This is a genomic window from Promicromonospora sukumoe 327MFSha3.1 (assembly GCF_000385135.1).
GTDB classification, from domain to species: Bacteria; Actinomycetota; Actinomycetes; order Actinomycetales; family Cellulomonadaceae; genus Promicromonospora; species Promicromonospora sukumoe_B.
On record NZ_ARQM01000011.1, the window covers coordinates 228,955 to 459,640 of the forward strand.

The 230,686-nt window shown below is 72.8% G+C and carries 190 protein-coding genes, 1 tRNA gene and 1 pseudogene (2 of these 192 running past the window's edge); 125 read left to right on the forward strand and 67 right to left on the reverse strand.

The window, feature by feature from the left end; all coding sequences use genetic code 11:
- Positions 1-966, forward strand: the 3' portion of a protein-coding gene (locus tag H291_RS0114795) for an NADH:flavin oxidoreductase/NADH oxidase (RefSeq protein ID WP_020015784.1). The gene continues 126 nt to the left of window position 1, outside the view; 966 of the gene's 1,092 nt are visible here — the last part of the coding sequence; the start codon falls outside the window, past its left edge; the stop codon is at positions 964-966.
- Between the two features lie 757 nt (positions 967-1,723).
- Here the strand turns inward: H291_RS0114795 and H291_RS0114800 are convergent.
- A complete protein-coding gene (locus H291_RS0114800) occupies positions 1,724-2,281 on the reverse strand; it encodes a GNAT family N-acetyltransferase (protein WP_020015785.1) in 558 nt (185 codons plus the stop codon).
- Between the two features lie 133 nt (positions 2,282-2,414).
- Entirely contained in the window at positions 2,415-3,251 is an 837-nt protein-coding gene (locus tag H291_RS0114805) for an HAD family hydrolase (protein ID WP_020015786.1), read from the reverse strand.
- Between the two features lie 254 nt (positions 3,252-3,505).
- On the opposite strand from H291_RS0114805, the gene H291_RS30240 reads away from it, so the two are divergent.
- The 9 genes from H291_RS30240 to H291_RS0114855 all read left to right on the forward strand — a co-directional run bounded on the left by H291_RS30240 (position 3,506) and on the right by H291_RS0114855 (position 10,009).
- Positions 3,506-4,300, forward strand: coding sequence for a hypothetical protein (locus H291_RS30240; protein ID WP_020015787.1), 795 nt, complete (start codon positions 3,506-3,508; stop codon positions 4,298-4,300).
- Positions 4,297-5,472, forward strand: coding sequence for a TadA family conjugal transfer-associated ATPase (locus tag H291_RS30245; RefSeq protein WP_157237058.1), 1,176 nt, complete (start codon positions 4,297-4,299; stop codon positions 5,470-5,472). Before H291_RS30240 ends, H291_RS30245 begins: the two co-directional genes overlap by 4 nt.
- The gene (locus tag H291_RS34595; protein WP_232216076.1) at positions 5,466-6,614 is read left to right on the forward strand and encodes a type II secretion system F family protein; all 1,149 of its coding nucleotides are present in this window, start codon (positions 5,466-5,468) and stop codon (positions 6,612-6,614) included. Before H291_RS30245 ends, H291_RS34595 begins: the two co-directional genes overlap by 7 nt.
- A gap of 145 nt (positions 6,615-6,759) precedes the next feature.
- The gene (locus H291_RS0114830) at positions 6,760-6,978 is read left to right on the forward strand and encodes a DUF4244 domain-containing protein (RefSeq protein ID WP_020015790.1); all 219 of its coding nucleotides are present in this window, start codon (positions 6,760-6,762) and stop codon (positions 6,976-6,978) included.
- Between the two features lie 2 nt (positions 6,979-6,980).
- A complete protein-coding gene (locus tag H291_RS0114835; protein ID WP_020015791.1) occupies positions 6,981-7,325 on the forward strand; it encodes a TadE family type IV pilus minor pilin in 345 nt (114 codons plus the stop codon).
- The gene (locus H291_RS0114840; RefSeq protein ID WP_232216077.1) at positions 7,322-7,783 is read left to right on the forward strand and encodes an Rv3654c family TadE-like protein; all 462 of its coding nucleotides are present in this window, start codon (positions 7,322-7,324) and stop codon (positions 7,781-7,783) included. Before H291_RS0114835 ends, H291_RS0114840 begins: the two co-directional genes overlap by 4 nt.
- 78 nt (positions 7,784-7,861) lie before the next feature.
- On the forward strand, positions 7,862-8,890 hold the full coding sequence (locus tag H291_RS30250; RefSeq protein WP_051109500.1) for an ABC transporter ATP-binding protein: 1,029 nt from the start codon (positions 7,862-7,864) through the stop codon (positions 8,888-8,890).
- Positions 8,887-9,771, forward strand: coding sequence for an ABC transporter permease (locus H291_RS0114850; RefSeq protein WP_020015794.1), 885 nt, complete (start codon positions 8,887-8,889; stop codon positions 9,769-9,771). The genes H291_RS30250 and H291_RS0114850 overlap by 4 nt, the downstream gene beginning before the upstream one ends.
- 4 nt (positions 9,772-9,775) lie before the next feature.
- Positions 9,776-10,009: a helix-turn-helix transcriptional regulator gene (locus H291_RS0114855; protein ID WP_020015795.1), complete on the forward strand. Its 234-nt coding sequence runs from the start codon at positions 9,776-9,778 to the stop codon at positions 10,007-10,009.
- A 3-nt stretch (positions 10,010-10,012) separates the two neighbouring features.
- Here the strand turns inward: H291_RS0114855 and H291_RS0114860 are convergent, their stop codons facing one another.
- Positions 10,013-12,616, reverse strand: coding sequence for a DEAD/DEAH box helicase (locus H291_RS0114860; protein ID WP_051109501.1), 2,604 nt, complete (start codon positions 12,614-12,616; stop codon positions 10,013-10,015).
- 188 nt (positions 12,617-12,804) lie between these two features.
- Here H291_RS0114860 and H291_RS0114865 point away from each other — a divergent pair, with 188 nt between their 5' ends.
- Positions 12,805-14,073 (forward strand): hypothetical protein, encoded by a 1,269-nt coding sequence (locus tag H291_RS0114865; RefSeq protein ID WP_020015797.1) that lies wholly within the window; start codon positions 12,805-12,807, stop codon positions 14,071-14,073.
- A 22-nt stretch (positions 14,074-14,095) separates the two neighbouring features.
- Here H291_RS0114865 and H291_RS0114870 read toward each other — a convergent pair whose 3' ends face one another.
- From H291_RS0114870 to H291_RS32050, 11 genes and pseudogenes are all read right to left on the reverse strand, one after another.
- Positions 14,096-14,644, reverse strand: a complete 549-nt coding sequence (locus tag H291_RS0114870; protein ID WP_020015798.1) for a methylated-DNA--[protein]-cysteine S-methyltransferase — start codon at positions 14,642-14,644, stop codon at positions 14,096-14,098.
- A 52-nt stretch (positions 14,645-14,696) separates the two neighbouring features.
- Complete coding sequence (locus tag H291_RS0114875; RefSeq protein ID WP_020015799.1) at positions 14,697-14,945, reverse strand: DUF6457 domain-containing protein; 249 nt, start codon at positions 14,943-14,945, stop codon at positions 14,697-14,699.
- Positions 14,942-15,568 (reverse strand): molybdenum cofactor guanylyltransferase, encoded by a 627-nt coding sequence (gene mobA, locus H291_RS0114880; protein ID WP_020015800.1) that lies wholly within the window; start codon positions 15,566-15,568, stop codon positions 14,942-14,944. Before mobA ends, H291_RS0114875 begins: the two co-directional genes overlap by 4 nt.
- Positions 15,565-16,893 (reverse strand): molybdopterin molybdotransferase MoeA, encoded by a 1,329-nt coding sequence (locus H291_RS0114885; RefSeq protein WP_020015801.1) that lies wholly within the window; start codon positions 16,891-16,893, stop codon positions 15,565-15,567. The genes mobA and H291_RS0114885 overlap by 4 nt, the downstream gene beginning before the upstream one ends.
- Positions 16,894-16,979: 86 nt before the next feature.
- Complete coding sequence (locus H291_RS0114890) at positions 16,980-17,579, reverse strand: Fic/DOC family protein (protein ID WP_020015802.1); 600 nt, start codon at positions 17,577-17,579, stop codon at positions 16,980-16,982.
- Positions 17,572-18,102 (reverse strand): helix-turn-helix domain-containing protein, encoded by a 531-nt coding sequence (locus H291_RS34605; RefSeq protein ID WP_020015803.1) that lies wholly within the window; start codon positions 18,100-18,102, stop codon positions 17,572-17,574. The genes H291_RS0114890 and H291_RS34605 overlap by 8 nt, the downstream gene beginning before the upstream one ends.
- Positions 18,103-18,143: 41 nt before the next feature.
- Entirely contained in the window at positions 18,144-19,364 is a 1,221-nt protein-coding gene (locus H291_RS0114900; RefSeq protein WP_020015804.1) for an MFS transporter, read from the reverse strand.
- A 1-nt stretch (position 19,365) separates the two neighbouring features.
- Positions 19,366-20,130: a respiratory nitrate reductase subunit gamma gene (gene narI / locus H291_RS0114905; RefSeq protein ID WP_020015805.1), complete on the reverse strand. Its 765-nt coding sequence runs from the start codon at positions 20,128-20,130 to the stop codon at positions 19,366-19,368.
- On the reverse strand, positions 20,121-20,861 hold the full coding sequence (narJ, locus tag H291_RS0114910; protein WP_020015806.1) for a nitrate reductase molybdenum cofactor assembly chaperone: 741 nt from the start codon (positions 20,859-20,861) through the stop codon (positions 20,121-20,123). The genes narI and narJ overlap by 10 nt, the downstream gene beginning before the upstream one ends.
- Positions 20,858-22,513: a nitrate reductase subunit beta gene (gene narH, locus H291_RS0114915; RefSeq protein ID WP_020015807.1), complete on the reverse strand. Its 1,656-nt coding sequence runs from the start codon at positions 22,511-22,513 to the stop codon at positions 20,858-20,860. The genes narJ and narH overlap by 4 nt, the downstream gene beginning before the upstream one ends.
- A 52-nt stretch (positions 22,514-22,565) precedes the next feature.
- Positions 22,566-26,428 (reverse strand): annotated as a pseudogene (locus H291_RS32050) (nitrate reductase subunit alpha).
- Between the two features lie 257 nt (positions 26,429-26,685).
- Here H291_RS32050 and H291_RS0114925 point away from each other — a divergent pair.
- The 8 genes from H291_RS0114925 (at position 26,686) to H291_RS0114960 (ending at position 38,770) form a co-directional block, all read left to right on the forward strand.
- Positions 26,686-28,014 carry an MFS transporter gene (locus tag H291_RS0114925; RefSeq protein WP_020015810.1) on the forward strand — a complete coding sequence of 443 codons (1,329 nt, stop codon included), beginning with the start codon at positions 26,686-26,688 and terminating at the stop codon, positions 28,012-28,014.
- 2 nt (positions 28,015-28,016) lie between these two features.
- Complete coding sequence (locus tag H291_RS30265; RefSeq protein WP_084468148.1) at positions 28,017-30,455, forward strand: molybdopterin oxidoreductase family protein; 2,439 nt, start codon at positions 28,017-28,019, stop codon at positions 30,453-30,455.
- A complete protein-coding gene (locus tag H291_RS0114935) occupies positions 30,452-32,185 on the forward strand; it encodes an FAD-dependent oxidoreductase (protein ID WP_033326920.1) in 1,734 nt (577 codons plus the stop codon). The genes H291_RS30265 and H291_RS0114935 overlap by 4 nt, the downstream gene beginning before the upstream one ends.
- Positions 32,186-32,402: 217 nt before the next feature.
- The gene (locus H291_RS0114940; RefSeq protein WP_020015813.1) at positions 32,403-33,608 is read left to right on the forward strand and encodes a Fic family protein; all 1,206 of its coding nucleotides are present in this window, start codon (positions 32,403-32,405) and stop codon (positions 33,606-33,608) included.
- 102 nt (positions 33,609-33,710) lie between these two features.
- Complete coding sequence (gene nirB, locus H291_RS0114945; protein ID WP_026365771.1) at positions 33,711-36,371, forward strand: nitrite reductase large subunit NirB; 2,661 nt, start codon at positions 33,711-33,713, stop codon at positions 36,369-36,371.
- Entirely contained in the window at positions 36,368-36,808 is a 441-nt protein-coding gene (gene nirD, locus H291_RS34610) for a nitrite reductase small subunit NirD (protein ID WP_020015815.1), read from the forward strand. The genes nirB and nirD overlap by 4 nt, the downstream gene beginning before the upstream one ends.
- The gene (cobA, locus tag H291_RS0114955; RefSeq protein ID WP_020015816.1) at positions 36,805-37,626 is read left to right on the forward strand and encodes a uroporphyrinogen-III C-methyltransferase; all 822 of its coding nucleotides are present in this window, start codon (positions 36,805-36,807) and stop codon (positions 37,624-37,626) included. The genes nirD and cobA overlap by 4 nt, the downstream gene beginning before the upstream one ends.
- Positions 37,595-38,770 carry a uroporphyrinogen-III synthase gene (locus tag H291_RS0114960; RefSeq protein WP_020015817.1) on the forward strand — a complete coding sequence of 392 codons (1,176 nt, stop codon included), beginning with the start codon at positions 37,595-37,597 and terminating at the stop codon, positions 38,768-38,770. The genes cobA and H291_RS0114960 overlap by 32 nt, the downstream gene beginning before the upstream one ends.
- Positions 38,771-38,907: 137 nt before the next feature.
- On the opposite strand, the gene H291_RS0114965 is transcribed toward H291_RS0114960, so the two are convergent.
- Together H291_RS0114965 and H291_RS0114970 are read right to left on the reverse strand one after the other, a co-directional pair.
- Positions 38,908-39,405 carry a GyrI-like domain-containing protein gene (locus H291_RS0114965; RefSeq protein WP_020015818.1) on the reverse strand — a complete coding sequence of 166 codons (498 nt, stop codon included), beginning with the start codon at positions 39,403-39,405 and terminating at the stop codon, positions 38,908-38,910.
- Between the two features lie 37 nt (positions 39,406-39,442).
- Entirely contained in the window at positions 39,443-40,030 is a 588-nt protein-coding gene (locus tag H291_RS0114970; RefSeq protein ID WP_020015819.1) for a TetR/AcrR family transcriptional regulator, read from the reverse strand.
- Positions 40,031-40,116: 86 nt separating this feature from the next.
- On the opposite strand from H291_RS0114970, the gene H291_RS0114975 reads away from it, so the two are divergent.
- From H291_RS0114975 to H291_RS0115000, 6 genes are all read left to right on the forward strand, one after another.
- Positions 40,117-41,037, forward strand: coding sequence for a class I SAM-dependent methyltransferase (locus tag H291_RS0114975; protein WP_020015820.1), 921 nt, complete (start codon positions 40,117-40,119; stop codon positions 41,035-41,037).
- Between the two features lie 306 nt (positions 41,038-41,343).
- Entirely contained in the window at positions 41,344-43,095 is a 1,752-nt protein-coding gene (locus H291_RS33400) for an RNA polymerase sigma factor (RefSeq protein WP_020015821.1), read from the forward strand.
- Positions 43,096-43,193: 98 nt separating this feature from the next.
- Positions 43,194-43,766, forward strand: a complete 573-nt coding sequence (locus H291_RS0114985; protein ID WP_020015822.1) for a sigma-70 family RNA polymerase sigma factor — start codon at positions 43,194-43,196, stop codon at positions 43,764-43,766.
- Entirely contained in the window at positions 43,763-45,481 is a 1,719-nt protein-coding gene (locus H291_RS0114990) for a hypothetical protein (RefSeq protein WP_020015823.1), read from the forward strand. The genes H291_RS0114985 and H291_RS0114990 overlap by 4 nt, the downstream gene beginning before the upstream one ends.
- Positions 45,482-45,659: 178 nt before the next feature.
- Complete coding sequence (locus tag H291_RS0114995) at positions 45,660-46,211, forward strand: sigma-70 family RNA polymerase sigma factor (RefSeq protein ID WP_020015824.1); 552 nt, start codon at positions 45,660-45,662, stop codon at positions 46,209-46,211.
- Positions 46,208-47,221: a hypothetical protein gene (locus H291_RS0115000; RefSeq protein ID WP_026365773.1), complete on the forward strand. Its 1,014-nt coding sequence runs from the start codon at positions 46,208-46,210 to the stop codon at positions 47,219-47,221. Before H291_RS0114995 ends, H291_RS0115000 begins: the two co-directional genes overlap by 4 nt.
- A 53-nt stretch (positions 47,222-47,274) precedes the next feature.
- Here H291_RS0115000 and H291_RS30280 read toward each other — a convergent pair whose 3' ends face one another.
- Positions 47,275-48,711, reverse strand: coding sequence for an oxygenase MpaB family protein (locus tag H291_RS30280; protein WP_051109502.1), 1,437 nt, complete (start codon positions 48,709-48,711; stop codon positions 47,275-47,277).
- Positions 48,712-48,828: 117 nt separating this feature from the next.
- Here H291_RS30280 and H291_RS0115010 point away from each other — a divergent pair, with 117 nt between their 5' ends.
- The 7 genes from H291_RS0115010 to H291_RS0115040 all read left to right on the forward strand — a co-directional run bounded on the left by H291_RS0115010 (position 48,829) and on the right by H291_RS0115040 (position 58,616).
- Positions 48,829-49,920 (forward strand): hypothetical protein, encoded by a 1,092-nt coding sequence (locus H291_RS0115010; protein WP_020015827.1) that lies wholly within the window; start codon positions 48,829-48,831, stop codon positions 49,918-49,920.
- Positions 49,921-50,112: 192 nt separating this feature from the next.
- On the forward strand, positions 50,113-50,706 hold the full coding sequence (locus tag H291_RS0115015; protein ID WP_020015828.1) for a sigma factor-like helix-turn-helix DNA-binding protein: 594 nt from the start codon (positions 50,113-50,115) through the stop codon (positions 50,704-50,706).
- Positions 50,703-51,956: a hypothetical protein gene (locus tag H291_RS0115020; RefSeq protein WP_020015829.1), complete on the forward strand. Its 1,254-nt coding sequence runs from the start codon at positions 50,703-50,705 to the stop codon at positions 51,954-51,956. Before H291_RS0115015 ends, H291_RS0115020 begins: the two co-directional genes overlap by 4 nt.
- A gap of 115 nt (positions 51,957-52,071) precedes the next feature.
- Entirely contained in the window at positions 52,072-53,454 is a 1,383-nt protein-coding gene (locus H291_RS0115025) for a M18 family aminopeptidase (protein WP_020015830.1), read from the forward strand.
- 408 nt (positions 53,455-53,862) lie between these two features.
- Positions 53,863-55,377: a helix-turn-helix domain-containing protein gene (locus H291_RS30285; RefSeq protein ID WP_198012508.1), complete on the forward strand. Its 1,515-nt coding sequence runs from the start codon at positions 53,863-53,865 to the stop codon at positions 55,375-55,377.
- A complete protein-coding gene (locus H291_RS0115035) occupies positions 55,374-56,117 on the forward strand; it encodes a haloacid dehalogenase-like hydrolase (RefSeq protein WP_020015832.1) in 744 nt (247 codons plus the stop codon). Before H291_RS30285 ends, H291_RS0115035 begins: the two co-directional genes overlap by 4 nt.
- 195 nt (positions 56,118-56,312) lie before the next feature.
- Positions 56,313-58,616: a sodium-translocating pyrophosphatase gene (locus tag H291_RS0115040; RefSeq protein ID WP_026365775.1), complete on the forward strand. Its 2,304-nt coding sequence runs from the start codon at positions 56,313-56,315 to the stop codon at positions 58,614-58,616.
- 117 nt (positions 58,617-58,733) lie between these two features.
- Here H291_RS0115040 and H291_RS0115045 read toward each other — a convergent pair whose 3' ends face one another.
- Positions 58,734-59,315 (reverse strand): DinB family protein, encoded by a 582-nt coding sequence (locus tag H291_RS0115045; RefSeq protein ID WP_020015834.1) that lies wholly within the window; start codon positions 59,313-59,315, stop codon positions 58,734-58,736.
- 170 nt (positions 59,316-59,485) lie between these two features.
- Between H291_RS0115045 and H291_RS0115050 the strand changes: the two genes are divergently transcribed.
- The 8 genes from H291_RS0115050 to H291_RS0115085 all read left to right on the forward strand — a co-directional run bounded on the left by H291_RS0115050 (position 59,486) and on the right by H291_RS0115085 (position 71,378).
- Positions 59,486-62,113 carry a M14 family zinc carboxypeptidase gene (locus H291_RS0115050; protein ID WP_232216079.1) on the forward strand — a complete coding sequence of 876 codons (2,628 nt, stop codon included), beginning with the start codon at positions 59,486-59,488 and terminating at the stop codon, positions 62,111-62,113.
- A 186-nt stretch (positions 62,114-62,299) separates the two neighbouring features.
- A complete protein-coding gene (locus H291_RS0115055) occupies positions 62,300-63,940 on the forward strand; it encodes a M20/M25/M40 family metallo-hydrolase (RefSeq protein ID WP_157237065.1) in 1,641 nt (546 codons plus the stop codon).
- A gap of 69 nt (positions 63,941-64,009) precedes the next feature.
- Complete coding sequence (locus tag H291_RS30290; protein WP_084468152.1) at positions 64,010-64,342, forward strand: CD225/dispanin family protein; 333 nt, start codon at positions 64,010-64,012, stop codon at positions 64,340-64,342.
- A 78-nt stretch (positions 64,343-64,420) separates the two neighbouring features.
- The gene (locus H291_RS0115065) at positions 64,421-65,638 is read left to right on the forward strand and encodes a hypothetical protein (RefSeq protein WP_026365777.1); all 1,218 of its coding nucleotides are present in this window, start codon (positions 64,421-64,423) and stop codon (positions 65,636-65,638) included.
- Between the two features lie 10 nt (positions 65,639-65,648).
- On the forward strand, positions 65,649-67,241 hold the full coding sequence (locus tag H291_RS0115070; RefSeq protein ID WP_026365778.1) for a DUF7059 domain-containing protein: 1,593 nt from the start codon (positions 65,649-65,651) through the stop codon (positions 67,239-67,241).
- Between the two features lie 174 nt (positions 67,242-67,415).
- Positions 67,416-68,357 carry a LysR family transcriptional regulator gene (locus tag H291_RS0115075; protein WP_232216081.1) on the forward strand — a complete coding sequence of 314 codons (942 nt, stop codon included), beginning with the start codon at positions 67,416-67,418 and terminating at the stop codon, positions 68,355-68,357.
- 225 nt (positions 68,358-68,582) lie between these two features.
- Positions 68,583-69,704 (forward strand): S1 family peptidase, encoded by a 1,122-nt coding sequence (locus tag H291_RS0115080; protein WP_026365780.1) that lies wholly within the window; start codon positions 68,583-68,585, stop codon positions 69,702-69,704.
- 219 nt (positions 69,705-69,923) lie between these two features.
- The gene (locus H291_RS0115085) at positions 69,924-71,378 is read left to right on the forward strand and encodes a S1 family peptidase (RefSeq protein ID WP_020015841.1); all 1,455 of its coding nucleotides are present in this window, start codon (positions 69,924-69,926) and stop codon (positions 71,376-71,378) included.
- A 116-nt stretch (positions 71,379-71,494) separates the two neighbouring features.
- Here H291_RS0115085 and H291_RS0115090 read toward each other — a convergent pair whose 3' ends face one another.
- Positions 71,495-72,445 carry a phosphatase PAP2 family protein gene (locus H291_RS0115090; RefSeq protein ID WP_232216082.1) on the reverse strand — a complete coding sequence of 317 codons (951 nt, stop codon included), beginning with the start codon at positions 72,443-72,445 and terminating at the stop codon, positions 71,495-71,497.
- Between the two features lie 235 nt (positions 72,446-72,680).
- Between H291_RS0115090 and topA the strand changes: the two genes are divergently transcribed.
- Positions 72,681-75,479, forward strand: a complete 2,799-nt coding sequence (topA, locus tag H291_RS0115095) for a type I DNA topoisomerase (protein WP_020015843.1) — start codon at positions 72,681-72,683, stop codon at positions 75,477-75,479.
- A gap of 9 nt (positions 75,480-75,488) precedes the next feature.
- Here topA and H291_RS0115100 read toward each other — a convergent pair whose 3' ends face one another.
- Positions 75,489-75,890: a pyridoxamine 5'-phosphate oxidase family protein gene (locus tag H291_RS0115100; protein WP_020015844.1), complete on the reverse strand. Its 402-nt coding sequence runs from the start codon at positions 75,888-75,890 to the stop codon at positions 75,489-75,491.
- An 84-nt stretch (positions 75,891-75,974) separates the two neighbouring features.
- On the opposite strand from H291_RS0115100, the gene tmk reads away from it, so the two are divergent.
- From tmk to H291_RS0115150, 10 genes are all read left to right on the forward strand, one after another.
- The gene (gene tmk, locus H291_RS0115105; RefSeq protein WP_020015845.1) at positions 75,975-76,667 is read left to right on the forward strand and encodes a dTMP kinase; all 693 of its coding nucleotides are present in this window, start codon (positions 75,975-75,977) and stop codon (positions 76,665-76,667) included.
- Positions 76,664-77,800 carry a DNA polymerase III subunit delta' gene (locus H291_RS0115110; protein ID WP_020015846.1) on the forward strand — a complete coding sequence of 379 codons (1,137 nt, stop codon included), beginning with the start codon at positions 76,664-76,666 and terminating at the stop codon, positions 77,798-77,800. Before tmk ends, H291_RS0115110 begins: the two co-directional genes overlap by 4 nt.
- Positions 77,801-77,943: 143 nt before the next feature.
- Positions 77,944-79,614: an enoyl-CoA hydratase-related protein gene (locus tag H291_RS0115115; RefSeq protein ID WP_020015847.1), complete on the forward strand. Its 1,671-nt coding sequence runs from the start codon at positions 77,944-77,946 to the stop codon at positions 79,612-79,614.
- Between the two features lie 158 nt (positions 79,615-79,772).
- The gene (locus H291_RS0115120; RefSeq protein ID WP_020015848.1) at positions 79,773-80,441 is read left to right on the forward strand and encodes a hypothetical protein; all 669 of its coding nucleotides are present in this window, start codon (positions 79,773-79,775) and stop codon (positions 80,439-80,441) included.
- A 63-nt stretch (positions 80,442-80,504) separates the two neighbouring features.
- Positions 80,505-82,046, forward strand: a complete 1,542-nt coding sequence (locus H291_RS0115125; protein WP_157237067.1) for an alpha/beta hydrolase — start codon at positions 80,505-80,507, stop codon at positions 82,044-82,046.
- 125 nt (positions 82,047-82,171) lie between these two features.
- Positions 82,172-82,244, forward strand: a tRNA-Thr gene (locus H291_RS0115130).
- Between the two features lie 155 nt (positions 82,245-82,399).
- Entirely contained in the window at positions 82,400-83,482 is a 1,083-nt protein-coding gene (locus tag H291_RS0115135) for a helix-turn-helix domain-containing protein (RefSeq protein WP_026365783.1), read from the forward strand.
- Between the two features lies 1 nt (position 83,483).
- Positions 83,484-84,293, forward strand: coding sequence for a GSU2403 family nucleotidyltransferase fold protein (locus H291_RS0115140; protein ID WP_020015851.1), 810 nt, complete (start codon positions 83,484-83,486; stop codon positions 84,291-84,293).
- 282 nt (positions 84,294-84,575) lie between these two features.
- Positions 84,576-86,111, forward strand: coding sequence for an MFS transporter (locus H291_RS30295; protein WP_020015852.1), 1,536 nt, complete (start codon positions 84,576-84,578; stop codon positions 86,109-86,111).
- Positions 86,108-87,241 carry an aminopeptidase P family protein gene (locus tag H291_RS0115150; protein WP_020015853.1) on the forward strand — a complete coding sequence of 378 codons (1,134 nt, stop codon included), beginning with the start codon at positions 86,108-86,110 and terminating at the stop codon, positions 87,239-87,241. Before H291_RS30295 ends, H291_RS0115150 begins: the two co-directional genes overlap by 4 nt.
- A gap of 55 nt (positions 87,242-87,296) precedes the next feature.
- Here H291_RS0115150 and H291_RS0115155 read toward each other — a convergent pair whose 3' ends face one another.
- A complete protein-coding gene (locus H291_RS0115155; RefSeq protein ID WP_020015854.1) occupies positions 87,297-87,686 on the reverse strand; it encodes a DoxX family protein in 390 nt (129 codons plus the stop codon).
- Between the two features lie 80 nt (positions 87,687-87,766).
- Positions 87,767-88,612, reverse strand: a complete 846-nt coding sequence (locus H291_RS0115160) for an SDR family NAD(P)-dependent oxidoreductase (protein ID WP_026365784.1) — start codon at positions 88,610-88,612, stop codon at positions 87,767-87,769.
- A 114-nt stretch (positions 88,613-88,726) separates the two neighbouring features.
- On the opposite strand from H291_RS0115160, the gene H291_RS0115165 reads away from it, so the two are divergent.
- Positions 88,727-89,347, forward strand: a complete 621-nt coding sequence (locus tag H291_RS0115165; protein ID WP_020015856.1) for a TetR/AcrR family transcriptional regulator — start codon at positions 88,727-88,729, stop codon at positions 89,345-89,347.
- Here H291_RS0115165 and H291_RS0115170 read toward each other — a convergent pair.
- Both H291_RS0115170 and zapE read right to left on the reverse strand, forming a co-directional pair.
- The gene (locus tag H291_RS0115170; protein ID WP_020015857.1) at positions 89,286-89,753 is read right to left on the reverse strand and encodes a ribosomal maturation YjgA family protein; all 468 of its coding nucleotides are present in this window, start codon (positions 89,751-89,753) and stop codon (positions 89,286-89,288) included. The genes H291_RS0115165 and H291_RS0115170 overlap by 62 nt on opposite strands.
- Positions 89,750-90,805 (reverse strand): cell division protein ZapE, encoded by a 1,056-nt coding sequence (zapE, locus tag H291_RS0115175; protein WP_020015858.1) that lies wholly within the window; start codon positions 90,803-90,805, stop codon positions 89,750-89,752. Before zapE ends, H291_RS0115170 begins: the two co-directional genes overlap by 4 nt.
- 23 nt (positions 90,806-90,828) lie before the next feature.
- On the opposite strand from zapE, the gene def reads away from it, so the two are divergent.
- A complete protein-coding gene (gene def, locus H291_RS0115180) occupies positions 90,829-91,518 on the forward strand; it encodes a peptide deformylase (protein ID WP_020015859.1) in 690 nt (229 codons plus the stop codon).
- Between the two features lie 64 nt (positions 91,519-91,582).
- On the opposite strand, the gene H291_RS0115185 is transcribed toward def, so the two are convergent.
- From H291_RS0115185 to H291_RS0115195, 3 genes are all read right to left on the reverse strand, one after another.
- Positions 91,583-92,164: an alpha/beta hydrolase family protein gene (locus H291_RS0115185; RefSeq protein ID WP_020015860.1), complete on the reverse strand. Its 582-nt coding sequence runs from the start codon at positions 92,162-92,164 to the stop codon at positions 91,583-91,585.
- A gap of 69 nt (positions 92,165-92,233) precedes the next feature.
- On the reverse strand, positions 92,234-93,088 hold the full coding sequence (locus H291_RS33815) for a hypothetical protein (RefSeq protein WP_026365785.1): 855 nt from the start codon (positions 93,086-93,088) through the stop codon (positions 92,234-92,236).
- Positions 93,089-93,122: 34 nt separating this feature from the next.
- Complete coding sequence (locus H291_RS0115195; protein WP_020015861.1) at positions 93,123-93,743, reverse strand: hypothetical protein; 621 nt, start codon at positions 93,741-93,743, stop codon at positions 93,123-93,125.
- Between the two features lie 295 nt (positions 93,744-94,038).
- Here H291_RS0115195 and H291_RS30300 point away from each other — a divergent pair, with 295 nt between their 5' ends.
- Complete coding sequence (locus tag H291_RS30300; protein ID WP_033326926.1) at positions 94,039-96,600, forward strand: ATP-dependent Clp protease ATP-binding subunit; 2,562 nt, start codon at positions 94,039-94,041, stop codon at positions 96,598-96,600.
- A 191-nt stretch (positions 96,601-96,791) separates the two neighbouring features.
- On the opposite strand, the gene H291_RS0115205 is transcribed toward H291_RS30300, so the two are convergent.
- Positions 96,792-97,538 (reverse strand): IclR family transcriptional regulator, encoded by a 747-nt coding sequence (locus H291_RS0115205; RefSeq protein WP_020015863.1) that lies wholly within the window; start codon positions 97,536-97,538, stop codon positions 96,792-96,794.
- Between the two features lie 69 nt (positions 97,539-97,607).
- On the opposite strand from H291_RS0115205, the gene eda reads away from it, so the two are divergent.
- From eda to H291_RS0115220, 3 genes are all read left to right on the forward strand, one after another.
- Complete coding sequence (eda, locus tag H291_RS0115210) at positions 97,608-98,300, forward strand: bifunctional 4-hydroxy-2-oxoglutarate aldolase/2-dehydro-3-deoxy-phosphogluconate aldolase (protein WP_020015864.1); 693 nt, start codon at positions 97,608-97,610, stop codon at positions 98,298-98,300.
- On the forward strand, positions 98,297-99,397 hold the full coding sequence (locus H291_RS0115215) for a sugar kinase (RefSeq protein WP_020015865.1): 1,101 nt from the start codon (positions 98,297-98,299) through the stop codon (positions 99,395-99,397). Before eda ends, H291_RS0115215 begins: the two co-directional genes overlap by 4 nt.
- A gap of 106 nt (positions 99,398-99,503) precedes the next feature.
- A complete protein-coding gene (locus tag H291_RS0115220) occupies positions 99,504-100,496 on the forward strand; it encodes an NAD-dependent epimerase/dehydratase family protein (protein WP_026365786.1) in 993 nt (330 codons plus the stop codon).
- Positions 100,497-100,552: 56 nt separating this feature from the next.
- Here H291_RS0115220 and H291_RS0115225 read toward each other — a convergent pair whose 3' ends face one another.
- A complete protein-coding gene (locus H291_RS0115225) occupies positions 100,553-101,569 on the reverse strand; it encodes a LacI family DNA-binding transcriptional regulator (RefSeq protein ID WP_020015867.1) in 1,017 nt (338 codons plus the stop codon).
- A 225-nt stretch (positions 101,570-101,794) separates the two neighbouring features.
- On the opposite strand from H291_RS0115225, the gene H291_RS0115230 reads away from it, so the two are divergent.
- From H291_RS0115230 to H291_RS0115265, 8 genes are all read left to right on the forward strand, one after another.
- Positions 101,795-102,736: an ABC transporter permease gene (locus H291_RS0115230; RefSeq protein ID WP_020015868.1), complete on the forward strand. Its 942-nt coding sequence runs from the start codon at positions 101,795-101,797 to the stop codon at positions 102,734-102,736.
- A complete protein-coding gene (locus H291_RS0115235) occupies positions 102,730-103,680 on the forward strand; it encodes a carbohydrate ABC transporter permease (protein ID WP_020015869.1) in 951 nt (316 codons plus the stop codon). Before H291_RS0115230 ends, H291_RS0115235 begins: the two co-directional genes overlap by 7 nt.
- Before the next feature lie 62 nt (positions 103,681-103,742).
- On the forward strand, positions 103,743-105,389 hold the full coding sequence (locus tag H291_RS0115240) for an ABC transporter substrate-binding protein (protein ID WP_026365788.1): 1,647 nt from the start codon (positions 103,743-103,745) through the stop codon (positions 105,387-105,389).
- A gap of 110 nt (positions 105,390-105,499) precedes the next feature.
- Positions 105,500-107,176, forward strand: coding sequence for a GH39 family glycosyl hydrolase (locus H291_RS30305; RefSeq protein ID WP_033326928.1), 1,677 nt, complete (start codon positions 105,500-105,502; stop codon positions 107,174-107,176).
- The gene (locus H291_RS0115250; RefSeq protein WP_020015872.1) at positions 107,173-109,227 is read left to right on the forward strand and encodes a beta-galactosidase; all 2,055 of its coding nucleotides are present in this window, start codon (positions 107,173-107,175) and stop codon (positions 109,225-109,227) included. Before H291_RS30305 ends, H291_RS0115250 begins: the two co-directional genes overlap by 4 nt.
- The gene (locus tag H291_RS0115255) at positions 109,224-109,940 is read left to right on the forward strand and encodes a DUF624 domain-containing protein (RefSeq protein WP_020015873.1); all 717 of its coding nucleotides are present in this window, start codon (positions 109,224-109,226) and stop codon (positions 109,938-109,940) included. Before H291_RS0115250 ends, H291_RS0115255 begins: the two co-directional genes overlap by 4 nt.
- Before the next feature lie 65 nt (positions 109,941-110,005).
- Positions 110,006-110,929, forward strand: a complete 924-nt coding sequence (locus H291_RS32645) for a hypothetical protein (RefSeq protein WP_157237069.1) — start codon at positions 110,006-110,008, stop codon at positions 110,927-110,929.
- 69 nt (positions 110,930-110,998) lie between these two features.
- The gene (locus H291_RS0115265) at positions 110,999-111,340 is read left to right on the forward strand and encodes a YnfA family protein (protein WP_020015875.1); all 342 of its coding nucleotides are present in this window, start codon (positions 110,999-111,001) and stop codon (positions 111,338-111,340) included.
- A 16-nt stretch (positions 111,341-111,356) separates the two neighbouring features.
- On the opposite strand, the gene H291_RS0115270 is transcribed toward H291_RS0115265, so the two are convergent.
- The 3 genes from H291_RS0115270 to H291_RS33820 are packed head-to-tail and all read right to left on the reverse strand — an operon-like array spanning position 111,357 to position 112,845.
- Positions 111,357-112,280 (reverse strand): GNAT family N-acetyltransferase, encoded by a 924-nt coding sequence (locus H291_RS0115270; protein ID WP_020015876.1) that lies wholly within the window; start codon positions 112,278-112,280, stop codon positions 111,357-111,359.
- A gap of 38 nt (positions 112,281-112,318) precedes the next feature.
- Complete coding sequence (locus H291_RS0115275; protein WP_020015877.1) at positions 112,319-112,702, reverse strand: type II toxin-antitoxin system death-on-curing family toxin; 384 nt, start codon at positions 112,700-112,702, stop codon at positions 112,319-112,321.
- Entirely contained in the window at positions 112,699-112,845 is a 147-nt protein-coding gene (locus H291_RS33820) for a hypothetical protein (protein ID WP_020015878.1), read from the reverse strand. The genes H291_RS0115275 and H291_RS33820 overlap by 4 nt, the downstream gene beginning before the upstream one ends.
- Before the next feature lie 97 nt (positions 112,846-112,942).
- Here H291_RS33820 and H291_RS0115285 point away from each other — a divergent pair, with 97 nt between their 5' ends.
- Both H291_RS0115285 and H291_RS0115290 read left to right on the forward strand, forming a co-directional pair.
- On the forward strand, positions 112,943-114,100 hold the full coding sequence (locus H291_RS0115285) for a serine hydrolase domain-containing protein (protein WP_020015879.1): 1,158 nt from the start codon (positions 112,943-112,945) through the stop codon (positions 114,098-114,100).
- Positions 114,085-114,591 carry a pyridoxamine 5'-phosphate oxidase family protein gene (locus H291_RS0115290; protein ID WP_020015880.1) on the forward strand — a complete coding sequence of 169 codons (507 nt, stop codon included), beginning with the start codon at positions 114,085-114,087 and terminating at the stop codon, positions 114,589-114,591. The genes H291_RS0115285 and H291_RS0115290 overlap by 16 nt, the downstream gene beginning before the upstream one ends.
- Here H291_RS0115290 and H291_RS0115295 read toward each other — a convergent pair.
- Both H291_RS0115295 and uxaC read right to left on the reverse strand, forming a co-directional pair.
- Positions 114,585-116,666, reverse strand: coding sequence for an alpha-glucuronidase (locus H291_RS0115295; protein ID WP_051109503.1), 2,082 nt, complete (start codon positions 116,664-116,666; stop codon positions 114,585-114,587). The genes H291_RS0115290 and H291_RS0115295 overlap by 7 nt on opposite strands.
- A gap of 217 nt (positions 116,667-116,883) precedes the next feature.
- Entirely contained in the window at positions 116,884-118,320 is a 1,437-nt protein-coding gene (gene uxaC, locus H291_RS0115300; RefSeq protein WP_020015882.1) for a glucuronate isomerase, read from the reverse strand.
- A 166-nt stretch (positions 118,321-118,486) separates the two neighbouring features.
- On the opposite strand from uxaC, the gene H291_RS0115305 reads away from it, so the two are divergent.
- The 14 genes from H291_RS0115305 (at position 118,487) to H291_RS0115365 (ending at position 135,326) form a co-directional block, all read left to right on the forward strand.
- Positions 118,487-119,524 (forward strand): LacI family DNA-binding transcriptional regulator, encoded by a 1,038-nt coding sequence (locus H291_RS0115305; RefSeq protein WP_020015883.1) that lies wholly within the window; start codon positions 118,487-118,489, stop codon positions 119,522-119,524.
- Between the two features lie 52 nt (positions 119,525-119,576).
- The gene (locus tag H291_RS0115310) at positions 119,577-120,809 is read left to right on the forward strand and encodes an extracellular solute-binding protein (protein ID WP_020015884.1); all 1,233 of its coding nucleotides are present in this window, start codon (positions 119,577-119,579) and stop codon (positions 120,807-120,809) included.
- A complete protein-coding gene (locus H291_RS0115315) occupies positions 120,806-121,939 on the forward strand; it encodes an ABC transporter ATP-binding protein (protein WP_020015885.1) in 1,134 nt (377 codons plus the stop codon). Before H291_RS0115310 ends, H291_RS0115315 begins: the two co-directional genes overlap by 4 nt.
- A gap of 30 nt (positions 121,940-121,969) precedes the next feature.
- Entirely contained in the window at positions 121,970-122,884 is a 915-nt protein-coding gene (locus H291_RS0115320) for an ABC transporter permease (protein ID WP_020015886.1), read from the forward strand.
- A complete protein-coding gene (locus H291_RS0115325; RefSeq protein ID WP_020015887.1) occupies positions 122,884-123,738 on the forward strand; it encodes an ABC transporter permease in 855 nt (284 codons plus the stop codon). The genes H291_RS0115320 and H291_RS0115325 overlap by 1 nt, the downstream gene beginning before the upstream one ends.
- Entirely contained in the window at positions 123,731-125,227 is a 1,497-nt protein-coding gene (locus H291_RS0115330; RefSeq protein WP_020015888.1) for a mannitol dehydrogenase family protein, read from the forward strand. Before H291_RS0115325 ends, H291_RS0115330 begins: the two co-directional genes overlap by 8 nt.
- A gap of 305 nt (positions 125,228-125,532) precedes the next feature.
- On the forward strand, positions 125,533-126,627 hold the full coding sequence (locus H291_RS30315) for a Gfo/Idh/MocA family protein (protein WP_020015889.1): 1,095 nt from the start codon (positions 125,533-125,535) through the stop codon (positions 126,625-126,627).
- A 133-nt stretch (positions 126,628-126,760) separates the two neighbouring features.
- Positions 126,761-126,907 carry a hypothetical protein gene (locus H291_RS34615; protein WP_157237073.1) on the forward strand — a complete coding sequence of 49 codons (147 nt, stop codon included), beginning with the start codon at positions 126,761-126,763 and terminating at the stop codon, positions 126,905-126,907.
- 366 nt (positions 126,908-127,273) lie between these two features.
- The gene (locus H291_RS0115340; RefSeq protein WP_020015890.1) at positions 127,274-128,602 is read left to right on the forward strand and encodes an ABC transporter substrate-binding protein; all 1,329 of its coding nucleotides are present in this window, start codon (positions 127,274-127,276) and stop codon (positions 128,600-128,602) included.
- A gap of 2 nt (positions 128,603-128,604) precedes the next feature.
- Complete coding sequence (locus tag H291_RS0115345; RefSeq protein ID WP_084468160.1) at positions 128,605-129,591, forward strand: carbohydrate ABC transporter permease; 987 nt, start codon at positions 128,605-128,607, stop codon at positions 129,589-129,591.
- Positions 129,588-130,490, forward strand: coding sequence for a carbohydrate ABC transporter permease (locus H291_RS0115350; protein ID WP_020015892.1), 903 nt, complete (start codon positions 129,588-129,590; stop codon positions 130,488-130,490). Before H291_RS0115345 ends, H291_RS0115350 begins: the two co-directional genes overlap by 4 nt.
- Before the next feature lie 5 nt (positions 130,491-130,495).
- Positions 130,496-131,269, forward strand: a complete 774-nt coding sequence (locus tag H291_RS30320) for a hypothetical protein (protein WP_020015893.1) — start codon at positions 130,496-130,498, stop codon at positions 131,267-131,269.
- Between the two features lie 113 nt (positions 131,270-131,382).
- On the forward strand, positions 131,383-133,821 hold the full coding sequence (locus tag H291_RS0115360; protein WP_020015894.1) for a rhamnogalacturonan lyase: 2,439 nt from the start codon (positions 131,383-131,385) through the stop codon (positions 133,819-133,821).
- A gap of 221 nt (positions 133,822-134,042) precedes the next feature.
- Positions 134,043-135,326, forward strand: a complete 1,284-nt coding sequence (locus tag H291_RS0115365; RefSeq protein WP_198012509.1) for a serine hydrolase domain-containing protein — start codon at positions 134,043-134,045, stop codon at positions 135,324-135,326.
- A gap of 90 nt (positions 135,327-135,416) precedes the next feature.
- On the opposite strand, the gene H291_RS0115370 is transcribed toward H291_RS0115365, so the two are convergent.
- Complete coding sequence (locus H291_RS0115370) at positions 135,417-136,445, reverse strand: LacI family DNA-binding transcriptional regulator (RefSeq protein ID WP_020015896.1); 1,029 nt, start codon at positions 136,443-136,445, stop codon at positions 135,417-135,419.
- An 85-nt stretch (positions 136,446-136,530) separates the two neighbouring features.
- On the opposite strand from H291_RS0115370, the gene H291_RS0115375 reads away from it, so the two are divergent.
- Positions 136,531-136,908, forward strand: coding sequence for an L-rhamnose mutarotase (locus H291_RS0115375; RefSeq protein WP_020015897.1), 378 nt, complete (start codon positions 136,531-136,533; stop codon positions 136,906-136,908).
- A 109-nt stretch (positions 136,909-137,017) separates the two neighbouring features.
- On the opposite strand, the gene H291_RS0115380 is transcribed toward H291_RS0115375, so the two are convergent.
- Positions 137,018-138,463, reverse strand: coding sequence for an APC family permease (locus H291_RS0115380; RefSeq protein WP_020015898.1), 1,446 nt, complete (start codon positions 138,461-138,463; stop codon positions 137,018-137,020).
- Positions 138,464-138,692: 229 nt separating this feature from the next.
- Between H291_RS0115380 and H291_RS0115385 the strand changes: the two genes are divergently transcribed.
- From H291_RS0115385 to H291_RS0115420, 8 genes are all read left to right on the forward strand, one after another.
- Positions 138,693-140,210, forward strand: coding sequence for a sugar ABC transporter ATP-binding protein (locus tag H291_RS0115385; RefSeq protein WP_020015899.1), 1,518 nt, complete (start codon positions 138,693-138,695; stop codon positions 140,208-140,210).
- Positions 140,207-141,232, forward strand: coding sequence for an ABC transporter permease (locus tag H291_RS30325; RefSeq protein WP_020015900.1), 1,026 nt, complete (start codon positions 140,207-140,209; stop codon positions 141,230-141,232). Before H291_RS0115385 ends, H291_RS30325 begins: the two co-directional genes overlap by 4 nt.
- On the forward strand, positions 141,229-142,224 hold the full coding sequence (locus H291_RS30330; RefSeq protein WP_020015901.1) for an ABC transporter permease: 996 nt from the start codon (positions 141,229-141,231) through the stop codon (positions 142,222-142,224). Before H291_RS30325 ends, H291_RS30330 begins: the two co-directional genes overlap by 4 nt.
- Before the next feature lie 11 nt (positions 142,225-142,235).
- A complete protein-coding gene (rhaS, locus tag H291_RS0115400; RefSeq protein WP_026365792.1) occupies positions 142,236-143,270 on the forward strand; it encodes a rhamnose ABC transporter substrate-binding protein in 1,035 nt (344 codons plus the stop codon).
- A gap of 250 nt (positions 143,271-143,520) precedes the next feature.
- Positions 143,521-145,530 (forward strand): peptidoglycan recognition protein family protein, encoded by a 2,010-nt coding sequence (locus H291_RS32650; RefSeq protein ID WP_051109504.1) that lies wholly within the window; start codon positions 143,521-143,523, stop codon positions 145,528-145,530.
- Positions 145,531-145,794: 264 nt separating this feature from the next.
- Positions 145,795-146,970 (forward strand): L-rhamnose isomerase, encoded by a 1,176-nt coding sequence (rhaI, locus tag H291_RS0115410; RefSeq protein ID WP_020015903.1) that lies wholly within the window; start codon positions 145,795-145,797, stop codon positions 146,968-146,970.
- Complete coding sequence (locus H291_RS0115415; protein ID WP_020015904.1) at positions 146,967-149,057, forward strand: bifunctional rhamnulose-1-phosphate aldolase/short-chain dehydrogenase; 2,091 nt, start codon at positions 146,967-146,969, stop codon at positions 149,055-149,057. The genes rhaI and H291_RS0115415 overlap by 4 nt, the downstream gene beginning before the upstream one ends.
- Complete coding sequence (locus H291_RS0115420; RefSeq protein WP_020015905.1) at positions 149,054-150,652, forward strand: rhamnulokinase; 1,599 nt, start codon at positions 149,054-149,056, stop codon at positions 150,650-150,652. Before H291_RS0115415 ends, H291_RS0115420 begins: the two co-directional genes overlap by 4 nt.
- A gap of 153 nt (positions 150,653-150,805) precedes the next feature.
- Here the strand turns inward: H291_RS0115420 and H291_RS0115425 are convergent, their stop codons facing one another.
- Both H291_RS0115425 and H291_RS30340 read right to left on the reverse strand, forming a co-directional pair.
- Complete coding sequence (locus tag H291_RS0115425) at positions 150,806-151,957, reverse strand: substrate-binding domain-containing protein (protein WP_020015906.1); 1,152 nt, start codon at positions 151,955-151,957, stop codon at positions 150,806-150,808.
- On the reverse strand, positions 151,954-153,882 hold the full coding sequence (locus tag H291_RS30340) for a heparinase II/III family protein (protein ID WP_020015907.1): 1,929 nt from the start codon (positions 153,880-153,882) through the stop codon (positions 151,954-151,956). The genes H291_RS0115425 and H291_RS30340 overlap by 4 nt, the downstream gene beginning before the upstream one ends.
- Positions 153,883-154,054: 172 nt before the next feature.
- Here H291_RS30340 and H291_RS0115435 point away from each other — a divergent pair, with 172 nt between their 5' ends.
- The 8 genes from H291_RS0115435 (at position 154,055) to H291_RS0115470 (ending at position 162,860) form a co-directional block, all read left to right on the forward strand.
- The gene (locus tag H291_RS0115435; protein ID WP_232216084.1) at positions 154,055-155,077 is read left to right on the forward strand and encodes a hydroxyacid dehydrogenase; all 1,023 of its coding nucleotides are present in this window, start codon (positions 154,055-154,057) and stop codon (positions 155,075-155,077) included.
- Positions 155,074-156,999: a DUF2264 domain-containing protein gene (locus tag H291_RS30345; protein WP_020015909.1), complete on the forward strand. Its 1,926-nt coding sequence runs from the start codon at positions 155,074-155,076 to the stop codon at positions 156,997-156,999. The genes H291_RS0115435 and H291_RS30345 overlap by 4 nt, the downstream gene beginning before the upstream one ends.
- Before the next feature lie 68 nt (positions 157,000-157,067).
- The gene (locus H291_RS0115445) at positions 157,068-158,363 is read left to right on the forward strand and encodes an ABC transporter substrate-binding protein (protein WP_020015910.1); all 1,296 of its coding nucleotides are present in this window, start codon (positions 157,068-157,070) and stop codon (positions 158,361-158,363) included.
- Between the two features lie 93 nt (positions 158,364-158,456).
- A complete protein-coding gene (locus H291_RS0115450) occupies positions 158,457-159,410 on the forward strand; it encodes a carbohydrate ABC transporter permease (protein ID WP_020015911.1) in 954 nt (317 codons plus the stop codon).
- Positions 159,410-160,249, forward strand: coding sequence for a carbohydrate ABC transporter permease (locus H291_RS0115455; RefSeq protein ID WP_020015912.1), 840 nt, complete (start codon positions 159,410-159,412; stop codon positions 160,247-160,249). Before H291_RS0115450 ends, H291_RS0115455 begins: the two co-directional genes overlap by 1 nt.
- Before the next feature lie 5 nt (positions 160,250-160,254).
- On the forward strand, positions 160,255-160,995 hold the full coding sequence (locus H291_RS0115460; RefSeq protein ID WP_020015913.1) for a hypothetical protein: 741 nt from the start codon (positions 160,255-160,257) through the stop codon (positions 160,993-160,995).
- A 168-nt stretch (positions 160,996-161,163) separates the two neighbouring features.
- The gene (locus tag H291_RS0115465) at positions 161,164-161,796 is read left to right on the forward strand and encodes an RNA polymerase sigma factor (protein WP_198012510.1); all 633 of its coding nucleotides are present in this window, start codon (positions 161,164-161,166) and stop codon (positions 161,794-161,796) included.
- The gene (locus H291_RS0115470) at positions 161,793-162,860 is read left to right on the forward strand and encodes a CU044_5270 family protein (RefSeq protein WP_020015915.1); all 1,068 of its coding nucleotides are present in this window, start codon (positions 161,793-161,795) and stop codon (positions 162,858-162,860) included. The genes H291_RS0115465 and H291_RS0115470 overlap by 4 nt, the downstream gene beginning before the upstream one ends.
- Positions 162,861-162,972: 112 nt before the next feature.
- On the opposite strand, the gene H291_RS0115475 is transcribed toward H291_RS0115470, so the two are convergent.
- From H291_RS0115475 to H291_RS0115505, 7 genes are all read right to left on the reverse strand, one after another.
- On the reverse strand, positions 162,973-163,833 hold the full coding sequence (locus tag H291_RS0115475) for a sugar phosphate isomerase/epimerase family protein (RefSeq protein ID WP_020015916.1): 861 nt from the start codon (positions 163,831-163,833) through the stop codon (positions 162,973-162,975).
- On the reverse strand, positions 163,830-165,059 hold the full coding sequence (locus tag H291_RS0115480) for a dihydrodipicolinate synthase family protein (RefSeq protein ID WP_020015917.1): 1,230 nt from the start codon (positions 165,057-165,059) through the stop codon (positions 163,830-163,832). The genes H291_RS0115475 and H291_RS0115480 overlap by 4 nt, the downstream gene beginning before the upstream one ends.
- Positions 165,056-166,186 (reverse strand): Gfo/Idh/MocA family protein, encoded by a 1,131-nt coding sequence (locus H291_RS0115485; protein WP_020015918.1) that lies wholly within the window; start codon positions 166,184-166,186, stop codon positions 165,056-165,058. Before H291_RS0115485 ends, H291_RS0115480 begins: the two co-directional genes overlap by 4 nt.
- A 474-nt stretch (positions 166,187-166,660) precedes the next feature.
- Positions 166,661-167,965 (reverse strand): LacI family DNA-binding transcriptional regulator, encoded by a 1,305-nt coding sequence (locus tag H291_RS0115490; RefSeq protein ID WP_020015919.1) that lies wholly within the window; start codon positions 167,963-167,965, stop codon positions 166,661-166,663.
- A gap of 162 nt (positions 167,966-168,127) precedes the next feature.
- Entirely contained in the window at positions 168,128-169,210 is a 1,083-nt protein-coding gene (locus H291_RS0115495; RefSeq protein WP_020015920.1) for a glycosyltransferase, read from the reverse strand.
- A 193-nt stretch (positions 169,211-169,403) separates the two neighbouring features.
- Positions 169,404-170,060 (reverse strand): uridine kinase family protein, encoded by a 657-nt coding sequence (locus H291_RS0115500; protein WP_020015921.1) that lies wholly within the window; start codon positions 170,058-170,060, stop codon positions 169,404-169,406.
- 158 nt (positions 170,061-170,218) lie between these two features.
- Complete coding sequence (locus H291_RS0115505) at positions 170,219-171,046, reverse strand: helix-turn-helix domain-containing protein (protein ID WP_020015922.1); 828 nt, start codon at positions 171,044-171,046, stop codon at positions 170,219-170,221.
- Between the two features lie 50 nt (positions 171,047-171,096).
- On the opposite strand from H291_RS0115505, the gene H291_RS0115510 reads away from it, so the two are divergent.
- Positions 171,097-171,510 carry a DUF2000 domain-containing protein gene (locus H291_RS0115510; protein ID WP_020015923.1) on the forward strand — a complete coding sequence of 138 codons (414 nt, stop codon included), beginning with the start codon at positions 171,097-171,099 and terminating at the stop codon, positions 171,508-171,510.
- A 44-nt stretch (positions 171,511-171,554) separates the two neighbouring features.
- On the opposite strand, the gene H291_RS0115515 is transcribed toward H291_RS0115510, so the two are convergent.
- The 3 genes from H291_RS0115515 to H291_RS0115525 are packed head-to-tail and all read right to left on the reverse strand — an operon-like array spanning position 171,555 to position 174,489.
- Entirely contained in the window at positions 171,555-172,193 is a 639-nt protein-coding gene (locus H291_RS0115515; RefSeq protein WP_020015924.1) for a LutC/YkgG family protein, read from the reverse strand.
- Positions 172,190-173,707 (reverse strand): LutB/LldF family L-lactate oxidation iron-sulfur protein, encoded by a 1,518-nt coding sequence (locus H291_RS0115520; protein WP_020015925.1) that lies wholly within the window; start codon positions 173,705-173,707, stop codon positions 172,190-172,192. Before H291_RS0115520 ends, H291_RS0115515 begins: the two co-directional genes overlap by 4 nt.
- Positions 173,704-174,489, reverse strand: a complete 786-nt coding sequence (locus H291_RS0115525; protein ID WP_020015926.1) for a (Fe-S)-binding protein — start codon at positions 174,487-174,489, stop codon at positions 173,704-173,706. Before H291_RS0115525 ends, H291_RS0115520 begins: the two co-directional genes overlap by 4 nt.
- Before the next feature lie 71 nt (positions 174,490-174,560).
- On the opposite strand from H291_RS0115525, the gene H291_RS0115530 reads away from it, so the two are divergent.
- Positions 174,561-175,259: a FadR/GntR family transcriptional regulator gene (locus tag H291_RS0115530; protein WP_020015927.1), complete on the forward strand. Its 699-nt coding sequence runs from the start codon at positions 174,561-174,563 to the stop codon at positions 175,257-175,259.
- Positions 175,260-175,263: 4 nt separating this feature from the next.
- On the opposite strand, the gene H291_RS0115535 is transcribed toward H291_RS0115530, so the two are convergent.
- Positions 175,264-175,776: a MarR family winged helix-turn-helix transcriptional regulator gene (locus H291_RS0115535; protein WP_020015928.1), complete on the reverse strand. Its 513-nt coding sequence runs from the start codon at positions 175,774-175,776 to the stop codon at positions 175,264-175,266.
- A 120-nt stretch (positions 175,777-175,896) separates the two neighbouring features.
- Between H291_RS0115535 and H291_RS0115540 the strand changes: the two genes are divergently transcribed.
- The 4 genes from H291_RS0115540 (at position 175,897) to H291_RS0115555 (ending at position 181,481) form a co-directional block, all read left to right on the forward strand.
- The gene (locus H291_RS0115540; protein WP_020015929.1) at positions 175,897-178,206 is read left to right on the forward strand and encodes an LLM class flavin-dependent oxidoreductase; all 2,310 of its coding nucleotides are present in this window, start codon (positions 175,897-175,899) and stop codon (positions 178,204-178,206) included.
- Positions 178,207-178,333: 127 nt separating this feature from the next.
- Positions 178,334-178,948, forward strand: coding sequence for a SprT-like domain-containing protein (locus tag H291_RS30350; protein WP_020015930.1), 615 nt, complete (start codon positions 178,334-178,336; stop codon positions 178,946-178,948).
- A gap of 4 nt (positions 178,949-178,952) precedes the next feature.
- Positions 178,953-179,987 carry a 3-oxoacyl-[acyl-carrier-protein] synthase III C-terminal domain-containing protein gene (locus tag H291_RS0115550; protein WP_020015931.1) on the forward strand — a complete coding sequence of 345 codons (1,035 nt, stop codon included), beginning with the start codon at positions 178,953-178,955 and terminating at the stop codon, positions 179,985-179,987.
- Between the two features lie 93 nt (positions 179,988-180,080).
- On the forward strand, positions 180,081-181,481 hold the full coding sequence (locus H291_RS0115555; protein WP_020015932.1) for a Gfo/Idh/MocA family protein: 1,401 nt from the start codon (positions 180,081-180,083) through the stop codon (positions 181,479-181,481).
- Between the two features lie 255 nt (positions 181,482-181,736).
- Here H291_RS0115555 and H291_RS30355 read toward each other — a convergent pair whose 3' ends face one another.
- Genes H291_RS30355 through H291_RS0115570 form a run of 3 tightly spaced genes read right to left on the reverse strand, consistent with a single transcriptional unit; the run spans position 181,737 to position 186,112 of the window.
- On the reverse strand, positions 181,737-182,777 hold the full coding sequence (locus H291_RS30355; protein WP_020015933.1) for an AEC family transporter: 1,041 nt from the start codon (positions 182,775-182,777) through the stop codon (positions 181,737-181,739).
- A gap of 27 nt (positions 182,778-182,804) precedes the next feature.
- Positions 182,805-184,079, reverse strand: a complete 1,275-nt coding sequence (locus tag H291_RS0115565) for a Gfo/Idh/MocA family protein (protein WP_020015934.1) — start codon at positions 184,077-184,079, stop codon at positions 182,805-182,807.
- Entirely contained in the window at positions 184,076-186,112 is a 2,037-nt protein-coding gene (locus tag H291_RS0115570) for a DUF6807 family protein (RefSeq protein ID WP_033326935.1), read from the reverse strand. Before H291_RS0115570 ends, H291_RS0115565 begins: the two co-directional genes overlap by 4 nt.
- A gap of 282 nt (positions 186,113-186,394) precedes the next feature.
- On the opposite strand from H291_RS0115570, the gene H291_RS0115580 reads away from it, so the two are divergent.
- From H291_RS0115580 to H291_RS0115595, 4 genes are all read left to right on the forward strand, one after another.
- Entirely contained in the window at positions 186,395-187,318 is a 924-nt protein-coding gene (locus tag H291_RS0115580; RefSeq protein WP_026365799.1) for a carbohydrate ABC transporter permease, read from the forward strand.
- The gene (locus H291_RS0115585; protein WP_084468164.1) at positions 187,311-188,288 is read left to right on the forward strand and encodes a carbohydrate ABC transporter permease; all 978 of its coding nucleotides are present in this window, start codon (positions 187,311-187,313) and stop codon (positions 188,286-188,288) included. The genes H291_RS0115580 and H291_RS0115585 overlap by 8 nt, the downstream gene beginning before the upstream one ends.
- Before the next feature lie 49 nt (positions 188,289-188,337).
- Positions 188,338-189,687, forward strand: coding sequence for an ABC transporter substrate-binding protein (locus tag H291_RS0115590; RefSeq protein ID WP_020015939.1), 1,350 nt, complete (start codon positions 188,338-188,340; stop codon positions 189,685-189,687).
- An 81-nt stretch (positions 189,688-189,768) separates the two neighbouring features.
- Positions 189,769-191,394, forward strand: a complete 1,626-nt coding sequence (locus H291_RS0115595) for a UxaA family hydrolase (protein ID WP_033326937.1) — start codon at positions 189,769-189,771, stop codon at positions 191,392-191,394.
- Between the two features lie 102 nt (positions 191,395-191,496).
- Here the strand turns inward: H291_RS0115595 and H291_RS0115600 are convergent, their stop codons facing one another.
- From H291_RS0115600 to H291_RS0115610, 3 genes are read right to left on the reverse strand one after another with little or no spacing between them, the layout of a single operon-like run.
- Positions 191,497-193,722: a discoidin domain-containing protein gene (locus H291_RS0115600; protein ID WP_020015941.1), complete on the reverse strand. Its 2,226-nt coding sequence runs from the start codon at positions 193,720-193,722 to the stop codon at positions 191,497-191,499.
- Positions 193,719-195,158, reverse strand: a complete 1,440-nt coding sequence (locus H291_RS0115605; RefSeq protein ID WP_084468166.1) for a DUF1996 domain-containing protein — start codon at positions 195,156-195,158, stop codon at positions 193,719-193,721. Before H291_RS0115605 ends, H291_RS0115600 begins: the two co-directional genes overlap by 4 nt.
- A 45-nt stretch (positions 195,159-195,203) precedes the next feature.
- Positions 195,204-197,507, reverse strand: a complete 2,304-nt coding sequence (locus H291_RS0115610; RefSeq protein WP_020015943.1) for a discoidin domain-containing protein — start codon at positions 197,505-197,507, stop codon at positions 195,204-195,206.
- A gap of 309 nt (positions 197,508-197,816) precedes the next feature.
- Between H291_RS0115610 and H291_RS0115615 the strand changes: the two genes are divergently transcribed.
- Both H291_RS0115615 and H291_RS0115620 read left to right on the forward strand, forming a co-directional pair.
- Positions 197,817-198,863 (forward strand): LacI family DNA-binding transcriptional regulator, encoded by a 1,047-nt coding sequence (locus tag H291_RS0115615; RefSeq protein ID WP_020015944.1) that lies wholly within the window; start codon positions 197,817-197,819, stop codon positions 198,861-198,863.
- Positions 198,864-199,140: 277 nt separating this feature from the next.
- A complete protein-coding gene (locus tag H291_RS0115620; RefSeq protein ID WP_026365800.1) occupies positions 199,141-200,079 on the forward strand; it encodes a glycoside hydrolase family 19 protein in 939 nt (312 codons plus the stop codon).
- A gap of 181 nt (positions 200,080-200,260) precedes the next feature.
- On the opposite strand, the gene H291_RS0115625 is transcribed toward H291_RS0115620, so the two are convergent.
- A complete protein-coding gene (locus H291_RS0115625; protein ID WP_020015946.1) occupies positions 200,261-202,423 on the reverse strand; it encodes a hypothetical protein in 2,163 nt (720 codons plus the stop codon).
- Between the two features lie 63 nt (positions 202,424-202,486).
- On the opposite strand from H291_RS0115625, the gene H291_RS0115630 reads away from it, so the two are divergent.
- Together H291_RS0115630 and H291_RS0115635 are read left to right on the forward strand one after the other, a co-directional pair.
- Positions 202,487-203,542: an aldo/keto reductase gene (locus tag H291_RS0115630; RefSeq protein WP_026365801.1), complete on the forward strand. Its 1,056-nt coding sequence runs from the start codon at positions 202,487-202,489 to the stop codon at positions 203,540-203,542.
- Positions 203,543-203,755: 213 nt separating this feature from the next.
- Positions 203,756-204,994 carry an NAD(P)/FAD-dependent oxidoreductase gene (locus H291_RS0115635; RefSeq protein WP_020015948.1) on the forward strand — a complete coding sequence of 413 codons (1,239 nt, stop codon included), beginning with the start codon at positions 203,756-203,758 and terminating at the stop codon, positions 204,992-204,994.
- A 53-nt stretch (positions 204,995-205,047) separates the two neighbouring features.
- Here H291_RS0115635 and H291_RS0115640 read toward each other — a convergent pair whose 3' ends face one another.
- Positions 205,048-205,815: a TetR/AcrR family transcriptional regulator gene (locus H291_RS0115640; RefSeq protein WP_051109505.1), complete on the reverse strand. Its 768-nt coding sequence runs from the start codon at positions 205,813-205,815 to the stop codon at positions 205,048-205,050.
- A gap of 104 nt (positions 205,816-205,919) precedes the next feature.
- Here H291_RS0115640 and H291_RS30360 point away from each other — a divergent pair, with 104 nt between their 5' ends.
- From H291_RS30360 to H291_RS32655, 4 genes are all read left to right on the forward strand, one after another.
- Complete coding sequence (locus H291_RS30360) at positions 205,920-206,468, forward strand: nitroreductase family deazaflavin-dependent oxidoreductase (protein ID WP_020015950.1); 549 nt, start codon at positions 205,920-205,922, stop codon at positions 206,466-206,468.
- Positions 206,465-207,436 (forward strand): NAD(P)-dependent alcohol dehydrogenase, encoded by a 972-nt coding sequence (locus H291_RS0115660; protein ID WP_020015951.1) that lies wholly within the window; start codon positions 206,465-206,467, stop codon positions 207,434-207,436. Before H291_RS30360 ends, H291_RS0115660 begins: the two co-directional genes overlap by 4 nt.
- 94 nt (positions 207,437-207,530) lie before the next feature.
- Positions 207,531-208,199, forward strand: a complete 669-nt coding sequence (locus H291_RS0115665; protein ID WP_020015952.1) for a ThuA domain-containing protein — start codon at positions 207,531-207,533, stop codon at positions 208,197-208,199.
- Between the two features lie 51 nt (positions 208,200-208,250).
- Positions 208,251-209,003 (forward strand): hypothetical protein, encoded by a 753-nt coding sequence (locus H291_RS32655; protein ID WP_020015953.1) that lies wholly within the window; start codon positions 208,251-208,253, stop codon positions 209,001-209,003.
- 15 nt (positions 209,004-209,018) lie between these two features.
- Here the strand turns inward: H291_RS32655 and H291_RS30370 are convergent, their stop codons facing one another.
- Both H291_RS30370 and H291_RS0115680 read right to left on the reverse strand, forming a co-directional pair.
- Positions 209,019-210,032: an Abi family protein gene (locus H291_RS30370; RefSeq protein ID WP_157237159.1), complete on the reverse strand. Its 1,014-nt coding sequence runs from the start codon at positions 210,030-210,032 to the stop codon at positions 209,019-209,021.
- Positions 210,033-210,177: 145 nt separating this feature from the next.
- Positions 210,178-210,657, reverse strand: coding sequence for a tRNA (cytidine(34)-2'-O)-methyltransferase (locus H291_RS0115680; protein WP_033327161.1), 480 nt, complete (start codon positions 210,655-210,657; stop codon positions 210,178-210,180).
- A gap of 250 nt (positions 210,658-210,907) precedes the next feature.
- On the opposite strand from H291_RS0115680, the gene trpS reads away from it, so the two are divergent.
- The gene (gene trpS / locus H291_RS0115685; RefSeq protein ID WP_020015956.1) at positions 210,908-212,065 is read left to right on the forward strand and encodes a tryptophan--tRNA ligase; all 1,158 of its coding nucleotides are present in this window, start codon (positions 210,908-210,910) and stop codon (positions 212,063-212,065) included.
- 140 nt (positions 212,066-212,205) lie between these two features.
- Here the strand turns inward: trpS and H291_RS0115690 are convergent, their stop codons facing one another.
- Positions 212,206-214,128, reverse strand: a complete 1,923-nt coding sequence (locus H291_RS0115690; protein WP_020665184.1) for a phosphoenolpyruvate carboxykinase (GTP) — start codon at positions 214,126-214,128, stop codon at positions 212,206-212,208.
- 188 nt (positions 214,129-214,316) lie between these two features.
- Between H291_RS0115690 and H291_RS0115695 the strand changes: the two genes are divergently transcribed.
- Both H291_RS0115695 and H291_RS0115700 read left to right on the forward strand, forming a co-directional pair.
- Positions 214,317-215,807 carry an XRE family transcriptional regulator gene (locus H291_RS0115695; protein WP_020015959.1) on the forward strand — a complete coding sequence of 497 codons (1,491 nt, stop codon included), beginning with the start codon at positions 214,317-214,319 and terminating at the stop codon, positions 215,805-215,807.
- Between the two features lie 190 nt (positions 215,808-215,997).
- Positions 215,998-216,609: a hypothetical protein gene (locus tag H291_RS0115700; RefSeq protein ID WP_020015960.1), complete on the forward strand. Its 612-nt coding sequence runs from the start codon at positions 215,998-216,000 to the stop codon at positions 216,607-216,609.
- 181 nt (positions 216,610-216,790) lie between these two features.
- Here H291_RS0115700 and H291_RS0115705 read toward each other — a convergent pair whose 3' ends face one another.
- Complete coding sequence (locus tag H291_RS0115705) at positions 216,791-218,095, reverse strand: alpha/beta fold hydrolase (protein ID WP_020015961.1); 1,305 nt, start codon at positions 218,093-218,095, stop codon at positions 216,791-216,793.
- Between the two features lie 92 nt (positions 218,096-218,187).
- Between H291_RS0115705 and H291_RS0115710 the strand changes: the two genes are divergently transcribed.
- Positions 218,188-218,895, forward strand: coding sequence for a YqeB family protein (locus H291_RS0115710; protein ID WP_020015962.1), 708 nt, complete (start codon positions 218,188-218,190; stop codon positions 218,893-218,895).
- The gene (locus H291_RS0115715) at positions 218,879-219,472 is read left to right on the forward strand and encodes a TetR/AcrR family transcriptional regulator (protein WP_026365805.1); all 594 of its coding nucleotides are present in this window, start codon (positions 218,879-218,881) and stop codon (positions 219,470-219,472) included. Before H291_RS0115710 ends, H291_RS0115715 begins: the two co-directional genes overlap by 17 nt.
- 60 nt (positions 219,473-219,532) lie before the next feature.
- Here H291_RS0115715 and glpK read toward each other — a convergent pair whose 3' ends face one another.
- The 3 genes from glpK to H291_RS0115730 all read right to left on the reverse strand — a co-directional run bounded on the left by glpK (position 219,533) and on the right by H291_RS0115730 (position 223,675).
- A complete protein-coding gene (gene glpK / locus H291_RS0115720; protein ID WP_020015964.1) occupies positions 219,533-221,047 on the reverse strand; it encodes a glycerol kinase GlpK in 1,515 nt (504 codons plus the stop codon).
- Positions 221,048-221,094: 47 nt separating this feature from the next.
- Positions 221,095-221,823: an MIP/aquaporin family protein gene (locus H291_RS0115725; protein ID WP_020015965.1), complete on the reverse strand. Its 729-nt coding sequence runs from the start codon at positions 221,821-221,823 to the stop codon at positions 221,095-221,097.
- A 106-nt stretch (positions 221,824-221,929) separates the two neighbouring features.
- Positions 221,930-223,675, reverse strand: coding sequence for a glycerol-3-phosphate dehydrogenase/oxidase (locus H291_RS0115730; protein ID WP_026365806.1), 1,746 nt, complete (start codon positions 223,673-223,675; stop codon positions 221,930-221,932).
- A 205-nt stretch (positions 223,676-223,880) separates the two neighbouring features.
- Between H291_RS0115730 and H291_RS0115735 the strand changes: the two genes are divergently transcribed.
- Complete coding sequence (locus tag H291_RS0115735) at positions 223,881-224,411, forward strand: amino-acid N-acetyltransferase (protein ID WP_026365807.1); 531 nt, start codon at positions 223,881-223,883, stop codon at positions 224,409-224,411.
- Positions 224,412-224,437: 26 nt separating this feature from the next.
- Here H291_RS0115735 and H291_RS0115740 read toward each other — a convergent pair whose 3' ends face one another.
- Positions 224,438-225,334 carry an A/G-specific adenine glycosylase gene (locus H291_RS0115740; protein ID WP_420038574.1) on the reverse strand — a complete coding sequence of 299 codons (897 nt, stop codon included), beginning with the start codon at positions 225,332-225,334 and terminating at the stop codon, positions 224,438-224,440.
- Between the two features lie 205 nt (positions 225,335-225,539).
- On the opposite strand from H291_RS0115740, the gene H291_RS32660 reads away from it, so the two are divergent.
- The gene (locus H291_RS32660; RefSeq protein WP_157237079.1) at positions 225,540-226,457 is read left to right on the forward strand and encodes a hypothetical protein; all 918 of its coding nucleotides are present in this window, start codon (positions 225,540-225,542) and stop codon (positions 226,455-226,457) included.
- Positions 226,458-226,535: 78 nt separating this feature from the next.
- Here H291_RS32660 and disA read toward each other — a convergent pair whose 3' ends face one another.
- Together disA and radA are read right to left on the reverse strand one after the other, a co-directional pair.
- Positions 226,536-227,618 (reverse strand): DNA integrity scanning diadenylate cyclase DisA, encoded by a 1,083-nt coding sequence (gene disA / locus H291_RS0115750; protein ID WP_020015970.1) that lies wholly within the window; start codon positions 227,616-227,618, stop codon positions 226,536-226,538.
- Between the two features lie 53 nt (positions 227,619-227,671).
- A complete protein-coding gene (gene radA / locus H291_RS0115755) occupies positions 227,672-229,105 on the reverse strand; it encodes a DNA repair protein RadA (RefSeq protein WP_020015971.1) in 1,434 nt (477 codons plus the stop codon).
- Positions 229,106-229,207: 102 nt separating this feature from the next.
- On the opposite strand from radA, the gene H291_RS30380 reads away from it, so the two are divergent.
- Positions 229,208-230,104, forward strand: a complete 897-nt coding sequence (locus tag H291_RS30380) for a phosphatase PAP2 family protein (RefSeq protein ID WP_020015972.1) — start codon at positions 229,208-229,210, stop codon at positions 230,102-230,104.
- Between the two features lie 116 nt (positions 230,105-230,220).
- Positions 230,221-230,686: the 5' portion of a hypothetical protein gene (locus H291_RS32665; protein ID WP_020015973.1), read on the forward strand. It continues 188 nt past the right edge of the window; 466 of the gene's 654 nt are visible here — the first part of the coding sequence; the start codon lies at positions 230,221-230,223; its stop codon lies off the right edge, out of view.

Genomic DNA, 230,686 nt, shown 5'->3' on the forward strand with positions numbered 1-230,686 from the left:
GGCGCGCGTGCCGTCGGCGGGTTCGGCCTGGTGCTGACCGAGGCGACCGCCGTCGTGCCCGAGGGGCGCATCTCGCCGCAGGACACGGGCATCTGGAACGACGAGCAGACGGCCGCCTGGAAGCGGATCGTCGACTTCGTGCACGAGCGCGGGGCGAAGATCGGCATCCAGCTCGCGCACGCGGGGCGCAAGGCGTCGACCTTCCGGCCATGGGCCGCGGAGCAGGGCACCGTCCCCGTCGCTGACGGCGGCTGGCCGACCGTCGGGCCGTCCGCGGTGCCCTACCCGGGCTTCGCGACGCCGTCCGAGATGACCGCCGCACAGGTGGCGGACGTGCCCGAGCAGTTCGCCGCGGCCGCGCGCCGGGCACGCGAGGCCGGGTTCGACACGGTCGAGGTGCACGCGGCCCACGGCTACCTGCTGCACCAGTTCCTGTCGCCGGTCGCCAACTCGCGGACCGACGAGTACGGCGGGTCGGCCGAGGCGCGCTCGCGGCTCGTCGAGGAGACGGTGGGCGCCGTGCGCGAGGCATGGCCGGAGGACCTGCCCGTGCTGGTGCGGCTGTCCGCGACCGACTGGCTCGACGAGGGCCTCGGGGTCGACGACGTCGCCGCCGTCGCCAAGCGGCTCGGCCCGCTCGGCGCCGACCTGATCGACGTGTCGACCGGCGGCGTGGCGCCCGCGTCGATCGCCGTCGGGCCGGGTTACCAGGTGCCGTACGCGCGCCGGGTGCGCGAGGTGTCCGGGCTGCCGGTCAGCGCGGTGGGCATCATCACCGACGCCGTCCAGGCCGAGCAGATCCTCGTCGAGGGCTCGGCGGACGCCGTCATGATCGGCCGGGAGGCGCTGCGCGACCCGCACTGGCCACTGCGGGCGGCGCACACGCTGCGCGGGGAGATCGGGACGGTTCCCGTGGACGCCGGCGTGGGGGTGCAGCCGCAGTATTCGCGGGCACGGTGGCGGTGATGCCGAGTTTTGCGTTGATTTTGCGGCACCGGATTTGTGGGCCGCGAGTGCGGTGCGCTCGGCTCTGCGGTGAGCGGGAATCACGGCTGACGGCGTTTCGACGCCTGGAGAATGCTGGGTGTGGTGATTCTTTTCCGGCCGGCGTGCATTCCGCGAAACGATTCGCCGTGCGGCCGGGCTCCTCGCATTTTCCGTTCGCGATCCGGAAGTGCGAGGGCCCGGCCACTGCGGTGGCGAGATCTCGGCCTACGAGCACGGAATCCGGGAGCATCCTCAAGCCGGGTTCCGCTCTCACCAGCTGGACGGGGTTGACCGTGCACATCGCTCGCTGTCGGTCGGGCTGACGCCTTCTCGACCCAGGGCACGGTCCCTGCCGCCCTGAATACTTGCTGTGAACACAATCACACTGCCTACTCGTCACAAAAGCAACCTGAGCGCGCTGATCTTCACAATTGCCAATTCCTGTCATGCGCGCAATTCCCGGGGAAAATCTTCGGCCTTACCGATCCTTGACCTGGAGCGGTCCGGGTGGGGTGGTGGGGTGCGGTTTGTTGGCTTGATGGTGCGGATGTGCGGGACGGGTTGGCCCCGTCGGTTCGGCAGATGGCGCCGGCCCGTTCGGCAGTTGGCCCGTTGGTTCGGCAGTTGGCATCGAGATCGGCTCAGGCCTGAGCCGATCTCGATGCCAACTGCCGACGTCGCCAGCGGACTGCCGTGCGCGGGCGGCGTCCACCGGGCGGACTGCCGCACTCTGGGCTCAGAGGCGGCGCAGGTACTGGCGGCAGACGTGCACGCGAGCGAACCGTGCGCGCATCTCCGCCTCGCGTGCGATGTCCGCGTGCAGGAACGCGATCACCGGCCCCGAGAGCCCGTCCGGCGTCGTGAAGCCTTCCACCGGCTCGTCGCCGTTCTTGTACACGTGCAGGTAGCGGAAGTTCTCGACGAAGCCCGATCCCAGGTACCAGGCGTTCGCTGCCTCGTCCTCGCGGGTCCAGGCGTCGAGGGTGGTCGCCCCCGCCTTTCGTGCCTGTGGGAGGGCGGCGTCGAGGAGCGCCGTCGCGATTCCCTGGCGGGAGTGGTCGGGGTGGACGGCGACGGTGTCGATCGTCGCGGCACCACCGTCGATCTCGACGTCGATCAGGCCGGCGATCGTCCCGTCGTCGGCTACCGCCACCATGCTGACGGCGGGAAGGTCGAAGGCGGTGCGGTGCGGCTTCACGTCGTCGTAGTACTGCGTGCCGAGGAAGGACAGGGTGCGGCAGCGGAGCCAGCCCGGCTCGTCCGCGGGCAGGTAGGGGCGCACTGAGAAGGCCATGGTTCACCGATCGTCGAAGGGCAGGGCGGAGCGGTGCGCTCGACGGCGCACAGCGGGTCTCGCGCTCAGTTCGACGACATGGGACAGAGGATGCCCGACGGCGCCGATGCCGGTCGACGGATTTCTTGTGGCGTCAGGCCGAGCGGCGGCGCGAGCGGCGTCGGGCCGCCCGCCAGACCAGCCACACCGTGACGCCCACCGCCACGGTGCCCACGACCGCGAGGAGCGGGAGCGGCTCGATGCGGGGGCGCAGCGCGATCGGGCGGGTGAACGCGAGCACACCCCAGCCGGACTGCACGGCCCGGCGCTTCAGGACCCGGTCCGGGTTGACCACGAAGGCGTGGCCGACCGCGGCCAGCATCGGGGCGTCCGTGATGGAGTCGGAGTAGGCGAAGCTCTGCGCCAGGTCGTAGCCCTCGCTCACGGCGAGCCGCCGGACGCCCACCGCCTTGTTGTCGCCGTAGTTGTAGAAGTCGATCTCGCCGGTGAACCGGCCGTCCTCGACCGTCATCTGCGTGGACAGCACGTGGTCCGCGCCGAGCACGGCCGCGATGGGCTCCACCAGCACCGCGGCGGACGCCGACACGACCACCACGTCCCGGCCGGCCGCGTGGTGCTCCTCGATGAGCTCGACGGCCTCCGCGTAGACGTAGGGGTCGATGAGCTCGTGCACGGTCTGGGTGACGATCTGCCGGACCTTCTCCACGTCCCAGCCGGTCACGAGCGACGACAGGTGTGCGCGCATCCGCTCGGTCTGGTCCGCGTCGGCGTTGCCGATCATGAAGACGAAGTGGGCGTAGGCGCTGCGCAGTACGTCGGCGTGCGAGAGCAGCCCGCCCGCCAGGAACGGCCTCGAGAACGCCGCCGACGAGCTCGTGGCGATGATCGTCTTGTCGAGGTCGAAGAACGCGGCGGTACGCGGAGCGCGCGACAGCGGTCGAGAAGCGGTCTGGGGCACCTGCTCGGTCACGCGACGAGCCTAGCGGGGGCAGTCCGTCGGAGCGGCCTCCTGATCGTGTGTTCTCCCAACTGGTTGGAACTCGTCCGGCCGGACGACAGACCCTCCGCACGGCGGGACCGGCCGACGAGCCCGACCACAGGCACCACTTCTCGTCGTTCGTGCACAGCCGCCTCGAAGTGGTCGGCGAGGTCCGGGCCCGACGGGCCAACCTGATTCCGGAACCCGGGTGAGCGCCCGGGCCTGGGTCGGGCGGAGGAGGCGCGATGGTCAGCACGGTGGGTGGCGTCCGGCCGGAACCGGGTCGAGTGATCGGTGTGGTCGGGGCGTGCGGCGGCGCGGGCGCGTCGGTGGTCGCCGCCTGCGTGGCGCATGGTCTGCGCCGCGGCGGGGAGCGGGCCACGCTGGTGGACCTCGACACGCACGGTCCGGGGACGGACCTGCTCCTCGGGTCCGACGGCGCCCGCGGCGCGCGCTGGCCGGACCTCGTCGAGGCGCGCGGCGAGGTCGACGGGATCGGGGTGGTCGCGGCGCTGCCCCGCTGGGGTGCGGTGCCCGTGCTGAGCGGGACGACGTCCGGCGCGCCGCCCGACGACGACGTCGTGCTGGGCGTCTGTCGCGGGCTGGTGCGGGCGGGCGAGACGCTCGTGCTCGATCTGCCGCGGCCCGGTGCCTGGGGGACCGCGACCCGGCGGGACGGCGTGTCCGTGCCGGACGGCGGTCCCGAGCCCGGTGGCGGGCTGGCGGTGCGTGCCCTGCTCGCGGCGTGCGAGACGGCGCTGCTCGTCGTACCGCTCACCCTGCTCGCGACCGTCGGTGCGCAGCGGGCTCGGGACGCGCTGCGCGGGGCCGGTGTGACCGACGTGCGGGTGGTCGCTCGCGGCCCCGCGCCCGGATCGGTCCACCATGACGACGTCGGCGCCGCGCTCGGGCTGCCGGTCGCCGGGACGGTGGGCCGCGACGCGGGGCTGGCCCGCGCGATCGACCGGGGCGAGGGTCCCGCGCTGTCGGGGCGTTCCGTGCTCGGCCGCTTCGCGCAGGACCTGGCGGCCGCGCTGTGAGCGGCGGTGTTGTGAACGGCCGCGCGTTGGAGACGGCCCTGCTGGACGACGTCCGTGCGCGGCTGGCGACCGGTCGCACCGGCGCAGGCGCCGCGGTGCGCGACGCGGTCCGGGACTCCGGGCGGGTGCTCGGGTCCGACGCGCTGCGCGACCTGGAGCGGTCGGCGCGGGCCGAGCTCACCGGTGCCGGCCCGCTGCAACCCTTGCTCGACGCTGCCGACGTGACCGACGTGCTCGTCAACGGTCCGCACGACGTGTGGGTCGAGCGGGGCGCAGGGCTGGAGCGGGTCCCGGTCGGTCTGGGCTCGACCGCCGACGTGCGGGCGCTCGCCGTCCGTCTGGCCGCGCTGGGTGGGCAGCGCCTCGACGACGCCTGCCCGACCGTGGACGCGCGGCTGCCCGACGGCACCCGGCTGCACGCCGTGCTCGAGCCCCTCGCGGAGTCCGGCGCGCTGATCTCGCTCCGCGTGCTGCGCACCCGCGCGTTCACGATCGACGAGCTCGTGGTCGGCCGCGCCCTGCCCCGGCAGTGGGCAGGACTGCTGCGGGCGCTCGTGCGGCGGCGGGCGAACGTGCTGATCAGTGGCGGCACGGGCAGCGGCAAGACGACGCTCCTCGCCGCCCTCCTCTCCCTGGTGCCCGACGACGAACGTGTGGTGACCGTCGAGGAGGCACGCGAGCTGCGCCCCGCGCACCCGCACGTGGTGCACCTGGCCGCCCGGCGCGCCAACGTCGAGGGCGCGGGTGCGGTCGACCTCGCCGACCTGGTGCGGAACGCCCTGCGCATGCGACCCGACCGGATCGTGCTCGGCGAGTGCCGCGGCGCCGAGGTCCGCGAGGTCCTGATGGCGATGAACACCGGGCACGACGGCGGCTTCGCGACCCTGCACGCCAACGCCGTCGCCGTGGTCCCCGCGCGGCTGGAGGCGCTCGCGGGCCTGGCCGGGATGACCCGGGAGGCGGTCGCGGCGCAGGCCGCGGGCGCCCTGGACGTGGTGCTGCACCTGAGGCGCAGGCAGGGGACGCGATACCTGGCGGAGGTCGGGCTGGTGGGGCGCGGCCCGGGCGGGGAGCTGGAGGTGCGCCCCGCCGCGTGGTGGGACGGCGGCGAGCGCTGCGCCGCCGACCCTGCCGCGTGGAGCGAGCTCGTGGGGAGGTACGGGCCGTGGTGAGAGTCGTGGAGTCGCTGAGCGTGGGGCTGCTCGTCGCGGTCGGCCTCTGGCTGGTGCTGGCGCGCGGCGGCCGTCGGGTGGTCGAGGTGCTGGGCCGTCCGGGCCCGGGCGCTCGTGCTGCCAGCCTGGCCCCTGGTGCCGGCGCCGCGGTCCGAGCGGCTCGGGTTGATCCCGGGGCGGGCCTCCGGCGGAGCCGCGGAGGAGCAGCCGGGCGGCCGGCAGGCGGGGACGTCCGGGTGGTCGTGCTGCAGGTGGTCGCGCTGCTCAAGGCGGGATCGCCGCCTGGCGCGGCCTGGTCGCGGGCTGCCGGTGTGGGTGCGGACCTGTCGGGCGTGCCCGACGCCGAGACGCTCGCCCGGGTGCTCGGAGCCCGGCACGCGGAGGCGGTGGTCGCGGCCACCCGGCTCGCGCTCGACGTCGGAGCCCCGCTCGGGCGGGTGCTCGAGCAGGTCGCCGGGACCCTCGTCGCGGAGGCCGAGGCGCAGGCCGAGCGGGACACGGCGCTCGCGGGACCGCGCACGACGGGCCGGCTGCTCATGTGGTTGCCGGTTGCCGGCGGTTTCCTGGGCTGGGTCCTCGGCGCCGATCCGGTCGGTACGGCGACGGACGGAGGCATCGGCACGGTCGCGGTCGGCGCGGGCCTGGTGCTGCTGGTGGTCGGCCGCCTCTGGTCGGACCGGCTGGTAGCCGCGGCCCGCGGCGCCGAACGGTCCGGCGTCGACGTCCAGGTGGTGCTGGAGCTCGTGGCAGCAGCCCTGAGATCCGGGGCAGGGGTGCCGCGTGCGCTCCAGGCGGTCGGGGCCGCCGTTCGCGGCGTGGACGGTCCGGTGCTCGACCGGGCGGCCCACGCGCTCGTGCTCGGCTCCGCCTGGGAGCGGGCCTGGGCTCAGGCGCCGGTCGCGCTGGGGCCGATGGTCCGTGCGCTGCGCGGCGCCTGGATGGACGGCGCGGCCCCGGGCGAGGCGCTGCGTGCCGCCGGGGCGGAGGTGCGGCACGAGCGGAGCGCGGCCACCCGCACGGCGGCGGCCCGGCTCGGGGTGCGGCTCGTGCTGCCCCTCGGCGTCTGCTACCTGCCGGCCTTCGTGCTGGTGGGACTGGTCCCGGTGCTGCTGGCGCTGGGCATCGACCTGCTCAGGGGGTGAGCGGGCCGGGAACGAGAACTTCGGTGCGCGCGAGCGTGCCGTCGCCGTCCGCCACGCGGTGGACGGGGCCCGCATCCGCGGGCCGTACAGGGTGCCCACGTCCGGGCCGAGAGGACCGGACGAGGGCTGAGCAGGAGGGGAAGACATGACGATCACGACAGCGGTGGCCTGTCCCGAGCCGGAGGACCGGCCGCGGACGGAGGTCGGCGAGCACGAGTCGGAGAGCGGACTGGCCACGGCCGAGTACGCGATCGCGACACTCGCCGCGGCGGCGTTCGCGGGCGCGCTGATGGCCGTCCTCAAGGGCGGTGACGTGAAGGGGATGCTCACGTCGCTCATCCAGTCGGCGCTGACGGCCGGCTGACCATGACGGAGCGTGAGCCGGAACGTGGCACCGTCACGGCCGAGCTGGCCATTGGTCTGCCGGTCGTCGTCCTCGTTCTTGTCGCCGTGCTCACCCTCGCGGCCGCGTCCACGGCGCAGATGCGCGCCATGGACGCGGCCCGCGCGGGGGCGCGGGCGGTGGCGATCGGTGAGCAGGAGTCCGCGGTGGCGGCGACCGTCGCCCGGGTGGGCGGGTCCGAGGCACGGATGTCGCTCGCCCGCGAGGGCGAGTGGGTGCGGGTGACCGTCACGCGACCGGTCTCGGGTGGTTGGGTGTCTGGGCCGCTGCGGGCCACGGGGACGGCGGCGGCATGGGTCGAGCCGTGAGGTGGCGGGAGCGTGGTCTCGGGCGGCCGACGGACGTGCCGCCCGGGTCAGGGAGAGGTGCCGACTCCGAGAGCGGCGCCGGCACCGTCCTGGTGCTGGGGATCGTCGCTGCGGTCCTGCTGCTCGCGGTCGGGATCGCGGCGCTCGGAGCGGCCCAGAACGCCCGCGGTGCCGCGCAGGCGGCGGCGGACCTCGGGGCGCTCGCAGGCGCGACCGCGCTGCGCGACGGGTTCGACCCCTGCGGTACGGCGGGCGCCGCCGTGGCCCGCAACGGTGCCGAGCTCGCGTCGTGCGAGGTGCGCGGCGGCGGCGTCGTGCGGGTCGTCACGACGCGTGCGGCGGTCGGCCCGGCGGGGTCGTTGGGGAGCGCGCGTGCCACCGCGCGGGCTGGTCCGCGGGAGTCCGGACCGAGGGGGTCCGGACCGCAGAGCGCCGGCGGGGGAGGGGCCGCGCCGTAGAACAGCACGCGTCAAATGGGATGACGTGGACCAGATACGGAATGTAGCATCACTGCTATGGCTGGTACGGAGAGTGTGATGAGTGCACGGAACGGACCTCGGCCGTCGAGCGACGTGGCGCTCGACGTGCGCGACCTACGGATGAGATACGGCACGAAGGACGTGCTCAAGGGCGTGTCCTTCGCGGCGCAGCGCGGCGAGGTCGTCGCCCTGCTCGGCCCCAACGGCGCTGGCAAGACCACCACGATCGAGATCCTCGAGGGCTTCCGCATGCGGTCGGCCGGCGACGTCCTGGTGCTCGGGCAGGACCCGGCGCACGGGGACGAGACCTGGCGCGCGCGGCTGGGCGTCGTGCTCCAGTCGTGGCGCGACCACGGCCGGTGGCGGGTGCGGGACCTGCTCGGGTACCTCGCCCGGTTCTACGTCCCGTACTCGACCCCCGAGGTGTCGCGGCCCTGGGACGTGGAGGAACTGATCAGGGTGGTCGGTCTCGCGGAACAGGCCAACGCCAAGGTCCAGACGCTCTCGGGAGGGCAGCGGCGCCGGCTGGACGTGGCGATCGGCATCGTCGGCCGTCCGGAGCTGGTCTTCCTCGACGAGCCGACGGCGGGCTTCGACCCGCACGCCCGTCGCGAGTTTCACGACCTGGTGCACCGCCTGGCCGACTTCGAGAACACGACGGTCCTGCTCACCACGCACGACCTCGACGAGGCCGAGAAGCTCGCGGACCGGATCCTCGTGCTCGACGGGGGCACGGTCGTCGCCAACGGGTCGGCGGAACAGCTGGCACGCGAGCTGACCACGCAGGCCGAGGTGCGCTGGACCTCGGGCGGGCACCGGAACATCCACGCCGTGGCCGAGGGCGACCCCACCGGGTTCGTCCGCCAGCTGCTGGCCGGCGATCCCGAGGTCACCGACCTCGAGGTCAAGCGGGCCAGCCTCGAGGACACCTACATGGCGCTCGTGCACCGCGCAGAGGCCTACCGGCCCGAGTCGGACGGCGTCGGGCCGGACCCCGCCGAGCAGGACCAGACCCAGGGCGAGCAGGTCCAGGACCAGCAGGCCGACCCGAACCGCGCCGAGCAGAGCGAAGGAGTGCAGTCATGAGCGCGACCGCGACCACGTCCAGGAGCATGCGGAACGACGCCCGCCGGGCCGCCGTCCGCGCCGGGCTGACCCGGGGCTGGCTCGAGACCAAGTACTCGATCACGAGCGCGAGCGATCTCGTCTGGATCCTGGCGTTCCCCGTCATCTACGCCGTGGTCCTGCTGTTCATGCGGGGCAGCACCGTCCCCGGCACCGACTTCGCGCTGGGTGCCATGGTGCTGCCGAGCCTCGTCGGCATGAGCATCGCGTTCGGCGGGCTCACCGGGCCCGCCAGCACGATCGCCGTGGACCGCGAGGACGGGACGCTGCTCCGGGCCAAGGCGACGCCCAACGGCATGGTGGGCTACCTGGTCGGCAAGATCCTCATGTTCGCGCTGACCACCCTCGTGGGCCTGATCGTCCTGGTCATCCCCGCCGTCACGGTCGCGAGCGAGCTACGGCTGGACGGCCGCACCGTCGTGCTGCTGGCGCTGGTGTTCCTGGTCGGGATGATCGCCACCGTGCCGATCAGCGTCGCGCTCGGGTCGCTGCTCAAGAGCGCCTCGCAGACCGGGTTGCTGTTCCTGGGCTCGATGCTCCTGATCGTGCCGTCCGGGATCTTCTACCCGATCACCGCCCTGCCGGAGTGGCTGCAGTGGGTGGGCCAGGCGTTCCCCTACTACTGGCTGGGGCTGGGTGCCCGGTCGGCGATGCTCCCGGAGAGCATGGTCACCGCCGAGATCGGCGAGTCGTGGCGCACGTTCGAGATGTTCGCGGTGCTCGGTCTCTGGGCGGTTGTGGGTATGGTGCTCGCGCCGATCGTGCTTCGCAGGATGGCCCGCAGGGAGTCGGGTTCCACAGTGGCGGCGGCGCGGGAGCGCTACATGGCCAAGGGGTACTGAGCTGGTGGGGGAGCAGTCCGACGTCGTCCACAACCGCATAGCGATGCTGCGTGCCGAACGCGGCATCTCGCGGCGGGAGCTCTCCGACGCGCTCGGAGTGCACTACCAGACCGTGGGCTACCTCGAACGTGGCGAGTACAGCCCGTCGCTGTACCTGGCGCTGCGTATCGCGGAGTACTTCGGCGTGGCGGTCGAGGTCGTCTTCTCCACCACCCCGTTCAAGCGGCTGGGCGAGTAGCCCTCACCCCCGCGGGTCGTGGGACAGTACCGCGTCCAGCAGCCGCACTGCGGCGTCCTTGTCGAGCGGTGCGTTGTAGTTGCCGCACTTCGGCGACTGCACGCACGCCGGGCAGCCGTCGGCGCAGGGGCAGGCGGCGATGGCGTCCCGCGTCGCCCGCAGCCAGGCGGCGCCCAGGTCGTAGGCCCGTTCCGCGAAGCCCGCGCCGCCCGGATAGGCGTCGTAGACGAACACCGTGGCTTCGCCGGTGTCAGGGTGCAGCTCTGTCGACACCCCGCCGAGGTCCCAGCGGTCGCACGTCGCCAGCAGCGGAAGCAGCCCGATCGACGCGTGCTCCGCGGCGTGCAGCGCGCCCGGCGTCTGCTCGGGGGAGATGTCCGCAGCGCGTAGCACGAACTCCGGGACCGACCACCAGACCGCGACCGTCCCGAGCGTGTGCTCGGGCAGCTCGAGCTGTTCCGTCCCCAGAACCTGCATGTCCGGGACGCGGCGCCGCTGGAAGCTCACCACCTGCGACGTCACCTCCACCGGGCCGAGGCCCCACGTGATCGGCCCCCACTCCCGGGTGACGAGATCGCGGCCGGGGCCGTCGTCCGGGACGCCGTCGCCCTCCTGCGCTCCGTCGGCTTCGGCGTCGTCCCAGCCCTCGATCGCCACCGACATCACCGAGCGCGACCACGTCCCGTAGTCGAGCCGCCGACGCTGCACGACGGCGGTGTGGTCGGCCAGGTCGAAGTGCGCCACCACGTAGGTGGTGCCCTGGTGGGTGTAGACGGCGCCGTCGTGCACCTGGCCGTCGGCCGAGGCGGCGTCGACCGTGCCGAGCATCCGCCCCGTGCCCTGTTCCACCACGCGCACGGGCGTGCCGCCCGCGCCGCGCAGGTCGGTCAGACCTGCGGCGGGCTGGTGGTGGGTCCAGTACCACCCGGAGGTCCGACGCCGGAGCGCGCCCCGGGCGACGAGCACGTCCAGGATGCCGCGCACGTGGGCGGGGTCGCCGAAGTCGGCGAGGTCCTCGGACCGCAGCGGCGCCTCCTGGGCCGCCGCGCACAGGTGCGGCGCCAGGACGTGCGGGTTCGACGGGTCGAACACCGTGGCCTCCAGCGGGGCGTCGAACACCGCTTCGGGGTGGGTCACGAGGTAGGTGTCGAGCGGGTCCTCGCGCGCGACGAACGCGACCAGGCCGTCCGAGCCGGCCCGGCCGGCGCGTCCCGCCTGCTGCCAGAGCGACATCCGGGTGCCGGGCCAGCCGGCGATGAGCACCGCGTCGAGGCCGGAGATGTCGACGCCGAGCTCCAGCGCGTTGGTCGTCGCCAGGCCGAGCAGGTCGCCCGTGCGCAGCGCCTGCTCCAGCTCGCGGCGTTCCTCCGGGAGGTACCCGCCGCGGTACGCCGCGATCCGGCGGCCGGCCTCGGGCGTGGAGTGGCGCAGGTGGTCGCGGGCCTGCTGCGCCACCGACTCCGCGCCGCGCCGCGACCTGGTGAACGCGAGGGTGCGGGCGCCGGCTTCGGCGAGGTCGGCCAGGAGGTCGGCGACCTCGGCCGTCGCTGACCGGCGGGGATGCTCCGGCGGAGCCGTCGTCGCGACGGGCTCGGCCTCCCCGTCCGCGCCGGGCAGGGCCCAGGGATCTGGTTCTGCGGGATCGGCACGTCGCATCGAGCTCGGCTCGTCGCCGGACCGATCTCGGTGCGGGCTGCCGATCTCGGCGCCGTCCTCGCCACCGTCGACCGGCGCCCGCCAGGAGGCGATCTCCGGCGGCTGCCACAGCAGCACCGTGCGGCGTCCGGAGGGGGAGCCGTCCTCGGTGACGGCGGCGACGTCGTCGGGTCGCACGCCGATGAGGCGGGCCGCGCTGGCGGCAGGCTCCGCCGTCGTCGCCGAGGCGACGACGAACGTGGGCGAGCCCTCGCCGTACCGCGCCGCGAGGCGCGCGAGCCGCCGGAGCACGAGCGAGACGTGCGCGCCGAAGACGCCGCGGTAGGCGTGCCCCTCGTCGACGACGACGTAGCGCAGCCCCTTCAGCAGCCGTGACCAGCGACGATGGTTCGGCAGCAGGGCGTAGTGGAGGAAGTCGGGGTTGGTGAGGACGACGTCGGCGTGGTCCTGCACCCAGGAGCGTTCCTCGCGGGACGTGTCGCCGTCGCACGTGGCGACGCGCACGTCGCGGGTTCCGGCCGCGTCGAGCACGCGTTCGAGCGCGCTGAGCTGGTCGGCGGCCAGCGCCTTCGTCGGGCTGAGGTAGATGGTCGTGGGGCGCACGTGCGCCGACGCGATGTTGCCCGGGTCGAGCGTGGCGGCGGCCGCCGCCGTCCGGACCGCCGAGAGCGCGGGCAGCCAGAACGCGAGCGACTTGCCCGAACCCGTAGACGTGGCCAGGGCGGTGTGCCGACCGCGGTGGACGAGGTCGGCGGCCTCGGCCTGGTGCGTCCACGGCCGGTCGACGCCGAGCTTCCGGTACCCCTGCACGACGGTCGCGTCGGCCCAACCCGGCCAGTCAGCGTGCTGCGCTGTGCGCTCCGGGAAGGTGCGCGACGCCGTCAGCCGTTCCGCGCGCGCGCCACCGGCGAGGAGCACGTCGAGGAGGGGGTGGGCGGGGGCATCTGACACGCAGGACAGTGTCGCACCGGGTGGTGGGGCGGTGCGTGAACGGTCGCGAACATCCGGTGCCGGGTGGAGGTCGTGCGGCCTTGGCAGCCACGGGAGTTCACCCCCTCTTTCATCCGCTGGCCTCGTGTCTTGTTCTTCGGCCACCGGTAGGTTCCAAGCGCTCCGCAATCTCGTACTGGAATGGACCTATGCCACGCTTCCTCGACGTCCGCTCGTTGTCACGAGTGGGCTCTGTGATCGTCTCAGGCGCCGTCATTGCTGCTCTGGGGCTTCTCCCGGTGGCTGCTGCGACCCCCGCGGTTGCCGAGCCGGGAGCCGCCAAGATCCGGGCGTCCTCTGACTTGAGCGGCGACATCCCGAGCGCCTCGTGGCTCGACGTCGGTAGTTCCAGCGGTCTGGTGCACGGTCAGACGGGGTCTGTTCAGGTCCGGGTCGTCAGCTATGCCCAGGTCGACGACCCCGGCGGCGAGATCGTGGCGTGGATCGATGGTGTCGAGGTGGGCCGTCGTACAGCCTCTTTTACGCGCGATCCAATCCCGGTCGACCTGAGCAGCATCGTGCCGGGAAGGCACGAGTTGGATCTCTCCTACACGGGCTCGGACTGGTTGGAACCCTCCTCGGCCATTGAGTCGATCTCGGTCATCCCAGGCCAGTTCGAGGCGTACATGCCCGTCATCACGGGCACGGCACGCGTGGGTGAGAAGCTCGTGGCCGACCCGCGTACCTGGACACCGCGACCGTCGTTGACGACGTATGCGTGGAGGGTCGACGGCGAAGTGCTCCCGGGGGAGACAGGATCGAGCTTTGTCATTCCCCCGTCTGCCTTCGGCAAGAAGATCTCCGTCGTCGTGACCGGTGCGCGGCCGAATTATGTGACCACGTCGCGCGGCAGCAACTGGACATCGAAGGTCAGTGGGATCTTCGTGGTGTCGAAGTCGCCCTCGGTCTCGGGCACCGCGCGGGTGGGTAGCACCTTGACAGCTGTGCGCGGTACCTGGACCCCTGTGCCGGAAGCCTTGAGGTACCAGTGGCGGTTGGACGGCAGGGCCTACTTGGGTGCGACATCGCGCACGTGGAAGCTACCGCCCTCCGCACGGGGCAAGAAGGTCACGGTCGCGGTGACCGCGGTGAAGACCCGGTACCTCGCGAAGACCGTGAACAGTACTGCTTCGGCGACGGTCGGCACCGGCGTCTTCTCGGCGCCCGCGCCCAGCATCACCGGCACCCCCAAGGTCGGCGCCACCCTCCGGGTGGTGCGCGGAACCTGGACGCCCCAGCCGACCACGGCGACGTACCAGTGGAAGGTCGGCAGCACGTCGATCAAGGGCGCGACGCGCTCCTTCTTCAAGGTGCCTAGCTCGGCCAGGGGCAAGCGGGTCACCGTGGTCGTGACGGGTTCGGCGTCCGGTTACACGACCAAGGTCGTGTCCAGGACGACGACCAACACGATGAAGTGACCACGCCCGGCGCGGTCCACGCTCACAGGTCGAAGAGCGTGGGCTGCTCCAGGTAGACGCCCTCCGTCTCCAGCATGCGGATCTTGGTCCGCGGGCCGCCGCGGGCCGAGAAACCGCCGACGCGGCGGCCCGCGGCCAGCACCCGGTGACACGGCACGATCGGCGGGAACGGGTTGCGGCCCATCGCCTGGCCCACTGCCTGCGCCGCCCCGGGCGAGCCCAGCTCGGTCGCTACCTCGCCGTACGTGCGGGTCTCACCCGGAGGGATGGCGCGCACGATCTCGTACACGCGGCGGTCGAAGTCGGGTACGGCACTCATGTTCAGGTGGATCTCCGCGAGGTCTCCCTCGCCGTCCTCCAGCAGGTGTTTCAGCCCCGAGACCGCGCCCTCGACGCGGTCAGCCGGGGCCTCGACGGCACCCGGGTACCAGCCCCGTACGGCGGCGCGGAGCTGGTCGGAACTGCCGTGCGGCAGCGTCGAGCCGACGATCTCCGCGTCCTCGTTCCAGACGAGCGCGCACTCGCCGATCGCGGTGGTGACCACCGCGAACTCGAGCCTGTTCCGGTCCATGCCACCAACGATAGGCGGCACCACTGACACCGCCCCAAGCCGGGCGCGGAGGTCAGTCGGTGACCCACCGGGCAGCCAGCTCGGTCGCCTTCTGCGTGGGGTCCGGCTCGGCCACGAGCGCGCCGGCCGCCGCCAGCCCGTCGGCATAGCCGACGGCGTACGTGGTCAGCGGGGCCGCCGGGCGTTCGACGGCGTGGGCGGCGTCCCGGGCGAGGTCCAGGACCTTCTTCATGTCGATGGTGCCGGTCGGGAGGCCGAGCTCCGACTCCAGGTCGGAGATCCACTGCTTGAGGTCTGTCATCTCTCGTCTTTCCGGTATCGGGCCACGTCGGCGGGGGTGTCGATGTCGTCGCTCCAGCCTGCCGGGTCCGGGACCTCGGCGCACCGGAGCGCGCCGACCAGGCGCTTCATCGGCGCCCCGTCCGTCTCGACCCCGTCCAGCCCGCCGTCCAGGGCCGCGCGCCGGTACAGCCCGACCAGCCACTGGGCCCGGCCCTCGTGCACCAGGTACGCCCCGTCCACGGGTTCACGTGAAACGGCCTCCTCCAGGTGCACGATCGCCCGGGCGGCCCCCGGCACGTCGACGGCGAGGAGCAGCACCCACGGCGCGCCCGGCTCCGGCAGCGCCCGCAGCCCGGCCGCGAGCCCCGCCACCGGTCCGCCGAACGGCGGGTCCTCCCTGGTCAGGATGGGTGCGGGCCCCGTGTAGCCCGACGCCGGATCGCGCACCGGGAGCGCGTCCGCGAGCTCCGGCGGACCCACCACGGCGACGCGGCGCGCCCGTGCGCTCGCCGCCAGTGCGCGATCGAGCAGGCGTCTGCCGCCCACGACGAGGCCCGCCTTGGACGTCCCGTCCAGCCGGGCCGCCCGGCCGCCCGCGAGCACGACCGCGTCGTACCTGATCCGGGGAACGGGCCTGGTCATCGCAGCATCAGGACCTGCACGACGTCGCCGGCGCGCACCTTCTCGACGTCGGGCGGCACCAGGGCGAGGCCGTCCGCCGCGGCGAGCGCGGACAGCGAATGGTGCGATCCGGCGGGCTCGACCACGCCGTCGACCAACCGGACGGGCAGGGCCTGGAGGCGGCCCGCCGGGCTGGACCACGCCGTGGCCGCGTGGAGGGAAAGGTATACGCGGCCGAGGAGGTAACGCTGAGGTAGCAGTGTTCGCTCAGCGTTACCTCGTTGGCTGAGCAGGCCTTCCCCCGCGCCTCGGAGGCCACGCAGGTGGTCGATCGCCGGCCGTGCGAACAGCTCGAACGACGCGTAGGCACCCACCGGGTTACCGGGCAGCCCCAGCCAGGGGATGCCGCGCCAGCGAGCCAGCGCCTGCGGCTTGCCGGGAGACATCGCGACCGTGGCGGCGTCGGCGTCGGTCACGCCGCCCGCCGCCGAACCAGCCGCCGCGAGCACCTCCCGCACCACATCCGCCGCACCTGCCGAGACGCCGCCCGCGGTCACGATCAGATCCGCGCCGGGCCGAGCCGCAGAGCCATCGACCGGTCGCACCGCCGCGTCGAGGGCCGCGCGCAGCTCCTCAGGGTCGTCGGGCACGGGCCCCAGGCGGACGACGTCGGCCCCCGCCGCCCGGACCGCTGCCGCGAGCATCGGGCCGTTGGAGTCCGTGATCTGACCCGGCCCGAGCGCCCCGCCGACCGGTACCAGCTCCGCGCCCGTCGAGATCACGGCGACCAGCGGCCGCCGTCGGACCGGAACAACCACTGTGCCGGACGCCGCCAGGGCGCCCACCGTCGCCGCCGTCACGGTGGTCCCGGCGCGCGCGAGCAGCTCGCCCCGCGTCACGTCCTCGCCCGCCGCCCGGACGTGCGCCCGCGGCCGTCTGGCCAGCGTCACCGTCGACTCGGCCCGCGGCGTACCCGCGACGAAGCGGCCGGTCGAGGTGTGCTCCACCGGGACCACGGCGTCGGCGCCGGGCGGGAGCGGGGCGCCGGTCATGATCCGCACGGCCTGTCCCGGCCCGATCTCGGTCCCGTCGGCGGCGCCGGCCGCGACGTCGCCCGTCACCCGCAACGTCACCGGCGCGCCATCGGGCGGGAGATCGGCGAGCCGGACGGCGTAACCGTCCATCGCGGCGCTCACGAACGGCGGTAGGGAGACCTGGGCGTGCTGGTCCTCGGCGAGGGTCGCGCCGTCGGCGTCCACCAGGTCCAGTCGGACCACGGGCAGCGGCGCGACCAGCGCGACGACGCGCTCGACGTGCTCCGTGACGCTCCGCACCCCGGACTCCATGGGACGACGCTATGCGAACAGGGTTCTGTCGGGGTTACCCGTGCCTCACAACCCGGCACCCTTCCCTGTGAGCGTACGGGACGGGCCTACGACTCGTGGGTGGTGATCCGGTCGAAGAGCTCGATCAGAGGATCGAGGTCCCGGCTCTCCCCGGCCGCCTGGCACGCGGCGTCGTTTGTCTTTCCCTCGACACCACGCCAATCGAGGTCGTACCCCGCGGCACGTACGACCCGGCTCCAGAAGAGGCGCTGGGTCCGCCCGTTTCCCTCGCGGAACGGGTGCAGATAGTTGAACTGGTCGTAGTGAAAGGCGAGGCGCTGGACGAGGCGTTCGCGCGGCATCCCTCGGAGAAGACCGTCCTCTTGAAGTGCCTCCGCGGCAAAACCAGCCGATCGCTCGATCATCGCGACGGGCACGAAGTATTCCGCGCCCGGCACGTTCTTGCGGATGTCGACCGTGCGGATCTTTCCCGCCCAGTCGTAGACGTCCTGGAACAGGTGGCGATGGATGGCGCAGAACTCCGCGAGATCGTTGGTGGCTCGGATCCGGCGGGTCGACAGCTGCGTCGCCCGGGCCCACGTGAGGTCGGCCTCGGCGGCGTTCAGCGCGGTCTGGGAGGTCAGGCCGAGATGGTTGCGCAGGACTCCGGTGCTCGGGTCGGTGTACGGGTCGTGGAAGTCACCCAAGGCCGTACCGCGCCCGCGTGAGCCTCACGAGCTCGTCCTCGTCGATCTTGCCGCTCACGAAAGCGACGGCGTCGGCACGCGCCGCGTCCGTGACCTGAAGGCCTTCCATCTCGTTGCTGTGCATGGCCTCCTCCACGATGCGCTGCCGCTCGGCGCGGCGCAGAGTCCGATAGGCGATCACATCCAGCATCGCGACCTTGCGGTAGCTGTTGACCTTGGTGAACGGGATCTGCCCGGACTCCAGGAGCTTGACCAGCGTCGGTCGGGAGACGCCGAGGATGTCGGCGGCCTCCTGGGTGCTGAGCATCCGTGCGCGGTCCACGATCGTCACGGAGCTGCCCGTCCGTAAGGACCTGGCCGCAGTGTCGAGCAGGCGCCGGAGCTGGTCGGGCAGGTCCACGACGAGGCCGTTGTCCGCATGGAGCGAGACGTGGCCGGATCCGGCGAGGAGCTCGCCGATCTCGTCCAGGACGTCCAGGCTCTCCAGGGTTGGCAGGATCGTGTGCTCGTCGATCGTCGACATGGCACCACGCTAGTCGAAAAAGTCGAAAGCCGCCCAGGTGCTCAACCCCGCGCCCCCCGCCGTACCGGTCCCAGTGTGAACAGGAGGGTCGCCAACCCCGTCGCCGCAAGCAGCGCGAACCCCACGCCGTAGTCCCCGTTGAGCTGGTAGACCGCTCCCATGATCAGCGGCGGTACGAACCCGCCGAGCCCGCCCGCGGCGCCGACGACGCCGGTCACCCCACCGACCTTGTCGGCGGGCGCGACCTTCGCCACCAGCGCGAACGTCGCCCCCGAGGACGCCCCGAGCGCCGCGGCCAGCCCCAGGAACGCGATGGTGCCCACCGGGACGAGCCCCGGCTTGAACGCCACGACGGCCGCCAGCAGCGTCACGGCGGCGAAGCACCAGACCGACACGTTCACCGGCCCGAGCCGGTCGGACAGCATCCCGCCCACCGGGCGCATCACCACGGCGAGCACCACGAACCCGGCGGTGCGGGTCGCGGCATCGGCTGCCTCGAGGTCGTAGGCGTTGGCGAGGAACGTCGGCAGGTAGACGCTGAACGCCACGAACCCGCCGAACCCGACGGCGTACAGCCAGGACAGCTGCAGGGTCGCGGGAATCCTGAGGATGGACCAGGTGCGCGCCAGCATGCCGCCGGCGGCGCCCGGGGTCCGGCCCGGCGCGTCGTGCAGCAGGAACCACGAGGCCACCGCGAAGACCGCCAGGATCGCCGCGACCAGCACGAACGGCGCCCAGCGCCCGATCGCGTCGGCCAGCGGCACGGTCGTGAACGACGAGATCGCCGTGCCGCCCATACCGACGCCGAAGATACCCAGCGCGGTACCCCGCCGCTCGGGCGCGAACCACGCGTTGACGAACGGCACGCCGATCGCGAAGGTCGTGCCGCCCAGCCCGAGCAGGAACCCGCCCACGAGCAGCGCCGCGTACGAGTCGGCGACCAGCCCCACGAACAGCACCGGGATGATGGTCAGCGCGCTGACCAGCGGGAACATCGTCCTCGCGCCGAACCGGTCGGTCAGCGCCCCCACGGGGATGCGCCCCACGGACCCGACCAGGACGGGCACGGCGACGAGCACCGACTGCTGCAGGTCCGACAGCGCGTACTCGACCCCGTACGCCTTGCCGAGCGGGCTGATCAGCGCCCACGCCCAGAAGTTCACCGCGAAGCCCACGGTGGCCAGCGCGAGCTGCACGCCCGCCGACGACGTCCCGCTCGCCTCGGTCCGCCGGCTCGCCCGGCTGGGTGGTGCCTGCGCCATGTCAGCTCCTCCTGGCAGGTCCGGTGGGCGGCTCCCACCCGGGACGGGGGCGGTGCGCACCGGACCCGCCGGGCGCCGCGGTCGTGCGCCCCTCGTCGCGCGACCGGTACACGACGTACGGCCGGAACAGGTACGGCACCGGGGCGGAGAACGCGTGCACGAGCCGCGTGAACGGCCACAGCGCGAACAGCAGGAACGCGGCCACGATGTGCACCTGGAAGGCGACGGGCACCCCCGCCATCAGCTCGGGCTGCGGCTGGAGGTACCAGAGCGAGCGGAACCAGGGCGAGATGGTCTCCCGGTAGTCGTACCCGTGCTCGGTCACGAGCTGCGTGGTGGCGGTAGCCCACGCCCCGGACAGCACCGACAGCGCGAGCATCGCGTACATGACCTTGTCCATCACGGTCGTCGCGAGGAACACGGCGCTCGTGGCCCGCCGGCGGTAGATCAGGATGAGCAGCCCGAGCACCAGCACGGCGGACGCCGCCGACCCCGCCAGCGCCGCGACCAGGTGGTAGACGTCCTCCGGGATGCCGACCGCCGCCGTCCACGACGCCGGGATCACCAGGCCCGCGAGGTGCCCCAGGATCACCACGAGCAGCCCGATGTGGAACAGCGGGGAACCGATGCGCAGCAGCCGCTTCTCGTACAGCTCTGACGAGCGCGTGGTCCAGCCGAACCGGTCGTAGCGGTACCGCCACACCGACCCGACGACCAGCACGGCGAAGGTCACGTACGGCAGCACCACCCAGAGCATCACGTCCACGGCGGTCCACCCCCTGCGGCGTCGGCCCCGTCCGCCCCGAAGCCCGGCAGCCCGGTCAGCCCGACCAGCTCCGCGGGCGGACCCTCCGCGACGAGCGCCGCCACGCGCTCCAGCGTCCGCGTGTCGACGGGCGGCAGCGTGAGGCAGACCGCCTCCACCGCCGCGACCCACGGCGAGCCCTCGGCGGCGAGCGCCTGCCGGAGCACCTCGATGCCGTCGCGGTGGGCGGCGAGCAGCGCGCCGACGATGCGGGCGCCGTCGCCGTCGGCCCGGGCGGAGAGCTCCAGCACGCTGCCGAGATGGTCGGGCAGCTCGCCGCGGGTGACCTCCCAGCCGACGGCGCGGTAGGCCTCGGCGAACCGGAGCAGCGCGGCGCCGCGGCGGCGCGTGTCGCCGGCCGCGTAGTACGACAGGTAGAGCGTGCAGCGGAGCTTGAGGTCGAACGTCGCGACGTAGGCGGCCTGGAGCGCCGCGATGTCGCCGTCGGTCAGGGCCGTGGCCAGGCCGGTCAGGCGTTCCGCCACGGGCGGCGGCAGGTGCCCGACGGCGGCGCGCACCTCGTGTGTGGCCCGCACCGCGTGCTCGTCGGGGTACGCCAGCAGGAGGGACGCGGCCATGTGGGCCAGCCGCCGGTCGCCGTCGGACAGGGAGACCGGGGCGAGCGGCTCGCCCGCGGCGACCGGGCGGGCGCCGCGGCGGAGCATCGGGCGGGGCAGGAACGAGAGGCTCACGACGTCTTCCCCTCGTCGTCCGGCGGGAAGAGGCCGTCCGGCCGGCCGTTGCCGTCCCAGTTCAGGAGGTTGACCCGGCCAGGGGTGGACGGCCCGTTCGGCGAGTCGGCGGTCTGCCGGGACGACAGCGCGTGGAAGTTCTCCACGGCGACCGGGACCGGCGGGCCCGACGACTCCCCCAGGGGCCCGGCGCCGCCCATGCCCGGACCGCCCTCGTAGTCCAGGGAGCACGCGATCTCCTCGAGGTCGCGGGCCTGCTCGGCGTGCGCCGTCGGGATCACGTACCGGTCGTCGTACTTGGCGATCGCCAGCAGCCGGTACATCTCCTCGACCTGCGGGCCGGTCATGCCGACGGCGCTCGCGGTCGCCTCGTCCGGGGTGTTGCCCAGGTTCACGTCGCGCATGTAGGAGCGCATGGCGGCCAGCCGGCGCAGCACGCGTTCGACGGGCCGCGTGTCCCCGGCGGTGAACAGCCCCGCGAGGTACTCCAGCGGGATGCGCAGCCTCGAGATCGCCGCGAAGAGCGTGCGCGGGTCCTCGCCGTCGTTCCCGGAGCTCGCGACGACGTCGACGACGGGGGACAGCGGCGGGATGTACCAGACCATGGGCAGCGTGCGGTACTCGGGGTGCAGCGGCAGCGCCACCTCGTAGTCGCTGATCAGCTTCCAGATCGGGGACGCCTGCGCGGCGTCGATCCAGTCCTCGGGGATGCCCTCGCGGCGGGCGGCGGCGACCACCTCGGGGTCGTGCGGGTCCAGGAACAGGGACCGCTGGGCGGCCAGGAGCTCGTGCTCGTCCTCGACCGACGCCGCCTCGGTGACCCGGTCGGCGTCGTACAGCACGAGGCCGAGGTAGCGCAGGCGGCCCACGCACGTCTCCGAGCAGACGGTGGGCAGGCCCACCTCGATGCGCGGGTAGCAGAGCGTGCACTTCTCGGCCTTGCCCGTCTTGTGGTTGAAGTAGACCTTCTTGTACGGGCAGCCGGTGACGCACTGCCGCCAGCCGCGGCAGGCCTCCTGGTCCACGAGCACGATGCCGTCCTCGGCCCGCTTGTACATCGCGCCCGACGGGCAGGACGCCACGCACGCCGGGTTGAGGCAGTGCTCGCAGATGCGCGGCAGGTAGAACATGAACGTCTGCTCGAGCTCCTCGGCGACGTGCTCGCTCATGTGCTTCAGCACGGGGTCGTCCTGCATCGTCGCGGTGGACCCGGCGAGGTCGTCGTCCCAGTTGGCCGACCACTCGATCTTCATGTCCTTGCCCGTGAGCAGGGACCTGGGCCGCGCCACCGGGGTGTGCGCGCCCTGCGGGGCGGACAGCAGCATGTCGTACTCGTAGGTCCAGGGCTCGTAGTAGTCCTGGATGGACGGCATCTTGGGGCTGGCGAAGATGGTCGCGAGCTTCTTCAGCCGGCCGCCCGCGCGGAGCTTCAGCCGACCCCGCTTGGTCCGGACCCAGCCGCCGTGCCACTCGTCCTGGTCCTGGTACGTGCGCGGGTAGCCCAACCCGGGGCGGGTCTCCACGTTGTTGAACCAGACGTACTCCGTGCCGGACCGGTTGGTCCACGCCTGCTTGCAGGTCACCGAGCACGTGTGGCACCCGATGCACTTGTCGAGGTTCATCACCATCGACATCTGGGCCATGACCTTCATGTGGTCGCGCTCCGCTCCGGACTCGTTCCTCGTCCTGCGTGTCGCCGCTCGGTCATTCGTAACGCACCTCCTGCGAACGACGCCGGACCACGGTCACCTCGTCGCGCTGGTTGCCGGTGGGCCCCAGGTAGTTGAAGGCGTAGGAGAGCTGGGCGTACCCGCCGGCCAGGTGCGACGGCTTGAGCAGGATCCGCGTCAGCGAGTTGTGGATGCCGCCGCGCAGCCCCGACGCCTCCGCGATCGGCACGTCCACCGTGCGGTCGGTGGCGTGGTGCATGTAGACGGTGCCTTCCGGCATGCGGTGGCTCACCACGGCCCGCGCCACGACGACGCCGTTGCGGTTCACGGCCTCGACCCACTCGTTGTCCGCGACGCCGATGCGGGCGGCGTCGCCCGGGGACATCCAGATGTTCGGCCCGCCGCGCGAGAGCGAGAGCATGAACAGGTTGTCCTGGTACTCGGAGTGGATGGACCACTTCGAGTGCGGGGTGAGGTAGCGGACGACGACCTCGGCACCCTCCGCGGGCCGATCGACCACCGGGCGTCCGGACTCGGCCAGCGAGGGGGAGTCCGGGAACAGCCGGTGCATGTCCAGCGGCGGCCGGAACACCGGGAGCTGCTCGCCGAGCTCCACGAGCCAGTCGTGGTCCAGGTAGAAGTGCTGCCGCCCGGTCAGGGTGTGCCATGGCTTGAGCCGCTCGACGTTCACCACGAACGCGCTGTACCGGCGTCCGCCGTGCTCGCTGCCCGACCACTCGGGCGACGTGATCACGGGGGTGGGCCGGGCCTGGACGTCGGCGAACGTGATGCGCCGGCCCTCGTCCTCGCGCGCCAGGTCGGCCAGCGGTCGCCCGGTGCGGCGCTCGACGCGCTCGAACCCCTGGACCGCGAGGCGGCCGTTGGTGGTTCCGCTGAGCGCCAGGATCGCCTCGCACGCGTGCGTGTCGCGGTCCAGCCGCGGACGTCCGGCCACCGGACCGTCCGGCACGAGCCCGTTGATCTCGCCGAGGCGCCGCACCTCGGCGTCGGGCGAGAAAGGCACGCCCTTGGTGACCATGCCGACGCCGTCGGTCAGCGGGCCGAGCGCGGCCATCCGGGCCGCGAACGCCGGGTAGTCCCGCTCGACCTCCACGATCTTGGGCATGTTCACGCCCGGCACCAGGTGCCGCCCGCGGAACGGCACGTTGCCGTCGGTCAGCGTGCCGTGGGGCACGGCCATCTCGTCGGGGGTGTCGTGCGCCAGCGGCGAGGCGACGACGTCCTGCCGCACGCCCAGGTGGTCGATCGCCATCGCGGAGATCTTCCGCGCGATGGCGTGGAACGCGGCGAAGTCGGTCTTGGTCTGCCACGGCGGGTCGATGGCCGGGCTGAACGCGTGCACGAACGGGTGCATGTCCGTCGAGGACAGGTCGTGCTTCTCGTACCAGGTCGCGGCGGGCAGCACGACGTCGGAGAACAGCGTGGTGCTCGTCATCCGGAAGTCCATCGTGACCAGCAGGTCGAGCTTGCCGCGCGGGGCCTCGTCGCGCCAGGTCATGGTGCTCGGACGACGCTCCGGTGCGGACTCCTCGGCGAACACCGCGGAGTCGGTGCCCAGCAGGTGCTTCAGGAAGTACTCGTTGCCCTTGCCGCTCGACCCGAGGATGTTGGCCCGCCACACGGTCAGCACGCGCGGGAAGTTGGCCGGGTCGTCCGGGTCCTCGACGGCGAACCGCAGCCGGCCCGCCTTCAGCTCGTCCACCACGTGCTCGGCCGGCGGCTTGCCCGCCGCCCGGGCCTCGTCGGCGAGGTCCAGCGGGTTGCGGTCGAACGTCGGGTAGCTCGGCATCCAGCCGCGCTGCGCGGAGTCCACGAGCGTGTCCGCCGTCGTCCGCCCCGCGAAGGTGCCCGGGGCCAGCGGCGAGGCCAGCGTGTCGGCGGGCAGGCCGTCGTACCGCCACTGGTCGGTCGCGAGGTACCAGAACGCCGTGCCGATCATCTGCCGCGGCGGCCGCACCCAGTCCAGCCCGCCCGCGTACTGCGCCCAGCCCGTCACGGGGCGGCACTTCTCCTGCCCCACGTAGTGCGCCCAGCCGCCGCCGTTCACGCCCTGGCAGCCGGTCATCGTGGTCAGCGCCAGGAACGCGCGGTAGATGGTGTCCGAGTGGAACCAGTGGTTCGTACCGGCGCCCATGATGATCATCGACCGGCCGTCGGAGTCGACGGCGTTCTGCGCGAACTCCCGCCCGATCCGGGTCGCGGCGGCCGCGGGAACGCCCGTGATCTCCTCCTGCCACGCCGGGGTGCCGGGCGCGGGGTCGTCGTAGCCCGTGGGCCAGTCGCCCGGCAGGCCGGGGCGGCCCACGCCGTACTGGGCGAGCATCAGGTCGAACACCGTGGTCACCAGGTGCCCGCCGACGCGCCGCACCGGCACGCCGCGCACGACGACGCCCTTGCCACCGGTGTGGGCGTCGTCGTCGGGTCCGGGGACCACGTCGAAGCGGGGGAGGGCGACGGCTGCGGTCTCGACAGGCTCGATCAGCGGTGTCGGCCCCCCGCTGGTCGAGCCTGTCGAGACCCCCGGAAGGTCGGCCCCGCTGGTCGAGCCTGTCGAGACCCCCGGGAGGTCCGCGATGCTCAGCGCCGGGTCCACGTCACCGAGGTCCAGGTTCCAACGCCCCTCGTCTGCCTCGCCGTACCGGTGGCCCAGCGTGCCGTTCGGCACCACGGGCGAACCGTCGGCGTCGAGCAGCACGGGCTTGAAGTGCGGGTTGGCCTCGGCGGTGACGCCGGGCAGGACGTCGTCGGACAGGTCGGCCGCCGTCAGGAACTTGCCCGGGACGTACGCCTCCTCGGCGTCGCCCGCCGCGTGCTGCCCCGCGCCGGACGAGGGCACGGGGTCCAGCCGCACGAGGAACGGCGAGTCGCTGTACTGCTTGAGGTAGGCCGCGAAGCGCTCCGTGCGCCGGTCCACGAGGTACTCGCGCAGGATCACGTGCCCCATGGCCAGGGCGAGCGCGCCGTCCGTGCCGGGGTGCGGTGCGAGCCACGCGTCGGCGAACTTGGTGTTGTCCGCGTAGTCGGGCGAGACCGCCACCACCTTCTGGCCGCGGTACCGGGCCTCCGTCATGAAGTGCGCGTCCGGCGTGCGCGTCACCGGGATGTTCGAGCCCCACATGATCAGGTAGGCGGCGTTCCACCAGTCCGCCGACTCCGGCACGTCCGTCTGGTCGCCGAACACCTGCGGGGAGGCCACCGGGAGGTCGGCGTACCAGTCGTAGAAGCTGAGCATGGTGCCGCCGAGCATCTGCACGAACCGCGCGCCCACCCCGTGCGAGACCATCGACATCGCGGGGATCGGCGAGAACCCGGCGATCCGGTCCGGCCCGTGCTCCTTGATCGTGTGCACGTGGGCCGCCGCGACGATCTCCGCCGCCTCCTCCCACGTGGCCCGGACCAGGCCGCCCTTGCCACGCGCCCGCTTGTAGGCGCTCGCGACGGCGGGGTCGCCGGTGACCTCGGCCCACGCGCGGACCGGGTCCTCGGTCCGGGCCCGCGCCGCCCGGTAGGCCTCCAGCAGCACGCCGCGCACGTACGGGTAGCGCACCCGCGTGGGCGAGTACGTGTACCAGCTGAACGCGGCCCCGCGCGGGCAGCCGCGCGGCTCGTACTCGGGGAGTCCGGGCCCACCGACGGGTAGTCCGTCTGCTGGGTCTCCCACGTGATGATGCCGTCCTTGACGTACACCTTCCACGAGCAGGACCCCGTGCAGTTCACACCGTGCGTGGAGCGGACCACCTTGTCGTGCGACCACCGGTCCCGGTAGAACGAGTCGCCGCCCCTGCCACCCTCCAGGTACAGCCGGCGCAGGTCCTCGGACACCTCCCCTCGGCGGAGGTGCCGTCCCAGCCTGACGAGTGCGTCCTCGGTGGCCATCTTTTTCAGTTTCACCTGGGGTCTGGGAATGCGCGACCTGGCCTGCGGCGCAGATGCCGCGGGCAACCCCTCACACCGCGGGCCGGCCCCCTGTGCGTTCTTCCTTACGGTCGATTAACTGCTCTTTGTCGGGCGATGAAACACCGCCTCCTTAGGTTCCTGGCTGTCGGTCCGACGTCGGGCCGGCCCCGGACGGGCACCTGTCGGTCCGGGCGCGCCCGGCGTCGTCGGGCATACGCCCATGCAGGGAGGACGACGTGTCCACTCCGACCACACGTGACCAGGCACCCACACCCAGCGAGCCCGCCGTCCGGCGGCGCACCGGCCGCTGGATCGAGCACTGGGACCCCGAGGACAAGACCCTCTGGGAGGACGGCGGCCGCCGGACCGCCCGGCGCAACCTCGTGCTCTCGATCTTCGCGGAGTTCCTCGGCTTCGGGGTCTGGGCCATCTGGTCGATCGTCGTGCCGCAGCTCCCCGCCGCGGGCTTCGACCTCAGCGTCGACCAGATGTTCTGGCTCATCTCCGTGCCGAGCCTCGTCGGCGCCACTCTGCGCATCCCCTACACGTTCGCCGTGCCGGTGTTCGGCGGCCGCAACTGGACCATCGTCTCCGCGCTGCTCCTGCTGCTGCCGACCGGCGCGCTCATCCTCACCGTCGGCGACCCCACCACGCCGTTCCCCGTGCTGCTCGCCGCCGCGGCGCTCGCGGGCCTGGGCGGCGGCAACTTCGCGTCGTCGATGGCGAACATCTCCTTCTTCTTCCCCGAGAAGGAGAAGGGCGCGGCCCTGGGCTGGAACGCCGCCGGCGGCAACATCGGCACGGCGGCCGTGCAGCTCGCGGTGCCGCTCGTCATCGTCACCGGGGCGGGCGTCGCGCTCGACCGGGCCGGCCTGATCTTCGTCCCGTTCATCCTGCTGGCCGCGTTCCTCGCCTGGCGCTACATGGACAACCTGTCCACGGCCAAGGCCGACCCGCGCTCGTTCGGCGTGGCGGTGCACCACAAGCACACGTGGGTCATCAGCTTCATCTACATCGGCACGTTCGGGTCGTTCATCGGCTACGCGGGCGCCTTTCCGACGCTCCTGGCGGCGCAGTTCCCCCAGGTCGCGATCCCGCTCGCCTTCGTCGGCGCGCTCGTGGGGTCCATCGCCCGCCCGCTCGGCGGCATCCTGGCCGACCGCGTGGGCGGCGCCCGCGTGACCATCGGTGCGTTCGCCGTGATGGCGCTCGGCGCCGTGGGCGCGATCACCGCCCTCGGCTCCGGGAGCTTCGCGCTGTTCTTCGGCTCGTTCCTCGGCCTGTTCGTCGCCACGGGCGTGGGCAACGGCTCCGTCTACCGGATGATCCCCGCGGTCTTCCGGGCGAGCGGCGGGACGGCGAAGGCCGCGGCCGGCTGCATCGGCATCGCCGGCGCCATCGGGGCGTTCGGCGGGTTCCTCATCCCGCGCGGGTTCGCCCTGTCCACCACGGTGGCAGGGTCGATCGTGCCCGCGCTGTGGCTGTTCATCGGCGTCTACGCGGTGATGGCGCTGGTCTGCTGGCTGGTCTACGGCCGCGGCGCCATGGCCGAGGCGCGGGTCTGACCATGCTCGCCACCCCCGGGACCCCCGTCGACTCGCACTGCCCCTACTGTGCGCTGCAGTGCGGGATGTCGCTGACACCCCGCGCGGCGTCGGGCCCGGGGGTGCCCGGGACCGGGGTGCCGGCGGCGTCCGGCGCCCCCGAGGTGCAGCCGCGCGACTTCCCGACCAACCGGGGCGGGCTGTGCCAGAAGGGGTGGACGTCGGCGGCGGTGCTCGGGGCGGCCGACCGGATCACCACGCCGCTGGTCCGCCGGTCCGTGCTGACGGGCGCGGACCAGCCGACAGACCCGGCCGACCCGATCGCTCGCGGCCGGCGGGTCGACCCCCTGGTCCCCGTCGCCTGGGAGACTGCGCTCGACCTCGTGGCGTCCCGGCTCGCCACGCTGGCCGCCGAGTCCGGGCCGGAGACGGTGGCCGTCTTCGGCGGCGGCGGCCTGACCAACGAGAAGGCCTACGCGCTCGGCAAGTTCGCGCGGACCGTGCTGCGCACGCCCAACATCGACTACAACGGCCGGTTCTGCATGGCATCGGCGGCCGCCGGGATGAACCGGTCCTTCGGCGTCGACCGCGGCCTGCCGTTCCCGCTGGCCGACCTGGGCGGCGCCCAGGCCGTGCTGCTCCTGGGCTCGAACGTGGCCGAGACCATGCCGCCCGCCGTCCAGCACCTCGCCGGGGCGCGGGCGGCAGGTGGCCTCGTCGTCGTCGACCCGCGGCGGTCCGCGACGGCTCGGCTCGCGGAGGACCCGGCGGCCGCGGGCGGGCCGGGCGCCGCCGAGGGCGTGCACCTCGCCCCCGTGCCGGGCACGGACCTCGCGGTGCTGCTCGGCCTGCTGCACGTGGTGCTCGCCGAGGGCCTCGCCGACCGGGAGTACCTGGAGGCGCGCACCACCGGGTTCGACGACGTCGCGCGCTCGGTCGCCGGCTGGTGGCCCGAGCGGGTCGAGTCGGTCTCGGGCGTGCCCGCCGCCGACCTGCGTCGCGTGGCCCGGCTGCTCGCGGCCGCCGCGCCGGTGCACGGCGGCACCGGCGCGTACGTGCTGACCGGGCGCGGCGTCGAGCAGTCCACGCAGGGGACGGCCACCGTCACGGCGGCGATCAACCTGGCGCTGGCGCTCGGGCTGCCCGGCCGGGTCGGGTCGGGATACGGCGCGATCACCGGCCAGGGCAACGGGCAGGGCGGGCGCGAGCACGGGCAGAAGGCCGACCAGCTACCGGGCTACCGCAAGATCGACGACCCGGCCGCGCGCGAGCACGTGGCCGCCGTCTGGGGCGTGGACCCCGAGACCCTGCCCGGCCCCGGCGTGCCCGCGGTGCGACTCCTCAAGTCGCTGGGCGCGATGGGCCCCGACGGCGCCCGGGTGCCCGGCCGGCCGCGCGCACTCCTGGTGCACGGCTCGAACCTCGTGGTCAGCGCCCCGAACGCGGGCGGCGTGATCGACCGGCTGCGCAGCCTCGACCTCCTGGTGGTCTGCGACTTCGTGCCGAGCGAGACGGCGCTGCTGGCCGACGTCGTGCTCCCGGTGACCCAGTGGGCCGAGGAGGAGGGCACGATGACGTCGCTCGAGGGGCGCGTGATCCGCCGTCGGGCCGCGGTGCGGGCGCCGGGCGAGGCACGCTCCGAGCTGTGGATCCTCGCGGAGCTCGCGCGCCGGCTCGGCGCGCCCGAGACGCTGGCCTTCCCGACCGACCCCGCCGTCGTGTTCGACGAGCTCGCCCGGGCCTCGGCGGGCGGCCCCGCCGACTACTCCGGGCTGTCGCACGCGCGGCTCGACGCCGACGAGGCGGCCGGCGGCCCGGGCCTGTTCTGGCCTGTCCCCGCTGGTGCCGCGGACATGTCAGACCCACAGCTCCCTGGAGGGACCTGTGGGTCTGACACGGCGCCGCATCCCGGGACGCCCCGGCTCTTCCTCGAGCGGTTCGCCACCCCCGACGGGCGGGCACGGATGGTGCCCGTCGACCACGTGGGCCCGAGCGACGACGTGCGGCCTGACGCGCCGTTCTACCTGGTCACCGGCCGGGTGCTGCAGCACTACCAGTCGGGCGCGCAGACGCACCGCGTGGCCGAGCTGGAGAAGCTGGTGGCCGAGCCGTACGTGGAGCTGCACCCGGTGCTCGGCTTCCGGATCGGCGTGCCCGACGGCGCCCGCGTGCGCCTCACCAGCGCCCGCGGCCGCGTCGAGGCGACGGCGCGCTGGACCGACGCCGTGCGCCCCGACACGGTCTTCATGCCGTTCCACTGGAGCGGCGTCGGGTCGGTCAACCAGGTGACGACGGACGCCACCGACCCGATCTCCGGGATGCCGGAGTTCAAGGTCTGCGCGGTGGACGTCTCGATCGCCCCCGCGGAGGTCGAGCCCGTCGAGACCCCGGCGACGTCTGCCGCACCGGGTCTCGACGGGCTCGACCAGCGGGGTCCCGTACAGAAGGAGCTCTCGACATGAACCTGCGTGTCCCTGTGAAGGTGGTCGTGGTGGGGTTCGGGATGGTCGGCTCGCGGCTCGTCGACGAGCTGCTGCGCCGGGAGCCCGAGGCCTTCGACATCACGGTGCTCGGCAGCGAGCCCTACGAGCCGTACAACCGGGTGCTGCTGAGCGACGTCGTGGCGGGCCGCACCGACGTCGCGGCCATCACGATGCCCCTGCCCGACGGCGCCCGGGTCACCGTTCGCCGGGGCGTCACCGCGGCGTCGATCGACCGGGCGTCGCGGGTGGTGCACGCCGACGACGGCACCCTGCACCCGTACGACCACGTGGTGCTGGCGACCGGCGCGGCCGCCCGCATCCCGCCGATCCCCGGCCTGCGCACGCCCGACGGTGGCCTGCCCGCCGGCGTGCACGCGCTGCGCACGCTCGACGACGCCCGCGAGATCGTGGCCGCCACCGTCAACTCCCCGCGCGCCGTGGTGGTGGGCGGCGGGGTGCTGGGCCTGGAGGCCGCCGTCGGGCTCGCGGGCCGCGGGCTGAACGTCACGCTCGTGCACCACGGCCAGGGCCTCATGGAGCGCCAGCTCGACGGGGAGGCCGCCGACGTCGTGCGGGCCGGGCTGGAGGGGCTGGGCGTGACCGTCCGGCAGAACAGCCTCTCCAGCGAGGTGCTCGTGGCGGGCGGTCACGCCGTGGGCATCCGCGTCCGGGAGAACGCGCAGGTCGTCTCCGCGGTGCCGGCGGGCGGCGGCCCGGCGGGCGGGCCGGGCTCGGCTGGTGCGGCCCCGCGCGACGAGGTGGTCGCCGCCCGTCTGGTCGTGTTCTCCGTCGGCACCATCCCGGAGACCGGGCTCGCCGCGGCGGCCGGGCTGACGACGGACCGCGGCGTCGTCGTCGGGCACGACCTGGCCAGCCCCGACGACCCGCGGGTGTACGCGGTCGGCGACTGCGCGCAGCCGCCGGGCGGGTCCCGGGGGCTCGTCGCCGAGGGCTGGGACCAGGCGCGGCGGCTGGCGGAGCACCTGGTGTCGCTGGTCGAGCCGGTTGTCCCGCTGGTGGCGCCTGTCCGCTCGCTGGTGGAGCCGGCCCGCTCGCTGGTCGAGCCTGTCGAGACCCGCCCGACGGCCCACCTGCGCCTGCCGGGCGGGGAGGCCGGGCCCAGCATGGCCGTGCGCCTCGGCGCGCTGCTGACCAGCGGGGCGACGACGAGCCGCGCGCAGACCGACCGCGGGATCGACACCCGCGGGACCGACGTCGTCAAGGTCAAGGCGGGCACGCTCAGCATCACCACGATGGGGGTCTGCGGCCCGGCGCGCCCGGACGAGCCGACGCAGCGGGCGGTCCGCCTGGCTGACCCGAGGGCGGGCCGGTACATCGAGGTAGTGGTGTCCGACGGCATCCTCGTGGGCGCCACCTGCGTGGGCGACCCGCGCGTGGCCGCCGACCTCACCGCCGCCTACACCCGCCGCACGCCCGCGCCGCTGGACCCCGCGTTCCTGCTGCTCACGCCGGTCATGGCCGCGGCGTCGCCGGCGTCGTCCCCGGAGCACATGCCCGAGGACGCCGTGGTCTGCCGCTGCAACGGCGTGACCAAGGGCGACATCGCGGGCGCGTGCCCGCCGGGCGCGCACTCGGTCGAGGACGTCGTGCGCGAGACCCGCGCCACGACGGGCTGCGGCTCGTGCAAGGACGCGGTGTGCGGCCTGGTGGACTGGCTCCGCACGGAGTCGGTCCCGGAGCCGGCGTAGTCGGCAGTCCGGCAGAAGTGCGCTTCTACCCAGCCATTAGGCCCGAAAACAGGCCAGTTCCGGGCCTAATGGCTGGGTAGAAGCGCACCTTCACACCCCCGAACCAGCGGTTGGGCACGGTCCGGATGTCCGTGCGACCCCACGGCAACGGTGCGAAACCTGGAGCAAGCCGGGCCGTTAATCCAAGTTTCGCCGAAACCTGGATTAGCGTTGGGGCATGCTCCAAGTTCCTGCATTCCGGCACGAGGACGAGTACTGGGTCGCCGAGCCTGACGGCCTGACCAGTCGTGCGCGGATGGCCGAGGCCTCCGGGTCGTACCGGTCGGCAGTCCCGCCCCTCATCGAAGGCTGGACGCCAGTGATCGCCGCAGACATCGCGGCTGACACGGAAGAAGCGGCTGCCGCCCTGAGCAGGTTCGACGCATACGCCCGCGCGGTGCTCGGGGAGACGAGCCCGTCGCTCGGGCCGATGAGTTCCATCCTGCTCCGGACGGAGTCCACGTCGTCGTCACAGATCGAGAACCTGACCGTGGGGGCGCGACAGCTCGCTCTGGCCGAGCTCGATCAGTCGACGTCGGACAACGCGCGGACCGTTGTCGCGAACGTCCACGCGATGGAAGCGGCGCTCGACCTTGCCGACCGCCTCGACACGGCCGCGGTCCTGGAGATGCACCGGGCACTGTTGTCGGGCCAGCGAGGTTGGGAGGAGCATGCCGGTCAGTGGCGCGATCAGCTGGTGTGGATCGGGACGAGCTCCGTGAGCCCGCGCGGTGCGTCCCATGTCGCGCCGCAGGCAGCCCTCGTGCCTGGTGCCATGGACGACCTGATGAGATTCGTGCGCCGAGACGACCTTCCCGTCGTGGTGCAGGCTGCGGTGGCGCACGCCCACTTCGAGAACATCCACCCGTTCTCCGACGGGAACGGCAGGACAGGCCGTGCGCTCGTGCACGCGATGTTCCGTGCCAAGCGACTCGTCACGAGCACGACGGCTCCTGTCTCGGCGGGATTGCTGAAGGACACCGACAGCTACTTCGCGACCCTGTCCGCCTACCGTGACGGAGACGCCCGGCCGATCGTCGAGCAGTTTGCCGGTGCTGCTCGGTTCGCGGCGGCTGCGGGCGCTCGTCTGATCGATGACCTCGCCGCACAGATCGAGTTGTCCCGGGACAAGATGTCGGGGCTTCGCCCGCAGGCATCGGCGTGGAAGGTGCTTCCGCATCTGCTCTCCCATCCAGTGCTCAACGCCAACTACCTTTCCGCTCGGCTCGGCATGGGCGCGCAGAGTGCGCAGAACGCGCTCGGCCAGCTGGTGGACAGCGGTGTCCTGGAAGAACGAACGGGGCTCCGTCGCAACCGTGTCTGGCAGCATCCGGGGATACTCGCCGTGCTGGACCACTTCGCGCAGAGCCTGATCCGCACGTAGCACCCGCGCTCACCGCGCCACCCCCGCCCCTGTGAGGAAGATGTTCGGCCCGGGTAACCACGGACGCACCGGCGCGAAAAACCCGCGACCTACGGTCAAGACATGGTCAATTCCGGCAATCCTCAGCACCTTGTGGTGATCGGCGGTGGCATGGTCGCGCAGCGGCTCGTCGAGGCGCTGCGCGCCCGGGACGACGCCGGCCGCTACCGCGTGACCGTGTTCGCGGAAGAGCCCCGCGCCCCCTACGACCGCGTGGGCCTGACCCGCTGGTTCGAGGAGGGGCCCGAGGGCATCGCCCTGGGCGACCCGTCCCTCTGGGCCGACCCGCTCGTCACCCTGCACACCGACCGCAAGATCGAGTCGATCGACCGCGCGGCGAAGACCGTCACGGACCGCCTCGGCAAGGTCCACGCGTACGACGAGCTCGTGCTCGCCACCGGCTCCAGCGCCGCGATGCCGCCCATCCCCGGGAACGACCTCCCGGGCGTCTTCGTCTACCGCACCATCGACGACGTCGCGGCCCTGCGCGGCTGGGTCGAGGAGAAGCGCCGGAGCTACCCCGAGGGCAAGCCGGTGCGCGGCGCCGTGATCGGCGGCGGCCTGCTCGGCCTGGAGGCCGCCGGCGCGCTGACCGCGCTCGACGCGCAGGCCACCGTGATCGAGTTCGGCACCCACCTGATGGGCGTGCAGGTCGACCTCGGCGGGGGCCACGCGCTGAAGCGCCTGATCAACGGCAAGGGCATCGGCGTCCGCGCCGAGACCGCGACGAGCCAGATGAAGCCGCACCGCCGCACCGGTCACGTGGGCCGGCTCGACTTCGCGGACGGCGGCCGGCTCGACGTCGACGTCGTCGTGGTCGCCACCGGCGTGCGCCCCCGCGACGAGCTCGGCCGGGCGGCCGGGCTGCCGGTGGGCGAGCGCGGCGGCGTCGTCGTCGACCTGACCTGCCGCACCGAGGACCCGCACGTCTGGGCCGTGGGCGAGGTGGCCTGCATCGAGGGCCGCTGCCTCGGCCTGGTGGCGCCCGGCAACACCATGGCCGAGGTGGTCGTGGACCGCCTGCTCGGCGGCCTCGCCGAGTTCCCCGGCGCGGACACGGCGACCAAGCTCAAGCTCTCGGGCGTCGACGTCGCGTCGTTCGGCGACGCGCACGCCCGCACCGAGGACGCCGTCGAGGTGGTCTGGGCCGACCCGGTGGCCGGCGTCTACAAGAAGCTCGTCCTGTCCGACGACGCGCGCACCCTGCTGGGCGGCGTCTTCGTGGGCGACGCCGCGCCGTACGCCAGCCTGCGCCCCATGCTCGGCGCGGAGCTGCCCGGCGACGACCCGAGCGCGTTCCTGCTGCCGGAGGGCGGCGGCGGTGCCCCGGGCCTCGAGCTGCCCGACGACGCCAACGTCTGCTCCTGCAACAACGTCTCCGCGGGCACGATCCGCGGCGCCGTCACCGAGCACCGGTGCACCGACGTCCCGGGCGTGAAGGCCTGCACGCGCGCCGGCACCACCTGCGGCGCCTGCCTGCCGCTGGTCAAGAAGCTCGTCGACACCGAGCTGGAGCGCGCGGGCATCGAGGTCAGCACGGCCCTGTGCGAGCACTTCGAGATGTCCCGCGCCCAGCTGTTCGACGCCGTCCGGGTCGCCGACCTGCACTCGTTCAGCGACATCGTGGCCCGGTTCGGGGTCTCGACCGAGGTCCCGACCGGCTCGACCACCGGGGACGCCTCGCTGGTCGAGCCTGTCGAGACCCCCGTCGGCAACCGAGGCTGCGACATCTGCAAGCCCGTCGTCGCGTCGATCCTGGCGAGCCTGGGCAACGGGCACATCCTGGCGGGCGAGCAGTCCACGCTGCAGGACACCAACGACCACATGCTCGCCAACCTGCAGAAGGACGGCACCTACTCGGTGGTGCCCCGGATGCCGGGCGGCGAGGTCACGCCGGAGGGGCTGATCGTCGTCGGCCAGGTGGCCAAGGACTTCGGGCTGTACACGAAGATCACGGGCGGCCAGCGCATCGACATGTTCGGCGCCCGGGTGGACCAGCTCCCGGACATCTGGCGCCGCCTGGTCGACGCCGGGTTCGAGTCCGGGCACGCGTACGGCAAGTCGCTGCGCACGGTGAAGTCGTGCGTCGGGTCCACCTGGTGCCGGTACGGCGTGCAGGACTCGGTGGGCATGGCCGTCGAGCTGGAGCTGCGCTACCGCGGCCTGCGCTCGCCGCACAAGCTCAAGATGGGCGTCTCGGGCTGCGCCCGCGAGTGCGCGGAGGCGCGCGGCAAGGACGTGGGCGTCATCGCCACGGACAAGGGCTGGAACGTGTACGTGGGCGGCAACGGCGGCCAGACGCCGCGGCACGCGAAGCTGCTCGCCGAGGACCTGACGTCCGAGGAGCTGTTGCGCACCATCGACCGGTTCCTCATGTACTACGTGCGCACGGCCGACCGCCTGCAGCGCACCGCGCCGTGGATCGAGGAGGTCGACGGCGGCCTGGAGGGCGTGCGCGAGGTGATCATGGAGGACTCCCTCGGCATCTGCGCCGACCTGGACGCCGCCATGGCCCGCCACGTCGAGAACTACGAGGACGAGTGGAAGGCCGTGCTGGAGGACCCGGAGAAGCTGCGCCGGTTCTCCTCCTTCGTCAACGCCCCCAAGGACGCCGATCCGTCGCTGGCCTACGTGACCGAGCGTGGCCAGCGCCGTCCGGCGACGTCGGCCGAGCGAGCGTCCGGCGTCGTCATCGCAGGTCCCAAGCTGGAGGTACGAGCATGACCGTCCACCACGTGTCAGACGTACAGGTCACCCGAGGGAACTGGGGGTCTGACAACCCGAGCGAGGTCCGCTGGGAGCGGGCCTGCCTGCTCACCGACCTGTTCCCCGAGCGCGGCGCGGCCGCGCTCTTCGGGGACGTCCAGGTGGCCCTCTTCCGCCTGCCCGACGACGCCGCCTACGGCGTCCACGCCGGCCAGGTCTACGCGGTGCAGAACCTGGACCCGTTCTCGGCGGCGAACGTGATCTCGCGCGGGATCGTCGGCACCCGTGCCGGGGAGCCCACGGTGGCCGCGCCGGTGTACAAGCAGGTGTTCTCCCTGGTCACGGGCACGTGCCTGGTGCTGGCGGACAAGACCCCGAAGGACGATCTGCCCGCCGACCTGGTGACCTACCCGGTCGAGGTCCGCGAGGACGTGATCTACGTGGGTCTCCCGTGACGTCCGGGCGGGTGACGCTGGTCGGGGGCGGCCCGGGCGCCGTCGACCTGCTGACCGTGCGCGCCTGGCGGGCGCTGCAGGCGGCCGACGTCGTCGTCGCCGACCGGCTGGGGCCCGTCGAGATCCTCGCCGAGCTCCCGCCGCACGTCCGGGTGGTCGACGTCGGCAAGGAGCCCGGCCGGCACCCCGTGCCGCAGGAGCGCATCAACGAGCTGCTCGTGGAGCACGCGCTGGCGGGCGCCCACGTGGTGCGGCTCAAGGGCGGCGACCCGTTCGTGCTCGGCCGCGGCGGCGAGGAGGTGCTCGCGTGCGTGGCGGCCGGCGTGCCGGTCGAGGTGGTCCCGGGCATCACGTCCGCCGTCGCCGTGCCGGGGCTGGCCGGCATCCCGCTCACCCACCGCGGCGTCACCACGGGCTTCCACGTGGTCTCGGGCCACTGCGCCACCTCTGACGTGTCAGACGCACAGATCCCCGGACGGATCCGTGCGGCTGACACGTCCGGGCCGCTCGACGCCGCCGCGCTCTCCTGCGTGCGCGACGGCACGGCTACGCTTGTCGTACTGATGGGGGTGCGGTCCCTCGGCGCGATCGTGGCGCAGTCCCTGGCCGCAGGCGCCGATCCCGGAACTCCCGTGGCGATGGTGGAGAACGGTTCCACGCCGGAGCAGCGCGTCACGCGGGCCCGCCTCGACGAGGCGGCCGCCGTGGCGGCGGCCCGTGGTGTGCGGTCGCCCGCGGTCGTCGTCATCGGCCGCGTGGCCGCGGCAGGGCTTCTGGAGGGTGCGAATGAGCGACGTCTGGCAGGTGCCGGTGTCTGACGCCGCAGCGCCCGCCCGCGCGCAGGCCGCCCACCCGACGCTGGGCCAGGTCATGGCCGGTGCGACCGTGCTCGTCACCGCCGAGCGCCGGGCCTCCGAGCTCGCCGCCGCCCTCGAGCGGCGCGGCGCGACGATCCGGCACGCGCCCGCGCTCAGCATGATCCCGCACGTCGACGACGAGACACTGATCGCCGCGACCCGGGCCATCGTCGCCGCGCCGCCGGACGTCCTGGTGGTCACGACGGGCATCGGCTTCCGCGCCTGGATCGAGGCCGCCGACGCGCACGGGCTCGCGGAGCCGCTCCTCGGCATGCTCGCCGGGATCCGGCTCGTCGCGCGCGGGCCCAAGGCCCGCGGCGCGATCCAGGCCGCCGGGCTGCAGGCCGACTGGGTGGCCGAGTCCGAGACGTCCGCCGAGGTGGCGGAGGTGCTGCTCAGCGAGGGCGTGGACGGCCTGCGCATCGCGATCCAGCACCACGGCGCGGGCGCCGACGGCCTGGACGAGGTGTTCGAGAAGGCCGGCGCGCAGGTCGCCAGCCTCGTCGTCTACCGGTGGGGCCCCGCACCCGACCCCGCCGCCGTCCGCGACTCCGCGCACGCGGTGGCCGACGGCGACATCGACGCGGTCGTGTTCACGTCCGCCCCGGGCGCCGAGGCCTGGCTGCAGGCCGTCGAGGCGGAGGGGCTGGTCGAGCGTGTCCGCGCCCGGTTCGCCGACGGCGGGACCGTCGCCGCCGCCGTCGGGCCCGTGACGGCCAAGCCGCTGGAGCACCGCGGGATCGTGCCCCTGCAGCCCGAGCGCGGCCGGCTCGGCGCGCTCGTGCGCGCGCTGGTGGGGCACTACGAGCGCATCGAGTCCGTGGCGCTGAGCACCGTGGCCGGGTCGCTGGTGATCCGCGCACGCGTGGCCGTGCTCGACGGGCAGGTGCTGCCCCTGTCCCCGACGGGTGTCGCGGTGCTGCGGCTGCTCGCCGCGGCGGAGGGCGACGTCGTGCCCCGCGACCAGGTGCTCGCCGCGCTGCCCGGCGACTCGCAGGACACACACGCCGCGGAGGTGGCTATCGCGCGCCTGCGCGAGGCGGCGGGCCGGCGCGACCTGATCCGCACCGTGGTCAAGCGGGGCTACCGCATAGAGCTGGCCTGAGGCTCTGGCTCCCTCTTTCGGCGGGCTCGTTTTCGACGGGGCTGGTTCCCCTTTGAGGTCTAAGTTTCTTCGCTCTGCGGCTGTCCAAAGCGAAGAAACTTAGGCCTCAAAGGGGATCGGTCATCCGCGTCCAGGGATCAGTCCGCCAGCTTGAACGCGAGCTCCGTGTCCCACTGCGCCATGTCAGGCTGCTCCGCGGGGTCGGTCAGGTAGAGCTCGAGCCGGCCCGCCCAGGCGTCGCCGGCGTCGGTGTCGTGCCGGTCGAAGGTGAGTCCCTCCTCCTCGGCCCACCGCAGCAGCGCACCGGTGGCGTCGACCAGGCTGTCGGGGTGCCCGTGGTGGACGGTCGTCACGTACCGCCCGGCCGGGATCGCGCCCACCGTGACGTCGCCGGACGAGGTGAGTGCGGCGTCGTCGGGCACGGGGAAGCCGACCTCGACGACGAGCTCGGCGTCCATGTCGATCACTTGGTACCGGAAGTACGGGGCGCCGGCGGGGTGCGAGCCGTGCTCGACGATCCAGCCGGCGACCTCGGGGATGCGGTCGGCGATCCTCGCGATCTCGGACATGGTGACCGTGTCGGTGATGCCGGCGGTGGCGGTCTCGGGGCGCGTCTCGACGCGGTAGGTGCTCATGCGGGTCGGACCGTCCGGACGCCGCGGACTCATCGGTCTAGCGGAGCGCGCCGACCAGGACGGACTCGACCAGCTCGCGGACGGCGGTGTCGTCCGGCCGTGCGCCGAGCTCGCCCGCGAACATCAGGTGCCCCGTGCCCACGACCGTCATCGCGAGGTAGCGGGGCTCGGCGCCGGGCGTTACGCGCCCGTACGACTGCTCGGCGGTCAGGTAGGTCGCCAGCGCCCCGGTGATCTCGGCGAGCAGCGGCACACCCGCGGGCGAGGTCTCGCGCAGCCGGCGGCGCAGCTCGTCGCGCGCCGTGATGAGCGCGACGACGGCGAGCGCGACGTCGTCGAGCGTCGTGGCCAGGAACCCGGACACGTTGCCGACCACCGTGCCGGTGCCCGCGGCGGCGATCAGGCGTTCGCCGGCGTCGTCGGCCTGCTGGATGCGGGAGCGGACCAGCGCGGCGAGGAAGTCGTCGAAGTCCGCGAAGTGGCGGTGCAGCACACCTTTGGCGACACCGGCCTCGTCGGTCACGGCGCGGCTGGTCAGCGCCGCGGCGCCGCCCGTCGCGAGCAGCCGTTCCGCGGCGGCCACGAGCTGGGCGCGCGGGTCCTGGAGCGCCACTCCGGTGGGCATGGACGGCCCCTCTCCTGTCGCCGGGCCGCGGGGGTGCGGCTGAAGCAATGTTGCACGAGTGGGCGACTGCCCACTAGCGTGGGCGCATGCCCACTTCGAGCTCGTCCGGCGACCTCACCAGCTCTCACCTGCATCGCGGCGCCGCCGAAGGGTTCGGCGCGGACGCCGAGCGGTACGACCGCTCGCGGCCCGTCACGCCACGTGCGGTCGCGGACGCCGTCCTCACCTTTCTGTCCGACGGCGGCCGGCTGGGCGCCGGCGGCAGGCTGGGCGACGGCCGGGCAACCGAGGCCGACGGCACGCCGGGCGCAGCCGTCGAACCCGTGCCGCCCCGCCTGCTCGACGTCGGCATCGGCACCGGCCTCTCCGCCCTGCCGTTCCGCGCCGCGGGCGCCGAGGTACTGGGCGTCGAGGTCGACGCCCGCATGGCGGCCGTGGCCCGGGCGCGCGGCCTCGACGTCGAGGTGGCGCGGTTCGAGGACTGGGACCCGGCGGGCCGGCGGTTCGACGCCGTCGTCTCCGGCATGACGTGGCACTGGGTGGACCCGGTCGCGGGTGCCGCGCAGGCCGCCCGGACACTGCGCGACCGGGGCGTGCTGGCGGTGTTCTGGCACGCGGCCGACCTGCCGCCCACGCTCCGGGCGGCGCTGCACGGCCTCTACTCCCGCGAGCTGGCCGGCACCCCGGGAGCGGGCATGTACGCGCCCGGCCGCTCGGCCGCCGACGGCTACGAGGCGATGCTCGACCGCGCCGAAGCAGGCCTGGCGGAGGTTGGCGGGTTCGGCACTCCGCAGCGCTGGCGGCACGCCTCGGAGCGCCGGTACACGGCCGACGAGTGGCTGGACCAGGTGCCGACGTCGGGCGGGTTCGGCCGGCTGCCCGAGCCGGTGCAGCGCGCGGTCCTGGCCGGAGTCCGGGGCGCCCTGGAGGAGAACGAGGCCGTGACCGACGGCGCGTTCACCGTGCGCCACACCACCGTCCTGCTGGCGGCCCGCCGCACGGCCTGACCACCACGACCCGGCTGGCCCGGACCCGCCCCGCCCGTCCCAGCAGACCCCGCCCAGCCGATCCCGTCCCGCCCGATCCCGTCCCGGCCGATCCCGTCCCGGCCGATCCCGCCCCGCCCGATCCCGTCTCGACCGATCCCGTCTCGACCAATCTCCTTTGAGGCCCAAGTTTCTTCGCTTTGCGCCGCCGCAAAGCGAAGAAACTTAGGCCTCAAAGGGGATCGCCCCAGCAGACCCGGTCTCAGGCATCATCGTTTTGCCCCCACCGCCCGTCGGAGAGGGTGAGAGGGAAAGGGGGCGTCACCGATGGCGCAGTGGGAGAGCGAGCTCGAGGAGCTCATGGCGCGGCGGGGCCGCGCACTGGTGGGGTACGGGTACACGCTGTGCCGGGACCGGGGGCAGGCCGAGGACCTGGTGCAGGACGCGCTGGTCAAGGTGTTCTCGCGGCTGCGGCGTCCCCGGGACATGTCCGGCACCGCCCAGGTCACGGACCTGGACCAGCCGCGACTGACCAACGCGGAGGCCTACGTGCGCCGGGCCATGCTGACCATCTACCTGGACGGCTACCGCCGGCAGACGAGCTGGACCGGCATCAAGCACCTGCTGGCGGACGACGACCGGGCGCCCGCCGCGGAGCGCGTCGCGACGGCCCGGGTCGACGTCGGCGTGGCGCTCGCCAGGCTCTCCCCGCGGCAGCGCGAGTCGGTGGTGCTGCGGTTCTTCGAGGACATGACGGTGCCGCAGATCGCGCAGACCCTGGGTACGAGCCCGGGCACCATCAAGCGGCACCTGTCCAACGCGATGGACCTGCTGCGCGACTCGCTCGCGGAGATCACGGTCCCGGAGATGGACACGACGCTGGACGAGCGGCTCGACGCGGTCTCTGGCCTGGTGCGCCGTCGCCGCGGGGTCAAGGTGGCGGCCATCGGCGGCGCCTCGCTGGTGGTCGCGGGCATGCTCGCCGTCGCTGCGCTGTGGGGGCCGTCGCGGCTCCTGTCCGAGCCGGTGGTCCCGGCCACGCAGAGCCCCGAGCTGTCCAGCGCCCAGGCGGGCGGGCAGGTGCCCAGCCAGTGGAGCGAGCACGGCCCGAAGTACCAGTGCGGCATGGAGGTCACGGAGCTGACGTCGACGTCGGACACGGTGGAGCTGGAGCTGACCGGCGACCTGGAGGTCGGCGAGTACGGCCTCACCGCGCCCGTCCGGATCACCCGGACGGACACCGAGGGCCCGGCGCTGGACGGCGGCGAGCCCATGCTGGTCTTCGCCCAGAACGGCCAGGTCGTCGACCTCGGGGCGGGCTGGCACGAGGGCGGCTACGTGCTGCCCGACGCCGGGAGGTCCCAGGATGACGTCGCCGGGGCCAGCGCGGCCACGGCCTGCGGCGACTGGACCATCGGCATGGTCGCCGAGACCTACCTGGAGCCGCGGCCGGCCGGCACCTACGACGTCTACGCGGTCATGCCGTGGACCGACTTCGAGGACCAGAGCGGGATGGCCGTCAGCGAGCCGGTCACCATGGAGGTCCCGGAGGTCGATGTCGAGGCCGAGGATGCGCTGACCGTCGACATCCGCGACGGCTACCAGCCCGAGTGGCTGGCGGGCACGGACCTGACCTGCGGCGCCCACGCCTCGGACATCCCGGCCGGCCCGCACCTGCCGTGGGAGCGGTCGGGCCTGTCGCTCGGCGACGCCTCCGACGGCGACGACGCCTTCACGCCTAACGGCAAGGTCCGCGTCGTGTTCACCGAGCTCCGGGGCAAGGTCGTCGACACGACGCGCACCCCGGTCACGCTGGTCTGGATCAGCGCCGGCGGGCAGGTCGTCGGGGTGGGCCGCGACGTCTGGTCCGAGCCGGCGGAGCCGCTGCGGCTCCAGCCGAAGGGCACGCAGATCCTCGACGTGCCGCTCGAACCCGACACGACCTGCCTGACGCACCCGGAGGAGGGCATGCCCGACGGCACCTACGTGCTGTACGCCCTCACGCAGCTCGACCCCGGCGCTGACGGGGAGCCGCAGTACGTGGCCGCGGAGGCGTCCGTCCACATGATCGGTGAGTGAGCTGCCCGGTCGAGGCGGGCCGACCAACGATTCCTCCCCGGTGCGCGTCATGGGGTGTGTGGAGACGATGACAGCACACACGCACCGGGGAGGTGGCCATGGCGGGGTGGGAGACCGAGCTCGATGAGCTCATGAGGACGCGCGGGAGCGCGCTGGTCCGCTACGCCTACATGCTCTCCGGCGACCGCGCCCTCGCCGAGGACCTGGTCCAGGACGCCCTGGTGAAGGTCTACTCGCGGCTGCGCCGGCCCGGTCGCGGCGGGGTGGGCGTGGCCGCGGGGAGCAGGGCGCACGATCTCGACTCCCCGTTCACCAACGTGGAGGGCTACGTGCGGCGCGCGGTCCTGACCATCTACCTGGACGGCTACCGCAAGCGGCAGCGCTGGTCCGGCATCAAGCACCTGCTGGCCGACGACCCCAGCACCCGCGGCGCCGACCAGGCGGCGTCGGCCCGTGTCGACGTGATGACGGCGCTCGCGAAGCTCGGCGCCCGGGAACGCGCCTGCGTGGTGCTGCGCTACTTCGAGGACATGACGGTGCCGCAGATCGCCGACGCCCTGGGCACCGCCCAGGGCACGGTCAAGCGGTACCTGTCCGACGCGACCAAGAACCTGCAGGAGATCCTGCGCCCCGACGACTTCCGACCTGCCGAAGGGAGGGCCGCCCGATGAGTCACGACGACCTGAACGACCGAACCGGCCAGAACGACTTCCTGAGCGGTGCGCTCCATGGCGCAGCCGACGCCATGCCCGGTGGGGAGGCGAACGACTTGCACGTCTCGTTCGGAGTGGTGCGCGACCGTGTGCGGCGCCGTCGTGCAGTCAAGGTCGGCGGCCTCGCCGGCGCCAGCCTGGCGGTGGCGGGCGTGCTGGCCTTCGGCCTCACGCAGTCGCCGGTGTGGGACAGCGAGCCGGTGCTGCCCGGGACGCCCAGCGAGAACGTGGCCCCGAACCGGTCGGCGGAACCGACCAGCGAGCCTTCGGGGCCGCCCGCGACGAGCGTGATCCAGGACGGGTACGTGCCCTCGTGGATCAACGACCTCGACGTCGGTCTGTCGTGCGGCATGCCGGCGGAAGACCTGGAGACGACGGCGGCCGGCTGGTCGTCGACGTCGATCGGCGACATCTACTCCGTGACCTCGGAGCTGGACGGCGAGCCCTCGACGAGTCTGGGCATGGCCGCGACCGTCGAGGGGCCGGCGGACTGGTCGCTGCCCGCCCCGCCGGTCCTGGTCTGGAGCCAGGGCGGCGTGGTGGTGGACCTGGGGATGAACGTCTTCGAGGGGCCGGTTCTGCGCGAGCCGCTGGTGGGTTCCGTCGGCAACGCGACCGAGGCGCAGGGCATGGAGTTCACCACCTGCGCGCCCCGCGAGTCCGAGACGCAGGACGGCTTCGGGACGCGCCTGCCCGAGGGCGACTACGAGGTCCGGGTGGTCGGCTTCCCGCAGTCTCCCGCGGGCCAGTGGGAGACGGCGGTGAGCGAGCCCGTCACCGTCCACATCGACGCCGACGGCGCGCACAGCCCCACCGGAACGCGCGGCGGCGACGCGACCGCCGAGCCGCCGGAGCGCGTCGAGGGCGAGCTCACCCGCATGGTCCTGGACCGCAGCACCCGCTGGGTCTCGGCGCAGGAGACGCATTTCGGGTACATCACGACCGGCACCCCGGTGATCACCGCCGAGTGCGAGAGCACCAACCCCGAGGACGAGGTGTCGATCGAGGCGGTGCGCCCGTCCACCGACGAGTCGTTCGCGACGTTCGACGTCCCCTGTGATGGTGAGCCGTTCGTGTCGGACCCCGTGGTGGGCGGTGGCGAGGAGGAGGTCATCGACATCCGGCTGGCGAACGTGCCCGACGGCGTCGCGCGGTTCTGGGCGACCCTCGCCCCGGGCACGGGCGACGGCGGGAGCGGCGACGCCGCCGGGGCCTGCTCCGCGGACGGCCTCGACTCTTCCTTCGACCCGGCGAACGCGCCCAGCGAGGCTGCCGGGGCGACCGCGGGAGCCATCGTGGAGGCAGCGCTGGCCTGCGACCAGGACCGGCTCGTCGAGCTGGCGACCGAGTACCCCACGGAGCTGATGATCCCCGCCCAGCCCGCAGAGCAGGTGTTCGCCCTGCCCGAGGACGACTCGCTGCACTACCTGACGCTGGTCGGGCTCCTGGCGGGCACGCAGGGGGCCGACCAGGGGGAGGGGACATTCGTCTGGCCCCGGGTCGCGACCGAGGAGTTCCGCGAGTCGGACGAGGCCTGGCAGGAGGTGGTGGACGCGGGTGTGCTCTCGCCGGGGGACGCCGACGCGCAGCGCGCCGAGGGGCTCGGCTACACGGGGCTTCGGATCGCGATCGACGACGCCGGCAACTGGCGGTACTACTCGGCCACCCCCTGACCCCCGCCTCGTGACCGCCGTCGGCTGCCCGGCGGTGTCGTGAAAAAGTTCGGCTCGTGTCCCAACGGTTCCTGTGCCCCGCTCGTATCTGTGTGCGAGCGGGGCACAGCCGCGCCGGGCGAGGGGAGCAGGACATGAGCGGGCAGCGGATCCGACGACGGCAGGGCCGGGGCGCGGGATGAGCGCGCGGTGGGACGAGGAACTCACCGAGCTCGTCACGAGCAGGGGGCGCGCCCTCGTGGGGTACGGGTACGCGCTGACCGGTGACGTGCGCCGGGCGGAGGACCTGGTGCAGGACGCTCTCGTGCGTGTCTTCCGCCGGTTCCGCCGCCCCGAGGCGGCGGGCGTCGAGGGGCGCACCGAGTTCCCCCTGACCGACGAGGGCAGCCGGGCCGGTATCGAGGCGTACGTGCGCCGCACGATGCTCAACATCTACTTCGACGAGACGCGGCGCTTCGCGCTGTGGCGCAAGGCGCAGCCCAAGGTCGCGACGGCGGGCGAGGTGAAGGCGCCGGCGTCGGACATCACGGCCCGCGCCGACGTGACGGCCGCGCTGCGCGGCCTGTCCCCGCGGCAGCGCGCCTGCGTGGTGCTCCGCTACTACGACGACATGACGGTGCCCCAGATCGCGACCACGCTCGGGGTCGCACAGGGCACCGTCAAGCGACACCTGGCCGACGGCATCAACGCGCTGCGTGGGGTGCTGGCGACGGAAGGAAACCTCCTGTGAGCAGGCACGACGACCCCGGGTTCGACGACCTCGGCCCCGGCCGCGACGTCCTGAGGCAGACCATCGACGCGCTGGTCGACGGCGCCACCCCCCGGGGCCTGCCCAGCGTGCCGGAGGAGAACCTCGGCCGCCTGCGGCGCAGGGTGCGCACCTGGCGCATCGCCAAGGCCGGGGCGGTCGGGGTGGGTACGGCGGTCGTGATCAGCGCGCTCGCCTTCAGCGCCGCGGAGGCCTCGACCTGGACGCGGACGGAGCCGCTGCCCGGACGGCCCACCATCCAGAGCACCGACTCCGGTCCGGTGCCCTCGCAGGTCCCGACGACCCTCCTGTCGCCGGGACCGACGGCGAGCCCGTCGCCGTCTGCCTCGCCGTCGCCGTCCCCGTCGCCTTCGCCTTCGGACGTACCCGTCGGGGAGCCGACGCCGGACGCGAGCGCGTCGTCGGCCTCTGTCGACCCTGCCGACCTGATCACCGCGCCGTTCGACGACGGGTATCGGCCGTGGTTCGACGCGTATCCCGTGTGGTGCGGCATGTCCGAGGACGACCTCGTGTCGGTGAGTCCGACAGTCTCGATCGAGATCGTCGGCGAACTGACATACGAGCGCGGCCGGGGTGGGACCATCCCGGTCAGACTCTCGGGGGAGATGCCGGGCTATGTCGACCCGTCCGACGACTCGGAGTTCGACGAGGTCATCGCGGACGACGCGCTCCTGATCTGGTCACAGGGCGGGCGCGTGGTCGACCTGGGTACTTACTGGCACGAGGGCAACGACGAGATCCCGCCGGCGCTCAACGACACGGGAGAGTGGACCGGCCTGGCGTACGCGCAGCATTACACCAGCTGTATCGAGGCCGACCTGATCGAAGGTCTGTCCGGTTACGACAACGAACGGGCGGCCGGCACGTACCAGGTGCGGGCAGCGCAGATGCACAGCATCGGCCGCATTGGACACGACGACGCGCTTCAGTACCTGGTTCTGAGCGAACCCGTGACGGTGACGATCCCCTGACTCCGAACGTGTCAGATGCTCAGGTCACTCCAGGGACCTGAGCATCTGACACGTCAGGAGCGTTCCGGTCGGTAGGTCGCCAGGATCGCCCGGCTCCGGCGTCGGCCCCGGCGGTCGAGGCGCTCGCGGCCCCCGGGGAGCCGGCCGACCACGCGGTACCGCCACGTGTTGAGCGGCAGCAGGTACGCGTGCGCCCATGGCGGGCGCACCGGCAGGCCGAGCTCGCGCATGCTGCGCACCCCGAGGAACGCCGTCAGCATCGACAGCAGCCGCTCCCGCTCGAACCGTGCCCGCGCCGGCTGCCACCATGCCGGCCCGCGGTAGGACCGCTCGGCCTGGGCGGCGACCACGGCCCGCGCCAGCCGCGGCCCGGCGTCCGAGATCCCGGCCTGCGCGAGCAGCACGTGCTGGTTGAGGCGGTGGCGCGCCCACTCGTCGTCGACCAGGAAGTCGGGGTGCACGCCCAGCAGGCGCCCCACCCACTTCCACAGGTGCATCAGCGCCCGGCTGTCCGACGGCGGGACGGGCACCCCGAGCGCGCGGCACCCCAGGATCAGCGTGCCGTCGAACAGGCCGAGCGTCGCCGCCTGGTCCGCCTGGTTGATCGGCAGGCCCCAGCGGGCGGTGTCCCAGCGGGCCGTGTCGGTGCCTCGCCGGGCGGCAGCCGGGCCCGAGGCGCCCGTGCTGCCGAGGCTCCCGCCGCCCGGATCGTCCGGCGGTTCGGTGAACGACGCCGCGACCAGCGCGTGCATCACCCGGACGTGCACGGTGGCGCGCCAGGCCGGGCCGAACGGCCGCAGCGCCCCGGGCTCCGTCAGCCCCACGGTCCACTCCTGGGTCTCGGAGAGCCGGCGCAGCGTGCCGCCGGTCAGGGCGCCGGTCGCCGCGAGCAGATCCGTGGGCCCGCCGAACCGGTACCCGCCCACGAGCGAGAGCTGGAGCAGCACGTCGGCGGCGTTCTGCCCCAGCCGCCGCTGCACCGCCGCCCCCTGCTCGACGAGGTCCCAGTCCACCCAGGAGGGCACGGCGGTGACCTCCCCAAGGAACTCCTGCAACACCTGGGGTTGCCCTTGCTGGCTGGCCCCTTCCCGCCGTCGGGAATTGAGATCGCTCGGTTGCATCGAGACCGGTCCGTCAACCGACCGGTCTCGATGCAACCAACCGATCTCATCTGCGCCGCCAGCGCCAGCGCCAGCGCCAGCGCCAGGGGCAGGGGCAGCGAGCGCCGCCCGCAGCATCGCGTGCGTGACCCGGCCCTGGGCGCCCGCGGGCAGGCGCATGGCGGCGGCGAGGGCCGCCCCGGCGTCGTCCTGCTCGAAGAAGGCGCGGCCGATCCGGTCGAGGAGGGCCTCATCGACGCCGCGGACCCGGCCGAGCACGCGCAGCGGGCGGCCGATCCGCACCCCGCGGGCCTCGGCGGAGCGGAACCGGAGCGGGTACGCGGGGGCGCGCCCGGCGTCGTCCACAGGGTTGTCCACCGTCTCGGCCATGTCCTCATCCTGACCCGGACGGGTTCGGCGCGAAAAGGGATCCGACCCCAACTGTTCGCCGGACCGGGGCGTCATAGGGGGTGAAAAGCAAGTACGCCAACTACCGGGGGAACAGAGATGAGCCACGGAGACAACCGCACGGACCACGGCACGCGCGCACCTCGCGGGCGGACGGCGCGGCTGGTCGGCGTAGGCGGCGGGGCGCTGGTCGCGGCGGGCGCGCTGGTGCTGGGCGCCACGCAGCTCGCGACGCCGGGCCTGGCGGCGCCGCTTGCCACCTATGACCCGCAGGCGGCGTCGGACGTCGCGCAGCGCGACGTCCCGCAGCCGGACCTGCTGACCGGGACGCCGCTGCGGTGCGGCGCGAACCTGGCCGACCTGAGCTTCGGCAAGGACGTGACGCTCGCCGCCACCGGCGACCTGACCACGGAGTCGGTGTACTACGAGAGCGAGTGGTCCACCCATGACTCGCTGCCGCTGCGGGCGGCCGACGCCGACGGCGCGGACGCCTCGGAGAACGACCTGAACTCGCCGACCCTGGTCTGGGTGGACGAGGACGGCACGGTCGTGGACCTGGGCGGCTGGGAGAAGTACCCGATGTACCTCACCCGCGAGGACAGCGGCCCGACGGCGCAGGAGGACCGCACCTCGTCGTGCGCCCCGGACGACGCCGAGCAGTGGCTGCCCGACGGCGAGTACACGGCCTACCCGATGACCATCGAGTACTCGAGCGACACCCTGGTGGCGGGCGCCCCGCTGCCGGTGACCGTCGAGGACGGGGAGCCGCGGTGGGCGGCCGGCGGCCAGGAGGCGCCGGTGCCGTTCGAGCTGCCGGGCGACCCGGACCAGACCCTGCTCCCGGACCGCGGGTTCGGCAGCGTGGTCGTGGACCGCACCGGCACGTGGGAGCGTCGCGACACCTACCGCGCCGTCTGGCCGGATGGCGAGATCACCGAGGGCGAGGGGTACGTGGTCCAGGCGCGGTGCACGTCGTCCGACCCGGGGGACAGCATCACCTACGCGCTGTCCGGCACGTGGGGCGACGTCGCCGGCGAGATCCGGTGCGACGGCCACGACCGCACGGACGGCACCTGGGGCTACCAGGCCCCCGACGTCCCGGGCGAGCCGGTCGGCATCGAGCTGACCGACGTGCCGGACGGCGTCGCGCTCGCGTACGCGCGCCTGGTCCCGGCCTCCGTGGCGGGCTGACCCGGCCGAACCACACCGGTCGAGCCTGACCACGCAGGTCGAACCACGCCGGTCGAGCCTGTCGAGACCCCCGGGTCCCGGCAGGCTCGACCCGTGTCCGGGCAGTCCCGGCCCGCAGTCCCGCAGAATCGGTCCACAACCTCCTGGCGCCCTGGTTCGTCGACACGGTCAGGACGGCAGGAAGGAGCCGGAATGGGCTGGCACGAAGACCTGGAGCTGCTCGCCACCCAGCGGGGTGGCGCGCTCGTCGGGTACGCCTACACGCTGTGCGGCGACGTGCGGCAGGCGGAGGACCTGGTGCAGGAGGCACTGGTCAAGTACTGCTCGCGGCTGGTCGGGCGGGGCGGACGACGACGCCGGGCGGCGTCGGGCGTGTGGGCGGTACCCCTGGACGGGGCGGACGGCGCAGACGGCGGCGACGGCGCGCGGGCGCCGCAGCACCCCGAGGCGTACGTGCGCCGCATGGTGCTGAACCTGTACCTGGACGGCTGGCGCCGCAGCCGGAAGTGGGCGGACATCGCACCACGCGTGGCCGTGGAGGACGTGCGGTTCCCCGACTCGGGCGTCACGGCCCGGGCGGACGTCGTGCACGCGCTGACCCGGCTCACGCCGCGGCAGCGCGCGAGCGTGGTGCTGCGCTACTTCGAGGACATGACGATCGCGCAGGTCGCGGACGCGATGGGCACCGCGCCCGGCACGGTCAAGCGCTATCTGCACGACGCCATGCGCACGCTGCGCGACGTGCTCGAACCGGTGGAAGCGACGACGGAAGGGAAGCGGCGATGAACCGGCACGACGAATCCAGGGACCACGACCACGGCTGGGCCGATCCCGGAGGGACGGACCTCCTGGCCCAGACCCTCGGCGCGATGGCGGGCGGCGTCGACCCGGCGTCCCCGACAGGGCCTGCGGCGGCGCTGACGACTATGAGCCGGCGGGTGCGGCTGCGCCGGGGCGCCAAGCTCGGCGGGCTCGGCGGGGGAGCGCTTGCGGTGGCGGGTGCCTTGGTGCTCGGGGCCGCACAACTGGTGCCCTTGGACCAGCCTGAGACGCTGTTGCCGGGGGCGACGGCGCCCTCGCCCGTGGAGCCCTCCCCGTCGTCGTCCGGGCCGGACCTCCAGATCCAGGACGGCTACCAGCCCTCCTGGCTCGAATGGAGCGATCTGACGTGCGGTATGCAGGTCGCCGACCTGGAGTCCACGGCGCCGGGCTGGTCGGTCGAGGTGGCCGGCGACATCTATGACCGGCCAGCCGATCTCGGCGGCGGCGAATCCGTGACGGTGCGGGGTTTGGCGGCGACGGTCCAGCAGGGGGACGGGGTGCTCCAGGGGGCCCCCGTGCTGGTGTGGAGCCAGGGCGGCGTGGTGGTCGACCTGGGCGACGACGCCTTCGAGGGGTCGGACCTGCGGGCTCCGCTGGTCGGTTCCGGTGCGGACGTGATCGAGGCCAAGGGGGGTGCGTCCACGACGTGCGCGCCCAGCGGGACCGGTGAGAGCACCAGCTTCAAGACACCGCTGCCCGAGGGCGACTACGAGGTACGGGTGGTCGCCTTCCCACAGGCTGCGTCCGGCGGGTGGACGACGGCGGTGAGCGAGCCGGTGCCGGTCCGGATCGACTCCGACGGTGCACACAGCCCGACCAGGGCGCGTGGTGGCGAGTCGGCGATCGAGTTCCCGGAGCCGGTCGGCGGTCAGGTCGCGCGGTTCGAGCTGGATCGCACCACCGACTGGGTCACCGCGGAGCTGACCCAGCCCGGCTACTCGTCCGACACGCCGATGCGGGTCATGGGCCAGTGCGAAGGACCGGACCCGGAGGCCACGCTGCCGATCGAGGTTGTTCTGTGGCCCATGGGTGAGGTGCTCGCGTCCACCCAGATCAGCTGCGACGGGGCCGAGGCGGGGAGCGAGGTCGACCTCCAGACAGGCGAAGGGGCGATCATCGACATCCGGCTGCCGAGCATCCCGGACGGGGTCGGGCGGGCCTGGGTCTCTCTCGAACCGGCCACGCCCCAGGGCGGAGACACCGCGGGCGAGTAGCCACTCCGGTGTGTGAGAAGTGCATCCGGTGGTCGAGCTTGTCGAGACCCAGGTCTCGACAAGCTCGACCACCGGATGCGTCCGGGGGACCGGCGTCGGCGGAGATAATGGCCGGATGACGGACCAGAACCTCACCACCGCCCAGTCCGGACCAGTCGAGATCGCACCCGTCCAGCCCGCCGTCGTCCCGCAGGAGGCCCGCGCCCACGCCGCGGACCTCGGTGAGTTCATCGCGGCGTCGCCGTCGTCGTACCACGCGGCGGCCGAGGTGGCGCGGCGCGCGCAGGCGGCGGGCTTCACGCTCCTCACCGAGGACGCCGCCTGGCCCGTCACCCCGGGCGGGCGCTACGTCGTGGTCCGCGACGGCTCGGTCATCGCCTTCACCGTGCCCGCCACCGCCGGCCCCACGACGCCGTTCACCATCGTGGGCGCCCACACCGACTCCACCGGCTTCAAGCTGAAGCCCAAGCCGACCACGCACGGCGCCGGCGGCTGGTGGCAGGTCGGCGTCGAGGTCTACGGCGGGCCGCTGCTCAACTCCTGGCTCGACCGCGAGCTGGAGCTGGCCGGGCGGATCGTCACGCACGACGGCACCGAGCACCTGGTGCGCACCGGCCCCATGCTGCGCATCCCGCAGCTCGCCATCCACCTGGACCGTGGCGTCAACGACAACGGCCTCGCCCTGGACAAGCAGCGCCACACCCAGCCCGTCTGGGGCCTCGGCGACGCGCAGAGCGCGGACGTCCTGGCGGCGCTCGCGGCCGACGCCGGCGTCGACCCCGCGGACATCGGCGGCTACGACGTGGTGCTGGCCGAGACGCAGCCCGCCCGCGCGTTCGGCGCCGGCCAGGCGCTGTTCGCCTCCGCGCGGCTCGACAACCTGCTCTCGACGCACGCCGGGCTGACGGCGCTGCTCGGGCGGGTCTCGACGAGCTCGGCCAGCGCCGGCTCGACCAGCGAGGGCTCGACCAGCGTCGAGATGTTCGCCGCGTTCGACCACGAGGAGATCGGCAGCGCCTCGCGCTCCGGCGCCGCCGGCCCGTTCCTGGAGGAGGTCCTGGTCCGGATCTCGACCGCGCTCGGCGCCACGGCGGAGGAGCGCTCGCGCGCGTTCGCGGCGTCCCTGCACGTGTCGTCCGACGTCGGGCACGCGGTGCACCCGAACTACCCCGAGCGGCACGACCCGGCCAACCACCCCGTCGCCGGCGGCGGCCCGATCCTCAAGATCAACGCCAACCAGCGCTACGCCACGGACGCGCACGGAGCGGCCGCGTGGAACGCGGCGTGCCGGGACGCAGGGGTGCCCACCCAGGAGTTCGTCTCGAGCAACGTCGTGCCGTGCGGTTCGACGATCGGACCCATCTCGGCGACGCGTCTGGGCATTCGCACTGTCGATGTCGGAGTGCCAATTTTGTCGATGCACTCGGCCCGTGAGCTGACCGCCGTGGTCGATCCCTGGTACCTCTCACGTGCCATGAGCGCCGTCCTCGGCGGGTGAAAAGCCGAATCGTCCCGGAACGAGGCGCTAAGGACGGTTGATCGGGGCGACCTGCGCTTTTGCATGTTTCCGTTGGTTCTGTCCGGGTATACATTTGACACAATGCGGACATGAGTTGGACGTTTGTCCAAGAAAGAATCAGCCTGACCTGCGAAAACGTCCGATCCTGCTTGTCCGCTGGTCTGGAGAAAAATACCTAGTACCGTCCAGATGCATGGACCTCGTGGGGGTGATACCACTGTGGTCATCCAGAGCCGTGAACTCGGCAAAAGAGAAATGCCGGACCCTCAGGAGCCCCCTGTGCCTCGTGCAACCGTACGCACCTGCGCTCGATGTGGCTGTGTCCTCAGCCGCTACAACTCCGAAGCGCGCTGTGCCGCATGCCGGCGCACCGAGTCAGTCCCCGTGGTGTCGCTGCCCAGCGTCCCGTCACGGGTCTGGCAGGACGAAGCCGTCCGCTCGGCGCTGGCCGACTGGGACTTCGGTCAGGTCAGCCGCATGGTGCGGCAGCTCGTCCCGCTGCGGCAGGAGGACGTGGCAGCCCTGACCGGGCTGAGCCAGTCCTACCTGTCGATGCTGGAGTGCGGAGACCGCCGACTGACCGACGTCTCCCGCGTCGTCCAGTTCCTCACGGGACTGGGCACGCCGCCGGACCTGGTGCGCCTCCCGCTCCCCGGGATCAGCCCGCTGCCCGACGCCGCCGCGCCCGCTCGGACCGCGTCGTCCGGACAGGCCGCGAGCGCACCCGTGACCGTGACGCCCACCGCGCCCGACCCCACGCTGCCGTGGACGGCGGACCGCATGCTCACCGCGCTCCGCCTGGCGCACGTCGCCGACAACACGGCGGACTGGCTGCCCGCGGACTCGAACGGCCCCGTGTCGGCCACCGCGATGGCCGACGCGGCCGGGACGGACACGCCGCGGCCGGCGTCGGGCATCGCGCTCAACTCGATGATCCAGCGCTGGGACGCGGAGCAGGCGGAGCCGCTGCGCCGCGCCACCGTCGGCACCCGGGTGTCGCTGGAGCTCTGCGGGCACCTGCAGGGCACGCTCGACGAGCTCCGCGTCATGGACAAGGGCTCGGGCAGCGGGTCGGTGGCCGACCTGGCCCGTGCCCACCTCGCCCTGGTGGTCCGGATCCTGGAGCGCAGCACGTACGACGAGGTCACGGGCCGGCTGCTCGCCGCCGTCGCCGCGGACACCGCCACGCAGGCCGGCTGGTTCGCGTTCGACGCCGGGCGCACCGACGCGGCGCGCGCCTACATGCTCGCCGGGCTCCGTGCCGCGCACGCGGCGGCGGACGACCGGCTCGGCGCCGGCGCGCTGTCCTACCTCGCGATCCACGGCTACTCGAGCGGCGACCCGCGCGACGCCGTCCGGGCCGCGGAGGCGGGCCGACGCCGGATCGCCCGGCTCGACGCGCCGCACCTGTCGGCGACGCTGCTGACCCGCCAGGCGCGCGGCCACGCCGCCGCCGGCGAGGGCGAGGCCGCGCGCCGGGCCCTCGGCGAGGCGTCGGAGCTGTGTGCCCGCGGCCGCGGCGAGGACGACCCGCACTGGCTGTACTGGATGAACGAGGGCGAGATCCACGGCCAGTCCGGCTCGGCGCACCTGGCGCTCGGCAACACGGCCCGCGCCGTCGAGAGCTTCGGCCACGCGATCCGCGCCGAGCGGGCGGGCGAGCGGCGCACGCACGGGCTGTTCCTCAGCCGCGCGGCCCAGGCGCACGCCCGGGCGGGCGACCTCGACGCGGCCTGCGCCACCGGCGAGGAGGCCGTGGCCATCGCCGAGACCGTGCAGTCGGCGCGCCTGCGGGAGCACCTGCGGGACCTGTCGGCCGACCTGCGCCGAGGTGGCTCGACGCGGCGCTCCGGAGTAGGGGCGCGGGTGCTGACCGAGCGGATCGCGGCACTGGCGTCGTGACCGCGCCGGCCACCTCCGGCGGCGATGCCCGGGCCCTCGTGCTCTGGGACATCGACCGGACGCTCGTCTACGTCGGAGAGGTGGACCGGACGGCATACCGGGAGGCGTTCGCCGAGGTCGTGGGACGGCCCGCCGAACGCCTCCCGGCCAAGGGCACCGGGGTGACCATGCCGCTCGCGATCCGCGGGCTGCTGGCCGACAACGGCGTCCCCGAGCACGAGGCGGAGGACCTGCTGCCGCGGATGCTCGCGGCGGTGCCCCTGCACTTCGCGGCCCGCACCGACGAGGTGCGGCGCCTGGGGACCGTGCTCCCCGGGGCGATGGGCGCCCTGAAGGCCGTGGCCGCCGAGCCCGACCTGGTGGCCACGGTGCTGACGGGCAACCTCGAGCCGAACGCCCGCATCAAGCTCGGCGTGTTCGGCATGGACCGGTACGTCGACGCCGCCGTGGGCGGCTACTCCTCCGACGACGCCCACCGGCCCGCCCTCGTGGCGGTGGCCCAGCGGCGCGCGAGCGAGCGGTACGAGAGCGCGTTCCACAAGGGCAACACCGTGATCGTCGGCGACTCGCTGGAGGACGTGCGCACCGGCCTGGAGGGCGGGGCGCACGTGGTGGCGGTCGCCTCGGGGACCACGCCGGCGAACCGGCTGGCCGAGGCGGGGGCCGACGTGGTGCTCCCGGACCTCACCGACTCGGGCCGGCTGATCCAGGAGATCCGGGTCCTCACCGACACCGCCTGACCTCCTCGGCGAGGTCGCGCCGGGGTGCGGAAGACTCCATGCTTCGACATAGTGACTGGCGTCACATGTGAGTAGACTCTGGTCTCTTCCCGCCATCGACGGTGCTGGCGGGATGCATCGGCCTTGCACGGGTCAAGCCTGTGCAGGGCATTACATATCTGGGGGAACCGCCCCGGAGCTCGTCGAGGAGGACGGATGCTCGAAGACGACATTGTTTTCGGCGCAGGGAGCTACACCACGGTGGCGGTGATCGCCGTCATCGCGGCCGCTGCCCTCGGGTGCGCTTTCGTGCTGCGCCGCCAGGTGCTCGCCGCGCCTGATGGAACCGCGAAGATGCAGGACATCGGCCAGGCCGTGCAAGAGGGCGCCTCCGCTTATCTGAAGCGGCAGTTCCGCACCCTCGTGCTGTTCGCCGCGGTGGTGTTCGCGCTGCTCTTCCTGCTGCCGGGCGACGGCGGGGTGCGTGTCGGGCGCTCCATCGCGTTCCTGTTCGGCGCCGGGTTCTCCGCGGCCATCGGCTACCTCGGCATGTGGCTCGCGGTGCGCGCCAACGTCCGTGTGGCCTCGGCCGCGACCCGGCCCGGCGGCCGGGCCGAGGGCGCCCGCATCGCGTTCCGCACCGGCGGCGTCGTCGGCATGTCCGTGGTGGGCCTGGGCCTGCTCGGTGCCGCGCTCGTCGTGCTCGTGTACGACGTCGACGCGCCCGCCGTGCTGGAGGGCTTCGGCTTCGGCGCCGCGCTGCTCGCCATGTTCATGCGCGTGGGCGGCGGCATCTTCACCAAGGCGGCCGACGTCGGCGCCGACCTGGTCGGCAAGGTCGAGCAGGGCATCCCGGAGGACGACCCCCGCAACGCGGCCACCATCGCGGACAACGTGGGCGACAACGTCGGCGACTGCGCCGGCATGGCGGCCGACCTCTTCGAGTCCTACGCCGTGACGCTCGTGGCCGCCCTCATCCTGGGCAAGGCCGCCATGGGCGAGCAGGGTCTCGTGTTCCCGCTGATCGTCACGGCGATCGGCGCGTTCGTCGCGCTGCTGGGCGTCTTCATCACCCGGGTGCGCGGGTCCGAGAGCGGGCTCGCCGCGATCAACCGCGGCTTCTACATCTCCGCCGTCGTCGGCGCCGTGCTGGCCGGCATCGCGGCCTTCGTCTACCTGCCGTCCTCGTTCGGCCAGATGACCGGCACCGCCGACCTCACCGACGTGACCGCCGACCCGCGGATCGTCTCCGCCCTCGCCGTGCTCATCGGCGTGGTGCTCGCGGGCGTCATCCTCTGGGTCACGGGCTACTTCACCGGCACCGACAAGAAGCCGACCCTGCACGTGGCCGAGACGTCCCGCACGGGCGCCGCGACCGTCGTCCTGTCCGGCATCGGCGTGGGCTTCGAGTCGGCCGTGTACACGGCCGGCATCATCGCCGCCGCGATCTGCGGCGTGTTCCTGCTGGCCGGCGGCTCGGTGCCGCTCGCGCTGTTCCTCGTGGCCCTCGCCGGCTGCGGCCTGCTCACCACGGTCGGCGTCATCGTCGCCATGGACACGTTCGGCCCGGTCAGCGACAACGCGCAGGGCATCGCCGAGATGTCGGGCGACGTCGACGAGGAGGGCGCGCAGATCCTCACCGACCTGGACGCCGTCGGCAACACCACCAAGGCCATCACCAAGGGCATCGCGATCGCCACGGCCGTGCTGGCCGCGACCGCGCTGTTCGGCTCCTACGCCGACGCCGTGTCGCACGCGCTCGCGCAGGTGGGCGACGTCGGCTCCGGCCTCGTGACCTCGATGCTCAGCTACGAGATCATCTCGCCGGTCACCCTCGTGGGCGTGATCCTGGGCGGCGCCACCGTGTTCCTGTTCTCCGGGCTCGCGATCGACGCCGTGACCCGCGCCGCGGGCGCCATCGTGTTCGAGGTGCGCCGCCAGTTCCGCGAGCACCCGGGCATCATGACCTTCGACGAGCGCCCGGAGTACGGCAAGGTCGTGGACATCTGCACCCGGGACTCGCTGCGCGAGCTCGTCACCCCGGGTCTGCTGGCCGCGTTCGCGCCCATCGCGGTGGGCTTCGGCCTCGGCGTCGGGCCGCTCGCCGGGTTCCTGGCCGGTGCGATCGGCTCCGGTGTGCTCATGGCGATCTTCCTGGCCAACTCGGGCGGCGCCTGGGACAACGCCAAGAAGATCGTCGAGGACGGCAAGTACGGCGGCAAGGGCTCGGAGGCGCACGCGGCGACCGTCATCGGCGACACCGTGGGCGACCCGTTCAAGGACACCGCCGGCCCCGCGATCAACCCGCTGATCAAGGTGATGAACCTGGTCGCGCTGCTCATCGCCCCGGCGGTGGTGGCGCTCAGCGTCCCGGCTGATGCCAACCACGCGCTGCGCATCGGCATCGCGCTGGTGGCGGCGGCCGTGGCCTTCGGTGCCGTGATCTGGTCGCGCGTGCGGGCCTCCCGCGTCGACGCGGCGCAGCAGGAGGAGCAGGACCGCACGGCGGCCACCGTCTGACGCCGAGGTAGAACCGCAGCGAGATAGAACTGCGGCGAAGTAGAACTGCAGCGAGGTAGAACCCTGGCGATCCGGCCAGGGTTCTACCTCGCTGCAGTTCTGTCTCGGCAGGGTGGGCTACTGGCCCACCCGGCCGTCGACGCACTCGCGGAGCAGGTCGGCGTGGCCCACGTGCCGGGAGTACTCCTCGATCATGTGCACCAGGATGTCCCGGACGGGCACCTGGTCCCCGTTGTGCGCGACGGTCTCGCCCAGCCCGTCCTCGGGCAGGGTCTCCATCCAGGCGTCGGCGTCCCGGACCTCGCGCCGCCAGTTCTCCCACGCGTCCTCGACGACGGCGGGGTCGGCCACGGCGCCGTCGAAGTCCGCGTCGGGGTTCTCCGGCCCCTTGCCGAACATCTTGGGCAGGTCCGCGCGACCCTGCAGCGCCCGCTGGAACCAGCTCTGCTCGACGTCGGCCAGGTGCCGCACCAGCCCGAGCAGCGACATGGTCGACGGCGGCACCGACCGGCGGGCGAGCTGCTCGGCGTCGAGCCCGTCGCACTTCATCTCCAGCGTGAGCCGGTAGTGCCGCAGGTAGTTCCAGAGGGTCTCCTTCTCGCCGACCGGGCTGGCCAGCGCCTCCCTCGGGTCGCTGTCGGGGTCCACCCACATGTCGGGGTAGACGGTGGCTGAGGTCCATCGCTCCGTGGTGGTCATGAACCCAGTGCACCGCCGCCTCCGGCCCCGGTCAACGGCATTGTTCCGCGGCGCGGGCCCGCCGATCGGCCGCGAACCCGGGGCGCCGGGCCATGCGGTCGCCGCGATTGATTCCCGGTCCGGCCTCCGGATGGTCCAGACTTGGCCGGATTGTCGCTGGGGAGGCTCCGTTGCTCGCTCGTACCCGCTTGCTCGCCGCGCTGACCGGCGCGGTGACCGGCGTGACGCTGGCCGTCGGCGGCGCCGTGCCCGCGACGGCGACGTCGGGCGGCTCCGGACCTGCCGTGGCGGACGTCCGGACGGGACCCGCCGACGGCCCGACCGACCCGGGCGCGTTCATCGCGTCGTACGTGCCGCCCGACCCGGTGCCGCGCGGCCCGGCCGAGGTGCGCATGCCGGCGTCGTACCCGTACCAGCCCCGGCTGCGGGTCTTCCCACCGGCCGAGCGCGACGCCACGGACCGCAACCGGACGGCGAGCCACGCCGACCTGGCGCCCCGCCTGCAGCGGCTGATGGAGCGCAGCGACCGGGTCTCGACGCAGGTGGTGGGGCAGTCCACCGAAGGGCGCGACCTCTACCTGGTCACGGTGACGGCGCCGGAGAGCGCGGCGGAGACCGCGCGGCAGACGGGGTGGCGCACGGAGATCCGCGACCGGCCCAACCTGGCCGCGCACGATGCGGCCCTGCGGTCGGGCTACAAGACCCCCGTCTGGATGACCGCGAACATCCACGGCGACGAGTGGGAGGGCACGGACGCCGCGCTGCGGGTCATCGACCGCCTCGCCACGGCCGACGACCGGGCCACGCGCGAGACCCTGGCCCACCACCGGATCGTGTTCAGCCTGACGCTCAACCCCGACGGGCGCACCCACGCGACCCGCTCGACGTCGCTCGGCCTGGACGCCAACCGCGACATGATCACGCTCGCCACGCCCGAGGCGCGCTCGTACGTGCGCACCCTCCAGGCGGTGCAGCCGCTGCTCGCGGCGGACTTCCACGGCTACACGGACGTGCTCCAGCTCGAGCCGGCCGGCCCGCCGCACGGCGAGAACTACGAGTACGACCTGCTCCTGCCGCACGGCTACGCCATCGCGCGCCAGGTGGAGGACGACGTGGTCGCCGCCGACATCGCCGGGAACACGTACTACGACCCGGACACGGGCCGGGCGGTCGAGCGGGACACGGGGTTCGTCAAGATCCCGTACCGGGACACCCCGTCCGGCTGGGACGACTACCCACCGGTCTTCACGGCGCAGTACGCGGCCCTGCACGGCGCGGTGACCACCACGGTCGAGCTGCCGCTGGGCCGCACGGGTGCCACCACCACGCCGGCCGACTCCGCGGTGGACACCGAGGTGGCCGTCACGGCGATGACGTCGATGATCGACTACGTCCGCCGCAGCTCGGACGCCATGCTCGCGGGCCAGGTCGAGACGTTCCGTCGCGGCGTGTCCGGCGCGCCCAAGGTCGCGCTCACCACCGAGAACGTCGCCGACGTCGCCGGCCCGGACGAGTGGAAGCGGCACTGGGGCGCCACCGACGACCAGGAGCCCGTGCGGCTCCCGCGCGCCTACGTGATCCCCGTGGGCGAACGTCAGCGGTCGGCGAGCGACGCCGAGGACCTGGTCGACACGCTCCGGTTCCACGGCATCGAGGTGGGCCGGCTGGACGCCCCGGCGCGCGTGCCGGGCACGGGCACCACCTATCCCGCGGGCTCGTACGTGGTGGACCTGCACCAGCCGCTGCGGGGCCTGGCGAACGCCCTGCTCGGCCTCGGCTCCGACATCTCCGGCAAGGTCCCCGGCATGTATGACATCTCGGCGTGGTCGCTGGCCGAGCTCTGGGGCGCGACGGTGGACCCGGTGGGCGCCACGACCGACGGCCCGGTGGGGCGCACCACGCGTCTGCGCGGCCCCGTCGAGCACGGCGCCGCCCTGCCCGACGAGCGCTACCTGCGGTTCGACCTGGCCGGCGTCGCGGACCACCGCGCCCTGAACGACCTGCTGGGCCAGGACGTGGCCGCGCGGCTGACGGCGGACGGCGGCGTCGTCGTCGGGCCGGACGGGCGGGGTGCGGCCCGGGTCGCAGCCAGCCGGTACGGCGTCGACCTCGAGGCGTCGACGCCCGTCGCGTACCGGGCGGCGGATCCGGCCGAGGACCTGACCATCGCGTACGTGGGCGACCAGGACGACCGGCTGGCGCTCACGGCGCTCGGCTTCGACGACCTGGTGGCGGTCTCGGCGGGCGGTATCCGGACGAGCGCCGCCGTCGGCCGGCCGACGGGCCTCGACGGCGCCGACGTGCTGTGGGTGGGCACGACCCTGGACCTCCCGCCGGGGACTGCGGGTCACGACTACGTCCGGTCCTGGTTGCGCGACGGCGGCGCGATCGTCGGGCGCGGCGCCGGCGCCTTCGCGGCGGCCAAGTCCTTCGGGCTGGTCAGCGGTACCGCGGTCACCGGGGACGAGGCGGGCAACGGCATCATCGAGACCGACACCCCGGGCGACGTCCTGGGCGACCACCCGCAGGACCGCGGGTTCGTCTACCCCGCGGTGTGGTTCACGGACGTGGGCCCGGGCACGACGGCGGAGCTGACGTACGGCAGCTTCCTGGCCGGCCACTGGTCGTCGTCGGGGGACGGCTCCGGGCCCGACGCCGCCAGTGGGCGAATTGCTGCTGTATCCGGCAAAATAGGACACGCGCGGGCGTTCGTGTTCGGCACGTCGGTGTTCTTCCGTACCCATCCCCGGGGTGGCCTGAGCCAGGCGGGGACGGCGATCCACTGGGCCGCGGGCTGATTTCCGCGGACGTGCTGGTCACACCGTGACCGGGGCGACGGCGATCACCAGGGGTATGTGGAAAACCGGGTGCTACCGCTATCGTCTGCCGTGTTGTGCTCCCGAACGCCCCGTGGTCCGCGGGCGTGGTCGGGAGCCCCGACGCAGGGGTCCCGTCGTGGGAGGCCCGGAGCAGGAGAAGGTCCCGTGAGTGCCGACATCGACCCGACCGAGGCCATTCCTCAGGTCACGGCCGAAATGATCGCGAGGGCGGCGGCCCAGCAGGCCCCGGCCGAGCGTGAGACCGCCGCCGCACCCGAGCGCAAGCCGGCCGGGAAGCCCCAGGCGCAGCCGCAGCCGCAGCCCAAGCCGGAGTCCCGGCCGAAGCCGGAGCCCGTCGCCGAGCAGCCCGCCGCGCCGGACGCCGTGCTCTCCACGCGGCCGGGCTCGTCGCCGTTCACCGCGTCGGAGCCGTACGCCGACCGGCACACGTCGGCCGGGCACATCGCCGCCGGGCACCTCTCCTCGCTCGTGCAGATCCCGACGGTGTCCGCGTGGGACCCGCAGCTCCTCGACCACGAGTCGTTCGCCCGGCACCGCGCCGCGCTGGCGACCTTCTACCCGCGCGTGCACGCCCTGCAGAGCGAGCCGGCGGGCGAGCACGGCCTGCTCTACCGCTGGCCCGGCCGGGGTCGCCAGGACGTGCTGCACCCCTACCCCGTGGTGCTCGTGGCGCACCAGGACGTGGCGCCGGTCCGGGTCATGGACTGGCCCGGCGGCAACCCGTTCTCGGGCGAGATCCGCGAGGGCGTGGTGCACGGCCGCGGCACGCTCGACGACAAGGGCGCGCTCGTCGCGGTGCTCGACGCCGTGGAGACGCTGCTCGGCGAGGGCTTCGTGCCCGAGCGCGACATCTGGCTCTTCTTCGGCGCGGACGAGGAGACGGTGGGGGAGTCCGCCCAGATCGCCGTCCGCCGGCTGTACGAGCTCGGGGTGCGCCCGTGGCTCGTGGTCGACGAGGGCGGGTTCGTCGGGACCGACGTCTTTCCCGGCGTCGACCGGCAGACCGCCCTGGTGGGCGTCGCGGAGCGCGGCCTGATCGGGATCAACCTCTACACCACCGACGTCGGCGGTCACGCCGCGACCCCCGGCCGCTGGACCGCGACCACGCGTCTGGCCCGCGCCGTGACGCGTGCGGGCCGGCACCGGTTCGCGGCCCGCGTCAGCCCGCCGACCGTCGAGATGCTCGCCGCCGTGGCCCCGCGCGGGACCGGCTTCCGGGGCACGATGCTCCGGCTGGTCGCCAAGGTGGCCGCCGGGCCGTTCCGCAAGCTCGCGGCCTGGATGCTGGCGGGCGCCGGCCCGGAGGCGACCGCGATCGTCCGTACCACCGTGGCGGTCACCGAGCTGGAGGGCAGCCCCGGCGCGAACGTCGCGGCCGCGACGGCCCGGGCCCGCCTCGACGTCCGCGTGGCCCCCGGCGACACCGTGGAGCGGACCGTCGCGCGGCTGCGCCGCGTCATCGCGGACAAGCGGGTCGAGATCGAGGTCGTGGAGAGCGACGAGCCCAGCGAGGTCTCGCCCACCGACAGCCAGCAGTTCGCGCTCCTGAGCGAGTCGATCGGGGCCGCGTACCCGGACGCCCTGGTGGTGCCGCACGTGGCGCCGGCAGCGTCCGACGCGCGCCGGTTCACCCCCATCAGCGACCACGTCTACCGGTTCCGGCCGTTCGTCATGAGCCGCGAGCAGCGACAGTCGTCGCACGGCGCCGGAGAGCGGCTGAGCGTCGATTCCCTGAGCCGGGGAGTGCATTTCTATCGCGAGGTGCTGCGCAAGATCCCGGGCTGACCTGGGCATTCAACAAATCGCCGAAATTGCACTAAGTTCTCCCTCTATATCGGTGAGGGGGGACATTTCATGAGTAACTCGGCAGCGCAGCCCGGGAGCTCGGGCCGCTCCCGTGCGCCCGTGAACGTCAACGTCCACACCTACCCCGCGCAGCTGCAGTACCCGCCGCCGACGTATCTCGTGTTCACCGTTCTGGTCACCCTGTTCGGATTCCCGCCGACGGGAATCATCGCGCTGGTGAACTCCATGCGCGTCAACACCCTGTGGAAGACCGGACAGCACGCCAAGGCACGCAAGGCGTCCCGCCGCGCGCGCAACTGGGGACTGCTCACGCTCGCCGTCTGGGTCGTGGCCGTCGTCGTCGTGGTGTTCTGGGCGAGCATCGCCTACCTGAACGGGTAGCACTTCACCCACAGTTCGTCAGCTATCACACGATTGCCCCTCCTGTCTTCCCCGGTTCTGCGGGTAAAGTGCGCGGCTATGAGTGCGACACGGCGCAAGGGCTCGCGAGGTGGGCGTGCTGCTGCCCGCGCTGGTGGTCCCCCCGCGAGCAATGCGCTCACCTGGGCGGAGAGCCTCGCGTCGGGCGAGGCCGCACCGGGCGCGAGCGCGCTCGAGTGGGCCGAGGGGCTCGCCCAGGACGCCAAGGACAACGCCGCGCCCAGCCCGTGGGGCGCCGCGGCAGGCGCTGCGGCGCCGGCTGAGCCGGCCCCGGCCGAGGACGCCGCCGGATCCCCCTGGGGACCCGTCCCGGCGCCCGCCGTCGCCGACGACGAGGGCGACGCCGAGCCCGAGGCCGACGCCAACCCGTGGGGCTCCGTGGCCGCGGCCGAGCCCGCGACGACCCGGGGCCGGGGCAAGAACGCCGGCGGCAAGAGCGGCAAGGCCGGCAAGTCGCGCGGCAAGGGCAAGGGCGCGCGGTCCGGCGCCAAGGGCGCGCCCAAGGAAGACCTCGCGCCGACCCCCGCGGGCGGCTTCCCGCTGATCGCGGGCCAGGCGGCCGACGAGGCCCCGCAGGAGCCGCTGCCCGACGACGGTGCGCTGCCCGGTCTGCCGAGCATCTCCGGCGCCGACGCCGCCGTCCCGGCGGGGGCCGGCGAACCCTCCGGCCCGGGCCGGTCCGGCTCGTCGAAGGCCGGCTCGTCGAAGGCCGGCAAGGGCCCCCGGAGCCGCATCCCCACGCCCAGCACGGCGCAGCAGCGCAAGATCAGGAAGACCCTGCGCCGCGGCCTGCCCAAGTTCCTGGACCGCCCGCTCGTGCTCGTCCTGGCCGGCGTCGTCTCCGCGGGCCTGGGCCTGGGCGCGGGCTGGGGCATGGACACCTTCTCCGGCGGCGCCGGTGGCTCGGGCTCGACGGCGGACGCCGCGTCGTGCGCGCAGACGCAGATGGCCTGGACGCAGGCCGCCAACGCCCAGTCGGCGATGGTCGAGGACCAGCCCGACACCCTGCGCAAGGGCTTCATCAACGCGCGCAACGCGCTGGACGGCGTCACGCCGCCCGAGGAGATCTCGCAGGAGTGGGCGGTCGCCTTCACCTACTACTCCACGGTGGCCAACAACATCGAGAAGGTGAAGGCCAACGACGGCCCCGCGATCTCCTCGGCGGTCGGCGGCGCGCAGAAGGAGCTCGACACCAACGCGATGCTCGAGGCGACCAAGACCATCGGCCTCTACGTCAACTCGAACTGCACCCGGTAGTCAGGTCAGGATGGTGCCCGTGCACCCTCCTGTGACCGATCCCGCCCTCGTCGCGTCCCTCCGGGACGACCTGGTCTCTTCCGCCTACGACGTCGACGGCGTCGAGGACGTGCTCGGCCCGCTGGCCGCGGCCGCGCTGCACCGGGAGCAGGCCCTGCCGGCGCGCCGGGCCCTTGCCGCGGCGGTGGCGGGCAAGCCGGCCGCGGACCGTGACCCGCGCGCCACGCTCGCCACCCTGTTCCTGCTGGGCGAGCCCGTGCCGCGCGGGGCGCTGGACCGCGCGCTGCCCGGCACCGGGACCGCGGGCGCGGAGCGCCTCGGCCTCGTCGCCGCCCAGGGCACGGAGGACGACGACGCCGTGCGCGCCGTCGTCGACCTGCGGCCCTACTCGTCGGTCGACGCCGTCGGCGACGCCCGCTGGTGGCTCGCCAGCGACCTGGGCGAGCTGGCGACGGGCGGACGCCTGGCGACCGACCACGTGCTCGGGGCCGGCGGCGCGTCGCTGACGCTCGCCCAGGTCACGGTGCGCAACCGGGTCGGCCGGGTGCTCGACCTCGGCACCGGCTGCGGCATCCAGGCCCTCCACGCGGCCCGGCACGCCCAGCACGTGGTGGGCACCGACATCTCGCACCGCGCGCTGTCGTTCGCGGGGTTCAACGCGGCGCTGAACCTGCCCGACGGCGCGGAGCTGGACCTGCGGCACGGGTCCATGCTGGAGCCGGTCGCGGGGGAGCGGTTCGACCTCGTGGTCTCCAACCCGCCGTTCGTCATCACGCCGCACGCCGGCGCGGCGGGCCGCGCCGTCGCCGACGCGCTCGGCGACTACGAGTACCGCGACGGCGGCCGGGCGGGCGACGACCTGGTGCGGGACCTGGTCCTTGGCGTCGGCGGCGTGCTCGCGCCGGGCGGCACGGCCCAGCTCCTGGCGAACTGGGAGCACCGGCGTGGTGAGCCGTGGACCGAGCGCGTGGGCCGCTGGCTCGACGAGGCGGGCCTGGACGGCTGGATCATCCAGCGCGAGGTGCTCGACCCCGCCGAGTACGCCGAGACCTGGATCCGCGACGGCGGCACCACGCCCGACCGCGAGCCGGACGCGTGGGCCGCGGCGTACGGCGCCTGGCTGGACGACTTCGCGTCCCGGGACGTCGAGGCGGTCGGCTTCGGGATCGTCACCCTGCGCCGCCCCGCGTCGGGTGCCCCGACGCTGCGCCGCCTCGAGGAGCACACCGGGTCGGTGCGGCAGCCGCTCGGCGCGCACATCGCCCGCAGCCTCGCCGGGCACGACTGGCTCGCCACCCGGGACGACGACGCTCTCGCCGCGGCGCACCTGGTGACCGCCGCCGACGTCACCGAGGAGCGCTACCTGACGCCCGGCGCGGCGGACCCGAACGTCGTCGTGCTGCGGCAGGGGGACGGGCTGGGCAGGGGCGTGCACGCGTCGACGCCGCTCGCGGCGCTCGTCGGCGCGTGCGACGGCGACCTGACCGTCGGGCAGATCGTGGGCGCCATCGCCTCGCTGTTCGAGGTGCCCGCGGACGCGCTGGCGGCGGAGCTGCTCCCCGCCGTCCGCGGCCTGGTCCGGGACGGTTTCCTGGAGGGCTGACCGGCGTCCGTGGTGAGGCGTCCCGCGAGACCCGGCAGGGCCGCTCCGGCGGCCTCGCGGGCCCGCGGAGGCCGTTACCGGGACGTAACGGTCTTTCGCGCAGACCGATAAATTTTGTCGATGCCCGAGACATATGGGGCTATGACAGATATTTTCCACCCTGTGGAACTCGACATGCGGCACTTGAGGATGGTCGTCGCGGTTGCCGAGTCGGGCAGCGTCACGAAGGCGGCCGCTGCCCTCGGCATCGCGCAGCCGGCGTTGACCGCGCAGCTCAACCGCATCGACCGGTCCCTGGGCGGGAACGTCTTCGTCCGCGACCGGTTCGGTGCGCGACCGACCGAGCTCGGCGAGCTGGTACTCAGGCACGCTCGCGTGCTTCTCCCCGCCATGGCCGCCCTGGCCGACGACGCCGAGCGCCTCGTCAACGGCGACGTCGCCCACGGCGAGACCGTCCGGGTCGGCATCACCGGCACCGGACTGGGCGGGCTGTTCGTCAACCAGCTGCACATCGGCATGCCCGGTGCGCAGGTCACCACGGCCATGCCCCACCTGCCCGACGACGTCGCGGCGCGCCTCGCCCGCGGCACCATCGACGTCGGGCTGGTCGGCATGTGCTCCGACGTCTCGCCCCCGGCGGCCGTCGAGGTCTCGTGGACCCGGGTCTGCACCGACCCGATGTTCGTGCTCATCGACGAGCACCACCCGTATGCGGGCAAGCCCGAGGTGTCGCTGGCGGAGCTGGCCGAGGAGCAGTGGCTCCGCGTGCCCTCGCACGGCTGCCTCGAGGAGTGCTTCGTCTCGGCGTGCGTGCGCGCGGGGTTCACGCCCCGTGGCATGGGCGAGGCCGAGTGGACCACCGCCGTCGACCAGGTGCGCGCGGGGCGCGCCGTCGCGCTCGTGGAGCCCGGCCAGCCGGACCCGCCGGGCGTGGCCGCCGTCCCCCTGGCCGGGGCGCCCTTGCGCCGTACCCACTACCTGGGCTGGCGGCATGACGCCGACCTGCGCGTGGACCTGGAGGCCGTCGAGGGCGCGGCCCACCGCGCGCACCGCGACGCGGTGCGCCGCAGCCCGCAGTACGAGCAGTGGCTGGCGATGTACGGGATGCTCGGCTGACCCACCCTTCGTGTCAGACGTACCGGTCACTCCTGTGACCTGTACGTCTGACACGTCGTGCCTGGGGGAGTGGGTGGGCACTTACGTGGTTTGCCCTCCATAGGAAATATGTATGACCTGAGTGTGATCTGGGCGTGAAGTCCAGCTCCTCCTACTGTGGCGGTGCGGGTGAAAAATCACCCGGGGGTGGAACTTCACCCTCATCGACCCAAGGAGTCGCTGGAGATGAGACGTACTTCCCTCCGGGGCGTCGCCGTGGCAACAGCCACCGTGGGCCTCTTTGCCGGCACCATCAGCGCCGTCGCCGCCGCACCGTCCGACGTCGAGGCCGCGACCTCCGGCTACACGCCGGGCCTCGTCGCCGCCATGGAGCGCGACCTCGGCCTGAGCACGGCGGACGCCGTGGCCCAGATCGAGGCGCAGGAGCTCCTGGCCGACACGCAGCAGAGCCTGGAGAAGTCGCTCGGCGCCTCCTACGCCGGAGCCTGGGTCGAGGGGTCGGACGCGCTGCACGTCGCCGTCACCGACGCCGCGCAGGCCGCCGACGTCCGCGCGGCCGGGGCCACTCCCGTGACCGTGGACAACTCGCTCAAGGCGCTCGACGCCTGGACGGCGGACCTGGACGGCGCGCTGTCCTCGTCCGACGTGACCTCGTACCACGTGGACGTGGAGACCAACGAGATCGTCATCGACGTGGTCAAGGGCGCCGCGGCCGACGTCCGGGCCGACGTCGCCGAGGCCGGTGTGCCGGCCGGCGTCGTCTCGCTGACGCAGGCCACCGAGCGGCCCCGTACCTTCGCCGACGTGATCGGCGGCGAGGCGTACTTCATCGACGGCAGCGCGCGCTGCTCCGTCGGGTTCGCCGTCACCGGCGGCTTCGTCTCGGCCGGCCACTGCGGCTCGGTCGGCTCCTCGGCGAGCGAGCCGAACGGCACCTTCGAGGTCTCGGAGTTCCCGGGCAGCGACTACAGCTACGTCTCGGTCGACTCCGACACCCCGGTGGGCGTCGTCGACGACTGGAACGGCGGCACCGTGGCCGTCGAGGGTTCGACGCCGGCCGCCGTCGGCGCCAGCGTCTGCCGCTCGGGCTCCACGACCGGCTGGCACTGCGGCACCATCGAGGCGCTCAACGCCACGGTGAACTACGCCGAGGGCAGCGTCTCCGGCCTCATCCAGACCGACGTCTGCGCCGAGCCGGGCGACTCGGGCGGCTCGCTGCTCGCCGGCTCGCAGGCCCAGGGCATGACCTCCGGCGGCAGCGGCAACTGCTCCTCCGGCGGCCAGACCTTCTTCCAGCCGGTGGGCGAGGCGCTGAGCGCGGCCGGTGTGTCGCTCCTGACGAACTGAAGCAGCATGAGCTGAACCAGCCGAGGCGCTGACGCGAGGGTGCTGAGCGCCACCGCCGTCGGGCCGCGGGGCGGGTAGGGGAAGTCCCTACCCGCTCTGCGGCATGTCCGCATATTGCGTCGATATGTCCAAAACGGTATCTGGGAGTTACCTGAACGCGACCTTACGCTCTGTCGCACTGGGTGAATTCATTGCCCCGACGACAAGGAGTCGCTGGACATGAGACGCACATCCTTCAAGGCGATCACCGTGGCCACAGCCGCGGCGACGCTTCTCGCCGGCAGCATCACCGCTGCGACCGCAACCGCTGCTGCCGGAGCCGACAAGCCCGAGGTGTCCAGCTACGCCCCGGGCATGGTCGACGCCATGGAGCGCGACCTCGGCCTGACCACCTCCCAGGCCGTGGCCCGTCTCAAGACCGACGAGGCCCTGTCCGACAAGCAGCACGCCATCGCGAAGTCCCTCGACAAGGGCTACGCGGGCGCCTGGGTGAGCGGCACCGAGCTGTACGTCGCGGTCACCGACAAGGCCGGGGCTGCCGAGGTCCGGGCCGCCGGCGCCACGGCCGTCACCGTCGACAGGTCCCTGGCTCAGCTCGACCGCCTGGCCACGAAGGCGTACCAGGCGGCTCCCGAGGCCAAGGTGGCCGGTGCGTACGTGGACGTCGAGTCCAACGCGGTGGTGCTGGAGGTTGCCAAGGGGGCCAAGGCCGCCGTCGCCGCCGCCGTCGAGCGGGCCGGTATCGCCGCCGGCACGGTCTCCCTCGTCGAGGTGAAGGAGATGCCCCGCACGTTCATCAACGTCATCGGCGGCAACGCCTACTACATCGGCGGCTCGCGCTGCTCGGTCGGCTTCTCGGCCACCGGCGGGTTCGTCACCGCGGGCCACTGCGGCAACGTCGGCAACGCGACCACCAGCCCCAGCGGCACCTTCCGCACCTCCTCGTTCCCGGGCAACGACTACGCCTACGTGAACGTCGGCACGGACGACACCCCCGTGGGCGCCGTCAACAACTACAGCGGCGGCACCGTGAACGTCGCGGGCTCGACGGCGGCCGCCGTGGGCGCCACCGTCTGCCGCTCGGGTTCCACGACCGGCTGGCACTGCGGCACCATCCAGGCGCTGAACGCCTCGGTCACCTACGCCGAGGGCACCGTCTCGGGCCTGATCCGCACCAACGTCTGCGCCGAGCCGGGCGACTCCGGCGGCTCGCTGCTGGCCGGCACCCAGGCCCAGGGCATGACCTCGGGCGGTAACGGCAACTGCTCCTCGGGTGGTACCACCTACTTCCAGCCGGTGAACGAGGCGCTCAGCGCCGCGGGCGTCACCCTGATCACCGGTGGCGGCGGCACCACGCCCCCGACCGGCTGCGCGAGCCAGGAGACGGCGTTCAGCGGTTCGCTGAGCAGCGGCGCCTACACGTACAAGCCGAGCAGCAGCGGCTTCTCGGCGTCGTCCGGCACCATCACGGGCTGCCTCGACGGCCCGACCGGCGCGGACTTCGACCTGTTCCTGCAGAAGGTGAGCGGCAGCAGCTGGGTCACCGTGGCCCAGGGCATCACGTCCTCGCCCGACGAGAGCGTGAGCTACAACGGCACGGCGGGCACGTACCGCTGGGTCGTGGAGTCCTACTCGGGCTCGGGCTCGTACACGGGCGGCTACTCCACCCCGTGACCCCCGTCCCATGACGTGTCAGACGCTCAGACCACTCCGGTGACCTGAGCGTCTGACACGTTCGCCGGGGCTGGGACCGGGGCCGGGGCCGGGCCAAGATCAGGGCCGGGCCGAGATCAGGGGCGGGCCGTGGACTGGCGGACCAGGAGGAGCAGGGCGAACGAGCCCAGGGTCACGGCCACCACGCCGAGCGCCCCGCCCATGTACGCGGTGAGGTCGCCGCCGATCGGCAGGGCCCAGCCGTAGCCGCGCACGCTGCCCAGCGCGCCGACGCCGAGCGCGCCGCTGACCAGGGCGCCGAGCAGCAGCAGGCCCGCCGCGCCCGACGACCCGGGCTCCGCGCCGAAGCGCGGCTCGTCCAGGGACGACCGCGAGCTCAGCGCGCAGACGCCGGCGCCCCAGGCGAGCACCACGAGGATCGCGGCGACGACGTCGGACGGCCGGTGCCACTGCCCGATCAGCGTGGAGACGCCGGTCGCCGCCGTGTAGGCCGCACCCGCCAGCGCGACGAGCGGGCGCCAGCGCCGCGGCACCGCGATGAGCAGCCCGGCGGCGATCGAGGCGGCGACGGTCGTGTGCCCGCTGGGCAGCGTGTTGATGTCGGCGCGCGCGGTGTCGAGCAGCGCGGGCCGGTCGAGCACCACGTGCTTGAGCACCTGCGTGGTGAGGTTCGCGCCGGCCACCAGGATCACGACCTGCGCCGCCAGCCACCAGCGCCCGCGGGCCAGCGCGAGCACGACGGCGACCGCGAGGCCCAGGCCGATGAACGAGTTGGACACCACACCGAGCACCGGCTCGGCCAGCTCCCACAGCACGCCCTGCCCCGTGGCAGCGCCCTCGAGCGCGAGCTGGTCGGCGTGCTGGCCGCGCCCGGAGGCGACGAAGGTGTCCCAGGTGGCCCACATGCCCCACATGCCCAGGACGGCGACGACGGCGGCCGCCACGCGCGGCCCCAGGCGGGGCCGTTGACCAGGCGTCCGACCTGGCATCGGGCTGCTGACGCTGCCGATGGCACGGCCCTCGGCGGGCTGCGACAGCTCGGGTGGCGGGAGGGTGCGGTCGGTCATTGCCCCACCGTAGAGGAGTCGGTTGGAGAGACCGTGGCGCTGATGTGTGGCTCCCTGTGGCATCGCCGCCTTGTCCTTGACGCCACGAGTGAAAATCACCACGGTCATGTGAAACTGCCGGGCGGCGCCTTGTGAGCCCGGATAGGGTGCGATCCGTCGCGCCTGGCGTACCGTGAACTCTCCAACGCCACCCGGCGCACGTCCCCCAGACCCAGCAGGAAGCAGGCAGGACCGGATGTCCCAGGCACGCAAGCTCGTGATCGTCGAGTCGCCCACGAAGGCTCGCAAGATCCAGAGCTATCTCGGTGACGGCTACGAGGTCGAAGCCAGCGTGGGGCACATTCGCGACCTTCCGCAGCCCAAGGACCTGCCCGCGGAGATGAAGAAGGGCCCGTACGGCAAGTTCTCCGTCGACGTCGACAACGGGTTCGACCCCTACTACGTGGTCCACGCGGACAAGAAGAAGAAGGTCTCCGAGCTCAAGAAGGCCCTCAAGGACGCCGACGAGCTCTTCCTCGCGACCGATGAGGACCGCGAGGGCGAGGCCATCGCCTGGCACCTGATCCAGGAGCTCAAGCCCAAGGTCCCCGTCAAGCGCATGGTGTTCCACGAGATCACCCGCGACGCGATCCTCCGCGCGCTGGAGAACACGCGCGAGCTGGACCAGGACCTGGTCGACGCCCAGGAGACCCGCCGCATCCTCGACCGCCTGTACGGCTACGAGGTCTCGCCGGTCCTGTGGCGCAAGGTGCGGCAGGGCCTGTCGGCCGGCCGCGTGCAGTCGGTGGCCACGCGCCTGGTGGTCGAGCGGGAGCGCGAGCGCATGGCGTTCGTCTCGGCCGACTACTGGGACGTCGCGGGCACCTTCGCGGTCGCGGACGACGGCGCCGGCTCCGGCCAGCCCTCCTTCCGCGCGCGGCTCACCCAGCTCGCGGGCCAGAAGGTCGCGTCCGGCCGGGACTTCGACGACCGGGGCCGGCTCAAGGTCCGCACGGGCGTCGTGCAGCTCGACGAGGCGTCGGCCCGCGCCGTCGTCGCCGGGCTGGAGGCCGCCGACTTCGCGGTCAAGAGCCTGGAGACCAAGCCGTACACGCGCCGTCCGGCCGCGCCGTTCACCACCTCGACGATGCAGCAGGAGGCGGGCCGCAAGCTGCGGATGTCGTCGCGGCAGGCGATGCGCACCGCGCAGGGCCTGTACGAGAACGGCTACATCACCTACATGCGTACCGACAGCCCGTCGCTCTCCAAGGAGGCGACGGACGCGGCGCGGCGGCAGGCCGCCGAGCTGTACGGCGCGGAGTACGTGCCGGGCGCGCCGCGGCTCTACGCCAGCAAGGCCAAGGGCGCCCAGGAGGCGCACGAGGCGATCCGCCCCGCGGGCGACTCGTTCCGCACCCCGGCGCAGGTCGCCGGCGAGCTGAGCGGCGACCAGTTCCGGCTGTACGAGCTGATCTGGAAGCGCACGGTGGCCTCGCAGATGGCCGACGCCAAGGGTTCGACGGCGTCCGTGCGGCTCGGCGCGACCATCAGCGGCGGCGCGCAGGACGGCAACGAGGCGGTGTTCTCGGCGTCCGGCACGGTGATCTCGTTCCGCGGCTTCCTCGCGGCGTACGAGGAGGGCGCGGACGCCGAGACCGACGCGCCCGACACCGCGGCGGCGGCCAAGGAGACGCGCTTGCCGACGATGGCCGAGGGCGACGCGCTGACCGGCACCGACCTCGCCGCGGACGGCCACTCGACCACCCCGCCCGCCCGGTACACGGAGGCCTCGCTGGTCAAGGCGCTGGAGGAGCGCGGCATCGGCCGCCCGTCCACCTACGCGGCGACCATCTCGACCATCCAGGACCGCGGCTACGTGATCACGCGCGGCCAGGCCCTGGTGCCGACGTGGCTCGCGTTCGCGGTGATCCGCCTGCTGGAGGAGCACTTCGACCGGCTCGTCGACTACGACTTCACCGCCACGATGGAGGAGGACCTCGACCAGATCGCGGCCGGCTCCCGCGAGCGGGTGGCGTGGCTGCGCGAGTTCTACTTCGGCGAGGTGCCGGGCAACATCGGCACGTCCGACGAGCTCGGCGTGGACAGCGAGGGCGGCGGGCTGCGCGCCCTGGTCGAGAACCTCGGCGAGATCGACGCCGCGGCGATCAACTCCGTGGACATCGGCGAGGGCATCCGGGTGCGCGTGGGCCGGTACGGCCCCTACCTGGAGGACCTCGCGGCCGAGGTCGAGGAGGGCAAGAACCCGCCCCGTGCCTCGGTGCCGGACGACGTCGCGCCCGACGAGCTGACCGTCGCCAAGGCGCGCGAGCTGCTCGCGGCGGGTGCCGACGACGGCCGTGTGCTGGGCGAGCACCCCGAGACGCACAACCCGATCGTGGCCAAGAACGGCCGCTACGGCCCGTACGTCACCGAGCAGCTGCCTGAGCCCGACCTCGACCCGGACCTGTCGGCCGCGGCGAAGAAGCGGGCGCTGTCCGCGCTGCCCAAGCCGAAGACGGCGTCGCTGCTCAAGACGCAGTCCCTGGACTCGGTGACCCTGGAGGACGCCCTGAAGCTCATGTCGCTGCCGCGCGTCGTCGGCACCGACCCGGAGTCGGGCGACGAGATCACGGCGCAGAACGGCCGCTACGGCCCGTACCTCAAGAAGGGCACGGACTCGCGGACCCTGCCGAGCGAGGAGGCCATGTTCACGGTCACCCTCGAGGAGGCGCTGGAGATCTACAAGCAGCCCAAGCGGGGCCGCGGGCGCACCGCGACGCCGCCGCTGCGCGAGCTCGGCGACGACCCGAACAGCGGCAAGCCGATCACGGTCAAGGACGGGCGGTTCGGCCCGTACGTGACCGACGGCGAGACCAACCGCACCCTGCCGCGTGATCTCACCCCGGAGTCGGTGACGGCCGAGCGGGCCATCGAGCTGCTCGCCGAGAAGCGTGCCCAGGGCCCGGCCAAGAAGCGCACTCCCGCGAAGAAGGCGCCGGCCAAGAAGGCGCCCGCGAAGAAGGCCCCGGCCAAGAAGCCCGCGGCCAAGAAGTAGCCCCGCGGGTCAGCGCCGCAGGCGGCGGCCCGTCACGTGGGTGGGCGTGATGCGCACCCACGTGTCCCGGGTCTCCTCCAGGTAGCTGATCAGGTTGGTCGACTCGGCCGCCGCGATGTCGGCGTCGGTCTCCAGGATCTCGGCGGTGCCCTTCACGACGACGCTGTAGGCGATCTCCGGGCCCCACTGGTCGACCTCGAACGCGACCTTCTCGTTGATCGCCACCTCCGCGACCTTCGTGCCCGGGATGGTGTGGAAGTAGATGGTCCGGTCCGCGACCGCGAAGTTCAGCGGGAAGATCTCGGGCTCGCCGCCGACGGCGGTGCCGAGGCGCCCGATGGGCTGCATGGAGAGGAACTCCCAGCACTCGTCCTCGGTGATCGACGTGATGCTCTGCTCGTTGTCGTCCATCTCCCCATCGTGCGCCGGGTGCGCGGACGCCGCCCAGCGGGAGCCGCCCGGGTCGATGTCAGCGGGCCCGGTTAGGGTGGCGGCGTGAACGCACCGGGCTACTTCATCTCCTTCGAGGGCGGCGAGGGCGTGGGCAAGTCGACTCAGTCCCGCCTCCTCGGCGACTGGCTGGCGGACCTGACGGGCCGCGAGGTCCTGCTCACGTTCGAGCCGGGCGCCACCACGCTCGGGCAGGAGCTGCGGTCCGCCGTCATGCACGGCCAGGACATGGGGCCGCGCGCCGAGGCGCTCATCTACGCCGCCGACCGCGCGCACCATGTCGAGACCGTGGTCCGGCCCGCGCTGGACCGCGGCGCCGTGGTGATCACCGACCGCTACGTCGACTCCTCGATCGCCTACCAGTCCGGCGGCCGCGACCTGCCGCCCGGCGAGGTGGAGCACCTCTCGCTGTGGGCCACCAAGGGCCTGCGCACGGACATCACGATCCTGCTCGACCTCGACCCCGAGGCGGCCGCCGCCCGCCGCGCCGCGGCCGAGGGCAAGGGCGCGCTGGACCGGCTGGAGCGGGCCGGCCTCGAGTTCCACACGCGGGTGCGCGACACGTTCCTCCAGCGCGCGGCGGCCGACCCGGAGCGCTACGTGGTCATCGACGCCGCGGCCCCGGTCGACGACATCCAGGCGCAGATCCGCGTCGACGTGGTCGCGCGGCTGGGCCTGACGCCCGTGGTCACCGAGGCGGCCGCCGTCACGGTCCCCGATTCCGAGGACCGCTCGTGACGGTGTGGGACGACGTCGTCGGGCAGGAGTCCGCCGTCGCCGCGCTGCAGGCCGCCGTGGCCAGCCCGGCCGCGATGACGCACGCCTGGCTGGTCACCGGGCCGCCGGGCTCGGGCCGGTCGGTCGCCGCGCGCGCCTTCGCGGCCGCGCTCCAGTGCCCGCAGGGCGGGTGCGGCGTGTGCCGGTCGTGCACCACCACCATGGCGGGCACGCACCCCGACGTGACGCTGCTGGCCACGGAGAAGGTGGTCATCACCATCGACGAGGTGCGCGACCTGATCATGACGGCGTCCCGGTCGCCCTCGGGCGGCCGGTGGCGCGTGATCGTCATCGAGGACGCCGACCGCATGGCCGAGCGCACCACGAACGTGCTGCTCAAGGCCATCGAGGAGCCGCCGCCGCACACCGTCTGGGTGCTGTGCGCGCCGTCGGTCCAGGACGTGCTGCCCACGATCCGCTCCCGCTGCCGCGGCGTGGTGCTGCGCGTGCCGCCCCCGCAGGCGGTCGCCGACCTGCTGGTGCGGCGCGACGGCGCCGACCCGGCGGTCGCGCTCAGCGCGGCCCGCGCGGCGCAGAGCCACGTCGGCCTGGCCAAGCGCCTGGCCCGGGACGCCGGGGCGCGCGAGCGGCGCACGGCCGTGCTGAGCATCGCGCGGCGCATCCGCGGCGTCGGCGACGCCGTGCTCGCCGCGGGCGAGCTGGTGGACGTGGCCAAGGCGGAGGCGGTCTCGGCCACGCAGGAGCGCGACGCGGCCGAGAAGGCCGAGCTGCTGCGCGCCCTGGGCGTGGCCGACGGCGAGACGCTGCCCCCGCGCCTGCGCTCCCAGCTCAAGCAGCTGGAGGACGACCAGAAGCGGCGCGCCACGCGGCACCAGCGCGATGTGCTCGACCGTGCGATGGTTGACCTGCTCTCCCTCTACCGGGACGTGCTCGTGGTGCAGCTCGGGGCAGAGGTCGACCTGGTCAACGCCGAGCTCGCCGAGACGGTGCGGGCCCTGGCGGCCGACTCGACCCCCGAGCAGACGGTGCGGCGCATGGACTCGATCGGGGTGGCCCGCACCCGCCTGGACGGCAACGTGGCGCCGCTCCTGGCCCTGGAGGCGATGGCGATCGCGCTGCGTCCGCAGGGCTGAAGTACCTCAGCACTGTCCGCCACGTGTGAAGATTTGGCACGGGTGAATCTGAACCACCGTGGCACATTGTCCCGAATGCCGTCCCTGGTTAGGCTGCGGCACGCCCCCAGAGCTCTTCCGTGCGATTAGGAGTCCACCGTCCGATGAGGATCCTCCTGCTGGTTTCTGCCTTCAACGGTCTTACCCAGCGGGTCTGGTGCTCCCTCAGGGAGCAGGGGCACGACGTCGGCGTCGAGCTCGCCCCGACCTTCGAGTCGGGTGCCGCCATGACCCGCGCCGTCGAGCGGGTGGACCCGGACCTGATCCTCTGCCCCTTCCTCAAGCACCGCGTGCCGGACACGATCTACGACCGCTGGCCGACCGTCATCGTGCACCCGGGCCCGGTGGGTGACCGCGGGCCCTCGTCGCTGGACCACGCGATCCGCGACGGCCGGGACCGCTGGGGCGTCACGGCCCTGTCCGCCGTCGAGGAGCTGGACGCCGGGCCGGTGTGGGCCACCGCCGTCTTCGACATGCCGGACCAGCCCATCTCCAAGAGCGCGCTGTACAACAGCCGCGTCGCGGACGCCGCCATGGCCTGCATCGGCGAGGTGGTCCGCAAGGTCGCCGACGGCGAGCGGCCCATCCCCTCGGAGGCCTGCCTGCGGATCGTGCCGGTCAGCGGCGAGCTGCCGCTGCTGCGCCGCGAGGACTTCCGGATCGACTGGAGCCGCCCCGCCACCGAGCTGGAGCGGCTCGTCGCCGCGGCCGACGGCGCCCCCGGTGCCCCCGCCGGCGTGAACGGCCGCTCGGTCTGCGTGTTCGACGCCGTCGCGTCGCCGGAGCACACCGGCGCCCTGCCCGGCACCGTGGTGGGCCGCAACCTCGACGCCGTGGCGATCGCCTGCGGCGTCGGCACGCTCTGGGTGGGCTACGCCGCCGAGCTGAGCGGGCGGCGCGGCACCAAGCTCCCGGCCGCACAGGTCATCGACGCGGGCAACGCCCCGTTCCGCCGCGTGCCGGACTCCATGGCGGAGACCACCTACGTGCGCGACGGCGCCGTCGGCTACCTGACGTTCCGCTCCTACAGCGGCGCGATGTACACCGAGCAGTGCCGCCGCATGACGAGCGCCGTGGAGAAGGCCCTCACCGAGGACACCCGGGTGCTGGTCATCAAGGGCACGGAGCACGCGTTCTCCAACGGGATCCACCTGGGCACCGTCGACGCGTCGCCCGACCCGGCCGCCGAGGCCTGGGACAACATCTGCGCCATCGACGAGCTCTGCCTCGCCATCGCGACCGCCGAGCAGCTCACGGTCGCCGCGTTCACCGCGAACGCCGGCGCCGGCGGCGTCATGGCCGGGCTGTGCGCGGACGTGACGCTGGCCCGCGAGGGCGTCGTCCTGAACCCGTACTACGACATGGGCATCTTCGGCTCCGAGCTGCACTCGTGGAGCATGCCGGCGCGGGTGGGCGACCACCGGGCGTCGCTGCTGCTGTCGCGCAAGCTGCCGATCTCGGTCGCCGAGGCGGCGCGGATCGGGCTGATCAGCGCCGTCGGGCCACGCGAGTGGGGCGAGTTCACCACCTGGCTGCAGTCGGCGGCGCAGGGGTATGAGGAGCCCGCGACGCTCGGCTGGATGCTCGCCGCGCGTGCGGAGCGCCGGGCGACCGACCGGCCGCTGTCGTACTACCAGACCATCGAGCTGGCCGAGATGGCGCGCGACTTCTTCGACGACCGCAACGCCTTCTCGGTGCACCGCCGGGCCTTCCTGCGCAAGACGGCCGCGGACGCCACGCCCGAGAAGCTCCGGTTCGCGACCTCTCGCGTCTGACTTCTCACCCGCTCGAGGTGCCGATCACCTGACCGTTTGCCAATGTTGGTCGCGGTGTCGTGCAAGAACCACGCCGCTCGCCACATGACAGGGGTGGAGGCGTCGCATTCCTGCGACACACACCTGGTGGTGTCAGAGGCGAGCGGAAGGAACTGGGCATGAGGATCGAGCGGACGAACCGGTCGGGTGCTGCGGCACGGACTCTCACGCGCGCGGGCGCGTCGGCGCTGGGCATCGGGGTGATCGCGGTCCTCGCGCTGGCGGGGTGCGCGCAGGCCGACACCTCGGGATCCCAGACGGGCGGGTCGGTGTCGACGTCGTCCCCGGAGGAGAGCGACATGACCAGCCCCAGCCCCAGCGCGTCCGACGGCGGGTCCGAGGACGGCAAGCTGCCGGAGGCCGCCGACATGGAGCTCGCCGCCGGGAACTCGGGCCGCGGCCTGCCGCCGGGGCTCGAGGGCAGCACCGACTCGACCGTGGGCGTCGCGTGGTCGCCGGAGCCCGGTCTGCTGTACGTCGTGACCAACGGTTCCAGCTCGTGCCCCACGTTCGCGGAGCCGCAGGCGACCATCGGCTCGGGCGGCGAGTCCAGCGGCAAGTCCGACGGCGTGGCCGCAGCGGACGGTGTGCTCACGGTGACCTTCGTGCCCGCCGAGGACGGCATCTGCACCATGGACTTCGTGCCCACGACCACGGTGGTCGAGGTCCCGGCCGAGTCCGACACCGGGCAGCCGGTGCCTGTCCAGCTCGACGACAAGGGCAAGGTCGAGCTCCAGCCGCGCAGCGCCGACGGCGAGCCCGGCCCGGTCGCCTGGCTCGACTCGTGAGGGTCGCGTGTCGGTTCGCCAACGGGTAAGAAATCCACCGAGCACAACCGGTAGGTTGGCCGGGTGATTCGCCCCGCCCGCCGTCGTCAGCCTGCGGCCGTCGTCGCCACGCTGCTCGCTTCTGCCCTGCTCCTCGCCGCCTGCGGAGCACCTCCCAAGGTGCAGACGGCGCTGGAGGACGTGGGCAAGTCGGACGGCTCGGCGACGGAGGGCGCGCCCAAGGGCTACGAGGACTACTACGGCCAGTCGCTGGAGTGGACCGAGTGCGGCGAGGACTTCCAGTGCGCGACGGCGGCGGCGCCGCTGTCGTGGCACGACCCGGGGGCGGGGAGCATCGAGATCGCGCTCAAGCGCATCCCCGCCACCGGGCAGAAGACCGGGTCTCTGCTGGTCAACCCGGGCGGGCCGGGCGGCTCCGGGGTCGACTTCGTGGCCGACCCGTCGCGCTTCGGGCAGGCGCTGCGCTCGTCGTTCGACATCGTCGGCTTCGACCCGCGCGGGGTGGGGCGGTCGACGCCGGTCAAGTGCTACGACGACGCCGGCAAGGACGAGTTCCTCAGCACGGACTACCCGTACACGCCGGAGGGCCTGGCGGAGCGGCAGGACGCCGTCCGCGCCTGGGGCAAGGCGTGCGACGAGAACACCGGCCCGCTGCTGGGCAACGTGGACACCCAGTCCGCGGCGCGCGACATGGACATGCTCCGGGGCGCGCTCGGCGACGACGAGCTGAACTACCTCGGCTACTCGTACGGCACCCAGCTCGGGGCGACCTACGCCGGCCTCTTCCCGGACCGGGCCGGCCGCCTCGTGCTCGACGGCGCGCTGGACACCACGCTCAGCTCCGACGAGGTGGCGCTGCAGCAGGCCGAGGGCTTCGAGAGCGCGCTGCGCGCCTACGTGACCGACTGCCAGGCGGGCAGCGACTGCCCGCTCGGTGACGACGTGGACGCCGGCCTGAAGCGGATCCAGGACATGGTCGAGGACGCCGAGCCCAACCCGATCCCGACGTCGTCGGGGCGGGACGTGACCAAGAAGCTCGCGTTCTACGGCGTGGCCGTGACGATGTACGACGAGGCCTCCTGGTCGTTCCTCACCCAGGCGCTGCGGGAGGTCTTCTGGGAGGGCACCGGCGACGACCTGCTCTACCTGGCGGACGTCTACAACGACCGCAACGACGACGGCACCTTCAAGTCCAACAGCGAGGAGGCGTTCCGCGCGATCAACTGCGCCGACTCCCGCGCCGAGGAGGACATGACGAAGATGCGCGACATCGCCGCCGAGATCGAGGCCGCCGCCCCCACCCTCGGCGAGTCGTTCGGCTACTCCGGCATCGAGTGCACCGACTGGCCGTACCCGCCGGCCGAGCAGGAGTTCGACCCCGCCGCCAAGGGTGCGCCGCCGATCGTCGTCATCGGCACCACGAACGACCCGGCCACCCCGTACCGCTGGGCCGAGGCCCTCGCGGACACGCTGTCGACGGGTGTTCTGGTGACCTACGAGGGCGAGGGGCACACGGCCTACGGCCGCTCCAACACCTGCGTCAGCAACGCCGTGGAGACCTACCTGCTGGAGGGCAAGGCGCCGAAGGACGGGCTCACCTGCTGACCTCCTGCGGGGCGCCGTTCCGCCGGTCAGGGAAGTCACACGGTTTCGCTTTGGAACCTGGGTCATGCATTGGGTACAGTTGGGCCCGCTCACCCATCCGGTCCTGACCGGTGTGCGGTGCGTGCGCCGCCTTAGCTCAGTCGGCAGAGCGTCTCACTCGTAATGAGAAGGTCGTGGGTTCGATTCCCACAGGCGGCTCAGTGTGAAGGAAGGCCCGGAACCTCGACGGTTCCGGGCCTTTCGCGTTGCTGCTTGCCGATCGGCTGTACCGCGTCCGGTGAGATGCCCCGGACGCGCCCGTCTCGGTCAGCGGTTGGCATGGCTGTGTTTCTCGCTCTAGGCTGTTTCTCACGATGAGAAACAGCGGTTTTCGGGAAACAGAGATCGTGGAGGGCGCGCTTCGTCGCGTCACCGACCTGTTGCCTGGTTCGTGGGAACTCCTGGTGCGTCGTCAGGTTCGGAACGGCTCGCTGCCTTTCGACGCCGTTGTCGAACTGGTCGCACCAACCCGTGAGCGAGTCTCTTTCGTCATCGAGGCGCTGCGGTCGGGCACCCTGCCGACGAACACCCTGATCGACCTCCTCCTGGCACTGGAACGGCCGGCAGGCGTGCCGCTCTTGTTCGTCTCGGACTACATCGGGCCAACGGTCCGTCGCGCTGCTGCCGAGAAGGGCATCAACTTCGCCGACACCACAGGCTGGGTCCGCATCGTCAACGACAACCCCTTGATCCTCCTGACCGGGCAGGGCGCCGATCGGTCTCCCCGCACGCGGTCCAGCAGCGCTGTGACTCGGCTGAATGGACGTGCTGCAGGTCGCACGGTGCGAGCACTCGCCGCCGCTCAGCTGCCCGTCGGGGTCAGAGATCTCGCGGCCATCGCAGACGTGGCCCCCAGCTCCGTCTCCAAGCTGCTCGTCACCCTTGCCTCGGAGGGCATCGTCGATCGTGACTCCGACGGGAGTGTGCTCGCCGTCAGGCGGCGATCACTCATCGGGCGATGGGCTCGTGACTACGACTATGCCAAGTCCAACACCTCGGTCGGCTACTACATCGCGCCCCGGGGGATCGAACGAGCCCTGACCCGGCTTGACCAGCAGAGCGGTGTCACGCTGACCGGTTCCGCCGCCGCTCGGCGCAGTTTGCCGCCTACCTCGGTCCCGGTCGTGCCGATGCGCCTACTGGCGCTCTACGCGGCCGACCCCCCGGGCACGGCGCGCGACCTCGGGCTCATCGTGGCCGATCGAGCCACAGCCAACGTAGTGATCGCCGGGCCCCAGGACGCCGCCGTCCTGCCTGATGCGGATGATCAGCGTCCTGCGATCGCGCCGCTGGCACTCGTCCTCGCCGACCTGCTGACGCTTCCGGGCCGCTCGGACGCCGAGGCCACGCAGCTCATGGACGCACTGGCGGCCACCGATCCCTCCTGGGAGGAATGACTTGAACGATCTCGCACCGGAATATGTCGCCGCGCGCCGCGTCCTCCTCGATGCGCTCGACGCGCTGAACGAGCATCGAGACAATCTGGTCCTGGTCGGTGCACAAGCCGTGTACCACCACACCGGGGCGGCAGATCTGAACGTCCCGTTGATGACGACCGATGCTGATCTTGCGATCAACGCGGACGGGCTGGCAGACGTACCCGAGATCGGCGATGTGCTCCGTTCTGCGGGGTTCACTCCCGGGCGGAACCCCGGACACTGGGTCGCGCTGAATGACATTGCGGTGGACCTCATGGTGGTACCGCACCAGTCGGGGACCAGTGCGAGCGCACGTGGGGCTCGGTTGTTACCGCACGAGAAGCACACCGCCAGGATCGCCCGCGGACTGGAACCAGCTCTTGTCGACAACGAGTACGTGAGGATCTCGGCCCTCGAACAGGCCGACGGCAGATGCTTCGAACTTCGTGTGGCAGGGCCGGCCGCGTTGCTGACCGCCAAGGTGATAAAGATCAGTGAACGTCTTGTCCAAGCAGATGCGCAGCCGGACCGGTTGAAGGAGAAGGACGCGCTTGATGCATTCCGGCTGCTTCAGGCGATCGATACCGCAGATCTCGTGCGTGGCCTCAAGAAGCACCGTGATGACGTGCACGCCTCTGCTGCGACTGAGGATGCTCTCGAGGTACTGAGGATTCACGGGAGCGAGGCGCAGGACCGCGTCCCACTTCTCGCTGCTGGCGCGGCACAAGGAGATCCTGCGGTCGCGCCGGCTTTCGCGGCGCTTGTCAGGGAACTTCTCGCGGCTCTTTGACCGATGGTGGTCTGGCGGACGCTTCCTCACTCGTAATGAGAAGGTCGTCGGTTCCATCCCACCGTGGCTCGGTCTGAAGGAAGGCCAGGGACCTCGACCGTTCCGGGCCTTTCGCGTTTAGGCAGCCCAAGCCCAGCATGTTCAGCTATTGCCGACTCTCCGTCGACGGCGGAGAACGGCAATTTCCCGAACACTTTGGCCCGGCCCCCTCGCCCCTCACCCAATTCGGGTGACGAGCCGCACCCGAGCGGCTCCTAGGGTCTCGCTCGGGAGGGACCCCGGATGAACGCGACGAGCACCCCGGTCGGCGCCGGAGGAGTGCTGGCGGCGACCTGCATCTCGACGCTGGTCGTCAACGCGAACACCTCGGCGGTCAGCATCCTCCTGCCGGCGATCAGCGAGGACACCGGGATGTCGGTCGACACCTTGCAGTGGGCCGTCACCGGTTACTCGCTGGTCGGCGCGGCAGTGATCATCACCTCCGGCTCGCTCGGCGACGTCTTCGGGCGCAAGCGGGTCTTCCAGCTCGGCCTGGCGCTGTTCGTCGTCTCCTGCGTGCTGATCGCGCTGGCGCAGTCGGGCGGCATGGTGATCGCGGGCCGGGTCATCCAGGGCGCCGCCGGCGCCACCATCCTGGCGTGCGGGCTGAGCCTGCTGTCGGTGGCCACGAAGGGCGACGAGAACCTGCGCGCCGTCTCGCTGTGGGGCGCCGCGGCGGCGGTGGGGGCCGCCGCCGGGCCGCTGGTCGGCGGTGTCCTGGTTGACGTCACGGGGTGGCAGGGGCTGTTCTGGATCGACGCCGGCGTGGCGGTGCTGTGCATGGTGCTCACCTACTTCGCCGTCGCGGAGTCCCGGGACCCGGACGCGCCACGGTCCATCGACTACCTCGGCACCTTCCTGATCGCCCTGACCCTGATGCCCTTGATCCTCGGGGTGAGCAAGAGCGGCGACTGGGGGTGGATCTCGGTGCCCACGCTCACCTGCTTTGCGATCACGCTGGTCGCGGGCTGGGGCTTCGTGCGGACCGAGCGCCGGGTCGCCGCCCCGCTCCTGGACCTGCGGCTGCTGCGCAACCGGGTCCTCGTCGGCGCGACCATCGCCATCCTGATCGGCGCGGGCACCATCAACGCGCTCATGTACCTGCTCAGCCTCTACTTCCAGGACCCGTCGACGCTCGGCCTCTCACCCCTGCAGGCCGGGCTGGCGACGCTGCCCGCCACGGTGGGCCTCGTCGTCGTCGCCCCGCTCGTGCCCCGGCTGGCCGGGCGGTTCGGTCCCCGGCAGATCATCGGCGCCGGCTTCGCGATCACGGCCGCCGGCTTCGTCGCGATCGGCTTCGCGAACGCGTCGTGGCAGTACCTGGTGTTCCTGCTGCCCCTCGTGGCCATCGCCGTCGGCATGGGGCTGTCGAACGGGCCGTCGTCGTCGGCGGCCACGGCATCGGTGGCGGCGGACCAGGTCGGCGAGGCCTCCGGCGTCTCCAACATGGCCCGGTACGTCGGGGCGGCGGTGGCGACGGCGCTGGCGGCGACGATCTACGCCGGCGTGACCGCCAACCACGTGGCGGACGGCGCCGCGGACGCCGACGCCCTCTCGGCCGGGCTGGCCGCGGCGTCGTGGGTCATGGCGGTGTTCAGCGCGCTCGGGCTGCTGCTCGCTATCGTCGTCATCGTGCGGCACCCGGCCGGCCGGGCCAGCCTGTCCGACTCGGCGGCCGCGGCCGCCGCGCACCTGCACACGCTGCCCACGACCGCCGCCGCCACGGGCAGGGGCGCGAACGCGCCGTCCGTCGACCAGCCCTCGGGAGAGCCGTCATGAGCACCGAACCCCTCACCGCCGTCCCGTTCACCACCCGGGACTACGCCGCCCGCATGGCGCGCGTGGTCGACGACGGGCGCGCGGCCGGCCTCGACGGCGTCCTGGTGGCCCCCGGGCCCGACCTGGTCTGGCTCACCGGCTACCAGCCGACGGCGATCACCGAGCGGCTGACCGTGCTGCTGCTCACCGCGGACCGGGAGCCCACGCTGCTGGTCCCGACCCTGGAGCGGCCGGACGCCGAGCGGGCCGAGGGCGCGCCCGCCGTCTCGCTCGTGGGCTGGACCGACGGCGCCGACCCGTACGACGTCGTGCGCGGGCTGCTGCGGCCGGACGGCGCGTACGGCGTCTCCGACAACACGTGGGCCATGCACCTGCTCGGCCTGCAGTCCGCGCTCCCCGGGTCGCGGTACGAGTCCCTGACCCGGCGGCTCCCGATGCTGCGGGCCGTCAAGGACGACAACGAGCTGGCGCGCCTGGCGGCCGCGGGCGCCGCGGCCGACGCGACCTACGAGGAGATCCTGCAGGTCCGCTTCGCCGGGCGCCGGGAGACCGACGTCGCCGCCGACCTCGCCGACCTGCTGCGCGCCCACGGCCACGAGCAGGTCGACTTCACCGTCGTGGGATCCGGGCCCAACGGCGCCAACCCGCACCACGAGGCGGGGGTGCGGGTGATCCAGGACGGCGACTGCATCGTGCTGGACTTCGGCGGCCTGATGTTCGGCTACGGCTCCGACACCAGCCGCACGGTCTGCGTGGGCGAGCCCACCGAGCAGATCCGCGAGGTGCACGAGATCGTCCGCCGCGCCCAGCAGGCCGGCGTCGACGCCGTGCGCCCCGGGGCGGCGTGCCAGGAGGTGGACCGCGCCGCCCGGCGCCTGATCACCGAGGCCGGGTACGGCGAGCAGTTCATCCACCGCACCGGCCACGGCATCGGCGTCACCACGCACGAGCCGCCGTACATGATCGAGGGCGAGGAGCTGCCCATGGTCCCCGGCATGTGCTTCTCGGTCGAGCCCGGCATCTACCTGCCCGGCCGGTTCGGCGTGCGCATCGAGGACATCGTCACCGTCACCGCGGACGGCGGCCGCCGCCTGAACACGAGCGACCGCTCGCTGCGCGTCGTCGGGTGACCGGTTGGCCTGGCGCCGACCCGACGGCGCCTGGCTCCGGCCCGACGGCGGCCCCTCAGGCGGCCAGCGGGACGGGCCCGAGCCGGCCCCACAGCACGAAAGCGATCAGCACCAGGTAGGCCAGGTCCGGCACCAGGAGCCGGTACTCCCGGCGCGAGATCCGCGTGACCGCCGCGCCCACCATGATCATCGCCAGGCCCAGCGCCGCGAGCGGCACCAGCTCCGGCGCGACGCCCGTCAGGCCCGGCAGCACGAGGCCGAGCCCGCCCAGGATCTCCAGCACGCCGATCGTCTTGATCCGGGCCTGGCTGACGTCGTCGGTCCACGCTGCCGAGGCGCCGCCCGTCGCGCGGATCCGCTGCTTGCTCAGGACCACCTTGAGCAGACCGCCCGCCACGTAGGCGAGCGCGAGCAGTCCGGCCACTGTCCACAGGGCGATGTTCATCGGGGAGTCCTTCCGGTGCCGCAGGTCGCTGTCGCCCCACCGACGAGACGGGCGCCCGTGCCGTGACGAGCGCCCGGCACCTACGGTGCGGGTTCGGGGACGGCCTCCTCGGCCGCCCGGCTCACGGCCTCCCACTCCTTCCAGGTGCGACGCCGCTCGTCGGTGACGGCGAACGCGACGTCGTACGCCGTGCCGCCGAGCAGGAGCCGTCGCGGCGGCCGGGGGCTGTTGACCAGCGTCATGATCGCCTCGGCCGCGAGCCGCGGATCGCTGTCGACGCTGTTCTCCGCGAACTGCGCGGCGAGCCGTTCACGCAGGGTGTCGTACGCGGGCAGCGGTGCGGCGGTGTCCATCGCGGAGTAGAGGTCGGTCCAGTAGCCGCCCGGCTCGACGACGGTCACGTGTACGCCGAACTCCGCTAGCTCGTGCGCCACCGCCTCGCTGAGGCCCTCCAGGGCGAACTTGCTGGCGCTGTAGAGGCCGGTGCCCGCGAAGCCGGCCAGGCCCCCGATGCTCGAGACCTGGACCAGGTGGCCCGACCCCTGTCGGCGCAGCACCGGCGCCACCGCCTGGGTGACCCAGACGGCGCCGAAGAAGTTGGTCTCCAGCTGCGCGCGCACCTGTGTCTCGGTGAACTCCTCGACGAACCCGTACGACATGATCCCGGCGTTGTTGACCACCACGTCGAGCCGCCCGAACGCCTCGACCGCCCGGTCGACGGCGGCGCGGACCGACCCCGGGTCGCGGACGTCGGCGGCGAGCTGGAGCAGCCCGGGGCGGGCGTCGTCGTCGCGCAGCGTGCGGGAGAGGGCGGCGACCCGGTCGCCGGCCGCGAGGGCGGCCTCGGTGAAGGCGCGGCCCAGACCGCGGCTGGCTCCCGTGACGAGCCAGGTGCGGCCGGTGGTGCTGATGTCTTCGGTCGTCATCATGAACCCCTTCGATGTTTTGTCGAGACGAAGCGTCTCGACAAAGATGCTGCCGGATGCGTCGAGGACTTGTCAAGACGAAACGTCTCGTCTCTTCAAAGGTAGGGTGGTGCCATGGCGACCGAGACGCAGCGCTCCACGGGACGACGGCGTAACCCCGCGACGCGCGCGACGATCCTGGCCACGGCCTTCGACGTCGTCGCGGAGCTCGGCTACGCCGGGCTGACGATCGAGAAGGTGGCGGCCCGGGCCGGCGTCGGCAAGCAGACGATCTACCGGTGGTGGCCGAACAAGGGCGCCCTGGTGCTCGACGCCGTGCTGGAGCGCACGGCGGGCTCCGGTCCGGAGGGCGCGGACGGCGCGCCGGCCGAGCTTCCCGACACGGGTGACCTCGAGGCCGACCTGATCGCCGTCCTGGTGGCCACGGTCGCGGAGTTCGCCGACCCCGACTTCGACCGGGCGCTCCGCGGCCTCACCGCGGCGATCATCGAGGACGCCGAGCTCGCCGGGGCCTATCGCGAGCGGCTGGACGGCCCGATGCGCGAGCTCAAGAAGCGCCGGCTGCGCCGGGCGCAGGAGGTCGGGCAGCTCGACCCGGACGTGGACCTCGACCTGGCCGTGGACCTGGTGTTCGCGCCGGTCGCCCAGCGCTGGACGGAGCGGTCGGGCGACCTCACGCCCGACGGTGCGCGGGCGGTCGTGCGGCACGCGCTCCGGGGGCTCGCGGCACGATGAGCCGGTGCAGCGCCCAGCCCGCGGCCGCGCCCACGGCGTACCAGGGCAGGTCCGGGGCGTTGAACGTGGTGCCGAGCACCAGCCGGGCGAGCGTGCTGTGCGCGCCGAGCGTCGCGGGCACGCCCGTGAGCTGGAAGAGCTCGACCGCCACGCTGAACCCGCACGCCACCACGGCGGCCACCCAACCGCGCGTGCGCGGCGCCACGACCAGCACGAGCCAGAAGATCAGCAGGGCGTAGAGCGCGTCGCCCGCGTACTTCGCCACGTCGCCCGTGAGCACGGACCGCACGGACAGTCCCGCGACCACGGTCAGCACGGCCGCGACGGCGGGCACGGCCCGACGGCGGAGCGCGGCCGCGACGCCGTCGTCCCGTGGACGCGCCGTCGTCCCGGGTGCGCCGCTCATGGTTGCCCCTCCGGTACGAGGCGGCCGGCCCGGCCCAGCTGCCGCAGCCGGCTCGTCGCGCGGGCCAGGTCGGGCGGGGCGGGACGCCCGTCGGGCACCACCAGCAGCTCGTCCAGCGGGCCCGGGGCGGTCACTACGAGCGGCAGGTCCCGGTCGTAGAGCACGTCGACCAGGCTCACGAACCTGGCCTGCGTGCTGACGTGGGAGTCGGCGAACGGCACGACGTCGGACACCACCCAGCGGTCGAACCGCTCCGCCAGCGACAGCAGGTCCAGCGCGGACACGGGCGCCGTGCAGAGCCCGGCGAAGTCGAACCACACGGCGCCGTCCGCCGCGCGGAGGGCGCGGACACTGCGGCCGCCGGCCAGGGGCACGTCGACGGCCTCGTCCGGCGTCGGACGGGCGAGCCCGTCGTCCGCGGATCCATCCGCCGGCCGCGGTGTCACCACGAGCCCCGCCCGCCACCCCGTCGCGGCCGGGGCGTGCAGCTCGCGGTAGTCCAGCGGGCCGTCCACCCGCAGCACGTCGAGCGACGACTCCAGCAGGGCGATGAGGGGTTCGGCGAGCTCGTGGAACAGCGGGTCGGGCAGCAGCCCCTGCGGCGGGTAGTTCGACGTCGCGACGAGCGTCACCCCGCGGCCCACCAGCGCGCGCAGGGCCCGGGAGAGCAGCATGGTGTCCCCGGCGTCGTGCAGGTGCAGCTCGTCGAAGCAGAGCACGGCGGCGTCACCGAGCAGGGCGTCCAGGGCGCGCTCCATCGCGTCGGGCGTGCCCGTGCGGGCCCACACCTCGGCGTGCAGCGCGCGGTAGAACTCGTGGAAGTGGAACCGGGGGCCGCCCGAGCGGACGTGGAAGCGGTCCAGGAGCCAGGTCTTGCCGCGGCCCACCGGACCCCAGAGGTACACCCCGCGCGGGCCGTCGTGACGCGGGCGCCCGGGCCGTGCGCCCAGGGTGTGCAGCAGGTCCTCGAGGTGCTCCGCGGCGGCCAGCTGGGCCGGGTCGAGCGCGTACCCCGCGGCGCCGGCGGCGTCGCGGATCGGCGTGGACTGCATGCGTCGAAGGTACCCTCTCTGCCATGGCATGGACCCGCCCCCGACGACGTAAGCCCGTCACGTACCTGCTCGGTGAGCCGGTCGAGGAGTACCCCGCGACCGCCCCGGAGGTGGAGCGGGGCCGGGTGCTGCGCATCACCGAGATCGGCGAGCCGGTGCTGCACACGCCGTCCCGGACCGTCGAGGAGTTCTCGACGCCGGAGCTCGCGCGGCTGATCGACGACCTGTTCGCCACCATGGAGTCGGCGCAGGGCGTGGGCCTCGCGGCCCCCCAGGTGGGCGTGGACCTGCGGGTGTTCGTGTACGACCTCACGGACGCGTCCGGGGACCGGCACGTGGGCCACGTGGTCAACCCGGTCCTGGAGATGGACCTCGAGGCCGAGCCCGAGACCGAGGAGGAGGGCTGCCTCTCCGTGCCCGGGGCGTACGAGCCCCTGGAGCGGCCCGGCGCCGCCACGGTGCGCGGCGTGGACCAGCACGGGGCACCGGTGCAGCTGTCGGGCACCGGGTACCTGGCGCGCTGCTTCATCCACGAGTCGCAGCACCTCGACGGCACCCTCTACTGGGACCACCTCGACGCCGAGCTGCAGGCGGACGCGCTGGAGCAGCGCGACGAGGAGCGGCCGCACATCGTCGCGGAGCGGCGCGAGATCGCGATCGAGCTCGACAAGACCCCGCCGGAGTACCCGGAGAAGCCGGCCGGCGGTCGCTGACCCCGCACCTTCCCGCACGTGTCAGACCCTCAGGTCACCATGGTGACCTGAGGGTCTGACACGATCAGCGGAGGGTTGCGACCCAGTTCGCCACGGTCTCGGCCACCGCCTTCTCCCGCGCGACGCCGCGCATGTCGTGCGCGCCGGACAGCGTCACGCTGGTGACGGTCCCGGGGATCGCCGCGACGTGGGCCGCGAGCTCGTCGGGCGTGCCGAACGGGTCCTTGTCGCCGGAGACGAACAGCGTGGGCACCTCGATCTGCCCGAAGTGCTCCACGCGGAGCTTCTCCGGCTTGCCCGGCGGGTGCAGCGGGTAGCTGAGCAGCACCAGCCCGGCGGCGGGCAGGCCCTCGGCGACCGCCATGGAGCACATCCGCCCGCCGTAGGACCGCCCGCCCAGCAGCAGCCGGTCGGTCCCCACGCCCAGCTCGTCCGCCCAGGCGGCCGCCTCCTTCCGCAGGTGCCCGACGGCGACCGGGGCCCGGTCCGGCATCCGCCGCCCCTCGAGGCGGTACGGGAAGTCGATACGGCGCACGGGCAGCGGCGTCGCGGCGTCGGCCAGGGTCTGCTCGACCGTGACGAGCGCCTGGTTGTCGCGGCTCGCGCCCGCGCCGGGGGTCAGCAGGAGTCCTGCGGGAGTGGTCACCGGACCAGTCTGCCCCGGGCGGCGTCGTCCGGCCGGGCCGGGCCGGAGCGGGTGAGGTGAGGTGCGGCCTCAGGTGAGGCGGCGCAGGAGCAGCAGCGCGCCGCCCACGGTCAGCAGCGCGCCGCCGCCGAGCACCGCGACCCAGCCCAGCGGCGAGAGCAGGTCCTCCTCCTGCGCCACGTGCGCCTGCGCCTGCGTCGGGGCCTGCTGGATGTTCTGCAGCAGCCCGGCTCCGGGGGAGGTGGTCGACGGCGAGGGGCTCGGCGTGGCGGTGACCGACGGGGTCGGCGTCGGGCTCGGGCTGGCCGACGGCGTCGGAGTGGGGGTCGGCGTGGGCGTCGGGGTCGGCTCCGTCGCCGCTGCGGCCGCCTGTTGCCCCGACTGCTCCGCGGCCGGGGACTCCGTGTCGGCAGGCGTCGGCGTGGCCTCCGGCGACGCCCCGCCACCGGGCCGGGGCGTCGAGGTCGGCGTGGGGGTCGACGTCGGCTCCGCGGGCTGCACGGTGGCGGTGCACACGCTGTTGCCGCTCGTCTCGTGCCAGCTGCTCGCGTCCTCGACCTCGACCCACACCACGCAGTAGCCGTCGGGGTAGGCCTGCACGGCCTCGCGGAACGAGGTCCAGCCCTGGTTCTGCTCGCCACGGGTGAGGTCGCGCCCGTACGAGCGCGCGCTCTTGCCGTTCAGCGAGCGGACCACGTAGGCGACCTCGTCGCTCTCGCGGCCGGGTTCGAAGGAGACGCCGTCCGAGCTCACCCGGATGTCGTCCCCGTAGCGCTCGGCGGCCGCGGCACGCTGTGCGACGGTGGCAGTGCCGGCCAGGGCGAGCACGGTCAGCAGGAGCAGCGTGAGCAGGAGCCGACGTGGTGCGGTGGCGTGACGTGCCATGGGCCGCGTCGGTGCGGCGGAGGCGATGGTGCGGATCACGGCGGCGATCCTACCGCCGTGCCCGCCGCGGGGCTCAGAATCTCGGCCCCTCCTCGCCGTGCAGGAGGTTGCGGATGGGCCGCGTGACGACGTCGACCCGGTCCACCAGGTCGGTGGGCCCGGTCACGACCAGGGCCCGGTCGGCCGCGGGGGAGTAGACGGCGGTCACGTTGCGCACGGTCACCCGCATGCAGCGCCTGGCGGCGCCGTCCACGTGGAACTGCTTCGTCTCGACGGGCACGTCGTCCACCTCGGCGACGATCGCGCGCATCGCGCTGCGGTAGTCCTGGTACGACTCGGCGAGGTCGGTCACGTCGGCCGCCTCGGGCGAGGCGGCCGGGTCGACGTCGGCGTGGAGCGGGGCCACGAGCGCGCCGCTGCAGGCGGCGCGCACGATGTCCTCGACCTGCGCCGGCGTCGCGGGCACGCGCAGGGTCTCGACCTCCACGGTCTCGCCGGCGAACGTGCGGTAGGAGCGCAGGAAGCGCTCCTCCGTCGGGTCCGTGCTGTCGGAGACGCCGGTGACCTCCTCCTCGACGAGGTCCAGACCCCACGTCAGGGGGTCGTCCACCTCGCCGACGACACCGGAGAAGCGCGCGAAGCGCGCGACGATCTGTTCCCAGGACTCGGGGGTCGGGCTCGGTTCGTCCGCCATGGGGCCTCCCGGAGCGGGTGCGGGTCTGGGAACGAGACTGCCGGGTGCACGGGGAGGCGTCAACGACCTTCGCCGGAATCAGCCGGGAATCAGCCGGGACTCGCCGCCGCACGGGGCCGCCCGGGCGTGTCGCCGCGCTCCGGGCGCGCTTTGCCGTCCGCGGACCGTCCATCGTCACGCCCCTGGCGAACATGGGCATCAACCGGTAGGTCGCCGCGTTGGGAGCGCATAGAGTCGTTGCGGTCAGGCCTGGTACCGCCGGTGCAGGTGTACGCCGCTCGTGAGGGAGCAGCACATGTTCGAGAGATTTACGGATCGCGCCCGTCGGGTCGTCGTCCTCGCCCAGGAAGAGGCGCGGATGCTGAACCACAACTACATCGGCACGGAGCACATCCTGCTCGGCCTCATCCACGAGGGTGAGGGCGTTGCCGCCAAGGCGCTGGAGTCGCTCGGGATCTCGCTCGACGGCGTCCGTACCCAGGTCACCGAGATCATCGGTGAGGGGCAGCAGGCGCCGAGCGGGCACATCCCGTTCACGCCGCGCGCCAAGAAGGTTCTTGAGCTGTCGCTCCGCGAGGCGCTGCAGCTCGGTCACAACTACATCGGCACCGAGCACATCCTGCTCGGCCTCATCCGCGAGGGTGAGGGCGTTGCCGCACAGGTGCTCACCAAGATGGGTGCCGACCTGAACAAGGTTCGCCAGCAGGTCATCCAGCTGCTGAGCGGCTACCAGGGCAAGGAGCCTGTCTCCGCCGGTGGCCCTCAGGAAGGTCAGCCCGCGGGCTCGGCCGTGCTCGACCAGTTCGGCCGCAACCTCACCCAGGCCGCGCGCGAGGGCAAGCTCGACCCGGTCATCGGGCGCACGCAGGAGATCGAGCGGGTCATGCAGGTGCTGTCCCGCCGCACCAAGAACAACCCGGTGCTGATCGGCGAGCCCGGCGTCGGCAAGACGGCCGTCGTCGAGGGCCTCGCACAGGACATCGTCAAGGGCGACGTCCCCGAGACGCTCAAGGACAAGCAGCTCTACACGCTTGACCTGGGCGCCCTGGTGGCCGGCTCGCGCTACCGCGGTGACTTCGAGGAGCGCCTCAAGAAGGTGCTGAAGGAGATCCGCACGCGCGGCGACATCATCCTGTTCATCGACGAGATCCACACCCTGGTGGGTGCGGGTGCCGCCGAGGGCGCGATCGACGCCGCCTCCATCCTGAAGCCCATGCTGGCTCGCGGTGAGCTGCAGACCATCGGTGCCACCACCCTCGACGAGTACCGCAAGTACGTCGAGAAGGACCCGGCCCTGGAGCGCCGCTTCCAGCCGATCCAGGTGTCGGAGCCGTCGCTCGAGCACGCCATCGAGATCCTCAAGGGTCTGCGCGACCGCTACGAGGCCCACCACCGCGTGTCCATCACGGACTCCGCGCTGGTCTCCGCGGCCACGCTGGCGGACCGGTACATCAACGACCGGTTCCTCCCGGACAAGGCGATCGACCTGATCGACGAGGCCGGGGCGCGGCTGCGCATCCGTCGCATGACGGCGCCGCCGGAGCTCAAGGAGCTCGACGAGTCCATCGCCGAGGCGCGCCGCGAGAAGGAGTCGGCGATCGACGAGCAGGACTTCGAGAAGGCCGCCGGGCTGCGTGACAAGGAGAAGCAGCTCACGCAGGTTCGCGCGGACAAGGAGAAGGCCTGGAAGTCGGGCGACCTCGACACGGTCGCAGAGGTCGACGACGAGCTGATCGCCGAGGTGCTGGCGATGTCCACGGGCATCCCGGTCGTCAAGCTCACCGAGGAGGAGTCCAGCCGGCTGCTCCACATGGAGGACGAGCTGCACAAGCGGGTCGTCGGCCAGGAGGCCGCGATCAAGGCCCTGTCGCAGGCGATCCGCCGTACGCGGGCCGGCCTCAAGGACCCGAAGCGTCCCGGTGGCTCGTTCATCTTCGCCGGCCCCACGGGTGTCGGTAAGACCGAGCTCGCCAAGGCGCTCGCCGAGTTCCTGTTCGGTGACGAGGACGCGCTCATCCAGCTCGACATGTCCGAGTTCTCGGAGAAGCACACGGTCTCGCGCCTGTTCGGCTCCCCGCCCGGATACGTCGGCTACGACGAGGGTGGCCAGCTGACCGAGAAGGTGCGGCGCAAGCCGTTCTCCGTGGTCCTGTTCGACGAGGTGGAGAAGGCGCACGCCGACATCTTCAACTCGCTGCTGCAGGTGCTCGAGGACGGTCGCCTCACGGACTCGCAGGGTCGCGTGGTCGACTTCAAGAACACCGTGATCATCATGACCACCAACCTGGGCACGCGGGACATCGCCAAGGGCGTCCAGACCGGCTTCAACGCCGGCGGCGACCTGGTGACCTCCTACGAGCGCATGAAGGCCAAGGTCAACGAGGAGCTCAAGCAGCACTTCCGGCCGGAGTTCCTCAACCGCGTCGACGACGTGGTCGTGTTCCCGCAGCTCTCGCAGGACGAGATCATCGAGATCGTCGACCTGGAGATCGCGAAGCTCGACCGTCGCCTGCGCGACCGGGACATGGGCATCGAGCTCACCCCCGCCGCGAAGCACCTGCTGGCGGAGAAGGGCTACGACCCGGTGCTCGGCGCCCGTCCGCTGAAGCGAGCCATCCAGCGGGAGATCGAGGACACGCTGTCCGAGAAGATCCTGTTCGGCGAGCTCACGGCGGGTCAGCTGGTGATCGTCGACGGCGAGGGCGAGGGCATCCTCGGCGAGTTCAGCTTCCGTGGTGTGGAGCGGGACGAGCGTCGTCGGCCGACCCAGGCCGAGCCCCAGTCGGTGCCCGCGGGCGCCGGACTGGTGCCGCGCGACCTGCCGCCGTCGGGCCAGATGGCGGCCGGCGGGGCGTGATCGCCCGGTAGGACGCGGTCCTGACACGAGGCCCGGCCACCCCTTCGGGGGTGGCCGGGCCTCGTCGTTGTCCCGGGGCCGCGGACGGAGGTGCGCTTCTACCCAGCGATTGGGCCCGAAACCGAGTGAGTTCCGGGCCCAATGGCTGGGTAGAAGCGCACCTCGGGTATCGGGGCGGCGCCGGGTGGCCGTCAGGCCACCGGCGGAAGCGCCAGGCCCGCCGGGAGGAGGGGCGGGAGCAGCTCGCGCAGCGCGTCCACGCGCTCCGCACGTGCCGCGCCGCGCAGCCGCTCCACGGGGGCCGTGATGCTCACCGCCGCGACGCCCCGGCCCGCGCGGAGCAGCGGCACCGCGATGCAGGCGATGCCGCGCTCGTTCTCCTCGGTCTCCCCGGCGACGCCGGTCCGCCGGGCGTCGGCCAGCACGTCACGCAGGTGCTCCGCGGGGGTGTTCCCGCCGGCGAACCGCTCCAGGACGCCGTCGTCGAGGTCCTGGACCGACAGCAGCGCCCGCCCGAGCGCCGTGGTCGCGGCGGCGCGCCGGCGTCCGACGGCGGACCACACCCGGACCGCGCGCTGCGGCTCCACCTTGTCGAGGTAGACCACCTCGCGCCCCGCCAGCACCCCGAGGTGCACCAGCTCGTCGACCGCCTCGCTGAGCGCCGTCAGCGCCGGGTGCAGCAGGGCGGGGAGGTTCTCCTCGGCCAGGTAGGCGCTGCCCAGCGCCAGGGCGGAGGGGCCGAGCCGGTAGGCGCCGTCCGACGTCTGCTCGGCGTAGCCGCGGTGGCGAAGCGCGGCGAGCGTGCGGTGCAGCGTCGGCTTGCTGACGCCCACGGCCTGGGCCAGCGTGGCCAGCGGCGCGCCCGCGGCGCCGAAGCCCGCGAGGGTGTCGAGGGCCAGCAGTGCCTTGTCGACGCTGCCGAGCGGACTGGCTTCCACGGGACTCCCTCACGTAGCATGCGTTTCGCAGTGAACAACAGGCGTTCACCATAGCGAAACGGAGCACGCATGTCATCCCCCGACAACCCGGTCCTCGACGCGCTGGCCGCGCACCGGCTCGTGCCGGTCGTCGTGGTCGACGGCGCCGACGAGGGCGCCCGCCTCGCCGACGCGCTCGTCGCCGGCGGCCTGCCCGTCGCCGAGATCACGCTGCGGCTCGCGGGTGGTCTCGACGCCATCCGCGCGGTCGCGAAGAACCAGCCCGACGTCGTGATCGGTGCCGGCACCGTCACCACCGTCGCGCAGGTGGACGACGTCGTCGAGGCCGGTGCGCGCTACATCGTGTCCCCGGGGCTGTCGGCCGCCGTCGTGCGCCGCGCGCAGGAGCACGGCGTGCCCGTGCTGCCCGGCGTCGCCACGCCGTCGGAGATCATGGCCGCGCTCGACCTGGGGGTCGACGTCGTCAAGCTGTTCCCCGCGTCCGTCGTCGGCGGGCCCGCCGCGATCAAGGCGTTCTCCGCGCCGTTTCCCGGCCTGCGGTTCGTGCCGACGGGTGGCGTCAGCGCCGCCAACCTCGGCGACTACCTCGGCCTGGACCCGGTCCTGGCCGTCGGCGGGTCCTGGATGGTGGACCGCAAGCTGGTGACCGCGGGGGACTGGGACGGGATCACCAGCCGCACCCGCGACGCCGTGGCCCTCGCCGCCGAGGTCTCGACAGGCTCGACCAGCAACGGCTCGACCACCGAGGAGAAGAACCGATGAGCTCGCTGAACGTCCGTCCCGCCGCCGAGAGCGCCTACGACGTCGTCGCGCTCGGCGAGGTCATGCTCCGCCTCGACCCGGGCGACCGCCGGGTGCGCACCGCCCGCAGCTTCGACGTGTGGGAGGGCGGCGGCGAGTACAACGTGGCGCGTGGCCTGCGCCGCTGCTTCGGCCTGCGCGGCGCGATCGTCACCGCGCTCGCCGACAACGAGATCGGCCGCCTGGTCGAGGACTTCATGCTCACCGGCGGCCTCGACACGCAGTACGTGCAGTGGGTGCCCTACGACGGCATCGGCCGCACGGTGCGCAACGGCCTCAACTTCACCGAGCGCGGCTTCGGCGCGCGCGGCGCGGTGGGCGTGAGCGACCGCGGCAACACCGCCATCTCGCAGATGAAGCCCGAGGACGTGGACTGGGACGCGCTGTTCTCCCGCGGCGTGCGCTGGCTGCACACGGGCGGCATCTTCGCGGCCCTCTCGGAGTCGTCGGCCGACGTCGCCGAGGCTGCCATGTCCGCGGCCCGCCGGCACGGCACCATCGTGTCCTACGACCTGAACTACCGGCCCTCGCTGTGGAAGGGCATCGGCGGCGAGGAGCGGGCGCGCGAGGTCAACCGGCGCCTGGCCAGCCACGTCGACGTGATGATCGGCAACGAGGAGGACTTCACGGCCTCGCTCGGCTTCGAGGTCGAGGGTGTCGACGAGAACCTGACCGACCTGGACACCGGCGCGTTCCGCGCGATGATCAAGACCGCGTCGGAGGCGTACCCGAACTTCCAGGTGATCGCGACGACGCTGCGCGGGGTGCGCTCGGCGTCGCGCAACGACTGGGGCGCCATCGCCTGGTCGCGTGCCGAGGGCTTCGCCGAGGCGACGCACCGGGCGGACCTGGAGATCTTCGACCGCGTGGGCGGCGGCGACTCGTTCGCGTCGGGCCTGGCCTACGGGCTCATGGAGCTCGGCTCGCTCCAGGAGGCCGTCGAGTACGGCGCGGCGCACGGTGCGCTGGCCATGACCACGCCGGGCGACACCACCATGGCGACGCTCGCCGAGGTGGCCAAGCTGGCCGGCGGAGGCAGCGCGCGCGTGCAGCGCTGACCTGCTGCGCGACGCGCCACGGGGGCAGGGTCGGCCGGTGTCCGCACCTCGGACCGATCTTGCCCCCGACCAGCGCAGACAGGGTGCTCGGTGCAAGGATTGGAGCATGTCCCAGAGCATCCTGTTCATCGGTGGAAGCGGAATCATCAGTCATGCCTCGGTGGCCCGGGCCGCGCGGCTCGGACACCGGGTGACAGTGCTCAACCGGGGCAGATCCACGACCCGTCCCGTGCCCGCCGGGGTGGAGACGCTCGTCGCTGACGCGAACGACCCCGAGGCCGTCGCCGCCGCCGTCGGCAGCCGGGAGTTCGACGTCGTCGCCCAGTTCCGGGCGTTCGGGCCGGAGCACGTGGCGCGCGACGTCGCGCAGTTCGCGGGCCGGACCGGGCAGTACGTGTTCATCTCGTCGGCGTCGGCCTACCAGACGCCGCCGTCGCGCCTGCCGGTCAAGGAGTCGACGCCGCTGCGCAACCCGTTCTGGCAGTACTCCCGCGACAAGATCGCCTGCGAGGACCTGCTGGTGCGCGAGTACCGGGACAACGGGTTCCCCGCCACGATCGTGCGCCCGTCGCACACCTACGACCGCACCCTGCTGCCGACGTCGGGCGGCTGGACCGACGTCGCCCGCATGCGCGCGGGCAAGCCGGTCGTCGTCCACGGCGACGGCACGTCCCTGTGGACGATCACGCACACCGAGGACTTCGCGGTCGGGTTCGTGGGGCTGCTCGGCAACCCGCTGGCCGTGGGCGACACGTTCCACATCACCGGCACCCACGCGCCCACCTGGGACCAGATCTACACCTGGCTGGCCGACGCCGCGGGGGTGCGGAGCCCCGACCTGGTGCACGTCGCGTCCGAGACCATCGCCCGCGTGCTGCCCGACATGGGCCCCGGCCTGGTGGGCGACAAGGCGCACTCGATGGTGTTCGACAACTCGAAGGTGCGCTCGCTCGTGCCCGAGTTCGGCACCACGATCACCTATGACATCGGCGCCGCCGAGCAGGTGGCCTGGTTCGAGGCGCACCCCGAGGCCCAGGTCGTCGACGCCGAGCTGGACGCGGCCTTCGACCGCCTGGCGGCGCACGCCCGCTCGATCTGACGCCGCTCCCGTCGGTCGAGCTTGTCGAGACCTCACCAGGTCTCGACCACCGCGATTCAGGCCGACGGCGCCGTCGACTCCCGCACCACCAGCTCGGTCGAGAGGTTGAGGCGGCGGACCTTCGGCGACCGGCCGCGGGCGATGTCGAGCAGGATCTGGGTGGCGGCCGCTCCCATCTCGCGGAGCGGCTGCCGCACGGTCGTCAGCGGCGGGCCCACCCAGGACGCCAGCGGCAGGTCGTCGTAGCCCACCACCGAAAGGTCCTCCGGGACGCGCAGGCCGAGCTGGTGCGCGGCCCGGAGCACGCCGAGGGCCTGCATGTCGGAGCCCGCGAACACCGCCGTCGGGCGGTCCGGCAGGGACAGGAGCTCCAGGCCCTGCTCGAAGCCTGCCTCGACGTAGAAGTTCCCCTCGCGCACGAGCGCGGGGTCGACGACCGCGCCCGCCTCCTCGTGCGCCGACCGGAACCCGTCCACGCGGGCGCGGCTGCACAGCATGTTCCACGGCCCGGTGATCATGCCGATCCGGCGGTGGCCCAGCGCGAGCAGGTGCCGCGTGGCCTGCAGCCCGCCGTTCCAGTTGTCGGAGCCCACGGAGGCGACGTCGGCCGGCGGCTCGCCGTCGGTGTCGATCACCACGTACGGGATGCCGCGCCGGTCGAGCTGCTGGTGCTGCGCTTCGGACAGGTTCGCGGCGACGAGCAGCACGCCCAGCGGCGGCCGCGAGATCGTGGTGTCCAGCCAGCGGGCCGGCGGGCGGTGCTCGCCGCCCAGCTCGGACAGGATGACGCTGGTGCGCAGCTCGGCGGCGGCGTCCTCGACGCCCCGGATGATCTCCATCGACCAGGCCGAACCCAGGCGGTGGAAGACCAGGTCGATCAGACCGGACCCGGGCGGCGCGGCGGCGGGCCGGCGCCGGCGGTACTGGTGCTTCTCGAGCGCGGCCTCGACGCGGTCGCGGGTCGAGGGGGCGACGTCGGCCCGGCCGTTGAGCACCTTGGACACGGTGGGCACCGAGAGGCCGAGCTCGCGCGCGATCGACGCGATGGTCGGTCCGGGGCTCACGCCGGTCATCGCACCCGCCTTTCGGTCATGTCTGCGGAACTTTCGACCCGAAGGTACACCGTTTCGCGTCAGTATCGGGTCTCGTACCCGCCATGGATTGCCGTGTCTGGATCGTAATCACCACGTTCTGGGCATGTCTTGACGTGTCGCCGGATCTCACCCTACTGTCCCTCACGACAAGCACTATCGGCATCGACGTCGATAGTTTCGAAAACGTTCCACAAAGAGGTGGGGATGGCTACCGAGCTACGCGGCGCAACAGAGCTACGCGGCAAGGAGACGTGGGGCCTGGCACTGCGCAAGCACTGGCGCCTCTACAGCCTCGCGCTCCTGCCGATCATCTGGTTCCTGGTCTTCCGGTACCTGCCCATGGCCGGCAACGTGATCGCGTTCCGCCGGTTCCGGCCGGGCGGGTCGATCTTCGGCGAGGAATGGGTCGGCTTCTACTACATCGAGCGGTTCATCCAGGACCAGGCGTTCTGGCAGGCGTTCCAGAACACCGTGATCATCGGTGCGCTGACCCTCGTGATCGTGTTCCCGCTGCCGATCATCCTGGCGCTGCTGCTCAACGAGCTCCGGTCGCGGGTGTTCAAGCGGTTCGTGCAGACCGTCAGCTACCTGCCGCACTTCATGTCGGTCGTGATCGTGGCGGGCTTCGTGTTCGAGCTGACGTCGCTGGACGGCACGGTGAACCGGCTGGTCAAGCTGTTCGGCGGCGATCCGATCTCGTTCATGCAGCAGGCCGACTGGTTCCGCACGATCTACGTGTCCTCCGAGGTCTGGCAGACCGTCGGCTGGGGCACCATCCTCTACCTGGCCACCCTGACCACCATCGACTCGCAGCTCTACGAGGCCGCGCGGATCGACGGCGCCAACCGCTGGCAGCAGACGTGGCACGTCACGCTGCCCGGCATCCGGCCCACGATGATGGTGCTGCTCATCCTGAACATCGGCCAGTTCATGCAGGTGGGCTTCGAGAAGATCTTCCTGCTCTACAACACGCTGACCCAGCCGACGGCGGACGTGATCTCCACGTACATCTACCGCGTCGGCCTGACCTCCGGGCAGCTGAGCTACGCCACGGCGATCGGCCTGTTCGAGGCCGTGATCGGTCTGGTCCTCGTCTTCTCCGCCAACGCCATCTCGCGCCGAGTCACCGGGAGCTCCCTGTGGTGAACACCGCCCCCGCCCCGACCACCGACGCCGTGGGCGCCGAGACCCCCGACCTGTCGCGGCCCCGCCCCGAGACCACCACGGTCAAGGACACCCCCGGCTACACGGTGTTCCGCTGGGTCAACACGACGATCCTGGTGCTGGTCGCCGCGGTCACGCTGTACCCGTTCCTCAACCTGGCCGCGCGGGCGTTCAGCTCCGAGGCCGCGATCCGCAGCGGCGACGTCACGGTGTGGCCCATCGGGTTCAACACCACCACCCTCATGTCGGTGCTGGAGCAGGACCTGTTCTGGCGCAACTACCTCAACACCGTGGTCTACACGGTGGTGGGCACCGCGATCGCCATGGCGCTGACCACGACGTTCGCGTACGTGCTGTCGAAGAAGTACCTCAAGGGCCGCATGATCCTGATCGGCTTCGCGGTCTTCACGATGTTCTTCACCGGCGGCCTCATCCCGAACTACATCCTGGTCAGCCAGCTCGGGTTCAAGAACACCATCTGGGCCGTCGTCGTGCCCCAGGCGATCAACGTCTTCAACCTGCTGGTCATGAAGTCGTTCTTCGAGAACTTCCCCGAGGAGCTGGAGGAGGCCGCGGCGATCGACGGACTGACCACCTACGGCATCTTCTTCCGGGTGGTGCTGCCGCTCAGCAAGGCGGTGCTCGCCACCATGGTCCTGTTCTACGCGGTGTGGTTCTGGAACTCCTGGTTCCCCGCGTTCCTGTACATGGACGACCCGCAGATGTACCCGGTCACGGTGTTCCTGCGGAACATCATCGCCGGCGCCACCGGCACCGGCGAGGGACTGAGCGACGTCGCCGTCCAGATCGGGGCCAACGTCAAGGCGGTGACGATGCTGCTCACGGCGCTGCCCATCGTGTGCCTCTACCCCTTCGTCCAGAAGTACTTCGTGTCCGGCGTGATGCTCGGCTCCGTCAAGGGCTGAGCGCGCCGCACCACCGTCCGATCCGCCGTCGAACGACGACGTTCATACCCCGGAGGAAATCAATGAGGATCACCCCAAGAAAGATCGCCGCGGCCACCGCCGTGGCCGCGCTCGGACTCTCGCTCACCGCGTGCTCGTCCGGTGGCGAGGACGACGGCGCCGCCGTCGACACGGCCGACAAGATGGTCGGCGCCATGGAGGACTACGGCGTCGGCACCACCTTCAAGGCGACCGAGCCGCTCACGTTCGGTCTCATGTACCGCGACCACCCGAACTACCCGCTCCAGAAGGACTGGTCGATCCTCAAGGCGTTCGAGGAGGAGCACAACGTCACTTTCGACATCCAGTCGGTGCCGCTGGCCGACTGGCAGCAGAAGCGGGCGCTCCTGATCAGCTCCGGCGACGCCGCCGACCTGATCCCGTCCACCTACGCGGCCGACGTCGAGACGCTCACCTCGGGCGGCGCCGTCCTGCCGATCTCGGACTACCTCGACTACCTGCCCAACTTCCAGGACAAGGTCGAGAAGTGGGGCCTCCAGGAGGACCTGGACCGCCTGCGCCAGGCCGACGGCAAGTTCTACGTGCTGCCCGGCCTGCACGAGAGCCCCAAGCCGTCCTACTCGATCGCGATCCGCGAGGACTGGTGGGAGGACGCCGGCCTGGAGGACCCGAAGACCTGGGACGAGTTCGCCGACCAGCTCGAGGTCATCAAGGAGGAGCACCCGGAGCTCGACTACCCGTACACCGAGCGCTGGTCCATCAACGGGCCCATGGAGGCCACCCTCCAGGCCGCGGCCGGCAACTTCGGCACCGAGGCGGGCTGGGGCTACGGCGACGGCGTGACCTGGAACGGCTCCGAGTACGAGTACACGGGCACGTCCGAGGGCTACAAGGAGCTGGTCTCCTACTTCGCCGACCTGGTGGACCGCGGGCTGCTCGACCCCGAGGGCCTCACCCAGGAGGACGACCCGGCGATCGCCAAGCTGACCACCGGCAAGGTCGCCGCCCTCGGCGTCAACGACCAGGAGATGACGCGGTACCGCACCGGCTTCGAGGAGGCCGGCGACAAGGACGCGAAGCTCAAGGAGATCGTGGTCCCGGCCGGCCCCGCCGGCAACATCATGGACGCCACCACCGGCGGCCAGTTCGAGTCCGGCATCGCGCTGTCCTCCAAGGCCGCCGAGCGCGAGGACTTCGTGGCGATGCTGCAGTTCGTCGACTGGCTCTACTATTCCGACGAGGGCCTCGAGTTCGCCAAGTGGGGCATCGAGGGCGAGACCTACACCAAGGACGCCGACGGCACCCGCACCCTGGCCGACGACGTCGACTGGAGCGGCCTCAACCCGGGCGCCCCGAAGCTGCTGAACACCGACTTCGGCTACTACAACGGCGTCTGGTCGCTGGCCCACGGCTCCACCTCGGACCTGGTCCGCTCCACGCTCACGCCCGAGGTGCAGGGCTTCCTCGACGAGATGAACAAGAAGGACGTCGCGGAGCGGGGCCCCGGCATCGCGATGGACGAGATGCAGCGCGAGGAGTCCTCGCTGCTGCAGACCAACCTGCAGGACCTGGTCATGACGGCGACGTCGCAGTTCATCCTGGGCGACCGCTCGCTCGACGAGTGGGACGCGTACGTGGCGGAGGTGGAGAGCGCCGGCTCGCAGACGTACGTCGACACCGTGAACCAGGCGGCGGGCGTCACCGAGTAACCATCCGTCGGGTGCGGGGACCCGGGTCTCGACAGGCTCGACCAGCGGTGCGTGCCGCTGGTCGGGCCTGTCGAGACCCGGTCCCGCACTCGACAGAACAGAGGAGTGCTGTGGAGCGGGTTCATGTTTCCGGTTCGGCGAGCGGGGTGCTCGGGGACGCCTGGCGTACCTGCGTGGGCACGGGGCGGTTCAACCTCGCCCTGCGGCAGGACTACCAGGAGTCGCTGGCCCTCGTGCAGCGCGAGATCGGCTTCCGGCACATCCGGGGCCACGGCATCCTGCACGACGACGTCGCGGTGCACCGCCCGTACGACGTCGCAGGTCACCGCGGTACCGCCTACGTGTTCACCTACGTGGACCAGGTGGTCGACGCCTACCTGCGGCTCGGGATCAAGCCGTTCCTCGAGCTCGGGTTCATGCCCCGCGGGCTCGCCTCGGGAGACCAGACGGTGTTCTGGTGGCAGGGCAACGTCACGCCGCCGCGCGACCACGCCGAGTGGGCCCGCCTGGTGCAGGCCCTGCTGCGGCACCTGATCGACCGGTACGGCATCGACGAGGTGCGGACCTGGCCCGTCGAGGTGTGGAACGAGCCCAACCTCACGCACTTCTGGGCCGGCGCCGACCAGGAGGCCTACTTCCGCCTCTACGAGACCTCCGTGCTCGCGGTGAAGGACGTCGACGCCGAGCTCCAGGTGGGCGGCCCCGCCATCTCCCCCGGGGCCGACGACTGGTGGGAACCCTTCGCGGACTTCGTCACCCGGCGCGACCTGCCCGCCGACTTCCTGTCGGTGCACGCCTACACCTCCGGCCCTGCCCAGCACGTGCCCTTCGGCGTCTACCAGGCGCTCCGCCGGCCCGAGGACCTGCTCGACCAGTTCGCCCGGCCCGCCAAACTCCTGGCGGGGACGGCGCTCGCGGGCCGCCCGCTGCACGTCACCGAGTTCAACACCAGCTACCGGCCCGACAACCCCGTGCACGACACGGCGTACAACGCGGCCTACCTCGCCCCCGTGCTCGCGAACGGCGGTGAGCACGCCGACTCCTTCGCCTACTGGACGTTCAGCGACGTCTTCGAGGAGGAGGGGGTGCCGGCGTCGTTCTTCCACGGCGGGTTCGGCATGCTCGGGCACCGCCAGGTGCGCAAGCCGACCTTCCACCTGTACGCGTTCATGGCGCGGATGGGGCAGGAGGTGCTCGCGCGCGGCGTCGACCACCTGGTCACGCGGCATGCCGCGACGGGCCAGGTGACGGTGCTCGCCTGGCAGCCCGTGGGCGGCACGGACGACGCGGCCGAGCCGGAGCGCCACGAGATCCGGCTGAGCGTGCCGGTCTCGATCAGCCCGCTGGTCACCCCGTTGGTCGAGCTCGTCGAGACCGGTCACCGGGTCTCGACAAGCTCGACCGGCGGTGGTTCGGCCGGCGGTGGCGGCCGGGTGTTCGGGATGCGGTACGACGTCGACGAGACCGCCGGCAACGCCTGGGCCGCCTGGCGCGAGATGGGGCGCCCCGCGTCGCCGTCGGCCCGGCAGCTCGACGCCCTGCACGAGGCGAGCGAACCCGCCCGCCGCGCCTTCTCCCTGCCCGTGCTCCCGACGGCGGACGGCGGACGGGTCGACCTCGACCTGACCCTCGGCCGCCACGGCGTGACCCTGGTGACCCTCGATCCCGTGCGCGACGAGACCCCGCCCTGGGTGGACGACTCGCGCATCCTGGGCCGGAGCCGAACCACGAACGACAGCCGGACCTCGAACGACAGCCGGACCTCGAACGACAAGGACGACGCGTGACCGACTCGAAGATCCTGTACGGCGGCGACTACAACCCGGAGCAGTGGCCCCGGCCCGTCTGGGAGGAGGACTACGCGGCGTTCGACAAGGCGTCGATCGACACGCTCACGCTCAACGTCTTCTCCTGGGCCACGCTGCAGCCGGACGAGGACACCTACGACTTCGCGCAGCTCGACGCGATCGTGGCTCGCGCCGTCGAGGGCGGCCGCGGCGTCGTCCTGGCCACCTCGACCGGGGCGCTGCCGCCGTGGCTGGCGCACCGCCACCCCGAGGTGGAGCGCACCGACTTCCAGGGCCGGCGCCACGTCTACGGCCAGCGGCACAACGCGTGCCCGAGCTCGCCGGTCTACCGGCGCCTGTCGGCGGAGCTCGCCGGCCGTATCGCCGAGCGGTACGCCGGCACGCCCGGCCTGGTCGCGTGGCACGTCGGCAACGAGTACGGCGGGTTCGACGGCGGCTGCTGGTGCGACCTGTGCGCCGAAGGGTTCCGCGACTGGCTGCGCGCGCGGTACGGCACGCTGGAGCGGCTGAACGAGGCGTGGAACGCGACGTTCTGGTCGCACACGTTCAGCGACTGGGCGCAGATCGTGCCGCCGAACATGCTCAGCGAGCACTGGCGCGGGCCCGACCACACGGCCTTCCAGGGCATCACGCTCGACTACCGGCGGTTCATGTCGGACGCGATGCTGGCCAACTTCCGCGACGAGAAGGCCCGCATCCGCGAGCACGACGCGACCACGCCGGTGACGACCAACTTCATGGGCATGTTCCGGCCGATCGACTACCACCGCTGGGCCGCCGACCTCGACTTCGCCTCCTGGGACAACTACCCGCCCGGGCAGCGTGAGCACGTGCGGATGGCGCTGGCGCACGACGTCATGCGCGGCCTCAAGGACGGCGACCCGTTCTGGGTCATGGAGCAGACGCCGACCATCACGGCGTCCCGCGACGTGAACCCGGTCAAGCGGCCGGGCGTGCTGCGGCTCTGGTCGTGGCAGGCGGTGGCGCACGGCGCGGACGCCGTCCTCTACTTCCAGATGCGGCAGTCCCGCGGGGCCTGCGAGCGGTACCACGGCGCGGTCCTGGACCACGCGGGGCGCACCGACACGCGCGCGTTCCGGGAGGTCGCCGCGCTGGGGTCGGAGCTGTCCGGGCTGGGCGACGCCGTCGTGGCGGCCCGGACGCCGGCCCGCGTCGCGCTGCTGTTCGACTGGGACTCCTGGTGGGCCGCCGAGATGACGGACGGCTTCAACCGCCATGCCAGGTACGTCGACACCGTGCTGTCGTACTACCGCGCGCTCTGGCAGGCGGGCGCCCAGGTGGACGTGGTGCCCACGACGGCTGACCTGACGCGGTACGACGTGGTGCTCGCCCCGATGCTGCACGTGCTCAAGGGCGACGTCGCGGAGCGGCTGGCCGCCGTGACCGAGCGCGGGGGCTCGGTGCTCGCCTCGTACTGGTCGGGCCGCGCGGACGAGAACGCCAACGCGCACCTCATGGACGCGCCCGGGCCGCTGGCCCCGCTGTTCGGCGTCCGGGTCGAGGAGACCGACTCGGCCGAGCCGGGCGTGACCAACCCGGTGACGCTGACCGACGGGTCCGGCGAGGTGGTCTCGGCCGCGCAGCTCGTCTTCGAGGTGCTCGTGCCCGAGGGCGCCGACGTGGTCGGCACCTACGGCGCCGAGTTCTACGCGGGCACGCCCGCCGTGACGCGGTACCGCCCCGCTGGGCCCGAGGGCGGTGAGGCCTGGTACGTCGCGACCGGACTGGACGACGCCGGGGCCGCGTGGGTGGTGCGCCGCCTGCTCGACCGGCACGGGCTCGTGGGCCCGTACGCCGACGTGCCCGACGTCGAGCTCGCCGTGCGCGCCAAGGACGGCGTCCGGTTCGCCTTCCTGCTGTCCCACGCGACGGAGCCCGTCGAGGTCGCCGCGCACGCGTCCGGCGTCGACCTGCTGACCGGCCGGGCCGTGCGGGCGGGCGAGACGCTGCGGCTGGCGCCCACGGACGTGGTCCTGCTGCGCGAGGACGGCACGGGAGGCGAGGCGTGAGTTTCGGCGGGCGGGGTTCCGGGCGTACGGGCGACGGCGAGCGGCGCGAGTTCGGCGAGGGGGTGCTCGGCCGCGCGACCGCGCTCGTGTACTGGCACCTGATCGTCGAGCTGCTGCTCGTCGTCGCCGTCCTGCCCGGCGTGCTCGGCTCGCTCCTGCTGGAGCGGACGCCGGGCAACGCCGTGCTCTTCGCACTGTGCCTCGTGCCGGTGGGGCCGGCGGTGTCGGCCGGGCTGTTCGCGCTGCGCGACCGCACCCGGGCCGAGGGGCTCACCCCGGCGTCGTCGTTCTGGCGCGGGTACCGGCTGAACTGGGCCGACGCCCTGCGGGTCTGGGTGCCCGCGCTCGCCGGCGGCGTCGTCGTGGTGCTGGGGCTGGCGAACGTCGGCGCCGGCGGCGTGCCCGGCTGGTACGCGGGCGTGCTCGTCGTGGTGGGCGCGGGGCTGGCCCTGTGGACGACGAACGCGCTGGTGATCGTGTCGTTCTTCGGGTTCCGCACGCGCGACTCGGTGCGGCTGGCAGCGCACTACCTGGGCGCGCGGCCGCTGGTCACCCTGGGCACGCTCTCGCTGCTGGTGCTGGCCGGCGGCATCGTGGTGCTGACCACCGAGGCCGTGTTCGCCCTGCTCGCGGTGGTCTGGCTCGCCCTGGTGCTGCGGAACGCGGGTGCCCTCGTGACCGACGTCGAACGGCGGTTCACGGCCACTGCTTGACCCCTGCCTGGTGATATCTCGGGGCTAAATTGTCCGTTCTATGGCTCTTGCGACACAGTGTGCGCATGGCTATCAAGCAGGGGGACCCGGGACGGCTGACCTATCGCTATCTACGCGTGGCGATAGTGGCCGTCGTGCTGGTGCTGTTCGTGTCGCTGACCATGCAGATCGTCGCCGACCACGGGCGGCTCCACTCCGGCGAGGAGTGGTGGCACGCCTCGATCAGCGCCTACTTCTACTCGCCGGTGCAGAGCGTCTTCGTGGGCGCGCTGGTCGGCATCGGTACGTGCCTCATCGCGATCAAGGGCCGGCACGGCGCCGAGGAGGTGCTGCTCAACTTCGCGGGCATGTTCGCGGTCGTCGTGGCCCTGGTCCCCACGCCGCTCGACGCCGACATGTGCACCGCCGAGCCCTACTGCCTGGACGTGCCCGAGCGGGTGGGCAACAACATCGGCACGCTCCTGCTGGTGGGCGGCGTGGTGCTGGCGCTGGCGACCTGGCCGCGGCGTCGTGACCTGGGCAGCCGGGAGGGCTGGGACCTGTGGCTCACGTGGCTGACGTGGGCCGGGACCGGCGTCTGGCTGCTGGCCTGGCCCGACGGCTTCCTCGCGGCGGCGCACTACGCCGCGGCCGTGCTCCTCTTCTGCTGCCTGGTCGCCGTCGCGTGGATCAACGGGTCGGACGTCGCCGTCAGGGCCCAGGTGCTCGAACGGCTGCGGGGCATGTCGGCGCGGGCCTACCGGGTCTGGTACCGCGGGATCGCAGTGGTCATGGCCGTGGTGCTCGTGGCGGGCCTGGCCACCATGGTGGTGCTCGACCGGTACCTGCCGGACCTGTTCCCGCAGACGCTGTTCGTGGTCGAGGCCGTGCTGATGCTGGTCTTCGCCCTGTTCTGGGTGCTGCAGACCATCCAGTTCTGGGACGTCGGCCTGCCGGCGCGCGCCCTCGTGGAGACCAGCAAGGTCCCGGGTGACACCCCGGAGACGTAACGTCTTCCCCGACGCGCGGCCCCGACGGGATCGCACGGACCTGCCGCCGAACCCGGGGAGTGCCGCCCGATGAACGTGACCCGATCGATCGTCCTGTTCGTGGCCGCCGCCCTCTTCGAGATCGGCGGCGCCTGGCTCGTGTGGCAGGGCATCCGCGAGCACAAGGGCTGGCTCTGGATCGGCGCCGGCGTGATCGCCCTGGGCCTGTACGGCTTCTTCGCGACCCTCCAGCCGGACGCGAACTTCGGTCGCATCCTGGCCGCCTACGGGGGCATCTTCGTGGCCGGCTCCCTGGTCTGGGGCATGGCCGTGGACGGCTTCCGCCCCGACCGCTGGGACGTGACCGGCGCGCTGATCTGCCTGGTGGGGGTCGCGGTGATCATGTACGCACCCCGGCCGGACGCGGGCTAGGCGTCCGGCCGCGGCGCTACAGCGGGCGGCTGAACATCCTGCGGTTGGCGAAGGTGCGGTAGCCGGCGCGCTGGAACGCCTTGGACATGGCGACGTTGCCGGCGTCGCAGTCGCCGCGGATCTCCGTCGCGCCCGCCGCCACCAGGACATGCGTCCCGCGTGCGACGGCGGCGGTGGCGTAGCCGTGACCACGTCCGGCCGGTGCGACGGCGATCAGGCCGATCACGGCGGAGCTCGCAGTCCGGGCGGGCAGGCTGAGCGCCACCGGCCGGTCCTGCCGGTCGTAGCCGATCTCGAACCAGGCCGGCTCGTGGTCCAGCTCGCGCATCTCGGCGAGGTTGCGCTCGGCGGCGCCCCGCAGGCCGTGCTGAGCGACCTCCGCGAGGAAGATCGAGTCCTTCGTGTCGGTGAAGGTGTCGGCGAGCAGGTCGACGAACGGCTCCTCGCCGAGCTCCGCGAGCGACCGCCAGCGCAGCCGGTCGTCCTGGGCGGGCAGCGGGTCGCGGTCCGACCGGATGAACCGGTGCCCGTCGCGGGCGAGGGAGAAGCCCTGGGCGGTGAGCAGCCGCACCCGCCGCTCCGGGTCGTGCTGGAACTGCGGGGCCTGGCTCGGCGCGTCCAGGACGTGCCCCTGCGTCTCCGCGCCGAGCGAGCGGGCCAGCTCGGCGGCGTGCGTCAGCAGCGCGGCCGCGCTCTCGTCGTCGCCCGGCTCGAGGAGCACGATGTCCATCGGCACCGAGCGGCCCGGGACGGTCCAGAGCACGACGTTCCCCACGAGCTCGCCGTCCCGCTCGGCCACCAGGCACCAGTCCGCGCGGGTGCAGCCGTTGTCGAGCAGGCCCGCGAGGTAGGCCGAGGTCGCGCCGTTGCGCGCGTCGTCGTCCGCGTACGTGGTCAGGGCGGGAAGCTCGTCGGGCCGAGCGGGCCGAATCGTCAGCACAGTCACGTTCCTTCGTCGGTGTTCGTCAGCAGCGCATGCTAACCGCGGGCGCCGAACATCGACGCCAGCTCGCCCGCGACCAGGTCCAGGTCCGGGTGGCCGGAGGCAACCCTCATCACGAGGGCCTCGTGGTCGTCGACCGTGCGGGCCAGGTCCGGGTGGCCGTTGACCCGGTAGGTCGCCGCGACGACGATCCAGGCGAGCCGCTTGTTGCCGTCGACGAGCGGGTGGTTGCGGTTCACCGAGTCGAGCGTGGCCGCCATCTTGAGGTGGATGCCCGGGTAGAGCTCCTGGCCGTACGAGCTCATGCTCGCCCGGCTCAGGGCCGGCTCCAGCAGCCCGTGATCGCGGACGACCGGCTTGATCCGCTCGGCGACGTCGAACATCCGCAGGGCGACGTGCGCCGGGACGAGATACGTCACTGGCCGAGCCGGTTCAGGAGCTCCCGGTCACGGGCGCCGATGTGCTCGGCGGCGGCCAGCCAGTTCTCCTCGGTGGGCCGGTCCTGCGAGCCGGCGGCGTCCTCGGTCGGCTGGTTCTGGGGGCGGGGCGTCGGGTTCGTCATGGCGGCCTTCCTGGTGAGAGGTTCCTGCGGCCTGACCATCGCACGCCAGGGCGCCCGGCGCCGATGACTTTTCCCGGGCCGGCCGGTCGGACCTGGCATGGGTGACGGCACCGTACGCGACCTGCAGGGTCGCGTCCAGGAGACGGTAGACCGCCTGGTGGCCGACGGCGGGGAGGTCGGCCTCCAGGTGGCTGTCGTCCACCGGGGCGAGCTCGTCGTGGACGTCGTGGGCGGCCTCGCCGACGCAGGCCAAGGAGCGGCCGTCACCCCGGACACCCTGTTCTTCGCGGCGTCGACGGCCAAGGGCGTGGCGTCCGCCGTCGCGCACGTGCTGGTCGAGCGCGGGGAGCTGGACCACGACCTGCGGATCGCCGACGTCTGGCCGGAGTTCGCCGCGCACGGCAAGGGCGGCGCGACCCTGCGCCACGTGCTGATGCACTCGGTCGGCGTGCCCGCCCCGCCCTACGACACGACCGCCCGGGACCTGTGCGACTGGGACGGCATGTGCCGGGCGCTCGCGGACGCGGAGCCGTGGTGGGAGCCCGGCACCGGGTTCGGCTACCACGCGCAGACCTTCGGCTTCCTGCTCGGCGAGACGGTGCGCCGGGCCACCGGGCAGACCCTGACCTGGTGGCTCCACGAGGCCGTCACCGGCCCCCTCGGGGTCGAGGAGGACGTGCACTTCGGCGTGCCGCCCGCGCTGCTGGGCCGGGTGGCGCGGCAGGAGCCGGACCTCGGGCCGCCGTCCGCCCCGGAACCCGGCTCGCCGGCCGACCGGGCGGTCCCACCAGCGATACGCCCGGACGCCGCGTTCGCCAACCGGCGTGACGTGCTGACCAGCGACATCCCGTCCGGGGGCACCATGTCGGCCCACGGCGCCGCGCGCGTCTTCGCGGGCCTGCTCGGGTACGGCGGCGCCGCCCTGGTGTCACCGGCCAGGCTGACGAGCATGGCGCGCCCCGCGTTCGAGGGCCGGGACGTCGTGATGGACGTGCCGACGACGTGGGCGTTCGGGTTCGCGCCGTCGCGTCCCGGCCCCGTGCCTTCCCGGCCCGGGTCGGCCTTCGGTATGTTCGGCGCGAACGGATCCGGGGTCTGGGCCGACATCGACACCGGCGTCGCGGTCGCCGTGATGCGCAACCGGTTCGGCCCGGGCTGGAGCACCGCCGGCGAGATCGACCGGCTCGTCGCAGAGCACTTCACAGAGCACTTTCCGACGTCGTCAGAAGGAGAAGACTCATGGACAACCCGGTGACCAAGCTCGACGCCCGGTTCAGCGACCCCAACGTGCAGCCGACCGCGTGGGACGAGACGCGGGAGGTGCTCGAGAACGCGCAGCTCACCTGGCTGACCACCGTGCGCGCCGACGGCCGCCCGCACGTCACGCCGCTCGTCGCCGTCTGGCACGAGGGGGCGCTGCACTTCACCACGGGCCCCGAGGAGCAGAAGGCCGTCAACCTCGAGGGCAACCCGAACGTCGTGCTGACCACGGGCGACAGCACCTGGGACAAGGGCCTGGACGTCATGGTCGAGGGCCCGGCCCGGCGCGTCACCGACCAGCGGACCCTGGAGCTGCTCGCCGCCGCGTGGCGGGAGAAGTGGACCGGGCAGTGGCAGTACGAGGTCGGCGACGGGGCCTTCACCAACGACGTCGGCGGGACGGCGCTCGTGTTCGCGGTCCAGCCGGCCAAGGTGCTGGCCTTCGGCAAGGGCACCTACAGCCAGACCTCGTACGTGCCTCAGTAGATCGTGCGCCCCCGCTCGTCCGCGATCCCGGACTTCCGCAGGAAGTAGGTGTTGACCTGGTCGCGCCACTCGGTGGCGCTGCGGAGCTGCTCGGCCAGCCGCTCGGCGACCCGCTCCGCGACCTGCTGGTCCACGAGCGTGGAGACCTCGGACCACGCGCCGATCATCTGCTCCACGCGGTCCACGCCGTCGAAGTGGGTGTCGTAGATGTGCTGCACCACGGTCTTGCCGCTGTGCAGCACGTGCGTGTACGGCACGTGGTGGAAGAAGAGCAGCAGCTCGTCGGGGCACGACGACGGCGACTCGTACGTCGCCGACCACGGCGCCGGGTACTGGCCCGCGTAGCCGGTGCCGGTGCCGACCGTGCGGTCGACGCCGATGCCGTCGCGGTCCGCGAAGTGGTAGGTGCCCCACGGCGTGTACTCGTAGCCGTCGACGTCGGGCCCGTAGTGGTGGCCGGGGCGCACCATGAAGCCCACCCCGAGCGGCGAGGTGTACTGCTCGTACGTCTCCCACGACCGGTCCAGCACGGCGTGCAGGGCCTGCCCGACGGCGTCCGGGGCACCCGGGAACGTGAGGTCCACCCACTCGTCGAGCACGGCGCCCGGGTCCAGCGCCGGGTCCCAGCACAGCCGCCCGTAGGCGTAGAGGTTGGCCTGGGCGAATGGGTGGCCGGTCCAGAACTCGTCGTCGCCCACGTTCGAGACGGCGGCGAACCCGCCGGCGGGCTTGCGCCAGGTGCCGGTGCCCGGGTCCTCGACGGCCTTGCCGCGGCCCGTGGCGAGGTCGGCCACGCTGGGCGAGCCGTCCGCGCGTCCGGCCGAGTCCCAGAACCGGAAGCCGAGGATCTGGCTCCACTGCGGCCCGAGGTAGACGGCGTGCCGCTGCTGGCCGGTGTACTCCTGGGTGACCTGCAGCTCCAGGGCGACGCGCGTGTGCGGCATCGCGGCCAGCACCGGGCTCAGCGGCTCGCGCACCTGGAAGTCCATGGGCCCGTACTTGACCTGCAGCACCACGTTGTCCGAGAACGTGCCGTCCAGCGGGCGGAAGTGGTCGTAGGCGGCGCGGGCGCGGTCGGTCGACCGGTCGCGCCAGTCCTGCTTGTGGTCGTAGACGAAGGCGCGCCAGTGGATCAGCCCGTCGTACGGCTCGACGGCCGCGGCCAGCATGTTCGCGCCGTCGGCGTGGGTGCGCCCGTAGGCGAACGGCCCGGGCTGGCCCTCGGAGTCCGCCTTGACCACGAAGCCGCCGAAGTCCGGGATCGCGTCCCAGACGCGCGCCGCGGCCCGCACCCACCAGTGCGCGACGCCCTGGTCGAGCGGGTCGGACGTGTCCAGGCCGCCCAGCGTCATCGGCGAGGCGAACGACACCGACAGGTGCACGCGGATGCCCCAGCGCCGGAACACGGCAGCCACCCGGACGACGTCGCCCAGGTCGTCGGTCAGCAGGCGCGCCTCGCGCGCGTGCACGTTGACGTTGTTGATGGCCACCCGGTTGATCCCGACGGCGGCCAGCAGGCGCGCGTACCGCTCGACGCGGGACAGGTCGGCGTGCACGACGCCGTCGTCGTAGAAGATCGAACCGCCGGAGTAGCCGCGCTCGACCTGGCCCATCGTGGGGTGCACGTCCACGTTGTCCCAGTGGTCGAGCATCCGCAGGTCGGTCGCGGGGGCGTGGGTCTCGTCGGCGTCGGGCCCGTCGAACGCGGCCTCGCCGAGGCGCACCACGTGGAAGAAGCCGTGCAGCAGCCCGGCGTCGCACGCCGCCTGGACCACGACGGCGCCCGCCTCGCGCATGATCCGGAAGCTCTCGTCGGACCCCTCCCCGGTCGAGCCCGGCTGCGACAGGGTCAGCACCAGGTCGGCGTCCGAGACGCCGTCGCCCACCTCGAGGCGGGAGAAGGAGCCGCCGAACCGGGCGGTCGCCGCGGCGACCTCCTCGGCCACGGTGCCGGCCAGGGCGCCGTCGCCCGCCACCACCACGCGGCGGCTGCCGATCGCGGCGAACGCGTCGTCGGGCAGCCAGGCCGGATGGGGAACGTGGGCGGAGGAGGGGCGCGAAGAATCGCCAGTCATGGAACGTCCCATCCGTCTTGCGGTTGATATGCGGATATAGGGGTGTAGGCACTGTGCCTCAGCGACGGCTCCCGGGTCCACCCAGGGGGCCCGGTCTGTCCGGCCCGCGAAAAAGTCGCGACCGGTTCTCACCTTCGAAGCCTAGGTTTCTCCGCTTTGAGCCGCCTCAAAACGGAGAAACCCAGGCCTCGAAGGAGAGTCCTGCGGTGCGCCCGGGTCAGCGCGCCGCGTACGCCGCCTTGGGCAGGTGGTAGGCCAGGTCGGCCGCTGTCTCGACGGCCTCGTCCAGGTCGAGCCGGTGCTCGGCCACGAGCCGGGCCAGGTAGCCGGCGTCGACGCGGCGCGCCAGGTCGTGCCGGGCGGGGATCGAGCAGAACGCGCGGGTGTCGTCCACGAAGCCCGACATGTTCGAGAACCCGGCGGTCTCCGTGGCGGCCTCGCGGAACCGGCGCATCGCGTCGGGCGCGTCCAGGAACCACCAGGGCGCGCCCAGGCGCAGGGCCGGGTAGACGCCGGCCAGCGGGGCGAGCTCGCGCGAGTACACGTCCTCGTCGATGGTGAACGCGATCATCCGGAAGGTCTCCGAGTTGCCGAACGCCTCCAGCACCGGCCGCAGGCCCTGCGTGAACTCGGCGGTCACGGGGATGTCGTACCCCTTGTCGGGGCCGAACGCCGCCGCGACGGCGGGGTCGTGGTCGCGCAGCACGCCGGGGTGGAACTGCATGACCAGGCCGTCCTCGGTGGCCATCCCCGCCATCTGGAACAGCATGTGCGCGGAGAACGCCGCCTCCTCGGCCGCGGAGAGGTTCGCGCCGTCCCCGGCCGGACCGGCCGCGAGGGCCTTCTCGAACAGGGCGCGCGCCACCTCGTCGGGCAGCGGGGTGGTGTCGGCGCTGAAGTGCCCGTGGTCGGTGGCCAGGCCGCCCGCGGCGACGAACGCGGCGCGGCGCTCGCGGAGCGCCGCCAGGTAGCCCGCGTACGAGTCGGTGGCGATGCCCGACGCCTTGGCCAGCTTCTCCAGGTCGTCCCGCCAGGTGGGGCGCGCGGGGTGCAGCAGCGGGTCGGGGCGGAAGGTCGGCAGCACCCGGCCGGGCAGCTCGGCGGCGAGCCGGGTGTGCTCGTCGAGCGTGCTCCAGGCGGGGTCGGTCGTGGCGATGACCTCGATGCCGAACCGGTCCAGGAGGGCGCGCGGCCGGAAGTCCGGGTCGGCGAGCCGCTCGGCGATCTGGTCGTAGACCTGGTCGGCGGTCTCCGCGGACGGCCGCACCGTCACGCCGAAGATCTCGACCAGCTCGTGCTCCATCCAGTACCGCGTGGGCGTGCCGCGGAAGTGCTTCCAGCCCGCGCAGAACCGGCGGAAGATCTCGCGCGGGTCGGACTCGAACCCGGGCGCGACGGCGGGGCCGACGCCCAGCTCGGGGAGCTTGGCGCCCTGCGACACGAGCATCCGCGTCAGGTAGTGGTCGGGGACCACGAGGAGCTGGGCGGGGTCGGGGAAGGGCTCGTCGTCCGCGAAGGCGGTGACGTCCACGTGGCCGTGCATCGAGACGATCGGGAGGTCCTGGACCGCCGCGTAGATCTCGCGCGCGATCGGCCGGGTCACGGGGTCGGCGGGCAGGGCGCGGTCGGGGTGCAGCGTCCAGGTGTCGGTCACAGAGTCCTCCTGCGGGCGTCGTTGCCGGTTCGGGTAAGCGCTTCCACATCGTAGGCATTGCCAAGCCTCGATACGAACGTGAGAAGCAGAGCATTGCGAACGTTTGCAGCCAAACCCTACGATAGTGTGCAAACGTTCGCAGTGTCGCGAATCGCCAGGAGGTGGCATGGTCACGGTGCACGACGTCGCGCGCGCCGCCGGGGTCTCGATCTCCACCGTCTCGCGCGCGCTGACCGCCCCCGAGCGGGTGGCGGCCGCCACCCGCGACCGCGTGACCAGGGTCGCCGCCGAGCTCGGCTACCGACCCAACCTCGCGGCCAGCGGCCTGCGGATGGGCCGCACGCATGCCGTCGGGCTACTGGTCCCCGACCTGGAGAACCCGTACTTCGCGTCCGTGACGAAGAGCGTCCAGGCGCGGGCCCGCGCCGAGGGCTACGAGGTCTTCGTCGCCGACACCGACGAGGACGCCGACGTCGAGCCCGAGCTGATCGGCGCGCTCGCCGCCCGGACCGACGGCCTGCTGCTGGCCTCGCCCCGCTCGGGCGAGGCCGAGCTGCGGACCGCGCTCGACGGGCTGACGGCGGTGCTCGCGAGCCGCGAGCTGCCGGCGGCCGCGCCCGGCACCGGCGACGGGACCGACGCCGACTCCGCCGCCCCCGACGCCGTCCCGTTCGTCGCCGTGGACGACGCCGACGGCGTCGCGCAGATCCTCGGGCACCTGCACGCCCTGGGGCACCGCAGGGTCGGGGTCGCGGCCGGCCCGCCGTCGTCCTGGTCCGGACGGCGCCGCGTCGCGGGGCTCGTCACCGCCGCCGCGCGCTGGGACCTCGAGCTGGTGCGGCTCGGCACCTTCCAGCCGTACTTCGCGGGCGGCACCCAGGCCGCCGACCACGCCGTGGCGAGCGGCGTCACCGCCGTCGTCGCGTTCAACGACCTCATGGCCCTCGGCATCCTGGACCGCCTGCGCCAGCGCGGGATCGACGTACCGGGCCGCATGTCGGTGGTCGGATTCGACGACGTGCAGCTCGCCACCCTGGTCTCGCCCGCGCTGACCACCGTGCACGCCCCGCTGGCCCGCCTGGGCCGGCGCGCCGTCGACCTGCTGCTCGCGCGCCTGCGCGGCGGCACGCCGGCGAGCGTCCAGCTCCCCGTGGAGCTCACGATCCGCGGGTCCTCAGGACCCGCACCGGCCGGGACCGACTGAGGTCCCTCCTGGCCACCAACCCGGGCGACGGAGCCCGAGAGAGGAAGGCACCATGCGTACCTCGAAGAAGGCGGTGGCGCTCGCGGGCGTCGCCGCGCTGGCCCTGCTCACCGCGTGCGCCCCGCCCGCGCCGCCCGGCGGGGAGAGCGGCGGCGCCGTGACCGACGCGTCGGAGGTCCCCGACACGCCGTCGGAGCCGGTCACCCTGAACATCCTCGACGTCGCGGGCAACCAGCGGCTCACCGAGGGCATGGTCGACGAGTTCGTCGAGAACAACCCGGACGTCATCGAGTCGGTGACCTGGGAGACGGGCGGCGCGCCCGACGTCACGGGCATCGTCAAACCGCAGGTGGACAGCGGCAACCTGTCCATCGACGTGGTGTTCACCGGCAACGACGGGCTCGCGGCCGGAATCGGCCAGGACCTGTGGATCCCGCTCGTGGACGACTACGGCGACCGGCTGACCAACCAGGAGAACTACCTGGAGCCCGCCGCGAACATGCAGGAGCTCGCCGAGGGCTACGGCGTGGTGACGACCTACTACCCGTCCGGTCCGCTGCTGCAGTACGACCCCGAGGTGGTCGGCACGCCGCCGGCCACACCCGAGGAGCTGCTGGAGTGGGCGAAGGCCAACCCGGGCAAGTTCGGGTACGCGCGCCCCGCGAACTCCGGCCCCGGCCGCACGTTCCTCATGGGCCTGCCCTACATCTTGGGCGACGAGGACCCGACCGACCCCGAGAACGGCTGGGACAAGACCTGGGCGTACCTCAAGGAGCTCGGTCAGTACGTCGACACCTATCCGACGGGCACGGGCCAGGTCGTGACCAACATGGCCGACGGCACCTGGTCGATGATCCCGACCACCACCGGCTGGGACATCGCCCCGCGGGCCGAGGGCCAGCTCCCGGACACCCTGGAGGCCGCCGCGTTCGACGACTTCACGTGGGTGACCGACGCGCACTACGCCGCGATCCCGAAGGGGCAGAGCGCCGACAAGATCAGCGCGATCCTGCTCCTGCTGCAGGACATGCTCACCCCCGAGCAGAACGCCAAGGCGTACGACGCCGGCTACTTCTACCCGGGCCCGGCGGTCGAGGGCGCGACGCTCGACCTCGCGCCGCAGGAGTCGCAGGACGTCATCGAGGACTTCGGCCGCCCGCTGTTCGACGAGCTCATCGAGTCGCAGGACGCCGTCGTGCCGCTCGACGCGGACTCGATGGTGACCGCGTTCGACATCTGGGACCGCGAGGTCGGCGGCGGCAAGGTGGAGGAAGAGGCCGAATGAGCGACTTCGAGTCCCTGGAGCTGCGGGGCGTCGGCCGCCGCTTCGGCGGGGTGGACGCGCTGGCCGGCCTGGACCTGACGATCCGGGCGGGGGAGTTCGTCGCGCTGCTGGGGCCGTCCGGCTGCGGCAAGTCGACGGCGCTCAACTGCCTGGCCGGCCTGCTGCCGCTGACGCACGGCGAGATCCGGCTGGACGGGCGGCGGATCGACACGCTGCCGCCGGAGCGGCGCGGGTTCGGCATGGTGTTCCAGTCCTACGCCCTGTTTCCGCACCTCAGCGTCGAGAAGAACGTCGCGTTCGGGCTCCAGATGCAGGGTGTGCCGCGGGCCGAGATCGGCTCGCGGGTACGTGCGGCGATCGACCTGGTCAAGCTCGGCGAGCACGCGAAGAAGCTGCCCGGCCAGCTCTCGGGCGGCCAGCAGCAGCGTGTGGCCATCGCCCGCGCGGTGGTGCTCGAGCCGTCGCTCGTGCTCATGGACGAGCCGCTGTCGAATCTCGACGCCAAGCTGCGCCTCGACATGCGCACCGAGATCCGGCGGCTGCACCAGTCGCTCGGGCTCACCACGATCTACGTGACGCACGACCAGGAGGAGGCGCTGTCGCTGGCCGACCGCCTGGTGGTGATGCGCGAGGGTCGCGTGCAGCAGGTCGGCACGCCCGACGAGCTCTACGAGAGCCCGGCGAGCTGGTACGTCGCCGACTTCATGGGGTACCGGAACATCCTGCCCGCGACCGTCGTCGCGGCGTCCGGGGGCGAGGCCGTGGTCGAGCTCGCGGGCGCGGCGGACGGCGGCGTCCGGCTCACCGGGCGGGCCGTCGGCGCGCTGAGCGCGGGGGACCGGGTGCGGGTCGCGGTGCGGCCGGAGGACCTGCACGTGGGCTCGACCGGCGGTGGGGGCTCGACCAGCGGCGGGGCCGGCGTGATTCCCGGCACCGTGTCCGTCGTCGAGTACCACGGGCGCGAGTTCGCTGTCGGGGTGCAGGCCGGCGACACCATGCTGCACGCCCGCGCGGCGACGGCGCCCGACGTCGGCGGCGCCGTCACCCTGACCGCGCCGGTCGACCGGGTGCTCGTGTTCCCCGAGTCGCTGGACGCCGTCGTGCCGCAGGCGCAGGAGGTGGCGGCGTGAGGCGCCCGTCCGCCCGCGGGGAGGTGCGCCATGAGTAGCGCCGGACGCGCCACCGCGAGCCTGCGGCACCGCCTGGCCGAGCGCGGCATCGACTCGACCCTGTTCCTGCTCGTGCCCGGGCTCGTGGTCGCCGTCGCGCTGTTCGTGTACCCGTTCTCGTACGGGATCGGGCTCACGATCCAGCCCACGGCAGCCATGCGGGAGCAGTGGGGCGGCGGCGCCCTCGCGAACTACGTGGCGTTCTTCCGCGACCCGTTCGTGTTCGACTCCGTGTGGCTCACGATGCGCCTCGCGCTGCCGGCCGCCCTGTTCAACGTGCTGGCGTCGGTGCCGGTGGCGATGGTGCTGCGGCACCGGTTCCGCGGCAAGCGCCTGCTGACGTCGCTGCTGGTGCTGCCCATCACGCTGGGCACCGTGCTCACCGCGCAGGGCCTGCTGATCTTCGCCGGGCGGCAGGGCTGGATCAACCGGGTGCTGCTCGAGCTCGGCATGATCGACGAGCCGCTCAAGCTGGTGAACAACTACCTGGGCGTGATGCTCTCGCTGATCATCACCGGCTTCCCGTTCGCGTTCCTGCTCATCTCGTCCTACCTGTCGGGCATCGACCCGTCGCTGGAGCAGGCCGCCAAGACCCTGGGCGCGGGCTGGTGGCAGCGGTTCCGGCGGATCGTGCTGCCGCTGCTCGCCCCCGGGCTGGCCACCACGTTCGTGCTGACGTTCGTGCTCGCGTTCTCGGTGTTCCCGTCGGCACGGCTGGTCGGTGACGCCATGGGCGAGACCCGGGTCATGTCGCTCATGGCGTTCCGGGCGTTCGGCGAGCAGAACGACTACGCCATGGCGTCCACCATCGCGCTGATGATGGGCGCCGTCGAGCTGGTCGTCGTCGTCGCGGTGCTGGGCCTGCGCTCGCTGCTGTACCGCGGGACCACGGGAGGGAAGGGCTGATGGCCACGTCAACGCTGGAACGGCCGCTCGCCGCGCGGCCGTCCACCTGGTTCGTGTGGGCGGGCATGGCCGCGTTCGGGGTGTTCCTGCTCGGGATCCTCGTCGCGGTGGTCGTCGACTCGTTCGGCCGGCAGTGGTTCGACACCTGGCTGCCCGACGGGCTGACCACCGAGCGCTACGTCGAGGCCTGGGACCGGTTCGACCTCGGCGAGGTGGTCGGCGTCACCGTCGGCGTCGCCGTGCTCGTCGTCGTGATCTCGGTGCTGGTGGGCGTGCCCGCCGCGTACGTGCTGGCCCGCCGGGACTTCCCGGGCAAGCGCGCCGTCATGCTGCTGTTCCTGCTGCCGGTGCTCATGCCGCCCATCACCTACGGCATCCCGCTCGCCACCGTCATGTACTCGTTCGGGCTGGGCCGCACGCTGACCGCCGTCGTGCTGGTCAACCTCGTGCCGTCCGTCCCGTTCGTGATCCTGACGATGACGCCGTTCATCGAGCAGATCAACCCCGCCATCGAGTCGGCCGCCCGGATGTGCGGCGCCAGGACCCGGCAGGTGTTCACCCGGATCCTGGCCCCGCTGCTGGTGCCGGGTATCCTCGCGGCGGCCATCCTGGTACTCGTGCGGACCGTCGGGCTCTTCGAGCTGACGTTCCTCGTCTCGGGCCCAGGTTCGGACACACTCGTCGTAGCCATCTACCGTGGCATGACGGCCGCCGGCGGTGGCGAGGCGAGGCAGCTCATCTCGGCCATGTCGGTGATCTACACCGCGACGATGCTCGCCATGCTCGTGGTGGCGCTGCGGTTCGTGAACCCGACGCAGCTCGTAGCACAAGTCAAGGAGACACGTGATGACTGAGGACCGCCTGCACCGGGACCGTATCCCGGTGGGCATCGACGCCCCCGTGATGCCGACGGCGGTGGGGATAGTCCACCTCGGCATCGGGGCGTTCCACCGCGCGCACCAGGCCGTGTACACGGAGCGCGCCGCGATCGCGACGGGCGACACCAGCTGGGGCATCCTCGGCGTCACCCAGCGGTCCGCGACGGTGCGCGACCAGCTCCGGCCGCAGGGCGGGGTGTACGCCGTGCTCACCGCGGGCGAGCAGGAGTCGTCGGTCGAGCTGATCGGCTCCGTGGTCGACGTCGCGTACCCCGCCGAGGAGACCGAGCGCGTGCTCGCCACGATCGCGGCGCCGTCGACCCACGTGGTCACGCTGACGATCACCGAGAAGGGCTACGCGCGGCGGCCCGACGGTTCGCTGGACACCGAGGCGGTGGCCGCCGACCTCGCGGCGCTGGCCGCGGTGACGGAGGCCGGCGCGGCCGCCGTCCGCCCGGCGGCGTCCGCCATCGGGCTGCTGGTGCGCGGGCTGGCCCAGCGCGCCGCCTCCGGTGCGCCCATCACCGTGCTGACCTGCGACAACATGGTCGACAACGGCCGGGTGCTCGAGCGCCTGGTGCGGGAGGCCGTGGACGCGGCCCTGCCCGGGATCGAGGGCGACGCGCTGCGTGCGTTCCTCGACGCGAACGTCACGTTCCCGTGCTCCATGGTCGACCGGATCGTGCCGGCCACCACGCCGGAGCAGCGCGATCAGGTGGAGCAGGCGCTCGGCGTGCGGGACGAGGGTCTCGTGGTGGGCGAGCCGTTCGCGCAGTGGGTGATCGAGGACCGGTTCGCCGGGCCGCGCCCCGCGTGGGAGGCCGCCGGCGCCACGCTCACCAAGGACGTCGCGCCGTTCGAGCAGGCCAAGCTGCGGCTGCTCAACGGCACGCACTCGCTGGTCGCGTACTCGGGCTGGCTCGCCGGGCACTCGACGATCGCGGGCGGCGTGACGGACCCGGTGATCGCGCAGCGCGCGCGGCAGTACCTCTTCGAGGACGCGCTGCCGACGCTCACCCCGCCCGACGGCCTGGACCTGCAGCAGTACGGCGAGCAGATCCTGGCCCGGTTCGCCAACCCGCACACGGGCCACACCACGGCGCAGGTGGCGATGGACGGCACCCAGAAGATCCCGTTCCGCTGGGGCGGCGTGCTCGCGGACTCGCTCGCCGCCGGGCGCGAGCCGCACGGCGTGGCGTTCGGCCTGGCCGCGTGGGCCGAGTTCGTCCGACGCCGGACGCACTCCGGCGAGGGCGTCGACGACCCGCGCGCCGCGGAGCTCGAGGCCCTGGTCGACGCCGCCGAGATGCCCGGCGGTATGGACGGGCTGGGCGACGTCGCCGGGCTCGCCGGAACCGAGGAGGACCTCCGGGCCCTGCTCGCGCTCCCGGGCCTGCTGCCCGAGAACACGCCGGACAGCTTCGTCGACGCGGTGGCGGCGGAGATCGGCGCGGTGGAGCGCTGACCTGACCCGGCTGGGCTGGTTCTGGTCTGCTGATCGGTCCGGATGACCGGGCTGGTCGTCCCCCGCTGGGCTCATCCCCCTTTGAGGCCTAAGTTTCTTCGCTTTGACGCAGTTCAAAGCGAAGAAACTTAGGCCTCAAAGGGGATCGGGGCGAGCCCGCCGACGCCGCCCGGGTGGGCCGGTCGGTGCGGGAAAGCCCTTTCCAACGGTGCGGGGCGCGGGTAGGGTGCCTGCCGACGGGTGCGACGAGATCGTGCCTGTACGGTCGGGTGATCGATCACACGCGTCGACGAGGACGGAGCAAGATGAGAGTCACGATCCTGGGCACAGGTGCCATCGCCGGAGCCCACGCACGAGCGATCGCGGACCTGCCGGCGCACGGTGTGGACGCGACCCTGGTGCACGCCGTCGACATCGACGCGGCGCGGGCCGAGGCCTTCGCGACCGAGCACGGCGTGCCCGGGCACGGCACCTCGCTGGACGACGTGCTCGGCGACACGGACGTGCTGCACGTCTGCACGCCGCCGGGCGTGCACGCCGACGTCGCCGTCGCCGCGCTGCAGGCGGGTGTGCACGTGGTGGTCGAGAAGCCGGCCACGCTGTCGCTCGCGGAGCTCGACCGGATCGCGGAGGCCGAGGTCGCCTCGATGGCGTCGTTCACGCAGGTGGTGCAGCACCGGTTCGGGCACGGCGCGCGGCAGCTGCGCCGCCTGCTCGACGACGGCGCGCTGGGTCGCCCCCTCGTCGCGACCTGCGACACGATGTGGTTCCGCGGGCCGGCGTACTTCGAGGTGCCGTGGCGCGGCCGCTGGGACACCGAGGGTGGCGGGCCGACGATGGGCCACGGCATCCACCAGTTCGACCTGCTGCTCGCCACGCTCGGGCCGTGGTCCGAGGTGACGGCGATGGCCGGGCGGCTGTCGCGGCACGTGGACACCGAGGACGTCTCGATGGCGATCGTGCGGTTCGCCAACGGTGCGATGGCGACGATCGCGAACTCGCTGCTGTCGCCGCGCGAGACCTCCGACCTGCGGTTCGACACCGAGGCGGCGACGATCGAGCTGTCGCACCTGTACGGCTACACCGATGCCGACTGGACGTTCACGCCCGCGGCGGGCCGGGACGACGTCGGGCAGCTGTGGCAGGCGGACCCCGAGGCGCTGCCGTCGGGGCACCTGGCGCAGTTCGTGCCGACGTACCGGGCGTTCGCCGCGGGCGAGGCGCCGCCGGTCACCGTGGCGGACACGCGTGGCACGCTGGAGCTGGTCGCGGCGATCTACCGCTCGTCGTTCACGGGCGCCGTGGTCCGCGCCGGCGAGATCGCTCCGGGCGACCCGTTCCACGAGTCCATGCGCGGCACGGGCCCGAGCTGGCCCCCGCTGAAGGCCACCCCGGCCTGACGGCGGCCGGGCGACTGTCGACGTAGGCGCCGGCCGGGCGCGGCCTCGGGTCGCGGCACGCTGGCGGCCTGGGGGCTCGGTGCTGGTTGGCGTGGTCGGCGCGGGCGGCGTCGAACGGAGGCATGCTCGCTGCATGAGCGCTCATGCGCCGACGGCCCCTACGTTCGCCGCGCCGCGCCCGGCCCCCGGCGCCCGCCGCCCGCTGCCCGCCGCCCGCGGCTGCCGGCCGCCCGACCGCCGCGCGGCTCCGGCGTCGAACGTAGGCATGCTCGCTGCATGAGCGCTCATGCGCCGACGGCCCCTACGTTCGACCGCCCGGGGTGCCCTGCGCCGCCCCGCATCGCTCGCCCGGCGTCGTCGTCGATCGCGCCGCCACGTCGTGTGGCACCGGCCCGAGCCGCCCGCCGCCGGAGGCAGAGCTCGGTAGCCAGTCCCGTCGAACGTAGGCCTGGTCGGCTCATGGCGCCTCATGAGCCGACCAGGCCTACGTTCGTCTGCCCGGAGCCGGCGCGAGCCGAGGGGGGGTTCGTTACGAATTCCTGACCCCAGGCTCTGGACAACGCTTCCCGTAGCGGTATTGTATCGATTCAGTCGGCCGTCGAGGATGCAGCCGGCCACCAGAAGCAGATTGAGCAAGGAGGCTCACGTGGTCCGCAGAAGCACCACCACACGGACGGCCGTCGTCCAGGTCACGGCCCTCGCGGCGGCTTCGGCCCTCGCCCTCTCGGCGTGCGGGGGCGGCCAGACCGCCTCGGCCGACGCCGCTCCCGTCGCCACCGACCGGGACATCGAGCTGTCCCTGGTCTGGTGGGGGGACGACGACCGCGCGGCCAGGTACGAGGAGGCGGTCGCGCTCTTCGAGGAGAAGCACCCGAACATCGACGTCCAGACCCAGTTCCAGGCGTGGGACGACTACTGGACGGCGCGCAGCACCGAGGCCGCGGGCCAGACCCTGCCGGACGTGTTCCAGATGGACCTCGCCTACATCCACCAGTACGCGTCGAACAACCAGCTCTTCGACCTGTCGAACCAGCTCGGCGTGAACCTGAACACCGACGACTTCGACCAGACGGTGCTCGCCTCCGGCTCGGTCAACGACGGCCAGTACGGCATCCCGACCAGCACGAACACCCTCGGCATGATGCATCACGACGACCTGCTGGACGAGCTCGGCATGGAGCCGCCGCAGGAGGGTCTGACCTGGGACGAGTACGACGCCTGGCTGCGCGAGGTCAGCGCCGCCGGTGCCGACCACGACCCGCAGATCTACGGCGGCACCGACTACACCGGGACGCTGTGGCTGTTCATCCAGTGGCTGGTGCAGCAGGGCAAGACGGCGTTCGCGGACGACGGCTCGCCGGCCTTCGAGAAGGCCGACCTGGTCGCCTGGGCCGAGCGCACCCAGCCGCTGCGCGACGACGGCGTGTTCTTCCCCGTCGAGCGCGCCAAGCAGGTCGAGCCGCTGACCGGCATGCAGGTGGGCCAGGCCGCGACCGAGATGACCTGGGACAACATGATGGCCGGCTACTCGGCCGGTGCGGGTTCCGAGAACCTCGACCTGCTGCCGGTGCCCACGGGCCCCGACGGCTCCGCGCAGTTCTGGAAGCCGTCGATGCTGCTCTCGTCGTCGGCCACGACGCAGGAGCCCGACGCGGCTGCCGCGCTCATCGACTTCCTCGTGAACGACCCCGAGGTCGGCAAGATCTTCGGCACCTCGAAGGGTGTCCCGGCGGTCGCGGCCCAGCGGGACGCGATGGAGGTCGACGAGGGCTCGATCGACGACAAGATCGTCGGCTACGAGGAGCACGTCGCCGACCTCGTCACGGAGGACACCCCGCTGCCCGTCGAGGGTTACGGCGTGGTCGAGGCCGAGTTCAAGCGCCTGGGCGAGGAGCTGTCCTACGGCAACATCACGCCGGAGGAGTTCGCCGACCAGTGGTTCCAGAGCGCCGAATCGAACCTCGGCGGGGCGTGACCATGTCCGCGACCACTACCGAGCGCGGCAGGGCGGCCGGGCGCGGCGGCGTGCGGGGGACGGCGGCGACGTCGTCCCCCGCGCGGGGCGGCGGCAAGCCGCAGCGCAACCGCGCCGACGTCAAGGCCGGGTACGCGTTCCTCTCCCCGTGGCTCCTGGGGTTCGTGCTGCTGACGGCCGGCCCCATGCTGATGTCGCTGTACCTCGCGTTCACCGACTACAACCTGTTCCGGGCCCCGACGTTCGTCGGCATCGACAACTTCACGGCCCTGTTCGCCGACCCGCGGTTCCTCAAGTCCGCCCAGGTGACGGCGGTCTACGTGCTGGTCGGCGTGCCGGTCAAGCTCGCCGCCGCCCTCGCGGTGGCGCTGCTGCTGAACGCCAAGCACCGGGGACAGGGCGCGTACCGCTCGATGTTCTACGCGCCGTCGCTCATCGGGGCCAGCGTCTCCGTGGCGATCGTGTGGCGCGCCATGTTCATCGACGACGGCATCGCCGACCAGGTCCAGCAGTTCTTCGGCCTCCCGGCCGGCGGCTGGGTGGGCGACCCGAGCATGACCATGCCGATGATGATCCTGCTCGCCGTCTGGCAGTTCGGCGCCCCCATGGTGATCTTCCTGGCCGGCCTGAAGCAGATCCCGGCCGAGCTCCACGAGGCCGCCGCCGTCGACGGCGCCGGGCCGATCCGCCGGTTCGTCTCCGTGACGCTGCCGATGCTCTCGCCCGTGCTGTTCTTCAACCTGCTGCTCGAGACGATCGGCGCGTTCCAGGTCTTCAGCTCGGCGTTCATCATCTCGGGCGGTACGGGTGGCCCCGCCGACTCGACGCTCTTCTACACGTTCTACCTCTACCTCAAGGGCTTCACGGAGTTCCGCATGGGGTACGCCTCCGCCATGGCGTGGGTGCTCGTGCTCGTGGTCGGCATCATCACGGCCGTCCTGTTCCGCACCTCGCGTGCCTGGGTCCACTACACGGGAGACGTGCGATGACGACAGCGACCACAACCGCCCCGCGCACCACCGTGAGCACCACGACGAGCGCGACGGCGACCCGGCGCAAGCGCCTGCGGTCCGTCGTCTTCCACGTCCTCGTGATCGCCGTCGCCGTCGTGATCCTGTATCCCGGCGTGTGGATGGTGATGAGCTCGTTCAAGCCGAGCGGCGACATCGTCGGCAACGTGAACCTGTGGCCCGAGACCTGGACGCTCGACAACTACGCGTCCGCGTTCGCGGGCATCGGCGGCGTCTCGTTCTGGACGTTCGTGCTCAACTCGCTGATCCTCGCGGTCGGCTCGGTGGTGGGCATCGTCCTGTCGGCCACCGTCTCGGCCTACGCGTTCGCGCGGATCAACTTCCCCGGCCGGGGCGTGTACTTCGCGGTGATGATCGGCACGATGCTGCTGCCGTTCCACGTGGTGATCATCCCGCAGTACATCCTGTTCAACTCCATGGGCCTGGTGAACACGTTCCTGCCGCTGCTGGCGCCCAAGTTCCTGGCCACCGAGGCGTTCTTCGTCTTCCTCATGGTGCAGTTCCTCCGCGGGCTGCCGCGTGAGCTCGACGAGGCCGCGCGGATCGACGGCTGCGGGCACTGGGGCATCTTCCGCCTCGTGCTGCTGCCGCTGATGCGGCCCGCGGTGATCACCAGCTCGATCTTCGCGTTCATCTGGTCGTGGAACGACTTCCTCGGCCCGCTGCTCTACCTCAAGAGGCCCGACACGTACCCGCTGCCCATCGCGCTGCGGCTCTACGTGGACCAGACGTCGGTGTCCGACTACGGCGCGCAGATGGCCATGGCCGTGCTCGCCCTGGTGCCGGTGCTGCTGTTCTTCGTGGTGTTCCAGCGCTACCTGGTGGACGGCGTCGCCACGCAGGGCCTGAAGGGCTGATCACCGTGGACGCCCAGGAGCAGAACGAGGAGACGACGGCGCCGTCGGGCCGCGGACGGCGCACGGCCGGGGAGGGCTGGTTCCCCCTGCTGGGGGAGACCCTGCTGACCGGGCTGCTCGTGCTCGCCGGCAGCCTGCCCGTCGTGACCGCTCCGGCGGCGCTCGCCGCCGGGGCCGCGCACCTGCGCCGGCACCTCGGCGGGTACGACACCTCGGTCCGCTTGTTCTGGCGGGACTGGGCGGCGGCCGCGCGCCGGCTCTGGCTGCTGGGCGTCCTCGCCCTGGTCGCCGCGGTGACCGTGACGGTCAACACCGGGCTGACGGCGTCGGGCGCGCTGCCCGGCTCCTCGGCCGTCCGGTGGGTCACGTGGGCGGCCGCGGCCTGCGCCGCGGTGGTGCTCGTGCGGACGACGACGGCGTGGTCGGACGGCGACGCCCGGCCGGGTTCCGGGACCGACGTCGCGCTGGGTGCGGGGTCGGGCCCAGCGGCCGACGGCGCGCTCGGTGCCCGAGTCGAGCTCGGGCCGGACGACGCGTCGGGAGCCGGGGCCGGGCCGGACAGCGACGCCGTCGGCGGTGGGACCGTGTGGCAGCTGCTGGCCCGCGGGGCAGCCCGCGCCCGCGACGAACTCACCGGATCCGCGCTGCTGCTGGCTGCCCTGGTGATGTGCGTGGTGCTCGTCTGGATGTTGACGCCGCTCGTCGTGGTGACGGGTGGCCTGCTCGGCCTGGCGGCGGTCGCCGTCGAGACCCGGCGCGTGCGGCGCCCGGTCGACTGAAAGTGCGCCTCTACCCAGCGATTGGGCCCGGAATCACGCGAGTTCCGGGCCCAATCGCTGGGTAGAAGCGCACGTCTTCGTGTGATCTGAGAGTTCAGAGAGGAATTCCATCCATGATCCCGAGAACCATCCGGACCGGCGCCGTGCTGGCCACGGCCCTGAGCCTGGGGCTGAGCGGGGTGGGCGCCGCGGCGTTCGCCGCGACTGTCCCGACCACCACCCCGGCCACGACGGCGCCGGCTGCCCAGGGCGCCGCAGCCCAGGCCGGCGCCACCACCCAGGCCGGCGCCACGACCCAGGCCAGCATCGCCGCCGGCCAGCCCACCACCGAGGGTGACGAGACCGCCCGAGGCGGCCGTCCGACGTCGGGCCCGAAGGTCACCGAGAAGCTGGGTCGCGGGCTGGTCGCGGCCGCGACCAGCGAGGGCGTGTTCCTGAGCTGGCGGCTGCTCGCGCAAGAGGTCACCGGGCACACCGACGCCGGGCTCAAGGGCCCGGGCTTCGCGCTGTACCGCGACGGGCGCCGGATCGCCACGGTCACGGGCGCGACCAACTACCTCGACGCCGCGGGCACGGCCGACGCCCGGTACCGCGTGGTGCCGCTGAGCGGGCCGAACAAGGGCCGGTCGGCGTCGGCCGACGTGTGGGGCGACGGCCACCTGGACATCCCCCTGAACAAGCCGGCCGACGGCGTCACGCCCGCCGGCGAGGCCTACACCTACCGCGCCAACGACGCCTCCGTGGCGGACCTCGACGGCGACGGCGACTACGAGGTCGTCGTGAAGTGGGACCCGTCAAACTCCAAGGACGTGTCCCAGGTCGGCTACACGGGCAACGTCTACCTGGACGCCTACGAGCTCGACGGCACGCAGCTCTGGCGCATCGACATGGGCGTCAACATCCGCGCGGGCGCGCACTACACGCAGTTCCCCGTCTACGACTACGACGGCGACGGCCGCGCCGAGCTCATGGTCAAGACCGCCCCCGGCACCCAGGTGACGACGTACCGCAACGGGCGGCCCGCCGGGCAGCGCTACGTGCCGATCGCCAGGGACGACCGCGCGGCCGGCGTGCGGGACACGGACGACTACCGGATGTCGGCCGGGGACTACTACGAGCACCTCGTGGAGACGTTCCGCGGCTGGTCGGAGCGCCCCGAGGTGACCAGCGGGCAGTGGCCCGCCACGCTCGAGGAGGCGTGGGGCATCGAGTCCCGGTGGACCTACCCGCTGTCCGACGCCGACGCGCGAGCCGCCGTCGACCACTTCATCGACGTGTACGCGCCGTCCCGTTCCACGCGAAACCAGCTCCGCCTGTTCGAGGGCTTCGTGATCAGCGGCCCGGAGTACCTCACCGTCTTCGACGGGGTCAGCGGCCGGCCGCTGCAGACCGTCGACTACGAGCCCGGGCGCACCGACGACGGCCTGCGCTGGGGCGACTACGCCATGGCGCGCATCGAGCCGGGCAACCGGGTGGACCGGTTCCTGTCCGGGGTCGCCTATCTGTCGGAGGGCCGGCCCAGCGCGATCTTCGCGCGCGGCTACTACACGCGCTCGACCGTCGCCGCGTACGACTGGAACGGCAAGAAGCTGACCCGGCGCTGGCTCGCCGACTCGGGCTGGACGCCCATGTCCAACCCGTTCAACGACAGCCCGCACGGCGTGCCGGGCACCTCGCCCGAGTGGGGGAGCATCACCACGCAGGGCTTCCACTCGCTGTCGGCGGCCGACGTCGACGGCGACGGCAGGCAGGAGATCGTCTACGGCTCCGCGACGCTCGACGACGACGGTTCGCTGCTCTACTCGTCGTTCGACACGCTGCCCGAGGGCTCCGCGAACCCCGGGGCGAACGCGGGACTGGGGCACGGCGACGCCATGCACGTGACCGACATCGACCCGGCCCGTCCGGGGCTGGAGATCTGGACCGCGCACGAGGGTGGCACGTGGGCGCCGTACGGCTCCGCGATGCGTTCTGCAGAGGACGGGGAGGTGCTGTTCGGCGAGTACTCGGGCCGCGACACCGGCCGATCGATGATCGGCGACGTGCTGCCCGACGTGCCGGGCATCGAGGTGTGGGCGTCCATGCCGGACGGCACGCTCGGGTCGGGCACGCTGAGCGCCACGGGTGAGCAGGTGTCGACGTCGACCATGGGCACCAACCAGTCCGTGCGGTGGGCCGGCGACGGCACCACGCAGATCGTGGACGGCGCGGACCCGGCGACACCGACGATCAAGGACTGGTCGCGCGGCGTGGTCGCGACCCTGGACGGGACGCTGACCAACAACGGCACCAAGGGCAACCCGTCGCTGGTGGCCGACGTGCTCGGCGACTGGCGCGAGGAGGTGCTGGTGCGCACCACGGACTCGACCGCGCTGCGGGTGTTCACCACGACCGAGCCGAGCGACATCGCGCTGTACACGCTCATGCAGGACCCGCAGTACCGCGTCGAGGTGGCGCGCCAGCAGACCACCTACAACCAGCCGTCGTACCCGAGCTTCTACCTGGCCTCGGACACGGACTGGTCGAAGGTGCCGGTCCCGGGCCGGCGCTGACCTCTGGCGCCTGGCAATTTGAGTTCGGTCGGTTGTCTTGAGACTGGTCAGTCAACTGACCGGTCTCAAGGCAACCGACCGATCTCGTTGCTGGTAGGGCTCCTACCAATGGGCTCAGCCCCTGGGCGGAGTGGCTGGTCAGGATGTCCTTCTTGTGGGGGATCCGCCCCCGGTGCGGGTCCCAGCAAACTGGCGGGGTGCCGAGACGAAGGAGCATCCCCATGAATGCACACCGCCGAGTCAGAGCAACCCTGGGCGTGATGGTGGCCGGCGTGCTGCCGATCACGGGAGCGGGGGCGATCGCGCAGGCCGCGCCGTCGGACACCCCGGTGAGCACCGCGCCGTCGCCCGTGGCGGCGGTCGACGACCCGATGGCGCTGTCGCAGACGGTGCTGGAGGCGGCCGAGCAGGCCGCCGCCCCCTCGGCCGGCGCCCGGACGGCGCCCGGCACCGACGTCCGCCGCGAGCTGGACAAGGCCGTCGCCGGCCTGGTGGACGACGGCGCCGTCGCCGTCACCGCGCGCGTCGAGACGCCGGACCTCACCTGGGCGGGCGCCGGCGGCGTCCGCGAGCTGGACGGGCACGCCCGTGCCCGCACGAGCGACCCGTTCCGGGTCGCGAGCAACACCAAGCCGATGATCGCCACCCTCGTGATGCAGGAGATCGAGAAGGGCACCTGGACGCTGGACACGAGCGTCGAGGACGTGCTGCCCGGCGCCCTGCCGCGCGACGTGACGATCGAGCAGCTGCTGAGCCACACCTCGGGCGCCCCGACGGCGTCGGACTACCTGATCCTCGACAAGATGCAGGACCCGGCCGACGTCGACGAGTACTTCGAGGTGCTCGGCGAGCACTACTCCGACGGCGACCACGTGCGCGCCGCGCACACCGCGCCCTGGGTGCTGGAGCCGGGCACGGGCTTCTCCTACTCCAACGCCGGGTTCGTGACGCTCGGCATGATGCTGGAGAAGGTGAACAGGACCGATCTGGACGACCTGCTCGAGGAGCGCGTGTTCGAGCCGGCCGGGATGCGGTCCAGCGACTACCCGGACAGCCCTCAGAAGCGCGGGCCGTTCCTGCACGACGCCGCCTACACGGGCGCCGACGGTGCGGGCTGGTACACGATCAAGCACTTCGACCCGACGCTGTTCCGCGCGGCGGGCGCCGTGACCAGCACGACCAAGGACCTCGCGGCCTTCAACGAGGCCCTGGTCACCGGCGAGCTGGTCAGCCCGGAGACCGTGACCGACATGCTCACGCCGCGCAGCGCCGAGACGGCCGAGTACGGCCTGGGCACCTACCGCCTGCCCGACCCGTGCGTGCCGGGCGAGTACCTCTACGGGCACGACGGCGCGAGCTTCGGCACCCTGAGCGTCAACTTCACCTCGCTCGACGGCGAGCGGCAGATCGCGCTGGGCGTGACCGGGCGCAACGTCACGCTGGACCAGGACGCGCTGTACGACTTCAACGACATGCTGGTCCCGATGCTCGAGGCGACCTGCTGAGCCACGCCCTGCCGAAGTAGAACCAGGGCGAAGTAGAACCGCAGCGAGGTAGAACCCCAGCACGTGCCGGGGTTCTACCTCGCTGCGGTTCTACTTCGGCGGGGTGGGGGTGCTGGACGCCCGTACCACCAGCGTCGGCTGGAACATCACGTGCTCGGCGGTCGCGTCCGGCCCGTTCAGCAGCAGGTCGGCCGCGCGGGCGCCGAGCTCGTGCGTCGGCTGCCGCACGGACGTCAGGGGCGTGGACAGCTCGGCGGCGAACGTCACGTCGTCGTACCCGACGACCGCCACCTCGGCCGGGACCGCGATGTCCTCGGTACGCAGCGTGCGCAGCACGCCCAGCGCCACCAGGTCGTTGACGCAGAACACGGCGGTGGGCCGGTCGCCCCGCTCCAGCAGCCCGCGGATCGCGGCCTCCCCGCCGTCGGCGTTGAGGCTGGGCACCGTGACCTCGACGAGCGCGGTCGCCGGGTCCAGCCCGGCCGTGACCAGCTCCTTGACGACGCCCTCGTACCGGTCGGCGCACTGCCGGATCGTGTGCGGGCCGTTCAGGAACGCGATGCGCGTGTGCCCCTCGTCGAGCAGGTGCCGGGCGGCGAGCTCGCCGCCGCGCACGTCGTCGACGGCCACGGACGAGATGCTCGGGTCCGACGACGGCCGGTCCAGCAGCACCACGCCGGTGCCCCGCCGGCGGACGGCGAGGAGGTGCTCGATGTCGTCGGTGGCCGGCACGACCATCACGCCCTGCACCCCGTGCTCCTCGAACAGGCGCAGGTAGCGCTGCTCGCGGTCGGGGTCGTCGTCGGACGAGGCGACCATCAGCGTGAAGTCGTCGCGGTCCAGGCGTTCCTCGATGCCGCGCGCCAGGTCGGTGAAGAACGGGTTGGCGATGTCCAGCACGATCGCGCCGACCGTGGTGATGGTCCCCGCGCGGAGCTGGCGGGCCGAGCCGTTGCGCACGAAGCTCAGCTCGTCGATCGCGGCCTCGACCCGCTCGCGGGTCCCGGGCAGCACGCGCTCGGGACGGTTGAGCACGTTGGACACCGTGCCGACGGAGACGCCGGCGGCGCGGGCGACGTCGGCGATGGATGCTCGGCGGTGAGCGGCCGGCTGGGTCATGGAGCGCCTCCTTGCTTCGGGCTACATTATGAACCGTTTCAGGGCGGAGGTCGCCCTCCACGGGGAACGAACCGGAGGACCGGACATGTCGAGCAACACCGCTGGTGCACGCGTCTGCTTCACGTCCCGCGTGCGGGCGGACCGGCTGGACGAGTACCGGGCGGCGCACGCCGCCGTCTGGCCCGAGATGCTGGAGGCCCTGCGCGACACCGGCTGGCGCGACTACCACCTGTTCCTGCGCGACGACGGGCTGCTGGTCGGGTTCCTCGAGACCGACGACTACGCCGCCGCGCAGCGCGGGATGGCCGCGACCGAGGTCAACGCCCGCTGGCAGGCCGCGATGTCGGGCTTCTTCGTCGACGAGGGCAACCCGGACGACGGGTTCGTGCTGCTGGACGAGGTGTTCCACCTGGAGTCCCAGCTCGCGGCCCTGCCGGGGCAGGCCCCGTCCGAGGACCGCTGACCGGCCGGCCCCGTCGTCGTCCTCCCCTTTGAGGCCTAAGTTTCTTGCCTTTTGAGCCATCCAAAGACAAGAAACTTAGGCCTCGAAAAAGGGATGTCGGACGACGGCGCTAGTTCACGCCACCCTCGCGCTCGCTCAGGGCGTCGATGTCCGAGATCCCGCCGCGCTGGCCGACGATCCGGTTGGTGATCCACGTCAGCAGCCACAGCACGAGGCCGATCCCGAGCAGCCACCCGGCGATCGTGTAGGTGAGCGGGTCGCGCCCCGTCCACGGGCCCACGAAGAACGCGCAGGCGAGCGCGCCGATGATCGGCAGCACCGTCGGCGCCACGAAGTGCCGGCGGTCGATCGGGTCCCGGCGCAGCACCAGCACGCAGACGTTGACGATGGCGAACACGCCCAGGAGCAGCAGCGCCGTCGTGTCACCGAGCGCGGCGACGACGTCGTTGTCCGGGTCCCGGCTGACGAAGTAGATCAGGCCGAACGAGATGACCGTGGTCACCAGGATGGAGACCCACGGCGTCTGACGCCGGGCGCCGACCCGCCCCAGCACGCCGGGCAGCACGTTCTGCTTGGCCATGCCGTACAGCAGCCGGCTGGCCATCAGCATGTTGATCAGCGCCGAGTTGGCCACCGCGAACATCGAGATGAAGGGCAGGATGTCGCCCGCCGGGATGCCGGGTGCCGCGGTCTCGACCACGGTGACGAGCGGGGTGTCGCTCTCCGCCAGCACGCCGACCGGCACGATAGCCACGGCGAACAGCGAGACGAGCACGTAGATGATCCCGGTGATGCCGATGCCGGCGATCATCATCTTGGGGAAGTTCCGGACGGGGTCGTGCGTCTCCTCGGCCATGTTCACCGAGTCCTCGAACCCGACCATCGCGAAGAAGGCCAGGGCGGTCGCCGCCGTGACGGCGAAGAAGGCGCCCTTGTCGTTGGGATCCTCGAACACGATGGTCCGGGAGAAGTCGACCTGGCCGGCGAACGCGGCGTAGAAGCCGATCAGGATCACGAGCAGCAGGCCGGACAGCTCGACGAGCGTCAGGAAGATGTTCGCCTTGACGCTCTCGCCGACGCCCCGCAGGTTCACCGCGGCGACCACGCCCATGAAGACCAGGGCGATGGTGATCACCAGGGTCGCGTTCGACTCGTCGAGCCCGAAACCCACCGCGAGGTTCGAGGCGAACGCCCGGGAGGCGGTCGACGCCGACGTGATGCCGGAGCACATGACGGTGTAGCAGACCATGAACGTCAGCAGGTGCACGCCGAACGCCTTGTGCGTGTAGAGCGCGGCGCCCGCGGCGCGGGGGTACTTGGTCACCAGCTCCAGGTACGAGAAGGCGGTGATCAGCGCGATGGCGAACGCGACGATGAACGGCGCCCAGGCCGCACCGCCGACCTGCGCGGCGACCTTGCCGGTCAGCGCGTAGATGCCGGTGCCAAGGATGTCGCCGACGATGAAGAGCAGGAGGAGCTTGGGTCCCATGACCCGCTTGAGCTCGGTGGGTTCCTCACCGAGGGCTGCGTGCTCCTCGGCCGTTGGCTGGCTCATTCCTGGCCTCCGATCTGAGGCGACACGTCCTCGGGCCACCTCCGTGCGCTGCGGGCAGGTTCACCCCTGATCGGTAAAGAGTTCCGTAAAGGACACATCTCGGCAACGGACGCGCCGGAAGTTCTTGACGCTCTGACCTGGCAGGTCTATCTTCCGAAGTATCTGTTTGAACGATTCAAACGGGTGATTCAGGTCAATGCCGACCGCCCGCAGAGCTCGACGGAGAGACATGCAGAACGCCGCACCGACGCTGCGCCTGGAAGGTGTCGCCAAGTCCTTCGGACCCGTGGCCGCGCTCCGCTCCGGCACCCTGGTCGTCCAGCCCGGCACCATCCACGCGCTCGTGGGCGAGAACGGCGCGGGCAAGTCCACGCTGGTCAAGATCGTGGGCGGCGTGCACCGCCGTGACGCCGGCGTGGTCGAGCTCGACGGCGAGCCCGTCGACTTCAGCGGCCCGGCCGAGGCCAAGGCGGCCGGGGTCGCCGTCATCCACCAGGAGCCCGCGAGCTTTCCCGACCTGACGGTCGCCGAGAACATCTACCTGGGCCGGGAGCCGCTCGGCCGGTTCCGCCGGATCGACCGCCGCGTCATGCGGGCCGGGACCCGGCAGCTCTTCCGCGACCTCGGCGTCGACCTCGACCCTGACCGTCCGGCCGAGGGGCTGTCCATCGCGGACCAGCAGATCGTCGAGATCGCCAAGGCGATCTCCCTGGACGCCCGGCTGCTCGTCATGGACGAGCCGACGGCGGCGCTCAGCGCCGTCGAGGTGCGCCGGCTCTTCGCGGTCGCCCGCGGCCTGCGCGACGCCGGCCACGCCGTCGTCTTCATCTCGCACCGGCTCGACGAGGTCGCCGACCTCTGCGACACCGTCACCGTGATGCGCGACGGCGAGCACGTGTCCACCGACGCGGTCGCCGACGTGACGGCGGGCGACCTGGTGCGGCGCATGGTCGGCCGCGCCGTCGCCGACCTCTACCCCAAGGTGCCGAGCACGCCCGGCGAGGTGGTCCTCCGGGTCGAGGGCCTGGAGTCCACGGGCACCTTCCACGACGTGTCCTTCGACGTGCGCGCGGGCGAGATCGTCGGCCTGGCGGGCCTCGTCGGGGCGGGGCGCAGCGAGATCGCCCGCGCGGTGTTCGGCGTCGACCGGTACGACGCCGGCCGCGTCGTCGTCGGCGGGCGGACCCTGCGCCCGGGCGACCCGACCGCGGCCATCGCCGCGGGCCTCGCCCTGGTCCCCGAGGACCGGCGGCTGGAGGGCCTGGTCACCGAGTCGTCGGTGGCCCGCAACGTCTCGGCCGTCTCCCGACGGCGCCTGGCGCGCCTCGGCATCCTGCTGCCCGACGCCGAGGCGCGCCTCGCACGCGACTGGTCCGGCCGGCTCGCGGTGAAGGCGGGGGCGCTCGACGCGGTGGCCACGACCATGAGCGGCGGCAACCAGCAGAAGGTCGTCCTCGCCAAGTGGCTGGCCACGGGCCCCAAGGTGCTGATCGTCGACGAGCCCACGCGCGGCATCGACGTCGGCACCAAGGCCGAGGTGCACCGGCTGCTGTCCACGCTGGCCGCCGAGGGGCTGGCCGTGCTCATGATCTCGTCCGAGCTGCCGGAGGTGCTGGGCATGGCCGACCGCGTGCTCGTGGTCCGCGAGGGGCGGATCGCCGCCGAGCTGAGCCGGGCGGAGGCCACCCCCGAGGTCGTGATGCGCGCCGCGACGCCGGGCGCGGCCGGGCAGGAGGGCGCGGCATGAGCGTCCTGCTGCGCCGCCGCGAGGCCGGAATCGCCCTCGCCCTCCTGGTCGTGATCGGCGTGACCACCGCGATCCAGCCCGGCTTCCTGCTCAGCTCCGGCGGGTTCCGCGACCTGCTGCTCACGCCCGCGATCCTCGTGGTGCTCGCCGTGGGGCAGGCGGTCGTGGTCATCACCCGCAACGTCGACCTCTCCGTGGGCTCCGTGCTGGGCCTGACCGCGTACCTCACCGGCCGCCTGTTCATCGAGGCGCCCGACCTGCCGATCGTCGTGGTGGCGCTCGTCGCCGTCGCGGCCGGGGCCGTGCTCGGGCTGGTCAACGGGTCGATCGTGGCGTTCGCCCGCGTGCCGGCGCTCGTCATCACGCTGGGCACGCTGTACGTCTACCGCGGCATCGCGCTGACCTGGGCCGGCAGCGACCGGATCGACGCCGGTGACATGCCCCGGTCGTTCCTCGCGCTGGGCACCGAGCAGGTGCTGGGCATCCCCGTGCTGACGATCGTCGCCGCCGTCGTGCTGGCCGTCGTCGCCTACTACATGTACACCGCGCGCGGCGGCCGGCAGCTCTACGCGATCGGGTCCGACCCCGACGCCGCCGAGCTGCAGGGCCTGCCCGTGCGCCGCCGGCTGCTCGGGGCGTTCGCCCTGGGCGGCGCGCTCGCCGGGCTGGCCGGCGTCATGTTCGCCGCCCGGTACGGCACCGTGTCGTCCGGCGCCGGGCTCGGCATCGAGCTCCAGGTCGTGGGCGCCGTCGTGGTGGGCGGTGTCGCGATCTTCGGCGGCAGCGGCACCGTCGCGGGCGCCGCGCTCGGCGCGATGCTGCTGCTCACCATCAACCGCGCACTGCCCGTGGTGGGCATCCCCGACTTCTGGCAGCGCGCCGTGGTCGGCGCGCTCATCATCGGCGCCATCGCGCTGGACCGCGTGCTCGCCCGACGGCGCTCCCACCGCCTCGCGGCCGAACGCGACACCGACCAACCCGGCGAAGACGGACCGGCCGACCGCGAGGAGGCGAACCGATGAGGACCCACGCCCGCCCCTGGTGGCAGCGCGCGCTGCTCACCCGCGAGATGCTGACCGTGCTGATCCTGGTCGCGGCCTGGATCATCGCCTCCGCGACCGTGCAGGGCTTCGACGGCCCGCTCACCATCACCTACCTGGTGCTCGACGTCGCCCCCGTGCTGCTCATCGCGCTGCCCATGACGCTGATCATCGCCACCGGCGAGATCGACCTGTCGGTCGCGTCCGTCGTGGGACTGTCCAGCGTCACCTTCGGCCTGCTGCACCAGGCCGGCGCCGACCTGTGGCTCGCGCTGCCCGCGTCCGTGCTGCTCGGCGCGGTGTGCGGCGCGCTCAACGGGGCGCTCGTCGCCTACGGCGGCCTCCCGTCGCTCGCGGTCACCATCGGCTCCCTCGCCCTCTACCGCGGCCTCGCCGTCGGACTGCTGGGCACCACCGCAGTGACCGACTTCCCCGAGTCCTGGACCGACGGCGCCACCGAGAAGCTGGGGGAGTCGCCCTGGCCGGCGATCACCCTCGGGCTGGTCCTGCTGATCGCCGTCTTCGCCGTGCTGCTGCACGCCACCCCGTTCGGTCGGAACGTGCTCGACATCGGCCGCAGCAGCGAGGCCGCCCGGTTCTCCGGCGTCGACGTCAAGCGCACCCTGCTCATCCTGTTCGTGCTGTCCGGGGCGGTCTCGGCGCTCGCGGGCGTCTACTACACGCTCCGCTACGGCAGCGCCCGCGGCGACAACGCGACCGGCCTGGAGCTGCAGGTCGTGGCGGCGGTGCTGCTGGGCGGGGTGTCGATCTTCGGCGGCCGCGGCGCCATCCACGGGGTGGTCGCGGGCGTGCTGCTGATCGGCGTGCTCGGCAGCGCCCTGCGGCTGGAGGGCGTCACCGTCAACGTCATCAACATCGTGATCGGCACGGCGCTCGTCGTGTCGGTGGTCGCCCCGCGCATCGCGGGGGGCCTCAGGGTCCGACGGCGCTCGTCCGCCGGGCACGGAAGCTAGGGAGACGAACGATGAAGCTCACATCTGTGCTCGCGGCCGGCACGGCCGCTGTGCTGGCGGTCGGGCTGGCCGCCTGCGGTTCCGGGGGCGACGGCGGGGACGGTGGTGACGGCGGCGCGAGCGGCGCGTCCGGCGACGTCACCATGACCATGCTGCCCAAGAACCTCGGCAACCCGTACTTCGAGGCGTCGACCGCCGGGGCCCAGGAGGCGGCCGGCGAGCTCGGCGCCACCGTCGAGGAGGTGGGGCCGGACACGGCGTCCCCCGACTCGCAGGTCCCGTTCATCAACACCGCCGCCCAGCAGGGCGTGAGCGCGCTGATCGTCTCGGCCAACGACCCGACGGCGATCGGTGACGCGCTCGACGAGGCGAAGTCGGCGGGCACCAAGGTGGTCACCTTCGACTCCGACACCGAGCCCCAGTTCCGCGACCTGTTCGTGAACCAGGCCTCGGCCGAGGGCATCGCGGACAAGCAGCTCGAGCTCATCTCCGACCAGATCGGCGGCGAGGGTGAGATCGCCATCCTGTCGGCGTCGGCCAACGCGACCAACCAGAACGCGTGGATCAAGCTGATGGAGGAGAAGCTGGCGTCCGACTACCCGGACATCGAGCTCGTGGAGACCGCCTACGGTGACGACGACGACCAGACCTCGTTCGACAAGACCGCCGCGCTGCTGCAGTCGCACCCGGACCTGAAGGGGATCGTGTCGCCCACGACCGTCGGCATCGCGGCGGCCGCGCGGTACGTCTCGACGTCCGAGTACAAGGGCAAGGTCGCGATCACCGGCCTCGGCACGCCCAACCAGATGCGCGAGTACGTCGAGGACGGCACGGTCGAGGCGTTCGCGCTGTGGAACCCGAACGACCTGGGCTACCTGGCGACCGAGGCCGCCGCGGCCCTGGTGGCGGGCGACATCACGGGGGCGGAGGGCGACACCTTCGAGGCCGGCCGGCTCGGTGAGTACACCGTGGGTGCCGACGGCGTGGTCGTGCTCGGCGAGCCGTTCGTGTTCGACAAGAGCAACATCGACGACTTCGACTTCTGAGTCCTGAGCTCCGGCGGTCGAGTCCTGAGCTCCCGGCGGTCGAGCTTGTCGAGACCTGGTGAGGTCTCGACAAGCTCGACCGCCGGAACCCAGGTCGCGACCCATGGTTCGTATCGGAAGATCACCCGCTCCTCCCGGGTGAAAGGCCGCGGCAACCGGGTCGTTCACCACTAGCGTCAGCCTGTTCTTCGCGTCGGCCCCCTTGCGGCCGACGCGTTCTGACGCGAGGAGGACATCAGTGGCTCGGCACGTGGCGGCACCCGCATCGCGGTCGAAGCAGGACTCCCGGGACGGTGCGGGCAGGCCGACGCTCGCGAGCACCGTCGTGGGGCGCACGATCATCCTGGGCGTGGCGCCGGCGATGGTGCTCGGCGGCGCGCTCGCCCCGGCGGCGACGGCGCTGACGACGCAGCCGTCCCTGGAGCCCGAGGGCATCGCGGCGTCCGCCGACTCCGCCCTGCCCGACGTCGGCACGACGGAGGCGCAGGTCGAGACCGTCGAGGTGTCCGCGGCCCCGGTCGAGCAGGCTGCCGTGGTCGACGACGTCACCGGCACGGACCCGGAGCAGGCGACAGAGACCGCCACGGCCGCCGACGGCGCCGTCGTGCTCGACACCGCCGACGCCGACGGCCGGATCGCCGGCGCCATCGAGGTGCCGGAGGGGTTCCAGACGGTCGGGCTGTCGTGGCCGGCCGAGATCGACCAGGCCGTGCCCGAGATGCAGGTGCGCACCCGCGCCGCCGACGGGACCTGGAGCGGGTGGAGCCACCTGGAGAAGTCCACGGACGACGCCGACGGCGGCTCCGCGGTCGTGACCTCCGCGCCGGTGTACGTGGGCGAGGCGGACGCGGTCCAGCTCGCCACGGTGGACGAGGCCGCCGAGTTCCCGGCCGGCGTGGAGCTCAGCCTGGTCTCGTCGGCCCAGGTCACCACGGCCGCGGCGACGACGTCCGGCGCGGTGGCGCCGTCGGCCGCGACGAACGGGCCCACGATCATCACGCGCGAGGAGTGGGGCGCCGCGCCACGCTGCCTGGAGCCGGGCACCGGACCCACCTGGTTCCCCGCGGGGGGCGGCCTCAAGGCCGCCGCCGTGCACCACACGGTGAACCCCAACGACTACACGACCGTGGCCGAGGCCATGCAGGCCATCCGCAACGACCAGGCGTACCACCAGCAGACGCACGGCTGGTGCGACATCGGCTACAACTTCCTGGTCGACAAGTGGGGCAACATCTACGAGGGCGCCGACGGCAGCATCGAGGAGCCGATCATCGGCGCCCACACCGGCGGCTTCAACACCGGCACGGTCGGCGTCGCGATGGTGGGCACCTACACGAGCGCGGAGGGCGTGAAGCCCTCGGCCGCCCAGCAGGACGGCGTGGCCAGGATCATCGGGAGCCGGCTCGCGAAGTACGGCGTGAACCCGGACGAGAAGACGGTCCTCACCGCCGCCGGCCACACCGACGGCGGGCGGTACGACGCGGGCGACAAGGTGACGCTGCAGCGGGTCTTCGGCCACCGCGACACCCACCAGACCGAGTGCCCGGGCGCGCTCGCCTACCCGCTGCTCGCGGGGATCCAGGACCAGGCGGCCGTGTACGCGAAGCAGTACGCCCCGCAGGACCCCGTCGCGGAGGAGTACACGAACCTGGTCCAGGCCGTGTACAAGGACAGCGTCGGCAGCGAGGCGACCGCCGCGCAGATCGCGTCCTGGGAGTACAAGGTCTCGGTCAGCGGCGGGGGCGTGCTCGCCGAGGCCATGGAGAAGTCCGACTCGTACCGCAAGGCGCGGATCATCGCGGCGTTCCGGGGCACGCTGGGCTACGCGCCGACGTCCACCCAGCTGTCCGGCCACGTCGCAGGGATCAAGAAGGGCGTGCGGACGGTCGACGAGGTGGAGCCCTACCTGCTGATGAACCCGCTCTACTACAAGAAGAAGGGCGGCACCAACGGCACCTACGTGACGGCGCTGTACCAGCACATCCTGAAGCGCAGCCCGACGGCCCACGAGCGCAAGGTCTGGGCGGCGAAGGTCGGGTCGCTGGGCCGGCAGGGCGTCGTCGAGGCGCTGTGGGAGAGCCGGGCGGCGGTGGGGGTGCGCGTCAAGGCCACGTACCAGCACTACCTGGGCGTCCAGCCGACGTCGGCCCAGCTGACCCTGTGGACGGACCGCATCGTTGGCAAGTACTCGGAGGCCGACCTGCGCCGGTCGCTGATCAGCTCCCAGTCGTACCTGACGCGGGCGGACGCCCGGTACTGAGGCGCGGTGCGGCGCGCGGTGCGGCGCGCGGTGCGGCGCGCGCCCGGATCCGCGTGGTCGGTAGAACGTCAGGTGGTCGGCAGCTCGGGCTGCCGACCACCTGACGTTCTACCGACCATCTGATGTCCTGCCGACCACCTGACGTTCTGCCGATCGCATCGGTTCGCCTCCGGGATCTCTTGACCACCTCGCCGGTCGCGGACTAGGGTCTGAATGAATCGTTTCAAGGTGCGCACGAGGGCGTGCGCGGAGAGGGAGGACGCCATGGCGGCATCCACACGTGTCGAGGCGGCCAGGTCGGCGCTCCGGCAGCAGACGATCGAGCTGCCGTCCTGGGCGTTCGGCAACTCGGGCACGAGGTTCAAGGTCTTCAGCCAGCCCGGCGTGCCGCGTGACCCGTTCGAGAAGCTGTCCGACGCCGCACAGGTGCACCAGTACACCGGGGTGGCGCCGCGCGTCAGCCTCCACATCCCGTGGGACCTGGTGGACGACTTCGGCGCGCTCGCCCGGCACGCCGAAGACCTGGGCGTCACGATCGGCATGATCAACTCGAACGTCTTCCAGGACGAGGACTTCATGCTGGGCTCCCTGGCCCACCCGGACCCGCGGGTGCGCGCCAAGGCCGTGGACCACCACAAGCAGTGCATCGACGTCATGCGCGCCACGGGGTCCAAGGACCTCAAGGTCTGGCTGTCGGACGGCCTCAACTACCCCGGCCAGGACTCGATCCGCGCCCGTCAGGACCGGATCGCCGAGTCGCTCGCCGAGATCTACGCCGCCCTCGACGACGACCAGCACATGGTGCTCGAGTACAAGTTCTTCGAGCCGGCCTTCTACGTGACCGACGTGCCGGACTGGGGCACCTCCCTGCTGCACGTCATGGCGCTCGGCGACCGGGCCAAGGTCGTGCTCGACACGGGCCACCACGCGCCCGGCACCAACATCGAGTTCATCGTGGCGCAGCTCCTGCGCCAGGGCCGGCTCGGCGCCTTCGACTTCAACAGCCGGTTCTACGCCGACGACGACCTCATGGTCGGCGCCGCGGACCCGTTCCAGCTGTTCCGGATCATGCACGAGATCGTGTCCGCGGGCGCGCACGCCCCGGACAGCGGGGTCAACTTCATGCTCGACCAGTGCCACAACATCGAGCCCAAGATCCCCGCGCAGATCAGGTCGGTCATGAACGTCCAGGAGGCGACGGCCAAGGCGCTGCTCGTCGACGTCGAGGCGCTGGAGGCCGCGCAGCTCGCCGGCGACGTGCTCGGCGCGCACGGCGTGCTCATGGACGCGTACGACACCGACGTCCGGCCGCTTGTCGCGCAGGTGCGCGAGGAGATGGGGCTGGACCCGAACCCGACCGCGGCCTTCGCGGCGTCGGGCTATGCCGAGAAGATCGCACAGGAGCGCGTCGGTGGCGCGCAGGCGGGATGGGGAGCATGAACGACGTCAGCGGATCCGGTGTGGTCGAGGGCAGCGTGGTCCAGGACCTGGTGGGCCGGTCGAACCGCCTGGGCTCCGACCCGCGGGTGACCAACTACGCGGGCGGCAACACCTCCGCGAAGGGCACTGCCACCGACCCGGTGACGGGCGAGCCCGTGGAGCTGCTGTGGGTCAAGGGCTCCGGCGGCGACCTCGGCACGCTCACCGAGCAGGGCCTGGCCGTGCTGCGGCTCGACCGGATGCGCGCCCTCGTGGACGTGTACCCGGGCGAGGAGCGCGAGGACGAGATGGTCGCCGCGTTCGACTACTGCCTGCACGGCAAGGGCGGCGCGGCGCCGTCGATCGACACAGCGATGCACGGCCTGGTCGACGCGCCGCACGTGGACCACCTGCACCCCGACGCCGGCATCGCGATCGCCGCGGCCGCCGACGGCGAGAAGCTCACCGGTGAGATCTTCGGCGACGAGGTCGTGTGGGTGCCCTGGCGCCGTCCGGGCTTCCAGCTCGGCCTCGACATCGCGGCCATCAAGGCGGCGAACCCGCAGGCCGTCGGCTGCGTCCTCGGCGGTCACGGCATCACGGCGTGGGGCGACACCTCGGCCGAGGCCGAGGAGCGGTCCCTCTCGATCATCCGGCGGGCCGAGGAGTTCATCGCGGCCCGGGCCGAGGCCCGCGACACCCACGCCTTCGGGGCGGTCCGGCCGGGCTACGAGCCGCTGCCCGACGCCGAGCGGCGCGCCCGGGCGGCCGCGCTCGCCCCCGTGATCCGCGGCCTGGCCAGCGTCGACGCACCGCAGGTGGGCCACTTCACCGACTCGGAGCCCGTGCTGGACTTCGTCGCGCGCGAGCGGCTGCTCCCGCTCGCCGAGCTCGGCACGAGCTGCCCCGACCACTTCCTGCGCACCAAGGTGAAGCCGCTGGTCGTGGACGTCCCGACGTCGGCCACGGTGGAGGAGACCGTGACCGCGCTGCGGGCCGCGCACGAGGCCTACCGCGCCGACTACGCCGCCTACTACGAGCGCGGCGCCGCCGTGGCCCGGGCGCGCGGTGAGGAGCCGCCCGCCATGCGCGGCGCCGACCCGGCGATCGTGCTGGTCCCGGGCGTCGGCATGTTCTCGTTCGGGCGCAACAAGCAGACGGCGCGCGTGGCCGGCGAGTTCTACGTGAACGCGATCAACGTGATGCGCGGCGCGGAGACCATCTCGACGTACGCGCCCATCGCGGAGGCCGAGAAGTTCCGCATCGAGTACTGGGCGCTGGAGGAGGCCAAGCTGCGGCGCATGTCCGCGCCGAAGCCCCTGGCGACCCGGGTCGCGCTGGTGACCGGGGCGGCGTCGGGCATCGGCAAGGCGATCGCCGCCCGGCTGGCGGCAGAGGGCGCGTGCGTGGTGGTGGCCGACCTCGACGCCTCGAAGGCGGCGGCCGCTGCGGCCGAGCTCGGGTCGGCGGACGTCGCGATCGGCGTGGCCGTGGACGTGTCCTCGGAGGCAGCCGTGCGGGCCGGGATCCAGGAGGCCGTGCTGGCGTTCGGCGGCGTGGACCTCGTGGTGAACAACGCGGGGCTGTCGCTGTCGCGATCGCTCTTCGAGACCACCGAGGCCGACTGGGACCTGCAGCACAACGTGATGGCCAAGGGCTCGTTCCTGGTTTCACGTGAAGCGGCGCGGGTGCTCGTGGACCAGGGCATGGGCGGCGACATCGTCTACATCTCGTCCAAGAACTCGGTGTTCGCGGGGCCCAACAACATCGCCTACTCCGCGACCAAGGCCGACCAGGCGCACCAGGTACGGCTGCTCGCCGCAGAGCTGGGGCAGTACGGCATCCGCGTGAACGGAGTGAACCCCGACGGCGTGGTGCGCGGTTCGGGCATCTTCGCCTCAGGGTGGGGCGCCAACCGGGCGGCCGTGTACGGCGTGCCCGAGGAGAAGCTCGGCGAGTTCTACGCGCAGCGCACCCTGCTCAAGCGCGAGGTGCTGCCCGAGAACGTGGCGAACGCCGTGTTCGCGCTCTGCACCTCCGACTTCTCGCACACGACGGGCCTGCACGTCCCGGTGGACGCGGGCGTGGCAGCGGCGTTCCTGCGGTGAGCGAGTCCTCGCGGGTCGAGCTTGTCGAGACCGGGTTCGTCGCGGTCGACCTGGGCGCGACGAGCGGCCGGGTGATGCTGGGGATCGTGCGGGACGGGTCTCGACAGGCTCGACCGGCGGAGGGGGCGGCTCGGCCGGCGGGGGGCGTCGACGGCGCTCCACGGGTCGAGCTCGTGGAGTGCGGGCGGTTCGCGAACGGGCCCGTGCCCGACGAGCACGGCGCGCTCCGCTGGGACGTGCGCGCGCTGTGGCGCGGCATCCTCGACGGGCTCCGGTCCGCCGGCGACGTCGCGCGGGAGCGCGGCGTCGCGGTCCGAGGGATCGGCGTGGACGCGTGGGCCGTGGACCACGCGTTCCTCGACGACTCCGGGGACCTGGTGGCGGACCCGTTCTGCTACCGCGACCCCCGCACCGATGCGGTCGCCGACGAGGTGTACCGGCGTATCCCGTTTGCCGACCACTACGCGGTCAACGGGCTGCAGCACCTGCAGTTCACCACCGAGTTCCAGCTGGTGGCGGGGGTCTCGACAGGCTCGACCCGCGACGGGGTGGGCTCGGGCGGGGAGTGGGGACGCGCACGGGACCTGCTGCTGGTGCCCGACCTGATCACCTTCTGGCTCACGGGCCGCCGTGTCGCGGAGGTGACCAACGCGTCCACGACGGGCCTGCTCGACGCGACCTCGCGCACCTGGTCGGCCGAGCTCCTGGACCGGCTGGCGGCCGAGTACCCCCCGCTCGCCGGGCTCCGCGACAAGCTGCCGGAGCTCGTGGAGCCGGGCACCGTCGTCGGGCACCTGGTGCCCGAGGTGCGGGAGGCGACCGGGCTCGGCGAGGTGCCGGTGCTCGCCGTCGCATCGCACGACACGGCGTCCGCCGTGGCAGCGGCGCCGCTGGGGGAGTCCGCGGCGTACATCTCGTCGGGCACGTGGTCGCTGGTCGGGCTGGAGCTGCCCGAGCCCGTGCTCACCGAGTCGAGCCGAGCCGCGAACTTCACGAACGAGCTCGGCCTGGACGGGACCGTGCGCTACCTGCACAACGTCATGGGCCTCTGGGTGCTGGACGAGTGCGTCCGGTCCTGGGCGCACGACGACGGCGCGCCCGTCGACCTGTCCGCCCTGCTGGCGGCGGCCTCGGCCGAGCCCGGCGGCCGCTGCCTGGTCGACGTGGACGGCGGCGAGTTCCTCGCGCCGGGCGACATGCCGCGCCGGGTGTCCGACGCCGCCGCGCGCCTCGGGGTCGACCTGCCGGTGGACGGACCCGCCGCGCGGCCCGCCCTGGTCAGGGTTGTCCTCGACAGCCTCGCGGCCTCCTCGGCGCGGGCGATCGCGGACGCGTCGTCCCTGGCCGGTGTGGCCGTGGACGCCGTGCACGTGGTGGGCGGCGGCTCGCGGAACGAGCTGCTGTGCCGGCTCACGGCCGAGGCAGCCGGGCTGCCCGTGATCGCCGGGCCCGTCGAGGCGACGGCGCTCGGCAACGTGCTGGTGCAGGCCCGTGCGGTGGGCGTGCTGTCGGGCGACCTGACGGCGCTGCGCGACGTCGTGCGCGCGAGCGTCACGCTGCGTCGGTACGACCCGGCGTCGGTCACCGGCCACTGACCGAGCGCGCGGGCCGAGGCCGGTCCGGGGAAACACCTGTGCGTCCGAGGAGGTAACGGAGACGGAGCAGTGCTACGTCTCCGTTACCCACCCCGCGGAGTGAGGTTCTCCCCGAGGCCCGAGGCCCGCGATCTTGCCGGGGCGTGGTCGGGGTCAGTCGCCGCTCGACGCGCGCACGATCAGCCGGGAGCTCAGCTCGATCCGGTGCACCGGGCGGTCGGCGTCCGCGAGCCGACGCGTCAGCAGCTCCACCGCGGCCGCGCCGATCGCGGCCTTGGGCGGGCTCACCGCGGTGAGCGGCGGGTCGGCCAGGGCGGCCACCTCGTCGTCGTAGGCGACCACCGCCAGGTCCGCGGGCACCCGCATGCCGCGTTCCCGCGCGAGCTCCACCAGCGAGATCGCCTCCCGGTCGGAGTGCACCAGGACCGCCGTCACGCCCGTCTCCGTGCACTCGTCCAGCACGGCCGCGGCGTCGGTGGCCCACGCCGCGCCGGCCAGCGGATCGGTCTCCAGGTCGAGCACCACGTCGAACTCCAGGTCCGCCGCCGCCGCGAGGAAGCCGCGGCGGACGGCCGCCGAGTGCGGGCTGGTCCGCGACGTCACCAGGCCCACGCGCTTGTGTCCCCGCTCCGCGATGTGCCGGGCGGCCGTGCCCGAGCCGAGCGCGTGGTCGGTCGCCACGGACTCCAGCGGCTCGCGGTAGGGCCCGCCCACCAGGCGCCGCTCCATCAGCACCACCGGCAGGTCCAGGCCCGCGAGCCAGTCGGCCAGGTCTGTGGCGTCCGGGCCGTCGACGGGCGGGGCCACCAGCAGGCCGTCGACCCCGGGGCCGCCGTCGTCGCTGACGAGCGCCGCGAGCTGGTGCCGGATCTGGTCCGCGTCGTACGACCCGCCCCGCAGGATCAGCCGCGCCGTGTCGTGCGCGGCGGCCCGCGCGCCGCGGATCACCTCGGGCCAGTAGTAGTCCAGCGAGGGCACGACCATGCCGATGGTCGGCCGCTCGTCGTCGCCCGCGAACATGCCCTCCGGCAGGGGGACGCCGGTGCTCGCCCCGGTGCGGGCGCCCAGGCCGCCGCCGCTCCCGGAGCCGCCGTTGGTGCCGGTGCCGCGCGCCGGGATGCGGGCGCCCCCGTGCACCTTCTCCAGCGTGCCCTCGGCCACGAGCAGCGCGAGGTCGCGCCGCACGGTCACGGGGGTCACACCGAGCACGCGCGACAGGTCGCTCACCCGCGCCGAGCCCGTCTCCCGCACCCGTGCGATCAGGCGTGCCCGACGCTCGCTCGGGAGCGGCGCTTCCTGCGTCATGCGACCTCCTGCGATCCCGACCCGGTGGGTCTCATGGTTACCCGGAACTGGCCCGACGGCGCCTCTGCGCGCGCCGTGAGCCGCAACCGGTTCAGGTGTTCACCCCATACGGCGGTCAGCTCCGGGTCGTCCAGCGCACGCACGTCGACCGCGGCGTCGACGGCCTGAGGATCCCACGTGATCGCGAGTGCGCGGCGAGCCGGGGCGTCGTCCGGGGCGAACCTGACGACCGCGCGGCCAGGCGTGAGCTCGACGTCGCCCGCGAGCATCCAGTGCCACGCCGTCGGCGCGACGGGTTCGACGGACCTGGCCGGGACCGCGTCCGGGGCCGCGTCCGTGAACCGCCAGGAGTCCTCGACCGTCACGGCCTCGACGGCCGGGTCCAGCGTCACCTCGCGCCACCACTGCTCCAGCCCGGCGACGGGATACGCGCCGGCCAGCTCGACCCGCGCCCGCCAGCCCGCGGGCGGCTCGGTGTCGGTGCCGGCACCGACGCCAGCCACGGCTACGCCGTCCGACACCTCGAAGGCGCTCGCGGCGAACTCCGGGCCCGGGGCCTGCTCCACGCCGCGCACCCGCGGGACGTTGTGCCAGTCGCCGCGCACCACCCACAGGTCGTACCGGTCGGGGCCGAAGGTGCCGGCGCGGTAGGTGGGCTTGCCGGCGTCGACCACGACGGGCACGCCGTCGAGGGCCACGATCACCGAGCCGACGTCCACGTGGTTGTGGTTCTCGTCGTTGTGCCCGCCCTTGACCGACACGGCGAGCCCGCGTGTCGAGCCCGGTGCGGTGCGCGCGACGGCGATCCCGGTCGCCGGGAACGTGGCCCGGCCCACCAGCGGCGGCGCGGTGGCCGGGGCGTCCACCCAGGACCCGGACAGCAGGCCGACCGCGCGGGGCAGGGAGGCGCGCTCGTCGAACAGCCCGCCGGGCTGCCCGCGGTACGACGCCGCGTGCTGCGCCGCCGCCGCGTCGCCCACCCGCTGCGCCCACGTGTGCACGACGTTCCAGGGCCAGGTCGCGAGCGGCCGCGCGGCGCCGTCGGCCACGTTGACGTACCAGCTGCCGCCCAGGTGCATGGCGTGCGGGAAGGCCAGGGTCGCGCGGATGCGGTCCAGCGCCTCGGGCGCGGGGTCGGTGCCCGCGAACGTCAGCAGGTCCTGCGCCTCCAGCGCGCGGGCCGCGCCGTGCCACCAGTAGTGGTAGCCCTCGTCCACCCCGCCGTCGGCGGGCAGGGAGGCCCAGTACGCGGCGATGCCCTCCGCCACGAGCGCGGTGGTGGCCGCGCGGCGGTCGGGGTCGTCCTCCAGTGCGAGGTTGGCGGCGAGCACGTTGCCCTGGATCCAGGGGCTCCAGTTCATGATCGGGTGGTCGACGCCGAGCCACCACCAGTCCCGCCGGTCGGTGAACGGGCGCAGCACCCGGGCCTGCGTCTCGTGCCGGACGCGCCAGCGCACGCCGGGCGCGCGCTCGTCGAGGGCCGGGCCGAGCAGGTGGTCGATCCACGCGAGCTGCGCCGCGACCTCCCCCGCGCCGAGGTCGAGGTGGGGCTCGGTCACGGTGGGCGTGACGCGGCCGAACCGCTCGAACGTGTCGTCGTGCGAGGCCCAGCACCAGCTCGACTGCTCGCAGAGCAGCAGCACGCCGTCGACCACCTCGTCGACCAGGCCGTGACGCGGGTCGACGAGCGCCGCGAGCGTGGCTCGGGTCAGCCGTGCCTGCCGGGCGGCGACCTGCGCCTCGTAGACCGTGCGGTCGCCGTCGCGGAAGAACCGGGCGTAGTGCGAGGCGAGCGGCTGCGGCCACGGGGTGCCGCGCTCGGCATCCGCCCTGGCGAGCGTGGGTGCGAGGGCGCTCACCACGTGCCCGGCGGCCCAGTGGTCCCGGGCCGACACGTCGGGCGCGGGCAGCGACGCTGCTGTCATGTTCGTATCTCCAATGATCGAAAATGATCGTATAGGAACTCTTCGCCGAGCGCCAGGGCTTGCCAACGGCCGGTCTGGTGGGCTTCAATGGGCCATCGTCCGATCGTAGGTGATCGGAATTGTTCGCCTGAACGGTCAGGTGGACGCGGACTCGATGGAGAGGAGCGCGGTGGTGCGGCGACCTGAAGCCCTGCTCGTCATGGACGATCGGGCACTGCGAATGCAGTTCGGCCCGGACGAGGACTCCCGGCTGCGTGCGATCGCGAGTCTCGGTGAGACCGCTCGGGTGACCTCCTACGACACGCCCGAGGCCAAGGCCCGGCTGGCCGACGTCGAGGTGCTCGTCACCTCGTGGGGCGCGCCCCGGCTCACCTCCGAGGTCCTCGAGCTCGCGCCCAACCTGCGCGCGGTCGTGCACTGCGCGGGCTCGGTCCGGTCGCTCGTGTCCGACGCGGTCTGGGACCGGGGGCTGCTGGTGACCAACGCCGTGGCCGAGAACGCGCTGCCGGTCGCGGAGTTCACGGTGGCCGCGATCCTGATGGCGGGCAAGAAGGCGCCGTTCCTCGCGAACATCGCCCGCAAGCGCCGCGACGACTGGTCCTACCTGGACGAGCACGGCGACCTGTCCAACCGGGACCGCGTGGTCGGCATCGTCGGCTTCTCCCGGACCGGCCGCCAGGTCGTGGCGCGCCTGACCGTGCCGGGCTCCGGTCCCGAGACACGCGAGATCCTCGTGGCGGACCCGTTCGCGGACGCGGCCGCCGTGGCCGACGCCGGCGCGCGGCTGGTGCCGCTCGACGAGCTGCTGGCGGCGTCCGACATCGTCTCCCTGCACGCCCCGGAACTGCCCTCGACGCGCAACCTGATCGGTGCTCGCGAGCTTGCCCTGCTGTCCGACGGCGCCACGCTGATCAACACCGCGCGCGGCACCGTGGTCGACACCGCGGCGCTGGAGCGCGAGTGCTCCACGGGCCGCATCTACGCGATGCTCGACGTCACCGAGCCGGAGCCGCTGCCGGCGTCGTCCGTGCTGTACGACCTGCCCAACGTCATGATCACACCGCACATCGCCGGGTCGCTCGGCACGGAGGCGCGCCGCATGACGGCGGCCGCGCTCGACGAGCTGGAGCGCTACGCCCGGGGCGAGTCGTCCCGCAGCGCCGTGACCCGCGAGGACATGGAGTTCGTCGCATGACCGACCACACAGCTTCCTTCCGTCCGTCCGGCGCAGGGGCGTCCGGCCCCGAGGCCCGGGCCTGGCTGACCGGCTACGCCGACCGGCTGCTCGCCGCCGTCGAGCCCTACGCGTCGTCGACCGGCTCGCTCATCACGCTGCCGGGCACGCCCGGCGGCTACGGCACCGCCGTCGACGGGCTCGAGGGCTTCGCGCGCACGTTCCTGCTGGCCGGCTTCCGGCTCGCGGGCGAGGACGGCGCGGACCCGACCGGCCTCGCCGAGCGGTACGCGGCAGGGCTGACCGCGGGCGCCGACCCCGCGCACCCCGAGCGGTGGGTCCGGCCGGACGAGCACAGCCAGGCCAAGGTCGAGGCGGCCTCGCTGGCCCTGATCCTCGACCTGACGCGCCCCTGGATCTGGGACCGCCTGGCGCCGTCGGCCCAGGAGCACCTGGTCGACTACCTCGCCTCGGTCGTGGGCGACGAGGGCTACCCGGACAACAACTGGGTCTGGTTCCGCATCGTCGTGGAGACCTTCCTGCGTTCGGTCGGCGGCCCGTTCTCCGCCGACGACGTCGCGCGCGACCTCGCGGCGCACGACCGGTTCGTCCGGCCCGGCGGCTGGTTCGCCGACGGCCCCGAGCGCAGCTTCGACCACTACACGGGCTGGGCGCTGCACCTCTACTCGGCCATGTGGGCGCGGATGACCGGCGCGGCCGAGGTCGCGCAGGCCGCGGGCGACGACCTGGCCACCCGCTCGGCGTCGGACCGCGAGCACCTCGCGCGGTACCTGGACGACGCGCTGGCGCTGGTCGGCGCCGACGGCTCCCCGCTGCTGCAGGGCCGCAGCCTCACCTACCGCTTCGCGGCCGCCGCCCCGTTCTGGGCCGGCGCCGTGTCGGGCGTGGGCCGGCCGGGCCAGCTCCGGGAGGCGGCGACCCGCATCGTGCGGCACTTCGCCGACCACGACGTGCCGGGCGACGACGGCCTCCTGACCCTCGGCTGGCACCAGCCGTGGCGTCCACTCGCGCAGCGGTACAGCGGCACCGGCTCGCCGTACTGGGCCAGCAAGGGGCTGCTCGGCCTGGCCCTGCCCGCCTCGCACGAGGTGTGGACGGCGGCGCCGGAGCCGCTCCCGGTCGACGTCGGCGACGTGCTCACCGTCGCGGCCGCACCCGGCTGGGCGATCAGCGCCACGCGCGACGACGGCATCGTGCGCGTGATCAACCACGGCACGGACCACGCGCTGCCCGGGTCCGGCGGCGGCGACTCGCCGCTGTACGCACGCCTCGGCTACTCGACGGCGGCGTCCCCGCTCCTGGACCGCGACGCGTGGCTCTCGCCGGTGGACCAGTCGGTGGTGCTGCTCGACGTCGCCGACCGCGCCACCCACCGCGCGGGCTTCGAGCGGCTCCCGCTGCCCGAGCCCGTCGAGACCCCCGCCGCCGTCCTCGCCTCGGTCGCCGACGCGCACTGGCTGGAGGAGGACCGCTCCGCGCCCGACCACGGGTCCGGGCGGCCGGGTACGGCGACGACGGCCGGGCGGGTCACCACCGTGTCGATCGTCCGCGGCGCCTGGGAGGTCCGGCTGGTGCGGGTCGCGGACGGGCTCGACGCCCGGGCGACGGCGCTCCGGATCGGCGGCTGGGCCGCCGGCCCGGGCCTCGGCTCGACCCTGGTGCCGCTGCTCGGCGACATCGCCCCGCTCAGCGGATCGACCGTCGACGACGACGCCACGCCTCTCGCGGGACCGAGCACCACCCCCTGGCTGCGGTACGCCCCGGTGCCGGAGGGCTGGACCGCCGTCGGCGTCCACCTCGGGCGCGCCGCCGGCGACCCGCAGGACCCGGCGCCGCCCGCGGCGCCGCACCTCGAACTCACCGGCGACCAGGCCCTCGTGACCTGGCCCGACGGCGAACGGACCACGGCAACTCTGCCCTGATCACCCATGCGCACCGATGGTTCTCACCGGGGCGCCGCAGGACCGAATTCACTCGAAGGAGAGTTGGAATGAACCGCAAGATCATGAGCGCGCTCGGCATCGCCGCCGCCGCGTCGCTGGCCCTGACGGGGTGCGGCGGACAGGACGAGCCCGCGGACGCCGACGGCCCGGTCACCATCAGCCTGGCCGGCTGGGACTTCGCGTCCACGCCGGAGTTCCAGACGCTCGCGGACGCCTATCACGAGGCCAACCCCGACGTCACCGTGGAGCTCAAGGAGTACCCCGCGGGCGACGACTACGACACGGCGCTGACGGCCGACCTGGCCGCGGGTGCCGCGCCGGACGTCTTCATCGTGAAGAACCTGAAGAACTACATCACGTTCCAGGAGGGCGGCACGCTGCTCGACATCTCGGACGTGGCGGGCGAGCTCGACCCGGCGACGGGTGGCCTGGAGCCGATGGCGGTCGACGGCAAGACCTTCGCGGTGCCCTACCGCCAGGACTCGTGGCTGCTCTACTACAACAAGGCGCTCTTCGAGAAGGCCGGCGTCGACCTGCCCGACGGCTCCTGGACCTGGGACGACTACGCCGACGCCGCCGAGCAGCTCACCGAGGGCATCGGCGAGAAGGAGGTCACGGGCACCTACCTGCACAGCTGGCAGTCCACCGTGCAGGGCTTCGCCCTCTCGCAGACGCCGGGCGCGTCGCTCGACGGCGGCGACTTCTCGTTCCTGGCCCCGTACTACGAGCGCGAGCTCGCGCTGCAGGACGCCGGCGCGCAGCCGTCGTTCGCGACCGTGACCACGAACGAGCTGGCCTACCAGTCGCAGTTCGGCACCCAGAAGGCAGCGATGCTCCCGATGGGCTCCTGGTACATCGGCACGCTGGTGGCGGAGCAGGAGTCGGGCGCCGCGGACACCTTCGAGTGGGGCATCGCGCCGATCCCGCAGCTCGACGAGTCCACGACCGGCACCGAGAACACCCCGCTGACGTTCGGTGACCCGACCACGATGGGCATCAGCTCGAACATCGACGAGTCCAAGATCGAGACCGCCAAGGACTTCCTGCGGTTCGCCGCCGGCCCCGAGGGTGCCGCCGCGCTCGCCGAGATCGGCATCACGCCGGCCCTGATCGACGACGCCGTGGCCGACGCGATCTTCGGGCTCGAGGGCGTGCCGCAGGACGAGCTGTCGCGGTTCGCCTACACCACGCACGACACCCTCCCCGAGAACCCGGTGGGCCAGAAGACGGCCGCCATCCAGACGATCCTGGGCGAGACCCACTCGGCGATCATGTCCGAGTCCACCCCGGTGGACGAGGCGATCACCGAGGCCGAGGAGCGCGTCGCCAACGAGGTCGGCTGACCTCGACCGACTCGCGCGCCCGGGCTCGGCCGCACCTCGCGCCGAGCCCGGGCGCGCCCCCGGACCACCACGCTTCCCAAGGAGACGAACCCCATGACGACACCGGTCGTCGGCGAAGAGCGCACCCTCGGGTTCGCGCAGCCCGACACCCGGCCACCGCTCCGGACCCCGCGCACCTCGCTCAAGGTCCGTAACGCGCTGGTCGGCTGGACGTTCATCCTGCCGAACTTCCTCGGCTTCGCGGTGCTCACCCTCGCGCCGGTGCTCACGCTGTTCTACATCTCCCTGACCAGCTGGAACATCTTCGGCGCCGCCCAGTGGGTGGGCCTCGACAACTTCACGCGCCTGGTGGGGGACAAGAGCTTCCACACCGCGCTCGGCAACACCTTCTACTACGCCGCGCTGCACATCCCGATCACCATCGTGGCGTCCCTGGGCCTCGCGCTGCTGCTGAACCAGAAGCTGCGCGGCGCGGCGTTCTTCCGCACGGTCGCGTTCTTCCCGTACATCACGTCGATCGTCGCGGTCGCCGTCGTGTGGAACATGCTGTTCAGCCCCGAGTACGGCCCGATCAACCAGTTCCTGAGCCTGTTCATCGGCGGCGAGATGCCCGGCTGGACGGTCTCCAAGGACTGGGCGATGCCCGCCGTGATCATCGTCGGCACGTGGAAGGACATGGGCTACTACATGCTCCTGTTCCTCGCCGGCCTGCAGACCGTGCCCGGTGAGCTGCACGAGGCCGCCCGGATCGACGGCGCCGGTGCCTGGCAGCGGTTCTGGAACGTCACGCTGCCGTGCCTGCGGCCCACGATGTTCTTCGTGACGGTCATGGTCACGATCCAGAGCTTCAAGGTCTTCGACCTGATCCTCGTCATGACCGACGGCGGCCCGGGCCAGGCGACCCTCGTGCTCAGCCAGTACATCTACCAGAAGGGCTTCGAGCAGTTCGAGTTCGGCTACGCCTCGGCCGTCGCCGTCGTCCTGTTCTTCATCTGCATCACCGTGACCGTGGTGCAGTTCCTGTACAACAAGCGGAAGGAAGCGTGATGGCCGCCCGTCCGTCCGCCCTCCGGAGGTCCGGCCGGGTGCTGCTCTACGTGGTGATGATCCTCGCCGCGGCGGGCATCATGCTCCCGTTCGCCTGGATGGTGATCTCGTCGCTGAAGATGAACAACCAGGTGTTCACGGCGCCGGTGCAGTGGATCCCGGACCCCGTCCAGTGGCGCAACTACCTCGACATCTGGGTCAAGGCCGACATGGTCACGTGGGTGCGCAACACCCTCGTCCTGTCCGTCGCGGTGACGGTGCTGCAGGTCCTGACCGGCAGCTTCGCCGCCTACGGGTTCGCCAAGATGCGCTTCCCGGGCCGCGAGCCGCTGTTCCTGCTGTACATCGGCACCATCGCGGTGCCCTGGCAGTCGTACATGATCCCGCAGTTCCAGATGCTCTCGAGCTGGGGCCTGAACAACACCCTGTGGGCGATCATGCTGCTCCAGGCGTTCGGCGCCTTCGGCGTGTTCCTCATGAAGCAGTACTACGAGTCCATCCCCGACTCCCTGTCGGAGGCCGCGCGCCTGGACGGGCTGTCCGAGTACGGGATCTGGTGGCGCATCATCATGCCGCTGTCGGTGCCGGCCCTGGCGTCGCTGACGATCATCACGTTCGTCTCGACCTGGAACGACTACCTCGGGCCCCTGATCTACCTGCGTGACCGCGAGCTGTGGACCATCCAGATCGGCCTGCAGTCGTTCATCGGCGAGTACAACGCCGAGCACGCGCTGATCATGACGGGCTCCGTGCTGTCGGTCCTGCCGATCGCGCTGATCTTCCTGCTCGGCCAGCGGTACTTCGTCGAGGGCGTCGCGACGACGGGCGTGAAGGGGTGAGTGCCGTGGGCACGAACCTGGCGGCCGGCGTGGGCCCGACGGCGGCCGCGGCTCCCGCGGCCGCCGCCGGCCCCCGGCGCCGCCGGTTGCTGATCGGCCCCGAGACCTACGAGCTGGTGTTCGGCACGGTCTACACGGGTCTGATGACCAACCTGCTGCTCGCGGTCGCGTGCCTGCCGCTGGTGGTGCTGCTCGTCGCGACCGACCTCGCGTCGACCTGGCCGCTCGCGGCCCTGACGGCGCCGCTGCTCGGCCCGGCCCTGATCGCGTCGTTCTCGGTGTTCGCCGCCTTCAGCGCGGACGGGTCGACGACGGTGGTCCGCACCTTCGCCGGCGCCTGGCGCCGGCACCTGCGGCGCGGGCTGGCGCTGGGTGCGCTCGCGGCGGGCGCCGTCGTCGTGGCGGTCGTGGACGTGGCCTTCTTCTGGGGCCGGACGGCGGGGGCCGTCGCGATCCCCGTGCTGGTGACGCTCGCCGTCGTGGCGGTGCTCACCGGCCTCCTCGCCCTCGCGGCGGTGCCCGAGATGCCGGACGCCCGCCTGCGCGACGTCCTGCTCGCCGCCCTGGTGCTCGGCGTGCGGCGCTGGTACCTCTCGGCCGGCGCGCTGGTCGTGCTCGGCCTGCTGGTGAGCCTCGTGGCGACCCGTCCGGCGGTAGGCCTGGGCTTCGCGGCGGCCCCGCTCCTCTTCGCGACCTGGGGCGTGGCCCGCTACATCCTCCGCCCGGCCGCCACGCCTCCCACCTGACGGCGTTGACCACAGCACTTTCTGCCAGCCGGGAGCCCCGGCTGGCAGAAAATGCTGTGGTCAACGAGCAGAAGGCCCCGTCGTCGTGAACCCGATCCGTGCTTCGTGCGGATACAGGGGTGACAGTGGTTCCGACGGTCTGGGAGGCATGATGCGAACGAACGACTCGTGGGACGGCGCGGCGCCATGACGGCGCCCGCCGAGCTGGAGGTGCCCGACGCCGCGGGCCGGGCGAGCCGCTCCGACGCGCAGGTCATCGCGTCGTCGTTGCACCAGCCGGAGGACTTCGCGGCCGTCTACGGCCGGCACGCGAGGTCCGTCCACCGGTATGCGTACCGCCGGGTCGGACCCGAGCACGCCGAGGACGTGGTGGCCGAGACGTTCGTGGTGGCGTTCCGCCGCCGAGCGTCCTACGACCTGGCCAGGCCCGACGCCCGGCCCTGGCTGCTCGGCATCGCGACGAACGAGATCGCCCGGTTCCGCCGGGCCGAGGCGACGCGGTACCGCGCGATGGCACGCGTCGCGCCCGTCCGTCCTGAGGACGATCCGGCCGACCGCGCGACGTCGGACGTCGCCGCGCGCTCCGCCGGGCGTGCGCTCGGCGAGGCGCTCGGTGGTCTCCGGCCCGACGACCGGGACGTGCTGCTGCTCTGGGCGTGGGGCGAGCTCACCTACGAGGAGATCGCGACCACCCTCGACATCAAGAAGGGCACGGTGCGGTCTCGCCTGCACCGGGCGCGCAAGCTGATCCGCGCGGCGCTGCCGGGCGGGCTCCGGGACGTAGTGGAGGACGGGCGATGAGGACGAGCACCGAGTGGACGGGCCAGGAGCCCGCCGGGGTCGAGCTGGATGCGCTGCGCGCGACGGGTGCCCTGCTGGACCCGTCGGCGGCGGAGGCAGAGGCCGCGTTCGCCGCGGGCCGGGTGCGGTGGGCCGAGGAGCTGCAGCACGCCGCCGCGGAGGAGCGGCCGTCGCCGTCGGCCGATCAGCCGGACGGCACGTGGCCGCCGGCCCGCCCGCGGGCCGTGCGCGGGCGGCGCGGCCGTCGGCCGGGTCTGCGGGTGGCGGTCGGGCTGGGCGTCGCGGCGTCCGTGGTGGGCGGGGCGTTCTTCGCGCCCACCGCGACGCTGACGCTGCCGTGGGACGACGACGCCGCCGTGGCGCCGCCGGGCTCGGCGTCGGCGGCGGAGGTGCTGCGGTCCGCAGCGGCCCGTGTCGTCACCGGCGCCGACGGGTCCTGGGACCAGGTCCGGGGCGACCAGTTCGTGTATTACAGCAGCACGGGCAGCAGCAGGTACGAGGTGATCGGTGGGAGCACCACCGAGGAGCCTGCGGAGTACCGCGGCTGGTTCTCGGTCGACGGGACCCGGGACGGCCGGGCCACGGCGACGAACGCCACGGGGGACCCGCTCGACGAGCGGCTGTTCACCTGTGCCGACGGCGGGATCGAGCGGGCCCGTGCGGCGGGCACCGACTGCAGCTCGGAGCCCGGGATCGACCTTGACGCGCCCACCGACGTCGACGGGATGTACGACTACCTGCGGGATGGCGGCGACGGCTCGGCGCGGCTGATGTTCATCAGGGCGAACGACCTGTTGCTGACCCTGACGCCGGAGGCCCGGGCTGCGGTCTTCGGGGCGCTCAGCCGGGTCGACGGGCTGACGGTGACACCCGGGGTCGTCGACGCGGCGGGCCGCCCAGGCATCGCCGTCGGCGCCGAGATCGACGGGTACCGGCAGGACCTGATCTTCGACCCGGAGACGCGGGATCTGCTCGGTGGGGCCAGCGTCTACCCCGACGGCATGGCGGACGGGTACGCGGTCACCGGCTGGACCGTCGTGGACGAGGTGGGCCAGACATCGTGATGCCAGGACCCTGAGCCGGGCCGGTCTCACCACTCACCTTCGAGGCCCGGGTTTCTCCGCTTTGAGCAGGGCTCAAAGCGGAGAAACCCGGGCCTCGAAGTGGATCGGCTCCCTACAGGTGCGGCGCCACGTGCTTGTCGTAGCGGTCCAGCACCGTCGCGGCCGTCTCTGCCGTCGGGCGGGACCAGATCTCCTCGTTGAAGATCTCGGTCTCGACGTCGCCCACGTACCCGGCGTCGCGCACCCAGCCGGTGATCGTCGCGAAGTCGACGTACCCGTCGCCCACGTGCCCGCGCGAGTTCAGCGGCTCGGCCGCCAGCGGCAGCGCCCAGTCGCACACCTGGTACGACGCGATGCGGTCCTCCCGCCCGGCCCGCGCGATCGACCGCTGCAGCGAGGGGTCCCACCACACGTGGTACGTGTCGACCACCACGCCCACCTCCGACGCCGCGAACGGCGCCGCCAGGTCCAGCGCCTGCGCCAGCGTGGAGATCACGGCCCGGTCCGCGGCGAAGATCGGGTGCAGCGGCTCAAGCACGATCCGCACCCCGTGCTCGGCGGCGAACGGCACCAGGTCGGCGATGCGGTCGGCCACCCGGCCGCGCGTCGCCACCAGGTCGCGGTCCACGCCCGACGTCGGGGCGCCACCCGGCGTCGAGCCCACCAGCCCGCCGACCACGAAGACCAGCTCCGAGGTGCCGATCGTCGCGGCCTCCTCGATCGCCAGCTTGTTGTCGTCGAGCGCGGCGCGGATCCCGGCGTCGTCGGCCGCGGTGAGGAACCCGCCGCGGCACAGGGACGACGCGCGCAGCCCGGCGTCCGCGATGATGCGCGCCGCCTGCGGCGCGCCGACGGCCTGCACCACGTCGCGCCACGGCCCGACGGCGCCGAAGCCCGCCGTGGCCGCCGCCTCGCACGCCTCGGCCAGGGTCGCGTGCTTGACGGTCGCGGTGTTCAGCGATGCCCGGCTCATGCGGCCGCCCCGTTCGTCGTCAGGAACGCCCGCAGCCGCGCGGCGGCCAGGGGCGGGTCGAGCAGCATGCCGCAGCCGTCGGCCAGGCGGGCCAGCTCGACCAGGTGCCGCAGCGACCGGCCGGAGTGCAGGCCGCCCACCAGCGAGAACCCGGCCTGGAAGCCGTTCAGCCAGGACAGGAACGCGATCCCGGTCTTGTAGTAGTACGTGGGCGCGGCGAAGATGTGCCGCCCCAGTGCCTCGGTCGACGCCAGGATCTTGTGGCCGCCCTCGGCGTCCCCGGCGTCGAACGCCTGCAGGGCCGTGGACGCCGCCGGGTAGATCGCGGCAAAGATGCCGAGCAGTGCGTCCGAGTGGCCCTGCTCGTCGCCCGCGATGAGCTCCGGGTAGTTGAAGTCGTCGCCGGTGTACAGCCGCGGCCGCACGCCGTCGTCCGACGCCGGCAGCGCCGCCAGCGCCCGGCGCAGGCCCACTTCGTGGGCGGCGTCGAGCAGCGAGACCTTGACGCCGTCGATCCGCGGCTGGTGCGCGCGGATCAGGTCGAGGAACGTCGCGGTGGCGTCGTCCACGGAGTCCGAGCCCCAGTAGCCCGCCAGCGCCGGGTCGAACATGGTGCCCAGCCAGTGCAGGACGACGGGCTGCTCGGCCTCGGCCAGCACGGCGTCGTACACGCGGGCGTAGTCCTCGGGGCCGCGGGCCACGCGCGCCAGCGCGCGGGAGGCCATGACGATGACCTGCGCCCCGGCGTCCTGGACCACGTGCACCTGCTCGCGGTAGGCCTCGGTGACGACGGCCAGGCCGGCGTCGCCCGGTTCGAGCGCCGCGACGACCGCCGGGTCGAGCTGGTCCGTGCCCGCGCCGCACGCGACGCGGGCGCCCACGGAGGACGCCTCGGCCGCCGAGCGCCGGATGAGCTCCTGGGTCGCCGCCCAGTCGAGGCCCATGCCGCGCTGGGCGGTGTCCATCGCGTCGGCCACGCCGAGCCCGTGCTCCCAGATGCGGTGCCGGTAGGCGAGTGTCGCGTCCCAGTCGACGACGGCGGGCGCGCCCGGCACGTTCTCCGCGCCGACCTGCGGCACCACGTGGGCGGCCGCGAACGCGATGCGCGAGGTGATCGGGCCGGACGGCGTCGTCCACGGGCCGGGGGCGTTCAGCTCGACGGCCTCGGAGCCGGTGACCCGGCCCTCGGCGTCGAACAGGGGGAGGACGACGGCGACGCCGCTCACAGGGTGATCTCCGGGATGTCGATGCGGCGGCCCTCCGCCGACGACTGCAGGCCCAGCTCCGCGAGCTGCACGCCGCGCGCGGCCGACAGCAGGTCGTAGCGGTGCGGGCGCCCGGCCACGACGTCGCGCAGGAACTCCTCCCACTGCAGCTTGAAGCCGTTGTCGAGGTCGGCGTTCGCGGGGACGTCGAGCCACTGGTCGCGGAACGGCTCCGTGACCGGCAGGTCCGGGTTCCACACGGGCTTGGGCGTGTGCGCGCGGTGCTGGGCGCGGCACTCGCGCAGGCCGGCGACGGCGGAGCCGTGCGTGCCGTCCACCTGGAACTCGACCAGCTCGTCGCGGAACACGCGCACGGCCCACGAGGAGTTGATCTGCGCCACGACGTCGTCCCCGCCCGGGGTGGTGATGTCGAAGATGCCGTACGCGGCGTCGTCGGCGGTCGCCTTGTACTCGTTGCCCTGCTCGTCCCAGCGGGTCGGGATGTGCGTGGCGGTGCGCGCGGTCACGGTCTTGACCTGGCCGAGGATGCCCTCGAGCACGTAGTTCCAGTGGCAGAACATGTCGGTGGTGATGCCGCCGCCGTCCTCGGCGCGGTAGTTCCACGAGGGGCGCTGGGCGGGCTGCGAGTCGCCCTCGAACACCCAGTAGCCGAACTCGCCGCGCAGCGACAGGATGCGGCCGAAGAAGCCCTCGTCCACCAGGCGGCGCAGCTTCACCAGGCCCGGCAGGTACAGCTTGTCGTGCACGACGCCGACGGTCACGCCGGTCTCGGCCTGCAGCCGGGCCAGGTCGATGGCCTCGGCGAGGGTCTCAGCCGTCGGCTTCTCGGTGAAGACGTGCTTGCCCTCGCGCATCGCCTTGGACAGGGTCGCGGCGCGCAGGTTGGTCATCGCGGCGTCGAACACGATGTCGGCGTCCTTGATGGCCGCGTCGACGTCGGTGGTCCAGTGCTCGACGTCGTGCTTGGCCGCGAGCTCCTTGAGCTTGTCCGCGTTGCGGCCCACGAGCACGGGCTCGACCTGGACGCGCGAACCGTCGGCGAGCGTGACGCCGCCCTGGTCGCGGATCGGCAGGATCGAGCGCACGAGGTGCTGGCGGTAACCCATGCGGCCGGTGACGCCGTTCATGGCGATGCGAAGTGTGGTCACGGGCGGGACTCCATCGTCGGTGGTGGTGAGCGCCGTCTTGGAATGCGCTTTCCAGGGGAGCGTAGCGCACGTTTCCGGGTGAGTACATGGGGGCCGGGGTGAGGTGGGGCGGCAGTGGTGCTGCGGGGTGCGGTGCAACAGGGCAGCGTGGGCGCGGGCGGCGGTGTCGGCGGTGCGCGGGCCATGGCCCTGGGGACGCGGGCACCGGCGTGACGCGGCTCCGGCTCGGCAGTTTGCCCCGCAGACTCGGCAGTCTGCTGCGGGACGCGGCAGTTTGCCCGGCAGACTCGGCAGTTGGCATCGAGATCGGCTCAGGCCTGAGCCGATCTCGATGCCAACTGCCGATCGTCGCTGGCTGCTGGCTGCTGGCTGCTGGCTGCTGGCTGGTGGTCGCCAGACAGCTGACGGCGTAGTCGCCTCGCTGCCTCCGGTGGCAGGGTCCGGCGGCGGGGCTCAGGGGCGTCGGTTCCTCGCGGCCAGAGCCGGCGTCGACTCCCGGAGCACGACCTCGCCGCGCACCGGGGTGCTCGCGTCGCCTGCCTTGCCGAGCGCCAGGTCGGTCGCCAGCTCGCCGACCTCCGCGAGGGGGATTCGCACGGTCGTCAGCCCGGGGGAGACGTCGCGCAGGGTGTGGATGTCGTCGAACCCGGCGACGGCGACGTCGTCGGGCACGCTCAGCCCGGCATCGCGGACGGCGGCCATCGCGCCCACCGCCATGACGTCGTTGACGGCGAAGACGAGCTCGGGCAGTCGGCCCGCGCTGCCGGCCGCCGCCCCGCGAGCCGCATCGTCAGCCGCCGCCCCGCCGTCCGCCGCCCCAGCCGCCGCGCCAACTGCCCCCGCATCGGCCCGAGCGATCAGGTCGCGCATTGCGGTGTACCCACCGTCGCGGGTGAACGGACAGGTCAGGACGTCTTGGGGCGCCACGGGGCTGCCCAGCTCGGCGAGCGCTCCCGTGAAACCGCTGGTTCGGTCCGCCGCCGTCCGGTGGCCCGCGGGGCCGGCCAGCACGGCGAACCGGCGGTAGCCGTGCTCGTGGAGCGCCCTCGCGAGGTCGGCGGCGCCGTCGGCGTTCGCGATCTCCACCACCGGCAGGCCGCCGATCGGCTGCCCGACCAGCGCGACGCCGCCGCCCGCCGCCTGGAACGCGTTCAGCGCGGCCTCGAGCGCGCCGGGCTCCGACGCCGGGCCGCCGTCGTCCGCGGCAGAGGCAACGGCCTCCGGCACGCCTGCGGCCTCCGCCGCGCTGTCGGCCTCCGGCGCATCCGCACCAGCCCCACCCGTACCAGCCTCTCCCGCACCGGCCCCACCTGCCGCATCCGCCCCGCCGTCGCCCCCCGCCCCGCCGGCGCCCTCCGGCTCCAGCCGCCCGCCCGCGAGGATGATCGCGCGCGACCGCTGCCGCCGTGCCAGCTCGACGAACGCGAGCTCCCGCGCCGAGCTGTGCTCGGTCGACGCGAGCGTGACGATGAGGCCGGCCCGCTCCGCCGCGCGCGCCACGCCGGCGGCGATCGTGGAGAAGTACGGGTCGGCGATGTCGTGCACCACGAGCCCGAGCGCGGTGGTGCGGCCGCGGGCCATGGCCTGCGCGCTGGGGTCGGGCGAGTAGGCGAGGCGGCGCGCGGCCTCGAGGACGCGCTCGCGCAGGTCCTCGCGGACGCTGCGGGTGGCGCTCCCGTTGATCGCGCGGGACGCCGTGGCGAGCGAGACGCCGGCCTCGCGGGCGACCTGGCTCAGGGTGACGGGGGCGTCGGACATGAGGTCATCCTGCCGTGTCCGGCGCGCTCGTGGTCGCTAAATGACCCTTCGGGGGTCCGGTGATCGGTAGAACGTCAGGTGGTCGGCACCCCGGGGTGCCGACCACCTGACGTTCTACCGATCATCCGGCGCGGCCGGGATCAACCCCGCGCGCCCGATCCCTCAGACCCGTGCCATCCGTAAACCCGCGTCGCGGTGCGTGCGCTCGATGATGCTCGAGTACCCGGCGATCATCCGGACGTGGCTGAACTTCGGCCGGACGGCGGTGCGTGCCGACTCCAGCTCCTCGCGCCGGGCCGCGGCCTCGATCCAGGTCGCGGCGATCTCGTCGGGCTCGAACGACGTCACGAAGCCGATCCGCTCGACGATGGAGGGCGCGTCACCCACCGGGGTCGTGACGGGCACGGCCCCGCACATCGAGCCCTCGATGAGGCACAGCGGCGCGGCCTCGCCGAACGCCGAGGTGAGCGCGACGACGTCGGCCGTCGCGTAGACCAGCTCCATGTCGTGGCGCACGCCCAGCAGCTCCAGGCGCTCCAGCAGGCCCGGGCGGTCGCCGAAGATGCGGGCGAGGTCGTCCTGCAGCGCGGGGTTGGCCGAGCTCATGCCTGCCCCGCACATCTGCACGTGGCCGGTGGGGTCGAGCTCGAGGAACGTCCGGGCCGACCGGAGGAACAGCTCGGGATTCTTCATCTCGTCGTACCGCGCGGCGTAGACCACGACCGTCGCGTCGGCCGGGATCCCCGCCGCGCCCCGCAGGGCGAGCCGGCGCGCGCCCTGGACCGGCCGGAACCGGGCCAGGTTGATGCCGTTCGGCACCACGCGCAGCAGGTCGGCGGGCACGCCCGCCTCCCGGTACGCGTCGCGCGTGGACTCCGCGCAGCAGACGACGGCGGCCAGGCGGCCCCGCTCCGCCGCGGTCAGCAGGTCGCCGAGGGCGTCGCCCTGGTGCTCCGGGTCGGACCGGTGGAGGCACGCGATGACCGGACGCTGCGGGAACGCGTCCTGGTTCACGAGCCGTAGCGGCTGTTCCTTGAGGGACAGGATGACGTGGGAGCCGGCTGCCTGGTGGGCCGCGGCCCGCAGCTCGGCCTCGGTGAACACCCGCGGGTCGTGATTCGCGTCGGTGCTCCGGCCCAGGGAGCCGATCCGGACGCCCGCGGCGCGCAGGGCGCGGTAGCGGGGGTCGTCCTCCATGCGCTGGAGGGTGGCCTCGCGCCGGACCTCGTGGTGCAGGCTCAGCACGGAATGCTGCTGACGACCGCCCTGATGCAGACCGGCAACCACTGTCGAGTGCAGGACACGAGCCCCGCCGCTGAAGAAGCCCTCGTAGAGCGAGAGCACACGCAAACCGTTGCGCTGGATCACAGACACCACCTCCTGTGCCCAGGGTGAGCCCTGCGGATGTGCGTTACATGGCAATTCGGTTACACGAGGATTACGTATCCGAGGACTTCTGCACAAGGAGGTTCCGGATGTCTTTCTCCGCCTGAGCGGGTGAGGTTTCGCGGCAGCCCAGCGCGACCCACCGCTCGATCATCGCCGGCTCGGACCGCAGCAGCGAGGTCCCCCGGCGCAGCAGCGTCACGATCGGCTTGCGCGCCTCGGCGACGTCGCGCAGGAACCGGAACCAGAAGGTGACCAACCGCGGCCGCGACAGGCAGATCGCGTCGGCGAGCAGCCCCTCGGCGCGACACTCCTCGACGAGCTGCGCCGCGAAGATCCCCTCCGCGATCATCAGCGGCGAGTCCCCGATGTCGAGCCGGCGCACGCCCGTGCGGCGCGACGTCGGGATGTCGTAGACCGGCACCTCGGCGCGGCCCTCCGTGGCCAGCTCCTGCAGCGCGGCCAGCGCGCCCTTGCCGTCCCAGGTCGCCGGGCTGTCCCAGTCCACGCTGCCGTAGCGCTGCGGCAGCCCGGGGTGGTCGATGTCGAGGTAGAAGTCGTCGAGCTGGACCACCGGCAGGCCGAGCCGCCGCGTCAGCGACGTCTTGCCCGAACCCGACGGTCCGGTCAGCAGCACCACGCGCGCGCGGGGGCGGCGCGCACCCGCGGGCAGGTCGAAGAGGGCGGGCTCGGTCACGGGGTCGGTCACGAGATCTCATTCTCCCGCACCGGACGGCCGGTCGCTGCGGTGCGGGGGTGTGTGGGGCGTGACGCTTCTCGCCTTCGAGGCCTAAGTTTCTCCTCTTTGCGGCGGCCGAAAGCGAAGAAACTTAGGCCTCGAAGGGGAGAGGGGGGGCGGCCCGGTCGTCAGCCCCGCTGGTAGCGCCCCGGCGTCGTCCGCAGCAGACGGCGGAAGTGCCGCGTCAGGTGCGCCTGGTCGTGGAACCCCGTGGCCGCGGCGACGTCGGCCGCGGGCTCGCCGGCCAGCAGCCGACGTCGGGCCAGGTCCAGGCGGCGTCCGACCAGGTACCGGTGCGGCGGCAGGCCGAGCTCCCGGGTGAACGAGCGCACCAGGTGCGGCACGGAGACGTCCAGCTCGGCGGCGATCTCCGCGAGCCGCACCGGCCGCGCCGGGTCGGCGTCGAGCAGGTCGCGGGCCCGCCGTGCCGTGGTGGCCGACGGCGGCTCGCGCGGCGGCGTCGGGCGTCCGGTCAGGTGCCAGGCCAGACCCTCGGTGACCAGGGCGAGCAGGCTCTCGGCCGCGACGTCCTCGCGCACGGTCAGCGCCCGGTCGAGGCCCGCGAACCGCGCGCGGAGCGTGTCGTCCGGGACCAGCGGCGCGTCGACGGCCCGCCCGACGAGTCCGTCGTCGAGCACGGTGGGCTCCAGGTAGACCACACGCTTGCGGAATCCGGTCGCGGTCACCGACCGGCCGTCGTGCACGACGCCCGGCGGCAGCACGGTCACCCCGGTGCGCCGTGCGGCGTGCTCCTGGCCGTCCAGGCCGTAGCCGATCAGGCCGCGGTCCACGATCAGCACGGTCCAGGTGTCGTGCGTGTGGGCCGGGTAGGCGTGCTCGTGCCACGCGGCGTGCAGCACCTCGGCCACGCCCGGGATGCCGGGCCGCCAGGCGCGCACCACGTCCGGGGCCGGGCCGGCAAGGACCGGGCCGGCGGGGTGATCGAGCGGGGGCACATCAAGAACGTACAAGATCCGCGGCGCCGCCCGCCCGCACGCTGGGCGACATGACCTTCGAACAGCCCAAGATCGTGATCGTGCTCCGCGACGACCTGCTCGCCTGGCAGGAGAACAACGTCACCGCCTTCCTTTCCAGCGCCGTGACCGCCGCCTACCCCGAGCTGGTCGGCGAGACCTACCGCGACGCCGACGGCCGGGAGTACCTCGCGATGCTCGGCACCCCGGTCATGGTCATGGTGTCCGACGGCGGCGGGCTCGCCACGTTCCGCGAGCGCGCCGCCACCCGCGGGCTGCGCATCGGCGTCTACACGGCCGACCTGTTCGCCACGGGGAACGACGTCGACAACCGGGCCGCCGTCGCCGGCGTCGCCACCGAGAAGCTCGACCTGGTCGGTCTCGCGGTGGCGGGCGAGCGGCGCGTCGTCGACAAGGTGGTCAAGGGCGCGCGGCTGCACCCCTGACCCCGCTGGTCCCTCCGGTCCCGCTGGTCGAGCCTGTCGAGACCTCAGGACACGAGCGCCACGTGCAGCGTCCGGGGGCCGTGCACGCCTTCCACGCGGTCGAGCTCGATGTCGCTCGTGGCGCTCGGACCACTGATCCAGGTCAGCGGCCGGCCGGGATCGGCGTCGAGCAGCCGCACGGCCTCCGGCACGGTCTGCACCACCTGGTCGGTCCGCACCACGCACACGTGCACGTCGGGGACCAGGGAGATCGCGCGCCGGCCCTGGTCGGGCTCGCCGTCGAGCACGATCGTGCCGGTCTCGGCCACCGCGACCCGCGCGGCCGTGACCACGGCGTCGATCCCGTCGAGCTCCACCGCGGAGAGCGGCGCCTCGCGCGAGTCCGTCCGCACCTCGACCTCCGCCAGCCCGGCGAGCCACGCGGCGTCGATCCCGGGCGGCACGACGACGCTCCCCGGCCCCAGCAGCTCCGCCAGCAGCCCCGGCAGGTCGGCCGCGGCGACCTGGTGCACGTGCGCCTTGTAGTCCACGAGCCGGTCGACCAGCACCTCCAGCACCTCCGCCGACCCGGCGGCATGCTCACCGGCCGCCCGGTACTCCCGGGGCACCGACGTAGCCTCCGGCGTGGAGGTGCCCAGCGCCGTCCGGATCCGCGACAGCATCTCGGTCCTGGCGTCGCTCATCGCTCGTCCTCCCGCTCGGCCCACCAGTCGTGGAAGGTCTGCTTCGGTGGTTCCGGCAGGTCCCTGGACCGCGTCCACAGCGACCCGGGGAACGGCAGCCGCTTGATCACGCCGTGCCGCGAGATCGCCCGAAGCGCCCGCGGGACGCGCGCGGCCCGGCGGAACCGGGCGCCGTCGGCCATCGCGAAGGACGCGGCCTTCATGGCCGCCTTCCACACCCGGTCCGCGGCGTCGGGCGAGGCGCCGCCGAGCTCGACCTCGCGCGCCCGCAGCTCGACCAGGATCGACGGGATGTCGATCTTGACCGGGCAGACCTCGTAGCACGCGCCGCACAGCGTGGAGGCGTAGGGCAGGTCCGACTTCTCGCCGGTGAGCTGCGGCGTCAGGATCGCGCCGATCGGGCCGGGGTAGACCGACCCGTAGGCGTGCCCGCCCACCCGCTCGTACACGGGGCAGACGTTGAGGCAGGCGGAACAGCGGATGCAGTGCAGGGCCGAGCGTCCGGCCTCGTCGGCCAGCACCTTGGTGCGGCCGTTGTCGAGCAGCACCAGGTGGAACTCCTGCGGCCCGTCGCCCGGCGTCACGCCCGTCCACATGGAGGTGTACGGGTTCATCCGCTCGCCCGTCGACGACCGCGGCAGGAGCTGGAGGAACACCTCCAGGTCGCGATAGGTCGGCACCAGCTTCTCGATGCCCATCACCGTGATGAGGGTCTCGGGCAGCGTGAGGCACATGCGGCCGTTGCCCTCGGACTCCACGACGGCGAGCGTCCCGGTGTCCGCGACCGCGAAGTTGGCGCCGCTGATCGCGACCTTCGCCGAGAGGAACTTGCGCCGCAGGTGGGCGCGGGCCGCCATCGCGAGCTCGCGGGGTACGTCCGTCAGGTCGGGCGGGGCGTCGCCCATCCGCTCCAGGAAGATGTCGCGGATCTCCGTGCGGTTGCGGTGGATCGCGGGCACCAGGATGTGCGACGGCATGTCGTCGGCGAGCTGCACGATCAGCTCCGCGAGGTCGGTCTCGACCGCGGCGATGCCCTCCTCGGCCAGCGCCTCGTTCAGCCCGATCTCCTGCGTCGCCATGGACTTGACCTTGACGACCTCGTCGGTCTCCTTGGCGCGCACCAGGTCGGCGACGATCCGGTTGGCCTCGGCGGCGTCCCGCGCCCAGTGCACGACGCCGCCCCGCGCGGTCACGTTGCGCTCGAGCTCCTCCAGGAGCTCGGGAAGGCGCGCCAGCACGTCCCCCTTGATGGCGGACCCGGCGTCACGCAGGGCCTCCCAGTCCGGCACCTCGCCCACCACGCGGGCCCGCTTGGACCGGATGGTGGCGGTCGCGTTGCCCAGGTTGCGGCGCAGCTGGTCGTTCTCCAGCGCCGCCTTCGCGGCGTCGGGAAAGGACGCGCCCCAGTGCAGCGGGTCCTCCGGGCGGCCGACGCCGCCCAGGGTGCCGGGCGCGGCGTCCGGGCTCGGGCCACGTCCGGTGCGCGTGGCCGGCATACCGAGGAACGTGCTCATCGGGCCACCTCCTGCCGGTCGGCGGGCACCACGGGCGCCTCGCGCGTCGAGACCAGGATCTCCGCCAGGTGCATGGGCCGCACGCCCGTGCCCCCGCGGGAGAGGCCGCCGCCGATGTGCATCAGGCACGACCAGTCGCCTGCGGTGAGCACCTCGGCGCCCGTACCGACCACGTTCGCCACCTTGTCGTCGAGCATCGCCGCCGACGTGTCGGCGTTCTTCAGTGAGAAGGTGCCGCCGAACCCGCAGCAGCCCTCCGCCTGCTCCAGGGGCACGAGCTCCAGCCCCTCGACGGCGCGCAGCAGCCGCTCGGGCTTGTCACCCACGCCGAGCATCCGCAGCGAGTGGCAGGTGGGGTGGTAGGTCACGCGGTGCGGGAACCAGGCGCCGACGTCGGTCACGCCGAGCACGTCGACCAGCAGCTCCGAGAGCTCGTAGGTGCGCTCCGAGACGGCCGTCGCCGTCCGCGCCTCGGCGCCCAGCCCCGCGCGCTCCAGGACCATCTTCTGCTGGTGCCGGATCGAGCCCGTGCACGAGCCGGACGGCACCACGACGGCGTCCCACTCGCCGTCCGCCACGGGGGCGAACGTCCGCACGTGGTTCCGCACCACGGGCACGGCGTCGGCGAGGTAGCCGGTGTTCACGTGCATCTGGCCGCAGCAGGCCTGCGCGGCGGGGAACACGACCTCGTGACCCAGCCGCTCCAGGAGCGTGACGACGGCCTTCGGGGCCTGCGGGAACATCGCGTCGGCGATGCAGGTGGCGGCCAGGGCGATGCGCATGGGCACTCTCCTTCGAGGTCTGACCACACCATAGCCCACTGTGGACAGACCACACCACGTACCATGCACCGGTGAGAACCCACGAGCGTGTCCTGGCCCGGATCGAGGAGGGCCTCGCCGCGGGCACCTGGTCTCCCGGCGAGCGGCTCCCGGCCGAGCGGGCGCTCGCGGAGGAGCTGGGCGTGTCCCGCCCGTCGGTGCGCGAGGCCATCCGGATCCTGGAGGCGATGGGCATCGTGCGCACCGCCGTCGGCTCGGGTCCCGGCGCGGGCGCCACGGTGATCGACCGGCCCGCCGCCGGCCTGGGCGCGGCGGTGCGGCTGCACGTCGCCTCCGGCACGCTGCCGGTGTCCGACGTCGTCCGCACGCGCGTGCTGCTCGAGGCGAACGCCGTGCGGGACGCCGCCGAGCGCTCGTTCGACGACGCCGCGCTGGACCCCCTCCGCGAGCTGCTGAAGGCGATGGCCGAGCCGGGCTTCGGCATCGACGAGTTCCTGGCGCACGACCAGGACCTGCACCTCGGGCTCGCGCGACTGGGGGGCAACCAGCTCGTCGAGGCGATCCTGAGCGGCATGCGCGCCGCCGTCGCCTCCTACGTGACGACGGGCGCGCGGGCCGTCGAGAGCTGGCCGCGCACGGCGGCGCGGCTGTGCGCGGAGCACGAGGGGATCGTCGACGCCGTCGCGCGGCACGACGCCGCCGAGGCGGAGCGCCTCACGCGCGCGCACATCGAGGGCTTCTACCGCGAGGCGGGCCTGGCTCAGGCCTGACACGTCACGGGGTGCCCGGTGCCTCCGCCGGCCGGGTCGCCTGGACCACCGTGCGGCACGGGTCGGAGTCCGGGCCGGTGCCCGACGCCGCTCGCTCCAGCAGCTCGCGGAGCACCGCGCGCTGCGCCGGCTCGAGCCCGGCGAGCAGCTCCTCCTCCGCGGCGGCGACGCGCGCGTCCATCGCGGCGAGCACCTCCAGGCCGCGGTCCGTCGCGACGACGCGGCGCGCCCGCCGGTCGGCCGGGTCCTGCTGCCGCTCCACGAGCCCGCAGCCCTCGAAGGCGTCCAGCAGGTAGGTCATCACCGTGCGGTCGATGCCGAGCGAGGCGGCGAGCGCGGCCTGGCTCGGCAGGTGGCCGTGCACCACGGCGGTGAGCAGCTGGTAGCCGCGCGTGCCCTGCGGCAGGTCGTCCGCGGCGGCGTCGACCCGTGCGCTCCACTCGCGCAGGAGCGCGGCGAGGGACCAGCCGAACAGGGAGTGCTGGCCCGTGCGGGTCTCGGTGGGGACGGTGCTCATGCCCACATCCTACGGGAATGTGCGGCGATCAAGAAGAGTTGTGAGTAATATCGTCTGCTAGACAGACGATCTGCCGCGACGCGCGGCAGGCGCAGAGCGACGACGAGGGACACCGCACGCATGACCGACTACGGGCACGACCTGCTCTTCGGCACGTTCATCACGCCCACCAACGCGAACCCGCAGGTTCCCGTCGGGCTGGCCCAGCTCTCCGAGCAGCTCGGCCTCGACCTGGTCACGTTCCAGGACCACCCGTACCAGCCGTCGTTCCTCGACACCTGGACGCTCATGTCCTGGGTGGCCGCGCAGACCGAGCGCATCCACCTCTCCGGCAACGTCCTCAACCTGGGCATGCGCCCGCCGGCCCACCTGGCGCGCGCCGCCGCGAGCCTCGACCTGCTCAGCGGCGGCCGGTTCGAGATGGGCGTGGGCACGGGCGGCTTCTGGGACGCGATGGTCGCGATGGGCGCCACGCGCCGGACGCCCGGCGAGGGCGTCACCGCCCTCGAGGAGGGCATCGAGATCATGCGCGGCATCTGGGACGCCGAGAACCGCACGCCGCTGCGCGTGCCGGGGAAGTTCCACCATGTCGACGGCGCCAAGCGCGGCCCGGCCCCCGCGCACGACATCCCGATCTGGCTCGGGGCGTACAAGAAGCGCATGCTCCGGCTCACCGGGGCCAAGGCCGACGGCTGGCTGCCCTCGCTGCCCTACTTCAAGGACGGCGACCTGGCGCGGGGCAACGCGACGATCGACGAGGCGGCCGAGGAAGCCGGGCGCTCGCCGAGCGAGATCCGCCGGCTGCTGAACCTGGGCGGCACCATCACCGACCGCTCCACCGGTCCGCTGCAGGGCCCGGCCGACCAGTGGGTCGAGGAGCTCACCCTGATGGCGCTGGAGGACGGCGTCAGCGGGTTCATCGCCATGGGCGACGACCCCGACCAGATCCGCGCCTTCGCGCAGGAGGTCGCGCCCGCCGTCCGCGAGGCGGTGGCGGCCGAGCGCAGGTCCAGCGGCACGACGCCGGCTGCCGCCCGCCGGGGGACCGCGGCCCTGGCCGCGCGCCGCGACCGGATCGACTACGACTCGCTCCCGCCGGAGCTCGCGGCGCACGCCGTGGAGCCGGGCGACCGCGAGTACGGCGCGGTGCGGCACAACTACCTGCGCTCCGGCGCGCCGGGCCTGGTGCTGCGGCCGCGGGGCGTCGACGAGGTCGCCTCCGGCCTCGCCTGGGTGCAGAAGCAGGACGTCGAGTTCGCCGTCCGCTCGGCCGGGCACGGCATCTCCGGCCGGTCCACGAACGACGGCGGCGTGGTGCTCAGCCTCAGCCGCATGCGCTCGGTCGAGGTGGTCGACGAGGCCACGCGCCGGGTGCGGATCGGCGCAGGGGCCACCTGGGGCGAGGTGGCCGAGGTGCTCGCGCCGCGCGGGTGGGCCATCACGTCGGGCGACTACGGCGGCGTCGGCGTGGGCGGGCTCGCCACCACCGGGGGCATCGGGTTCCTGGGTCGGCTGCAGGGCCTGACGATCGACCACGTCGTGGCCGCCGAGGTGGTCACGGCGGACGGCCGGGTGCTGCACGCCTCCCGCGACGAGCACCCCGACCTGTACTGGGCGCTCCGCGGCGCCGGCGGCAACATGGGCGTCGTCACGTGGATCGAGATCGAGGCCGGCGCCGTCGGGGACGTCGTCTTCTCGCAGATGACGCTCGACGCCACCGACACCGCGGGCCTCCTCGAGCGCTGGGGCGCCACCGTCGAGGCGGCACCGCGCGGGCTCACGTCGTTCATGATCCTGGGCTCGGGGCGGCGCGGTCAGCCGCCGATGGCGCAGCTCCTGACCGTGTTCGCGGCGGAGGGCGCCGACGCCGACCCGGACGAGGCGATCGCCCAGCTCGAGCTGCTGGCCGACGCCGGCCCGCTGCTGGGGCACCAGGCCCAGCTCCTGCCGTACTCGGGCGTGGTGCGCAAGGAGGGCACGCACCACTCCGGCGGCGGCGACCCGTCGGCGCGGTCCGGCCTGCTGACCCACCTGGACCAGGGCACGAGCCGCGCGATCGAGCGCCTGCTCGCGTCGGGCGAGTCGTACTTCACGTCGATCCGGGCGACCGGCGGCGCGGCGCACGACGTCGCCCCGGACGCCACGGCGTACGCGCACCGGCACCAGAACTTCGCGCTCTCGGCGCTGGCGAGCGACCAGGACCGGCTCAACCAGGCGTGGGACGGCGAGATCGGGCCCGTGATGGACGGCTCGTACCTGTCCTTCGACACCGACAGCCGGCCCGAGCGGCTGCTGGAGGCGTTCCCGGAGCCGACCCTCACGCGCCTGCGGCAGGTGAAGGCGGTCTACGATCCGTCGAACGTGTTCCGGACGAACTTCCCGATCCCGCCGGCCGACCCGGCGGAGGCCTCCGCGGGGAGCGACGCCTGACTCGTCCACCTTGTCACGCATGGTTGTGGATAACTTCACCCGCGTGTGGGTGAGAACCCGTAGGTTCGATCGCGTCCGGTTCACCCGGACGCGATCTGACCGTTGAACGACCACCGCAGGGGTACCCATGAACCTTGTCGCCGCCTCGCGCCTTGCGCGCGAACTGATGGACCAGCACGGGCTGAAGGCCTGGACGTTCGAGTTCGACGACGCCGTGCGGCGCGCCGGGATGTGCAGCTACGGAAAACAGCGCATCAGCCTGTCGGCGCCGCTCACCCGCATCCACGACGAGCGGGAGGTGCGGGACACGATCCTGCACGAGGTGGCGCACGCGCTCGCGGGCCCCAAGGCCAAGCACGGGCCGGCCTGGCGCGAGGTGGCGGTGCGCATCGGGTGCTCGGGGCGGCGCTGCGTGGACCCGTCGGCGCCGTCGATCGACGGGCCGTGGGTCGGCACGTGCCCGTCCGGCCACCGGGCCACCCGGTTCCGGCGGCCGTCCGGCATCATGTCCTGCCGCTCGTGCGGGCCCCGGTTCGCCCTGGCCAACCTCATCGCCTGGACCTACAAGGGGCGCAACGCGGCGATGGGGGAGCGGTACGACAGCCAGCTGCGCGGGGCGTTCCGCGAGGTGGGCGAGGCGCCGGCCACCGGGCCGGGCGCCGAGGAGCGGGTGGCGCGGGTCGCGCGGGAGCGGGCGTCCGGCACCGTCATGGAGCCGTTCGACCTCGGCGCGCTACGTTGACCCCATGGCTTCCGCTCTCACGCTCCCGTCCGGCGCAGCCGGCTCCCGCATCGTCGGTCTGGGGCACCACCAGCCACCGCAGACGCTCACGAACGACGACATCGCGCAGCGGGTCGAGACCAACGACGAGTGGATCCGGTCGCGGACCGGCATCGTCACGCGGCACGTCGCCGCGGACGACGTCACCGTCGCCGACATGGCGACGGCGGCCGCCGAGCACGCGCTGGCGGACGCCGGCCTGACCGCCGACGCCGTCGACCTGGTGATCGTCGCGACCGCCACGAACGACGACCGCTCGCCGAACACGGCCGGCCGGGTCGCCTACGCACTGCACACCGGCGTCCAGCCGGGTGCGTCCACGCCCGAGGGTGAGGAGGCGCCGGACCTGCGCAACGTCGTGGGCCCGGCGGCGCTCGACCTCAACGTGGCGTGCTCCGGGTTCGCGCACGGCATCGGGGTGGCCGACCAGGCCATCCGCACCGGCTCCGCGCGCACCGCGCTGGTCATCGGCGCCGAGAAGCTCACGGCGTACACCGACTGGACCGACCGCTCGACGTGCATCCTCACGGCCGACGGCGCGGGTGCGGCCGTGCTGCAGGCGGCGGACGCGCCCGCCGTCGGGCCCGTGGTGTGGGGCACCGAGCCGGAGCTCACGCCCGCGGTGCGGATCGAGGCGCCCGAGGTCAAGTTCCAGCAGGACGGCCGCTCGGTGTTCAAGTGGGCCATCACGCGGGCCGCCGATCGGGCGCGGGACGTCGTGGCGGCGTCCGGGCTGAGCCTCGACGACATCGAGGTGCTCGTGGCGCACCAGGCCAACCTGCGGATCATCGAGCCGCTCGCCAAGGCGCTCGGCATGGAGAGCAAGGTCGTCGTCACGGACATCACGGAGTCGGGCAACACGTCCGCGGCGTCGATCCCGCTCGGGCTGTCCAAGTGGTGGCACGCGGGCAAGATCCCGGCGGGCGTGCCCGCGCTGCTGTTCGGGTTCGGCGGCGGGTTCGCGTGGGCCGGCCAGGTGGTGATCACGCCGGAGCGGTGAGTGGTCGGAGGGCATGGACAGCGCTTTCCCGGCGCCGTATCGTTTCAATCCCATCCACCCGACGTCGACGACGACCGAAGGAGCTCTCCACCGATGCCTGAGCCGACCACCGAGCCGATCACCGGTCCGACCCATGAGCCCGTTCCGCCGTCGGGGCCGCTGCCCGAGGGTCGCCGCCGCTACGCGGTGGTCGGCACGGGGCACCGCGCGTCGATGTACGTCGACGCCCTGATCGGCACGCACGCCCCGGACGGCGAGATCGTCGCCTGGGTCGAGCCCAATCCCGTGCGCGCCGCGGCCTACGAGGCGCGGGTCGCGGCCGCGCTCGGCGGCATCCGCCCCGTGTACCAGCCAGACGACCTGGAGAAGGCGATCGCGGAGCACTCCGTGGACCGCGTGATCGTCACCTCGGTCGACCGCACGCACGCCGACCTGGTCACCCGCGCCCTGCGGGCCGGCGCCGACGTCGTCGTGGAGAAGCCCATCGCGGCGCACCCCGACCAGGCCCGGCAGATCGTGGACGCCGTGGCCGAGACCGGCCGCGACCTGGTCACGACGTTCAACTACCGCTACTCGCCCCGCAACAGCGCGCTGCGCGAGGTGATCGCGAGCGGCGAGATCGGGAAGGTGCTGTCGGTCCACTTCGACTGGGCCCTCGACACCGTGCACGGCGCCGACTACTTCCGCCGCTGGCACCGCGAGAAGGTGAACAACGGCGGCCTGCTGGTGCACAAGTCGAGCCACCACTTCGACCTGGTCAACTGGTGGATCGACGGCGTGCCGCGACGCGTCTTCGCCTCCGGCGGCCGGCGCTTCTACGGCGACGACGGCGCCCACGAGACGGACTACGAGCCCACGGCCGGCGAGCGCGCCCTGAACGACCTCGGCATCGATCCCTGGCAGCTCGACGTCGAGAACAACGAGTGGCTGTCCACCCTGTACGGGCCGGAGGCCCAGGCGGTGGACGGCTACGTGCGCAACCGGTCGGTCTTCGACGCGGGCATCACCACCGAGGACACGCTCGGGCTCGTCGTCGAGTACGAGGGCGGCGCGCTGATGACCTACTCGCTCACCGCCCACTCGCCGTGGGAGGGCTACCGCGTGGTGGTCAACGGCGCGCGCGGCCGGGCGGAGCTGGAGGTCGTCGAGCGCGGTTCCGTGGAGTTCGGCGACGGCCGGGCCGCGATCCTCGACCCGAGCGCCACCGAGGTGTTCGAGGAGGACGTGGTGCGGCCCATCGGCGAGCGGCTCGTGGTGCAGCGGCACTGGGAGCGCGCCGAGGAGCGGCCGATCGTGCGCGGCGGCGGTGGGCACGGCGGCGGCGACGCGCTGCTGCTGGCCGACGTGTTCAAGCCGTCCGACGAGGCCGACCCGCTGGCCCGCGCGGCCGGCTACGTCGACGGCGTCCGCGCGTCGTCGGTGGGCTACGCGGGCAACCGCTCGCTGGAGACGGGCGACCCGGTCCGCATCGAGGACCTGGACCTGGGCATCTGACGGTCCTCCGGGTCCGGGTCCGGGTCCGGAGTTGCCCCTCCCCGGCCAGTTTCCCGGGGCAGCCCCTTCTTGGGTGGCCCTTCCCTTTTGAGGCCTAAGTTTCTTCGCTTTGAGCCGTCTCAAAGCGAAGAAACTTAGGCCTCAAAAGGGGATCGCCCCGACGGATCTCGACAGGCCCGACCGCCGGTGGCCCCGACTGCCGGTGGTCGAGCCTGTCGAGACCCGACCGCGCCCGTCGGGACCCGCCGACCGCGGTCACACCAGCAGCGCGCCGATGACCACCAGCACCGGGACGCACAGGGCCGTCGTCCAGACGGTCGCGCGGGCCGCGACGCCGTCGAACACCCCGTACCGCGTCGCGTACGTCGTCACGTTGACCGCCGTCGGCAGCGCGGCCATCGTCACCACCAGCGCGAGAGCGGGCGCGTCCAGCCCCACGGCCGAGCCCAGGGCCCAGGCCGCGAGCGGGTGCAGCAGGTTGCGTACCAGCACGGCGATCGCGATGACCCAGCCCACCAGCCGGCGGCCTCGCCCGGCAGCCACGCCGAGGTCGGCGTCCGCGGCCGGCATCGGTACGGCGAGCGTCATGCCGAACGTGAGCAGGCCCAGCGGCGGCGCCGCGGCGCCGATCAGGTCGAACGGCAGCAGCACGACCTCGGGCAGCCGCGCGCCGGTCAGCTCGCTCACCACGGCGACGAGCAGGCCCGCGACCGTCCCGAGCGTGATCGGGTTCCGGAACGCCGCGAGGAACACCTGCCCCATGGACCGCCAGCCCGACCGGGTGGCGGGCCCGTCGGCGGACGCCGTCGCGCGGTCGAGCGCGGAGAGGGTCAGCGGCGCGAGCACCAGGAGCTGGAACAGCAGCGTCGGCACCACGGCGAGGGCGTCGTCGAACAGGTAGACCGCCAGCGGCAGCCCGATGTTGCCGCCGTTCACGTAGACGGCGGCCAGCGTGGTGACGGCGGCCGGACCGGCGGGCAGGCGCAGGAGCCAGCGCGCCGCCGCGGCCGTCGCCAGGCCGAGCACTGCCGTCGTGATCCACGTGACGGCGGCGCCGCGCGAGAGCACGTGCGCGAGGTCGGTCGAGGCGAGCGTGCTGAACATCAGTGCCGGCGCGCAGATCGTGAACGACAGCGTCGCGAGGGTCTGCCGGGCGCCCGCCCCGCCGTCACCCGCGCCGTCGCGCGCGATCCCGCGGGGGAGGCCGCGGCCGGCCAGCAGGCCGGTCCGCTGGATCACCCAGCCGAGCGCGACCACGCAGGCCATGGAACCGATGGCAGTCAGGACGGGCAGCACCCGAGCACCATGTCACGCTCCCCGGATCTACCTCGCGAGTGTCCACGGGGCGCCCAGCTCCGTGAACGTACGCTGCTCGCGCGCGGCGCGCTCGCACCACGCGGCGACGTCGTGCACCACCGGGTGCCGCGCGTCGCCCTCGGGATTCCCCTGCCCGACGCCGCCCGCGCGGCCCGGCCCACCTGAGCCACCTGAGCCGCCCGCGCGGCCCGCGCCGCCCGGCCCGTCCGCGACCGACGCCACGCCGTCCTCCCAGTCCACGAAGGCGCTACCGATCGGCGCCGGGTCTGCCGCGGTGCGCACCGCCTCCAGCACCCGCATGAACGCGCCGGTGTCCCGCACGTCGCACAGCAGCCGCTCCTCGACGGCCCGGGCACGCAGCAGGTTCTCCAGCAGGCCGGTGCGCTCGTACCGCTTCTCGGCCACGACCTTCCCGGCGCGCAGCCGCACCAGGTCGTGCTCGTACTCCAGCTCGATCTCGCCCGCCGTGCCCTGCACGATCACCCGCGCGGGCGTGCGCACGGCAGCGCACAGCGTGAGCCCGAACCCGTACCGCGTCCCGTCGGTGCCGACGGCCCGGAGCGACGAGGTGTCGTCCGCCTCGATCGGGTTGGCACGCCACAGGTCGGTGTTCACGTACTCGAGGTCGGCGGCGGTGCGTGCGCCGCCGACCCACAGCGCGGTCGCCACGGCGTGCGCCAGCGGGTTGGTCACCACGCCGTCGACCACGGCGCGGTCGCCCATCCGCCGCCGCCCCGCCCACGGCGAGCGCGTCCAGTAGGCCGCGGTCCGCACCCAGGTGCCGATGGCGCCGATCCCGGTCACCTGCCCCACCTCGCCGCGCGCGATCATGTCGGCCACGGCGGGCAGCGCGTGCGACCCGAAGGTCTGGAACCCGACCTGGCACAGCCGCCCGGTCCGCTCGGCGACGGCGACGAGCTCGGCGTGCTCCGCGAGCGACGCGGTGGTCGGCTTCTCCAGCAGCACGTCGATCCCCGCCTCCAGCGCGGCGCGCGCCAGCGGCAGGTGGGTGTGGATGGGCGTGGCGAGCACGACGACGTCGGGCAGCGTCCCGGCGTCGGCGGACAGGAGGTCGCCCAGGCTCGCGAACCAGGGCGCAGGGGCGTCCTGCGGCTCCCGCGGGTCGACGACGGCGCTCAGCCGCGCCAGCCCGCGCTCCGCCAGGTCCGCGACGGCGCGCAGGTGCGAGCCGCCGTGGCCGTGGATGCCGACCACGGCCACCTTGGGCACGCCCGCCGCCGGCCCGCCTGCTGCCGGCACGCCCGTCCCCGGCAGGCTCACCGCCGGCCGCCGTCGGTGAGGCCCGAGGCCAGGCCCGCCGCGGCCTCCGCCGTGAGCTCCGTGTCCAGCAGCACGGCGACGAGGTCGAGCCGCACGGACCCGCCGTCGGGCACGACCAGGGGCGCGTCCCAGGCGAGCGCGGGGCAGGCGCCGGGGTACTCGGCGGACCGCAGGAACCACGGCCGCACCTGGCCCGGCTGCACCAGCAGCAGCGTGGTGGAGCGCCCGCCCTGCTGCTGCACGAACGCGACCCAGGGCGACGTGCCGCCGTGCGCCCGGTTCTCGCCGGTGCCCGCGGCCGACAGGACCGTGGTGCTCTCGGCGATCGGCAGGCGCCAGAACAGGCCGCCGTACCCGGCGCCCGGCCGGCCGTTGGTGGCGGGCGAACGGATCTCCAGCGGGCCGTGGTCCGCGTGCAGGGTGGAGCGCCAGTCGAGCACCCACCCGGGGGCGGCGCCGGAACCGGGCGCGACGGGGAGCAGGCGCGCCGAGATGCGGCGCTCCTCGCGGAGCTGCGGCTCGCCGTGCTCGTCGGACCAGACCACGTCCTCGACCAGGGTCTCGCCCGCGGTACCCGCGGCACCGGGGACGCCCGGCTCCACGCGGATCCCTGCCGACGTCTGCCGGCCGTGGTTCTTCAGGAGGGTCGGGCCCACGTCCTCGATGAACGTGCGGCCGCCCCAGTGGCTGGTGCCGTTCACGTCCGGCACCGCGATGCCGACGCCGTAGTGGTGCCGGTGGTCCACCGGGCTCACGTCGGTCAGCGGCACGCCGGCCAGCGTGTGCACGGGGTGCAGGTAGGGCCGCCGGGCATGCACCTTGGGCATCCGGTCGCCGCCGTCGCGGCGCACCAGCTCCAGGCCGTCGCCGCAGGTCAGGACCACGGCGTCGGCGGCCGGGTCGGCGGGCACGGACCAGACCGGCGCGGCGGTGGGCGGCACCGTCGGCACCTCCTCCGGCTGCCTGGCGACGAGGTCGTCGTCCGTGATGTGCACCCGCTCGGGGCCCTGGGGCACGGGTCCGGTACTGCCCCGCACCTCCAGGCTGGGCGTGAATCGTGCAGAGCTTGCGGGGTGGGCGTCGTCGTCGATCACGGCGTGCAGCTCCCTCCAGGCGTGTCGGCCGAGCTCGGCCTGCGGCACCGCGACCGTCGTCAGCGCGGGTGTGGCGTAGCGGGACAGTTCGATGTCGTCGAAGCCGGCCACCGAGATGTCGGCGGGCACGGCCACCCCGGCCTCGTTCAGCCCGGCGAGCAGGCCGAACGCGACGAGGTCGTTGAAGGCCACCGCGGCGGTGGCGCGGGTGGCGAGGACGGCGGGCGCGGCGGCGTGACCGGCCTGGATGTCTGGCCCGGCGGGCAGGTCGAGGATCTCGAGGTCGGTGTGCCGCGCCCGGGCGCGGTCCAGGCCTGCGCGCCGCATCTCGTCGGAAGCGCTGCGCACCGGCCCGCCCAGGTAGACCATGCGGCGGTGGCCGAGGGCCACGAGGTGCTCCACCACCTGGACGGCGGCGTCCTCGTAGTCCACGACCAGGCTGGGCGCTGCCCCGTTGGTCTCCCGGTTGACCAGCACCACGGGCTCGACGTCGGCGATGAGCGCGCTGAGCTCGGCGTCGCCGACGCGCGGGGAGACGAGCACCAGCGCGTCGCACCGCATGCGGGCCTCGAGCGCGATCGCGCCCTCCTGCTGGTCGTCCTCGACCGTGTCCGCGACGAGCACGCGGTAGCCGTCCTCGGCGGCGCCGTCCATCACGCCGCGCAGGATCTGCTGGAACACGGGGTTGCCGAGGTCCGGCACCACCAGCGCGACCGTCTGCGTGCGGCCGAGCGCGAGGCTGCGGGCCGCGTTGCTCGGCCGGTAGCTGAGCTCGGCGGCGGCGCTCCGCACGCGCTCGGCGATCGCGGCGTCGACCGTGCTGCGCCCGTTCATCACGCGCGACACGGTGGCGCGCGAGACCCCCGCCGCCGTCGCGACGTCCCCGATCGTGGCCGTAACGCGGCGCTGACCTGCCCCTCGAACGCTGCCGCTGCCCATGTGCTCTCCGTCCGTGACCTTCGTCCGACCGGATCCCGCGTGGTTCCGCGCCTTCGTCGGCGTGGCCCGCGTTACCGGTTTCCCGATGTGACCGTACACCATGGGAAACCGGTTCCTCATGTGGTACGTTCCTCCACCAGAGACCGGTTTCTCACCGATGATGCCGGGGATCGACGACGATCCGGAGGACAACGCGATGCGCCACCCGACCCGCGAGCCCGGACCCTGGCGGTCCGAGCCCCCGCCCGCCCCGACGGGCCCCGTCCGCGCGGGGGTGAACCCATGTCAGTGATCCAGGAGCTCTCGCGCGGCAAGCAGGGCGTCAGCGCGCGCCGCAAGGGAGACGGCCGCTGGGCGCTGCTCTTCCTCGCGCCGTGGTTCGTGGGGCTCGCGCTCATCACGGCCGGGCCCATGGGGGCGTCGCTCTGGCTGTCCTTCACGGACTACGACCTGCTCTCGGCCCCGCAGTGGGTGGGGCTCGAGAACTACACGCGGATGTTCGACGACCCGCGGTTCCTGAAGTCGCTCGGCGTCACGTTCACCTACGTGTTCGTCTCCGTGCCGCTGCAGCTCGCCGCGGCCCTCGGGCTGGCGCTGCTGCTCGACAAGGGCCTGCGCGGCCTCGCGCTGTACCGCTCGGTGTACTACCTGCCGTCCCTGCTGGGCGGCTCGGTGGCCATCGCGATCCTGTGGCGCCAGATCTTCGGCGCGGACGGCCTGGTCAACCAGGTCCTGGCGATCTTCGGGGTGGAGGGGCAGGGCTGGGTCTCGCACCCGGACTACGCGCTCGGCACCCTCATGGCGCTCAACGTCTGGACGTTCGGCGCGCCCATGGTGATCTTCCTGGCCGGCCTGCGGCAGATCCCGCAGATGTACTACGAGGCGGCCGCGATCGACGGCGCCTCGCGGTGGCGGCAGTTCCGCAGCATCACGGTGCCGCTGCTGACGCCGATCATCTTCTTCAACCTCGTGCTCCAGCTCATCGAGGCGTTCCAGTCCTTCACGCGAGCGTTCGTCGTCAGCGGCGGCAACGGCGGCCCGTCCGACTCGACGCTGCTGTACACGCTCTACCTCTACCTCAAGGGGTTCGGCTCGCTGGACATGGGTTACGCCTCGGCCATGGCCTGGTTCCTGCTGCTGATCATCGGCGGCATGACGGTCGTCAACTTCCTCGCCTCCAAGTACTGGGTCTTCTACGATGACTGACGCCTCGACGCCCACACAGACCGCACAGACCACGACGACGGCGGTGCGGCCGCCGTCGGACACCGGTACCGCCTCCGGTTCCCGGGGGACCGGAGGGCGCACCGCCCGCCCGGTCGCCGTCCGCCCGCGCGGCCGGCGCGCCCAGGCCCGCGTGATCAGCCTGCTCAAGCACGCGGGGCTGATCGCCTTCGGGTTCGTGATGCTCTACCCGCTGCTGTGGATGCTGGCCAGCTCGTTCAAGCCGAACGCGCTGATCTTCCGCGAGCCGGGCCTGATCCCCACCGACATCGACCTGTCCAACTACACGGACGGGTGGAACGCGCTGCTGCACCCGTTCAGCCACTACCTGATCAACTCGGCGCTGGTGGTGCTCGGGTCGCTGCTCGGCAACCTGCTGTCCTGCTCCCTGGCGGCCTACGCGTTCGCGCGGCTGGAGTTCAAGGGCAAGCGGCTGTGGTTCGCGATCATGCTGATGTCGATCATGCTGCCGATCCACGTGGTGATCGTGCCGCAGTACGTGCTGTTCTCCCAACTCGAGTGGATCAACACGTTCCTGCCGCTGATCGTGCCCAAGCTGCTGGCCACGGACGCGTTCTTCATCTTCCTGATGGTTCAGTTCTTCCGCGGCATCCCGCGCGAGCTGGACGAGGCCGCGACCCTCGACGGCTGCAACCACCTGCGGATCTACCTGCAGATCATGCTGCCGCTCTCCATGCCGGCCCTCGCCACCACGGCGATCTTCACGTTCATCTGGACCTGGAACGACTTCTTCAGCCAGCTGATCTTCCTCACGCGGCCGGAGATGTACACCGTGCCGATCGCGCTGCGCACCTTTGTCGACTCCACGGGCGAGAGCTCGTGGGGCTCGCTGTTCGCGATGTCGATCGTGTCCCTGATCCCCGTCTTCATCGCCTTCCTGTTCGGACAGAAGTACCTGGTCAAGGGCATTGCGACCACCGGAATCAAGTAGCTCCGCCCGCGATGCGACAACGACGTCAACGTCACCGAAGGAGAACCACATGAGCACCACCGGCAACCGACCGACCTCGAGGCGCGGCAAGCGCCTCGCCGGCTCGGCCGCGGGTATCGCGGCCGTCGCCCTGACCCTCGCCGCCTGCGGCGGCGGCGACTCCGGCATCGGCGGGGGCGGCGACGACGCTCCCGCCGCCGCGGAGGAGTGCCCCTGCGAGATCCGCTTCGCGTGGTGGGGCTCGGACAGCCGCCACGAGGCGACGCAGCAGATCATCGACGCGTTCGAGGCCGAGAACCCCGACATCACGGTGGTCCCCGACTTCACCGACTGGGACGGCTACTGGGACAAGCTCGCCACCTCGGTGGCCGCGGGCGACACCCCGGACGTCATCACCCAGGAGGAGCGCTACATCTCCGACTACTCGACCAAGAACGTGCTCGCCGACCTGGGCACGCTCGACATCGACACCTCGAAGGTGGACGACGGCGTGCTGGCCGGCGGCCAGATCGAGGGCACCCAGTACGGCATCCCGACCGGCATCAACGCCTACGCGCTCGTCGCCGACCCGGAGCTGTTCGCCGACGCCGGCGTCGACGTGCCGGACGACACGACCTGGACGTGGGAGGACTACGTGACCACCGCGAACGCGGTCGCGGACGGCTCCGGCGACAAGGTCTGGGGCACGCAGGACTACGGCTTCAACGAGGCCGGCCTGAACGTGATGGCGCGCCAGCGCGGCGAGACCCTGTTCACGCCCGAGGGCGAGCTCGGCGTCTCCGAGCAGACCGTGGCCGACTTCTTCCAGGTCTCCCTCGACCTGGTCGAGGGCGGCGGCCAGCCCGACGCCGCGCGCACGGTCGAGTACCAGGCGGCCGGCCCCGAGGGCGGCCTGCTCGGCACCAACAAGGGCGCCATGGGCGTCTGGTGGACCAACCAGCTCGGCGCGCTGTCCGACTCGTCGGGCCACGAGCTGGAGCTGCTGCGCCTCCCGGGCGAGTCCGAGGGCGAGCGCACCGGCATGTACTACAAGCCCGCGATGTTCTACTCGGTCTCCGCGGACACGCAGTACCCGGAGTCGTCCGCGAAGTTCGTGGACTTCCTGCTCAACTCCGAGGAGGCCGCCAAGATCATGCTGACCGACCGCGGCCTGCCGGCGAACACCGACGTCCGCGAGGCGATCCTGGACGACCTGTCGCCCACGGACCAGAAGGTCGCCGACTTCATGGCGGACATCGAGGACGAGATCGTCGACAACCCGTCGGTCCCGCCGCACGGCTCCGCCGAGCTCGCCGACATCATGGAGCGCATCAACACGGAGGTCCTCTTCGAACGCATCACGCCGGACGAGGCCGCCACGCAGTTCATCGACGAGGTCAACGCCGCGATCGCCGGCTGACCCACCCGCCGGGTGCGGGGTGTTCGCTGGGCGGTCCACCCAGCGAATGCCCCGCACCCGGCGGTGTCACGGCTGGTTAGCATGACTCGGTCCAGAGGAGAGGTGCCACAGGTGTCACAAGATCTGCTCGTACTGCGGGAGGGCGACGACGTCGCCGTCGCCACGCGGGACCTGAGCCCGGGCGACGCGCCCGAGGCCTCCGGAACCGGCCCGGTCGACGTCCGGCAGCCGGTGCCGCGCGGGCACAAGATCGCCCTGCGGGCCGTGCCCACGGGCGGCCACGTACGCAAGTACGGGCAGGTCATCGGGGTCGCCACCACGGACATCGCCCCCGGCGACCACGTGCACTCCCACAACCTCGGGTTCGAGGAGGGCGAGCGGGAGACGCCCCTGGGCGGCACCCACACCGAGCTCCCCGTGCCCGACGGCGCCCGGCCCACCTTCCGCGGTTACCGCCGGGCCGACGGGCGCGTGGGCACCCGCAACTTCGTCGCGATCCTGACCAGCGTGAACTGCTCGGCCTCGACGGCCAAGATGATCGCCGACCAGTTCCGCGGCGCGGCGCTGGACGAGTTCGAGAACGTCGACGGCGTCATCGCGCTCACCCACACGAGCGGCTGCGGCCTGGTGCCGGACTCCGAGGGCGGGCAGATCCTGCTCCGCACCCTGCGGGGCTACGCCGCGCACCCGAACGTCGCGGGCCTGCTGGTGCTCGGGCTGGGCTGCGAGATGGTGCCGGGCGCCGCGCTGTCGGCCCGCTCGGGCCAGGTCGCCGACCTGGGGATGCCCGGGATCGGCGCCCCCGACGAGACCCGGTCCGGCCTGCTGGCCGCCATCTCGGACGACACCGTGGTGCGCTCGCTGACCATCCAGGAGGCCGGCGGCGTGCGGGCCTCGGTGCGGGCCGGCGTCGCCGCGATCCGCGAGATGCTGCCGCTGGTCAACCAGCGCGAGCGCGTCGAGTGCGACGTGTCCGAGCTGGTCCTCGCGCTGAACTGCGGCGGTTCGGACGGCTACTCGGGGATCACCGCCAACCCGGCCCTCGGCTGGGCGTCGGACCGCCTGGTCGCCTACGGCGCCACGTCGGTGCTGGCCGAGACGCCCGAGGTCTACGGCGCGGAGCACCTGCTCACCGCCCGGGCCGCGGAGCCGGCCGTGGCCAAGAAGCTGCTGGACCGCATCGACTGGTGGCGCGACTACATGGCCGCGGGCGGTGGCACGCTGGACAACAACCCGTCGCCGGGCAACAAGGCCGGCGGGCTGACCACGATCCTGGAGAAGTCGCTCGGGGCCGTAGCCAAGGGCGGCCAGGCCGACCTGGGTGCCGTCTACGAGTACGCCGAGCCGATCACGGAGCGGGGGTTCGGCTTCATGGACACCCCGGGCTACGACCCGGTGTCGGTCACGGGCCTGGTGGCGGGCGGCGCCAACGTCGTCGTCTTCACCACGGGGCGTGGCTCGGTGTTCGGGTGCCGCCCGACGCCGTCGATCAAGGTGGCCACCAACACCCCGATGTACGCGGTGATGTCCGAGGACATGGACGTCAACGCGGGCGTGGTCGTGGACGGCACCGCGACCGTGGCCGAGGTGGGGCGGCAGATCTTCGACCGGATCCTCGCCGTCGCGTCGGGGGAGCAGACGGTCAGCGAGGAGCTGGAGATCGGCGCCGAGGAGTTCATCCCCTGGCACATCGGCGCGGTCACCTGACCGAGCCCGGCTCTCGCTGGTCGAGCTTGTCGAGACCCAGGTGAGGTCTCGACAAGCTCGACCAGCGGTGGTGTGAGGTCTCGACCAGCGAGTGGCGATGACCTACGGGTAGCTCACCACCTTCGCCGGGATTGTCTCCGTGCCCGACGCGCGCGGCCCGACGCCGTTGATCACGTGCTCGTACGTGCCCACCCCGCCGAGCGACACGGTGAGCAGCGAGTGCATCCGCACCCCCGGCGTGACCGGCACCTCGAACCCGTTGTCCGAGGTGATCGACGCGTCCGAGGTGAACACGCAGTACGACCCCAGCCCCCACGCCTCGTGCTGCGTCACGCCGTCCGCGACCTTGTACGCGGCCCAGCCGCGGACGCCGTCGTGGTTCCACGCCGCCTGGTTCGGCGGGTCGTACGGCAGCTCGTTCTGGTAGAAGATCGTGCGGCCGCGCTCCCCGTTCCACAGGGTGTTGTACTCCTGGTAGTGCTCCACGAAGAGCCCGTAGCCGTCCACGTCGTCCCCGTTGACCACCAGCCCGTTGCGCGCGGTGTTCACGTCCCAGCCGATGCCGTCGCCGTGGTCGCCGCGCCACGACCAGATGTGGTCCACGATCGTGTCGTCGGCGTTGACCACGATCGCCTGGTCCACCCGGCCGGCGTGCGCGCCACCCACGCGGACGAACACGTCGTGCAGCGAGATCGGGTCGTCCGCGTGGTCCGTCGTCGACCCCTCCGTGCCCACCGTGAGCATGGACGGCGACTCGGCGGCGCCGGCGTCGAACAGCACGCCCGCCACGCGGACGCCGTCCACGTCGCCCACGCGCATCGCCGTCTGCCCCGCCGTCGGCACGATCGTGGCGTAGCCGAGCCCGAGCACGACGGTGTCGGCGCGGTCCACCTCGATCGTCCCCGTCGTCTCGTAGATGCCGGGCGTGAGCAGCAGGTGCAGGCCCTGGTCCAGCGCCTGGTTGATCCGGGCGGCGGAGTCGCCGGGGCGGGCCACGTAGAACTGGTCCAGCGGGATCGACGTGCCCGACGTCGTCCCGCCGTCCCAGGTCGCGCCCCGCGTGCCCGACCGGGCCGACGGCACGAACACCGCGTAGTCGTCGCCGTCCAGGTAGAGGTACGGCTTCTCGCGGATGGTGCCCGTGGTGTCCAGCGTGGTCACCGCGGGTTCCGGGAACGACGTCGGCGGGGCGTTCTTGACGCCGGAGAACACCATGTTCCACAGCGTCCCGGCCCAGCCGCCCGTGAGCGTCGAGTCGCGGGTGTACCACTGCTGCTGCGTCCAGGCGCGGACCTCGCCGTCGACCACGGAGTCGGCGATGTACCCGCCCGACGCCCAGCCGTACCGCGACGAGTGCAGCATGAGGTTGCCCTTGACGTGCACGCGGCGCATCGGCGCGGCCTGCGAGACCGCCCACCGCATGTCCCCGCCCGACGGCGTCACGGCCAGGTTCTCGACCGAGCGCCAGAAGTTCTGCGTGGCGTTGCCCTCGAACCACTCGGCGTCGGCCCAGACGCCGCCGGTGATGTTCACGTCGTCGGGCCTCGTCCCCAGACCGGAGATCGAGGTGTGGAAACCGGCGTTGACGTGCACCGGGTAGGTACCGGGCTCGAACAGGAACTGGTGCCGCCCGTCGCCGAACTGGTCCGCCTCCTGCTGGTCGTAGACGGCGTCGACCGCCGCCTGGACCTGGGCCGTCGGCGTGTCCGGGCCGAACACGTGCACGTTCGGCCCCAGGTCGCCGCCGCCCGGGATCGGGTCGCCGGGGGTGGTGCCGCCGTCGCCCGTGAACACCTTGAGCTCCCAGAGCGAGTAGCCGTACCCGGTGCCGCGCTCCGTGCCGGTGAGCCGCACGTACCGGCCCGACCCGGCGACGTCGAGCGACTGGTTGCCGCCGGTCCCGTTCGTGACCGTCTTCAACGTGCGCCACGTGGCGCCGTCGTCGGACGCCTCGATCCGGAACCCCTTGCCGTACGCGGCCTCCCACGACAGCTCGACGCGGCACAGGTCCTGCACCGACCCGAGGTCGACCCGGATCCACTGCGGGTCGCTGAACTCGCTCGCCCAGCGCGTACCGGGGTCGCCGTCGACGGCGGAGGCCGCGCCGAACGGACCCTCCGTGGACGACGCCGTGGCCGGCCGCCCGAGCGCCGCGTTCGCGGTGCCGCAGGCGGCCTCGGCCGCGCGGTCCGGCCCGGTGGCCGGGGCCGACGCCGGAGCGCCGCCCGCTGGTGCGCCGCCCGCCGCCGGCGCGGCCGCCGCCGTCAGCGGCGCCGCGACGCAGGCCGCGACCGCCGCGGCCGCGAGCCAGACCCGCGCCGTCCTCACGAGACCACCTCCTCGCGTGCCGCGGCCTCGCGCGCGGCCGTGGTCTCGGGCACGAGCTCGTAGTTCTCGTCGAGCACCGTGCCCCGGTGCGGCTTGTACAGGTCGTAGCCGCGCGGGTTGCACTGCAGGCCGCCGTTGATGCAGTGCTCCACGAGCCGGCGCAGCACCTCGGGGTCCCAGGCGTTGACGAAGTCGTAGTGCCACGACTGGTCGGACCCGCTCACCAGCGCGACGTCGGACATGTCACCGCTGACCGGCCACGCGATCTTGAACTCCAGCATCGGCACCGCGACCGGGTGGCTCATGGGGCACTGGCCCGCGACCGGGTACGCCATGTGCGAGCCGTGGCCCATGTGCGCGGACTCCTCGGGCGTCAGGTGCTGCCCGTCCCAGCAGCTCGGCGCCTGGTAGCGGATGTTGAGCTGCGTGCCCTCGGGGCAGTGGGCCGGGATCTCCCAGCTCTTGGAGATGTCGCCGCACTCCCAGCCCTCGACGGCGCCCGGTGCGGTGCGGAACTCCTCGACCGTGGCCATCATGTCGCCCGTGACGAACTGGAGCCCCTCCGGGAACGGCACCACGTCCTCGTAGTCGTCGATGCCCGACTTGTAGTAGACGGTCATCGGGATGTTCGGCTCGACCGGCACGCCGCCCTTGGTGATGGCGGGGAACCAGTAGGCCGAGTGGTCCTGCGGCACGGTGCAGGTGCTCTCCGGCATGGCGTTCAGGCTCGTCGGCGTGGTGAACGCGTCCGTCGAGCGGTTGCCGATGAACGTGTGCAGGTGCGACCGGCCCGGCTGGTTGGGGTACACGATCGAGTCGTCCGGCAGGAAGTGCGAGAACTCGCAGTTCGCCTGGAACTCGTGGTGCGTCACCTCGTCGCCGGGGAACGGCGGCGGGTCCTCCGGCCCGCCCGCCTCGCCGTCGCCGAACACCTGGAACTCCAGGAGCGAGTAGCCGTACCCCGTGCCGCGGGCGGTGCCGACGAGCTGCACGTACCGGCCGGTCGCGGTGATGTCGTAGACCTCGGTGCCGCCGGTCCCGGCGCCCTCGGTGACCACGGTGGTCCAGGACTGCGCGTCGGACGAGACCTGGAGCGTGAACGCCGCGCCGTACGCGGCCTCCCACTCCAGGGCTACGTGGTCCAGGGCGTAGGAACGCCCCAGGTCGATGCGGATCCACTCGTCGTCCGTGGGGGCGCTGGCCCAGCGGGTGGTGCGGTCGCCGTCGACCGCGAAGCGCGGCCCGAGGCCGCCGGACTCCGAGCTGGACGCCGCCGTGAGCGCACCCTGCGAGAGCAGGGTGTTCGGGTCGGCGACGGCGGTGGTGGCGCCGATGGTGCCGGCCGCGCTCAGGGTCGAGGCGAGCAGGGCCGTGGCGAGCGCGCCCGCCAACGTCCGGGATCTGTTGCCGCGAGGAGTGCTGGGTGCAGTGCGCATGGTTCCTCCTTCTTCGGTGGTGTGCGTTGCTGGCTCACTGCCTGATCACTGCTGGTAGACGCCGACCTCGTACAGCGAGTAGCCCCACTCCGTGCCGCGCTCGGTGAGGTTCAGCCGCACGTAGCGGCCGGTGCCCGAGACGTCGAGGCTGTCGACGCCGCCGTTGCCGCCCGTCACGGTGCGGACCGTGGACCAGGCGTTCCCGTCGTTCGACGTCTGCACCTGGTACGACTTGCCGTACGCGGTCTCCCAGACGAGCTGCACGTGGTCGAACGACTGCACCGAGCCCAGGTCCACCTGGTACCAGGCGGACGGGCCCCACTCGCTGGCCCAGCGCGTGGTCGCGTCGCCGTCGACGGCGCGGCCCGGCGTCCAGTCGCCGTTCCACGGGTCGAAGCTGGAGGCCGTCGCTGTCTTGCCCCGTGCGATGTTGGTCCCGTCGACCGGCGGCGCGACGACGCGGAACGACCTCGTCTCCACGCCCACGTTCCCGTGGCCGTCCTCGGCGAACACGTAGACCTTCCAGACGCCCAGCATCTCGGGCGCCGTGACCCGGAACGTGCCCGGGGCCGTCTGGTCGAAGTCGGCCTGCGCGATGCCGCCCGCGTTGTTGACGTACTTGCTGTTCAGCATCACGTTGGCGTCGATCGGGTCGCCGTCGGGGTCGGTGACGTCCACGCTGACCGTGAACTCCTCGCCGGCGGACACCGCCGTCGCGCCCTGGACGTTCATCGCGGTGATGCGCGGCGGGGTGTTCATGCCGGAGGTGTCGACGCCCCAGGCCCGCGCGATCGAGTAGTAGCCGAGGCGCTTGTTGTCGCCCGGGAGCACGTTGAACCAGACGCCGCCGAAGTCGCCCTCGATGCCGTAGTGGAAGAACGTGGCGCCCAGCGCGACGCCGTCGTGCTCCCGCAGGCAGCGCCACGAGTCCACGTACGCCTGCTCCTTCTCCAGGTCGGTGGGCTCGTCGGGCACGCCGTTCGCGTCGTCCGGCACCTCCCACTCGCCGGCCGCGCCGCCCTCCGTGATGATGTACGGCCGGTCGTAGCCGCCGGCCTCCCAGGCCGCGGGCACGTTGCACAGGTCGCCGTACGCGTTCACGGAGAGCAGGTCCAGGTCCGGCGCGTTGCGCTCGAGGTACGGCCAGGCCCCCACCCAGGCGTCGGTGCTGGTGGTCGGGTGCTTCGCGTCGGCCTGGTGCACCGCGACGCTGACCTCGTTGACGAAGGCCGCGTACGCGTTGCGGATCTCCTCCAGCTCCGTGCCCGAGTAGCAATTCTGCAGGCCCAGGAGCGACTCGTTGCCGATGTTCCACATGAGCACGCCCGGGTGGTCCTTGTACGCCGCGACCTGGGCGAGGATGTCGGCCTTGGTGTTCGCCCTGTAGGTCGCGTCGGTGCGGTAGTCGATGCAGCCGCCGGATCCGGGGCCGCCGCCCGGCAGGAGCCAGAAGCCCATCACCACGCGGACGTCGTGCGCCGCCGCCGAGTCGAGGAGCTGGCGGGTGTCCGCTCCGGTGCCCCAGGTGCGGATCGTGTTGGCGCCCATCGCGGTGAGGGTGGGCATGTAGTGGTCGGCCGTGCTGAACGCCGGGCCCCACGTGAATCCGCGGACCGTGTACGGCTGCCCGTCCACCTCCAGGTCCCAGTCCCCGTTGCCGCCCACCACCTCGACGGTGCTGGCGCCCGAGTCCCGCACCGGGACGTTCGGGTGGCCGGGGTTCACGTAGTCCGGGTCCCCGGGGTCGCCCGGATCGGTGCTGCCGCCCGCCGCGCCGAAGACGCGCAGCTCCCACAGCGAGTTGCCGTACCCGCCCGAGCGCGCGGTCGACAGCAGCCGCACGTACCGCGCCGTCCCGTCGACGTCGAAGGTGTCGGTGCCGCCGTCGCCCGAGGTGGTCGAGTACGCCGTCGCCCACGTCGAGCCGTCGGCCGAGACCTGGAACTGGTACTTCGTGGAGTACGCGGACTCCCAGACCAGCTCCACGTGATCGAGGGCCGAAGCCTTGCCCAGGTCGACCCGGATCCACTGCGGGTCGCTGAACTCGCTGGCCCAGCGCGTGGTCAGGTCGCCGTCGACGGCGGCGCTCGCGGGCGTGTAGTCGGGGTTCTCCACGGAGGAGGCGGTGGCGGGGCGGCCCTGCGACAGCAGGACCGGGTCGACCTGCGCGGCAGTGGGTGCCGGGGCTGCGGGCGCCGGTGCCGCGGCCGCCGGGGCCGCAGGTGCCGAGGCGGCGGGCGCTACGAGCGCCGCCGCGGCCAGCAGGCCGGTCGCCAGGGTGGCGGCCCCGGCGCGTGCCCCGCGCCTGAGCCGTCGCGTCCGGGCGCCGGGTGATCCGGTGGTGGTCATGGATGTTCCTCTCCGTCCGCTCGTCGGCCAGGTGCGGGGGCCGGGGCGCGGTTCGTCGTTGAGCCTGCGCTCGCGTCGCTCCGGTGCGCCGCGAGTTGGGAGAGCGCTCTTACCGGGTTCATCTTTGACCCGCTCTTGGTGGAGCGTCAAGAGCTGTCCGGGCGGACTTCACCTGGTCTGTGAGGGTCTTTTGCCTCATTTCGACGCTCTGAGTCTGGCTTGGTGGTGCGAGCGGTTTGCGCCGAACTCGCTGCATCTCATCCGCACGGGCTCCGTGGGAGAGCGCTCTTACTCTGTTACCGTCGGCCTGTGAGCAAGGATCTGCGGCGCGCGGCGCCGACCCTGGAGGACGTGGCGAAGGTCGCCGGCGTCTCGCGCGCGACCGTGTCCCGGGTCATCAACGGCAAGCGCAAGGTGGCGCCCGCGGTCCAGGAAGTGGTGCTGGAAGCCGTCGCCGAGACCGGCTACGTGCCGAACCGGGCCGCACGGTCCCTGGTCACGCGCCGCACGGGCACGGTCGCCGTCGTCATCTCGGGCGCGGACGCCGACCCCGAGGGCGAGCTCGACCTGTCCGGCGTCTTCTCCGACCCGTTCTTCGGCCGGGTGGTCGGCTCCCTGGTGCGGACGCTGCGCCCCCACGACGTGCACCCGGTCCTCATGTTCGCCGATGACGCGCAGACCCGGGGCCAGGTCACCTCCTACCTGCGGTTCGGCAACGCGGACGGCGCCCTGCTGGTCTCCACGTACGCCGACGACCCGCTCCCCGAGGAGCTCATCGGCACCGGCCGCCCCATCGTGCTGTTCGCCCGGCCGGGGCACGCGATCCCGGCCAGCTACGTCGACCTGGCCAACGCCGACGGCGCCCGGATGGCCGCCAACCACCTGCTCGACCGCGGCTGCCGCACCCTTGGCGTCATCTCGGGGCCGCTCGACGTCCCGTCCGCGCGGGACCGGCTCGACGGCTTCCGCGACGCCGCGGCGCGGCGCGGGCACGCGTTCGTCCCGAGCGTCGCGGGATCGTTCACGTTCGAGAGCGGGGAGTCCGCGATGGCGGAGCTGCTCGCCGCCGCGCCGGACCTGGACGGCGTCTTCGTGTCCAACGACCTCATGGCCCAGGGCGCGATCCACGTGCTCCAGTCCCAGGGGCGGCGCGTGCCAGAGGATGTCGCGATCGTCGGGTTCGACGACAGCCCGGTGGCGGTGCAGGCGCGACCCCGGCTGACGACGGTGCGCCAGCCCGTGGAGAAGATGGCGGAGGAGATGGCGCGGATGCTGCTGGAGCAGATCGACGCCGACGAGCCGGCGGTGCGCTCGGCGATCTTCGAGCCGGTCCTGGTGGTCCGCGACTCGGCGTGAGGTGGCCTGCTGCCTGTGGGCCTCTGTCTGGCTGGGGTGCTGACTTCGGTCGGTTGCCTTGAGACCGGTCGATCGTCGGACCGGTCTCAAGGCAGGCGACCGAAGTGGCAACGGGCCTGCGCTCCCCACTCGGCTCGCGCTCCCCATGTAAGGCCCGCACGTACGGGTACCCGTGTGGGAATCCCTCACGACCAGGCTGGGAGCATCTTGCTAGGTTCCTGAACAAATCGGCCGACGTATCGACGCCGGCCCAGGACCCGAAGCGAGGTGGTTCCCCGTGAGAGCTCGTCGCGTACCGCTCTTTGTCGCAACCCTTGTCGCCGCACTCCTGACGACGGGCGTCGTCGCAGTCCCCGGCTCGGCTGCCCCCGCCGCCGACACGGCCGCGCCCGCCGCGGTCGCCAGCTGCAGCGCCGCCGCCTGGAGCAGCAGCGCCGTCTACGTGGGCGGCAGCCTGGTGACCCACGCCGGCGCGTCGTGGCGTGCCAAGTGGTGGACGCAGGGCGAGACGCCCGGCACCACCGGCGAGTGGGGCGTCTGGGAGCGCACCGGTACCTGTGACGGCGGCGAGCCGCCGGTCGACCCGCCGGGCACCGAGGACTTCCCGGTCAGCCAGGCCCAGTTCAACTCGTTCTTCCCGAACCGGAACTCGTTCTACACGTACGCCGGGCTCGTCGACGCGCTCAGCGCGTACCCCGGGTTCGCGAACAGCGGCAGCGAGACCGTGCAGAAGCGGGAGGCGGCGGCGTTCCTGGCCAACGTCTCGCACGAGACCGGCGGGCTGGTCCACATCGTCGAGCAGAACACGGCCAACTACCCGCACTACTGCGACACGACGCAGCCGTACGGCTGCCCCGCGGGCAACGCCCAGTACTACGGCCGCGGACCCGTCCAGCTCAGCTGGAACTTCAACTACAAGGCCGCGGGCGACGCGCTCGGCATCGACCTGCTGAACAACCCGAACCTGGTCTCGACCAACTCGGCGATCGCCTGGAAGACCGGCCTCTGGTACTGGAACACCCAGAACGGTCCGGGCACCATGACGCCGCACAACGCGATCGTCAACGGCGCCGGGTTCGGCGAGACGATCCGCAGCATCAACGGCTCGATCGAGTGCAACGGCGGCAACCCCGCCCAGGTGCAGAGCCGCGTGGACACGTACCTGCGCTTCACGAGCGCCCTGGGCGTCGACCCGGGCGGCAACCTCTACTGCTGACGCCGGCCCCGGCCCTCCGGCCCGGGCGTTGACCACAGCAGTTGCTGCCAGGAGCACGGCTCGACTGGCAGCAACCGCTGTGGTCAACGAAGAGAGCGGGCGAGGAGAGCGCGGCGACTAGGTTCATCCAAGAGTGAGAAGGAAGCCGCCGCATGGCCTCGCCCGGGCGACACCCTAGACGTCAGGCGGGCACCAGGTCGAGCAGGTTCTGCGGCGTGACGACGCGGGACCCCGCCGGCAGGTCCTCCGGGGCGCCGAACCCGAGGTACGTCACCGACCCCGCACCCTGCGGAACCGAGTGGTGCACCTTCACGCCGTCGGCCTGCAGCAGGTCCACGAGGTAGCGCACCGTGAGGTAGCGCCGCGCCGCGATGTCGCGGACCAGGGTCGTCGTGGTCACGCGGTGCCCCTCGACGGTGTTGAAGCTCGACCTGCCGCGCAGGTTCAGGTGCAGCCAGAGCGCCTCCCAGCCGTCGTCGGCCCGCAGGAAGGCCAGCGGGACGGTGACCCGGCCGGAACCGGCCAGGTCGGACCGCATGCGCACCGTCGCCGGCTCGAACGGCAGCCCGGCCTGCGCGACGTCGCGCGTCATGAAGCCGAAGAAGCCCTCGGCGACCTGGTCGAACCCCTCGCCGGAGTAGACGTGCACCTCGGGCACGACGACGTCCCGCCGGATCCCGGACAGCCTGACGTCCACGAACTCGGTGGCGCCCTCCGGGGCCTCGGTGAGGTCGCCGGAGTGCACGAAGCCCCCGCCACGCAGCCGCGTCCAGGAGACGTGCTCGGCGTCGGCGAAGTCGCGGTCCAGCAGCAGGCACGAGAGGTCGAGGTCCGTGTCCGCGCTCGTCTGCCGCCAGTGCACGAAGAACCGCAGCAGCTCGCCGGTCACCCGTGTGCGCGACCCGCGCGGCAGGATCCCCGTCCCGCCGGGCCGGGCCCGCGCCGACAGCGGGAGCGCCACGTCGAGGAACGCCGGGTCGACCACGAGGCCGTCGGGCCGAGGCACCCGGCGGAGCACCTCGGCGTCGCACGCCTCGGCGAGGGCGGTCAGCGCGGCGGCCGGGACCGGCGCGCGCTCGTCGGGCACGGCCCACGCCCCACCCTGCCGGTTGACGAAGACGCGCCGGTCGCCGTCCGCCCGGCGCCGGTTCTCCAGGTGCTCCCTCAGCCCGAGCACCACCCGGCCCGAAACGGACGGCAGCGCCCGCTTCAGCGAGTCGACGACGGCGGCCGCCTCGGCGTCGTCGGACGCCGACCGCAGCAGGTGGTCCGCACGCCGGACCAGCGTGCCCGGGGACGCCGCGAGCAGGCGCAGGGCGTCGGCCCGCGCGCCCGTCGCGAGCGACCGCTCGACCCGGGCGGCGAGCGACGGCGCGTCCTCGTCCCCGCGCGCGACGGCGAACACCCGGGCGGCCGCCGGCAAGGCCCGGTGCTCGTGCGGGTGCAGCCGCTCCCCGAGCCGCTTCCACGCCTCCCGGTGCGCCGCGACGTCGCCGAGCTTCGCGGGCGACGCCTCCACGACGGCGTCCAGCGCGCCGAGCAGCACGCGCCGGACCGGCCGCGGCAGCGAGCGCAACCGCGTGGCCGTCTCCAGGGTCACGTCCCCGCCGGACAGCGCGCAGGCCAGCCGGAGCACGTCGGTGACGGTGTCGACGTCGGGCTCCCGGCCGTACAGGACGTGCGTGGTGTTGACGATCGCGCGGGCCGATCGCAGGGGAACAGAATCGGGCTGCTCCATCCCACCGCAGTGCCCGGCCAGCAGCCCGAGGTCGGCCAGGTCGGCGTCGGACAGCGGTGTCGTGCTCCCCGCGAGGTGCAGGTAGAGCCGGTGGGCCTCCTCGTCGAGCGTGCCGCCGGCGTCGAGCACCGTGCGCCGGTCGCCGAGCGCGGGCAGGAACGCGTCGTGCGCGGCGACCATCTCGTCGTAGGTGTGCTGGTAGCGGCCGTAGGTCGGCAGGCCGAGCAGGTCGACCGGGCCGCGCGTCAGGAGCTCCGCCGCCTGCCCCTCTTGCGGCGTGCCGCGCAGCGCGTCCTCCAGCGCAGCGACCCAGAAGTCGTCGGTGTCCGGCACGTTCGCGGGGAAGTCCTTGAAGTACGCGTTGTGCCGCACGTGGTCGCCGAGCGACTCGCGCACGACGGCGAGCGTCCGCACCGCCACCAGCCGCGCGTCCTGCGGCGCCAGCCCGCCCAGGTAGCGCAGCAGGCGACCGGACGCCTTGAAACCCGAGGTGAGGAGCACGCCGTCGAACCGCCGGGCGACCGAGGCGGCGTCGCCGGCCGAGCCCTCGGTGCGGGGGACGCGCCACGTCCGGCGGACGACCAGATCGAAGATCTCCTGAGACATGACGCGCATCGTGGCACGGAACCGTGGTCCGGAGGGACAGGTTTCCCGTGCCACGATGGCCGTATGCCTCTCGCATCCCGGTACCTCGCAGCAGAGGACCGTTACGACACCATGCAGTACCGCCGCACCGGCCGCTCGGGCCTCGACCTGCCCGCGCTGTCCCTGGGGCTCTGGCACAACTTCGGCGACACCAGCCCGTTCGACACGCAGCGCGCCATCCTGCGCCGCGCGCTCGACCTGGGCGTCACGCACTTCGACCTGGCGAACAACTACGGCCCGTCCTACGGCGCGGCCGAGGCGAACTTCGGCCGGCACCTCGCCGCCGACCTCAAGCCGTACCGCGACGAGCTCGTCCTCTCCACCAAGGCCGGCTACGACATGTGGCCCGGCCCCTACGGCGACCACGGCTCCCGCAAGTACCTGCTGGCCAGCCTCGACCAGTCGCTGACCCGCATGGGCGTCGACTACGTCGACGTCTTCTACCACCACCGGCCCGACCCCTCGACGCCCCTCGAGGAGACCATGGGCGCGCTGGCCTCGGCGGTCCAGCAGGGCAAGGCGCTGTACGTCGGCGTCTCCAACTACTCGCCGGCGCGCACGCGTGACGCCGCGCGCATCCTCGGCGAGCTCGGCGTGCCGCTGCTCATCCACCAGCCGTCCTACTCGATGTTCAACCGGCACATCGAGAACCCCGCGCACGAGGACGGGTACGACGGCGTGCAGAGCGAGTCGCTCCTCGACGTCGTCGGCGACCTGGGCGTCGGGACCATCGTGTTCTCCCCGCTGCAGCAGGGCCTGCTGACCAGCAAGTACCTCGCGGGTGCCGCCCCGGCCGGGTCGCGGGCCGCGCGCTCCGACTCGCCGTTCCTCTCCGACCGGGCGCTCACCGAAGACTACCTCGGCCGCGCCAAGGCGCTCAACGACATCGCCGCCGACCGCGGCCAGACGCTCGCGCAGCTCGCGCTCGCCTGGGTCCTGCGGGACGAGCGCGTGACCTCGGCCCTCATCGGCGCCTCGTCGGTGGCGCAGCTCGAGGACAACGTCGCGGCGCTCGCGGCGGGCCCCCTGTCCGCCGACGAGATCGCGGCGATCGAGCCCCTGGCCCGTCCGCTGGGCTGAGCGGCCAGGGCCTCCGGGCCGTGAGCCCCGCGGCCCGGCACGACTGCCGGGCTGCGGGGCTCGCCCCCCTCGTCAGCGTCCCCACACCCCGAGTTCCACCGCACTTCACGAGGCCGTCGCGCCGAATCGACCCGTCCGGCGGACCATGAGGGGGTCGCCGCTCGACGGGGAGGGGTACTGGGAGGTACTGCACTCGCGAGAAGGAGCACCAGCGTGTCCGAAACGAAGTCCGTGATCGTCGTCGGGGCCGGCATGGTCGGCCTGGCGACAGCCTGGCACCTGCAGGAACGCGGCGTGGAGGTGACGGTCCTCGACCGGCACGGCGTCGCCGCCGGCTCCTCCTGGGGCAACGCCGGCTGGCTCACGCCCGGCATGGCCATGCCGCTCGCCGACCCGTCGCTCTGGGCGTACGGCCCCAAGGCGATGCTCGACCCCGACGCCGCCCTCAGTGTGCCGTTCCGGTTCGACCGGGCGCTCTGGGGCTTCCTCACGCGGTTCATGACGCACGCGACGCCGTCCGCGTGGCAGCGTGCGATGGCGGCCCTCACGCCGATCGACCGCGTGGCGCTCGACGCGTACGACGAGCTCGAGTCCGGCGGCGTGCACGCGACGTCGTACCCGAGCCCCTGGGTGGTGGGGTTCGAGCGGGAGCACCAGTCGCGCCCGTTCGTGCACGAGCTGCGGGGCGTGGCCCGGGCCGGCCAGGAGGTCCGGCTGTCCCGGCTGCCCGACGGCGTGCGCGTGCCCCACCTCTCCCGGGCGGTCAAGGAGATCTGGACCCTGGACGGGCAGCGGTACATCGAGCCCGGCCCGTACGTGCAGGCGCTGGCGACGTCGGTCAGCGCGCGGGGCGCGAAGGTGCTCACGGACGCGCGGGTCACGGAGGTCCGGCCGCTGCCCGACGGCGGTTCCGAGGTGCACGTCGCGGGCCACGACCCGCTGCGGGCGGACGCCGTCGTGGTCGCCACGGGCGCGTGGCTCCCGGACCTGACGCGGCAGCTCGGCGTCCGCACGCGGGTGCAGGCCGGCCGCGGGTACTCGTTCAGCGTGCCCGTCACCGGCCCGCCGATCGACCACCCGGTCTACTTCCCGGCCCGCCGCGTGGCCTGCACCCCCTACCAGGGGCGGCTGCGGATCGCCGGGACCATGGAGTTCCGCGGGCCCGACGAGCCCTTCCAGCCGCGCCGCGTCCGGGCCATCGTGAATTCGGTCCGGGGGCTGTTCGACGGCGTAGACCTGGACTCGCGCACGGACGAGTGGGTGGGCTCCCGGCCGGTGACGCCGGACGGGCTGCCGCTCGTGGGCAGGACGGCGGCGCCCGGCGTCTTCGTGGCCGGCGGCCACGGCATGTGGGGCATGGTGCTGGGCCCGGCCACGGGCCGCGCGCTGGCGACCCAGATCATGACGGGGGAGACCCCGGAGGAGATCCGGGCCTTCGACCCGCTGCGCTGACGGCGCCGGCCGCTGCGCCGCCAGCCGCGGCGCCGTCCGCCGCCGTCGGGCGCTCAGCGCCTCCCGTCCGCGGCCAGGCGGTCGAGCCCGTCGAGCAGGAGGTCGAGGCCGAACTCGAACTCGGTCTGGTCGTCGCACCAGCCCAGGGTGGACCCCGGCTGCTCGTGGGCCACCTCGGCCAGCATCTCCACGAGGTGGGGCACCTGCTCGGCCATCTGTTCCAGCATGGCGACCGTCTCGTCCTCGGCGCCCGCCTCGGGGAGGCCGCCGGCCGCGGAACCCGCCGCGGCGCCGTCGGGCTCGAAGAGCTCCTGCGAGAACCCGAGCGCGCGGCTGCCCAGGGCGTGCATGGCGTGGTGGACCAGGTCGTACGAGAAGCCGCCGCGGCGCATCAGGGCGAGCAGCGAGTCGAAGTAGCGCACCACGTGCAGGCTGAACGACTTGCGGGTCTCCAGCACCGTCGGCGCCCACGGGTGGCGCAGCAGCACCGATCGCGCCGTGAGGATCTGCCGCCGCATCGCGGGCTTCCAGGCGGACGGCGGCGCGTCGGCCGGCAGGGGCTCCAGGGCGGCGACGGCGTCCTGGATCTCCGCGGCGACGAGGTCGACCACGCCGTCGAGCAGGTCCTCCTTGTTGGCGACGTGGTGGTAGAGCGACATGGCCTCGATGCCGAGCTCCTTGGCCAGGCTCCGCATGGTGAGCGCCCCGAGGCCGTCCCGGTCCGCCAGGGCGACCGCGGACTCCAGCACCCGGGCGCGGGTCAGGGTGGTCCGGGGCGCTGCGCCTGCCGTCTGCGGAGAAGCCGTCTGCGGGGAAGTCATGGTCTCGCGATCCTACGTCCGCGAACCCTTGACGGAGCCTGGGGACGGTCCTACCTTACGACGTAAGGCTTACGCCGTAAGTCTCCTCCGGAAGGCGGTGCGTCATGTGGAGCTGGATCCTCTGGGCAGTGGTGGTCCTCCTGGTGCTGGGGCTGGCCTGCTTCACCGCGCTGGTGCTGGTCATGCGCACCAAGAACCCGCGAGGGCTCGCGGTCGTCCGCCGGTTCAACCGGCGGTTCACCAACCGCCGCACGCTGCGGCACGCGGGGGAGGCCGGTTCGTCCAACGACCTGATCCGCCATGTCGGGCGCAGGTCCGGGATGCGGTACGCGACGCCGATCGGCGTGTACCCGATGGGCGACGACTTCCTCGTGTACCTGCCGTACGGCTCCGGCGTGGACTGGCTGCGGAACGTCCGGGCCGCCGGCTCCGCGGAGCTGCGGGTCGACGGGCAGACATACGTGGTGACCCCGGAGATCGTCGAGCCGGCCGCGGCGCTGCCCTACCTGTCCGCGGCGGACCGGCGGGTCGCGCGGCTCTTCAGGGTCACCGACTTCCTTGCGCTGCGGCGGGTAGCGGTGGGGTCGGACGGCGCGGGCGCCCCGGCGGCCGCCGGCCCGGTCGCGGACGACGGCGCGGGCGGCACGCCGTGAGAGCGGTCGTCCGAGACCGGTACGGGCCGGTCGACGTCCTGCGGGTCGCCGACGTCGAGCAGCCCGACCCGGGCCCCGGCGAGGCCGTGGTCCGGGTCGCCGCCGCCTCGCTGAACATGGCCGACGTCGACCACCTGCTCGGCCGTCCGTGGCTCGCGCGGCTCGCCACGGGGCTGGTGCGGCCGGCGAACCACCGGGTCGGGCTCGACGTGGCCGGGACGGTCGAGGAAGTCGGGCCGGACGTCACCGGTCTGCGCCCCGGCGACCGCGTCTGGGCCGACCTCTTCGACAGCGGCCACGGCGCGCTGGCCGAGCGGGTGTGCGTGCCGGCGTCGGCCCTGTCGCCGCTGCGGGACGACGTCCCGTTCGACGTCGCAGCCACCGCGCCGCACTCCGGCTCGCTCGCAATGCTGGGGCTGCGCGCCGCCGGGCCGCTCCGCGCGGGCGAGCGCGTGCTGGTCAACGGGGCCGGAGGCTGCGTGGGGCCGTTCGCGGTGCAGATCGCCAAGGCGCGCGGCGCCGTCGTCACCGCCGTCGACCACGGTGGCAAGGCGGACCTGCTCCGGGAGCTGGGCGCCGACGAGGTGCTCGACCACACGCGGCAGGACGTCACGCGCACCGGGCGGCGGTTCGACGTCGTACTGGACATCGCCGACACCCGGTCCGTCCTGGCGTTCCAGCGGTGCCTGGCTCCGGGCGGCCGGTACCTGCTGATCGCGCGGCGGATCGGCTCGCTCGCGGAGAAGGCGCTGCTCGGCCCGGTGGTCGGCGCGCTGACCGGGACCCGCATGGGCACCTTCGCCTGGCGCCCGAACCAGCGCACCGACCTGGACGAGCTCGCCGCCCTCCTGGCCTCGGGCGCCGTCCGCCCCGTCGTCGACCGCCGGTACGGCCTGGACGCGACCCAGGTGGCGTTCGAACGCCTTGCCACGGGCTCCGCCCGAGGCAAGCTCCTGATCACGCCGTAGGGCGTCGAACGTAGGCTTGATCGCTCCAAGAGCCACCGTTGGGGCGCTGAACCCTACGCTCGGCGTCCGCGGCTCGGGTGGGAGGATGCGGCGTATGACGCAACGCCGCATCCTTGTCCTTTCCGGCCGCGGGCGCTACGAGGACCCCTGGCACGACCACGCGGCGACGTCGCACGTGGTCGCCGGCATCCTCGGCGACCAGGGCGACGTCGAGGTGCGCGGGCTGTTCCGCGACGCGCTCGACGACCTCGATTCGGTGGACCTGCTCGTGGTCAACGGCGGCTCGGGACGCCGGGACGCCGGTTTCGACGGGTCCGACGACGACTGGCTCGCCGTGCACGACCGGCTGGCCGCCTGGGCGCGAGCCGGCGGCGCGGTGCTCGGCCTGCACCAGGCCGCGAACACCTTCTACGACGCGCCCGACTGGGCGGCCGTGCTCGGCGGCCGCTGGATCCCCGGCGAGTCGATGCACCCGCCGATCGGCGACGCCCGGTTCGAGCTGGTCCAGGGCCACCCGGTCACCGACGACCTGCGCGTGGTCGAGGCCTTCGACGAGCGGTACTGCCACCTGAGCGTCGCGCCGGAGACGCGCGTGCTCGGCACCACCCTGGACGACGACGGCACCCCGCACCCGGTCCTGTGGGTCAACGAGACGCACGGCGGCCGCACGGTCTACTCGGCGCTCGGGCACGACGTCCGCTCCTTCGCCTCGGAGGGGCACCGGGAGCTGCTGCGCCGGTCGGCGGCCTGGCTGCTGTCGTAGGATGACGCCCCCCTTGACCTCAACCGTTGTTGAGGTTGTTGGCTGGGGCGCATGGAGATCATCAGCGTCGACACGGTGACCCGCTCGACCGCGGAGACCGCCGCGTACTACGAGACGGTCCTCGGCCTGCCGGTCAGCAAGGAGATCGGCGCGGTCGAGGTCACCGTCGGCCGCACGGTCCTGCGCTTCCACGAGGACGCCGACGCCGCGGGCGACCAGCACTACGCCTTCCTGATCGACGACGCGCGGTTCGACGCCGCCCGCGCGTTCCTGACGGCGGGACCCGGTCTGCTGAGCGACGGCGACCGCACGGAGTTCGAGGCGCAGGACGCCTGGAACGCGCGATCCCTGTACTTCCCGGGACCGGACCGCTCCGTCCTGGAGGTCATCGCGCGCCGTGATCTTCCCCGAGACCTGGGTGCCGGACGCGGCGCGGGGGCGAAGGCCTCGAGCCCGCCCGCGTCCGGCACCCAGCCCAGTCCGTCGGAACCGTTCGGGCCGGGCGACCTGCTGTCCGTGAGCGAGGTGGGCATCGCCGTGCCCGACGTCGTGGACACCGCCGACCGGCTCGCCCACGCCGGCGTCGGCCGCTACCCGGACGGCTCGGCGACGTTCAGCCCGGCCGGGCACATCGACGGCATGCTGATCCTGGTCAGCGGGGGCCGCACCTGGTTCCCGACGTCGGACCGCGTGGTAGGCGAACCGCCCGTGACGGTGGTCGCGCAGGCGGGACCGGCGAGCCCCGGCGTCGTGCCCGGCCGGTACGAGCTGGCCCCGGGGCGTGTGCTGGTGGTGCGGCCGTAGGCGTCGGCGGCCAGATCAGGGCTGAGAGCTCCAGAGTGGTAGCTCGTGCCAGCCCGTGGGAAACCCCATCTCCTGCTCCGAGCGGTTCGCGGGCAGGGTGGTGATGAGCGACCTCATCCGGCTGGTCCAGTCGTCGCCCGGATGAATGCGGGTCGTGAGCAGGGCGAGGAGTGCCAGCGTCGCGTACACGCGAAACGTGATGTTCCCGCCGGTGTCGGCAATGTGGGTGAGCTCCGGGATCGGACGGACAGTCCGAGGGCTGATCTGCTCGACGACGTTGACATTCCACAATCTGGCGTGGCGCGCGCAGATGTTCCGGATGTAGTTGAGGTTCTTGAGCCAACTCTTCAGCACACCGCTGTTGCCTGCGCCTGATGCGTCGAACAGGCCGAGTGCGGACGCTACCTCGTCCCTGTCCCGCTGGATCATGCCGTCGTAAAGATATGACAGCCCACCGAAATCAAGAATCTCGGTGACGACCCAGACCGGCAGCGGTGGACCGTACTTTGCGCGGAAATGCTTGACGAAGTCTGCCTTTGAGCGACGTTCCTCGTCCTGCCGTCGCCGTAGCCACTGTGAGTGGCTGGTTTGCATCCACGTGTTCAGCGCGGGAGGCGAGGCGATGTCGCTGCCTGCGAAGTCGTCGTCGAGAGCTTCGGGATCTGCGTGCGCGAACGCCCCGCGTCGGCCGAGGACATGACCAACGTGGAAGCGGACCGAGACCTCGACGCGCTCGATCCCGTCCATGACCAGGAGGCGTAGCTTGCGGTCGAACTCGTAGACGTCGGCGACTTGCGCGAGCGTCGTCCCCGCTACGAACTGGTCGAGGACCAGGCGGGGCCCGTTCTGCTGGGACCGGCTCTCCCGGAAGGGGTACCAGTAGCCGCTCAGCCGGTAGTAGCCGACTCGCCGCAGCCATTCGGCCGCTGCGGCTCGGTTGCCCAGGTCAAGACCGCGGGACTCGAGCAGGTCGAGTTGCTGATCAACGGTGAGGTAAGGCTTCTGGTAGAGATCGTTGGTCACACACATATAGAAAACCAGCCTCCCCTCCCGCGCGAGGCGGGACGGAAGGCTGGCCGTGTTGACCACAGGATACGTTGTTCCGCTGTCGGGAAGCAATGGAGCGTGAGGCGGGCGTGCCCTCCCTGAGGAGCTTCGCCGCGCAGTCCGAGCTTCACGCCCCCTCGGTGAACCCCGCCTGGCGCCACACCTCGTAGATCGCGATCGACGCCGCGTTGGTCAGGTTGAGCGACCGGCGCCCGGGCAGCATCGGGATGCGCAGCTCGTCGGTGATGCGGGGGTGCTTGAGCGCCTCCGGCGGCAGCCCCGTGGGTTCGGGGCCGAACAGCAGCACGTCGCCCTGCCGGTACTCGATGTCGGTGAACCGCGTGGTCGCGCGGGTCGTGAACGCGAACACGCGGGCCTTGGGCAGCGCATCGAGGGCCGCGTCGAGCGACTGGTGCACGTCCATGACGGCGAGGTCGTGGTAGTCAAGACCCGCGCGCTTCAGCTTGGCCTCCGACAGGTCGAAACCCAGCGGTTCCACCAGGTGCAGCCGCGCCCCCGTCACGGCGGCGAGCCGGATCGCGGACCCGGTGTTCCCGGGGATGCGCGGCTCGAAGTACACGATGTGGGCGAGGGGGTTCTCGGGCATGGGGGCGTCAGGCTGCTGCGGCACGGGGTCCATTCTCGCTGCCCGACGGCGCGGCGTCGTCCTTGCCGCCGTCGGGCGCGCCCGCATAACCTGGGCCCATGACGCACGGGCTCAACTGGTGGCGGCTGCACCCGCAGCCGTGACCTGACGCGCCCACCCGCACAGAAGTCCCGAGCTGCCTGTCGCAGCCCGGGACTTTTTCTGTGCCCGACGCCGTGCGTGGGCAGCTCCCTGACCAAGGAGACCCACCATGTCCGTCACCCTGCCGCCCGAGGCGACCCCGACGTCGTCCGCCCCCGGCACCCTGCTCGACCTCGAAGCTGCCCGCGAGAAGCGCAGCACCACCCGCTCCGCTGCCGCGGCGCGCGAGCGCACCGCCGTCCTGGAGGACCTGATCGCCCGCAACCCGGGCGAGTACCGCGTGCTCACCGGCGACCGCCCCACCGGGGCCCTGCACCTGGGGCACCTGCTGGGCACGGTCGCCAACCGCGTGCGCCTGCAGGACCTGGGCGTCGAGGTGTTCCTCATCGTCGCCGACTACCAGGTCATCACCGACCGGGACGACGCCGGCGACCTGCCCGCGACCGTCCGCGAGGTGCTGCTCGACTACCTGGCGGCGGGTCTGGATCCCGCGCGCAGCACCGTCTTCACGCACTCGGCGGTGCCCGCGCTGAACCAGCTCCTGCTGCCGTTCCTCTCGCTGGTCACGGTGGCCGAGCTGGAGCGCAACCCCACGGTGAAGGCCGAGGCGGAGGCGGCCGTGCTGCGGCAGCGGCGCGGTATCTCCGGCCTGCTGCTCACCTACCCCGTGCACCAGGCCGCCGACATCCTGTTCTGCCACGGCAACCTCGTGCCGGTGGGCGTGGACCAGCTGCCGCACCTGGAGATCACCCGCACCGTGGCGCGTCGGTTCAACCAGCGGTACGCGGCGGCGCGGCCGTACTTTCCCGAGCCGGACGCGCTGATCGCGCCGTCGACCACCGTGCTCGGCAGCGACGGCCGCCGCATGTCCAAGTCGCGGGGCAACGCGCTGGAGCTGCGGGCCACGGAGGACGAGACGGTCGCCTTCATGAAGCGCGCGAAGACCGACGCCGAGCGCACCATCACCTACGAGCCCGAGCGACGGCCCGAGATCGCCAACCTGCTCCAGATCGGCGCGTACTTCACCGGGAGCACCCCGGAGAGCCTCGCCGAGGAGGTCGGCGCGGCGGGCGCGGGGCGGCTCAAGGCCCTGGTCACGGAGGCGGTCGTGGAGGGCCTGCGCCCCCTCCGTGCCCGACGGCGGGAGCTCGCCTCCGCCGGCCCGCGGTACCTCGACGAGGTGCTCGCCCGGGGCAACGCACGGGCGAACGAGATCGCTGACCGCACCCTGGACGACGTCCGCGGGCTGATGGGGATGCGCTACTGAGCGCTGGAGTCCACAACCCTGTGGACAAGAAGAGATCCCCGGCCGGGATGCCTCAATAACCCGGCCGGGGAGACCTGTCCGGACGGCTGACGGCGCGACGGGTAGCCACCCGTGGATGTCGCGCCGTCAGCCGTCCGAGATCATCGGGCCAGACGCTCCCGCAGGGCGTCGAGCTGGGTGCGCAGGGCGGCGGGCGTGTGGTCGCCGAACCGGTCGAAGAACTCCTCGGTCAGCTCGGCCTCGGCCTGCCACGGCCCGGTCGGCACGTCGAAGAGCGCCGCCATGTCGGCGTCGGGCACGTCGATGCCGTCCAGGTTCAGCGTGCCGGGCGCGGGGATGCTGCCCACCGGCGTGGCCACCGAGGTGTCCTCGCGCAGGCCGCGGCCGGCCTCGACCTGGCCCACGATCCACTCGACCACGCGCGAGTTCTCGCCGAACCCGGGCCACAGGAAGCGGCCGTCCTCGCCGCGGCGGAACCAGTTGACCTGGAAGATCCGCGGGCGCTTCGACTCCTCGATGCCCGAGCCGACCTCCAGCCAGTGCGCCCAGTGGTCGGCCATGTTGTAGCCGCAGAACGGGAGCATCGCGAACGGGTCGCGGCGCAGCTCGCCGAGCGCGCCCTCGGCGGCGGCGGTGCGCTCCGACGAGATGGTGGCGCCCATGAACACGCCGTGCTCCCAGCCGAACGACTCGGCCACGAGCGGCACGTTGCTGGCGCGGCGGCCGCCGAACACGATCGCGTCGACCGGCACACCGGCCGGGTCCTCCCAGGTGTCCGCGATGGTGGGGCACTGGGCGGCGGACACGGTGAACCGGGAGTTCGGGTGCGCCGCCGGGGTCTCGGAGTCGGGCGTCCAGTCGTTGCCCTGCCAGTCGGTCAGGTGCGCCGGGGGCTCGGCCGTCAGGCCCTCCCACCAGACGTCGCCGTCGTCGGTCAGGGCCACGTTGGTGAAGATGGTGTCGCGGTCGAACGTGGCCACGGCGGTCGGGTTGGTGTCGACGCCGGTGCCCGGCGCGACGCCGAAGAAGCCCGCCTCGGGGTTGATGGCGCGCAGCGTGCCGTCGGGGCCGGGGCGCATCCAGACGATGTCGTCGCCGAGGGTCTCGACCTTCCAGCCCGGGATCGTGGGCTGCAGCATCGCGAGGTTCGTCTTGCCGCACGCGCTCGGGAAGGCGGCGGCCAGGTGGTACTGGCGCTGCTCGGGCGAGGTGATGCGGATCAGCAGCATGTGCTCGGCGAGCCAGCCCTCGTCGCGCGCCATCGCCGAGGCGATGCGCAGCGCGAAGCACTTCTTGCCGAGCAGGGCGTTGCCGCCGTAGCCCGAGCCGTACGACCAGATCTCGCGGGACTCCGGGAAGTGCACGATGTACTTGGTCTCGTTGCACGGCCAGGCGACGTCCGCCTCGCCCTCGGCCAGGGGCGCGCCCACCGAGTGCACGGCGGGGACCCACTGCTGGCCGGCGTCGATGAGCCGCAGGATCTCGTCCGAGACCCGGGTCATGACGTGCATGGAGACGACGACGTACGGCGAGTCGGTGATCTCGATGCCCACCTGCGAGATGGGGCCGCCCACCGGGCCCATCGAGAACGGCACCACGTACATGGTGCGGCCCTTCATGGAGCCGGCGAAGACGCCCTTCAGCTCGGTGCGCATGTCCGCCGGGGCCACCCAGTTGTTCGTGGGGCCGGCGTCCTCCTCGTCCTGCGAGCAGATGAAGGTGCGCGACTCGACGCGGGCGACGTCAGCCGGGTTGGAGCGCGCCAGGTACGAGCCCGGCCGCTTCTCCTGGTTCAGCGCGACGAGGGTGCCGGCGTCGAGCATCTGGTCGATCAGGCCCTGCTTCTCCTGCGCGGAGCCGTCGCACCAGACGATCTCGTCGGGCTGGGTGAGCTCGGCGACGCTCGCGACCCAGGCGCGCACGTCCAGGTCGCCGGCGGCGGGCACACCGTTCGTGGCGGAGGACGCCGAGGTGTCTGCCGTGGTGGAGTCCTGGCCGATGGTCACGTCGGCGACGAGCTCGGCGACGAGCCGGGTTCGGCGGGGGTTCGCGAGGACGGACATGTGAGCTCCGATCGTCATACGGCGAGCCACGGTGGCGGGCTTGTTTCCACTCTCGTGTGCGGATCGGCCCGAATTCCAGTCCTCGGCCTGTCAAGAATCGCCGATCTTCACGTAGTGTGAAGGAGCGGGTTCTTGCTGGCCCGTCCCGGGCAGCGCACGGGTGGACGCGACCACGAGCGGAGGGCGACATGCCTGCCGGAGGCGAGCCGACGTCGTCGGGCGGCGAGACGGACCTGATCACCTTGGGGCGCCGGATCCGGCACCTGCGCACCGCGCAGGGGCTCACGCTGGACGCGCTCGGCGAGAAGGTCGGCTCGGCGCCGAGCCTGCTCTCCCTCGTGGAGAACGGCCGCCGCGAACCGCGGCTCGGGCTGCTCCGGTCGCTCGCGGAGGCGCTCGGCGTGCCGATGAGCGAGCTGCTGAGCGCCGAGCCGCCGTCGCGCCGGGCGGCCCTGGAGATCGCGCTGGACCGGGCGCAGCGCGCCCCGCTGTTCACGACCCTCGGAGTGCCGGCGGTCAAGCCCAGCCAGAAGCTGCCGATGCCGGTGCTCGAGCAGCTCGTGGGCCTGCACGACGAGCTGGCGCGGCGCGAGCAGATGGCGATCGCCACGCCCGAGGAGGCGCGGCGGGCCAACACCGACCTGCGCCTGGAGCGCGAGGCCCGCGACAACCACTACCCGCAGTTCGAGGCCGTCGCGGAGCAGATGGTCAAGGCCGCCGGCTACACGGGCGGCGCCCTGACCCACCGCACCGTGGCGCGGATGGCCGAGCAGATGGGCTTCACCCTGCTGCACGTGGGCGACCTGCCGCGGTCCGCCCGTACGGTGACCGACCTGCGCAACGGGCGCATCTACCTGCCCCCGGCGTCGACCCCGGGCGGGCACGGCCTGCGGTCGCTCGCGCTGCAGGCGCTGGCGCACCGCGTGCTGGAGCACGACCGGCCGCGCTCGTACGGCGAGTTCCTGCGGCAGCGCGTCGAGATCACGTACTTCGCCGCCGCGTGCCTGGTGCCGCAGTTCGTGGCGGTGCCGTTCCTGGAGGCGCGCAAGCGGGAGCGCGACCTCGCCGTCGAGGACTTCCGCGACGCCTTCGGCATCACGCACGAGGCGGCGGCCATGCGGCTGACCAACCTCGCCACGCACCACCTCGGCATCCCGCTGCACTTCCTGCGCGTGGGGGCCGACGGCGCGCTGTTCCGCGGCTACGCGAACGACGGCCTGCCGTTCCCGCAGGACGTCACGGGCGCCATCGAGGGGCAGCTCATCTGCCGACGCTGGGCGGCGCGCGAGGCGTTCGAGCGCCGCGACCGCGCCACCGAGTTCTACCAGTACACCGACACCCCGGCCGGCACCTTCTGGTGCTCCACGCAGACAGGTTCCACCTCGCCCACCGGTGGGCCCGACGGCGGCTCGGGCGCGTTCTCGATCACGGTCGGGGTGCCGTACGCGCACGCCAAGTGGTTCCGGGGCCGGGACACGCAGGTGCGGCGCGTCTCGACCTGCCCCGACCCGGCCTGCTGCCAGCGGCCGTCGGCGGAGCTCACCGACCGCTGGTCGGGCGAGGCCTGGCCGTCCGGGCGCATGCACCAGCAGATCCTCGCGGCCCTGCCGCGCGGCGCGTTCCCGGGCGTGGACGACGCCGAGGTGTACGCGTTCCTGGACAAGCACGCCCCGGACTGACCGGCCCGTCGTGTCAGACACACAGTTCCCTCGGGTGACCTGTATGTCTGACACGTCCGGAGAGGGGCGCACTCGTATGACTTTCCGTCGCGTCGTTCCCCGCGCAGCCGGGTTAGCGTAGGCGACCGTGGCATCGAACCTGGCTTGCATCGGACTGGACGTCTGGCGACGTAGCGAATTTCGCGACCTGGTGGCCTCGGCACGCGCGGAGGCCGAGACGATCGCCAAGGACGGTGAGGTCGGGGTGCACATCTGGACCGACGTGTCCGGTGCCCGCCTGATCATCACCACCGAGGGCGACCTGGTGCGCGTGGTCACGCCCACCTTCTACGCCGCGCCGGGCGCCATCATCTCCGAGCCGCAGGCGGTCGACGGCGGCCTCGTGCTCGCCGAGCTCGTGAACCAGCACGACGAGGTCATCACCGAGATCGCCTGCCAGCTCGAGGAGCTCGCCCTGCTCGGCAACGCGGAGACCCCGATCACCGGCCCCGCCTCGATCGTCGTGCTCGGCAACTCCGTGCAGGTCATCGGCCAGGCCGACGCCGCCGTGTCCGGCCTGGTCTTCGAGCCCACCGGCGCGTACGCGGCCTCGACCGACGCCGTCGCGCACCTGACCGGCGTCGTCCTGGCGATCGAGGAGCGGTCCGTCTCCCGGACCGGCCAGGGGTTCACCGCCGCCCGCGTGCAGACGGACGGCTTCCAGGTGACCCTCTGTCTCCCGACCGGGCAGCCGGAGCTGAACCCCGGCGACGTCGTCGAGGTGGACGGGTACGTGGTGGCGTCGCTGCCTTCGCTGCGCTGACGTACTTCTCGGTCTGCCCGTCCTCTTCGAAGCCGGCGGCCGCGGGCTCGTCCCCTTCGAGGCCTAAGTTTCTTCGCTTTGCGGCGCCGCAAAGCGAAGCAACTTAGGCCTCAAAGGGGAGGGCGCCGGCAGAGGGGAACGTCGCTGCCCCGGAGGCGTCGCCCCGGAACCGGCCCGCGGCCTACTTCGACGACGGCAGCGGGCCGCCCCGGGCGTCCAGGCGGTCCAGCAGCTTCGGCAGGACGTCGCCGAGCCGCAACCCGTCGTGCTCGAACTCGTTGGTGACCCACGGCTCGACGTTGCCCACGTGCGCCGCCGTCTCCAGCGAGAGCGACGCGTCGACGAACATGTCGTCGAAGTACACGGCGGCCTCGACCGGGATCTCGTTGTCCGCGAGCCGGTGCAGGTCGTACAGGTCGCCCCAGTCCTGTCGCTGCGCCAGGGCATCCGCGGCGGCCGCGAACGGCCGCAGGGCGCTGATCTCGGAGAACATCCAGGGGTAGATCATCTCGCCGGTCAGCAGCAGCGGCCGGGCGTCCTCGCCGAACGCCGGGTCGGCGTCGCGCACGGACTGGGCCGCCCACGCCGTGGGGCCCGTGTGGGACTGGGCGTAGATCGACTCGTGCAGCAGCGCGTACAGCGGGTTGGTCGCGAACGACGTCTCGGCCGCGACCGTCGCGCGGAACGTGTCGCTGAGCGGGCCGCCGTGCAGGGAGTCGAACGCCTCGTCGACGATCCAGTGCACGCGCTCGAACCCGGGCTGCATGCCGAAGTCCATGCCGAGCGTCTGGAAGCGCCGCGTGGTCAGGACGTCGCCGCCGGGCTCCGTCACCTCGCCGGTCGAGAGCCGGTCGGCGATGCTGCCCAGGGCCTGGGTGACGTGCGGGTAGCGCGCACGGAACCGCTCGTTCTTGGCCACCACGCGCGGCTGGGTGCGCTCGTAGACCTCCCGGGCCGACGCCGTCAGCCCCGGCAGGCCGCCGGTCACGAGGCTCGCGTTCAGGCCCTCGGGGGCGAGCGACAGGTACGTCATCGTGATGAAGCCGCCGTACGACTGGCCCAGCGACGTCCAGCGCCGACCGTCGAACAGCGTCTTCCGGACGTGCTCGGCGTCGCGCACGATGTTGTCGGCGCGGAAGTGCGCGAGGTACTCCGCCTGCTCCTCGGGCGTGCCGATCGCGGTCAGGGCCGCCGCGCGGACGGCGGTGGACCGCCCGGTCCCGCGCTGGTCCAGCAGCACCACGCGGAACCGCTTCAGGGCCGCGCCGACCCAGCCGTCCGGGCCGGTGGGGCGGGGGCCCTTGCCGCCGGGGCCGCCCTGGAGGAACACGAGGAGCGGCAGGTCCTCGGTGCGGCGGGTCGGGTCCACGAGCTCGCGTGCGAACACCGAGATCGTGGGGGACCCGTCGGGCTGGGACCAGTCGAGCGGGACGTCGACGGAGTGGTCGGTGACATGGACACCGGGAAGCGTGTAGCTGATGGGCACGCGCCGAGCCTACGGCCGTACGCCGGGCCGCCGCAGCGCCGCGTTCGCGATATTGATTGCATTAATGGAGTGGCTGCTCTAATAATTGAGCCATGACGACCACCGAGGTACGCCAGCCGCCCGCACTCCCCGTCGTGCTCGGCCTGGGCGTGCTCGCTCTCGGCCTCGTGCTCGGCTGGTTCGCCGCGCCGCTGGCCGGCGGGCTGGCCGGCCTGATCGACGCCACACCGCTGCCCGTGCCGCGGCTGGTCACCCTGATCGAGTCGCTGACCCTGCCCTGGACGCTCGGCATCCTGGGCGGGCTCGGCCTGCTGGGCGGCGGCTTCATCGCCTTCGTGACGGTGGGGGAGGCGCCGGTGCTCACGGTCGCCGACGACCACCTCGAGCACCGGCAGGAGGAGCGCGAGGTCTGGATCGAGCGGTCCGACGTCGGCGCCGCGTTCCCCGACCGGACGAACCTGGTGCTCCTGCGGCCCGACGGCGCCCTGCGCGCCCGCCTCGACACCGACACCCTGTCGGCGGCGCGGGTACGCGACGCCCTGACCGGGCACGGCTGGCCCTGGCACGACGCCGACCCGCACGAGCAGGGCTACGAGCGCTGGGTGGACGGCCGCCCGGGGTTCACGGCCGCCGAGCACGAGGCGCTCCGCCGTCGGCTGGAGAAGCGCAAGGACACCGACGCCCGCCGCCAGGCGGACGAGGACCTGGCCGCGCTCGGCCTGATGGCCCGGGTCCGGGACGACCGGATCCAGGTGCGCCGCACCGCGACGACCGAGGGCGCGCGTGGCACGGACCGTTGACCCCGAACGGCACGAGGCACGCAGGCTGGTGATCATCGACGCCGCGCTCACGGTCCTCGCGGAGCGCGGCTACGACGGAACCACCACCGCGGCGATCTGCAAGCAGGCGCGCATCGGGTCGGGCACGTTCTTCCACTACTTCCCGACCAAGCTGGACGTGCTGCTCGCCATCCTGACGCTCGGCACGCAGGAGACCGCCGAGGCCGGGGCGCGGTACGCGGGCCGGACGGACGCCCTCGGCGTCGTCCTCGACATCGTGCGGCAGGGCGCCGACGACGCGGCGGACCCCCGGATGCCCGGGTTCGTGCGCGCGGTGGGCGGCGTCATGCACCTGCCGGAGGTCGCGGCCAAGCTCGACGAGGACGCGATCGTCCAGCAGGACCTGATCCGGCCCTGGGTCGAGCGGGCCCAGCGGGCCGGCGAGATCCGGACCGACCTGACGCCCGGCCGTATCACCTCGTGGCTGTACCTCCTGACCGACGGCTTCCTGGGGCGCGTGGCGGTCGACGAGGAGTTCACGGTGGAGGGCGAGACGGAGACGCTCGTGGAGACGGCGCGCCGGTTCCTGGCGCCCTGACGAAGTGTCAGACGCTCAGGTCACCCGGGTGACCTGAGCGTCTGACACGTGGTGGTGGGGTCAGCCGACGTCGGCGTCGACCCAGTCGAAGGTCTTGGTCACCGCCTTCTTCCAGCTCCGGTACAGGCGGTCCCGCTCCTTCTCGTCCATGTCGGGCGACCAGCGCCGGTCCTCGGCCCAGTTGGCGGTGACGTCGGACTCGCCCTTCCAGAACCCGACGGCGATCCCCGCCGCGTAGGCCGCGCCGAGCGCGGTGGTCTCCGCTACGACCGGCCGGACCACGTCGACGCCGAGCTGGTCGGCCTGGAACTGCATGAGCAGCTCGTTGGCGACCATGCCGCCGTCGACCTTGAGCTCGGTGAGGTCCACGCCGGAGTCCGCCTTCATGGCGTCCATGACCTCGCGGGTCTGGTACGCCGTGGCCTCCAGCGCGGCCCGCGCGATGTGGTTGCGGTTGACGTACCGGGTCAGGCCCACGAGCGCACCGCGCGCGTCGGGCCGCCAGTACGGCGCGAACAGGCCGGAGAACGCCGGCACGAAGTACGCGCCGCCGTTGTCGTCGACCTTGCGGGCGAACCACTCGACGTCCTGCGCGTCGGTGAACAGGCCCAGGTTGTCGCGGAGCCACTGGACCAGCGACCCCGTGACGGCGATCGAGCCCTCCAGCGCGTACACGGCGGCGGCGTCGCCGATCTTGTAGCAGACCGTGGTGAGCAGGCCGTTCTCGGAGGGCACCTTCTCCGTGCCCGTGTTGAGCAGCATGAAGTTGCCGGTGCCGTAGGTGTTCTTCGCGGTACCGACGTCGAAGCAGGCCTGGCCGAACGTGGCCGCCTGCTGGTCGCCCAGGATGCCCGCGATGGGCACGCCGGGCACCATGCCGCGGGGCCGCCCCGTGCCGTACACCTCCGAGGAGGAGCGGATCTCGGGGAGCATCGACAGCGGGATGCCCATGTCCGCGGCGATGTCCTCGCGCCAGGACAGGGTGTCGAGGTCCATGAGCATGGTGCGGGACGCGTTGGTGACGTCGGTGACGTGCACGCCGCCGTCGACCCCGCCGGTCATGTTCCACAGCACCCAGGCGTCCGTGTTGCCGAACAGCAGGTCGCCGCGGTCCGCGGCCTCCCGTGCCCCCTCGACGTTGTCGAGGATCCACTTCACCTTGGGGCCGGAGAAGTAGGTGGCGAGCGGCAGGCCGACGATCGCCTTGTACTTCTCCGCGCCCTCCGACCCGCCCAGCTCGTCGACGATCGCCTGCGTGCGCGTGTCCTGCCAGACGATCGCGTTGTAGACCGGCTTGCCGGTCGTCTTGTCCCACACCACCGTCGTCTCGCGCTGGTTGGTGATGCCCACCGCGGCGAGGTCGGTGTGGTTGATGTTCGCCTTGGTGAGCGCCAGGCCCACCACCTGGCGGGTGTTGTCCCAGATCTGCTCGGGCTTGTGCTCCACCCACCCGGCCTTCGGGAAGATCTGGTCGTGCTCGATCTGGCCGGTGGACACGATGGTCCCGCCGTGGTTGAACACGATCGCCCGGGTGCTCGTGGTGCCCTGGTCGATCGCGAGTACGTAGTCAGCCATCGGAATTGACTCCCTTGTCTGTGTCGAAGTCCGTGTCGTAGGTGCGTTCAGAGGGCCGCGGCGAGGAGGCCGCCCAGGGCGCCGCCGGCCAGCGGGCCGAGCACCGGCACCCACGAGTAGGCCCAGTCGCTCGATCCCTTGCCGGGGATGGGCAGCACGAAGTGGGCGATGCGCGGGCCGAAGTCACGGGCCGGGTTGATCGCATACCCCGTCGGACCACCGAGGCTGGCGCCGATGCCCGTCACCAGCAGGGCGGCGGCCAGCGGCCCCATGTCGCCGGGCCAGTTCGCGAACGACAGGATGACGAAGACCAGCATGAACGTGCCGATGACCTCCGTGACGAAGTTCCACGCGTACGAGCGGATCGCCGGGCCCGTGGAGAAGACGCCGAGCTTCACGGCCGGGTCGGCGTCCTGGTCGAAGTGCTGCTTGTAGGCCAGGTACGCGAGGATGGCGCCGACGAAGGCGCCGCAGAGCTGCGCGACCCAGTAGATGAGCATGTTGGAGAAGTTCGCCGCGACACCGGGAGCGAACTCCTCGGCGCCGCTGGTGAGGATGCCGAGCGTCACGGCCGGGTTGATGTGCGCGCCCGACTTCAGCGCCACGAACACACCGGCGAACACCGCCAGGCCCCACCCGAAGTTGATCATCAGCCAGCCGCCGTTGAAGCCCTTGTTCTTCGGGAGGATGGCGTTCGCCACCACGCCGGCACCGCCGAGGAGCAGGATCATCGTGCCGAGGAACTCCGGCACCATGATGTCCGTGAATGCGTTCATCGCTGACTCGCTTTCTGCCGACCGCTCTGTCGGCGTACGGAGGTAATCCCGGCGGTCCCTCGCGGCGACCCGTCGGCTTGTGGGTAGGTGTGGCCCTTCGCTTTCCTTAGCTTCGGAGCGGCTGCATGGCCGCTACGTCGGGGGTGGTCAGGCGCGCACGCTCGGCGCCCTCGTCGTCAGGCTCCTGCGCGGCCTGACGTTCCGCGTCGATCCGCGCCTGCCAGGCGTGGATCTCGCGCTCGGCGTCCGCCGCGTCCCAGCCGAGCAGCGGGCCGACGACGGCGGCGATCTCCTCGGCGGCCGCGGTGCCGCTGTCCGGCACCTCGTAGACCAGCCGCGTCCGGTGCCCGAGCACGTCCTCCAGGTGGAGGGCGCCCTCGTGGCTCACCGCGTAGTGCACCTCGGCGCGCAGGTACGCCGGGGCGTGCTCGAGAGGCTTGGCGAGCGACGGGTCGGCGTCGCACAGCTCGACGATCTCGGCGAGGTTGGCGCCGTAGCGGTGCAGCAGGTGGTCCAGCATCGGGGGCGACCAGCCGAACCGCTTGCCCCACGTGCGCGCCTGGCGCTGCACGGCACGCAGCCCGACGGCGCCCGTGAGCGGGATCTGGTGCGTGATCGAGGGGAGCGCGGCGGCGCGCTGCCCGATCGCGAAGTCGACGGCGTCCTTGGCCATGATCCGGTACGTCGTCAGCTTGCCGCCGGCGACGACGGTCAGGCCCGGCGTCGGCGAGGCGACCGTGTGCTCGCGGCTGACCTTCGCGCTGCTGGTGCCGGCCTTGGTGCCCGGCTGCAGCAGCGGACGCAGGCCCGCGTACGTGCCGATGACGTCTTCCCTGGTCAGCGGATGCGCGAGTACCGCGTTGGCATGGTCGAGCACGTAGTCGATGTCGGTGCTCGTGGCCACGGGGTGCGTGGGGTCGAGGCTCCAGTGCGTGTCCGTCGTGCCGATGATCCAGTACCGGCTCCACGGGATGACGAACAGCACGGACTTCTCCGTCTGCAGGATCAGCCCGGCGTGCCCGCGGATGCGCTCCCGCGGCACGATCAGGTGCACGCCCTTGCTGGCGAGCACGCGCAGCCCGCCCTCGGAGCCGGCCAGGGCCTCGGTGTCCTCCGTCCAGACGCCGGTCGCGTTGATGACCGCGCGCGCCCTGACGGTGATCTCCTTGCCCGTCTCCAGGTCCACGACCACGGCGCCGTTCACCGCGCCGGTCGCGCCCTGGGTCAGGCTGACCACCTGGGTGCGGCTCGCGGCGTGCGCGCCGTAGCTCGTGGCGGTCCGGATCAGGGTGGCCACGAGGCGGGCGTCGTCGACGGAGGCGTCCCAGTACTGGACGGCGCCGACGGCGGCGTCGTGCGCCAGGTCCGGGAACTTGGCCTCCATCTGGTTGCGGCTCAGGTGCCGGTGGAACGGCATGGGCCGCCGGCCCGGGGTGAGGGTCGCGAGGACGTCGTACATCGCGATGCCGGCGCCCACATAGGCGCGCTCCCACACGCGGTGCTCCAGCGGATACAGGAACGGGACCGGTCGCACCAGGTGCGGTGCGAGGTCCCGGAGCAGGAGGTCGCGCTCGGTGAGCGCCTCGTGTACCAGCTCGAAGTCGAGCATCTGCAGATAGCGCAAGCCGCCGTGGACGAGCTTGCTGCTGCGGCTGGAGGTGCCCTGCGCCCAGTCCTGTGCCTCGACGACGGCGGTCGACAGGCCACGGGTGACCGCGTCGAGGGCGATGCCGGCACCGGTGACCCCGCCGCCGATCACCAGCACATCGAGCTCGGCCGAGGGGCTGACACTGGCCTCGAGCGCAGCCAGAGCCTGGGTCCTTGCTTCTGCGGTCAGGCGAGTTGATGCCATGCGCCAAACTCACCACGCATTCCGTGACTTGGCAAGACCTTTGCCCTCGCCGCGCGGGTGTGTTGGGATGTTCTCTCGCTCACTTTCCGATTTGCCATTCATTTCCCCTGGTGAAGGCCGGTGTACGCCCGCGGGTGATTGTTGGTGGCGACCGCCTGTCGTACGCGGCGGGCGCCGCATCGGGGGCCCGCCGTAGTGTGTCGCCGTGACGACACCCGGGGCGCCGGCCGCGCCCGTGATCCGCCCCGCCCTTCCCGCCGACGTGCGCGCCATCCGCGACCTCGTCGAGCCGCTCAGCCAGGAGCGCATCCTGCGCCCGTACGAGATGGTCGGGTACTTCGAGGCGGTCCAGGAGTTCCTCGTGGCGACCGACCCCGCCGCGGAGCGGGGCGACGCCGTCGGCTGCGGGGCGCTGCACGTGATGTGGGACGACCTGGCAGAGGTGCGCACCCTGGCCGTGCACCGCGACTGGCGCGGTCGCCGCGTGGGGCACGCGCTGCTCGAGGCGCTGGTCGAGCGGGCGCGCGCCCTGGGCCTGCGGCGGGTGTTCTGCCTGACGTTCGAGGTGGACTTCTTCGCCGCACACGGGTTCCGGGAGATCGACGGCACGCCCGTGACGCCCGAGGTGTACACCGAGCTGCTGCGCTCCTACGACGAGGGCGTGGCCGAGTTCCTGGACCTGGCGCGCGTGAAGCCCAACACGCTGGGCAACTCGCGGATGCTGCTGGAGCTCTGATCCGGCCCGCGTAGGGCCGGCCGGCCCTACCTCGGCAGGTGGAGGCGGCCCGCGTCGTCCTGCTCCGCCAGGCCGTCCTCGACCAGGCCGGCGATCGCGCGGTCGAGCTGGGCCGGGTCGTGCCAGAGGCTCGTGAGCAGGGCCCGGTCCACGGGCTCGTCCGCCTGCCGGAGCTCGGCCATCACGCGGCCGCGCGCCTGCCGGTCGGTGCCCGCCCAGGCCTGGGTGCGGCGCTTGTCGGCGTGGGCGTCCGGGGGCGACCCGGCCCGGCGCCACGCGCACAGCCCGGCGACCGGGCAGACGCCGCACTTCGGCGCCTTGGCCGTGCAGACCAGCGCGCCGAGCTCCATCGAGGCGGCGGCCCAGCGCGCGGCGTCGGCGTCGGCCTCCGGGGCCAGCGCGGTCGCCAGGGCGCGCTCCGCGGCCGTGTACGACGGCGCGGGCAGCGCCGACCCGCCGACGGCGCGGGCCAGCACCCGCCGCACGTTCGTGTCGACCACGACGGACCGCTTCCCGTACGCGAACGCCAGCACCGCGGCCGCCGTGTACTCGCCGATGCCGGGCAGCGCGAGCAGCTCGGCCTCCGTGCGTGGCACCGCGCCGTCGTGCCGCTCGACGATCGTGCGGGCGCACTCCTGCAGCCGAAGCGCGCGGCGCGGATAGCCGAGCCGGCCCCAGGCGCGCAGCACGTCGGCCGTCGGGGCCTCGGCGAGGTCGGCGGGCGTGGGCCACTGCTCCAGCCAGGCGTGCCAGGCCGGCTCCACCCGGACCACGGGAGTCTGCTGGAGCATGACCTCGCTGACCAGCACGCCCCACGCGGTGCGGTCCGGGGCGCGCCAGGGCAGGTCGCGCGCGGCGCCGTCGAACCACTGCACGACGCCGGAGCGCACCTCGGTACGTCGCGTCGCCTCCAGTGTTGTCACGGGGACTCATCCTGCCGCACCGCGGGTGCCCGGGCCGACCACACCCCGGGTGCCGGACGCCGCGCTCGGACGCTGAGCGGGTGCCGAGCGGGACGCGACGCGGGAGCGGAGTAGGACATGTGACCGACTCGACGGCGCGGCTGCGGCCCGGCCCGGGCGCGGCGTCGTACTTTGGTGCCGCACGGCCGTCATCGCACGTCAGGCCGTGGCATCCAGCAGCTTTCAGGGGGTCGAGCAGGTGGTCAGTGCGCCGGAGCGGACCGGTCGGTCCGCAGGTCGGGTCGCGGCGGAGCGGAGCGCGACCGGTCCCCGGCCGCGCCGGCGGGGGCGCCTGATCGCGGTCCTCGTGGTGCTGGCGCTGGGCGGTATCGGGGTCGCCGCGACGTGGCCCAGGACGGACCCGCCGATCGCCGCCGCGAAGGTGCAGCCCCCCGAGCCCGTGGACCCGAACGCGGCGGCCGCGCCCTGTGCGCCCGAGGACCTCGACGTCAGCCTTGCGGCCGACCGCACGGCGGTCACGCCCGGCGTGCCGGTCCGGTTCACCGTGTCGGTGCGCAACACCGGCCAGGTGCAGTGCCTGGTCGACGCGCCGCGGCGCAGCCTCGCCGTCACGGTCTACGAGGGCGAGGTGGGCGAGCCGACGGCGGAGCGGGCCTGGTCGTCCGCGGACTGCGCCGACCAGGACGAGGAGCGGCTGCTGCTCCTCGGCCCTGGCGACGTCGACACCACCAGTGTGCGCTGGTCCGACTCCCGCTCGGCGCCCGACTGCCCGGGCGGCCAGCCCAAGCTGACGGCCGGCCAGTACACGGCCCAGGTCACGCTCGCCGACGTCGAGGGCGCGAGCAGCGACGTGGTGCGGCTGACGTACACGGTGCCGCAGCCGTCGCCGTCGTCCTCGGGTGAGTCGTCCGGGGAACCGTCGGGGGAACCGTCGGGGGAACCGTCGGGCGACCCCTCGGGGAAGGCGTCGGACGAGCCGGAGGCGGACCCGAGCGGGTCGGGGGAGTCGGGCGAGGCCGGGGAGAAGTCGGGTGCCGGCGAGGAGTCCGACGGGGATGCGAAGGGCGACGCCGACGCGAAGGGCGGTCAGGACGCCGGGGACGGCTCGGGCAAGGAGTCCTGAGGCGTAGCCCGCGGCGCGCCTCTTCTCAGGCGTACCGGACTTCCAGGCGCACCGCTCCTCGCGGACGGACCCCTCGGGTCAGACGTACCGCTCGAGAATGCTGGACTCGGCGAGCCGCGACAGGCCCTCGCGGATGGTCCGGGCGCGCTGCTCGCCCACGCCGTCGACCGACATGAGGTCGTCCACGCTCGCGGCGAGGAGCTTCTGCAGGCTGCTGAAGTGCCCCACGAGCTGCTCGATGGTCGCGTTCGGCAGGCGCGGCACCTTGGACAGGAGCCGGTAGCCGTGCGGCGCGACGGCGGCGTCGAGCGCGTCCCCGCCGCCCGGCAGGTCCAGGATCCGGCCGATCTGGCTCATGTCGAGCAGCTCCTGGGAGGTGAGCGCGGACAGCTCGGCCTGCACGTCGGTCAGCGCGCGGTCCTTGCGGCTCAGCACGTAGTCGCGGATCACGAACTCGCGGTCCGAGCCGACGTCGCCGATCAGCTCGTCGAGCTGCAGCGCCAGCAGCCGGCCGTCCACGCCGAGCTCGATCACGTAGCCCGCGATCTCGTCCGAGATGCGCCCCACCATCTCCAGGCGCTGCACCACGGAGCAGACGTCGCGCACCGTGACCAGGTCCTCGATCTCCAGCGCCGACAGGGTGCCGGACACCTCGTCGAGCCGGGCGCGGTACCGCTCGAGCGTGGCGAGCGCCTGGTTGGCGCGGCCGAGGATCGTGTCCGAGTCCTCCAGCACGTGGCGCTGGCCGCCCACGTAGAGGGCGACGATGCGCATGGACTGGCTCACCGAGATGACGGGGAAGCCGGTCTGCTTGGCGACGCGCTCGGCCGTGCGGTGGCGCGTGCCGGACTCGGTGGTCTCTATCGTCGGGTCGGGCAGCAGCTGCACGGCGGCCTTGCGGATGCGGGTGGCATGCCGGTCGAGCACCACGGCGCCGTCCATCTTGGACAGCTCGCGCAGGCGGGTGGCCGAGAAGTCGACGTCGAGCGAGAAACCGCCGGAGCAGATCTGCTCGACCACCGGGTCGAGGCCGAGCACGATGAGCGCGCCGGTACGGCCGCGCAGGATGCGTTCGAGTCCGTCGCGGAGTTCGGTCCCGGGCGCGACGGCGGCCAGGGTCTCACGGAGCAGCTCGTCAGTGTGCGAGGAGGTCGTGGCCACGAAGAAATCCTACGCTGTGCCCCGGGTCACAAGTAGTTCGTTTCATGAAGCGGTCATCTCCCGGACGCCTCGCCGTCGCCCGCGCGGCCTATGGCCTGTGCCCACTCGACCGCGTCGCGGATGTGCACCGCCTCGACGAGCTGGAGACCCTCGGGCGCCTTGACCCCGGTCCCGTGCGGTACGACGGCGTTCGCGAAGCCCAGGCGGGCCGCCTCGCCCAGACGCCGGTCCAGCCCGGCGACCGGGCGCAGGTCGCCGGCCAGGCCCACCTCGCCGAGGGCGACGGTGGCCCCCGGCAGCGGCTTGCCCGTCCGTGCGGACACCAGCGCCAGCGCGGCCGCGAGGTCCGACGCCGGCTCGGTGATCCGGACGCCACCGACCGTCGAGGCGTAGACGTCCTGGTCGGCGAGCCGCAGGCCCCCGTGCCGCTGGAGCACGGCGAGGATCATCGCCAGCCGGCTGGAGTCCACGCCGCTGGTGGCGCGGCGCGGGTTGTTCAGGGGGCTCGGCGCCACCAGGCCCTGCACCTCGACGGCGAGCGGGCGCCGCCCCTCCAGCGTCACCGTGATGCACGAGCCGGCGACCCCCGAGCCCGCGTGGGACAGGAACAGCCCGGACGGGTCGGGCAGCCCGACGATCCCGTCCTCCGACAGGTCGAAGCAGCCCACCTCGTCCGTGGGGCCGTACCGGTTCTTCACCGCGCGGATCATGCGCAGGCGGGAGTGCCGGTCGCCCTCGAACTGGCAGACCACGTCCACCAGGTGCTCGAGCGTGCGCGGGCCGGCCACGGAGCCGTCCTTGGTCACGTGCCCCACGAGGATCGTGGGGATCTGCCGCTCCTTGGCCACGGCGATCAGCGCGGCCGCGACCTCCCGGACCTGCGAGACGCCGCCCGGGGCCCCGTCCACCTGCGCGGACGCGATGGTCTGCACCGAGTCGACGATGAGCATGTCCGGCTGGTTCGCCTCCAGGTGGCCGAGCACCGTACCCAGGTCGGTCTCGGACGCGAGCAGGAGCGTGGGCGAGAGCGCCCCGATCCGCTCCGCCCGCAGCCGCACCTGGCCGGCCGACTCCTCGCCCGTCACGTACAGCACGGTGCGGGGCGACTCGAACCCGTCGGGGCCCAGCGCGCCGTCGGCCACGTTGCTCGCGACCGAGAGCAGCAGGGTCGACTTGCCCACGCCCGGCTCGCCCGCGAGCAGGATCACCGCGCCCGGCACCAGGCCGCCGCCGAGCACACGGTCGAACTCGCCCACGCCCGTCGGGTTGGCGCGCGCGGACTCCACGTCGATCTCGGCGATGGGGCGCGCCGGCGCCCGCGCCGGGGACACGGCGGCCGTGCGGGGGCCGGTCGCGGCCGGGCCGTCCTCGACCACCGTGCCCCACTCCTGGCACTCCCCGCAGCGGCCGACCCACTTGACGGTGGTCCAGCCGCACTCGGAGCACCGGTACGCGGGCCGGGCCTTCTTGGAGGTCGATGAGGTCACGAGGGGAACCGTACGTGGCACCACTGACACGGGCCCGAAGATCACCCCCGCGAGCCCCCTGACCGGCCCTCGCGGGCCGCCCCCGGCAGGTAGTTTGCGACCATGCCGGCACGCCCTGCGCCCATCCGTCCCGCCGGCCGCGCGCGGGCCCGCCTCGCCGGCGCCGCCGTCGCCCTCGCCGCGGCGCTGGGCACCTGGCTGGTCTGGTGGGCGATGGTCACCACCTGGCCCGGGCAGCGCGTCGAGGAGCTCGTGTTCGTCACCGCCGACCTCTTCCAGGACGTCGTCAACCGGCCCGTGGAGCCGGTTCTGCTGCTCGGCTCGCCGCCGTGGCTCGTGACCGGCTTCCTCGCGGTGTGCGGCGTCGGGCTGGCGCGCCGGCGCTGGGGTGCCACGGCCCTGGCCGCCACCGTCGTCGTCGGCTCGAACCTGACCACCCAGGTGGTCAAGGACGGTGTGCTCTACCGCACCGGCCTCGTCGGGGAGTGGAACCGCGACGTCAACACCCTGCCCAGCGGCCACGTCACCGTGGTCGCGGCCGCCTGGGCGGCGCTCCTGCTCGTCGTGCCTCGCAGCCTGCGGCCGGTGACGGCGCTCGCAGGCTGCGCCGCGACCTGCGCGATGGGCCTCGCGACGATCGCGGACCGCTGGCACCGCCCGTCCGACGTCGTCGCGGCCGTGCTCGTGGTGGTGCTCTGGGTGGGGCTGGCGAGCGCCGTCGCCCCGGCCGGGTGGGCGGACCGGCCGCAGGACGACCCGCTCGCCCGTGCCGACGTGCCGACGCGGCTGGTCACCGTCGCGCTCGGCGTGGTGGCGGTCCCGGCGGCCGGCCTGTCGGCCCTGGCCGCCGCGGCGACCGAGGGGCACCTGTGGGCCGTGCTGCCCTGGGACGCCGGGCTGACGGCCTACGCGGGCGGTCTCCTGGCAGCGGTCGCGGTCGCTACGGCGGCCTTCGCCGTGCTGCTCCCGCTGAGCCAGGCGGCGGCGCGCCCCCGCTAGCCGGCCCCTCACCCGGTCCGCCGGGCGTGCCTCCCTGCCGATGTCAGTGGCGCGACATAAGGTCTCAGCTGAGCCATCGTGACGTATCCGGTGGACCGAGCACGGGGGAGCCAGACATGACCGACCAGCGCGTGAACTCGCCGCGCACCGGCGCGACAGCATCGGTGACCGCGAAGAAGACATCGCCCGCCGTGTACCGGCGTCGTCGGTTCGTCGCGTTCGTGGGCGTGCTCGTCGTGGTGCTCGCGCTGGTGCTGCTGATGGGCTTCGCGTGGCCCGGGTTCTGGCGCGCCGAGGCGACGCCGGAGCCCGTGCCGACCGTGACCGTCACGGCGCCGGTACCCACCCCGACCGTCAAGGCGATGGAGCGCAGCGGCGAGGAGACCGCCTTCCAGAAGGCCCTCCCGTCGGCGGTGCTGCAGCTCGCGCTCGGCTCGCTCGACGAGGCCAAGGAGCCCAAGGGCGAGGGCGCCCTGGAGGCCTGGAACGCCGAGTACTCCGACGGCGACGCGGTCGAGGTCGCGGTCGTCGCCGGGCAGTGGTCCTCGGACGACGAGGCGGCCACCGCCGCCACGGCCTGGA

Coding starts and splice junctions, on each gene's coding strand:
- H291_RS0114800 (WP_020015785.1), bottom strand. CDS start 2,281: ATGGCCTTCTCAGTGCGCCCCTACCTGCCCGCGGACGAGCCGGGCTGG.
- H291_RS30240 (WP_020015787.1), top strand. CDS start 3,506: ATGGTCAGCACGGTGGGTGGCGTCCGGCCGGAACCGGGTCGAGTGATC.
- H291_RS0114830 (WP_020015790.1), top strand. CDS start 6,760: ATGACGATCACGACAGCGGTGGCCTGTCCCGAGCCGGAGGACCGGCCG.
- H291_RS0114835 (WP_020015791.1), top strand. CDS start 6,981: ATGACGGAGCGTGAGCCGGAACGTGGCACCGTCACGGCCGAGCTGGCC.
- H291_RS30250 (WP_051109500.1), top strand. CDS start 7,862: ATGAGTGCACGGAACGGACCTCGGCCGTCGAGCGACGTGGCGCTCGAC.
- H291_RS0114850 (WP_020015794.1), top strand. CDS start 8,887: ATGAGCGCGACCGCGACCACGTCCAGGAGCATGCGGAACGACGCCCGC.
- H291_RS0114865 (WP_020015797.1), top strand. CDS start 12,805: ATGCCACGCTTCCTCGACGTCCGCTCGTTGTCACGAGTGGGCTCTGTG.
- H291_RS0114870 (WP_020015798.1), bottom strand. CDS start 14,644: ATGGACCGGAACAGGCTCGAGTTCGCGGTGGTCACCACCGCGATCGGC.
- H291_RS0114875 (WP_020015799.1), bottom strand. CDS start 14,945: ATGACAGACCTCAAGCAGTGGATCTCCGACCTGGAGTCGGAGCTCGGC.
- mobA (WP_020015800.1), bottom strand. CDS start 15,568: ATGACCAGGCCCGTTCCCCGGATCAGGTACGACGCGGTCGTGCTCGCG.
- H291_RS0114885 (WP_020015801.1), bottom strand. CDS start 16,893: ATGGAGTCCGGGGTGCGGAGCGTCACGGAGCACGTCGAGCGCGTCGTC.
- H291_RS34605 (WP_020015803.1), bottom strand. CDS start 18,102: ATGTCGACGATCGACGAGCACACGATCCTGCCAACCCTGGAGAGCCTG.
- H291_RS0114900 (WP_020015804.1), bottom strand. CDS start 19,364: ATGGCGCAGGCACCACCCAGCCGGGCGAGCCGGCGGACCGAGGCGAGC.
- narH (WP_020015807.1), bottom strand. CDS start 22,513: ATGAAGGTCATGGCCCAGATGTCGATGGTGATGAACCTCGACAAGTGC.
- H291_RS30265 (WP_084468148.1), top strand. CDS start 28,017: ATGCTCGCCACCCCCGGGACCCCCGTCGACTCGCACTGCCCCTACTGT.
- H291_RS0114935 (WP_033326920.1), top strand. CDS start 30,452: ATGAACCTGCGTGTCCCTGTGAAGGTGGTCGTGGTGGGGTTCGGGATG.
- H291_RS0114940 (WP_020015813.1), top strand. CDS start 32,403: ATGCTCCAAGTTCCTGCATTCCGGCACGAGGACGAGTACTGGGTCGCC.
- nirB (WP_026365771.1), top strand. CDS start 33,711: ATGGTCAATTCCGGCAATCCTCAGCACCTTGTGGTGATCGGCGGTGGC.
- nirD (WP_020015815.1), top strand. CDS start 36,368: ATGACCGTCCACCACGTGTCAGACGTACAGGTCACCCGAGGGAACTGG.
- H291_RS0114960 (WP_020015817.1), top strand. CDS start 37,595: ATGAGCGACGTCTGGCAGGTGCCGGTGTCTGACGCCGCAGCGCCCGCC.
- H291_RS0114965 (WP_020015818.1), bottom strand. CDS start 39,405: ATGAGCACCTACCGCGTCGAGACGCGCCCCGAGACCGCCACCGCCGGC.
- H291_RS0114970 (WP_020015819.1), bottom strand. CDS start 40,030: ATGCCCACCGGAGTGGCGCTCCAGGACCCGCGCGCCCAGCTCGTGGCC.
- H291_RS0114975 (WP_020015820.1), top strand. CDS start 40,117: ATGCCCACTTCGAGCTCGTCCGGCGACCTCACCAGCTCTCACCTGCAT.
- H291_RS33400 (WP_020015821.1), top strand. CDS start 41,344: ATGGCGCAGTGGGAGAGCGAGCTCGAGGAGCTCATGGCGCGGCGGGGC.
- H291_RS0114985 (WP_020015822.1), top strand. CDS start 43,194: ATGGCGGGGTGGGAGACCGAGCTCGATGAGCTCATGAGGACGCGCGGG.
- H291_RS0114990 (WP_020015823.1), top strand. CDS start 43,763: ATGAGTCACGACGACCTGAACGACCGAACCGGCCAGAACGACTTCCTG.
- H291_RS0114995 (WP_020015824.1), top strand. CDS start 45,660: ATGAGCGCGCGGTGGGACGAGGAACTCACCGAGCTCGTCACGAGCAGG.
- H291_RS30280 (WP_051109502.1), bottom strand. CDS start 48,711: ATGGCCGAGACGGTGGACAACCCTGTGGACGACGCCGGGCGCGCCCCC.
- H291_RS0115010 (WP_020015827.1), top strand. CDS start 48,829: ATGAGCCACGGAGACAACCGCACGGACCACGGCACGCGCGCACCTCGC.
- H291_RS0115015 (WP_020015828.1), top strand. CDS start 50,113: ATGGGCTGGCACGAAGACCTGGAGCTGCTCGCCACCCAGCGGGGTGGC.
- H291_RS0115020 (WP_020015829.1), top strand. CDS start 50,703: ATGAACCGGCACGACGAATCCAGGGACCACGACCACGGCTGGGCCGAT.
- H291_RS0115025 (WP_020015830.1), top strand. CDS start 52,072: ATGACGGACCAGAACCTCACCACCGCCCAGTCCGGACCAGTCGAGATC.
- H291_RS0115040 (WP_026365775.1), top strand. CDS start 56,313: ATGCTCGAAGACGACATTGTTTTCGGCGCAGGGAGCTACACCACGGTG.
- H291_RS0115045 (WP_020015834.1), bottom strand. CDS start 59,315: ATGACCACCACGGAGCGATGGACCTCAGCCACCGTCTACCCCGACATG.
- H291_RS30290 (WP_084468152.1), top strand. CDS start 64,010: ATGAGTAACTCGGCAGCGCAGCCCGGGAGCTCGGGCCGCTCCCGTGCG.
- H291_RS0115065 (WP_026365777.1), top strand. CDS start 64,421: ATGAGTGCGACACGGCGCAAGGGCTCGCGAGGTGGGCGTGCTGCTGCC.
- H291_RS0115070 (WP_026365778.1), top strand. CDS start 65,649: ATGGTGCCCGTGCACCCTCCTGTGACCGATCCCGCCCTCGTCGCGTCC.
- H291_RS0115075 (WP_232216081.1), top strand. CDS start 67,416: ATGCGGCACTTGAGGATGGTCGTCGCGGTTGCCGAGTCGGGCAGCGTC.
- H291_RS0115080 (WP_026365780.1), top strand. CDS start 68,583: ATGAGACGTACTTCCCTCCGGGGCGTCGCCGTGGCAACAGCCACCGTG.
- H291_RS0115085 (WP_020015841.1), top strand. CDS start 69,924: ATGAGACGCACATCCTTCAAGGCGATCACCGTGGCCACAGCCGCGGCG.
- H291_RS0115090 (WP_232216082.1), bottom strand. CDS start 72,445: ATGACCGACCGCACCCTCCCGCCACCCGAGCTGTCGCAGCCCGCCGAG.
- topA (WP_020015843.1), top strand. CDS start 72,681: ATGTCCCAGGCACGCAAGCTCGTGATCGTCGAGTCGCCCACGAAGGCT.
- H291_RS0115100 (WP_020015844.1), bottom strand. CDS start 75,890: ATGGACGACAACGAGCAGAGCATCACGTCGATCACCGAGGACGAGTGC.
- H291_RS0115115 (WP_020015847.1), top strand. CDS start 77,944: ATGAGGATCCTCCTGCTGGTTTCTGCCTTCAACGGTCTTACCCAGCGG.
- H291_RS0115120 (WP_020015848.1), top strand. CDS start 79,773: ATGAGGATCGAGCGGACGAACCGGTCGGGTGCTGCGGCACGGACTCTC.
- H291_RS0115135 (WP_026365783.1), top strand. CDS start 82,400: ATGAGAAACAGCGGTTTTCGGGAAACAGAGATCGTGGAGGGCGCGCTT.
- H291_RS30295 (WP_020015852.1), top strand. CDS start 84,576: ATGAACGCGACGAGCACCCCGGTCGGCGCCGGAGGAGTGCTGGCGGCG.
- H291_RS0115150 (WP_020015853.1), top strand. CDS start 86,108: ATGAGCACCGAACCCCTCACCGCCGTCCCGTTCACCACCCGGGACTAC.
- H291_RS0115155 (WP_020015854.1), bottom strand. CDS start 87,686: ATGAACATCGCCCTGTGGACAGTGGCCGGACTGCTCGCGCTCGCCTAC.
- H291_RS0115160 (WP_026365784.1), bottom strand. CDS start 88,612: ATGACGACCGAAGACATCAGCACCACCGGCCGCACCTGGCTCGTCACG.
- H291_RS0115165 (WP_020015856.1), top strand. CDS start 88,727: ATGGCGACCGAGACGCAGCGCTCCACGGGACGACGGCGTAACCCCGCG.
- H291_RS0115170 (WP_020015857.1), bottom strand. CDS start 89,753: ATGAGCGGCGCACCCGGGACGACGGCGCGTCCACGGGACGACGGCGTC.
- zapE (WP_020015858.1), bottom strand. CDS start 90,805: ATGCAGTCCACGCCGATCCGCGACGCCGCCGGCGCCGCGGGGTACGCG.
- def (WP_020015859.1), top strand. CDS start 90,829: ATGGCATGGACCCGCCCCCGACGACGTAAGCCCGTCACGTACCTGCTC.
- H291_RS0115195 (WP_020015861.1), bottom strand. CDS start 93,743: ATGGCGGACGAACCGAGCCCGACCCCCGAGTCCTGGGAACAGATCGTC.
- H291_RS30300 (WP_033326926.1), top strand. CDS start 94,039: ATGTTCGAGAGATTTACGGATCGCGCCCGTCGGGTCGTCGTCCTCGCC.
- eda (WP_020015864.1), top strand. CDS start 97,608: ATGTCATCCCCCGACAACCCGGTCCTCGACGCGCTGGCCGCGCACCGG.
- H291_RS0115215 (WP_020015865.1), top strand. CDS start 98,297: ATGAGCTCGCTGAACGTCCGTCCCGCCGCCGAGAGCGCCTACGACGTC.
- H291_RS0115220 (WP_026365786.1), top strand. CDS start 99,504: ATGTCCCAGAGCATCCTGTTCATCGGTGGAAGCGGAATCATCAGTCAT.
- H291_RS0115225 (WP_020015867.1), bottom strand. CDS start 101,569: ATGACCGGCGTGAGCCCCGGACCGACCATCGCGTCGATCGCGCGCGAG.
- H291_RS0115230 (WP_020015868.1), top strand. CDS start 101,795: ATGGCTACCGAGCTACGCGGCGCAACAGAGCTACGCGGCAAGGAGACG.
- H291_RS0115240 (WP_026365788.1), top strand. CDS start 103,743: ATGAGGATCACCCCAAGAAAGATCGCCGCGGCCACCGCCGTGGCCGCG.
- H291_RS32645 (WP_157237069.1), top strand. CDS start 110,006: ATGGCTATCAAGCAGGGGGACCCGGGACGGCTGACCTATCGCTATCTA.
- H291_RS0115265 (WP_020015875.1), top strand. CDS start 110,999: ATGAACGTGACCCGATCGATCGTCCTGTTCGTGGCCGCCGCCCTCTTC.
- H291_RS33820 (WP_020015878.1), bottom strand. CDS start 112,845: ATGACGAACCCGACGCCCCGCCCCCAGAACCAGCCGACCGAGGACGCC.
- H291_RS0115285 (WP_020015879.1), top strand. CDS start 112,943: ATGGGTGACGGCACCGTACGCGACCTGCAGGGTCGCGTCCAGGAGACG.
- H291_RS0115290 (WP_020015880.1), top strand. CDS start 114,085: ATGGACAACCCGGTGACCAAGCTCGACGCCCGGTTCAGCGACCCCAAC.
- H291_RS0115295 (WP_051109503.1), bottom strand. CDS start 116,666: ATGACTGGCGATTCTTCGCGCCCCTCCTCCGCCCACGTTCCCCATCCG.
- H291_RS0115305 (WP_020015883.1), top strand. CDS start 118,487: ATGGTCACGGTGCACGACGTCGCGCGCGCCGCCGGGGTCTCGATCTCC.
- H291_RS0115310 (WP_020015884.1), top strand. CDS start 119,577: ATGCGTACCTCGAAGAAGGCGGTGGCGCTCGCGGGCGTCGCCGCGCTG.
- H291_RS0115315 (WP_020015885.1), top strand. CDS start 120,806: ATGAGCGACTTCGAGTCCCTGGAGCTGCGGGGCGTCGGCCGCCGCTTC.
- H291_RS0115320 (WP_020015886.1), top strand. CDS start 121,970: ATGAGTAGCGCCGGACGCGCCACCGCGAGCCTGCGGCACCGCCTGGCC.
- H291_RS0115325 (WP_020015887.1), top strand. CDS start 122,884: ATGGCCACGTCAACGCTGGAACGGCCGCTCGCCGCGCGGCCGTCCACC.
- H291_RS0115330 (WP_020015888.1), top strand. CDS start 123,731: ATGACTGAGGACCGCCTGCACCGGGACCGTATCCCGGTGGGCATCGAC.
- H291_RS30315 (WP_020015889.1), top strand. CDS start 125,533: ATGAGAGTCACGATCCTGGGCACAGGTGCCATCGCCGGAGCCCACGCA.
- H291_RS34615 (WP_157237073.1), top strand. CDS start 126,761: ATGAGCGCTCATGCGCCGACGGCCCCTACGTTCGCCGCGCCGCGCCCG.
- H291_RS0115345 (WP_084468160.1), top strand. CDS start 128,605: ATGTCCGCGACCACTACCGAGCGCGGCAGGGCGGCCGGGCGCGGCGGC.
- H291_RS0115350 (WP_020015892.1), top strand. CDS start 129,588: ATGACGACAGCGACCACAACCGCCCCGCGCACCACCGTGAGCACCACG.
- H291_RS0115360 (WP_020015894.1), top strand. CDS start 131,383: ATGATCCCGAGAACCATCCGGACCGGCGCCGTGCTGGCCACGGCCCTG.
- H291_RS0115365 (WP_198012509.1), top strand. CDS start 134,043: ATGAATGCACACCGCCGAGTCAGAGCAACCCTGGGCGTGATGGTGGCC.
- H291_RS0115370 (WP_020015896.1), bottom strand. CDS start 136,445: ATGACCCAGCCGGCCGCTCACCGCCGAGCATCCATCGCCGACGTCGCC.
- H291_RS0115375 (WP_020015897.1), top strand. CDS start 136,531: ATGTCGAGCAACACCGCTGGTGCACGCGTCTGCTTCACGTCCCGCGTG.
- H291_RS0115380 (WP_020015898.1), bottom strand. CDS start 138,463: ATGAGCCAGCCAACGGCCGAGGAGCACGCAGCCCTCGGTGAGGAACCC.
- H291_RS0115385 (WP_020015899.1), top strand. CDS start 138,693: ATGCAGAACGCCGCACCGACGCTGCGCCTGGAAGGTGTCGCCAAGTCC.
- H291_RS30325 (WP_020015900.1), top strand. CDS start 140,207: ATGAGCGTCCTGCTGCGCCGCCGCGAGGCCGGAATCGCCCTCGCCCTC.
- H291_RS30330 (WP_020015901.1), top strand. CDS start 141,229: ATGAGGACCCACGCCCGCCCCTGGTGGCAGCGCGCGCTGCTCACCCGC.
- rhaS (WP_026365792.1), top strand. CDS start 142,236: ATGAAGCTCACATCTGTGCTCGCGGCCGGCACGGCCGCTGTGCTGGCG.
- rhaI (WP_020015903.1), top strand. CDS start 145,795: ATGGCGGCATCCACACGTGTCGAGGCGGCCAGGTCGGCGCTCCGGCAG.
- H291_RS0115415 (WP_020015904.1), top strand. CDS start 146,967: ATGAACGACGTCAGCGGATCCGGTGTGGTCGAGGGCAGCGTGGTCCAG.
- H291_RS0115425 (WP_020015906.1), bottom strand. CDS start 151,957: ATGACGCAGGAAGCGCCGCTCCCGAGCGAGCGTCGGGCACGCCTGATC.
- H291_RS30340 (WP_020015907.1), bottom strand. CDS start 153,882: ATGACAGCAGCGTCGCTGCCCGCGCCCGACGTGTCGGCCCGGGACCAC.
- H291_RS30345 (WP_020015909.1), top strand. CDS start 155,074: ATGACCGACCACACAGCTTCCTTCCGTCCGTCCGGCGCAGGGGCGTCC.
- H291_RS0115445 (WP_020015910.1), top strand. CDS start 157,068: ATGAACCGCAAGATCATGAGCGCGCTCGGCATCGCCGCCGCCGCGTCG.
- H291_RS0115450 (WP_020015911.1), top strand. CDS start 158,457: ATGACGACACCGGTCGTCGGCGAAGAGCGCACCCTCGGGTTCGCGCAG.
- H291_RS0115455 (WP_020015912.1), top strand. CDS start 159,410: ATGGCCGCCCGTCCGTCCGCCCTCCGGAGGTCCGGCCGGGTGCTGCTC.
- H291_RS0115470 (WP_020015915.1), top strand. CDS start 161,793: ATGAGGACGAGCACCGAGTGGACGGGCCAGGAGCCCGCCGGGGTCGAG.
- H291_RS0115475 (WP_020015916.1), bottom strand. CDS start 163,833: ATGAGCCGGGCATCGCTGAACACCGCGACCGTCAAGCACGCGACCCTG.
- H291_RS0115485 (WP_020015918.1), bottom strand. CDS start 166,186: ATGAACGGCGTCACCGGCCGCATGGGTTACCGCCAGCACCTCGTGCGC.
- H291_RS0115490 (WP_020015919.1), bottom strand. CDS start 167,965: ATGTCCGACGCCCCCGTCACCCTGAGCCAGGTCGCCCGCGAGGCCGGC.
- H291_RS0115510 (WP_020015923.1), top strand. CDS start 171,097: ATGACCTTCGAACAGCCCAAGATCGTGATCGTGCTCCGCGACGACCTG.
- H291_RS0115515 (WP_020015924.1), bottom strand. CDS start 172,193: ATGAGCGACGCCAGGACCGAGATGCTGTCGCGGATCCGGACGGCGCTG.
- H291_RS0115520 (WP_020015925.1), bottom strand. CDS start 173,707: ATGAGCACGTTCCTCGGTATGCCGGCCACGCGCACCGGACGTGGCCCG.
- H291_RS0115525 (WP_020015926.1), bottom strand. CDS start 174,489: ATGCGCATCGCCCTGGCCGCCACCTGCATCGCCGACGCGATGTTCCCG.
- H291_RS0115535 (WP_020015928.1), bottom strand. CDS start 175,776: ATGAGCACCGTCCCCACCGAGACCCGCACGGGCCAGCACTCCCTGTTC.
- H291_RS0115540 (WP_020015929.1), top strand. CDS start 175,897: ATGACCGACTACGGGCACGACCTGCTCTTCGGCACGTTCATCACGCCC.
- H291_RS30350 (WP_020015930.1), top strand. CDS start 178,334: ATGAACCTTGTCGCCGCCTCGCGCCTTGCGCGCGAACTGATGGACCAG.
- H291_RS0115550 (WP_020015931.1), top strand. CDS start 178,953: ATGGCTTCCGCTCTCACGCTCCCGTCCGGCGCAGCCGGCTCCCGCATC.
- H291_RS0115555 (WP_020015932.1), top strand. CDS start 180,081: ATGCCTGAGCCGACCACCGAGCCGATCACCGGTCCGACCCATGAGCCC.
- H291_RS0115570 (WP_033326935.1), bottom strand. CDS start 186,112: ATGGGCAGCGGCAGCGTTCGAGGGGCAGGTCAGCGCCGCGTTACGGCC.
- H291_RS0115580 (WP_026365799.1), top strand. CDS start 186,395: ATGTCAGTGATCCAGGAGCTCTCGCGCGGCAAGCAGGGCGTCAGCGCG.
- H291_RS0115585 (WP_084468164.1), top strand. CDS start 187,311: ATGACTGACGCCTCGACGCCCACACAGACCGCACAGACCACGACGACG.
- H291_RS0115590 (WP_020015939.1), top strand. CDS start 188,338: ATGAGCACCACCGGCAACCGACCGACCTCGAGGCGCGGCAAGCGCCTC.
- H291_RS0115595 (WP_033326937.1), top strand. CDS start 189,769: ATGACTCGGTCCAGAGGAGAGGTGCCACAGGTGTCACAAGATCTGCTC.
- H291_RS0115605 (WP_084468166.1), bottom strand. CDS start 195,158: ATGCGCACTGCACCCAGCACTCCTCGCGGCAACAGATCCCGGACGTTG.
- H291_RS0115610 (WP_020015943.1), bottom strand. CDS start 197,507: ATGACCACCACCGGATCACCCGGCGCCCGGACGCGACGGCTCAGGCGC.
- H291_RS0115625 (WP_020015946.1), bottom strand. CDS start 202,423: ATGTCTCAGGAGATCTTCGATCTGGTCGTCCGCCGGACGTGGCGCGTC.
- H291_RS0115630 (WP_026365801.1), top strand. CDS start 202,487: ATGCCTCTCGCATCCCGGTACCTCGCAGCAGAGGACCGTTACGACACC.
- H291_RS0115640 (WP_051109505.1), bottom strand. CDS start 205,815: ATGACTTCCCCGCAGACGGCTTCTCCGCAGACGGCAGGCGCAGCGCCC.
- H291_RS30360 (WP_020015950.1), top strand. CDS start 205,920: ATGTGGAGCTGGATCCTCTGGGCAGTGGTGGTCCTCCTGGTGCTGGGG.
- H291_RS0115665 (WP_020015952.1), top strand. CDS start 207,531: ATGACGCAACGCCGCATCCTTGTCCTTTCCGGCCGCGGGCGCTACGAG.
- H291_RS32655 (WP_020015953.1), top strand. CDS start 208,251: ATGGAGATCATCAGCGTCGACACGGTGACCCGCTCGACCGCGGAGACC.
- H291_RS30370 (WP_157237159.1), bottom strand. CDS start 210,032: ATGTGTGTGACCAACGATCTCTACCAGAAGCCTTACCTCACCGTTGAT.
- H291_RS0115680 (WP_033327161.1), bottom strand. CDS start 210,657: ATGCCCGAGAACCCCCTCGCCCACATCGTGTACTTCGAGCCGCGCATC.
- trpS (WP_020015956.1), top strand. CDS start 210,908: ATGTCCGTCACCCTGCCGCCCGAGGCGACCCCGACGTCGTCCGCCCCC.
- H291_RS0115690 (WP_020665184.1), bottom strand. CDS start 214,128: ATGTCCGTCCTCGCGAACCCCCGCCGAACCCGGCTCGTCGCCGAGCTC.
- H291_RS0115695 (WP_020015959.1), top strand. CDS start 214,317: ATGCCTGCCGGAGGCGAGCCGACGTCGTCGGGCGGCGAGACGGACCTG.
- H291_RS0115710 (WP_020015962.1), top strand. CDS start 218,188: ATGACGACCACCGAGGTACGCCAGCCGCCCGCACTCCCCGTCGTGCTC.
- glpK (WP_020015964.1), bottom strand. CDS start 221,047: ATGGCTGACTACGTACTCGCGATCGACCAGGGCACCACGAGCACCCGG.
- H291_RS0115725 (WP_020015965.1), bottom strand. CDS start 221,823: ATGAACGCATTCACGGACATCATGGTGCCGGAGTTCCTCGGCACGATG.
- H291_RS0115730 (WP_026365806.1), bottom strand. CDS start 223,675: ATGGCATCAACTCGCCTGACCGCAGAAGCAAGGACCCAGGCTCTGGCT.
- H291_RS30380 (WP_020015972.1), top strand. CDS start 229,208: ATGCCGGCACGCCCTGCGCCCATCCGTCCCGCCGGCCGCGCGCGGGCC.